201 protein-coding genes and 4 tRNA genes (1 of these 205 running past the window's edge) are annotated in these 226,599 nt (G+C 63.2%); 126 read left to right on the top strand and 79 right to left on the bottom strand.

The window, feature by feature from the left end:
- The first annotated feature begins 1 nt into the window (after position 1).
- The 5 genes from RN347_RS03905 to RN347_RS03925 all read left to right on the top strand — a co-directional run bounded on the left by RN347_RS03905 (position 2) and on the right by RN347_RS03925 (position 2,194).
- Complete coding sequence (locus RN347_RS03905; protein ID WP_311960251.1) at positions 2-1,252, top strand: aspartate kinase; 1,251 nt, start codon at positions 2-4, stop codon at positions 1,250-1,252.
- Between the two features lie 199 nt (positions 1,253-1,451).
- Complete coding sequence (gene csrA / locus RN347_RS03910) at positions 1,452-1,640, top strand: carbon storage regulator CsrA (protein WP_252106858.1); 189 nt, start codon at positions 1,452-1,454, stop codon at positions 1,638-1,640.
- Between the two features lie 125 nt (positions 1,641-1,765).
- Positions 1,766-1,858: transfer RNA gene (locus tag RN347_RS03915), tRNA-Ser, on the top strand.
- A gap of 71 nt (positions 1,859-1,929) precedes the next feature.
- Positions 1,930-2,006: transfer RNA gene (locus tag RN347_RS03920), tRNA-Arg, on the top strand.
- Positions 2,007-2,117: 111 nt separating this feature from the next.
- Positions 2,118-2,194: transfer RNA gene (locus tag RN347_RS03925), tRNA-Arg, on the top strand.
- 185 nt (positions 2,195-2,379) lie between these two features.
- On the opposite strand, the gene RN347_RS03930 is transcribed toward RN347_RS03925, so the two are convergent.
- Positions 2,380-3,375 (bottom strand): tRNA-dihydrouridine synthase family protein, encoded by a 996-nt coding sequence (locus tag RN347_RS03930; RefSeq protein ID WP_311960252.1) that lies wholly within the window; start codon positions 3,373-3,375, stop codon positions 2,380-2,382.
- A gap of 125 nt (positions 3,376-3,500) precedes the next feature.
- Between RN347_RS03930 and RN347_RS03935 the strand changes: the two genes are divergently transcribed.
- From RN347_RS03935 to RN347_RS03945, 3 genes are all read left to right on the top strand, one after another.
- Positions 3,501-3,758, top strand: a complete 258-nt coding sequence (locus RN347_RS03935) for an OadG family protein (RefSeq protein WP_263584897.1) — start codon at positions 3,501-3,503, stop codon at positions 3,756-3,758.
- 84 nt (positions 3,759-3,842) lie between these two features.
- The gene (oadA, locus tag RN347_RS03940) at positions 3,843-5,708 is read left to right on the top strand and encodes a sodium-extruding oxaloacetate decarboxylase subunit alpha (RefSeq protein WP_311960253.1); all 1,866 of its coding nucleotides are present in this window, start codon (positions 3,843-3,845) and stop codon (positions 5,706-5,708) included.
- Between the two features lie 12 nt (positions 5,709-5,720).
- Positions 5,721-7,040, top strand: coding sequence for a sodium ion-translocating decarboxylase subunit beta (locus tag RN347_RS03945; protein WP_263584895.1), 1,320 nt, complete (start codon positions 5,721-5,723; stop codon positions 7,038-7,040).
- A 199-nt stretch (positions 7,041-7,239) separates the two neighbouring features.
- Here RN347_RS03945 and RN347_RS03950 read toward each other — a convergent pair whose 3' ends face one another.
- Positions 7,240-7,863 (bottom strand): YigZ family protein, encoded by a 624-nt coding sequence (locus RN347_RS03950; protein WP_311960254.1) that lies wholly within the window; start codon positions 7,861-7,863, stop codon positions 7,240-7,242.
- A 19-nt stretch (positions 7,864-7,882) separates the two neighbouring features.
- Positions 7,883-8,284, bottom strand: a complete 402-nt coding sequence (locus RN347_RS03955; protein ID WP_263584893.1) for a LexA family transcriptional regulator — start codon at positions 8,282-8,284, stop codon at positions 7,883-7,885.
- A gap of 275 nt (positions 8,285-8,559) precedes the next feature.
- Between RN347_RS03955 and ccmA the strand changes: the two genes are divergently transcribed.
- The 13 genes from ccmA (at position 8,560) to RN347_RS04020 (ending at position 23,663) form a co-directional block, all read left to right on the top strand.
- Positions 8,560-9,186, top strand: coding sequence for a cytochrome c biogenesis heme-transporting ATPase CcmA (ccmA, locus tag RN347_RS03960; RefSeq protein WP_311960255.1), 627 nt, complete (start codon positions 8,560-8,562; stop codon positions 9,184-9,186).
- Positions 9,183-9,899 carry a heme exporter protein CcmB gene (gene ccmB / locus RN347_RS03965; protein ID WP_311960256.1) on the top strand — a complete coding sequence of 239 codons (717 nt, stop codon included), beginning with the start codon at positions 9,183-9,185 and terminating at the stop codon, positions 9,897-9,899. The genes ccmA and ccmB overlap by 4 nt, the downstream gene beginning before the upstream one ends.
- A gap of 9 nt (positions 9,900-9,908) precedes the next feature.
- On the top strand, positions 9,909-10,649 hold the full coding sequence (locus tag RN347_RS03970; RefSeq protein WP_311960257.1) for a heme ABC transporter permease: 741 nt from the start codon (positions 9,909-9,911) through the stop codon (positions 10,647-10,649).
- On the top strand, positions 10,646-10,873 hold the full coding sequence (gene ccmD / locus RN347_RS03975; protein WP_311960258.1) for a heme exporter protein CcmD: 228 nt from the start codon (positions 10,646-10,648) through the stop codon (positions 10,871-10,873). The genes RN347_RS03970 and ccmD overlap by 4 nt, the downstream gene beginning before the upstream one ends.
- Entirely contained in the window at positions 10,863-11,363 is a 501-nt protein-coding gene (gene ccmE, locus RN347_RS03980) for a cytochrome c maturation protein CcmE (protein ID WP_263584888.1), read from the top strand. Before ccmD ends, ccmE begins: the two co-directional genes overlap by 11 nt.
- A 3-nt stretch (positions 11,364-11,366) precedes the next feature.
- Complete coding sequence (locus RN347_RS03985; RefSeq protein WP_311960259.1) at positions 11,367-13,343, top strand: heme lyase CcmF/NrfE family subunit; 1,977 nt, start codon at positions 11,367-11,369, stop codon at positions 13,341-13,343.
- On the top strand, positions 13,340-13,864 hold the full coding sequence (locus RN347_RS03990; protein ID WP_311960260.1) for a DsbE family thiol:disulfide interchange protein: 525 nt from the start codon (positions 13,340-13,342) through the stop codon (positions 13,862-13,864). Before RN347_RS03985 ends, RN347_RS03990 begins: the two co-directional genes overlap by 4 nt.
- Positions 13,861-14,325, top strand: coding sequence for a cytochrome c-type biogenesis protein (locus RN347_RS03995; RefSeq protein WP_409365766.1), 465 nt, complete (start codon positions 13,861-13,863; stop codon positions 14,323-14,325). Before RN347_RS03990 ends, RN347_RS03995 begins: the two co-directional genes overlap by 4 nt.
- On the top strand, positions 14,322-15,218 hold the full coding sequence (gene ccmI / locus RN347_RS04000) for a c-type cytochrome biogenesis protein CcmI (RefSeq protein ID WP_311960262.1): 897 nt from the start codon (positions 14,322-14,324) through the stop codon (positions 15,216-15,218). Before RN347_RS03995 ends, ccmI begins: the two co-directional genes overlap by 4 nt.
- 33 nt (positions 15,219-15,251) lie before the next feature.
- Positions 15,252-18,743 (top strand): chromosome segregation protein SMC, encoded by a 3,492-nt coding sequence (gene smc / locus RN347_RS04005; protein ID WP_311960263.1) that lies wholly within the window; start codon positions 15,252-15,254, stop codon positions 18,741-18,743.
- 592 nt (positions 18,744-19,335) lie between these two features.
- Positions 19,336-21,237 (top strand): cell division protein ZipA, encoded by a 1,902-nt coding sequence (zipA, locus tag RN347_RS04010; RefSeq protein ID WP_311960264.1) that lies wholly within the window; start codon positions 19,336-19,338, stop codon positions 21,235-21,237.
- Positions 21,238-21,354: 117 nt separating this feature from the next.
- The gene (gene ligA, locus RN347_RS04015; protein ID WP_311960265.1) at positions 21,355-23,391 is read left to right on the top strand and encodes an NAD-dependent DNA ligase LigA; all 2,037 of its coding nucleotides are present in this window, start codon (positions 21,355-21,357) and stop codon (positions 23,389-23,391) included.
- Positions 23,388-23,663, top strand: a complete 276-nt coding sequence (locus RN347_RS04020; RefSeq protein WP_263584881.1) for a YheU family protein — start codon at positions 23,388-23,390, stop codon at positions 23,661-23,663. The genes ligA and RN347_RS04020 overlap by 4 nt, the downstream gene beginning before the upstream one ends.
- Positions 23,664-23,674: 11 nt before the next feature.
- On the opposite strand, the gene mnmC is transcribed toward RN347_RS04020, so the two are convergent.
- Together mnmC and RN347_RS04030 are read right to left on the bottom strand one after the other, a co-directional pair.
- Positions 23,675-25,678, bottom strand: a complete 2,004-nt coding sequence (mnmC, locus tag RN347_RS04025) for a bifunctional tRNA (5-methylaminomethyl-2-thiouridine)(34)-methyltransferase MnmD/FAD-dependent 5-carboxymethylaminomethyl-2-thiouridine(34) oxidoreductase MnmC (protein WP_409365767.1) — start codon at positions 25,676-25,678, stop codon at positions 23,675-23,677.
- A gap of 166 nt (positions 25,679-25,844) precedes the next feature.
- Positions 25,845-26,144 carry a YciI family protein gene (locus RN347_RS04030; RefSeq protein WP_263584880.1) on the bottom strand — a complete coding sequence of 100 codons (300 nt, stop codon included), beginning with the start codon at positions 26,142-26,144 and terminating at the stop codon, positions 25,845-25,847.
- Positions 26,145-26,333: 189 nt separating this feature from the next.
- Here RN347_RS04030 and RN347_RS04035 point away from each other — a divergent pair, with 189 nt between their 5' ends.
- Complete coding sequence (locus RN347_RS04035; RefSeq protein ID WP_263584879.1) at positions 26,334-27,272, top strand: PHP domain-containing protein; 939 nt, start codon at positions 26,334-26,336, stop codon at positions 27,270-27,272.
- A 71-nt stretch (positions 27,273-27,343) separates the two neighbouring features.
- On the top strand, positions 27,344-27,967 hold the full coding sequence (locus tag RN347_RS04040; protein ID WP_263584878.1) for an L-threonylcarbamoyladenylate synthase: 624 nt from the start codon (positions 27,344-27,346) through the stop codon (positions 27,965-27,967).
- Between the two features lie 21 nt (positions 27,968-27,988).
- Here the strand turns inward: RN347_RS04040 and RN347_RS04045 are convergent, their stop codons facing one another.
- Positions 27,989-28,954, bottom strand: a complete 966-nt coding sequence (locus tag RN347_RS04045) for an ion transporter (RefSeq protein ID WP_311960266.1) — start codon at positions 28,952-28,954, stop codon at positions 27,989-27,991.
- 29 nt (positions 28,955-28,983) lie between these two features.
- Positions 28,984-29,862: a CYTH domain-containing protein gene (locus tag RN347_RS04050; protein ID WP_263584876.1), complete on the bottom strand. Its 879-nt coding sequence runs from the start codon at positions 29,860-29,862 to the stop codon at positions 28,984-28,986.
- 136 nt (positions 29,863-29,998) lie between these two features.
- Between RN347_RS04050 and RN347_RS04055 the strand changes: the two genes are divergently transcribed.
- The 6 genes from RN347_RS04055 (at position 29,999) to RN347_RS04080 (ending at position 37,587) form a co-directional block, all read left to right on the top strand.
- Positions 29,999-30,679, top strand: a complete 681-nt coding sequence (locus tag RN347_RS04055) for a TIGR00153 family protein (protein WP_263584875.1) — start codon at positions 29,999-30,001, stop codon at positions 30,677-30,679.
- A 9-nt stretch (positions 30,680-30,688) separates the two neighbouring features.
- Entirely contained in the window at positions 30,689-31,954 is a 1,266-nt protein-coding gene (locus RN347_RS04060) for an inorganic phosphate transporter (RefSeq protein ID WP_263584874.1), read from the top strand.
- A gap of 150 nt (positions 31,955-32,104) precedes the next feature.
- The gene (gene argA / locus RN347_RS04065) at positions 32,105-33,415 is read left to right on the top strand and encodes an amino-acid N-acetyltransferase (RefSeq protein ID WP_311960267.1); all 1,311 of its coding nucleotides are present in this window, start codon (positions 32,105-32,107) and stop codon (positions 33,413-33,415) included.
- 106 nt (positions 33,416-33,521) lie between these two features.
- Positions 33,522-35,720, top strand: coding sequence for an OsmC domain/YcaO domain-containing protein (locus RN347_RS04070; RefSeq protein WP_311960815.1), 2,199 nt, complete (start codon positions 33,522-33,524; stop codon positions 35,718-35,720).
- Between the two features lie 20 nt (positions 35,721-35,740).
- Entirely contained in the window at positions 35,741-36,940 is a 1,200-nt protein-coding gene (locus RN347_RS04075) for a serine hydrolase (protein ID WP_311960268.1), read from the top strand.
- 53 nt (positions 36,941-36,993) lie between these two features.
- Positions 36,994-37,587 carry a GNAT family protein gene (locus tag RN347_RS04080; protein WP_311960269.1) on the top strand — a complete coding sequence of 198 codons (594 nt, stop codon included), beginning with the start codon at positions 36,994-36,996 and terminating at the stop codon, positions 37,585-37,587.
- A 25-nt stretch (positions 37,588-37,612) separates the two neighbouring features.
- On the opposite strand, the gene RN347_RS04085 is transcribed toward RN347_RS04080, so the two are convergent.
- From RN347_RS04085 to RN347_RS04100, 4 genes are all read right to left on the bottom strand, one after another.
- Positions 37,613-38,158, bottom strand: coding sequence for an isochorismatase family cysteine hydrolase (locus RN347_RS04085; protein WP_311960270.1), 546 nt, complete (start codon positions 38,156-38,158; stop codon positions 37,613-37,615).
- Positions 38,159-38,199: 41 nt separating this feature from the next.
- Positions 38,200-39,126 carry a lysine exporter LysO family protein gene (locus tag RN347_RS04090; protein ID WP_311960271.1) on the bottom strand — a complete coding sequence of 309 codons (927 nt, stop codon included), beginning with the start codon at positions 39,124-39,126 and terminating at the stop codon, positions 38,200-38,202.
- A 15-nt stretch (positions 39,127-39,141) separates the two neighbouring features.
- A complete protein-coding gene (locus RN347_RS04095; RefSeq protein ID WP_311960272.1) occupies positions 39,142-39,831 on the bottom strand; it encodes a hypothetical protein in 690 nt (229 codons plus the stop codon).
- A gap of 75 nt (positions 39,832-39,906) precedes the next feature.
- Positions 39,907-40,842: a glyoxylate/hydroxypyruvate reductase A gene (locus tag RN347_RS04100; protein ID WP_263584868.1), complete on the bottom strand. Its 936-nt coding sequence runs from the start codon at positions 40,840-40,842 to the stop codon at positions 39,907-39,909.
- Positions 40,843-40,972: 130 nt separating this feature from the next.
- Between RN347_RS04100 and RN347_RS04105 the strand changes: the two genes are divergently transcribed.
- The 4 genes from RN347_RS04105 (at position 40,973) to RN347_RS04120 (ending at position 44,955) form a co-directional block, all read left to right on the top strand.
- Positions 40,973-41,980, top strand: coding sequence for a DNA topoisomerase IB (locus tag RN347_RS04105; protein ID WP_311960273.1), 1,008 nt, complete (start codon positions 40,973-40,975; stop codon positions 41,978-41,980).
- 196 nt (positions 41,981-42,176) lie between these two features.
- Positions 42,177-43,376 (top strand): ectoine hydrolase DoeA, encoded by a 1,200-nt coding sequence (gene doeA, locus RN347_RS04110; protein WP_311960274.1) that lies wholly within the window; start codon positions 42,177-42,179, stop codon positions 43,374-43,376.
- 64 nt (positions 43,377-43,440) lie between these two features.
- Positions 43,441-44,472, top strand: coding sequence for a N(2)-acetyl-L-2,4-diaminobutanoate deacetylase DoeB (doeB, locus tag RN347_RS04115; RefSeq protein ID WP_311960275.1), 1,032 nt, complete (start codon positions 43,441-43,443; stop codon positions 44,470-44,472).
- A gap of 6 nt (positions 44,473-44,478) precedes the next feature.
- Positions 44,479-44,955: an Lrp/AsnC family transcriptional regulator gene (locus tag RN347_RS04120; RefSeq protein WP_263584864.1), complete on the top strand. Its 477-nt coding sequence runs from the start codon at positions 44,479-44,481 to the stop codon at positions 44,953-44,955.
- Here RN347_RS04120 and RN347_RS04125 read toward each other — a convergent pair.
- Positions 44,950-46,155 carry a GGDEF domain-containing protein gene (locus RN347_RS04125; protein ID WP_263584863.1) on the bottom strand — a complete coding sequence of 402 codons (1,206 nt, stop codon included), beginning with the start codon at positions 46,153-46,155 and terminating at the stop codon, positions 44,950-44,952. The genes RN347_RS04120 and RN347_RS04125 overlap by 6 nt on opposite strands.
- A gap of 305 nt (positions 46,156-46,460) precedes the next feature.
- On the opposite strand from RN347_RS04125, the gene RN347_RS04130 reads away from it, so the two are divergent.
- The 5 genes from RN347_RS04130 (at position 46,461) to RN347_RS04150 (ending at position 52,174) form a co-directional block, all read left to right on the top strand.
- Positions 46,461-47,957, top strand: a complete 1,497-nt coding sequence (locus tag RN347_RS04130; protein WP_311960276.1) for an NAD-dependent succinate-semialdehyde dehydrogenase — start codon at positions 46,461-46,463, stop codon at positions 47,955-47,957.
- An 87-nt stretch (positions 47,958-48,044) separates the two neighbouring features.
- Positions 48,045-49,478 (top strand): aspartate aminotransferase family protein, encoded by a 1,434-nt coding sequence (locus RN347_RS04135; RefSeq protein ID WP_263584861.1) that lies wholly within the window; start codon positions 48,045-48,047, stop codon positions 49,476-49,478.
- Between the two features lie 108 nt (positions 49,479-49,586).
- Positions 49,587-50,264 (top strand): haloacid dehalogenase type II, encoded by a 678-nt coding sequence (locus RN347_RS04140; RefSeq protein ID WP_311960277.1) that lies wholly within the window; start codon positions 49,587-49,589, stop codon positions 50,262-50,264.
- Positions 50,265-50,346: 82 nt separating this feature from the next.
- Positions 50,347-51,429: a CNNM domain-containing protein gene (locus tag RN347_RS04145; protein ID WP_263584859.1), complete on the top strand. Its 1,083-nt coding sequence runs from the start codon at positions 50,347-50,349 to the stop codon at positions 51,427-51,429.
- 94 nt (positions 51,430-51,523) lie between these two features.
- Positions 51,524-52,174, top strand: coding sequence for a peroxiredoxin (locus tag RN347_RS04150; protein ID WP_311960278.1), 651 nt, complete (start codon positions 51,524-51,526; stop codon positions 52,172-52,174).
- A 117-nt stretch (positions 52,175-52,291) separates the two neighbouring features.
- Here the strand turns inward: RN347_RS04150 and RN347_RS04155 are convergent, their stop codons facing one another.
- A complete protein-coding gene (locus RN347_RS04155; RefSeq protein ID WP_311960279.1) occupies positions 52,292-53,560 on the bottom strand; it encodes a PAS domain-containing methyl-accepting chemotaxis protein in 1,269 nt (422 codons plus the stop codon).
- A 490-nt stretch (positions 53,561-54,050) separates the two neighbouring features.
- On the opposite strand from RN347_RS04155, the gene RN347_RS04160 reads away from it, so the two are divergent.
- Both RN347_RS04160 and RN347_RS04165 read left to right on the top strand, forming a co-directional pair.
- Positions 54,051-55,538: a SulP family inorganic anion transporter gene (locus tag RN347_RS04160; protein WP_311960280.1), complete on the top strand. Its 1,488-nt coding sequence runs from the start codon at positions 54,051-54,053 to the stop codon at positions 55,536-55,538.
- 16 nt (positions 55,539-55,554) lie between these two features.
- Positions 55,555-56,406 (top strand): universal stress protein, encoded by an 852-nt coding sequence (locus RN347_RS04165; protein WP_311960281.1) that lies wholly within the window; start codon positions 55,555-55,557, stop codon positions 56,404-56,406.
- A gap of 22 nt (positions 56,407-56,428) precedes the next feature.
- Here RN347_RS04165 and RN347_RS04170 read toward each other — a convergent pair whose 3' ends face one another.
- The 3 genes from RN347_RS04170 to RN347_RS04180 all read right to left on the bottom strand — a co-directional run bounded on the left by RN347_RS04170 (position 56,429) and on the right by RN347_RS04180 (position 58,994).
- Positions 56,429-56,815 (bottom strand): CrcB family protein, encoded by a 387-nt coding sequence (locus tag RN347_RS04170; RefSeq protein ID WP_311960282.1) that lies wholly within the window; start codon positions 56,813-56,815, stop codon positions 56,429-56,431.
- The gene (locus tag RN347_RS04175; RefSeq protein ID WP_311960283.1) at positions 56,812-57,213 is read right to left on the bottom strand and encodes a CrcB family protein; all 402 of its coding nucleotides are present in this window, start codon (positions 57,211-57,213) and stop codon (positions 56,812-56,814) included. The genes RN347_RS04170 and RN347_RS04175 overlap by 4 nt, the downstream gene beginning before the upstream one ends.
- A gap of 89 nt (positions 57,214-57,302) precedes the next feature.
- Positions 57,303-58,994 carry a 2-isopropylmalate synthase gene (locus tag RN347_RS04180; RefSeq protein ID WP_311960284.1) on the bottom strand — a complete coding sequence of 564 codons (1,692 nt, stop codon included), beginning with the start codon at positions 58,992-58,994 and terminating at the stop codon, positions 57,303-57,305.
- 186 nt (positions 58,995-59,180) lie between these two features.
- On the opposite strand from RN347_RS04180, the gene RN347_RS04185 reads away from it, so the two are divergent.
- Together RN347_RS04185 and RN347_RS04190 are read left to right on the top strand one after the other, a co-directional pair.
- Positions 59,181-59,663 carry an Lrp/AsnC family transcriptional regulator gene (locus RN347_RS04185; RefSeq protein ID WP_311960285.1) on the top strand — a complete coding sequence of 161 codons (483 nt, stop codon included), beginning with the start codon at positions 59,181-59,183 and terminating at the stop codon, positions 59,661-59,663.
- Positions 59,664-59,698: 35 nt separating this feature from the next.
- Positions 59,699-60,058 (top strand): RidA family protein, encoded by a 360-nt coding sequence (locus RN347_RS04190; RefSeq protein ID WP_311960286.1) that lies wholly within the window; start codon positions 59,699-59,701, stop codon positions 60,056-60,058.
- An 8-nt stretch (positions 60,059-60,066) separates the two neighbouring features.
- Here the strand turns inward: RN347_RS04190 and hexR are convergent, their stop codons facing one another.
- Genes hexR through RN347_RS04205 form a run of 3 tightly spaced genes read right to left on the bottom strand, consistent with a single transcriptional unit; the run spans position 60,067 to position 65,281 of the window.
- Positions 60,067-60,918, bottom strand: a complete 852-nt coding sequence (hexR, locus tag RN347_RS04195; RefSeq protein WP_263584849.1) for a transcriptional regulator HexR — start codon at positions 60,916-60,918, stop codon at positions 60,067-60,069.
- The gene (locus RN347_RS04200) at positions 60,870-62,678 is read right to left on the bottom strand and encodes an EAL domain-containing protein (RefSeq protein ID WP_311960287.1); all 1,809 of its coding nucleotides are present in this window, start codon (positions 62,676-62,678) and stop codon (positions 60,870-60,872) included. Before RN347_RS04200 ends, hexR begins: the two co-directional genes overlap by 49 nt.
- Positions 62,675-65,281 carry a GAF domain-containing protein gene (locus tag RN347_RS04205; RefSeq protein ID WP_311960288.1) on the bottom strand — a complete coding sequence of 869 codons (2,607 nt, stop codon included), beginning with the start codon at positions 65,279-65,281 and terminating at the stop codon, positions 62,675-62,677. Before RN347_RS04205 ends, RN347_RS04200 begins: the two co-directional genes overlap by 4 nt.
- A gap of 235 nt (positions 65,282-65,516) precedes the next feature.
- Here RN347_RS04205 and RN347_RS04210 point away from each other — a divergent pair, with 235 nt between their 5' ends.
- From RN347_RS04210 to lpxL, 12 genes are all read left to right on the top strand, one after another.
- Complete coding sequence (locus RN347_RS04210; protein WP_311960289.1) at positions 65,517-66,686, top strand: GNAT family N-acetyltransferase; 1,170 nt, start codon at positions 65,517-65,519, stop codon at positions 66,684-66,686.
- A gap of 96 nt (positions 66,687-66,782) precedes the next feature.
- Positions 66,783-67,139 carry a cell division protein FtsB gene (ftsB, locus tag RN347_RS04215; protein ID WP_263584845.1) on the top strand — a complete coding sequence of 119 codons (357 nt, stop codon included), beginning with the start codon at positions 66,783-66,785 and terminating at the stop codon, positions 67,137-67,139.
- Complete coding sequence (gene ispD, locus RN347_RS04220) at positions 67,132-67,833, top strand: 2-C-methyl-D-erythritol 4-phosphate cytidylyltransferase (RefSeq protein ID WP_311960290.1); 702 nt, start codon at positions 67,132-67,134, stop codon at positions 67,831-67,833. Before ftsB ends, ispD begins: the two co-directional genes overlap by 8 nt.
- Positions 67,834-67,838: 5 nt before the next feature.
- Positions 67,839-68,318 (top strand): 2-C-methyl-D-erythritol 2,4-cyclodiphosphate synthase, encoded by a 480-nt coding sequence (ispF, locus tag RN347_RS04225; protein ID WP_311960291.1) that lies wholly within the window; start codon positions 67,839-67,841, stop codon positions 68,316-68,318.
- The gene (truD, locus tag RN347_RS04230; RefSeq protein ID WP_311960292.1) at positions 68,318-69,355 is read left to right on the top strand and encodes a tRNA pseudouridine(13) synthase TruD; all 1,038 of its coding nucleotides are present in this window, start codon (positions 68,318-68,320) and stop codon (positions 69,353-69,355) included. The genes ispF and truD overlap by 1 nt, the downstream gene beginning before the upstream one ends.
- An 88-nt stretch (positions 69,356-69,443) precedes the next feature.
- The gene (gene surE / locus RN347_RS04235) at positions 69,444-70,190 is read left to right on the top strand and encodes a 5'/3'-nucleotidase SurE (protein WP_263584841.1); all 747 of its coding nucleotides are present in this window, start codon (positions 69,444-69,446) and stop codon (positions 70,188-70,190) included.
- A gap of 31 nt (positions 70,191-70,221) precedes the next feature.
- Positions 70,222-70,854, top strand: coding sequence for a protein-L-isoaspartate(D-aspartate) O-methyltransferase (locus tag RN347_RS04240; protein ID WP_311960293.1), 633 nt, complete (start codon positions 70,222-70,224; stop codon positions 70,852-70,854).
- Positions 70,851-71,807: a DUF368 domain-containing protein gene (locus RN347_RS04245; protein ID WP_263584839.1), complete on the top strand. Its 957-nt coding sequence runs from the start codon at positions 70,851-70,853 to the stop codon at positions 71,805-71,807. The genes RN347_RS04240 and RN347_RS04245 overlap by 4 nt, the downstream gene beginning before the upstream one ends.
- Positions 71,808-71,824: 17 nt before the next feature.
- Positions 71,825-72,910 (top strand): peptidoglycan DD-metalloendopeptidase family protein, encoded by a 1,086-nt coding sequence (locus RN347_RS04250; protein ID WP_311960294.1) that lies wholly within the window; start codon positions 71,825-71,827, stop codon positions 72,908-72,910.
- 162 nt (positions 72,911-73,072) lie between these two features.
- The gene (rpoS, locus tag RN347_RS04255; RefSeq protein WP_263584837.1) at positions 73,073-74,047 is read left to right on the top strand and encodes an RNA polymerase sigma factor RpoS; all 975 of its coding nucleotides are present in this window, start codon (positions 73,073-73,075) and stop codon (positions 74,045-74,047) included.
- Positions 74,048-74,214: 167 nt separating this feature from the next.
- Positions 74,215-75,309 (top strand): alanine racemase, encoded by a 1,095-nt coding sequence (alr, locus tag RN347_RS04260; protein ID WP_311960295.1) that lies wholly within the window; start codon positions 74,215-74,217, stop codon positions 75,307-75,309.
- Positions 75,310-75,323: 14 nt separating this feature from the next.
- Positions 75,324-76,238, top strand: a complete 915-nt coding sequence (gene lpxL / locus RN347_RS04265) for an LpxL/LpxP family Kdo(2)-lipid IV(A) lauroyl/palmitoleoyl acyltransferase (RefSeq protein WP_263584835.1) — start codon at positions 75,324-75,326, stop codon at positions 76,236-76,238.
- A gap of 188 nt (positions 76,239-76,426) precedes the next feature.
- Here lpxL and speD read toward each other — a convergent pair whose 3' ends face one another.
- The 5 genes from speD to RN347_RS04290 form a co-directional block, all read right to left on the bottom strand.
- Positions 76,427-77,218: an adenosylmethionine decarboxylase gene (gene speD / locus RN347_RS04270; RefSeq protein WP_263584834.1), complete on the bottom strand. Its 792-nt coding sequence runs from the start codon at positions 77,216-77,218 to the stop codon at positions 76,427-76,429.
- A 144-nt stretch (positions 77,219-77,362) separates the two neighbouring features.
- Positions 77,363-77,788, bottom strand: a complete 426-nt coding sequence (locus tag RN347_RS04275; RefSeq protein WP_311960296.1) for an OsmC family protein — start codon at positions 77,786-77,788, stop codon at positions 77,363-77,365.
- Between the two features lie 133 nt (positions 77,789-77,921).
- Positions 77,922-78,311, bottom strand: coding sequence for a gamma-glutamylcyclotransferase (locus tag RN347_RS04280; protein ID WP_263584832.1), 390 nt, complete (start codon positions 78,309-78,311; stop codon positions 77,922-77,924).
- A complete protein-coding gene (gene murU, locus RN347_RS04285; RefSeq protein ID WP_311960297.1) occupies positions 78,308-78,991 on the bottom strand; it encodes an N-acetylmuramate alpha-1-phosphate uridylyltransferase MurU in 684 nt (227 codons plus the stop codon). The genes RN347_RS04280 and murU overlap by 4 nt, the downstream gene beginning before the upstream one ends.
- Entirely contained in the window at positions 78,988-79,995 is a 1,008-nt protein-coding gene (locus RN347_RS04290; protein ID WP_311960298.1) for a phosphotransferase, read from the bottom strand. The genes murU and RN347_RS04290 overlap by 4 nt, the downstream gene beginning before the upstream one ends.
- Before the next feature lie 70 nt (positions 79,996-80,065).
- On the opposite strand from RN347_RS04290, the gene RN347_RS04295 reads away from it, so the two are divergent.
- From RN347_RS04295 to apaG, 5 genes are all read left to right on the top strand, one after another.
- The gene (locus tag RN347_RS04295) at positions 80,066-82,513 is read left to right on the top strand and encodes an LPS-assembly protein LptD (protein WP_311960299.1); all 2,448 of its coding nucleotides are present in this window, start codon (positions 80,066-80,068) and stop codon (positions 82,511-82,513) included.
- A 75-nt stretch (positions 82,514-82,588) separates the two neighbouring features.
- A complete protein-coding gene (locus RN347_RS04300) occupies positions 82,589-83,626 on the top strand; it encodes a peptidylprolyl isomerase (RefSeq protein WP_409365778.1) in 1,038 nt (345 codons plus the stop codon).
- On the top strand, positions 83,626-84,684 hold the full coding sequence (gene pdxA / locus RN347_RS04305; protein WP_311960301.1) for a 4-hydroxythreonine-4-phosphate dehydrogenase PdxA: 1,059 nt from the start codon (positions 83,626-83,628) through the stop codon (positions 84,682-84,684). The genes RN347_RS04300 and pdxA overlap by 1 nt, the downstream gene beginning before the upstream one ends.
- Before the next feature lie 58 nt (positions 84,685-84,742).
- Positions 84,743-85,576, top strand: a complete 834-nt coding sequence (gene rsmA / locus RN347_RS04310) for a 16S rRNA (adenine(1518)-N(6)/adenine(1519)-N(6))-dimethyltransferase RsmA (protein WP_311960302.1) — start codon at positions 84,743-84,745, stop codon at positions 85,574-85,576.
- Positions 85,573-85,950, top strand: coding sequence for a Co2+/Mg2+ efflux protein ApaG (apaG, locus tag RN347_RS04315; protein WP_263584825.1), 378 nt, complete (start codon positions 85,573-85,575; stop codon positions 85,948-85,950). Before rsmA ends, apaG begins: the two co-directional genes overlap by 4 nt.
- Here the strand turns inward: apaG and RN347_RS04320 are convergent.
- Together RN347_RS04320 and RN347_RS04325 are read right to left on the bottom strand one after the other, a co-directional pair.
- Positions 85,947-87,386: a GMC family oxidoreductase gene (locus RN347_RS04320; RefSeq protein WP_311960303.1), complete on the bottom strand. Its 1,440-nt coding sequence runs from the start codon at positions 87,384-87,386 to the stop codon at positions 85,947-85,949. The two genes, apaG and RN347_RS04320, sit on opposite strands and share 4 nt — an antisense overlap.
- Positions 87,386-87,616, bottom strand: a complete 231-nt coding sequence (locus RN347_RS04325) for a hypothetical protein (protein ID WP_311960304.1) — start codon at positions 87,614-87,616, stop codon at positions 87,386-87,388. Before RN347_RS04325 ends, RN347_RS04320 begins: the two co-directional genes overlap by 1 nt.
- A gap of 174 nt (positions 87,617-87,790) precedes the next feature.
- On the opposite strand from RN347_RS04325, the gene RN347_RS04330 reads away from it, so the two are divergent.
- Together RN347_RS04330 and RN347_RS04335 are read left to right on the top strand one after the other, a co-directional pair.
- The gene (locus tag RN347_RS04330; RefSeq protein WP_311960305.1) at positions 87,791-88,606 is read left to right on the top strand and encodes a symmetrical bis(5'-nucleosyl)-tetraphosphatase; all 816 of its coding nucleotides are present in this window, start codon (positions 87,791-87,793) and stop codon (positions 88,604-88,606) included.
- Position 88,607: 1 nt separating this feature from the next.
- Positions 88,608-89,729, top strand: coding sequence for a polynucleotide adenylyltransferase (locus RN347_RS04335; protein WP_263584821.1), 1,122 nt, complete (start codon positions 88,608-88,610; stop codon positions 89,727-89,729).
- On the opposite strand, the gene folK is transcribed toward RN347_RS04335, so the two are convergent.
- Positions 89,726-90,238, bottom strand: coding sequence for a 2-amino-4-hydroxy-6-hydroxymethyldihydropteridine diphosphokinase (gene folK, locus RN347_RS04340; RefSeq protein WP_263584820.1), 513 nt, complete (start codon positions 90,236-90,238; stop codon positions 89,726-89,728). The two genes, RN347_RS04335 and folK, sit on opposite strands and share 4 nt — an antisense overlap.
- Positions 90,235-90,615 carry a dihydroneopterin aldolase gene (gene folB / locus RN347_RS04345; protein ID WP_263584819.1) on the bottom strand — a complete coding sequence of 127 codons (381 nt, stop codon included), beginning with the start codon at positions 90,613-90,615 and terminating at the stop codon, positions 90,235-90,237. Before folB ends, folK begins: the two co-directional genes overlap by 4 nt.
- A 104-nt stretch (positions 90,616-90,719) precedes the next feature.
- Here folB and plsY point away from each other — a divergent pair, with 104 nt between their 5' ends.
- Positions 90,720-91,298 carry a glycerol-3-phosphate 1-O-acyltransferase PlsY gene (gene plsY, locus RN347_RS04350; RefSeq protein ID WP_311960306.1) on the top strand — a complete coding sequence of 193 codons (579 nt, stop codon included), beginning with the start codon at positions 90,720-90,722 and terminating at the stop codon, positions 91,296-91,298.
- Here the strand turns inward: plsY and tsaD are convergent.
- Positions 91,295-92,341 (bottom strand): tRNA (adenosine(37)-N6)-threonylcarbamoyltransferase complex transferase subunit TsaD, encoded by a 1,047-nt coding sequence (gene tsaD / locus RN347_RS04355; protein ID WP_311960307.1) that lies wholly within the window; start codon positions 92,339-92,341, stop codon positions 91,295-91,297. The two genes, plsY and tsaD, sit on opposite strands and share 4 nt — an antisense overlap.
- A gap of 188 nt (positions 92,342-92,529) precedes the next feature.
- Between tsaD and RN347_RS04360 the strand changes: the two genes are divergently transcribed.
- The 4 genes from RN347_RS04360 to rpoD all read left to right on the top strand — a co-directional run bounded on the left by RN347_RS04360 (position 92,530) and on the right by rpoD (position 98,540).
- Complete coding sequence (locus tag RN347_RS04360) at positions 92,530-93,954, top strand: amidohydrolase family protein (RefSeq protein WP_311960308.1); 1,425 nt, start codon at positions 92,530-92,532, stop codon at positions 93,952-93,954.
- Between the two features lie 203 nt (positions 93,955-94,157).
- Positions 94,158-94,373: a 30S ribosomal protein S21 gene (rpsU, locus tag RN347_RS04365; protein ID WP_016416934.1), complete on the top strand. Its 216-nt coding sequence runs from the start codon at positions 94,158-94,160 to the stop codon at positions 94,371-94,373.
- Between the two features lie 165 nt (positions 94,374-94,538).
- The gene (gene dnaG / locus RN347_RS04370; protein WP_311960309.1) at positions 94,539-96,383 is read left to right on the top strand and encodes a DNA primase; all 1,845 of its coding nucleotides are present in this window, start codon (positions 94,539-94,541) and stop codon (positions 96,381-96,383) included.
- Between the two features lie 300 nt (positions 96,384-96,683).
- Positions 96,684-98,540: an RNA polymerase sigma factor RpoD gene (gene rpoD, locus RN347_RS04375; RefSeq protein WP_263584814.1), complete on the top strand. Its 1,857-nt coding sequence runs from the start codon at positions 96,684-96,686 to the stop codon at positions 98,538-98,540.
- Between the two features lie 112 nt (positions 98,541-98,652).
- Here rpoD and RN347_RS04380 read toward each other — a convergent pair whose 3' ends face one another.
- The gene (locus RN347_RS04380; protein ID WP_311960310.1) at positions 98,653-99,312 is read right to left on the bottom strand and encodes a hypothetical protein; all 660 of its coding nucleotides are present in this window, start codon (positions 99,310-99,312) and stop codon (positions 98,653-98,655) included.
- 145 nt (positions 99,313-99,457) lie between these two features.
- On the bottom strand, positions 99,458-100,345 hold the full coding sequence (locus RN347_RS04385; RefSeq protein WP_311960311.1) for a LysR family transcriptional regulator: 888 nt from the start codon (positions 100,343-100,345) through the stop codon (positions 99,458-99,460).
- A gap of 134 nt (positions 100,346-100,479) precedes the next feature.
- Between RN347_RS04385 and RN347_RS04390 the strand changes: the two genes are divergently transcribed.
- The 3 genes from RN347_RS04390 (at position 100,480) to mtgA (ending at position 103,323) form a co-directional block, all read left to right on the top strand.
- Positions 100,480-101,589, top strand: coding sequence for an S-(hydroxymethyl)glutathione dehydrogenase/class III alcohol dehydrogenase (locus RN347_RS04390; protein WP_263584811.1), 1,110 nt, complete (start codon positions 100,480-100,482; stop codon positions 101,587-101,589).
- Positions 101,590-101,741: 152 nt separating this feature from the next.
- Positions 101,742-102,596, top strand: a complete 855-nt coding sequence (gene fghA / locus RN347_RS04395) for an S-formylglutathione hydrolase (RefSeq protein WP_263584810.1) — start codon at positions 101,742-101,744, stop codon at positions 102,594-102,596.
- Positions 102,597-102,606: 10 nt separating this feature from the next.
- On the top strand, positions 102,607-103,323 hold the full coding sequence (gene mtgA, locus RN347_RS04400) for a monofunctional biosynthetic peptidoglycan transglycosylase (protein ID WP_263584809.1): 717 nt from the start codon (positions 102,607-102,609) through the stop codon (positions 103,321-103,323).
- Here the strand turns inward: mtgA and RN347_RS04405 are convergent.
- On the bottom strand, positions 103,305-104,246 hold the full coding sequence (locus RN347_RS04405; RefSeq protein WP_311960312.1) for a DMT family transporter: 942 nt from the start codon (positions 104,244-104,246) through the stop codon (positions 103,305-103,307). The genes mtgA and RN347_RS04405 overlap by 19 nt on opposite strands.
- A 131-nt stretch (positions 104,247-104,377) precedes the next feature.
- Between RN347_RS04405 and RN347_RS04410 the strand changes: the two genes are divergently transcribed.
- From RN347_RS04410 to RN347_RS04420, 3 genes are all read left to right on the top strand, one after another.
- Positions 104,378-104,770, top strand: a complete 393-nt coding sequence (locus RN347_RS04410) for a DUF4168 domain-containing protein (protein ID WP_263584807.1) — start codon at positions 104,378-104,380, stop codon at positions 104,768-104,770.
- A gap of 183 nt (positions 104,771-104,953) precedes the next feature.
- Positions 104,954-106,855, top strand: a complete 1,902-nt coding sequence (locus RN347_RS04415; RefSeq protein WP_263584806.1) for a DUF294 nucleotidyltransferase-like domain-containing protein — start codon at positions 104,954-104,956, stop codon at positions 106,853-106,855.
- A 10-nt stretch (positions 106,856-106,865) separates the two neighbouring features.
- Positions 106,866-107,591 (top strand): 3'-5' exonuclease, encoded by a 726-nt coding sequence (locus tag RN347_RS04420; protein WP_263584805.1) that lies wholly within the window; start codon positions 106,866-106,868, stop codon positions 107,589-107,591.
- Positions 107,592-107,699: 108 nt separating this feature from the next.
- On the opposite strand, the gene RN347_RS04425 is transcribed toward RN347_RS04420, so the two are convergent.
- The 5 genes from RN347_RS04425 to RN347_RS04445 all read right to left on the bottom strand — a co-directional run bounded on the left by RN347_RS04425 (position 107,700) and on the right by RN347_RS04445 (position 114,644).
- On the bottom strand, positions 107,700-109,361 hold the full coding sequence (locus RN347_RS04425; RefSeq protein ID WP_311960313.1) for a BCCT family transporter: 1,662 nt from the start codon (positions 109,359-109,361) through the stop codon (positions 107,700-107,702).
- A gap of 396 nt (positions 109,362-109,757) precedes the next feature.
- Entirely contained in the window at positions 109,758-111,398 is a 1,641-nt protein-coding gene (locus tag RN347_RS04430) for a BCCT family transporter (RefSeq protein WP_409335784.1), read from the bottom strand.
- A gap of 173 nt (positions 111,399-111,571) precedes the next feature.
- Complete coding sequence (locus tag RN347_RS04435) at positions 111,572-112,441, bottom strand: glycine betaine ABC transporter substrate-binding protein (RefSeq protein ID WP_263584802.1); 870 nt, start codon at positions 112,439-112,441, stop codon at positions 111,572-111,574.
- Positions 112,442-112,605: 164 nt separating this feature from the next.
- Positions 112,606-113,442: a proline/glycine betaine ABC transporter permease gene (locus RN347_RS04440; RefSeq protein ID WP_263584801.1), complete on the bottom strand. Its 837-nt coding sequence runs from the start codon at positions 113,440-113,442 to the stop codon at positions 112,606-112,608.
- A complete protein-coding gene (locus tag RN347_RS04445) occupies positions 113,442-114,644 on the bottom strand; it encodes a glycine betaine/L-proline ABC transporter ATP-binding protein (RefSeq protein WP_311960314.1) in 1,203 nt (400 codons plus the stop codon). Before RN347_RS04445 ends, RN347_RS04440 begins: the two co-directional genes overlap by 1 nt.
- Before the next feature lie 428 nt (positions 114,645-115,072).
- Here RN347_RS04445 and RN347_RS04450 point away from each other — a divergent pair, with 428 nt between their 5' ends.
- Positions 115,073-115,528 carry a hypothetical protein gene (locus tag RN347_RS04450; RefSeq protein ID WP_311960315.1) on the top strand — a complete coding sequence of 152 codons (456 nt, stop codon included), beginning with the start codon at positions 115,073-115,075 and terminating at the stop codon, positions 115,526-115,528.
- A 278-nt stretch (positions 115,529-115,806) separates the two neighbouring features.
- Positions 115,807-116,001, top strand: coding sequence for a hypothetical protein (locus tag RN347_RS04455; RefSeq protein ID WP_263584798.1), 195 nt, complete (start codon positions 115,807-115,809; stop codon positions 115,999-116,001).
- 78 nt (positions 116,002-116,079) lie between these two features.
- Here the strand turns inward: RN347_RS04455 and RN347_RS04460 are convergent, their stop codons facing one another.
- From RN347_RS04460 to RN347_RS04480, 5 genes are all read right to left on the bottom strand, one after another.
- The gene (locus RN347_RS04460) at positions 116,080-117,477 is read right to left on the bottom strand and encodes a sigma-54 dependent transcriptional regulator (protein ID WP_311960316.1); all 1,398 of its coding nucleotides are present in this window, start codon (positions 117,475-117,477) and stop codon (positions 116,080-116,082) included.
- Positions 117,478-117,488: 11 nt separating this feature from the next.
- A complete protein-coding gene (locus RN347_RS04465) occupies positions 117,489-118,937 on the bottom strand; it encodes an ATP-binding protein (RefSeq protein ID WP_263584796.1) in 1,449 nt (482 codons plus the stop codon).
- Positions 118,938-118,995: 58 nt separating this feature from the next.
- Entirely contained in the window at positions 118,996-120,159 is a 1,164-nt protein-coding gene (locus tag RN347_RS04470; protein ID WP_311960317.1) for a PQQ-dependent sugar dehydrogenase, read from the bottom strand.
- A gap of 71 nt (positions 120,160-120,230) precedes the next feature.
- On the bottom strand, positions 120,231-121,106 hold the full coding sequence (locus tag RN347_RS04475; protein WP_311960318.1) for an AEC family transporter: 876 nt from the start codon (positions 121,104-121,106) through the stop codon (positions 120,231-120,233).
- A gap of 108 nt (positions 121,107-121,214) precedes the next feature.
- The gene (locus RN347_RS04480) at positions 121,215-122,129 is read right to left on the bottom strand and encodes a LysR family transcriptional regulator (RefSeq protein WP_263584793.1); all 915 of its coding nucleotides are present in this window, start codon (positions 122,127-122,129) and stop codon (positions 121,215-121,217) included.
- Positions 122,130-122,330: 201 nt separating this feature from the next.
- Here RN347_RS04480 and RN347_RS04485 point away from each other — a divergent pair, with 201 nt between their 5' ends.
- A complete protein-coding gene (locus RN347_RS04485; protein ID WP_311960319.1) occupies positions 122,331-124,289 on the top strand; it encodes a ligand-gated channel protein in 1,959 nt (652 codons plus the stop codon).
- A gap of 170 nt (positions 124,290-124,459) precedes the next feature.
- Here RN347_RS04485 and RN347_RS04490 read toward each other — a convergent pair whose 3' ends face one another.
- Entirely contained in the window at positions 124,460-126,673 is a 2,214-nt protein-coding gene (locus RN347_RS04490; RefSeq protein ID WP_311960320.1) for a TonB-dependent receptor domain-containing protein, read from the bottom strand.
- Positions 126,674-126,988: 315 nt separating this feature from the next.
- Between RN347_RS04490 and RN347_RS04495 the strand changes: the two genes are divergently transcribed.
- The 4 genes from RN347_RS04495 to RN347_RS04510 all read left to right on the top strand — a co-directional run bounded on the left by RN347_RS04495 (position 126,989) and on the right by RN347_RS04510 (position 131,028).
- Entirely contained in the window at positions 126,989-127,963 is a 975-nt protein-coding gene (locus tag RN347_RS04495) for an ABC transporter substrate-binding protein (RefSeq protein WP_409365768.1), read from the top strand.
- Positions 127,964-128,019: 56 nt separating this feature from the next.
- Positions 128,020-128,988, top strand: a complete 969-nt coding sequence (locus tag RN347_RS04500) for an iron ABC transporter permease (RefSeq protein WP_311960817.1) — start codon at positions 128,020-128,022, stop codon at positions 128,986-128,988.
- A 112-nt stretch (positions 128,989-129,100) separates the two neighbouring features.
- The gene (locus RN347_RS04505) at positions 129,101-130,216 is read left to right on the top strand and encodes an iron ABC transporter permease (RefSeq protein ID WP_311960321.1); all 1,116 of its coding nucleotides are present in this window, start codon (positions 129,101-129,103) and stop codon (positions 130,214-130,216) included.
- On the top strand, positions 130,213-131,028 hold the full coding sequence (locus RN347_RS04510; RefSeq protein WP_311960322.1) for an ABC transporter ATP-binding protein: 816 nt from the start codon (positions 130,213-130,215) through the stop codon (positions 131,026-131,028). The genes RN347_RS04505 and RN347_RS04510 overlap by 4 nt, the downstream gene beginning before the upstream one ends.
- A gap of 100 nt (positions 131,029-131,128) precedes the next feature.
- Here the strand turns inward: RN347_RS04510 and RN347_RS04515 are convergent, their stop codons facing one another.
- Together RN347_RS04515 and RN347_RS04520 are read right to left on the bottom strand one after the other, a co-directional pair.
- Complete coding sequence (locus RN347_RS04515; protein ID WP_311960323.1) at positions 131,129-133,138, bottom strand: TonB-dependent receptor domain-containing protein; 2,010 nt, start codon at positions 133,136-133,138, stop codon at positions 131,129-131,131.
- Positions 133,139-133,405: 267 nt separating this feature from the next.
- Complete coding sequence (locus RN347_RS04520) at positions 133,406-133,981, bottom strand: hypothetical protein (RefSeq protein ID WP_311960324.1); 576 nt, start codon at positions 133,979-133,981, stop codon at positions 133,406-133,408.
- Positions 133,982-134,108: 127 nt separating this feature from the next.
- Between RN347_RS04520 and RN347_RS04525 the strand changes: the two genes are divergently transcribed.
- Positions 134,109-134,185 (top strand) — tRNA-Ile (locus tag RN347_RS04525).
- A gap of 41 nt (positions 134,186-134,226) precedes the next feature.
- Here the strand turns inward: RN347_RS04525 and RN347_RS04530 are convergent.
- The 4 genes from RN347_RS04530 to RN347_RS04545 are packed head-to-tail and all read right to left on the bottom strand — an operon-like array spanning position 134,227 to position 137,232.
- Positions 134,227-134,598, bottom strand: a complete 372-nt coding sequence (locus RN347_RS04530) for a hypothetical protein (protein ID WP_311960325.1) — start codon at positions 134,596-134,598, stop codon at positions 134,227-134,229.
- On the bottom strand, positions 134,579-135,022 hold the full coding sequence (locus RN347_RS04535; RefSeq protein ID WP_311960326.1) for a hypothetical protein: 444 nt from the start codon (positions 135,020-135,022) through the stop codon (positions 134,579-134,581). Before RN347_RS04535 ends, RN347_RS04530 begins: the two co-directional genes overlap by 20 nt.
- 45 nt (positions 135,023-135,067) lie before the next feature.
- A complete protein-coding gene (locus RN347_RS04540) occupies positions 135,068-135,337 on the bottom strand; it encodes an endonuclease NucS domain-containing protein (RefSeq protein WP_311960327.1) in 270 nt (89 codons plus the stop codon).
- A gap of 41 nt (positions 135,338-135,378) precedes the next feature.
- Entirely contained in the window at positions 135,379-137,232 is a 1,854-nt protein-coding gene (locus RN347_RS04545) for a 3'-5' exonuclease (protein WP_311960328.1), read from the bottom strand.
- A gap of 186 nt (positions 137,233-137,418) precedes the next feature.
- Between RN347_RS04545 and RN347_RS04550 the strand changes: the two genes are divergently transcribed.
- The gene (locus RN347_RS04550) at positions 137,419-138,717 is read left to right on the top strand and encodes an MFS transporter (protein ID WP_311960329.1); all 1,299 of its coding nucleotides are present in this window, start codon (positions 137,419-137,421) and stop codon (positions 138,715-138,717) included.
- Here RN347_RS04550 and RN347_RS04555 read toward each other — a convergent pair.
- Positions 138,714-139,235, bottom strand: a complete 522-nt coding sequence (locus RN347_RS04555; RefSeq protein WP_263584769.1) for a hypothetical protein — start codon at positions 139,233-139,235, stop codon at positions 138,714-138,716. The genes RN347_RS04550 and RN347_RS04555 overlap by 4 nt on opposite strands.
- Positions 139,236-139,269: 34 nt before the next feature.
- Entirely contained in the window at positions 139,270-140,727 is a 1,458-nt protein-coding gene (locus RN347_RS04560) for a Na+/H+ antiporter NhaC family protein (protein ID WP_311960330.1), read from the bottom strand.
- A gap of 208 nt (positions 140,728-140,935) precedes the next feature.
- Between RN347_RS04560 and RN347_RS04565 the strand changes: the two genes are divergently transcribed.
- Positions 140,936-143,074, top strand: a complete 2,139-nt coding sequence (locus tag RN347_RS04565; RefSeq protein ID WP_311960331.1) for a TonB-dependent siderophore receptor — start codon at positions 140,936-140,938, stop codon at positions 143,072-143,074.
- A gap of 69 nt (positions 143,075-143,143) precedes the next feature.
- On the opposite strand, the gene RN347_RS04570 is transcribed toward RN347_RS04565, so the two are convergent.
- Both RN347_RS04570 and RN347_RS04575 read right to left on the bottom strand, forming a co-directional pair.
- Positions 143,144-144,052 (bottom strand): sucrase ferredoxin, encoded by a 909-nt coding sequence (locus RN347_RS04570; protein WP_311960332.1) that lies wholly within the window; start codon positions 144,050-144,052, stop codon positions 143,144-143,146.
- Positions 144,049-144,894: an ABC transporter ATP-binding protein gene (locus RN347_RS04575; protein ID WP_311960333.1), complete on the bottom strand. Its 846-nt coding sequence runs from the start codon at positions 144,892-144,894 to the stop codon at positions 144,049-144,051. The genes RN347_RS04570 and RN347_RS04575 overlap by 4 nt, the downstream gene beginning before the upstream one ends.
- Before the next feature lie 305 nt (positions 144,895-145,199).
- Here RN347_RS04575 and RN347_RS04580 point away from each other — a divergent pair, with 305 nt between their 5' ends.
- Positions 145,200-147,338: a TonB-dependent receptor gene (locus RN347_RS04580; RefSeq protein ID WP_311960334.1), complete on the top strand. Its 2,139-nt coding sequence runs from the start codon at positions 145,200-145,202 to the stop codon at positions 147,336-147,338.
- Positions 147,339-147,383: 45 nt separating this feature from the next.
- Here the strand turns inward: RN347_RS04580 and RN347_RS04585 are convergent, their stop codons facing one another.
- The 3 genes from RN347_RS04585 to RN347_RS04595 are packed head-to-tail and all read right to left on the bottom strand — an operon-like array spanning position 147,384 to position 150,399.
- On the bottom strand, positions 147,384-148,403 hold the full coding sequence (locus tag RN347_RS04585; RefSeq protein ID WP_311960335.1) for an iron ABC transporter permease: 1,020 nt from the start codon (positions 148,401-148,403) through the stop codon (positions 147,384-147,386).
- The gene (locus RN347_RS04590) at positions 148,400-149,404 is read right to left on the bottom strand and encodes an iron ABC transporter permease (protein ID WP_311960336.1); all 1,005 of its coding nucleotides are present in this window, start codon (positions 149,402-149,404) and stop codon (positions 148,400-148,402) included. The genes RN347_RS04585 and RN347_RS04590 overlap by 4 nt, the downstream gene beginning before the upstream one ends.
- Positions 149,398-150,399: an ABC transporter substrate-binding protein gene (locus RN347_RS04595; protein WP_409365769.1), complete on the bottom strand. Its 1,002-nt coding sequence runs from the start codon at positions 150,397-150,399 to the stop codon at positions 149,398-149,400. The genes RN347_RS04590 and RN347_RS04595 overlap by 7 nt, the downstream gene beginning before the upstream one ends.
- A 237-nt stretch (positions 150,400-150,636) precedes the next feature.
- Here RN347_RS04595 and RN347_RS04600 point away from each other — a divergent pair, with 237 nt between their 5' ends.
- Positions 150,637-159,237, top strand: a complete 8,601-nt coding sequence (locus tag RN347_RS04600) for a GH36-type glycosyl hydrolase domain-containing protein (protein WP_311960337.1) — start codon at positions 150,637-150,639, stop codon at positions 159,235-159,237.
- Here the strand turns inward: RN347_RS04600 and RN347_RS04605 are convergent.
- Entirely contained in the window at positions 159,234-159,950 is a 717-nt protein-coding gene (locus tag RN347_RS04605) for a Crp/Fnr family transcriptional regulator (RefSeq protein WP_263584757.1), read from the bottom strand. The two genes, RN347_RS04600 and RN347_RS04605, sit on opposite strands and share 4 nt — an antisense overlap.
- Before the next feature lie 189 nt (positions 159,951-160,139).
- Positions 160,140-160,859: a Crp/Fnr family transcriptional regulator gene (locus RN347_RS04610; protein WP_263584756.1), complete on the bottom strand. Its 720-nt coding sequence runs from the start codon at positions 160,857-160,859 to the stop codon at positions 160,140-160,142.
- 535 nt (positions 160,860-161,394) lie between these two features.
- Between RN347_RS04610 and RN347_RS04615 the strand changes: the two genes are divergently transcribed.
- Positions 161,395-162,408, top strand: a complete 1,014-nt coding sequence (locus RN347_RS04615) for a diguanylate cyclase domain-containing protein (protein WP_311960338.1) — start codon at positions 161,395-161,397, stop codon at positions 162,406-162,408.
- Between the two features lie 44 nt (positions 162,409-162,452).
- Here the strand turns inward: RN347_RS04615 and RN347_RS04620 are convergent, their stop codons facing one another.
- The 6 genes from RN347_RS04620 to RN347_RS04645 form a co-directional block, all read right to left on the bottom strand.
- A complete protein-coding gene (locus tag RN347_RS04620) occupies positions 162,453-162,797 on the bottom strand; it encodes an AzlD domain-containing protein (RefSeq protein ID WP_263584754.1) in 345 nt (114 codons plus the stop codon).
- A complete protein-coding gene (locus tag RN347_RS04625) occupies positions 162,794-163,528 on the bottom strand; it encodes an AzlC family ABC transporter permease (protein ID WP_311960339.1) in 735 nt (244 codons plus the stop codon). Before RN347_RS04625 ends, RN347_RS04620 begins: the two co-directional genes overlap by 4 nt.
- A gap of 83 nt (positions 163,529-163,611) precedes the next feature.
- A complete protein-coding gene (locus tag RN347_RS04630; protein ID WP_311960340.1) occupies positions 163,612-164,124 on the bottom strand; it encodes an XRE family transcriptional regulator in 513 nt (170 codons plus the stop codon).
- Between the two features lie 162 nt (positions 164,125-164,286).
- Entirely contained in the window at positions 164,287-165,507 is a 1,221-nt protein-coding gene (gene sstT, locus RN347_RS04635) for a serine/threonine transporter SstT (protein ID WP_311960341.1), read from the bottom strand.
- A 216-nt stretch (positions 165,508-165,723) separates the two neighbouring features.
- A complete protein-coding gene (locus tag RN347_RS04640) occupies positions 165,724-166,041 on the bottom strand; it encodes a hypothetical protein (RefSeq protein WP_311960342.1) in 318 nt (105 codons plus the stop codon).
- Between the two features lie 184 nt (positions 166,042-166,225).
- Positions 166,226-166,405: a hypothetical protein gene (locus RN347_RS04645; protein ID WP_263584749.1), complete on the bottom strand. Its 180-nt coding sequence runs from the start codon at positions 166,403-166,405 to the stop codon at positions 166,226-166,228.
- 453 nt (positions 166,406-166,858) lie between these two features.
- On the opposite strand from RN347_RS04645, the gene RN347_RS04650 reads away from it, so the two are divergent.
- The 7 genes from RN347_RS04650 (at position 166,859) to RN347_RS04680 (ending at position 175,897) form a co-directional block, all read left to right on the top strand.
- Positions 166,859-168,526: a DASS family sodium-coupled anion symporter gene (locus RN347_RS04650; protein WP_311960343.1), complete on the top strand. Its 1,668-nt coding sequence runs from the start codon at positions 166,859-166,861 to the stop codon at positions 168,524-168,526.
- A gap of 174 nt (positions 168,527-168,700) precedes the next feature.
- On the top strand, positions 168,701-169,525 hold the full coding sequence (nadE, locus tag RN347_RS04655) for an ammonia-dependent NAD(+) synthetase (RefSeq protein WP_311960344.1): 825 nt from the start codon (positions 168,701-168,703) through the stop codon (positions 169,523-169,525).
- 81 nt (positions 169,526-169,606) lie between these two features.
- Positions 169,607-170,758: an exonuclease SbcCD subunit D gene (locus RN347_RS04660; RefSeq protein WP_311960345.1), complete on the top strand. Its 1,152-nt coding sequence runs from the start codon at positions 169,607-169,609 to the stop codon at positions 170,756-170,758.
- Positions 170,755-173,820 carry an SMC family ATPase gene (locus tag RN347_RS04665; RefSeq protein WP_311960346.1) on the top strand — a complete coding sequence of 1,022 codons (3,066 nt, stop codon included), beginning with the start codon at positions 170,755-170,757 and terminating at the stop codon, positions 173,818-173,820. Before RN347_RS04660 ends, RN347_RS04665 begins: the two co-directional genes overlap by 4 nt.
- Positions 173,821-173,851: 31 nt before the next feature.
- On the top strand, positions 173,852-174,574 hold the full coding sequence (locus RN347_RS04670; protein WP_263584744.1) for a tellurite resistance TerB family protein: 723 nt from the start codon (positions 173,852-173,854) through the stop codon (positions 174,572-174,574).
- 100 nt (positions 174,575-174,674) lie between these two features.
- Entirely contained in the window at positions 174,675-175,415 is a 741-nt protein-coding gene (locus RN347_RS04675; RefSeq protein WP_311960347.1) for a DUF533 domain-containing protein, read from the top strand.
- On the top strand, positions 175,415-175,897 hold the full coding sequence (locus RN347_RS04680; protein ID WP_263584742.1) for a phosphatidylglycerophosphatase A: 483 nt from the start codon (positions 175,415-175,417) through the stop codon (positions 175,895-175,897). The genes RN347_RS04675 and RN347_RS04680 overlap by 1 nt, the downstream gene beginning before the upstream one ends.
- 82 nt (positions 175,898-175,979) lie before the next feature.
- Here the strand turns inward: RN347_RS04680 and RN347_RS04685 are convergent, their stop codons facing one another.
- Both RN347_RS04685 and RN347_RS04690 read right to left on the bottom strand, forming a co-directional pair.
- Entirely contained in the window at positions 175,980-177,362 is a 1,383-nt protein-coding gene (locus RN347_RS04685) for an NAD-dependent succinate-semialdehyde dehydrogenase (RefSeq protein WP_311960348.1), read from the bottom strand.
- A 263-nt stretch (positions 177,363-177,625) separates the two neighbouring features.
- Positions 177,626-178,525, bottom strand: coding sequence for a LysR family transcriptional regulator (locus tag RN347_RS04690; protein WP_311960349.1), 900 nt, complete (start codon positions 178,523-178,525; stop codon positions 177,626-177,628).
- 170 nt (positions 178,526-178,695) lie between these two features.
- Between RN347_RS04690 and RN347_RS04695 the strand changes: the two genes are divergently transcribed.
- The 3 genes from RN347_RS04695 (at position 178,696) to RN347_RS04705 (ending at position 182,297) form a co-directional block, all read left to right on the top strand.
- Positions 178,696-180,204, top strand: a complete 1,509-nt coding sequence (locus RN347_RS04695; RefSeq protein WP_311960350.1) for a CoA-acylating methylmalonate-semialdehyde dehydrogenase — start codon at positions 178,696-178,698, stop codon at positions 180,202-180,204.
- A gap of 12 nt (positions 180,205-180,216) precedes the next feature.
- Positions 180,217-181,902, top strand: coding sequence for a GMC family oxidoreductase N-terminal domain-containing protein (locus RN347_RS04700; RefSeq protein ID WP_311960351.1), 1,686 nt, complete (start codon positions 180,217-180,219; stop codon positions 181,900-181,902).
- A 191-nt stretch (positions 181,903-182,093) separates the two neighbouring features.
- Positions 182,094-182,297: a cold-shock protein gene (locus RN347_RS04705; RefSeq protein WP_009101184.1), complete on the top strand. Its 204-nt coding sequence runs from the start codon at positions 182,094-182,096 to the stop codon at positions 182,295-182,297.
- Between the two features lie 93 nt (positions 182,298-182,390).
- On the opposite strand, the gene RN347_RS04710 is transcribed toward RN347_RS04705, so the two are convergent.
- Together RN347_RS04710 and RN347_RS04715 are read right to left on the bottom strand one after the other, a co-directional pair.
- Positions 182,391-184,436, bottom strand: coding sequence for a CocE/NonD family hydrolase (locus tag RN347_RS04710; protein ID WP_311960352.1), 2,046 nt, complete (start codon positions 184,434-184,436; stop codon positions 182,391-182,393).
- Positions 184,437-184,502: 66 nt separating this feature from the next.
- Entirely contained in the window at positions 184,503-185,804 is a 1,302-nt protein-coding gene (locus RN347_RS04715; protein WP_311960353.1) for an ATP-grasp domain-containing protein, read from the bottom strand.
- A 328-nt stretch (positions 185,805-186,132) separates the two neighbouring features.
- On the opposite strand from RN347_RS04715, the gene RN347_RS04720 reads away from it, so the two are divergent.
- The 7 genes from RN347_RS04720 (at position 186,133) to RN347_RS04750 (ending at position 195,211) form a co-directional block, all read left to right on the top strand.
- A complete protein-coding gene (locus tag RN347_RS04720; protein WP_311960354.1) occupies positions 186,133-187,902 on the top strand; it encodes an SLC13 family permease in 1,770 nt (589 codons plus the stop codon).
- 61 nt (positions 187,903-187,963) lie between these two features.
- On the top strand, positions 187,964-188,629 hold the full coding sequence (locus RN347_RS04725) for an alpha/beta hydrolase (protein WP_263584734.1): 666 nt from the start codon (positions 187,964-187,966) through the stop codon (positions 188,627-188,629).
- Between the two features lie 118 nt (positions 188,630-188,747).
- On the top strand, positions 188,748-189,443 hold the full coding sequence (locus RN347_RS04730; RefSeq protein ID WP_311960355.1) for a hypothetical protein: 696 nt from the start codon (positions 188,748-188,750) through the stop codon (positions 189,441-189,443).
- Positions 189,440-190,930 (top strand): proton-conducting transporter membrane subunit, encoded by a 1,491-nt coding sequence (locus RN347_RS04735; RefSeq protein ID WP_311960356.1) that lies wholly within the window; start codon positions 189,440-189,442, stop codon positions 190,928-190,930. Before RN347_RS04730 ends, RN347_RS04735 begins: the two co-directional genes overlap by 4 nt.
- Entirely contained in the window at positions 190,927-192,444 is a 1,518-nt protein-coding gene (locus tag RN347_RS04740; RefSeq protein WP_311960357.1) for a proton-conducting transporter membrane subunit, read from the top strand. The genes RN347_RS04735 and RN347_RS04740 overlap by 4 nt, the downstream gene beginning before the upstream one ends.
- Positions 192,441-194,207, top strand: coding sequence for a proton-conducting transporter membrane subunit (locus RN347_RS04745; protein ID WP_311960358.1), 1,767 nt, complete (start codon positions 192,441-192,443; stop codon positions 194,205-194,207). The genes RN347_RS04740 and RN347_RS04745 overlap by 4 nt, the downstream gene beginning before the upstream one ends.
- Positions 194,204-195,211, top strand: a complete 1,008-nt coding sequence (locus RN347_RS04750) for a YihY/virulence factor BrkB family protein (RefSeq protein ID WP_311960359.1) — start codon at positions 194,204-194,206, stop codon at positions 195,209-195,211. Before RN347_RS04745 ends, RN347_RS04750 begins: the two co-directional genes overlap by 4 nt.
- 56 nt (positions 195,212-195,267) lie before the next feature.
- Here RN347_RS04750 and RN347_RS04755 read toward each other — a convergent pair whose 3' ends face one another.
- Positions 195,268-196,677 carry a PhoH family protein gene (locus tag RN347_RS04755; protein WP_263584728.1) on the bottom strand — a complete coding sequence of 470 codons (1,410 nt, stop codon included), beginning with the start codon at positions 196,675-196,677 and terminating at the stop codon, positions 195,268-195,270.
- Between the two features lie 174 nt (positions 196,678-196,851).
- Complete coding sequence (locus RN347_RS04760) at positions 196,852-197,721, bottom strand: LysR family transcriptional regulator (RefSeq protein ID WP_263584727.1); 870 nt, start codon at positions 197,719-197,721, stop codon at positions 196,852-196,854.
- Between the two features lie 101 nt (positions 197,722-197,822).
- Between RN347_RS04760 and RN347_RS04765 the strand changes: the two genes are divergently transcribed.
- Both RN347_RS04765 and RN347_RS04770 read left to right on the top strand, forming a co-directional pair.
- Positions 197,823-198,686, top strand: a complete 864-nt coding sequence (locus tag RN347_RS04765; protein WP_311960360.1) for a cation diffusion facilitator family transporter — start codon at positions 197,823-197,825, stop codon at positions 198,684-198,686.
- Between the two features lie 84 nt (positions 198,687-198,770).
- The gene (locus tag RN347_RS04770) at positions 198,771-199,040 is read left to right on the top strand and encodes a hypothetical protein (RefSeq protein WP_252107062.1); all 270 of its coding nucleotides are present in this window, start codon (positions 198,771-198,773) and stop codon (positions 199,038-199,040) included.
- 77 nt (positions 199,041-199,117) lie between these two features.
- On the opposite strand, the gene RN347_RS04775 is transcribed toward RN347_RS04770, so the two are convergent.
- Positions 199,118-199,306 (bottom strand): DUF3008 family protein, encoded by a 189-nt coding sequence (locus RN347_RS04775; protein WP_311960361.1) that lies wholly within the window; start codon positions 199,304-199,306, stop codon positions 199,118-199,120.
- Positions 199,307-199,437: 131 nt separating this feature from the next.
- Between RN347_RS04775 and ybaK the strand changes: the two genes are divergently transcribed.
- The 6 genes from ybaK to RN347_RS04805 all read left to right on the top strand — a co-directional run bounded on the left by ybaK (position 199,438) and on the right by RN347_RS04805 (position 206,546).
- Positions 199,438-199,905, top strand: a complete 468-nt coding sequence (ybaK, locus tag RN347_RS04780) for a Cys-tRNA(Pro) deacylase (protein ID WP_263584721.1) — start codon at positions 199,438-199,440, stop codon at positions 199,903-199,905.
- Between the two features lie 106 nt (positions 199,906-200,011).
- Positions 200,012-201,403, top strand: coding sequence for an ATP-dependent RNA helicase DbpA (gene dbpA / locus RN347_RS04785; RefSeq protein ID WP_311960362.1), 1,392 nt, complete (start codon positions 200,012-200,014; stop codon positions 201,401-201,403).
- A gap of 68 nt (positions 201,404-201,471) precedes the next feature.
- Entirely contained in the window at positions 201,472-202,341 is an 870-nt protein-coding gene (locus RN347_RS04790; RefSeq protein ID WP_263584719.1) for a PA4780 family RIO1-like protein kinase, read from the top strand.
- 85 nt (positions 202,342-202,426) lie between these two features.
- Positions 202,427-203,458: an AbrB family transcriptional regulator gene (locus RN347_RS04795; protein WP_311960363.1), complete on the top strand. Its 1,032-nt coding sequence runs from the start codon at positions 202,427-202,429 to the stop codon at positions 203,456-203,458.
- A gap of 132 nt (positions 203,459-203,590) precedes the next feature.
- Positions 203,591-205,489: an ABC transporter ATP-binding protein gene (locus RN347_RS04800; RefSeq protein WP_263584717.1), complete on the top strand. Its 1,899-nt coding sequence runs from the start codon at positions 203,591-203,593 to the stop codon at positions 205,487-205,489.
- Between the two features lie 43 nt (positions 205,490-205,532).
- Positions 205,533-206,546: an NAD(P)-dependent alcohol dehydrogenase gene (locus RN347_RS04805; RefSeq protein ID WP_263584716.1), complete on the top strand. Its 1,014-nt coding sequence runs from the start codon at positions 205,533-205,535 to the stop codon at positions 206,544-206,546.
- An 87-nt stretch (positions 206,547-206,633) separates the two neighbouring features.
- Here the strand turns inward: RN347_RS04805 and RN347_RS04810 are convergent, their stop codons facing one another.
- Positions 206,634-206,918, bottom strand: a complete 285-nt coding sequence (locus RN347_RS04810) for a hypothetical protein (protein ID WP_263584715.1) — start codon at positions 206,916-206,918, stop codon at positions 206,634-206,636.
- 210 nt (positions 206,919-207,128) lie between these two features.
- Here RN347_RS04810 and RN347_RS04815 point away from each other — a divergent pair, with 210 nt between their 5' ends.
- Together RN347_RS04815 and RN347_RS04820 are read left to right on the top strand one after the other, a co-directional pair.
- Entirely contained in the window at positions 207,129-208,277 is a 1,149-nt protein-coding gene (locus RN347_RS04815; RefSeq protein ID WP_311960364.1) for a hypothetical protein, read from the top strand.
- 8 nt (positions 208,278-208,285) lie between these two features.
- Positions 208,286-209,134 carry a mechanosensitive ion channel family protein gene (locus RN347_RS04820; protein ID WP_263584713.1) on the top strand — a complete coding sequence of 283 codons (849 nt, stop codon included), beginning with the start codon at positions 208,286-208,288 and terminating at the stop codon, positions 209,132-209,134.
- Between the two features lie 7 nt (positions 209,135-209,141).
- Here the strand turns inward: RN347_RS04820 and RN347_RS04825 are convergent, their stop codons facing one another.
- Complete coding sequence (locus tag RN347_RS04825; RefSeq protein WP_263584712.1) at positions 209,142-209,873, bottom strand: YebC/PmpR family DNA-binding transcriptional regulator; 732 nt, start codon at positions 209,871-209,873, stop codon at positions 209,142-209,144.
- Between the two features lie 243 nt (positions 209,874-210,116).
- Here RN347_RS04825 and RN347_RS04830 point away from each other — a divergent pair, with 243 nt between their 5' ends.
- Positions 210,117-210,740 carry a LysE family translocator gene (locus RN347_RS04830; RefSeq protein WP_311960365.1) on the top strand — a complete coding sequence of 208 codons (624 nt, stop codon included), beginning with the start codon at positions 210,117-210,119 and terminating at the stop codon, positions 210,738-210,740.
- 51 nt (positions 210,741-210,791) lie between these two features.
- A complete protein-coding gene (locus RN347_RS04835; RefSeq protein ID WP_263584710.1) occupies positions 210,792-211,280 on the top strand; it encodes a glutathione peroxidase in 489 nt (162 codons plus the stop codon).
- Here RN347_RS04835 and RN347_RS04840 read toward each other — a convergent pair.
- The gene (locus RN347_RS04840; protein ID WP_263584709.1) at positions 211,268-211,660 is read right to left on the bottom strand and encodes a hypothetical protein; all 393 of its coding nucleotides are present in this window, start codon (positions 211,658-211,660) and stop codon (positions 211,268-211,270) included. The genes RN347_RS04835 and RN347_RS04840 overlap by 13 nt on opposite strands.
- Before the next feature lie 188 nt (positions 211,661-211,848).
- On the opposite strand from RN347_RS04840, the gene fabV reads away from it, so the two are divergent.
- The 4 genes from fabV to RN347_RS04860 all read left to right on the top strand — a co-directional run bounded on the left by fabV (position 211,849) and on the right by RN347_RS04860 (position 215,606).
- Complete coding sequence (gene fabV, locus RN347_RS04845; RefSeq protein ID WP_263584708.1) at positions 211,849-213,054, top strand: enoyl-ACP reductase FabV; 1,206 nt, start codon at positions 211,849-211,851, stop codon at positions 213,052-213,054.
- Positions 213,055-213,128: 74 nt separating this feature from the next.
- Entirely contained in the window at positions 213,129-213,341 is a 213-nt protein-coding gene (locus tag RN347_RS04850) for a hypothetical protein (RefSeq protein WP_311960366.1), read from the top strand.
- A gap of 157 nt (positions 213,342-213,498) precedes the next feature.
- Positions 213,499-214,473: a PRC-barrel domain-containing protein gene (locus tag RN347_RS04855; protein ID WP_311960367.1), complete on the top strand. Its 975-nt coding sequence runs from the start codon at positions 213,499-213,501 to the stop codon at positions 214,471-214,473.
- 158 nt (positions 214,474-214,631) lie between these two features.
- Complete coding sequence (locus RN347_RS04860; RefSeq protein ID WP_311960368.1) at positions 214,632-215,606, top strand: GlxA family transcriptional regulator; 975 nt, start codon at positions 214,632-214,634, stop codon at positions 215,604-215,606.
- Positions 215,607-215,635: 29 nt separating this feature from the next.
- Here the strand turns inward: RN347_RS04860 and RN347_RS04865 are convergent, their stop codons facing one another.
- Entirely contained in the window at positions 215,636-216,430 is a 795-nt protein-coding gene (locus tag RN347_RS04865) for an SDR family oxidoreductase (protein ID WP_311960369.1), read from the bottom strand.
- Between the two features lie 281 nt (positions 216,431-216,711).
- Between RN347_RS04865 and RN347_RS04870 the strand changes: the two genes are divergently transcribed.
- From RN347_RS04870 to astB, 5 genes are read left to right on the top strand one after another with little or no spacing between them, the layout of a single operon-like run.
- A complete protein-coding gene (locus tag RN347_RS04870; protein ID WP_311960370.1) occupies positions 216,712-217,926 on the top strand; it encodes an aspartate aminotransferase family protein in 1,215 nt (404 codons plus the stop codon).
- A gap of 38 nt (positions 217,927-217,964) precedes the next feature.
- Complete coding sequence (locus RN347_RS04875; protein ID WP_311960371.1) at positions 217,965-219,038, top strand: arginine N-succinyltransferase; 1,074 nt, start codon at positions 217,965-217,967, stop codon at positions 219,036-219,038.
- Positions 219,038-220,081: an arginine N-succinyltransferase gene (gene astA, locus RN347_RS04880; protein ID WP_263584701.1), complete on the top strand. Its 1,044-nt coding sequence runs from the start codon at positions 219,038-219,040 to the stop codon at positions 220,079-220,081. The genes RN347_RS04875 and astA overlap by 1 nt, the downstream gene beginning before the upstream one ends.
- On the top strand, positions 220,078-221,565 hold the full coding sequence (astD, locus tag RN347_RS04885) for a succinylglutamate-semialdehyde dehydrogenase (RefSeq protein WP_311960372.1): 1,488 nt from the start codon (positions 220,078-220,080) through the stop codon (positions 221,563-221,565). The genes astA and astD overlap by 4 nt, the downstream gene beginning before the upstream one ends.
- On the top strand, positions 221,562-222,914 hold the full coding sequence (gene astB / locus RN347_RS04890) for an N-succinylarginine dihydrolase (protein WP_311960373.1): 1,353 nt from the start codon (positions 221,562-221,564) through the stop codon (positions 222,912-222,914). Before astD ends, astB begins: the two co-directional genes overlap by 4 nt.
- Positions 222,915-222,940: 26 nt before the next feature.
- On the opposite strand, the gene RN347_RS04895 is transcribed toward astB, so the two are convergent.
- Positions 222,941-223,537 carry a putative adenosine monophosphate-protein transferase Fic gene (locus RN347_RS04895; protein WP_311960374.1) on the bottom strand — a complete coding sequence of 199 codons (597 nt, stop codon included), beginning with the start codon at positions 223,535-223,537 and terminating at the stop codon, positions 222,941-222,943.
- A complete protein-coding gene (locus tag RN347_RS04900) occupies positions 223,537-223,701 on the bottom strand; it encodes a YhfG family protein (protein WP_311960375.1) in 165 nt (54 codons plus the stop codon). The genes RN347_RS04895 and RN347_RS04900 overlap by 1 nt, the downstream gene beginning before the upstream one ends.
- A 126-nt stretch (positions 223,702-223,827) precedes the next feature.
- Here RN347_RS04900 and RN347_RS04905 point away from each other — a divergent pair, with 126 nt between their 5' ends.
- Positions 223,828-224,253: a GNAT family N-acetyltransferase gene (locus RN347_RS04905; RefSeq protein WP_311960376.1), complete on the top strand. Its 426-nt coding sequence runs from the start codon at positions 223,828-223,830 to the stop codon at positions 224,251-224,253.
- A 31-nt stretch (positions 224,254-224,284) separates the two neighbouring features.
- Here RN347_RS04905 and RN347_RS04910 read toward each other — a convergent pair whose 3' ends face one another.
- Positions 224,285-225,214, bottom strand: coding sequence for an EamA family transporter (locus tag RN347_RS04910; protein WP_311960377.1), 930 nt, complete (start codon positions 225,212-225,214; stop codon positions 224,285-224,287).
- 85 nt (positions 225,215-225,299) lie between these two features.
- Here RN347_RS04910 and RN347_RS04915 point away from each other — a divergent pair, with 85 nt between their 5' ends.
- Together RN347_RS04915 and RN347_RS04920 are read left to right on the top strand one after the other, a co-directional pair.
- Complete coding sequence (locus tag RN347_RS04915) at positions 225,300-225,806, top strand: MarR family transcriptional regulator (RefSeq protein ID WP_311960378.1); 507 nt, start codon at positions 225,300-225,302, stop codon at positions 225,804-225,806.
- A gap of 6 nt (positions 225,807-225,812) precedes the next feature.
- Positions 225,813-226,154 carry a GlpM family protein gene (locus RN347_RS04920; RefSeq protein WP_311960379.1) on the top strand — a complete coding sequence of 114 codons (342 nt, stop codon included), beginning with the start codon at positions 225,813-225,815 and terminating at the stop codon, positions 226,152-226,154.
- Between the two features lie 9 nt (positions 226,155-226,163).
- Here the strand turns inward: RN347_RS04920 and RN347_RS04925 are convergent, their stop codons facing one another.
- Positions 226,164-226,599: the end of a LysR family transcriptional regulator gene (locus RN347_RS04925; protein WP_311960380.1), read on the bottom strand. Its footprint extends 467 nt past the window's final position; 436 of the gene's 903 nt are visible here — the last part of the coding sequence; its start codon lies beyond the right edge, outside the window — the gene reads right to left on this strand; it ends in the stop codon at positions 226,164-226,166.

Here is a 226,599-nt window from a genome sequence, read left to right on the forward strand (position 1 = left end):
TATGGCACTATACGTACAAAAGTTCGGCGGTACGTCGGTCGGCTCCGTCGACCGGATCAAGGCCGTGGCGGAAAAGGTAAAAGGCTTTCGCGACCAGGGCCACCAGATCGTGGTGGTGGTCTCCGCCATGAGCGGCGAGACCAACCGCCTCACCGATATGGCCCACGCGCTCAACGAAGACCCGGCGCCGCGCGAAATGGACATGCTGCTCTCCACCGGCGAGCAGGTCACCATTTCACTGCTGGCGATGGCGCTGCAGCAGCTCGGCGTGTCGGCGACTTCGCACACCGGCGCCCAGGTGGGTATCCATACCGACAGCGCTTACACCAAGGCGCGCATTCAGCGCATCGAAACCGACGATCTCAAGACCGACCTCGACGAAGGCAAGGTCGTGGTCGTGGCGGGCTTTCAGGGCGTGGATGAAGAGGGCAACATCACGACCCTCGGTCGCGGCGGCTCGGACACCACCGGCGTGGCCCTGGCCGCGGCGCTCGGTGCCGACGAGTGCCAGATCTATACCGATGTCGACGGCGTCTACACCACCGACCCGCGCGTCTGCTCGAAGGCGCAGCGCCTTACGAGCATCACCGTCGAGGAGATGCTGGAGCTTGCAAGCCTGGGATCCAAGGTGCTGCAGATTCGCGCGGTAGAGTTCGCTGGCAAGTACAACGTTCCGCTTCGGGTGCTGTCCAGTTTCGAGGATGGCCCCGGTACCCTAATTGTTGCTGATTCTGACCAAGACGAGGATTCCATGGAAGAACCGCTGATCTCCGGTATCGCCTTTACCAAGAACGAAGCCAAGCTGACCCTTTTGCATACGCCAGACGTGCCGGGTGTCGCCTCACGCATTCTCGGCCCGATCGCCGACGCCAACATCGAAGTCGACATGATCGTGCAGAACGTGGCCCCCGCCGGCGACTACACCGACTTCACCTTCACCGTGGCCAAGGGCGACTACAAGGCGACCAAAAAGCTTCTGGAAGAGAGCGTGATTCCGGATCTGGGCGGCGGTGAGCTGCGCGGTGACGACAACATCGCCAAGGTCTCGCTGGTGGGTGTCGGCATGCGCTCTCACGCCGGCGTTGCCTCGAAGATGTTTCGTGTATTGGCCGATGAGAACGTCAATATCCGTATGGTCTCCACCTCGGAAATCAAGATTTCCGTGGTCATCGATGAAAAGCATATGGAACTGGCGGTGAACGCGCTACACAAGGCGTTCGGTTTGGACAGCACAAATATAGAATCTGAATAACATTTGTGCTCTAAACCTTCTACGCTAATAGGTAACTTGCTGCCAACGGTGGTGAGCTCACTTACAGCGAATGCTTAACGTGTCATGGAGCCAGAGGCAACAGTCGTTGGTGACTGGTGTCGCTTTGTCGCATAATAGCGACGGTGACGCCTCTGGCGGACACGGTTCGTTGTACAAACGTCTGAGAAGGAGATCAGCCATGCTCATCCTAACGCGCCGCGTAGGCGAAACGCTGATGATAGGTGATGAGATCACCGTCACAGTGTTGGGAGTAAAAGGTAATCAGGTCAGAATTGGTGTGAATGCTCCCAAGGATGTCGCCGTACATCGCGAAGAGATCTACCAGCGCATTCAGCGCGAGCGTGACACTGAAAGCGAACCTGAATAAATGGCGGCTTATCCCACGTCCACTAGAGGGCGTCTAAGCGCTAACATGAAGCCGGTGCGAAAAAATTTCTGCTTAAGTCTGGACAACCCAACGCATAATCGGTAATATTCGCGCCGTGCCGTTGAGGAGAGGTGGCCGAGTGGCTGAAGGCGCTCCCCTGCTAAGGGAGTATAGGGTTTATAGCCCTATCGAGGGTTCGAATCCCTCTCTCTCCGCCAACTGCCGAACTTGTTGAAAATCGTTTTACGTTTCGAAGTATTTTGGAATCGAGCGAGTTTTCATTGGATATGCGCCCGTAGCTCAGCTGGATAGAGTATCTGACTACGAATCAGAGGGTCGGAGGTTCGAATCCTCCCGGGCGCGCCATCCACAGGTTGTTTGATTGAGTCGCACGATTGAATCTGGCGATTTGGATCAAAAAAAGTATGCAGGCAGGAAGTGGCTGGCATACAAGCAAGCAGCAAGACATTTTTTAAAGCGCCCGTAGCTCAGCTGGATAGAGTATCTGACTACGAATCAGAGGGTCGGAGGTTCGAATCCTCCCGGGCGCGCCAAATTCCAGGAAAACCCGTCTCTTTTGAGGCGGGTTTTCTGCGTCGGCGCCATGTAAACACGCCAGACGCGCCCCGCAGGCTGGTTCAGGAGGATGGAGCCTGTGCATGAGAGCTGCTCGCGCTCTCTGCGGTCGTTTAAAACGCCTGCCACGCTACGTGGTCAGGCGTTTTTTTTTGGCTAATGGCTAGGCGAGGGCGCACGCCCTGGGGGTTGGGGCGAGCTCGGCGAGCAGCACGTTGAGTTCGGCGATGCGCTTCAAGCGCTGAAAATGCTGGTTGGCCTCGGTGCTTGCCTGGCGCATCTGGGCCAGCCACTGCTTGACCAGCGACACGACCACGCGCTCGGGCAGCGCTTCGCGCTGGCGCCTTGCGTACTCGGCGATGACGCCTGCGCGCATCGCCCAGCTGGTGTCGGGCAGGCGCTCGCCGGTGTCCAGCCAGTGACGAATGCGCGGGGCAAGCCAGGGGTCCGCCAGCGCACTGCGCCCGAGCATCACGTCGCGACAGCCCGAAAGCGTGCGCGCCTTCCAGTAATCCTCCAGCGTCCAGATATCGCCATTGGCCACCACCGGGATCGAGAGCCGCTCGCGGATGCGCCCGATCCACTCCCAGTGCGCCGGCGGCCGATAGCCTTCGTCACGGGTGCGCCCGTGCACCACCAGCCTTGCGGCGCCACCCGCCTCGGCGGCCTGGCCGCAGGCCACCGCCAGGCGCCGATCGGAAAAGCCCAGACGAATCTTTGCCGTGACCGGGATGCGCCCCTCCAGGGCTTCGTGCACCGCGCTCACCGCGCGAAAGACCCGCTCCGGGCGGCGCAACAGCGAGGCGCCGCCGTCGTGGCGGTTGACGAGTTTGGCCGGGCAGCCAAAGTTCAGATCCACGCTGACCGCGCCCAGCTCGAGCGCCTGACGCGCGTTGGCAGCCAGCGCCACCGGGTCAGAACCCAGAAGCTGCAGGTGCACCGGCACGCCGCTGGGCGTGGCGACCGGCGGGTGCTCGAGCTCCGGGCAGTGCTTGTAGAACACTCGGGGTGGCAGGCGCGCATCCACCACGCGTACGAACTCGGTCACCGTCCAATCGAAGCCGCGCTCTCGGGTGAGCAAATCGCGGGTGAGAGCGTCGATGACACCCTCCATCGGCGCCAGGCCGATTTCCCCCTTTTGTAGTAAATTAACAACCATGACTTCCACTTTTGCGGCATTGCAATATATGCTGGATATGGCAGGTTAGAGGATTGTCCTTACTGCGCCAAGCGCCTTTGCAAAAGCCCGGCGCGCCAATCGATGGGATCATTCGGGAGAAAACCGTGCAAGAAGAAGAGCTGCTACAGGAAGGGCTGGCCCTGATGGGATTGGGGATGGGCTTTGTGTTTGTTTTTCTTACCATACTGGTGATCAGCGTAGTGCTGATGTCGGCGCTGATAACGCGCATGCAGCCCGCCGCCGAATCCACGCCAACGCGCGTCAAATCCAGCGCTGGCGCGACCCCGGCGGGTCAGGACGACGAGGTCGTGGCGGTCATCTCTGCCGCGGTGCATCGTTACCGCAGTTCGCGTACCCGATAGCGACACCGCTGACTAGCGAACTTTACAAAGATAAAGCGGCTTTTTTTGTTAAGTTTACTAACAAAACAATTTTGGAAACGAGCCATGAACGAGCCACTCACACACGAGAAACCCCGCCCGCTGGGCATCACCGATGTCGTGTTGCGCGACGCCCACCAATCGCTGTTCGCTACGCGCCTTCGCCTGGACGATATGCTGCCGATTGCCGAAAAGCTCGACAGAATCGGCTTCTGGTCATTGGAGACCTGGGGCGGGGCGACGTTCGATGCCTGCATTCGCTATCTGGGCGAAGATCCCTGGGAGCGTATTCGCGCGCTCAAGGAAGCGATGCCCAACACACCTCAGGCCATGCTGCTGCGCGGCCAGAACCTGCTGGGCTACCGCCACTACGCCGATGACGTCGTCGATAAATTCGTCGAGCGCGCCAAAACCAACGGCGTCGACGTGTTTCGCGTGTTCGACGCCATGAACGACCCACGTAACCTGGAGCGCGCGATCAAGGCCGTGCGCCAGGTCGGCGGCCATGCCCAGGGCACCATCTCCTACACCGTAAGCCCGGTTCATACCCTGGACAGCTGGGTGGAGCTTGCCCAGACCATCGCCGGGATGGGCGCCGACTCGCTGGCGATCAAGGATATGGCGGGCCTTTTGACGCCTTACACCGCTTTCGAGCTGGTCACGCGGCTGAAAAGGGCGCTGTCGATTCCGGTTCACCTGCACTGCCACGCGACCACCGGGCTTTCGACCTCGACCATCTTGAAAGCAGTCGAGGCCGGCGTGGACAACGTCGACACCGCGATTTCATCGATGTCGATGACCTACGGCCACAGCCCGACCGAATCCGTAGTGGCAATGCTCAAGGACACCGACCGCGACACCGGCCTCGATCTTGAGGCGCTCGAGGACATTGCCGGCTATTTCCGTCAGGTGCGCAAGAAGTACGCCGCCTTCGAAGGCTCGCTCAAAGGCATCGACTCGCGCATCCTGACCGCTCAGGTGCCCGGCGGCATGCTCACCAACATGGAGAGCCAGCTCAAGGAGCAGGGCGCCGGCGACCGGCTCGACGACGTGCTCGAGGAAATTCCGCGGGTGCGTGAAGACCTGGGTTTCATACCGCTGGTAACGCCGACCTCGCAAATCGTCGGCACCCAGTCGGTGATGAACGTGATGATGAATGAGCGCTACAAGTCGATCTCCAAGGAAGTGCAGGCGCTGTTGAAAGGTGAATACGGGGCCGCGCCCGCGCCGTTCAATTCGGAGCTTCAAACGCGCGTACTGGAAGGCGGTGAGCCGATCACCTGCCGCCCGGCAGACAACCTGTCGCCCGAGATGGAGCGGCTAAAAAGCGAGCTCGAAGAGAAGGCGAGCGCCGAGAGCATTCGCCTGAGCGAAGGCGAGCAGCGCATCGACGACGTGCTGACCTACGCGCTGTTTCCACAGATCGGCCTGAAGTTCCTGAAAAACCGCGACAACCCGGACGCCTTCGAGCCCGCGCCCCAGGTCGAGCAAGCCAGGGGTGACGACAAGTCCAAAGCTCAGTCACCGGCATCGGCCGCCGCGGCAACGGCCAGCGCAGCGACGGCTGGTGCGGCAACGGCCGCCGGACCCGAGACCTATACCGTCAAGCTCAACGGCAAGGCCTACGTGGTCGAGGTCGCCGAAGGCGGCGATATTGGCCAAATCACTGACACCAGCGCGTCATCGGCGCCGGCGCCAACGAGCGAGCCGGCTGCTTCGAGCGGGGAGAGCATCGATGCGCCGCTGGCCGGTAACATCTTCAAGGTCAACGTGAAGGTGGGTGATCAGGTGAGTGAAGGCGACGTGGTGATCATTCTCGAAGCCATGAAGATGGAAACCGAGGTGCGCGCCCAGAGCGGCGGCACGGTGTCCAGCGTCAACGTGAGCGAAGGCGACAGCGTCGCCGTAGGCGACTCTCTGGTCGAGCTTTAAGGGCATCCGATAATGGATAAATTGATTACCCTGTGGGAAGGCTCGGGGCTTTATAACCTCCAGCTCGGCCAGGCGGTCATGATGGTGGTGGCGCTGGTGCTTTTGTATCTCGCCATCTACAAGAAGTTCGAGCCACTGCTGCTGGTGCCGATCGGTTTTGGCGGGATTCTGGCCAATATCCCCGAGGCGGGGCTTGCGATTTCGGCGCTCGATCAGGCGATCGATGTGGCGCGCCCGGCGCTGCTGGAGCAGATCGGCGCCGCCCTGGGGGTGGCGCTCGACCCGGCGGCAGGGTTGGAGGCCTGGCGCGAAGCGCTCAAGGTGGTCGCGCACGACGCCGCCCCGGAAGCAGCGCGCGCCGCCCGCGACATCGCCGTGGCGGCAGGCTACAGCAACGGCGTGCTCTACAACTTCTACAGCGTGGCCATCGGTTCGGGCATCGCGCCGCTGGTGATTTTCATGGGCGTGGGGGCGATGACCGACTTCGGCCCGCTGTTGGCCAACCCGCGTACGCTGTTTCTCGGCGCGGCGGCGCAGTTCGGCATCTTCGCGACGCTTTTTGGCGCGGTGCTGCTCACCTCGATGGGCGTGATGGACTTTTCGCTCAATCAGGCCGCGGCGATCGGCATCATCGGCGGCGCGGACGGGCCGACCTCGATTTATGTCTCGAGCGTGCTGGCCCCGGAACTGCTGGGGGCGATCGCCGTGGCGGCTTACGCCTACATGGCGCTGGTACCGCTGATCCAGCCGCCGATCATGCGCCTGTTGACCACCGACAAGGAGCGCAAGATCGCCATGACGCAGCTGCGTCCGGTCTCGAAGCTCGAAAAGATCGTCTTTCCGATCATTTTGCTGCTGCTGGTGGCGATGTTTCTGCCGGACGCCGCGCCACTTCTGGGCATGTTCTGCTTTGGTAACCTGATGCGCGAATGCGGTGTGGTCGAGCGGCTGGCAGACACTGCCCAGAACGCGCTGATCAACATCGTCACCATCGTACTGGGGCTTTCGGTGGGCTCGAAGCTCATGGCCGAAAGCTTTCTTGCCTTCGAGACGCTGGGCATTCTGGGTCTGGGCATCGTGGCCTTCGGCATCGGCACCGCCGCCGGCGTGTTGATGGCCAAGCTGATGAACCTGGTGAGCAAAATGCCGATCAACCCGCTGATTGGCGCCGCTGGCGTTTCCGCCGTGCCGATGGCCGCGAGGGTCGCCAACAAGGTGGGGCTCGAGTCGAACCCGCACAACTTCCTGCTGATGCACGCCATGGGCCCGAACGTGGCCGGCGTTATCGGCTCGGCGGTGGCTGCCGGGGTAATGATCAAGTATCTGGGCTAAAAGCCGCGGTGTAAGTGAAAGCGTCAGAGAACGTGGCGCGGTGTCGAGCAGCCCGTAGTGAGGGTCTTTCGCCAGGGATGGCGAAAGTAGCGCTCAGGGAGGGGTTCACAGCGCCTCACGTAGGGGTGGGCGACACCGCTTCCTGCACCGGATTAGACGAATGGGCCAACTGACACGCCCCGCTTTCGAGTGGGGCGTGTCAGGTTTTGACGCGTTGAATGTCCAGCGCGCTTTTCAGGCGACTTTCGAGCACGGTGAAATCCGCCGGCTCGTCGGTGGGCCAGGCGACGGTCAGCGTCACGCCCTGGCCGTCGTAGTCGGCACCCGTAATGGGCGCGCTCTGTTCGTCGAAGTAGGCGCGGGTCTGGGCTTCCTGGGCGAAATCGACCTTTACACGGTAGGACGTACGCTCGACGATTTCGCGCGTAGGCAGCGTCTCGAGGGCTTTATTCACCGACTGAGCATAGGCACGGGCCAGCCCGCCGGTGCCGAGTTTGGTGCCGCCGAAGTAGCGGATGACCACGCAGCCGATTTCACCGAGCCCGCTTCCCGAAAGTGCCTGATACATCGGCCGCCCCGCGGTGCCGCCGGGCTCGCCGTCGTCAGAAAATCCGATATGGGTCTGCTCGCCGGGCGGGCCGGCAATGAAGGCGCTGCAGTGGTGGCTGGCGCTTGGGTGCGCCGACCGCGCCGCTTTTAAAAGCGTCTCGAAGGCCTCTGGCGTCGGTGCGTGGCAAAGCCAGGCGATGAACTGGCTTTTCTCGATGACAAGCTCGGCTTCAAAACGGGTGTCGAGCGCAAGGTCGGGGGCTCGGTAGCGCAAGCGGGGCTCCCTGAAACGGTTAGTGGCGCCGAGTGGTTGCGGCGGGGCTTTCAACGCCCATCACCATGCCCAGCACCTGTATATCGCTATTATGCAGGAAAACCGTCGGCATCGCCTCGCCTTCGGCGCACAGGCGCAGGCCAAGCCGGCTGATCGACAGCTCCTTGAGAGCGATTTCGCGCTGGTTGATCGTCGCGGTGGCGATTTCCCGGTGGCCACCGCGCTGCTGGCGGTGAATCACAATCACGTCGCCGTCAAACAGATTGTACTGCTGCATGCGATGACCGCGAACGCGCAGCGCATAGGTGTTGCGCCGGGTGACTTCACGCTGCTCACCGGTTACCCGCTTAAGGGCGGGGTTACGCGTGCTGGCCGCGACGCGCGAGGCGGTGGCAGGCTCAATCGGTCGTGATGCGATCATCGGTTTCTCTCCAGCAATCGCCCGCTCCCTGGGCGTGAACAAGTGAAAAGCGCAGAGCATGTCTTTTCATACAGTGGTTGGAGTATAAACCTGTTTTTAAATACAGTGCTACCCCTGTAGGGCGTTTACCTGGAGACCGGTTTCAACGCTTGACCGCTCGTACCCGCAACGTCAGGCGCGAGCGGCGTTCACGTCGCTTACCGGGGCCGGCTTGCTGGCGGGAAAGCGCATTTTTGTGTACAGTGCGCGCGAACTTCACGCCCTGGAGATGCCCCTTGAGCCTGCGCCTTCAAGCCCGACAGCTTGCCTGCGAGCGCGACGACCGCTGGCTGTTCGTGGGCTTGAACGTGACGCTTGAACGCGGCGAGATCCTGCGCGTCGAGGGGCCTAACGGCAGCGGCAAGACCACGCTTTTGAAGATTCTCTCCGGGCAGCTCGACGATTATGAAGGCGCGCTTGAGTTCAATGGTCAGCCCCTTCGCACCTGCCGCGATGTGTTTCTGGCGAACCTGCTCTATCTGGGCCACGCGCCCGGCGTGAAGGCGGGGCTGACGCCGCTCGAGAATCTGGCCTGGTATCAGGCGCTGGGCGGTGAGCCGCCGGATGAGGCTGGCTGCGAGCGGGCGCTTAATGATGTCGGGCTTGCCGGGTTCGAGGATACGCCCGTCGGGCGGCTCTCCGCCGGCCAGAACCGGCGCGTGGCGCTTGCCCGGTTGACGCTCACACCCCGGGCGCTCTGGGTGCTCGACGAGCCCTTTACGGCGCTCGACCGCGAAGGCGTTTTGATGCTGGAGCAGCGGCTTTCGCACCACGCCAGAACGGGGGGAAGCGTCATCATCACCACTCACCACGCGCTTGGCGGGCTCGAGCGGGTGCGCCGCCTGCAGCTGGGGTCGGCATGAGCGCCAGCAATGACGGCGCATTAAGGGCGGCGCCTCACGGGGCCGGGCGTGCGTTCATCGCCACGCTCTCGCGCGGGCTCACACTGGCGTTTCGCCGCCGCGGCGAGGCGCTCAACCCGCTGGTCTTTTACGCGCTGGTGATCACGCTCTTTCCGATCGGCATTTCGCCGGACCCCAAGCTTTTGGCCGTGATAGCGCCAGGGCTTTTATGGGTGGCGGCGCTTCTGGCCGCGCTGCTGTCGCTGGATACGCTCTTTCGCGGCGACTTCGAGGATGGGAGCCTTGCGCAACTCATGCTCGCGCCGCAGCCGCTTTGGACCCAAACGCTTGCCAAGGTGTGCGTGCACTGGCTGATAACGGGGCTACCGCTTTCGCTTTCGGCGCCGCTGCTCGCAACGCTCCTGGCGCTTCCCGCGGGCAGCTACGCGGTGCTGACGCTGTCGTTACTGCTTGGCAGCGCCATACTCAGTTTGGTCGGCGCGATCGGCGCGGCGCTCACGGTGGGGCTTGCTCGCGGCGGCGTGCTGACCTCGCTTTTGATCCTGCCGCTCTACATTCCGGTGCTGGTGTTTGGTACCGGCGCCGTCGAGGCGGCCATCGCCGGGCAAAGCGCCTTGCCTTATCTCGCGATTCTGGGGGCGCTTTTGGCGCTTTCGCTGATGCTCGCCCCCTGGGCGATCGCCGCGTCGCTTCGTATCAGTCTCAACGGTTGAGGAGCCGCCATGTGGGCCATCGTGCACAAGTTTGGATCACCCCAGTGGTTTTACCGGCTAAGCGGCCGGCTCACACCCTGGTGCTGGACGCTGGCGGCGCTGTCACTTGGCGCGGGGGGCGTCTGGGGGCTGGCTTTCGCGCCGGCGGACTATCAGCAGGGCGAGAGCTTTCGCATCATCTACGTGCACGTGCCGGCAGCACTCCTGGCCCAATCGGTATTCATTGCGATGGCGTTTTCAAGCCTGGTGTTCATGGTCTGGAAGATCAAGGTGGCCGACATGGCCGCCGCGGTGATGGCGCCGTTTGGCGCGGTGATGACGTTTACGGCGCTGTTTTCCGGCGCCGTGTGGGGCGTGCCGACCTGGGGCACCTGGTGGGTGTGGGACGCAAGGCTCACCTCGATGCTGATTCTCCTGTTTCTCTATCTGGGCGTGATTGCACTGCGCGGCGCCTTTGGTAGCCGCCAAAGCGGGGCTCGGGCGGCGTCGCTTCTCGCCATGGTGGGGGTGATCAACATTCCGATCATCAAGTATTCGGTCGAGTGGTGGTATACGCTCCACCAGTCCGCCACGTTCTCGCTCACCGAGCGCCCGGCCATGCCGGCGTCGATGTGGCTGCCGCTTTTGCTCATGGTGATAGGCTTTTATAGCTTCTTCGCGGCGCTGACGCTTGTGCGCGTGCGCAGCGAAATTTTAAGGCGCGAAGGCGACAAGCGCTGGGTGCGCGCGCTCACGGAGTCCTCTTCATGAGCGCCTTCGACTCACTCGGCGCGTTTTTCGCCATGGGCGGCCACGGCGTGTACGTCTGGTCGGCCTGGGGCGTCACCGCGGCGCTGCTGTTGCTCTGCTTTTGGCAGGCGATGCTCGAGCGACGCGCGCTGCTCAAGGCGCTCTCACGGCGCGCCCGGCGCGAGCGCGCCCGTACCGAGTCTCCCTCCACCCCCACGCCAACCGAGGTCAGCGATGACGCCTAAACGACAACAGCGACTGTTCGCGCTTTTGGGGCTGGTGGTGCTGGCGGCGGTGGCTCTGGGGCTAACGCTCTATGCGCTGCGCGCCAACATCAACCTGTTTTTTAGCCCGGTGCAGATCGCGATGGGCGAAGCGCCGCTCGAGCGCCAGATTCGCGCCGGGGGCCTGGTCAAGGAGGGGTCGGTCGCCCGCGACCCGCAAAGCCTCGATGTCGACTTCGTCGTTACCGACTACGTGGAGGAGGTCGAGGTCTTTTATAGCGGCATCCTGCCGGATCTCTTTCGCGAAGGTCAGGGCGTGGTCGTGGTCGGCGAACTCCAGCGCGATGGGCGAATTCGCGCCGACAAGGTGCTTGCCCGCCACGATGAAAACTACATGCCGCCGGAAGTGGCAAAGGCGTTGGAAGACGCGGGCTACGCGCCGTCGGACTACCAGCAAAAGGCCGCGCGCGTTGCCGAGCGTTTGGCGGCGCCGACCCGCGAGGACGACTAGCCCATGTGGATACGGATGATTCCCGAGGTCGGCCACTTCGCGCTGATTCTGGCGCTTTCGATGGCCGCGCTTCAGGCGATCCTGCCGCTGGCCGGAAGCGCGAGCCGGCGCCCGCTCTGGATGGCGTACGGGGCGCCGATGGCGGCGGGGCAGTTTCTGTTTCTGGGCGCGGCTTACGTGTGTTTGACTGCAAGCTACCTGCTCGACGACTTCAGCGTGGCCAACGTGGCCAACAACTCCAACTCGTTGCTGCCCTGGTACTACAAGGCCAGTGCCGTCTGGGGGAATCACGAAGGCTCGGTACTTTTGTGGAGTTTGATGCTCGCGGGCTGGGGCTTTGCCGCCTCGCGCTTCTCCCGCGCGCTGCCCCGCGACATGGTCGCCCGCGTGCTTGGCGTGATGGGGCTCGTGAGCGTCGGCTTTCTGCTTTTCATACTGCTTACCTCCAACCCCTTCGAGCGGCTGCTGCCCAACGTGCCCGGCGACGGCGCCGACTTGAATCCGCTGCTGCAGGATTTCGGCCTGGTGATCCATCCGCCGATGCTCTACATGGGCTACGTCGGTTTTTCGGTGGTCTTCGCCTTCGCCATCGCCGCGCTGATGGGCGGGCGCCTCGACGCGGCCTGGACGCGCTGGGCCAGGCCCTGGGCGAATCTGGCCTGGGCGTTTTTGACCGTGGGCATCGCGCTTGGCAGCTGGTGGGCGTACTACGAGCTTGGTTGGGGCGGCTGGTGGTTCTGGGACCCGGTCGAGAACGCTTCGCTTCTGCCCTGGCTGACCGGCACGGCGCTTTTGCACTCGCTGGCGGTGACCGAAAAGCGCGGCTCCTTCAAAAGCTGGACGGTACTTCTGGCGATCACCACCTTTGCGCTTTCGCTGATGGGCACGTTTTTAGTGCGCTCCGGCGTGCTCACCTCGGTGCACGCCTTCGCCAACGACCCGGCCCGCGGCTTTTTCATCCTGGTGCTGCTGGGTGTAACGGTGACACTGTCGCTTTTGCTGTTCGCGCTGCGTGCGCCCCGGGTCAGCCACCGGGTCGGCTTTAGCTGGTGCTCGCGGGACGCGCTGTTGTTGATCAACAATTTCCTCTTGGTAATCATGACCGTCACGGTGCTGCTCGGCACCGTTTACCCGTTGATTCTGGACTCGCTGGGCCTTGGCAAGATCAGCGTCGGCCCGCCGTACTTCAACGCGCTGTTCGTGCCGCTTACCCTGGTGATGTGCCTGTTCATGGGGGCAGGCCCCGTGGCGCGCTGGAAGCGCATGCCCTTTGTCGAGCTCAAGCGTACGCTGTGGCTCTCCGGGCTTGCCGCGCTCGTGTTCAGCATGGCGGCGCCGCTGCTCTTCGCCGGGCGCTGGAACCCGTGGGTGAGCCTTGGGCTTCTGGCCGCACTCTGGATTGTGCTGCCGCTGGTTCGCGACGTGGTCGCGACCTGCCGCCGGGCGAGCTCGGTCCGGCGCGGGCTTGGCAAGCTGTCGCTCGCCTACTGGGGCATGGTGCTCGGCCACGTGGGACTCGCCGTGACCATCGTCGGGGTGACGGTGGTGTCGAACTACAACGTCGAGCGCAACGTGCGCATGGCGCCGGACACCGCGGTCGAGGTAGCGGGCTATGAGTTCACCATGCGCGAGCTGACTAGCCGCCGCGGGCCGAACTTTTTGGCGGATACCTCGGTGATCGAGGTGCGCAAGGGCGGCGACGGGCGCGCGTTCATCATGCGCCCGGAAAAGCGGCTTTATCTGGCCACCGGCATGCCCATGACCCAGGTCGCGCTGAGCCCCGGGATTTTTCGCGATCTTTACGTGGCGATGGGCGAAGACCTCGACGACGGCAGCTATGCCATGCGCGTGCAGTACAAGCCCTTCGTGCGCTGGCTCTGGCTCGGGGCGCTATTGATGGCGCTTGGCGGCGTGCTGGCGGTGATCGACCGGCGCTACCGGCGCGCGTCTTCCCCCATCCAACGCGAGGTCACGCCATGAGACGCTGGCTATTGCTACTGCTGCCGCTCGGCTTCGTCGGCATCGCGCTGTTTTTCTACCAGGGGCTTTCGCGCGACCCAAGCCAGCGCGACTCGGCACTCATGGCCCGCGAGTTTCCCGCCTTTAGCGCCACCACGCTTGGCGACGAGACGCGCCGCGTGGACGAGTCGCTTTTGCACGGCCAGCTGACGCTGGTCAACGTGTGGGGCGAGTGGTGCCCGGCCTGCAAGCAGGAGATGCCCCAGCTTCTGGAACTGGCCGATCACGGCATCCGTCTGGTCGGGGTGAACTACCGCGATACCCGCGAGAAGGGCACCGAATTTCTCCAGCAGTACGGTAATCCCTTCGAGGTCAACGTGTTCGACCCCGACGGCGCGCTGGGCTTCGATCTTGGCGTCTACGGCGCGCCGGAAACCTTTCTGGTCGATGAAAAGGGGGTGATTCGCTACCACCACAAGGGCTATATCTCACCAAGCGATGTCCAGGAGCAGATCCTGCCGGAGGTGGAGAAGTGGCGATGATCCGGCGGTTAGTGGGAGTACTGGCGCTGCTACTGGTGGCCGGCTCGGCGCTGGCGGCGATCGAGGTGCGCGAGTTCAGTGATCCGGTGCTCGAGCGGCGCTACGTCGATCTGACCGCTTCGATGCGCTGCCCGCTGTGCGAAAACCAGGCGATCGACGACTCCAGCGCGCCCATCGCCGCCGACATGCGTCAGCGCGTTTTCGAGCTGCTCCACCAGGGGCAGTCGGATGGCGAAATCGTCAATCACATGGTGGAGCGCTTCGGCGAGTACATCCTCTACAACCCGCGCCTTGAAAACCGCACCTACCTGCTCTGGGGCATCCCGGTGGCGCTTGTGGTCCTCGCCGCGCTGGTGCTTTCGCTGATCGTGCGCTCCCGACGCCAGGCGTCGCATCGCGCGCTGAGCCGCGAAGAGCGCGCCCGCCTCGAGGCGCTGATCGACGAGGAGAAGAGCCCATGACGCCGCTCTGGATCGCACTTCTGATCACGGCGCTACCGGCGCTTTGGCTGATGCTGTCGCCGCTTTGGCGAGCGCGGGCGCTGTTTGAGGCTCAGCGCCGTTTTGAAGAGCGCGATGATGCCAACCGCCAGAACGTCGCCATTTTTCGCCGCCGGCTCACCTCATTGGAAAGCGCACTCGATCGTGGCGACATCGACCAGGCGCGTTTTGACGAGGACAAACTCGAGCTCGAGCGAAGCCTTCTTGAGGACACCGCGCCCGCGCCCAAACGCGCGCTGAAAAAGCCAGGCGCCGGGCGGCGGGTCGTGCCGCTGGTGGCGGTAGCGGTGCTCGTCGCGGCGGTGGTCGGCTACCAGCGAAGCGGCGCCGAGGGTGATCTGCGGCTCTACGCGCTGCGAAGTGCCTGGGAGAGCACCCCGGGGCACTCTTTCGAGAGCTACATTGCACCGCTGGAAGCCGAGGCTGGCCGCCAGCCCGGTAACCCCAACGTCTGGGGAACGCTGTTCACGCTCTATCGCGAAACCGGCCGGCTCGAGCAGGCGGCAAAGGCGCTGAACCGGCTGATCGCTATCGAAGGCCGCGCACCGGCGCTTTTGAGCGAACTCGCCGAGCTGCGCTTTTTCATGGCCGAGCGCACGCTGACCCCCGAGGTGCAGGCGCTGGTCGACGAAGTGCTGGCGCTGGACCCGCGCCAGCCCAAAATCCTGAGCCTTCTCGGCGTTCACGCCTTTGGCGAAGGCGATTACGCGCTTGCCATCGACCGCTGGCGCCGGGCGCTGGCAAGCCTTGGCGAGGGCGAGACGAGCGAGGCGCTGCGCGACGGCATTCGCGAAGCCCAGGCGCGTATGGCATCGAGTGAGGCTAACGTTTCGACCGATGGTGTGTTTGAATAGCCCGCTCGTTTTTTCCGTTTTCAAAGAGCCGCGATGCGCCTAACGTCCATACGCCTTACCGGGTTCAAATCCTTCGTCGATCCCATCACGGTGCCCTTCGATGGCAACATGACCGCGATCGTCGGCCCCAATGGCTGCGGCAAGTCCAACATCATCGACGCAGTGCGCTGGGTGATGGGCGAGTCTTCGGCCAAGACCCTGCGCGGCGAGTCGATGGCGGACGTCATCTTCAACGGCTCCACCGGGCGCAAGCCGGTCGGCCAGGCCGCCATCGAGCTCAAGTTCGACAACCGCGACGGCGCCATGGGCGGTGCCTACGCCCAGTATTCGGAAATCGCCGTCAAGCGTCTGGTCACTCGCGACGGCCAATCCAACTACTTCTTCAACGGCCAGAAGTGCCGCCGCCGGGATATCGCGGACCTGTTCATGGGCACCGGGCTCGGCCCGCGCTCCTACGCGCTGATCGGTCAGGGCATGATCTCCAGGCTGATCGAGGCGCGCCCGGACGATCTGCGCGCCACGTTGGAAGAGGCCGCCGGCATCTCCAAGTACAAGGAGCGCCGCCGCGAAACCGAAAACCGCATGCGCCGCACCCAGGAGAACCTGGAGCGCCTGGATGACATTCGCGAAGAGCTCGACAAGCAGCTCGAGCGCTTGAAGCGCCAGGCCGAGGCCGCCAAGCGCTACCAGACGCTGAAATCCCAGGAGTACCAGCTCAAGGGCGAGCTTGCGCTGATTCGCGGTCGCGCCCTGCGTGCCGAGCAGACCCGCCAGGAAGCCCGTGTGCGCGAGCTCGAAATCAGCGTCGAGAAGGACGTGTTCGGCGTGCGCGCCTGCGAAACCCGCCTCGAGCAGGCCCGCGCCCAGCACGACGAACTCGCCGAGGTGCTCGAGCGTCACCAGCAGCAGTTCTTCGAGACCACCACGCGCATCGCCCGCCTTGAGCAGGACCAGGCCCACCGCAAGAGCCGCGAAAGCCAGCTGGCAAGCGATATCGACACCGCCCGGCGCGATCTCGATGAGCAGCGCCGGGTGAGCGAAGGCGACCGCGAGCGCCTGAGTGCGATCGACGAGCGCTGGGAGACGCTGTTGCCGGAGCTCGAAGGCCTGGAGGAGCAGCTCGAGGCGCTGGAGGAGGCGTTAGCCGGCATCAAGCCGACGCTCGAGCACGCCGAGCAGCACTTTGCCGACCTCGACGCCCGCTGGCGCGACGCCAGCCGCAGCGCCGAGCGCGGCCAGGACCAGGTGGCCGATCTGGAGCAGCGCATCAAGCGCCTGCAGGGCGAGCGTGAGCGCCGCGAGCAGCAGCGCGGCGATCTTGACGACACCAACGCCGTGCGCCAGGAGCACGCTCAAAGCCAGACCGAGCTCGAAGCGGCCGAGTGGCGCGTCGAGCAGTTTCAAACCGAGCGCGAGCAGGCCCAGCAGCGCATCAGCGACACCAAAGGTGCGCACCAGCGCGCGCTCAAGACCCGCGATGACAAGCGTGGGGAACTGAGCCGCTGCCAGGGCGAACTCGCCTCACTCAAGGCGCTGATCGACGCGGCGCTTGCCGACCACGACCCGGCGCTCGATGGCCATCTCCAGGCGCTGGGCCTCGAGAGCGCCCCGAGGCTCGGCGAAACCCTGCAGGCCGCGCCCGGCTGGGAATCGGTCGTCTCCTGGCTGCTCGCGCCCTGGCTCAATGCTCGTATGGTGGACGGCGCGGCGCTATCAAAGCTGCCCGAGGCGCTGGCCACCGACTGGTGCCTGATCGACGCCACCGCTCCCAGGACACACAACGACGGCCGGCTCGATGCGAAGGTGGACGGCGCCGGGGCGCTTAGTGAGTGGCTCGCGCGCATTCACGTTTTTGAGCGCGATGACGAGGCCCAGGCGCTTGCCGCCCGTCTGCCTGCAGGGGAGAGCGCGGTCAGTCGGCAAGGGCTCTGGTGCGGGCCGGGGTGGCTTTCGCAGAAAGCGAGCGGGCAGGGCGTCGATGCGCTGCTGGTGACTCGCCGGCGTTTCGACGAACTCAGCCGGGAGCAGGAGGCGCTCGAGCAGGCGCTCGAAGCGCTGGACGCGCAGTGCGAAAGCCTCGCCGAACAGCTTGAAAATCTCGAGCACGAGCGCGGCGAGCGCGACCAGGCCGAGCGCGAACACGGTGCGCTTCGCCAGCAGCTCGCGGTCAAGGAGCAGCGCCTGGCGCAGCGCCTCGAACACCTGGAGGGCCGCGCCGCCGAGATCGACGACGAGCTTGTCACCCTCAAGGAGGACGAGGCGACGCTTACGCTGAACCTCGAGGAGCAGCGCGAGCGCTGGAACGACGCCATGGCAAAGCTCGACGAGGCGGCCACCGCCCGCGAGGAGAGCGTGGAGCAGCGCGCCCGCGCCCGGGAGGAGTTCGAGCGTTTGAGCCGCGAGCAGGCCCCGCTCAAGGCGAGCCAGCAGTCGCTGGCGCTGGAGCGCGAGCGGCTCAACACCGAGCGCGATAGCCTGCGCGCCCAGCAGGCCCGCGCCAAGGAGAGCGACGAGCGCCTGACGCTGCGTATCGAAGAGCTCGAAGAGGCCCGCGAGGCGCTAAGAGAGCCCGACGAACTCGCTGCTGAAGAGCTCGAGGAGCTTTTCCATGAGCGCGAGCAGCGCCAGGCCCGGCTGAGTGACACCCGCGAGCAGGCCCAGGTCATCACCGAACAGCTCAGAAATGACGAGCTCGCCCGACAAAATCACGAGCGCACTCTGGAGCAGAGCCGCGAACAGCTCCAGACGCTTCGCATGGAGGTGCAGGCGCTGACCCTCAAGGCCGCCACCCAGGACGAGGCGCTGGCCGAGCTCGGCCACGATGTCGAGGCGCTCGCCAACGGGCTTGCCGATGATGCCGAGGAGTCGCGCTGGCAGTCGCTTCTGGAAAACACCTCGGAGAAGATCCGAAAGCTTGGTGCGATCAACCTGGCGGCGATCGAGGAGTACGACCAGCAGGCCGAGCGGCGCAACTACCTGGAAGCCCAGCACGCCGAGCTGACCGAGGCGCTGGAGACCCTGGAACGGGCGATCAAGCGCATCGACCAGGAGACCCGGGTGCGCTTTCGCGACACCTTCGATCAGGTCAACGCCGGGCTGCAGGAACTCTTCCCGCGGGTGTTCGGCGGCGGCGCGGCGTGGCTCACGCTCACCGGCGAGGATCTGCTGGAGACGGGGGTGGCGATCATGGCGCGCCCGCCGGGCAAGAAGAACAGCACCATTCACCTACTCTCCGGCGGTGAAAAGGCGCTGACGGCGCTGTCGCTGGTGTTTTCGATCTTCAGGCTCAACCCGGCGCCGTTTTGCATGCTCGACGAGGTCGACGCGCCGCTGGACGATGCCAACGTCGGCCGCTACGCCAAACTGGTCAAGGAGATGTCGGAGAACGTCCAGTTCATCTACATCACCCATAACAAGATCGCCATGGAGGCTGCCGAACGGCTGATGGGTGTCACCATGCAGGAGCCCGGCGTCTCAAGGCTGGTGTCGGTCGGTATCGACGAAGCCGCCGCTTTGGTCGACTAAAGAACGAGGGCAGGCCCCATGAAAGGCGCCCTTTATCCGACGTATCGATGCCAGCCGATAGCGTGGGCGCGGAGCGTTTGATCCCATTGATGAAAAAAATAGCGGCTGGACATATATATAGTATAAAAGGAGCGCTTAACGAGTTTCGTTATAGCGCTCTTTTTAATCAAACTAACGCCAACTCTTGAGCACTTGTCGCGATAATCCCGAGTTGTGCTTGTTTAATGAGCGAGTATGGCGGTAAGATTTTGTCATCATGGGTTAACGCTTCTACACTGAGCACATTTATAAGCGGGACGGAGCGTCATCAAAGACTCGCCGACCGCTAAAGGGCCCGCGGCCCACGTGTCGAATAGCGTTGGCCCGAACAAGCGCTAGGATGGCACTTTTAGCGTTACCGTTTGTCCAAGCGCCGGATTTACTCTGTCGAGTATTGATCGAAATGGCGGATAGCCCGCGTAGAGCAAGCACACGTTGTCCTTTTTATAGCAGTCGCACTATGTTTGGTGGTCGGTGCAGCGTTTGGATGGACGCGAATGATCATCAAGGGTAGCGCCTTTAACCGGTTAAAATGACCCATGGAATGCTCGACATGGAATTAAGAGAGTGGTTAATCATTCTGGGATTGGCGTTGGTGTCGCTTATCGTGGTCGATGGGGTTCGAAGGCTTCAGCGCCAGCGCCGAGTGCCAAGGCTCGACCAGGCGGTCGATAACCTGCCTAAAGCGTCGGCAGAGGAGTTCGATGACGAGGCCAAGGAAGCCGAAATCAACTGGGAGCTTCCCAACGGAGGCGCGCGCGTAGTCAAACCCGCCGACTACAGCGGTTTGGGCAAAAAGCCGCAGCTGGAGCGTCAGGAGCACCCAGGCCCGTCCCGCGTACTCTCCGATTTCAAACGTTCGTTCTCGCGGGCAGCCACGCGTTCCAAAAAGGCGGCCGGCGGCCAGCAGTTTGCTTATGAAGGCGGCTACAGCGATGAGCACGCTGAAAGCGCCTCTCAAGCCCAGCCCGGCGCCTCCAAACGCGCTGCTTTTAAAGCATCAGCAGCAACGCCTGCACCTAAAACGTCTGCCGCAAATGCTTCAGCGTCTGAAATATCAGCCCCTTCCTTCGCCACCGATGAGCCCGTAAGCCCGGCGCCGCAACCCGCTACCGAGCCCGCCCTGGACGGCGCGGAGCGTCAGGAGCCCAGCCTTTTCGTCGAGCCGGCGCCCGAGAGTAGCGCGTCGTCCGTCGAGCCGGTCGAGCCGACCCTTTCTGCTGCCCCGGCCGAGCCTGCACCGGTTCAGGCTAAGCCCGCACCGCTTGATGAAACGATCGACCCGAGCATGACCTCGGAAACGCCCGCTTCGCGCCCGGAACCGCTTTCAAGTGACGAGGCCGTCGCGGCAAGCGAATCGGCCCCGGCCGCCGAGCAGGAGCCGGTGCTTCGTGCCGAGCCCGAAGACACCGCTGCGCACGTCAAGAGCACCGAGGCGCGCAAGCGGCGCCAGCTGCGCGCCCATACCGCCGGCGAGCTCGACGACGATACCGTCGACGAGTACCGGCTGGTCGATTTCGAAGGCATCGGGCGCTCGTTCAAGCGTCGGATGATCGAGCACCGCCAGACCCGCGAGCGTAAAAAGGTAGAAAAAGCCGAGCGGGCGAAGGCGTTGGCCAAGCAAAAAGCTGAGCGTAAGGCGCTGGAAGCCGAGCAGCGCCGTGAAGCCAAGGAGGCCGCCGAGGCCGAAAAGGCGCGCATTGCTCAGGAAAATGCCCGAGCCCGCGAGCTTGAAGCTGCCAACAGCGCGACCCGGTTCGAAAACGATGAGCTTTACAGCGCCGAGCCCTCCATGAGCGCGCTGCGCCGCCAGGGGGGGGAGCGCCGTTATGACGAGCGCTTTGCCGAGCCCCGGAGCGACGACCGCGACGATGGCGATTACCCTGACGAGTACGGCGACGAGTACAGCGATGCGCCGGCGTTTGAAGAGAGCAGCGTATGCGTGCATCCGACGCTTGCGAAAGCGCTTCGCCACGACGTTTCTGGCGCTCGCGCCAGGGACGCACTAACCGACGCGTCGGAAATGGTCGTCATCAGCGTGCTTTCCCGGGATGAAGACGGCTTCGACGGCGGCAAACTGCTGGAGCTGATGATGGCCTGCGGGCTTCGTTACTGCAGCGCCATGGGCGTGTTCCACCGTTTCGAGACCGAAAGCGACGACAGTGCGCTGCAGTTCTCCATGGTCAACGTGGTCAAGCCCGGTACCTTCCCCATCGAGCAGATGGACGAGTTCGCCACGCCCGGCGTCACCTTCCTGATGCCGCTGCCCGGCGCGCTCGACAGCGCCGCCGCGTTCGAGGCGATGGTGGAAACCGCCATGGTAGTGGTGCGTCACATGGGCGGCGAGCTCAAGGACGAAAACCGCAGCGTCATGACGGCGCAAACCATCGAGTTCGCCCGCCAGCGGGTCCACGAGTTCGAACGCCGTCACCGGCTACAGCGCCACGCCCGCTAGCACTTCGTCTGTATGAAAACACCCGCCTGAAAAGGCGGGTGTTTTTGTTTCTGGAGCCGCTGGCTGCCAGGCTTTAGGATATGTCCATCAGAGACCCGCTTCACGGAACCCCAACGCATGAGTCAGCCCTCTATTGAGGTGCTCGAAGAGCTCGCCTCGCTTCGCGCCGAGCTCGACGACGCCAACCACCGCTACTACGTGCTCGACGAGCCCGCGCTGACCGACGCCGACTACGACCGCAAGCTGCAGGCGCTGAAAGAGATCGAGGCGAAGCATCCGGAGCTCGTTACGCCGGAATCGCCTACCCAGCGGGTAGGTGCGGCGCCAGCGGAAGGTTTTCCCGCGGTGGCCCACGCTACCCCGATGCTGTCACTGGACAACGCTTTTGACCGCGACGACATCTTCGCCTTTGCCGAGCGCGTGGCCGAGCGCCTGGAGTGTGACGCAAGCGAGATCGAATTCAGCTGCGAGCCCAAGCTCGACGGCGCGGCGGTGTCGCTGGTGTACGAGCAGGGCGTGCTGACCCACGGCGCGACCCGCGGCGATGGGCGCACTGGCGAAGGCATCACCTCGAATCTGCGCACGCTGCGCTCGATTCCGCTCAGCCTTCGGGGCGACCCGGCCCCGGCGCTGCTGGAAGTGCGCGGCGAGGTCATCATGCGCCATGAAGGTTTCGAGGCGCTCAACGAGCGCGCTCGGGAAGAGGAGGGCCGGGTGTTCGCCAATCCGCGCAACGCCGCCGCCGGCAGCCTGCGCCAGCTCGACCCACGCATCACCGCCAAGCGCCCGCTGGAGTTTCACGCCTACCAGGTCGCCAGGCTCGACCCGGATGCCGGCGACACCAGCCACACCGCACTGATGGCCAGACTCAAGACGCTCGGCTTTCGCTCGAGCAGCGAGCTTGAAACGCTCACCGGCCCCGACGCGGTGGCCCGCTACTGCGACGCGCTGGGCGAGAAGCGTTTGAAGCTGGGCTATGACATCGACGGCGTGGTGATCAAGGTCAATGATCTGCGCGCCCAGCGCGAGCTCGGGTTCGTGGCCCGCGCGCCGCGCTGGGCAGTGGCGTTCAAGTTCCCCGCCCAGGAGGAGGTCACCACGCTCAACGACGTGGAGTTTCAGGTCGGGCGTACCGGCGCCATCACCCCGGTGGCCAGGCTTGCGCCGGTGAGCGTGGCCGGCGTCACCGTCTCCAACGCCACGCTCCATAACGCCGATGAGATCGAACGGCTTGGCGTGATGATCGGCGACACCGTGGCGATTCGCCGGGCCGGCGACGTCATTCCCCAGGTCGTGCGCGTCGACCCCGACAAACGCCCGAAGGCCGCCCGCGTAATCGAGTTTCCTACCGCCTGCCCGGTGTGCGGCTCGGACATCGAGCGCGTCGAGGGCGAGGCAGTGGCGCGCTGTACCGGCGGGCTATTCTGCCCCGCCCAGCGCAAGGAGGCGCTCAAGCACTTCGCCAGCCGCAAGGCGCTGGATGTGGACGGGCTGGGCGAAAAGATCATCGACCAACTCGTCGAGCGCGACTGGGTCAAGACACCGGCGGATCTGTTCGGTCTCACCGCCGAGGGGCTGGCCGAACTTCCGCGCATGGGCGCGAAATCGTCGCAGAACCTGGTCGCGGCGCTCGAAAGTGCCAAAAACACCACCTTCGCACGCTTCGTCTATGCCCTCGGCATTCGCGAAGTGGGCGAGGCGACCGCGGTGAATCTGGCGAGCCACTTCGGCACGCTCGAGGCGCTGATGGCCGCCGATCAGGCCGCGCTCGAAGCAGTCAACGACGTCGGTCCGATCGTCGCCGCCCACGTGCATCTGTTTTTCCAGCAGCCGCACAACCGGGAAACCATCGAGGCGCTGATCGCCTCCGGCCTCACGTGGGAGGAGGCGGAAGTCACGCGCGGCCCAACGCCGCTGGAGGGCCAGACCTGGGTGCTCACCGGAAGCCTTGAGACCATGACGCGCGACGAGGGCAAGGCGCGCCTGCAGGCGCTGGGGGCGAAGGTCGCCGGCAGCGTTTCGAAAAAGACCACCTGCGTGGTCGCCGGCGAAGCGGCGGGCAGCAAGCTGGCCAAGGCCGAGGAGCTCGGGGTCGAGGTGCTGGACGAGGCCGCCTTTACGCAACAACTCAAGCAGTGGGAGCAGGCCGAATGAGCCGATTCATCGAAGTGCCGGCGCGCATGCTGCCGCCGGAAACCCTGAACGCTCTGCTCGAGGCGTTCGTGACCCGACAGGGCTACGACACCACCGACACCAGCGGTGAGGGCATGCACGGCTGGGTAGTCGAGCTCAAGCGCCAGCTCGAGCGCGGCGAGCTGCTCATCGCCCACGATCTGGAGCTCGAGTACACCGAAGTGATGACGCTCGAGCAGTGGCGCGCCTTTGGCCGCGATCTCGCCGACGACGAGGAGGAGGGCGACTACTAAGCGCGTACTGCCTATGAATCGGCGCGAATCAGCGCGCTGATCAGCCGGCGGCCCGGGTGCAGGTGATCGGCGAGCGCGGCCTCGACCGGCAGCGGCTCATTGAGCATCCGGGAGGCGATGACCTCGGCGCACAGCGGGGCGCTGGCAAGCCCCCGGCTGCCGTGCGCCGCCGACACCCAGAGCCCCGGGTGGTGCGCGCCGGGTATGGGCGCCACGCGGGAGGCGTCCTTCGAGAGCGCGGCGTAGTCGCGCTGCCAGGCCTCTGCGTTGGGTACCGGCCCGGCGTAAGGCGTCTTGTCCGGGCTCGCCGCGCGGATCGCGGCCCGCCCGGAGAGCCTTGCCGGCGTCAATGGGCCGCTTGCGCGCTCGAGCGCCTCAACCCATTCGGGCAGTGCGGCCTTGAGCTCGTCGATATTGCGCTGGTGATCCGCCTCACGCAGGTCGCGCTCGCCGTCGTTGGGCACGAAGCTTGCGCCGAAGGTGAGCACGCCCTCCACAGGCGGGCAGACGTAGCCGCCGGCGCACACCACTCTGGACGGGGCGCTCACGCCCTCGGGAAGCGCCAGCGAGCTCACCTGGCCGCGCACTTTTTGCAGGGCGAGCGTTTGCGTCTGGGTGAACGCGTTTGCCTGGTGCGCGCAGGCAATGACGACCTGATCCGCCTCGTAGGCGGTATTATCCCCAAGCGTCAGGCGCCAGCCGGATGCATCGGCTTCAAGCGCGCTCACCTCGGCTTTTTTGAGCGTAATGCGCGGATGGTCCAGCAGCGCCTGGCAAAGTTTCTGGGGGCGTGCCCAGCCCGCCTGTGGATAGAAAAGCGCGTGCTCGGTCTCGCCTGTGACGCCCGCCAGCGTGGCGAGCCCCCCCTGGTGCGCCTGAACCACCGCATCCCCCAGCGGGTGGCGCGCCAAAAAGCGGCGCTGGCGGCTCGCTTCCTTGTCGCTGGTCGCCAGCTGCACCACCCCGCAGGGCGACCAGAACGCCTCACTCCCGTGAAGCCCGCCCAACCAGCGCGCGCTGTACAAAAGCCCCGCCAGATAGAAGCGGCTCTGCCGGTTGGTCTCGACGGCGAGCTTGACGTAGAGCGCGCCCTGGCGGTTGCCCGAGCCGCCGGCGCCCGGCGCTTCGCGCTCGAACACGCTGACCTTCACCCCACGCCGGGCGAGCGCGGCCGCCGTGCAGGCCCCGGCCAGGCCCGCGCCGATCACCGCGACGTGCGCGACTGGCTGCAGCGCTTGCGGAGTGAACCAGGGCGTGTGGTGGCGGCGGTTATCCACCGGCGGGTGGTCGATCTCGCCAGCGAGCATCTCGCGCTTGCGCCCAAAGCCCGGCACTTTACGGATCGCAAAGCCCGCCGCCTTGAGCCCACGCTTGACGATACCGGCGCAGGTGAAGGTGGCGAAGGTCGCACCGGGGTGCGAGCGCGCCGCCATGGCCTCGAACAGCGCGTCCTGCCACATTGCCGGGTTTTTGGAGGGCGCGAAGCCGTCCAGAAACCAGGCGTCGACCCGGCCGTCGAGCAGCGTTAAACGCTCGGTGGTATCGCCAAAGTGAAGGTCCAGCGTCACCCGCTCGCTCAAGTGCAGCCGGTGAATGCCGGCGACGGGGGCGGGCCAGCGCGCGCAGAGTGCGTCGGCGTAGTGGGAAAGCGAGGGCCAGGCGTTTAAAGCGCGGGACAGCGCTTCGACAGGCATTGGGTACTTCTCTGTGGATAACAGATGAAGGCGCGCGCCAGCCTGGGCGTGCTTCTCGAAGCACGCCCAGGCGCTGAGCACGTTGAGCCCGGTGCCAAAGCCCGTCTCGCCGATGACGAACGCCCGTGGCTCGCGCCAGGTGGCAAAGCGCTCGGGCAGCCGGTTGGCGTTCAGGAACACGTGCTCGGTTTCGGCGCGGCCGTCCTCGCGGGAAAAATAGACGTCGCCGAACTGACTCGAGTGCGGGGCGGTGTCTTCCCAGGTCAGCGGCGGGGCGGTCAACGTCTCCAGGGGCGGCATTACAGGGTGGCGCTGGGTCACACGAATATCCGTTGTCGAGGCAAGCGTGAAAAGCGGTTAAAAAATGATCAATTCGTTAATACGGGCGCACTCTCTCGCTTTGAGAAAAGCGTCCGCCGTGTTTTCACAGAGTTTTCCACAGCCTCTGTGCAAAAGCCGGCGGCACCCCCATAGCAGCCCGTAAAAATCAAGGCATTACTTTTTTGAAGGGCTTCACGGTGACGCGGGCGTAGACGCCTGCCGCCACGTAAGGGTCGCTATCGGCAAACGCCTGGGCGTCGTCCAGACTATCGAACTCCGCCACGACCAGGCTGCCGGTGAAGCCGGTATCTCCCGGGCTTTCGCTGTCGATGGCCGGGTGCGGGCCCGCCAGCACCAGACGGCCCTCGTCGCGTAGCGCTTCCAGGCGGGCGAGGTGGTCCGGGCGCGCCGCCTGGCGCTTTTCCAGACTATCGGAAACGTCTTCACTCATGATGGCGTAGAGCATGGGGTGTCCTCGGCGTTAAGCGCAAAGCGTGGTCTGGGGGGCGGGCCGTGAATAAAAATCAGCGTTTCATATCGCGGCGTACATGGTACGGCGCACGCGCGTTAGGTACCATGGCGCGGCGCGTGCAAACGCCCGTATTTATACGTGAAGGCCCCCATTCTGACAAACTCCCCAACCGACGTCATGCCCATGCCCCGACTCCCTGTGACCGTGCTGCCCGAAAGCTTCGAGGCCGACCACGGCTATCCGGTGGATTTGCACATGCATTCCACCGCCTCCGACGGCGCGCTGTCGCCCTTCGATCTCGTCGCGCTGTGCGCAAGCCGCGGGCTTTCTCATATCGCTTTGACCGACCACGACACCATGGACGGCGTGGCTGAGGCGGCACTGGCCTGCGAGCGAGAAGGCCTTTGTCTGATCGCCGGCTGCGAGCTCTCCACGCGCTGGCAGGGCATCAACATTCACGTGGTGGCACTGATGCCGGGGGGCGCCCGCGGGCCGCTCATCGAAGGTCTCGAGGCGCAGCGCCAGGCGCGTATTCAGCGCGCCGAGGTGATCGCCCAGCGGCTGGAGAAGTTGGGGCTCAAGGATGCGCTGGCCAAGGCGCGCGAACACGCCGGAAGCGAGCGCCCGCTGGGACGCCCGGACTTCGCCCGGGCGCTCGTGGCAGAGGGGCTGGTGCCGGACTGGGCCAGCGCCTTCAAGCGCTACCTGGGCAGTGGCAAGAAGGGCGACGTCAAGGCGCACTGGCCCGAGATCGGTGAGGCGGTCGAGTGGGTCGTCGCCTCCGGTGGGGTAGCGGCGATCGCCCACCCGCTTCGCTACGGGCTGACCCGGCGAAAGCGCGGCCAGCTGATGGACAGCTTCGTGGCCGCCGGCGGCCAGGCCGTGGAGCTGGTCAGCGGCCAGCAGAATCCGGACGCCACCCGCGATCTGGCGCGCCAGCTCGTCGAGCGCGACCTGTATGCCTCCCTGGGCAGCGATTTTCACTTTCCCGGCAGCCACGCCGCCCCCGGTAGCACCAGCGCCATCCCGCGCACCGCGGCGCGGCCGATCTGGCAGCATCCGCGGCTAATCCATTTACACGAGGCGCCCGCCGGGCTTCTGCCCGTGGGCACGCCGGCATGACACGGCCATCGTGAGCTATGCTTGGGGAACACCGCCCGCCGGGCGAGAAGTGACAGGGCAAGGAGTCAGCCATGAGCCAGTATTTTCAGATCCATCCGGAAAATCCGCAAAAGCGCTTGATCGACCAGGCCGTCGAGATCATTCGCAAGGGCGGGGTCATCGCCTATCCGACGGACTCGGGCTACGCGCTGGGCTGCCATTTGGGCGAGAAAAAGGCGATCGAGAAGATCAAGTGGCTGCGCTCGCTCGACGACAAGCACAACTTTACCCTGGTGTGTTCGGATCTCTCCGAAATCGGCACCTATGCCAAGGTGGATAACGCGGTGTTTCGCCTGCTCAAGGCGCACACGCCGGGGCCCTACACCTACATTCTGGAAGCGACCACCGAAGTGCCAAGGCTTTTGCTCCACCCTAAGCGCCGCTCGATCGGCGTGCGCGTGCCGGACCATCGCATCACCCACGCGCTGCTCGAAGCCCTGGGGGAGCCCCTGATGAGCGTGACGCTCATCCCGGTGGACGAGACGCTTCCCATGAACGACCCGGAAGAGATTCGCGAGCGCTTCAGTGCACACCTGGATTTGATCATCGATGGGGGCGCCTGCCATCTGGACCCCACCAGCGTGATCGATCTTCGCACCATGCCGCCGACCATCGTGCGCGAAGGGCGCGGCGATACCGCGCCCTTCGAGAGCTAGCCTTGTGGGCGACGCCGGCGACTAGTCGCCGGCGTCCTCGTCTTCATCGGCGCGCTTTTTCTCCTCGAGCTTCAACTCCTCCATCTTCTCCTTCGCTTCCCGGGCCTTCTTCTCTTCCTTTTCGCGTCGCTCCTCCTCGCGCGGGTCCTCGCTGAACTCGTCGAGCCAGGTGCCGCAACGCAGGCAGTAGCGGGCGCGCTTTTCGTGGTGGTCGTGACCGCAACCGGGGCAGGCCTCTTCCGAGTAGCGGTCCTCACGAATGGAGCGGATTACCTGGGCCGAGAAGACGCCGGTGGGCACGGCGATGATCGAGTAGCCCAGCAGCATCAAAATCACCGTGATCGATTTGCCCAGCGGCGTTAACGGCACGATATCGCCGTAACCTACCGTGGTCATGCTCACGATCGCCCAGTAGATCGAGATCGGAATGCTGGTAAAGCCCGCCTCTTCGGACTCGATGGTGTACATCAGCGCGGCGAACAGCGTCACCACCATCAGAATGCTGCTGAAAAAGAGCAGAATCTGGCGTGAGCTACGCTTGAGCGCCTCGAGCAGCATGTGGCCTTCGCCGACGAACTCCATCATTCGCAGAATGCGAAAAATACGCAGCACGCGCAAAAGGCGCACGATCACCAACCCGTGCGCGCCGGGTACCAGCAGCACCAGCCAGGCGGGAAGAATGGCGATCAGGTCCACCGCGCCGTAGAAGCTTTTGATATAGGCCAGCGGTCGATCCAGGCAGTAGAGGCGCACCAGAAGCTCGATACTGAACAGGATCGTGATCGTCCACTCGATGTAGAGAAATATCTCCCCGTAGGGCTGGGCGATGCTCTCGACACTGCCAAGGATGATGATCGTGACGCTGGTGAGAATCGCGATGATCAGCGCCAGATCGAAGGCCTTGGCGCCGGGCGTATCGGATTCGAAAATAATGTGAAAAAGCTGCGAACGCAGGCCTTCCGGGCCCGGCGCGAGGTGAAGGCTCATGGCGTTATCCTTGAACGTGGCAAGCCGGTTCAGCTTAGCGCGCTTTCAAGGGTCAGGCGATGCGCCAGACTCAAGGCGTTGTAGCCAAAGCTGATACTCGTGGCGTTTTTATCGAGCGCCCGAGCGAGCGCCGCCGCGGTCGGGCGAAGCGGCTCGGCAAGCGCCGGATGCTCGGCCAGCGTCTCGTAGGCGCGAACGGCGTGCTCGAAGTACGCTGGTTCGCGGCTGTCCTGGTAGGCGTCCATCGCCACCGTCGCCCGGTGCAGCCACTCGCTGGGGGTGTCGGCCTGGGGCAGCGTCCACTCGCCATGACTCAGGGCATTGCCGCGGGCGGCCTTGCTCGAATCGCTCGGGCGAAGTGGGACGAAACTCGACATCGAGAGCGCCAGCGACCAGAGCGCATCGGGAGCGCCTTCCTTGAGCTCGAGCTCGATTTCACAAATCACGGCCCGCGCGCCGTTGGCACGGACCTCGCCTTCATCGAGCACGAGCTCGATGCGGCTATCGTTCCAGTCGATCATCCAGCTGCGCCGGTCGAAATCCGTGGCAAGCGTCGGGGTGAGGGCCTTGAGCGCCTCAATAGATACGTTCTCGAACGGCGGCAGGGCGGCGAGCGCCTTTATATCCAGCCCTTTGCTCACGGCCCACTCCCACTCGCCCCGTGTCGAGAGCCCGCCGCCGCCGTGGCCTTTGGTTTTGACCGTTTGCAGCGTCTGCCCGCCGGTCTGGCGCAGCCGCACGGCGATGCCCTGGCGGGAAAGGTCCTTATTGGGGGTGTCGTAATAAGTGTTGGTCAGGCGCTTTCGGGTTGGGGCCTTGGCCAGGGCAGGGTAGCTTAAAAGGGCGTCGATGGACGCGGCAGGCAGCGCTAGCTTAAGCTCTACTTCGAGCGGGGAGTGATCTTTCATGACAATGGCTACCTTGCTTTTGTGAACGTTGCGTTAAATTTCGACGTCTTTATGAACTTTTCATGACGGCGGCAGGCGCACTCTTTATACTAGCGCCGCCATTTTCAGGCTTTCCACACTCAGGATGAAAGGCACTATGGTTACCTCCAATCCTTTTTCCGCCATGTTCGGCCGTTCGCCCTTCCAGCCGCTTCTGGCCCATATCGTCAAGGCCAACGAGTGCGCCGATCAGCTGCTGCCCTTTTTCGAGGCCTCGCTGGCTGGCGACTGGGAGACCGCGACGGCACTGCGTGAGCGTGTCACCTGTCTTGAGCACGACGCGGACACGCTGAAAACCGAGCTGCGCTTGAATTTGCCCAGCACCATGTTCCTGCCGGTATCGCGCTCGGATCTGTTGGATCTGATCAGCGTGCAGGACAAGATCGCCAATAAGGTGCGTGACATTACCGGCATTATGCTGGGACGTAAAATGCGCGTGCCGGATGAGCTTGCCGAGCCGATGCGCGACTACATGATCACCAGCGTAGCCTGCGTGGCTCAGGCGCGTCAGGCGCTCGAGGAGCTCAAGGAGCTGCTGGAATCCGGCTTCGGGCGCAACGTGTCGGATGTCATGCAGAACATGATTCGCGAGCTGCATACCCTGGAACATCAGGCCGACGATCAACAGGTGGCGATTCGCCGCCAGCTCTTCGAGCTCGAAAGTGTACTGCCGCCGGTGGATGTGATCTTCCTTTACAAGATCATCGAGTGGGTGGGCGAAGTATCGGACCGCGCCGAGCGCGTGGGTAGCCGACTGCAGATTTTGACCGCGCGTTAAGGGGACCGCATGCAGATTATTGCCCAGTATGGCGATATTTTTATCATTCTCGCCTGTGTATTCGGCTTTTTCATGGCCTGGGGCGTGGGCGCCAACGATGTCGCCAACGCCATGGGAACCTCGGTGGGGTCGAAAGCGATCACCATCAAGCAGGCCATCATCATCGCGGTGATTTTCGAGTTTCTTGGCGCCTGGCTTGCCGGCGGCGAAGTCACTGCTACCATTCGGGGCGGCATCATCGACCCGGCGCTTTTGGAGGCCAATCCGCAGTTTCTGGTCTACGGCATGCTCTCGGCGCTTCTGGCCGCCGGTATCTGGCTGATGGTGGCCTCGGCCAAGGGCTGGCCGGTCTCGACCACCCACTCGATCGTCGGCGCCATCGTCGGTTTCGCCGCGGTGGGCCTGGGGGTCGAGGCGGTGGCCTGGGACAAGGTGACCCAGATCGCCTCGAGCTGGGTGGTGTCGCCGCTTCTGGCCGGTACCATCGGCTACGTGCTGTTCAAATCCGTTCATCATTTGATTTTCGAAAGCAATGACCCCTTTGCCGCCGCCAAGCGCTACGTGCCTGGCTACGTGTTTCTGGTCGGCTTCATCGTCTCGATGGTGACGCTCACCAAGGGGCTATCCCACGTCGGGCTCGACCTGAGCTTTAGCCAAAGCCTGATCCTCTCGATTCTATTGGGTGCGGCCATCATGGGGCTGGGGATCGTCATGCAGCGGCGGATCAAGTTCGAACAAAACGCCGCCGACCACTTCGGCTACGCCAACGTCGAGCGCGTATTTGGCGTGCTGATGATCTTTACCGCCTGCGCCATGGCGTTCGCCCACGGCTCCAACGATGTCGCCAACGCGGTCGGCCCACTGGCCGCGGTGATCAGCGTGGTGCGTAGCGAAGGCATGATCGACAGCGCCGCGCTGGTGCCCTGGTGGGTGCTGGTGCTCGGTGGTGGCGGTATCGTGTTTGGTCTGGTGACCTACGGCCACCGCGTGATCGCCACCGTCGGCACCGGCATCACCGAGCTTACGCCGAGCCGCGGCTTTGCTGCGACCCTGGCCGCGGCGAGCACCGTGGTACTGGCCTCGGCCACTGGCCTGCCGATCTCGACCACCCACACGCTGGTCGGCGCGGTGCTGGGCGTGGGACTTGCCCGCGGCATGGCCGCACTCAATCTGCGCGTCATCGGCACCATCGTGATGTCCTGGCTGATCACACTGCCGGCGGGCGCGTGTCTGGCCATCGTGTTCTTCTTCATGTTCAAGGGCATGTTCGGCTAACGCCAACGCGCCTGCCACGCGGCACCGTTTTGCTTCGCCCCGGCGAGTCTTGCAAAGCGGTGCCGTTTTTTTTGGCGCTGGTTTTTCGGGCTCTGTTAAAGTAGTCGGTCTGCCAATGCCTTCATTCACTCTGCGCCGGAGAGCGGCCCCTTGGATAAACGCTTCCCCTTTGTCGACTGGTTTCGTAACGCCTCGCCGTACATCAACGCGCACCGCGGGCGAACCTTCGTGATTTTGATCGAAGGCGACGCCATGGCCTCACACCGTGGCGAGCAGCTGATTCAGGATCTGGCGCTGTTGCACACGCTCGGCGTTCGCCTGGTCGTGGTGTTCGGCGTGCGCCCCCAGGTGCAGGCTGCGCTCACCGCGGCGGGCGTGGCACCCGTTCACGTCGACGGGCGCTGGGTGGCCGACCGCGCGGTGATGGCTCAGGTCGAGCAGGTGGCGTCCCACCAGCGGCTGTGGCTCGAGGCACGCCTCTCCCTGGGGCTGCCAAGCTCCCCGCTGCACGGTGTCGAGTTAAGCGTAGTCTCCGGCAACTTGGTCACCGCCAAGCCGCTGGGCGTGCGCGAAGGGGTGGATTTCGATCATAGCGGCGAGGTGCGCCGGGTGCGCGCCAGTGCCATTCAGGAGCTTTTGAGCCAAGGGTCGCTGGTATTGCTGCCGCCGCTGGGCTTTTCCAGCACCGGCGAGGTGTTCGATCTCGACGCCGCCGACGTCGCTCAGCACGCCGCCGTAGCGCTCAAGGCGGACAAACTGATTCTGCTCGGCGACTCGGAAGGCCTCGAAGACGAGCAGGGCGGGCTGCTTCGCCAGCTCAGCCCGAAGGAGGCCGAGCCCCGGCTCGCCGCCGCCGCCCCCGGCTCCGAGCTCGCCCGCCACCTGAGCGCGGCCTCTACCGCGGCGCGCAAAGGCGTGGCGCGCACGCACCTGCTCAGCTGGCAGGACCCGGATGCGCTGCTGGGCGAGCTTTTTACCCGCGACGGCGTGGGGACGATGATCACCGAGCACCGCTACGAGCAGCTTCGAGCCGCCACGCTCAACGACGTGGCGGGGCTTTTGGAGCTTCTCGAGCCGCTGGAGCGCCGCGGGATGCTGGTGGCGCGCTCCCGCGCGCGCCTCGAGCACGAGATCGACGACTACCAGGTGATCGAGCGCGACGGCATGGTGATCGGCTGTGCGGCGCTGCACCTCTTTTCGGAGGCCGGCGTCGGCGAGCTGGCCTGCGTGGCGGTGCACGAAAGCTACCGCGGCGGCGAGCGCGGCGAGCGCCTGATCGAGGCCGTCGAGCAGCGCGCGCGCAAAGCCGGGCTGGCGGCGCTTTTCGTGCTCACCACTCACACCGCCCACTGGTTCGTCGAGCACGGCTTCCAGGACGCAAGCCTGGAGGAGCTTCCGCCGCTCAGGCGCGATACCTACAACCACGCGCGCAAATCCAAGGTGCTGATCAAAACGCTGTAAGACGCGCGACGGGCAGACGGGGCGGGCGAAAAACTGGATAATGGGGGCCATCGCCCAAAGCCCTATAAACGCGCCGGGCACACTCATCGATTCGGACGTCTGCCCCATGGAAATCAAGGTCAACTATCTCGACAACCTTCGCCTCGAGGCGAAGTTCGACGACTTCAGCGTTATTTCGGATCAGCCGATTCGCTACAAGGGCGACGGCTCCGCCCCCGGCCCCTTCGACTACTTTCTGGCCTCATCCGCCATGTGCGCGGCGTACTTCGTCAAGGTGTACTGCAACGCGCGCAATATCCCGACCGACAACATTCGGCTCTCCCAAAACAACATCGTCGACCCGGAAAACCGCTACAAGCAGATCTTCAAGATCCAGGTCGAGCTGCCCGAGGACATTTCCGAAAAGGACCGCGAGGGCATGCTGCGCTCGATCGACCGCTGCACGGTGAAAAAGGTCGTGCAGACCGGCCCGGAGTTTCAGATCGAGGTGGTCGAGAACATCGACGAGGACGCTCAGGCGCTTCTCATGGGCGCCCCCGAAGGCGGCGAAACGTTTATTGAGGGCAAGGATGCACCGCTGGAGCAGACCATCGCCACCATGAGCGGCATCCTTGCGGATCTGGGCATGAAGATCGAGATCGCCTCCTGGCGCAATATCGTGCCCCACGTCTGGTCGCTGCACATTCGCGACGCCGCCGCCCCCATGTGCTTCACCAACGGTAAGGGCGCGACCAAGGAGAGCGCGCTGTGCTCGGCGCTGGGCGAGTTCATCGAGCGCCTGTCGTGCAACTTCTTCTACAACGATCAGTTCTTCGGCGAAGAGATCGCGGGCAGTGACTTCGTCCACTACCCGAATGAAAAGTGGTTTCAGCCGGGCCCCAATGACGAACTGCCCGACGAGATCCTCGATGCGCATACGCGGGCGATCTACAACCCGGAAGGCGAGCTTGCCGGCTCGCATCTTTACGACACCAACTCCGGACGCGTGGACCGCGGCATCGTCTCGCTGCCGTTTACGCGCCACTCGGATGGCGAGACGGTCTACTTCCCGTCGAATCTGATCGAGAATCTGTTTCTGAGTAACGGCATGAGCGCCGGCAACACCCTGGCGGAAGCCCAGGTGCAGTGCCTGTCGGAAATTTTCGAGCGCGCGGTCAAGCGCGACATTCTCGAGCAGGAGCTTGCGCTTCCGGACGTGCCGCAGGCGGTGCTGGCGAAGTACCCGGGTATTGTCGAAGGCATCCAGGCGCTGGAGGCCCAGGGCTTCCCGGTGCTGGTGAAGGATGCCTCGATGGGCGGCCAGTTCCCGGTCATGTGTGTGACGCTCATGAACCCGCGCACCGGCGGCGTGTTCGCCTCCTTCGGCGCGCATCCAAGCTTCGAGGTGGCACTCGAACGTAGCCTCACGGAACTGTTGCAGGGGCGCAGCTTCGAAGGCCTGAACGATCTGCCGCTGCCGACGTTCAACTCCCAGACGCTGGCCGAGCCCAACAACTTCGTCGAGCACTTCATCGACTCGGTCGGCGTGGTCTCCTGGCGCTTTTTCAGCGCCCGCTCGAACTTCGAGTTCGTCGAGTGGGACTTCACCGACGAAGGGCGCAAGACCTCCCAGCAGGAGGCCGAGACGCTGTTCGACATCTTCGCCGAGCTCGACGCCGAGGTGTACATGGCCGTTCACGAGGATCTCGGCGCGCCGGTATGCCGCATTCTGGTGCCGGGCTACTCCGAGGTGTACCCGATCGAGGATCTGATCTGGGACAACACCAACAAGGCGCTCGACTACCGCGAGGATATTCTCAACCTCCACGCCCTCGACGACGAGGCGCTCACGGATCTGGTCGAGCGCCTGGAAGAGAGTCAGATGGACGATCATGCCGACATCATCACGCTGATCGGCATCGAGTTCGACGAAAACACCGTCTGGGGCCAGCTCACTATATTGGAACTCAAGCTTCTGATCTTTCTGGCGCTGGGTCGGCTCGACGAGGCGCTGGACTGCGTCGAGATGTTTTTGCAGTACAACGACAACACCGTCGAGCGCGGGCTCTTCTACCAGGCGGTACAGGCGGTGCTGGAGATCGCGCTGGACGACGAGCTGGAGCTCGACGACTACCTGCCAAATTTCACCCGCATGTTCGGCGAGGCGACCATGGCGGCGGTGGTCGGCTCCGTCGAAGGCTCCGTGCGCTTTTACGGGCTCACGCCCACCAACCTGCAGCTCGATGGCCTGGAGCGCCACCAGCGCCTGATCGAAAGCTACAGGAAACTTCACGCCGCGCGTGCTGCCAAAGCGGGCCTTGCGTGAGCCAATCAAGAGAGGGTGATATGACCACACCGACGCTACTCAACACCTCGCTGATCGCCAGCGCCCTGGCCCTTGCCCCGGCGGCCTGGGCCCAGAGCTCCGAGCAAAGCCAAAGCGAGGTGCGAAAGCTGTATAGCGGCCAGATGATGCCCGACGAGCAGGTCGAACTTTCGCGCCACATCGACCGGCTCTTCCCAACCCGCACGGTCAAGGCGGCGGCTGAGCCGCATCGGTTTGGTCAGCGCGACGCCTCGCTTGAGGATTTCTCGCTGACCCATGATGGCGTGACCTACGACATTTATGACTTCATGGCGCTCAACCGGGTGAGCGGGCTGATGGCGGTGCATGACAACGACGTGGTGTTCGAGCAGTACGCGCTCGGCAATACCGCCCAGACGCCCTGGATGTCGATGTCGATCGCCAAGTCGGTCTCCTCGACGCTGATCGGCGCCGCGCTCAAGGATGGCCATATCGAAAGTCTCGACGACCCGGTCAGCACCTACGTGCCGGCGCTCGAGGGCAGCGTCTATGACGACGTCAGCGTCGAGCAGATTCTTTTGATGGCTTCCGGCGTGGCCTGGGATGAAACCTACGCCGATCCGGACTCCGAGCGCCGCCAGATGCTCGAGCTTCAGCTCGAGCAGCGCCCGGGCGCGATTCTCGAGTTCATGGGCGGGCTCGAACGTGCCGCCGACCCCGGCACGGTGTGGAACTACAGCACCGGCGAAACCCAGCTGCTCTCGGCGATCATCAACGGTGCGGTAGGCAAGAGCGCCTCTGAATACCTCTCCGAGAAGATCTGGGCGAACTATGGCATGGAAACAGATGCACAGTGGTGGCTCGACGGCGAGGATGGCCAGGAGATCGGCGGAAGCGGGCTTCTGATCACGCTACGCGACTATGCGCGCTTTGGTCAGTTCGTGCTCGAGGAGCAGCGTGCGCCGAACGTGCTGCCGGAAGGTTGGGTGACGGAGTCGGCAAGACCTCACGAGATCGGTGGCGAGGAGATCGAGTACGGCTACTCCTGGTGGCCGGAAGGTGATAATGCCTTCTCGGCGGTGGGCATCTTCGGCCAGTGGGTGTTCATCGACCCGGACAACGATATGGTCATCGCCATGACCAGCGCCCAGCCCAAGGCGGAAGCCTTCGAAATCGTCCCGGTCACCCAGTTCTTCCACGCCCTGAGCGACCACCTGGCCGCCAGCGGCGCCGAGCGTTAGACGAGCCGCGCGACTCGGTCGCGCAGACAAGGGCCATCCGTCAGGAGGTAGCGATGTTTATTCAGGAGCAGCAGCTCGAGGGCCAGCACGTGCGCCTGGAGCCCTTGAACGCCGGGCATATCGAGGCGCTTGCAGAGGCGGTGCGCGACGGGCAGGGCTGGACGCTCTGGTACGCCAGTGTCCCGCGCCCCGAAGAGATGGCCGCCTACGTGGAGCGGGCCATCGAAGAGGCCAGCCGCGGCCACCTGGCCTACGCCGTGCGCCACCTGGCCAGCGGCGATATCGTCGGTACAACGCGGTTTTACGCCGTCGACGCCGCCAACCGCCGGGCGATGATCGGCTATACCTGGTACTCCCAGAGCGTGCGCGGCACCGCAGTGAACGCCGAGTGCAAGCTCCTGATGCTATCGAACCTGTTCGAGGCCTCCCGGGCAATTGCCTGCGAGTTTCGCACCCACTTCTTCAACCGGGCTTCGCGCGCGGCGATCGAGTCGCTGGGCGCCAAGCAGGACGGTATTTTGCGCGCCCACCAGATCCTGAGTGATGGCTCGCTGCGCGACACCGTGATCTATTCGATCATCGAATCCGAGTGGCCGGCGGTGCGCATGAATTTGAGGAGCAAGCTCGCGCGATTGACGCCGGGCTGAGAACGCTATTGACCGCGATACGGGGTCAGACCACTTGGGCGCCCAGCACGTTCTGAAAGTGACCCAGCGCCCAGGCGTGGCCGGCGGCGTCGAAGCTTGCCACGGCGTTCTGATGGACGACGATTTTGAACCCCCGGTTGTAAGCATCGACCGCCGTGTGCAGTACGCAAATATCGGTACATACGCCGACCAGATGCACCTCGGTGATTCCGCGCTCGCGCAGTTTGATTTCAAGGTCGGTGCCGTGAAAGGCGCTGTAGCGGCTCTTGTCCATCGTATGCACGTTGGGTGCGTGCTTTACGCTTGCGTGGTACGCCGCGAGCTCGCCATAGAGCGCCCGGCCCTCGGTACCCTCGATATTGTGGGGCGGAAAGAGCGCCGTTTCCGGATGGTAGGGGTCGTCTTGAGCGTGCCGATCGATGGCGAACACGACGAAGTCGCCGGCCTCGACGAACGACTTCGTCAGCGCCAGCAGGGCATCGTGAATGGCCTGACCCGGCGCGCCGCAGGTGAGACTGCCGGTGTCGGCGACGAAGTCAACGGTGTAGTCGATGTTGATCAGTGCTTTCATGTCTGCCCCTTCGGTCGTGGTGTGGCTGCGCCCTGGTGTATCTAAAGCGAGAGAAAAAACAAAATCAACGGCGGTGATAAAAGCGACAGGATGAAGCCGCTGACCACCGCGACCGGCACGCAGGCCACGCCGCCGTGCTGCTGGATCACCGGTAGGGTGAAATCCATCGAGGTGGCGCCGCCGACGCCGATGGCAAGCGGCGCGTGGCGGTGTATGATCAGCGGAATCAGCACGAACGCTAAAAGCTCCCGGGCCAGGTCGTTGAAAAACGCCACGCCGCCGAGCAGCGGGCCGAGCTGGTCGCCGATCAGAATCGCCGAGAGCGAATACCAGCCAAAGCCCGAGGCCATGGCGAGCCCCTCAAAGGGCGTCAGCGATAAAAGCGGCGCGGCGGCAAGCCCGGCCAGTAGCGAACTCGCTGCCAGCGTCGCGGCGATGGCCAGCCCCAGCCGGTTGAGCAGAATCTGCTTGAGCGCCATGCCGGAGTTGCGTAGCTGACACCCGATCAGTACGAGCAGCGCGTAGAGCGCCCATTCGGCGAGCAGATCCGCCGTGGTGAACAGTTCGCGGCCCCAAAGCGGCGCCAGCAGCAGACCCAACACCACACCCAGTACGACCGTCACCAGCAGTAACAGTGAGCCTTTGATCGCGGCAAGCTTGCTGGTCGGCGCGTTCTCGACCACGTTTGATGCGCCAGCCTTGAGCGTCAGCCTGCGCGATAGCCAGCCAAGGGCGGCCAGGTTGAACACCATCGTGATCGAAAACAGCACCAGCGTGCTGCCGCCCAGTGTCGAGAGCTGGCCCGCCAGGTTTTCGAGCCCGGCCAGGCTCACGCCCATCAGCAGCAGAATCAGATACACCGAGGCGCTGACGCCGCGATTGATGAGTTCCAGCAGCCGCGGTGAGCGAACGCGCAGAAGATAGCCCCCGATCAGGGGCAGCAGTACGATGAGTAAACCGGAGAACATGGGGGTGGGTGAGCCTTATTGCGGTGCAAACCGTGTCAACGTGAGGGTGGTATCCCGGCGGCCATCCTTGATGTACTCCGCCGAGAGAATCAGGCCGGGCCACTGGGGGTGAAAGCTAATGTCGATATGGCGATCCGGCTTTTCGACGTCGGTGAGCGTAACGCTCGGCGCCTGAAACTCACCGGCGGGAACGCTCACGATGGCGTCCGGATGGACGTAGTACTGAAAGTGTTCGTCGCGCCCGCGGTGGTCGAGAAAGGTGATATCGCAGGGCGCGCGCTCGGTGCACTCGGAATGCTCCACGCGGCGCGACAGATCGAACAGTGCGGTTTGACGATCGAGGGCGGTAAGCTCGGCCTCACCAAGCGTATAGTCGTCGCCGACGCCCAGCAGGGAATAGCTGCTCGAATAGAGCAGCGCCCGGGTGTCGTTGCCCTCCACCGCGAAGCGGCTGCGCTCCTCACCCTTGGCCACGGCGATGGAAAAACGCATGCTCGAGAGCCAATGAAGCCCTTCCTGACTGAGCGTATGGCGCACGGTGGCGCCGGGCCAGCCGCGAATTTCCAGCCGGTAGCTCGCCTCGAAAGGGCGCGGGGCGACAAGCTCCGGCGTCTGGGCCGCAGTGCTGGCCGCGGTGACGCCCATGGTCAGGCACGCAAGCGCCAGACAGGCGGCGCGGCGGCGCGAAGGTACAGGTTTGAGCACGATCCTTCTCCTTTGCTTCAATCTTCCCTGAGAGCGTCGAGCTCAGCGCTTCGTTCAGTCAAAACGTCGCGGCCGTCAGTAGCCGTCGCTTGGGTTGACCGTGGCGATGGCGTCGCCGGCCTCGAAAGCGTGCAGGTACGAGATCACCTGGTCGATGGCGTCCGCCAGCGGCGTGGGGGCGGCCATGTGCGGCGTGATCAACACGCGCGGATGCTGCCAAAGCGGGTGGGCCGCCGGCAGCGGCTCCTCGCTGAACACGTCCAGCAGGGCGCCGCGCAAATGGCCTTCCTGCTCACCGCTTCCCAGCGCCTCGAGCAGGGCGTCTTCGTCGATCAGACCGCCCCGGCCCGGGTTGATGACGCTTCCGCCCCTGGGCAGGCGCGCGAGCCGCTCGGCGTTCAGAATATGCCGAGTGGCCGGGGTGTCCGGCAAAATGGTCACCACGCTTTGAACCTGGCCCAACAGCTCATCGAGCCCCGCCTCGCCGTGCAGGCAGCGCACGTTCTTGAGCGTCTTGGGCGACCGGCTCCAGCCCAGCACCGGAAAACCGGCCTGGTCGAGGGCGCTCGCCACCGCCTGGCCGATCGCCCCGAGCCCCAGGACGCCGACCGGCCACTGGGCTTTCTCCACGACCTCGTGTGGCTGCCACTGCGCGCCTGGCTGCTGCGCGCTGTAGCGGTCCATGCTGCGATAAAAATGTAGCACCCCGTAGAGCACGTAGTCAGCCATCAGCTCGCCCATACCGGCGTCGCGCAGCTTGACGATCGGCACGTCTGCCGGGCGCTCGGGGGAGGCGAGCAGGTGATCCACACCGGCGCCCAGGTTGATGATGCCTTTAAGCGCGCGCTGCTCGGCCAGCAGATGCCCCGGCGCCTTCCAGACGGCGAGATAGTCGGCGCCCTGGCGCTCTTGCGCCGGCGCATCGCTTTTGAGCACCGTTGCCTCGGGTAGCGCCTCGCTGAGTGCGGCCTGCCACTGGTCGGCCTGGTCGGTATGTACCACGATCTTCATGAAAAACCTCCGTGAATCGCATGTTGTAGGTTACCAGCTATCATGGGTTAAGTGGGGGAAGGGCTGCAAGGACGCCGCGCACCCTCAGCGCCACGTTGGCGCCCATTTTGAGGCGAAAAGGAGATTCACCATGGCAACCCGCAAGGCCCACGTGGTCACGCGCAAACGAAGCGGCAAGGGCTTTACCTATAAAACCGAAGATGGCGAAACGCTCAAGGATCAAACGTGGCGCGACTGGATCAAGTCGCTTGCCATTCCGCCGGCCTGGCGCGACGTCGAGATCACCCTTGACACGCGCCACCATATCTACGCCACCGGCCGCGACGACGCCGGGCGCAAGCAGTACGTCTACAACCCCAAATGGCGCGAGAAACGCGAGGCGCTAAAGTTCGATCGCATGATCGCCTTCGCCCAGAAGCTCACGCCGATGCGAAGGGTGACCGGCCAGCACATGCTGCAAGAAGGTCTGCCGCGCGAAAAAGTGCTGGCGTGCATGGTGCGTTTGATCGACAGCGCTTATTTCCGCCCGGGCAGCGAGCGCTATCGTCAGCAAAACGACTCCTATGGGCTGACCACCATGCGCTCGAAACACTTGACCATCGACGGCGACGAGCTGATTTTCGACTACCGTGGCAAAAGCGGCCAGGACCAGCACCGGGTGGTGGAGGACGCGCGTTTGGCGAGCGTGGTCGCAGAGCTCGATGAAACGCCGGGCTACGAGATATTCAAGTACTTCGACGACGAGGGCCACAAGGTGCGCGTCGACAGTGCTGATCTCAACGACTACATCCACGAGGTGATGGGCGAGCAGTTCAGCGCCAAGGATTTTCGAACCTGGGCGGGTACCTCGATCGCCGCGCTGGCGCTCGAGGAGCTGGGAGTCGACGAGGATGAAAAGGTCAGCGAGAAGAACGTGCGCGAGGCCGTCGAGCGGGTGGCGAAATCCTTGGGCAATACGCCAAGCATCGCCAGGGCGAGTTACATCGACCCTCGGGTGGTGGAGAGCTACCTGGACGGTCAGACGCTCGAGAACTTTCGCCAGCTGGTCGAAGTCGAGCTCGAACACGAGGATCTGACCGGGCCGGACGAGCGCGCCGTGCTCGAGCTTTTGAAAAGTCGCCTGAAGCGCAAGACCTGATGCGCGTCGACGCCACGCCAGCACGGCCGGTTTTTGATAAGGGCTTTTGGTAAGGGCTTTTGATAAAGCCTTTGACCCAACGCCAAGGGTCGGTGCTAGTATCGGCTCAAGACGGCAATGGCGGTGCTCGCACGGACCTTTCGCTGCATGGGCCCAGCAAGCTGGTTTTTAGTGATTTAAAAGGGCGAGTTGCTCGATGAATGAGGTTTCCCTGCCTTTCACTCGCGAAGAGTATGCCGCGCGCCTTTGGAAGGTGCGCGCTGAAATGGCCAGCCGCGGTATCGACGTACTGATCGTCAGCGACCCCTCCAACATGGCCTGGCTGACCGGTTACGACGGCTGGTCGTTCTATGTCCATCAGTGCGTACTGGTGGGGCTCGAAGGCGAGCCGGTCTGGTTCGGACGACGTATGGACGCCAACGGAGCGCTTCGCACCTGCTGGATCGACCCGGAGAACATCACCTACTATCCCGACTACTACGTGCAGAACCCGGACATGCATCCGATGGAGTATCTGGCACAGTCGGTGATGCCCGGGCGCGGCTGGCACACCGGCGTGGTCGGCATGGAGATGGACAACTACTATTTCTCCGCCAAGGCCTACCAAAGCCTTCTACGCGAGCTGCCCCACGCCCGCTTCATGGACGCCAACGCGTTGGTCAACTGGTGCCGTGCGATCAAGTCGCCTCAGGAGATCGAGTATCTGCGCGTAGCCGGACGCATCGTCGAGGGCATGCACTCGCGCATCATCGAAGTGATCGAGCCGGGTCTTCCCAAGAGCAAGCTGGTCTCGGAGATCTACCGCGTCGGCATCGAAGGCTTCGTCGATGAGCAGGGCCGCGTGTTCGGCGGCGACTACCCGGCCATCGTACCGATGCTGCCCACCGGCAAGGACGCGGCCGCCCCGCACTTGACCTGGGACGACACCCCGTTTCGCGAAGGCGAGGGCACGTTCTTCGAAATCGCCGGGGTGTTCAAGCGCTACCACGCTCCGATGTCGCGCACGGTGTTTCTCGGCACGCCCCCCAGAGACTTCATCCGCGCCGAATCCGCGCTTCTGGAAGGCATTGAAAACGGCCTAACCGTGGCCAGACCCGGCAACCGCACCGCAGACATCGCCATGGCCCTGGGCGCGGCGATGGACAAGTACGGCTTCGATCGCGGCGGTGCCCGCTGCGGCTACTCCATCGGGCTCTCCTACCCACCGGATTGGGGCGAGCGCACCATGAGCCTGCGCCCGTCCGACGAAACGGTTCTGAAACCTGGCATGGTGTTTCACTTCATGCCCGGGCTCTGGGTAGAAGAGTGGGGCCTTGAGATCACCGAAAGCATTCTGATCACCGAAAGTGGCTGCGAGACCCTGGCGAACTTTCCCCGGCAGCTATTTGTGAAGTAGCGAGGCGACGATAGGCTCCACGTTCGCCATCGCGCCGACGACGATTCGACACAAGGACATATGCATGACTCAGCAAGCGAGCACCCGGCGGCCAAGCCCCGTCTCCGCCACCGTGGATTTCGACGCCGACGGCGTTCAGCACGGCTTTCTGAAGCTGCCGATCTCCACCGATATCTCTGCCTGGGGGGCGGTGATGATTCCCGTCACCGTGGTGAAAAATGGCGACGGCCCCACTGCGCTTCTGACCGGCGGCAACCACGGCGACGAGTATGAAGGCATCACCTCGCTTTTGAAGCTCTCAAGCGCCCTGAAAGCCGAGGAGGTCTCCGGGCGGGTGATCATCGTGCCGTGCATGAACACTCCGGCGGTAATGGCCGGCACGCGCACCTCGCCGATGGATAAAGGCAACCTTAACCGAAGCTTTCCCGGCGACCCGGATGGCGGCGTCACCGCGCAGATCGCCGACTACTTCACCCGCGTGCTGGTACCGATGAGCGACGTGGTGCTCGATCTGCACTCCGGTGGGCGCACCCTCGATATCCTGCCGTTTGCCGCCTCCCACGTGCTCGATGACAAAAATCAGCAGCGGGCCGCCCTCGATGGCGCCAAGGCGTTCGGGGCACCCTACGCCATGGTGATGTTCGAACTCGACGCGGAAAGGCTGTTCGATACCGCCTGCGAGCGCCAGGGCAAGGTGTTCGTGGCCACCGAGCTCGGCGGCGGCGGCACGTCCACTCCGCAAAGCATGGCGATCGCCGAACGCGGCGTGCGCAATTTCCTGATTCACTACGGGCTGGTCGAAGGCGAGGTGGCCATGCCGGACGGCGGCCAGGTCTATCTCGATATGCCGGATGCCCGCTGCTACGTGCAGAGCCAGCACCAGGGCGTGTTGGAGTTGACCGTGGCGCTGGGCGATGCGGTCCAAAAGGGCCAGACCATTGCTTACGTGTACGACATGTCGCGAAGCGGCGCCGAGCCGGTGGCTTACAAGGCCGAACGCGACGGTGTTCTGATGGCGCGCCGCGCACCGTCGCTTATCAATATGGGAGATACGCTCGCGGTGATCGCCGATGTCGTCGACCGACTTGAGGCGTAACGCCACGTGCTGAAACTCGACCGCTATGACCTGAAGATTCTCGACATTCTCAGCCGCGATGGACGCATCACCAAGTCCAAACTGGCCGAGGCGATCAATCTATCGATCAGCCCCTGCTGGGAGCGGGTCAAGCGGCTCGAAAAGGCCGGGGTCATCGAGGGGTATACCGTCTGTATCAACGCCGAGGCTCTGGTGCCGCGCAACCCGGTGTGGGTGCAGATCGAGCTCAAGGCGCACAACGTGGAGAGCTTTTCGCGCTTCGAGGCGCTGGTGCTTGAAACGCCGGAGGTCACCGAGTGCGTGGCGGTCGGCGGCGGGGTGGATTACCTGGTGAAGTTCGAAGCACGCTCGATCGACAGCTATCAGCGCCAGATGGATCGCTGGCTGGTCTCAGAGGCCGGTATCGAGCGCTACTTTACGTATATCGTGACCAAGACCGTCAAGCGCCAACCGCTGGCGCTCGAGTTCGACGAGCCGTCATGACATCTTGTTGGCGTGATGAGGGGAAGGCGCATACTCGCGCCGGCACACCCGATTGCGCCCTTGCTGCTTGGCATCGTAAAGCGCCTGGTCGGCGCATCGGGTCAGCTCCTTGAGGGTAGTGCCACTGCCGAGCGCCCCACTGCAAACGCCCACGCTCACGGTCACCTTGCCCGCCGGCACGCCCCGGTGGGCAATACGCCGTTCGGCGACCCGCTCGCGAATGTGCTCCGCTACGGCCAGCGCGTTATCGTGGCAGGACGCTTCGCCGTAGCGCAGTACCAAAAACTCTTCGCCCCCATAGCGGCACACCACGTCCCTGGGCGCGCAGGCGCTTTTGATGGCATTGGCGACCTCGCGCAGCGCACTGTCTCCCTCGGCATGACCGTAATGGTCGTTGTAATCCTTGAAATGGTCGATATCGACCACGATCACCGTGGCTTTCTCTAGCGAAGCGCTGCGCTGCGCCAGTTTCTTTTCCTGACGGGCCAGCGCCCGGCGGTTGGCAAGCCCGGTGAGCGGGTCCAGGTGCGAAAGGCGCTCGAGTTCGACGTTACGCTCGGTCAGCTCGCCGCGCAGGCGCTCCACGTGGAGATTCTCCATATAGAGGCGCAGCGACTCGGAGGAGAAGCGGTAGTTGGCCATCAGCGACAGCACCAGCACCGGCACGCCGACGGACAGATTACGCACGACGTACTCTGGCGTCACTCCCTCCAGAAACCAGACGGTCGAGTAGAGGCACGCAAACACGAACAGCGAGGCGTAAACGCTGTACTCGAATGGCGGAGTAAAGACTATGGTGAGCACGAGAATGAACACTAGCCCGGCATAGAAGTAGTCGAGCACGCTCGGGTCGTGGGAGCCAACGATCACCAGACACCAGGCGACGCATCCAAGGCAGGCCTGGCAGGTGCCTGCGAGTTCCTTTAACCGAATCGGGCCGGGCCGGTCGTAGTAAAGCATCAGTGCGACCGTGGTCGGCCCCACCAGCAGCCCGCGAATCAATATCGAACGCCAGGTGACATCATCAAGCAGGTAGATATCGACCAGCGTGTAGAAAAAGTAGAAAAACGCGAGCCAAAGCGTGAGCAGCTTTATCGAGCGAAGGCGCTCATCGTGTCGATAATTATCGTAGTGATCACGGACCGTCAGGTCGCCGGCGCGTTGCGAAAGCGCCTTGTAGTAGGAAGTGAGTCGATACACGAAATCGGCCTCTATGATGCCGGCACGGGGGCAATGGGTCACTCAAACGGTGCCGGCATGAAAAAGATCATTTAACTCTCATGAGTTTACTCCACAAATGTTTGCAAGTGCCGTATTTGCACATGCGAACCAAAAAAAACCGTCGTTGAAGCGCGAGCCACCAAAAAAAGCGCACGCTCGACCGCGTTTTTCGAAAACACTTCGGGTGAATCCTCGCGTAGCGTAGAGCCATAGAGTCAGCGCCACGGGCGCTTATCGCTTTTTGCACGTCTTCGCCGCTTGTTGACGAAGGCCAGGGAGGTTTTATGACCACGTACGCCGCCACACTGTCCAATCGTCTGGATGACCCGCGTCTGTTTCGCCAGTACGCCTACGTGAACGGCAAGTGGACCCACGGCGAGGGCGGACGCGAGGAGGGCGTCGTCGATCCCGCCACGGGAGAGACGATCGGCCATATTCCGCTGCTCGAGGCCAGCCAAATCACCGCCGCCGTTGACGCCGCCGAGTCCGCCTTCAGCCAGTGGCGGCTGCTGCGCGCCGACGAGCGCTGCGAGCGCCTGCTTGCCTGGTACGATCTGATTCAGGCCCATCGCGAGGATCTGGCCCGCATCATGACCCTGGAACAGGGCAAACCGCTGCCGGATGCCCGCGGCGAAGTGGAGTACGGTGCTAGCTTCGTGCGCTGGTTTGCCGAAGAGGGCAAGCGCACCTACGGCGACACCATCCCCAGCCACATTCCGAACGCCTCACTGGGCACCATAAAGGAGCCGGTCGGCATCGCGGCGATGATCACGCCCTGGAACTTCCCGCTGGCGATGATCACCCGCAAGGCAGCGGCGGCACTTGCCGCCGGTTGCCCGGTGATTGTCAAGCCCGCCAATGAAACGCCGTTTTCCGCGCTGGCGCTGGCCGAGCTTGCCGAGCGTGCGGGCATTCCGGCGGGCATTTTCAACGTGGTGCTGGGCGAGCCCGCCGAGGTGTCGAAGATTTTGTGTCGCGAGCCGCGCATCCGGGCGCTGTCGTTTACCGGCTCCACCCGCGTCGGGCGGCTTCTGATCGAGCAAAGCGCCGACACCGTCAAGCGCCTGTCGCTGGAGCTGGGTGGCAATGCCCCGTTCATCGTCGGCCCGGATATGGATCCGCGCGAGGCCGCACTCGCCGCGGTGGCGGCGAAGTTCCAGACCGCCGGGCAGGACTGTCTCGCCGCCAACCGAATTCTGGTGCACGCCTCGATCCATGATGAGTTCGTGGCGCACTTTACCGAGCGGATGGCTGCGCTCACCGTGGGCAACGGCTTCAAGGGCGAGGTGGACCTGGGCCCGCTGATTCACCGCCAGGCGGTAGAGAAGGCCGCCGCGATCGTCGACGACGCCCTTTCCAAAGGCGCGACGCTGATCGCCGGCGACCAGCAAAAGGCGCCGGGCGAGAACTTCTTCATGCCGGTGCTGTTGACGGGCGTTACGCCGAAAATGAAGGTCTGGCGCGAGGAAAACTTCGCCCCGGTGGCCGGTATTACCGCGTTTGAAAGCGATGACGAGGTGATCAGTATGGCCAACGACACCGAGTATGGGCTGGCCGCCTACGTCTATACCCACGATATCCGTCGCATCTGGAAACTTTTGCGGGCGCTTGAGTACGGCATGGTCAGCGTCAACTCGGTTAAAATGACCGGCCCGCCGGTGCCCTTCGGCGGCGTCAAACAGTCCGGGCTTGGCCGCGAGGGCGGCGCCACCGGCATCGACGAGTATCTGGAAACCAAGTACTACTGCCTGGGGGCACTGGGCTCCGTTTCCGGCAGTTAAGCGAATCGGCAACGTCATGTCATTTTTATCACGCATTTATCAGGCCTCGTTCGATGTCGAGCGGGGCGCACGTCAAGAAGGCAGCGTATGAGTCAGCATCAAGCGTTAATCGACCGCGACCGTGAGGTCACCTTTCACGCCTCGACCCACCTCAAGGACTTCGCCCACGGCGACGCGCCGGGGCGCGTGATCACCGGCGGTAAAGGCATCAACATCGTCGACAAGGACGGCCGCGAGTTCATCGACGGCTTTGCCGGGCTATATTGTGTGAACATCGGCTACGGGCGCACCGAAATCGCCGAGGCGATCTACAAGCAGGCGCTCGAGCTCTCCTACTACCACACCTACGTGGGCCACTCCAACGAGCCGCAGATCGAGCTGTCCGAGCGCATCGTCAAGGCCGCTGGCATGAACATGTCGAAGGTCTACTACGGCATGTCAGGTTCGGACGCCAACGAAACCCAGCTCAAGATCGTGCGCTACTACAACAATGTGCTGGGTCGCCCGCAGAAGAAGAAGGTCATTTCGCGGATGCGCGGCTACCACGGCTCCGGCATCGCGTCTGGCTCGCTCACAGGCCTCAAGGCGTTTCACGATCATTTCGATTTGCCGATCGACACCATCCGCCACACCGAAGCGCCGCATTACTATCTGCGCGCCGCCGAGCAGCACGGCATGACCGAGCGCGAGTTTTCAGCGTATTGTGCCGAAAAGCTCGAGACGATGATTCTGGAAGAGGGTCCGGACACCGTGGCCGCGTTCATCGGCGAGCCGGTGCTCGGCACCGGCGGCATCGTGCCGCCGCCGGAAGGCTACTGGGAAGCGATTCAGGCGGTTTTGAACAAGTACGACGTGCTGTTGATCGCCGACGAAGTGGTCTGCGGATTCGGGCGCACCGGGTCCGCCTTCGGTAGCCATCACTACGGCATCGAGCCGGATCTCGTCACCATCGCCAAGGGCCTGACCAGCGCCTACCAGCCGCTGTCCGGCGTCATCGTCGGTGACAAGGTGTGGAAAGTGCTCGAAGCCGGCACCGGTGAGTTTGGCCCGATCGGTCACGGCTGGACCTACTCCGGCCACGCGCTGGGCTGCGCGGCGGGGCTTGCCAATCTCGATATCATCGAGCGCGAGAACCTGGTCGGCAACGCCGCGGAAACCGGCGCCTACTTCCAGAGCCAGCTGAAAGCGACCTTCGAGGGCCACCCGCTTCTCGGCGACGTGCGCGGCGTGGGCCTGATGGCCGCACTCGAGTTCTCGCCGGAGGCGAAACAGCGCCTGCACTTCGACCCGGCGCTGAAAGTCGGCCCACGGGTCGCCGCGGCAGCACTCGAGGAGAACCTGATCGCCCGCGCCATGCCCCAGGGCGATATCCTCGGCTTCGCCCCGCCCTTGACCATCAACCGCCAGGAGGTGGACGAAGTGATTGCGCGGGCCAAGCGCGCCGTCGACCGCGTCACCGACGAGCTGACCCGCTCGGGCGACCTCAAGACCGGCGAGCAGGAAGCGGCGTTTACCGTTTGATCCAGCGCTTCGTTCAACACGCCGCTGCCTCGTGCAGCGGCGTTTTTGTTTTGCGCCGGGCAGGCTACGCTTAGAGCATCCCTTTTGATTCTGACAACGAGGTGCAGGATGCAACCGGTTTTAGCCTTCGACGTTTACGGCACGCTAATCGACACCCAGGGCGTCACCGAGGAGCTCGAGCGGCGGCTGGCGGACGGCTCGCGTGCTCAGGAATTTGCCAGGCGCTGGCGCGAGAAGCAGCTCGAGTACAGCTTTCGCGTTGGCCTGATGGGCGCCTACGTAACGTTCGCCGAATGCACTCGGCGCGCGCTGATCTTTACCGACCGGGCGCTGCAAACCGGCCTTTCCGACAACGACTGCGATCACCTGATGACGCTCTACGGCGAGCTTCCCGCCTTCGATGACGTACGCCCGGCGCTGGCCGGTCTCAAGGAAGCCGGCTTTCGCTGCGTGGCGTTCTCCAACGGTACCGAAGAGGCAGTGGCAGGGCTTTTGGGCCGGGCCGGCGTCTCGGCCTACATCGATGACTGGGTCAGCGTCGATGCCATCAAGCGCTTCAAACCCGACACGGCGGTTTACGCCTATCTTCGCAGCCGGCTGGACGTGCGCCCCGAGCACACCTGGCTCGTTTCGAGCAACGCTTTCGATGTGATCGGCGCCAGGCACGCCGGGCTCAAGAGCGCCTGGGTGCGCCGGCGAAGCGATGCGCCTTTCGATCCTTGGGGAATCGAGCCGGACATGACCGTCACCGACCTCGAGTCGTTTTCGTCGCGTATCATGGGGTAGGGCGCTTACGAGCGCGGTGCTTCATTGACAATCCTGCGCCGCGCTCCTATAAACACGTTACACCCCTCACCGCCAAGTGCTCATGCTCCTGCTCATCGTTACCGCAACGCTTGCCATCTCTTTATCGTTTCTTTGCTCCATTCTCGAAGCCGCGCTCTTGTCCATTACACCAAGCTATATTGCCCGGCTGAAAAACAACAATCCGCGCCTGCACGCCTCGCTGAATACCCTCAAGACCAATATCGACCGGCCGCTGGCGGCGATTCTCACGCTCAATACCATTGCCCATACGGTGGGGGCGACGGCGGTGGGGGCTCAGGCGGCGGTCGTGTTCGGCGAGGCCTCGATTGCGATCGTGTCGGCGGTGATGACGCTGCTGATTCTGGTGCTATCGGAAATCATTCCCAAGACGATCGGCGCTACCTATTGGCGCGCGCTGTCACCGCTATTGCCGCGCTTGCTCAAGCCGATGATCCTGGTGCTGTTGCCGTTCATCTGGCTTTCCGAGCAGATCACGCGCCGGCTGGGAAGTGCCGAGCACGACGTCGACCTGCGCGAGGAGATCAAGACGCTGGCGCGGGTCGGGCTCGAGGAGAAGGTGCTGGACGACGACGAGTCGCGCACCATCGTCAACATGCTCAATTTGCACGAGATCGCCGTGTCCCAGGCGATGACGCCGCGCACGGTATGCGTGACGGTCACCCCCAATATGACCGTGGCCGAGTTCGACGGCCAGCATGGCAAGGCGTCGTTTACTCGCTTTCCGGTCATGGACAGCGCCGAGCAGCCCTTTGGCTACGTTCACAAGGCCGATATCTACCACGCCGACGACGACAAGAGCATGAGCGAGCTGATGCACTCGATCGGCCGGGTGGATGTCGATCATCACGTCGAAGAGGTGTTCGTGTCCATGCTCAAGGATCACCTGCATATGCGTGTGGTATATGACGAGCACGGCACGTTCGTGGGGCTGATTACGCTCGAGGATATCTTCGAAACCATTCTGGGCCAGGACATTGTCGATGAAACCGACCGCGTCACGAACCTGCGCCATCACGCCAGACAGCGCTGGCTCTCTCGGGTCAAGCGGGGTCGCGAGCCGGCTGATATGGTCGCGGCAACGAAAGAGCCGGCTCAACCGGGCAAAGAAGGTGGAACGCCGTAGCGCCAGGCAGTGTCTTAAAACCAAACGTTCTATAGAGAATTGGTAGAGCGTGGTTTAAGGTATTAAAAGTTCGACCACCCGCAAAGGAGGCACCATGTCACTACGTATCAACGCCGTCGTTCCGGATTTTGACGCCGAGACTAGCCAGGGCGCGATCCGCTTTCACGACTGGATCGGCGATAACTGGGCGATTCTGTTTTCGCACCCCAAGGATTTCACCCCGGTATGTACGACCGAGTTTGGCGCGGTCGCAAGGCTCAATGACGAGTGGAAAAAGCGCGGCACCAAAGTGATCGGTGTCTCCGTGGATGGCGTCGAGGATCACAAGCGCTGGGCGGGAGATATCGAAACCTACAGCGGAAGTGCGGTCGGCTTTCCGATCATCGCCGACGAAGGTTTAAACGTCTCCAAGCTTTTCGACATGCTGCCGGAAGACGCCTACCTGCCCGATGGCCGCACGCCGGCAGACAGCGCCACGGTGCGTTCGGTGTTCATCATTGGCCCGGACAAAAAGCTCAAACTGTCGATGACCTACCCGATGTCCGTGGGGCGTAATTTCGCGGAGATCCTGCGGGCCCTCGATGCGCTGCAGGCGACCGAAAAGCACGGCGTGGCCACCCCGGCAGACTGGACCGTAGGTCAGGATGTGATCATCCCGCCGAGCGTCTCCAATGACGATGCCAGGGATAAATTTGGCGAGTTCGACGCGGTACTGCCTTACTTACGTAAAACGCGCCTCAAGTAATAGTGTTCAGGCGCCCGCTATTGGGCGTTAGGAAGAGGGCGGCCGCTGGCCGCCTTTTTCGTTTTTGCGTTGTTCAGCGCGGCACTGCCCCTTCTTTTATCCAGCCGGTGGGCCTTATCACACCGATTGAAGCGCCAGCCGTTCGACGGAGTCCGATACGCCGCGCGCGCCAGCAAGGATCTCGTTGACGATGGTCTCGATCTCTCCCACGCTTGCCTGGCTGGTTTTACCCTGCTCGACCACCTGGGAGACGGCGAGGCTCGTACGCTCGACCAGCTCGCTGTTTTCTCTGAGCACGCGAGTAATCTCTTCGACCGCTTCACTGGAGCCCTTGGCCAGCTGGCGCACTTCGTTGGCGACCACGGCGAAACCGCGCCCCCGTTCCCCCGCTCGCGCCGCTTCCACGGCCGCGTTCAGTGACAAAAGGTTGGTCTGATTGGCGATTTTGGCGATCGCAGCGGTGATCTTGTTGATCGTTTGCGCCTGCTTGTTGAGCGCGGTCATGAGCTGCTGGGCATCGGCCAGGGTCCGGGCCGCCTGGCGTGACTCCTCGATCACCCGGTGAAGGTGCGTCAAGCCGTTCTGGGCGATCTGCTCGGTCTGGCTGGACGTGCTTTGGGCGTTCAACACCGCGCGGCGGGCGGCCTCGCCCTCCCTGACGGCACGCGTGATGTCGGTGGCGAACTTGACGATCTTGACGACGTTGTTATGGCTGTCGTAAACCGGGTTGTAGGTGGCCTCGAGCCATACGCTTTGGCCCTGGCTGTCAAGACGCTCGAACTTGCCCTGCTTGAACTGACCGCTGGCAAGCGCTGCCCAGAATGCCGGCAGCTGAGAGACAAAATCCGGCGTGCAGAAGAGGCGATGGTGCTGGCCCTTGAGCTGCTCACTCTTGTAGCCCATGACGCGCTCGAAGTTGGCGTTGGCGTTCAAAATGGTGCCGTCGGGGGCGAACTCGATGACCGCCATGGAGCTATCGAGCGCGCGGAGAACGGCGCTGTGGCTTTGGGCGGATTGGTGACGCGTGGAAATGTCGCTAGCGATCTTGACGATCTTCTCCACCTTGCCGCGACGGTTTCTCACCGGCAGGTAGATCGCTTCGAGCCAAATATCCTCGCCAGCGGCACTGATACGCCGAAAGCTGCCCTGCTGCGGCTCACCGTTGGCCAGTGCGCTCCAAAAGCGCTGATAATTCGCCGAGGAAGTCTCCTCCACTGGGCAAAAAATGCTGTGGTGCTGGCCGACGATATCGTCCAGCTGATAGCCGATCTTTTGTAAAAAGATGGGACTTGCATCCAGGATGGTGCCATTGGGTGAGAAATGAATACTGGCGGTGTGTTCCTGAAGCGCCAGAGGCAAGGCGTCGTGCTTGATGAAGGTGAGCATGGGCGTTCTCGATGGGTAGGGGTTGTACCGCTTTGGTCATATGGTTCTATTTTTGTATGAATTATGTATTAGTTTTTTACTTTTTCAAGCGCTAGACATCATGCGTTTTGATTAGAGTAATCCTGCTCCATTTATTTGCGTACTAATCAGTTGCAAACAATTGTGACGTCTTCATTTAACGATTGAGAGACGCTATCGAGTACGATAGGCATACTAAAATACCGGTATCGTCGAGCCTGCCCTGGGTGGCATTCGAGAACGTGCTTGCTATAATCGCGCTCTCTGAAAAGCCGCGTTAGTCGGCTTTTGCCTCGATCACCTCGCAAGGCAGCGGTAATTCATGCTTCTCACCTCTCTCTGGACGATGCTTCCACCCTAGCGCTGTGCCCTCACATTGCGGCTTTTCGCCGCTATCCTCGCATCCGTTCAGCGCGCCTGTGCGCGGCTGGGGGCTGCACGACAGATCGATCAACGTTTTACGGGATATGGCATGGCGCTTTTCAACAAGTACGAATGGTTTTCCAACATCAAGGGCGATACGCTTTCAGGCATCGTGGTGGCGCTTGCGCTGATTCCCGAAGCGATCGCCTTTTCGATCATCGCCGGCGTCGACCCCAAGGTGGGGCTTTACGCTTCATTTTGCATCGCGGTGATCATCGCCTTCACCGGCGGGCGGCCTGGCATGATTTCGGCGGCGACGGGCGCGATGGCGCTGTTGATGGTGACGCTGGTACGCGAGCACGGCCTCGAGTATCTGCTGGCGGCTACGCTTTTGACCGGCGTTCTACAGATCGCGGCAGGCTATTTGAAACTCGCCGAGCTGATGCGTTTCGTTTCGCGCTCGGTGGTCACGGGCTTCGTCAACGCGCTGGCGATTCTGATCTTCATGGCACAGCTGCCCGAGCTCACCGATGTAACCTGGCACGTCTACGCCATGACGGCGGCAGGGCTTGGCATCATCTATCTCTTTCCCTATCTGCCGGTAATGGGTAAATCGCTGCCGTCGCCGCTCGTTTGCATCGTGGTGCTGACCATTGTTTACCTGGTCAGCGGCATCGACATTCGCACGGTGGGTGACATGGGTGAGCTGCCCGATACGCTGCCGGTGTTTTTGTGGCCGGACGTGCCTTTGAATGTCGAAACCCTCGCGATCATCTTCCCCTACGCTGTGATGATGGCGGTAGTGGGGCTTCTGGAGTCGATGATGACCGCGACCATCGTCGACGACCTGACCGACACGCCCAGCGACAAGAACCGCGAGTGTAAGGGGCAGGGCGTGGCGAACATCGGCGCGGGGCTTTTGGGCGGCATGGCGGGCTGCGCGATGATCGGCCAGTCGGTGATCAACATCAAATCCGGCGGGCGCACGCGGCTCTCGACCCTGATTGCCGGGGTAGTGCTTTTGATCATGGTGGTGTTCTTGTCCGATTGGGTATCGCAGATTCCCATGGCGGCGCTGGTCGCAGTGATGATCATGGTCTCCATCGGTACCTTTAGCTGGGCCTCGATCCGCGATCTGAAAAAACACCCCATGAGCACTAATATCGTCATGCTGGCCACCGTGGCGGTCACCGTGGGCACCCACAACCTGGCGCTTGGCGTATTCGTCGGCGTGCTGCTGGCGGCGCTGTTCTTTGCCAACAAGGTAGGCAACATCATGGCCGTGTCGAGCGCCAGGACCCATGAAGGGACGCGAGAGTATCGCGTCATCGGCCAGGTGTTCTTCGCCTCGTCGCAGCGCTTCATCGCCAACTTCGATATCAAGGAGAGTCTCGATCACGTCGTCATCGACTTATCGCGCGCCCATTTTTGGGATATAACCGCGGTACAGGCGCTTGACCGGGTAGTGATCAAGTTTCGCCGTGAAGGCACGAGCGTGGAGCTCAAGGGGCTGTCCGAGGCAAGCGCGACCGTGGTCGACCGCTACGCCGTTCACGACGACCCGGAAGCCGTCGAAAAGCTGATGGGCGACCACTAAGCATAAGGAGCAGGTCATGACCGAGCACGTATTTGCCGCCATCGACGACTCGCGTTTTGCCCAGAGCGTTAGTGAGTACGGCGCCTGGGCGAGCCTTGCGCTAAAGGCACCGCTGAGCCTTTTGCACGTGATCGACAACCACTCCGGCGTGCCCGGCGAGCAGGACCTTTCCGGCAATCTGTCGCTGGGCTCTCAGGAGCAGCTGATGGAAACGCTCTCGAGTTTCGATGAACGGCGCGCACGGGAAAATCGCAAGCGCAGCAAGGCGCTGTTGGAGCAGGCCGGTACCTGGGCAAAAGCGCAGGGGGCCCAGGCCAATGCGCGCCAGCTCAACGGCACCTTCGTCGAAACGCTTTTGGAGCTCGAAAGCAAAACGCGGCTTCTAGTACTGGGCAAGCAGGGCGCCAGCCATAGCCAACGCGAGGAGCTCGGTGAGCATATCGAAGCGCTGGTTCGCCGCATCCACCGCCCGGTGCTGATCGTGCCGCACACATTCACGCCGCCCAAACGCGTGCTGATCGCCTTCGACGGCAGTCAAACGGCGCGCAAGGGGGTCGAAATGCTGGCGCGCTCGCCGCTGTTTAGCGGCGCCGAGTGCCATGTGTTGATCGTGGGCGCGGCAACCGGCGAGCACACAAGCGAGCTCGACTGGGCGCTCGAGACACTCACCGCCGGTGAACACCAGGCGAAAGGCGCGATTCGCGCCGGCGATGTCGACCAGACGCTCGAGACCTACATGGCCGAGCATGCCATCGATCTTATGGTGATGGGCGCGTTTGGACACTCACGGCTCAAGCATTTGCTCATGGGGAGTACCACGACGAAAATGCTGCGCCGCGCTGCCACGCCGGTACTGGTGCTGCGCTAGTCCTGTGGATTAGCCCTGTGCGTTAGCCCTGCGCCCTGGCCAGCCGCTGGCCAAGCCCGGCACCCAAAAGCCAGAGCGCCACGCTTGTCAGGGCATAGGCGCCGGCGAGCCAGCCGTGAAGCTTGAACAGCGTGAGAAGTTCGAGGCTGAAAAGCGAGAAGGTGGTGAACCCGGCGCAAAAGCCGGTCACCCAGAACGGCTGCCAGCGTGCCAAGCCGCTATTCGGGGCCTGCGCCATTCGGGTCGAGAGCCAGCCGATTAGAGCCGAGCCCAGCGCGTTGACCAGAAGCGTCCCCCAGGGCAGAGCGTTGCCCAGCCCGGCCAGCGCCAGTAGCGACACCGCGTAGCGACACACGCTGCCAAGCGCGGTCCCCACGCCGACGGCCAGGTACGCCGCTATCCCCTTCATAACGCCCCCCCCGTTAGGTGCCATCCCAGCGCGGCGAGGGCTACGCCTGCGGCGAGCGTGCCCGCCAGATACGCGATCGCCGTCCGTGGTTGGCGGTCTTGCCAGAGCGTGAGCGTTTGCAGGGAAAGTGACGAGACGGTGGTGTAGCCGCCGAGCAGCCCGCCGATCAGCAAAAGCCCGACCGGGGAGTTCGACAACGGCGCGAAACCGTAATGGCCTAGAAGCGCCCCGGCAACCAGGGCGCCGCTTGCATTGACCGCCAGCGTCCCCCAGGGGAAATCCGTTGCCAGATGCCGGGCGGCCAGCCGCGTGACGGCCAGGCGACCCATGCCGCCAAGCCCGGCGCCGAGCGCTAAAAGGGCGATATTGATGACTGTTTGAATACCCCCGTGACCCATCGCTACCTTTCACCCTGATTGAACGTCACCGGGAGTATAACAGGCCCGCCGGGCGGGCCTTGAGCGTCAGGCGAGGAGCGTGCGACACCTCAGACGGTCGCGTTTTCGCTGCGTGTCAACGTGTCCTGGCTTGCCTGGGTCTGGGCGGCGTTGATGCCCGACAGCAGTGCCTTGAGCGAGGCGCTCACCGTGTCGCTGTCCTCGGCGACCGCGCAGATGCGCTGGCCGTCGACGTTGAGCTGCACGAACGCGATGGCGTTGGCTTCGCTATCGCCGCCCAGCGAGTGTTCGCTGTAATCGACGATCGCCACGTGGCTGCCGGCGTGCTGGCGCCAGGCGTGGGTAAAGGCGGACATGGCGCCGTTGCCGGTGCCTTCCAGGCGCAGCGTGTCGTCGCCTTGCGTCAGCGTGACCTCGATACCTTCGTTTTGACCCTTTGAAAGGCGGTAGTCGGCAAGCGCCAGCGGTGCTTGATGACTAAAGTGATCGAACATCACCTGGCGGACCATTTCGCTTGAAAGCTCGCTGGCGCGCTTCTCGCTCTCCTGCTGCACGTAGGGGGCGAGCGCCAGCATCATCCAGCGCGGCAGGTTGATGCCGTAATCGCGTTCGAGCAAAAACGCCATGCCGCCCTTGCCGGACTGGCTGTTGACACGAATCACTGCCTGATAGTCGCGGCCGATATCGCGCGGGTCGATCGGCAGGTACGCCACCTGCCAGGGCTCGTCGGCTTTCTGGTGCTTGAGCGACTTGCGAATCGCGTCTTGGTGGCTGCCCGAAAACGCCGTATAGACCATCTCGCCGACCCAGGGGTGGCGCGGGTGCATGGTGATACCGGTGCACTCCTGCACGACCTGCACGATTTCGTCCGGGTTGGACAAATCGAGTTCCGGGTCGATGCCCTGGCTGTAGAGGTTCATGGCCAGCGTGACGATGTCCATGTTGCCGGTGCGCTCGCCGTTGCCCAGCAGCGTGCCCTCGACCCGGTCGGCGCCGGCCAACAGCGCAAGCTCGGCGGAGGCCACCGCGCCGCCGCGGTCGTTATGCGTGTGCACCGAGATAATCACGCTATCTCGGCGGCTAATATGCTGACAGAAGTACTCGATCTGATCGGCGTGGTGATGCGGGCCGGCCACTTCCACGGTGGTCGGCAGGTTCAGAATGCAGGGGGTTTCCGGGGTCGGCTGCCAAACGTCCATGACCGCCTCGCAGATCGACAGCGAAAAGTCGATTTCGGTGCTCGAGAAGCTCTCCGGCGTGTACTCGAAGCGCCACTCGACGTCCGGGTACTGGTCGGCATAGGTTTTGACCCACGTCGCGCCCTGCACGGCAATATCGGTAATGCCGCCGCGATCCATCTCGAAAACCCGCTCGCGCTGCACGGTGGAGGTGGAGTTGTAAAGGTGGATGATCGCGCGCTTGACGCCGACCAGTGACTCGAAGGTCTTCTCGATCAGGTGCTCGCGGCACTGCACCAGCACCGCGATGGTCACGTCCTCGGGGATCTGGTCCTCGTCGATCAACCAGCGCACGAAGTCATAGTCGGGTTGGCTGGCCGAGGGAAAGCCGACCATCACTTCCTTGATGCCCACCTTGACGATCTGGTGCCAAAAGCGTTTTTTCTGCTCCACGGTCATCGGCTCCAGCAGCGCCTGATTGCCGTCGCGCAAATCTTCGCTCACCCAGATCGGAGCGCGGTCGAGATCCTTGTCCGGCCAGGTGCGGTCGAAAGCGGGAACGCGGGGAGCGGGGCGGTACTTGCGATGATCGAAGGCAGACATAAAAAGGCTTCCTGACGTTAATGGGATGTTGAGACGTATCGTCGGCTTTTCGAGCGCGTTTCGTCTTCTGACGGTAGCACCAGTATACCCATGGGGCGCCAGAAGATTATTGCTAATACTTGGCTCTTGCGGCAATAATTGGCAGAAACTATCGTTAAAAGATAAAATTTTGGCAGGAGGTGGCCGATGCTGCCCGTTCCGCTGGAACTCGATCGCTATGATCGGCACATTCTCGACGTGCTACAGCAAGAGGGGCGTATCAGCAATCAGCTGCTCGCCGAGCGCATCGGGCTTTCGCCGTCGCCGTGTCTTCGCCGGGTGCGCGCGCTCGAGGAGCATGGCCTGATCGCGGGCTACCGCGCCGAGGTCGATGCGCGCCAGCTCGGCTTCGATTTGATGGTGCTTCTGCACATCGCCATGGATCAGCACACCCAGGAGCGTTTTGATAACTTCGAGCGCCAGGTGCGCGAGATCCCCAACGTCATCGAGTGTCTGATCATTACCGGTCAGGCCGCAGACTTTCAGCTCAAGATCCTGATTCGCGATATGGACGAGTATCAGCACTTGCTGCTGCACGTCATCAACCGCATAGAAGGCGTCACCGGCGCGCATACGAGCTTCGTGCTGCGCCGGGTTTTCGAGCACCGTCCCGTGCCTACGCGCCGCTAGGCGCTCCAGGGCACCACTTTCAAACAGGAGAACGCATGTCCATCCAGCGTCACGATACCAAAGCGCGCATGAGCCGCGCCGTCATCCATCAGGGGGTGGCCTACCTGTGTGGCCAGGTCGCCGGACCCGATGCGCGTCAGGGCGATATCACCGAGCAGACGAAAAGCATGCTGGCACGCGTCGATGCCCTGCTCGAGGAGATCGGCTCCAGTCGTGAGCAGCTTTTGAGTGCGACGGTTTATCTCAAGGATGGCGGCGACGTCGCGGCGATGAACGCGGTGTGGGATGCCTGGGTGCCGGAAGGCCATGCGCCAGCGCGCACCTGCGTCTGCGCGCCGCTGCCCGCCAACGAGCTCAAGGTCGAAATCACCGTGACGGCCGCCGTTAGCCAGTAGCCGGCCGACTACTCCAGCGGAAAGCGCGTCTCGCGCAGGCTCTCCTTGATTTTCTTGAGGTGCGGCAGGAAATCCTCACCGCGGCGCAGCGTCACACCGGTGGCCAGCGCATCGATCAGGGTAAGCTGGATGACCCGCGAGGTCATCGGCATGTAGTGGTCGGTGTCCTCGGGGGTGGCGACATCCAGCGTTGCCGTGCACTCGTTGGCAAGCGGCGAGTGGGGGGCGGTGATGCCCAGCACCACCGCGCCGGCGGCGCGCCCGAGTTTGGCGATATCGACGAGCTCTCGGGTGCGCCCGGTGTAGGAGATGATCACGATCACGTCGCCTGTGTGGCAGGCCGCGGCCACCATACGCTGCATCAGCACGTCGATATAGGCCATGACCGGCAGGTTGAAGCGAAAGAACTTGTGCTGCGCGTCCTGGGCGACCGCGCCGGAGGCGCCAAGGCCAAAAAAGTGGATGTGCTTGGCCTGGGTCAGGTAGTCGACCATGCGCTCGATCGCGGCCATGTCGACCTGGCGCTCGGCCTCCTTGAGCGCGGCGATCGTAGCGCCAAAGATTTTCGGCGTGTACTGGGTGGCGCTGTCACCAGGCTCGACCGCGCGGGTCACGTAGGGCGTGCCGCCGGCCAGGCTCTGAGCCAGCTTGATCTTGAAGTCCGGATAGCCCTTGGCCCCGAAGTTGCGGCAAAACCGGTTCACCGTTGGCTCGCTGACCCCAGCGGCCTGGGCCAGGCTTGCAATGCTCAGGCTCGTGGCGGCCACCGGGTCGTCCATGATGACGTTGGCCACCTTGAACTCCGAGCGGTTTAGATCGTTGAGCCGTTCGCGCAGGCGGTCGAGGAGATCGTGGGCCATGTGGGTTCCAGAGCATTCGTCGAAGGGTGGGCGTCTCCCCACTGCGCGCACCAGTCGAAGAACTCATCGGCGGGCAGGGGGCGGGCATAATAATACCCCTGCGCCGCCTCACAACCAATGGAGCGCAGGTAATCCGCCTGGGGCTTGGTTTCGATGCCCTCGGCGACCACGTCGCACCCCACGGCGTGGGCCAGCCGCGTGATCGCCAGCGCCAGGTGTCGGTCGACCTCCGTATCCTCCAGATCCATGACGAAGGCGCGATCGATCTTCAGCGTCGAGAAGGGCAGCGTTTTGATATAGGCAAGCGATGAGTGGCCGGTGCCAAAATCGTCGATGGCCACGGCGATGTTGAACTGGGCGAGCTTGGCAAGCTGCAGGCGGGCGTTGTGCATGTCGCTCAAAAGCCCGGACTCGGTCACCTCCAATGAGAGAAAGTCCGTCGGTACCTCGTAGGCTTCGAGCGTTTTTAGCAATGTGTCGGCGAAGTCGCGTCGGGCGAGCTGGCGGGCGGCGACGTTGACCGCGATATGAAACTGGTCGTTCAAAAGCCCCTGATGGCGCCAGGCCACGATGTGACGAAGCGCCTCTTCGATGACCCATTCGCCGATGGCGAGAATATCGCCGCTGGCCTCGGCCAGCGGGATGAACTCCGCCGGCGAGACGCGCCCAAGCGTGGGATGGTCCCAGCGGATCAGCGCCTCGGCGCCGATCACGCGGTCGTCCGACAGCGAGATCTTGGGCTGAAAGGCGAGGCTGATCTCACCGCGCTCGGTGGCGCCACGAATCGACTGCTGTAGGCGCAGCCGCTGACGCTGAAGGGTTTCGAGCTCTTCGTTATAGCTTTGCACGCGCACGGGGGCGTTTTTCTGTGGCAACGCCAGCGCCGCCATGTGTACCAGCCGCTCCGGATCAAAGCCCTGATGGGCGCTGCTGATACCGATTCTGGCCCCCAGCGGTAGCAACAAATCCTCCAGCGCCTGGTCCTGGTTGAAGCACTCCAGCAGATGAATGGCCCGGCCGGTCAGCCGCTCGTGACTCGTTTCGGGCAGGATGACCAGAAGCTCGCTGCCGCCCCAGATGCCGAGGGTGACATCGCTTTGCAGCTGGTTCTGAAGCTGTTGGCTAACGTGAAGCAGCAGCTGATCGGCGATGGCGTAACCGTGAAGGCGCACGACATCGTCGAGCTGGTCGATGGCGATGAACAAAAGTCCGGTCGGCGCCTTGTCGCGGGCAGCGCGCTCGAGCGCATGGGTCATCGCTCGGCGATTGGGCAGTTGGGTGATGGTATCCGTGCGCAGCTGCTGGTCCAGCGCCTGAGAGTGCTCGTCAGCCAGGCGCTTGAAGCTCTGCGCCTGACGGGTGCTGCGTTGATAGCGCTGTTCGAGCTCCAGCGTGTTGCGAATACGCTGCATTACGTCGTCATGTTTGAACGGCTTGGTAATGAAATCTCTAACGCCCAGGGCCAGCGCGCGGTGGCGCGTCTCGTCATCGATTTGCGCGGTGAGCACGATGATGGGAGGTAGCGCCTCGCCGCAGTGCGCCTTGAGCGCCTCGGTGACCGCGTAGCCGTCCAGGTGCGGCATGCGAATATCGAGCAAAATCAGATCGGGGCAGTGGCGTTGGCAGTAGCCGAGTACCTCGCGGGAATCGCTCAGGCCGTGTACGTTGTCGTAGCCGTGCTCCTCGAGCAGGTCGGTCAGAAGCTCGACATTGATGGCGTTGTCATCCACGACCAGCAGGTGCTTTTGGGCCAGTTTCATAGATCGCTTCCAGATGCTGGGTGAAGATGCTCCTCGAGCGCCTTCGTGAGTTTATCGATGTCCAGAGGCTTGGTGAGATACTCGTCGAATCCGGCGGCAAGCCCTTTTTCGATATCCTGAGGCGTGGCGTTGGCGGAAAGCGCCACCACGCTCATGGCGTCGAGCGCTGGGTTCTGGCGTAGCGCCTTGAGCGCCTGATAGCCGTTCATTCCGGGCAGATTGATGTCCAAAAGCACCAGGTCGAAGCGGGTGTGGCGCAGTATTTCCAGCGCAAGCTCGGCGCTGCCCACCACTTCCAAATCCACCGCCTCCACCTCCTCGAGAATGTCCTGCATCAGTCGCTGGTTGGTCGAGTTGTCCTCGACGTAGAGAATGCGACACTGCGAAGCGTGTGCGCGGTGATTAAGCGGCGCTTCGCTTTCGGGAGCAGCTTCGACCCCTTCGTCGGTCAGCGGGAGCGTGAACCAGAACGTGGCGCCCATGCCCTGGGCGCTCTCGACGCCCACCTTGCCGTGCATGCGATGAACAAGCTCCCGGGTGATGGCAAGCCCGATGCCGGTACCCTCGATGGCGCCGTACTCCGCATCCAGCCGGTTGAACGGCTCGAACAGCTCGCTTTGGCGCTCCGGGGCGATGCCGGCGCCGGTATCGCGCACGCTGATTTTAAGCGCATTGCCTTGGGCAACGGCGCGTATCTCGATGCGCCCGCGTGCGCAGTTGTACTTGATGGCGTTGGAGAGCAGGTTTAAAAGCACCTGCTTGGTGCGGGTGTAGTCCGCCAGCACCCGCCAGCCCGCCGCCAGCGGCGCGCGCTCGAGCGTAATGCCCGCCGCCTCGATGTTGGCTTCGAGAGTGGCGCAGGCGTCGTCGAGCACGGCACTCACGGAGATCGGCTCAAGCGACAGTGCCAAATATCCGGATTCGATCCGCGCGAGATCGAGGATTTCGTTGATCAGGCCCAAAAGATGCTGACCGCTTTTTTCGATCTGCTGTACCTGGCGCTGCTGCTTGTCACTGAGCGGGTCGCGCCGCCCCTTGTCCAAAAGCTGCGCGAAACCGATGATCGCGTTCAAGGGCGTGCGCAGCTCGTGGCTCATCGAGGAGAGAAACTCGCTCTTGGCCTGGTTGGCCTCTTCGGCCTGGTCACGGGCGACGGCCAGCGCCTGGAGCACGTGCTCGCGCTCGGCCATCTGACGGTAGAGATTGATCAACAGTGCGCAGGTGTCGGTGAAGGGTTGAAGCCAGTCGATCAGCGCCTGGTTGAGCGGCTGCTGGCTGTTGGCGATCGCGTACATGCCGATGACTTGATCGCCGCTTAGAATCGGCACGCCCAGGTAGTTATTCAGCCGCGGGTGGCCGGGCGGAAAGCCGCCTCGGCTCTCATGACCATAGACATCGTCGGTAATCACCACCTCGCCAAACGCAAATACACGACCCAAAAGGGTGTCGGGTTTGGTGAGCGTCATGTCACCGCTGCGCAGTCGCTCCATCAGCTTGTGGGAGGTTTCGCTCCAGGAAAGATCGGTCAGTGCGTGAATCTTGAGCGCGTTGCTGGTATCGGTGGGCAGCACCTCGCCGATCAGCGCGTAGTCGCTGTCGGTCAACTCTCTCAGCGCTTCCATCAGGAATATCCAGAGCCGCTGGCCGGACATCAGCGCCTGGTAGTCGGTGATCCCTTGATGAAGCACTTTTAAAAGGCTCTGCTCCTTGAGAATGCGCTGATTGGCGGCGTAGACATTGCTCAGGTCGGTCATCACGGCCAGAAACTCGACGACGTTGTGATGGGCGTCGTGAATGGCGTTGAGCGTCATGTGAACCGGCACGCGGTGGCCATCGCGGTGCAGCGCTTCCACTTCGCGGCCAAGGCCGATCACCGTCTGCGCCTCGCCGGCCAGGTAAGCGTTGATGGCGTGGTGGTGCTCGGCGGCGATCTCCGGCGGCGTCAGCATGTCGATGCTTTGATGCAAAACGTCATCGGCCGCAAGACCCAATAGCTTCAGCGCCGAGGGGTTGATGGCGCTAATGTCCCCGTCGCGGCTGATCCGCACCTTGGCCACCGCGCTTTTGCTGAACAGCGCCTCGAAGCGTTCGGCATCGCGGGAAAGCAGGGCTTCGCGCTTGTGGCGCTGGAAAAGATCCTCGACCTGAGCGGCGAGATTGGCCAAAAGCCGCTGCTCCCGCTCGCTAAAGTAGCGCGGGGTCTGGTCGATCAAACACAGCGTGCCGAGCACCTGACCGTCGAACGGGCGCAACGGATGCCCAACGTAAAAACGGATGTGCGGATTGCCGATCACCAGTGGATTATCGACGAAGCGCGGGTCCTTGAGCGTGTCTTCGATGATCAATACGTCGTTTTTTAAAACGGCGTGGGCGCAGAAAGAGTGCTCGCGCGGCGTTTGCTGTATGGCCAGGCCAGTGTGTGATTTGAACCACTGGCGATCCGTGTCCACCAGCGTGATCAAGGCAATAGGCACATCGAAGATGTCGCAGGCAAGCTCGGTCAAGCGGTCGAGCATGTCGTCCGGCGGCGTGTCCAACATCTCCAGGTGGTGCAGGGCCGCTAGTCGCTGGGGTTCATTTTCGGGTATCCGGGCGGCTTGCATAGTCGTTCCAGGAATGGGGCAATCCCTTCTTTATCGGTCGTTTTTAGCCAGGCTTTAACGATTTGCCGGCCCGTCGTCCATTTTTTTACATCCGATTGGTCTGGTAAAGCGATAAACGCCCATGCCGGGTTCTAGTGAGCGTTTGATTGCGCGATACTCGGTGTCAAAGCGGCCAGACGATGGCCGTTATTCGTTAGCGGTAAAATGACCGACAGTCATTCAATGCGAGGTGTTCATGACGGATGGCAGGTCTTCACAGGCGTTGAATTTGGTCACACTCTCGTCGATCGAGCACGTGCCAGAGGCGCAGTGGGATGCGCTGGTAAGCCCGGAACAGCCTTTTTTACGCCACGCCTTTTTGAACGCGCTGGAGCAAAGCGGCTCGGCAAGCGAGGCCACCGGCTGGCAGCCGCGTCATCTCTGCGTATGGCAGGGGGAGCGGCTGGTCGCGGCGCTGCCACTTTATTTGAAAAGCCACTCCAGCGGCGAGTACGTGTTCGACTGGGGCTGGGCAGAGGCCTTTGAGCGCGCCGGGGGCGACTACTACCCCAAGGCGCTGAGCGCCGTACCCTTTACCCCGGTACCGGGCCAGCGCACGCTGGTGGCCTGCGATATCGATGCCCAAAGCGCCTTTGCGCTGCTCGCCAAGGGGTGGCGGGATCAGTGCGAGACGCTGGGGCTTTCGAGCTGGCATCTGCTGTTTGCCAATGACAACGAAGTCGATGCCTGGCAGGCCCAGTGCCCGGAGCTGATCGTTCGCCACGGCGTGCAGTTTCAGTGGCGCGACCGCGACTTCAAGGATTTTGATGGCTTTTTGGAAAGCCTCACTGCCAAGCGGCGCAAGACGATCAAGCGCGAGCGGCGCCTGGTTGCCGAGCAGGGCATCACGCTCAGGCGCCTGGAAGGCGAGGCGATCGACCTTGAGGCGCTTGCGCACTTTTTTCGCTGCTACACGATCACCTACCATGAGCGCGGCCGCCCGCCGTACCTCAACGAGGCGTTTTTTCAGGCGCTTCGCCGGAACATGCCAGAGTCGATGCTGCTTGTGCAGGCGCTCGTGGACGACCGCCCGGTGGCCGCCGCGCTCTACTTTCGCGGCGCCACCACGCTTTATGGGCGCTACTGGGGCAGCGAAGTGGTCGCCGACTGCTTGCACTTCGAGGCCTGCTACTACCAGGGGATCGAGTTCTGCCTGGAGCGGGGGCTTTCGCTTTTCGACCCCGGCACCCAGGGCGAGCACAAGCTGGTGCGCGGCTTCGCCCCGACGCCCACGCGCTCGCTTCACTACCTGGCCCACGAAGGGCTTGCCGCCGGCGTTGCCGAGTTCTGCGCTCGGGAAGGTGAACACGTCAAGGCTTACCGCCAGGCGGCGCTGGAGGCGCTGCCGTTCAAGGCGTGGCCATAGCGCAGCTCGCGACACACGGCTCGCTGCCAGGCCCGCTTGCTGGCATAATGCGCGCCGTTCACGCCTTGAAAAGGCACTCGATTACAGGAAGCTTCGATGCATCGATGGCTGGTGATCGCCCTGGTGGGCGTTCTGGGATTTTTACAGTATCAGCTTTGGCTGGGTAACGGCGGCTGGCAGGATCTGCAGCGCGTCGAGCAGCGCGTGACGGTACAGGAGGCGGCGAACGTGCCCATGCGCGAGCGCAACGCGCGGCTGGCCGCCGAGGTCACCGATCTCAAGACCGGTCTGGATGCCATCGAAGAGCGCGCCCGTAGCGATATGGGCATGGTGCGAAGCGACGAGCAGTTTTTCTGGGTGCCGGGCGTGGCGATTCAAAACGAGCTGATCGGTTTGAACGCGGCAATGGTCGCCAACCCGGTCGCCGCCGAGAGCGAGACCGCCGATGAGTGATCGCCTCTGGATGGTGGTGCCGGCGGCGGGCCAGGGCCGGCGCATGGGCGCCGACCGGCCCAAGCAGTATCTCGAGATCGAAGGCCGCCCGGTGCTGGCCCACACACTAAAGCGCCTGCACGCCGCCTATCCAGAGGCGCGGCTGGTACTCTGTCTGGACGCCGACGATCGCTTTTTCGATCCGCGCTTCGTGCCGTTTGAACACTGGCAGCGGGTCGACGGTGGGCGCGAACGGGTCGACAGCGTCCAGAACGCGCTGAACGCGATCGACGCCGAGGATGACGACCTGGTCATCGTGCACGACGTGGCACGCCCTTGCGTCAGCGTCGAGGATCTGCGCGCGCTGGTCGATAACGCTCGCATTCATCCGGGCGGGGCGCTTCTGGCCATGCCGGTGGCAGACACCATGAAGCGCGAGACGGAGGCCGGGCGCAGCGCGCATACCGAGCCCCGCGACGGGCTCTGGCACGCACTGACGCCCCAGGGGTTTCGCTTCGCGCTGTTAAAACGGGCGCTCATACACGCGCAGGAGCTGGGCATGGCGGTTACCGACGAAGCCTCCGCCATCGAGGCGCAGGGGCTTTCGCCAAAGCTCGTCAGCGCCCGCCGCGACAACCTGAAAATCACTCATCCCGATGATCTTGCCCTGGCGGCGGCGATTCTCTCGCTGCAGGCCGGCAACAGTAAAGAGTAGTGCTCATGCGTATTGGCCATGGATTCGACGTACACCGCTTCGGCCCGGGTGATCATTTGATGGTCGGTGGGGTTCGGCTCGCGTTCGAGCAGGGCTTCGTTGCCCACTCCGACGGCGACGTGCTGCTTCACGCGATCAGCGATGCGCTGCTGGGCGCCTGCGCGCTTGGCGACATCGGCCACCACTTCCCGGATACCGACCCACAATGGAAAGGCGCCGACAGCCGCGCACTCTTGCGCCACGTGGCCGCGCTGGTGGGCGAGGCCGGCTTCAGTGTGGGCAATCTGGACGCCACGATCATGGCCCAGGCGCCGAAAATGGCGCCCCATATCGGCGCCATGCGCGAGGTGATCGCTTTGGATCTCGGCGTGACGCTGGGCCAGGTCAATGTCAAGGCGACCACCACCGAGCGGCTCGGCTTTACCGGCCGGGGTGAGGGTATCGCCGCCGAGGCGGTGGTGCTGCTAACGCCCGGGGCGCGCTGATGAATCCACTGCCGGACTGGCCCCGCGCGCTGGAGGCTCGCTTTGGCCCGCGCGCGCCGGGCCAGTACCGCCAGGTACCGGAGGATTTCTTCGTCGATGAGCAGCTCGACTTCACCCCACAAGGCGAGGGCGAGCATGTGTGGCTGCGCCTTGAAAAACGCGGCCTGACCACCCTCGAGGTGGTCAAGCACCTCGCCCGACTTTGTGAGGTGGCGCCGCGCGCCATTGGCTACTCGGGCATGAAGGATAAAATCGCGGTGACGCGCCAGTGGCTCAGTGTCCACCTGCCAGGCCGGCCGTCGCCGGAGGGCCTGGAGGAGGCGCTCGCGGTTCAGGGCATTCGCCTGGTCGAGCAGGGGCGACACCCGCGCAAGCTCAAGCGCGGCGTGCACCGCACCAACCGCTTTCGGCTGCGCGTAAGCGGCGAGGCCGTCGAAACCCAGGCGTTCGCCAAACGCTGGGAGGCGCTGTGCCGTGAAGGCGTGGCCAACTACTTTGGCCCCCAGCGCTTTGGCGCCCAGGGGCGCAATCTGGAAAAGGCGCGCGCGGTGCTGCAAAAGGGCTGGCGCAAGCGCGACGACCGCCAGGGCATGCTGCTCTCCACGGCGCGCGCGTTTTTGTTCAACGAGTTTTTGAGCGCGCGGGTGGGTGATGGAAGCTGGCACTCGCCGGTACCGGGCGATACGCTGATGCTCGACGGCACCCAAAGCGTGTTTAGTATAAACGAGGTCGATGAAACGCTCACCGCGCGCGCCGAAGCGCTCGACCTTCACCCGGCGGGGCCGCTTTGGGGCGTTGGCGAGGCTGCGCTCGGTAAGGCCGGCGCGCTGGAGCAGGCGCTTTACGCCCGCGAAGCCGCGCTGTGTGACGGTTTGAACCGGGCGGGGGTGAAAAAAAGTCACCGGGCGCTTAGGATGCGCGTCATCGAGCCCGTACTGACGCGTGAGGCCGATGCCGTAGTGCTCGCATTTTCTTTGCCGCGTGGCGGCTTTGCGACCGCGCTTTTGCGCGAGCTGATCGACCACCCGGATTTTTGAAGGCGCGCTTGCGCGAGCGTACTCGCACATTTGGTGCCGTGCACACGGTCAGGGAATCACGCCACACCGACTGTCCAGGGAGAGGCCCATGCGACGACTGCTTTTATCCAACGACGACGGCGTGTACGCCCCGGGGCTTCGCGCGCTGCACGACGGGCTCATCGAGCACGCCAGACTGCGCGTGGTGGCGCCGGACCGTGACCGCAGCGGGGCGAGCAACTCGCTGACGCTGTCGCGCCCGCTATCGCTCACCGCGCTCGACAGCGGCTTTTACAGCGTCGATGGCACACCCGCCGACTGCGTCTATCTCGGCGTGAACGGGGTGTGGGATGAGCGCCCGGATCTCGTGATCGCCGGGATCAATCACGGTAGCAACCTGGGCGACGACGTGCTTTACTCCGGCACCGTTGCGGCAGCCATGGAAGGGCGCAACCTGGGCATGAGCGCGATCGCCATGTCGCTTTGCGGCGAGCGTCATTTCGAGAGCGCCGCGCGCATGGCGGCGACACTCGTCGGCGCTGCCGATACGCTGTCGCTGCCGCCAAGAACCCTTTTGAACGTCAACGTGCCGGATTTGCCCTGGGAGGAGATCAAGGGCGTTCGCGTGACAAGGCTTGGCTATCGCGGCCCGGCGGAGAAGGCGGTACCGATCAAGGATCCGCGCGGGCGCACGCGCTACTGGATCGCGCCGGTGGCGGCCAACGCCGACGACGGCGAGGACACGGATTTCGCCGCAATCAACGAAGGCTTCGTCTCGATCACGCCGCTACAGACCGACTTGACGCGCCACCCGGCGCGGGGCGACGTGCAAGCCTGGCTGGACGCTTTTGCCTGATCTCTTTCAGGCAGAGCGCCGTGGGCGGGGGATGACCTCCCAGCGCACGCGAGACCGTATGGTCGAACGGTTGATCGACCAGGGCATTGTTGACGCGCGGGTGCTCGAGGTCATGGCCGCTGAGCCGCGCCACCTGTTCGTCGACGAGGCGCTGGCGCACCGGGCGTACGAGGACACGGCGCTGCCGATTGGCTATGGCCAGACGCTTTCGCAGCCGTTCATCGTGGCGCGCATGACCGAGCTCGTGCTCAAGGCCAACCCCCGGCGGGTGCTCGAAGTAGGCACCGGGTCGGGCTACCAGGCGCTGGTGCTTTCGCGGCTGGTACCCACGCTTTATTCCGTCGAGCGAATCGTCACGCTTGGCGAGCGCGCGGTCGGGCGGCTTTCGAGTCTCGACGCCCGTGTGAATCTGGCGATCGCCGACGGCGGCGAGGGCTGGCCCGGCGGGCACACGTTCGACGTGATCCTGTTGACCGCCTGCGCGCAAACGCTGCCCAAAGCGCTGTTGGAGCAGTTGGGTCGTCACGGCGTATTGATTGCGCCACTGGAAGCGCCGGACGGCAGCCAGTGGCTAACACAGGTCAAGCGTATCGGTGGGGCGTTCGAGAAGCGCCGTCTCGAGCCGGTACGCTTCGTCCCTTTATTGCAAGGAGTGGTGGATTGAAGCATCGACGCTTGGGCGTATTTTTGAAAGGCGCCGGGATGGGCGCCGCCGACGCGGTGCCCGGCGTTTCGGGAGGCACGATTGCCTTCATTACCGGTATTTATGAAGAGCTGATCCACACCATCAAGCAGTTCGGCCCCAGTGCCTGGCCTGCCTGGCGCCAGGGCGGCTGGCGGGGCCTTTTTGCGCATCTGAATCTCGGTTTTTTGGTGCCGCTTCTGGCCGGTATCGCGCTGAGCCTGGTGAGCGTGGCGCACCTGGCGCTTTGGCTGATGCACACACACCCGTTGCTGCTTGACGGCTTCTTTTTCGGGCTGGTCGCTGCCTCGGCGCTGGTGGTAGGTCGGGCGAGCGGGCGCTGGCGGCTTTTGTACGTGCTGCCGCTGTTGGCCGGGCTGCTGCTTGCCCAAGCGCTGCCGGCATTGATGCCGCTGGTGCTGCTGTTGGGCAACGAGGCGCTGATCGTCGTCGTGGCTGGAGCCATCGCCATCAGCGCGATGCTGCTGCCCGGCGTGTCCGGAAGCTTTTTGTTACTCACCATGGGGCTTTATGGCACCATCATGGGGGCTATCAAAAGTCTCGACATCGGTATTATCATGTGGTTTGGCTTGGGCTGTCTTGTCGGTCTGATGCTCTTTTCACGGTTTCTCTGGTGGCTTTTGAAGCGCCATCACAACGCCACGATGCAGCTACTTTTAGGTTTCATCGTCGGCTCGCTACCGGTGCTGTGGCCCTGGCGCGAACTTCTTAGCTATCAAATGGGCCCCGAAGGGCAGATCATTGCGCTATCGCACCGCTACCTGCTGCCAGGTGACTACGCTAACCTGATCGACGGTAGCGCTCAGGTAGCGGGCGTCGTTGTCATGATGCTCATCGGCGCGGCGCTGGTCGTGGTACTTAGCCGGCGGGCCGTTCAAGGACCAGGCAGTTCGACACAAGGCGCGCGGCGTTGAAAAGGAGTAGAGTTTGCATGCGTAAGGTTTTTACACTCTCTTTGGTGGCGTTGGCCATCAGCGGTTGCGTCAATCAGCCGTCAAACGCGCCCCAGGTACGAGATCTGAGCGAGGCGCGCCGCGCGGTGGAAAGCTCGCCCCAGTACACCGTCGCGCCGGGCGACACGCTCTATGGCATCGCCTGGCAATACAATTTGGACTACCGGGAGCTGGCGGCGATGAACAACATCGCCCCGCCGTATCAGATTCAACCCGGCCAGACCATCACGCTGCGCCAGGGCGGCGGGGCGAATGCTCAAGGGCCGAGCCCGGCCGATCAGTCGCCGCCGGCGCGTCAGGGGGGCGCGGTAGCTACTGGTCTGGGCGGTGGCGTGGCGATCGCTAGCAACGAGACCGGAGGCCAAAACACCGTTCAGTCAAGCGACCAGCAGATGGACTGGCTATTGCCGGATGAGAGTGCCATCGAGCGCAATCAGCGCATCACCGCCGAGCGCGGCGACACCAATAACGGCAGTAATGACGGCCAGGCGCCGGCGCGTGAAGAGGCGCCCATCGCCGAACCTGCGGCCGAGTCGTCGATAGAGGAGGCGCCCGCCGCCACGCCGGAGCCGGAGGCACCCGCTGAGCCCGAGCCGCAGCCCGAACCGGTGGAGTCGACACCCGAGCCCGCCGCCGCGCCCGAAGCGCCCGCGGCTCCGGATCGCTCCTCGCGCACCTTCACGCCGGCCGAGACCATCAACTGGCGCTGGCCGGCGGATGGCCAGGTCGCCGGTGGCTTTGGTGAGGGCGAAACGATCACCGCCGGGATTGATATCACGGGACAAAAGGGGCAACCTGTAAGAGCCGCCGGTCCAGGCATCGTGGTCTACGCCGGTAGCGGAGTACGGGGTTATGGCAACCTCATACTACTCAAACACAATGACCAGTTTCTTAGCGCTTACGCGCACAACGACAGCTTGCGCGTCAGCGAAAACGATGTGGTCGAGGCAGGAGAAGTCATTGCCACCATGGGCGATAGCGACACCGACAGCGTCAAACTTCATTTCGAGGTGCGCCGCGATGGCCAGCCCGAAAACCCCTTGGACTTTTTACCATCGCGATAAAGCGCTCTCTTTGATCGGCTTGGCCAAGGCGCCCTGCGCCTTTAGAAAAACCCGAACAGCTTGATAAGAGCGTCATATAACAATAACGGTGAGCGCGTACAGACAGTACGACCACCCACACTTTTTTACATGGCGGTTAGGCAAGACAACGGGGGTAAGATCATGAGCATGCTGGAGAAGGACCTGCAGGAGGTTGACCTCGAGACCGCGGAGGAGGCATTGGACGATGCCGAGGAATCCGCCAACGAAGAGGAAGATGCCTTCGAAAAAGCACTGGGGCGCGAAGATCGACAGTCGACCCAGAGCCTGGACGCTACGCAAATTTATCTCAACGAAATCGGTTTTTCGCCGCTTTTGACGCCGGAAGAGGAGGTCTACTACGGCCGGCTAGCGCGCAAGGGGGACCCGCTGGGTCGCTCGCGGATGATCGAATCCAACCTGCGCCTGGTGGTCAAGATCGCCAGACGCTACCTCAACCGGGGTTTGACGCTGCTCGATCTGATCGAGGAGGGCAATTTGGGCCTCATTCGCGCCGTGGAGAAGTTCGACCCCGAGCGCGGATTTCGTTTTTCGACCTACGCTACCTGGTGGATTCGTCAAACGATCGAACGGGCGCTGATGAATCAGACGCGCACCATTCGTTTGCCCATCCACGTAGTCAAGGAGCTCAACATCTATCTGCGCGCCGCGCGTGAGCTGACGCAAAAGCTCGACCACGAGGCGACCGCCGAAGAGATTGCCGAGCATCTGGACAAACCGGTGAGCACGGTCAAGAAAATGCTGGGCTTGAACGAGCGCGTGTCGTCGGTGGATTACCCCATGGGCGGCGAAAGCGACAAACCGTTGATCGACACCCTGGCTGACGACGATGTCTCCGGCCCGGAATCGCTACTGGTCGACGGTGACGTGCGCGAGCACGTCGATCACTGGCTCGACGAGCTCAGTGAAAAGCAGCGCGAAGTCGTGGTTCGCCGTTTTGGCCTTCGAGGCCACGAGTCGGCGACCCTCGAGGAAGTCGGCGCTGAAATTGGTCTGACTCGCGAGCGGGTTCGTCAAATCCAGGTCGAAGCGCTAAAGAAGCTTCGTCGCTCGCTGGAAAAACAGGGCCTCTCTCTCGACGCCATTTTCGAGAGCTAAGCCTTAAAGCACTGCTTCCCGCGAGACTTGCCAGCGGCAAGACAGGGCGCACCGGCCAGCCGGTGCGCCGGTATCCAGGCAGATGACCCGGCCCAATACGTTGGGCTTTTTTATACCCGAATGAAAACCGCAGGCGCCGTTTCAGCGCCTGGTAAGTGAGAAGAGCCATGCGCCCGCTGGCGGCCCATATCGATCTCGACGCGCTGCGTCACAACTACCGCGTGGCCGCCGGCTGCGCGCCCCAAAGCCGGTCCGTGGCGGTGATCAAGGCCAACGCCTACGGCCACGGCGCACTCGCCTGTGCCCGGGCGCTTGCGCCGCTCGCGCCGGCGTTGGCGGTGGCGTGTATCGAAGAGGCGATCACGCTGCGCGAAGGCGGCATCACCACTCCCATCGTACTGCTCGAGGGCTTCTTCGACGCCGAAGAGCTCGCTCTTATCGATGCTCACGGCTTATGGACCAGCGTGCACAGCGAGTGGCAAATCGAGGCGCTATTGGCGTTTACGCCCCAAACGCCGATCCCCGTCTGGGTCAAGGTCGACTCCGGCATGCATCGGCTGGGGTTCGAGCCCGACCGGGTAGAGGCCATTTGGCGCCGACTCGAGGCCGCCCCTGGAGTCGGCGAGCTTCACCTGATGAGCCACTTCGCCACGGCGGATGCCGGCGACAGCGGCTACTTCGAGCGCCAGCTTCAAAGTGTCGCGGCACTTGGAAAGGCGCTCGGCGCGCCGCTTTGCCTGGCCAACTCGCCGGCCACGCTTGCCTATCCCGCTGCTCACGGCGCCTGGAACCGGCCCGGGGTAATGCTTTACGGCAGCAATCCGCTGGAAGTGGACAACGCCATTACCCAGGCGCTTCGCCCGGTCATGAGCCTGCGCTCGGAAATCATCGCGCTGCGCGAGATCGAGGCAAACGAGCCGGTCGGCTACGGCGGGCGCTGGCGCGCACCCGGGCGCTCATTGATCGCCGTGGTCGCCGCGGGCTACGGTGACGGCGTCGATCGTCACGCAAAAGACGGCACGCCGGTGCTGGTTAACGGTCAGCGCTGCCGGATCGTTGGGCGCGTGTCGATGGACATGCTCACCGTGGATGTGACCGACGTGAGCGGCGTTGCGATCGGCAGCGACGTGACGCTCTGGGGTCAAAGCGCCTGTGGGGCGCTTTTGTCGGTGGACGAGGTCGCCCGCCACTGCGACACGATCAGCTATACGCTCTTGACCGGGGTGCTGCCCCGGGTGCCGCGCCGCTATCACGGCGCTTGATCAAGGTTATTGGAATGTCGAAGAAACCCTTTCCCCGTTCGTTTGCTCACCCGCGCTACTGGTCGACCTGGCTTGCCATCGGCGCGATGGTTGTTGTGGCCTGGCTGCCCTGGCGGCTGAAGCTCGCGATCGGCAAGCTCATCGGGCTGATGGCCTGGGCGCTGATCAAGCGCCGGCGCCATATCACCGCGACCAACATCGCGCTCTGCTTTCCGGAAAAAAGCGCTGAGGAGCAGCGCCAGCTGGTCAAACAGACCTTCATCGCCAACGGTATCGGGCTGGTCGAGACCGCCACCGGCTGGTGTCGCCGCGCCGAGGGCTTTCGCCACCGGGTGGCCTACCATGGCGAGGAGCACCTGGCCCGGGCCAAAGCTCAGGGCAAGGGCGTGCTGGTCGTCGGCATTCACTTCTCGACGCTGGATTTAGGCGGGGCGCTGCACTCGCTCTTCTTTCCGGCGGACGTGGTCTACCGGCCGCACAATAATCCGCTGTTCGAGCGCTTCATGACCCGGGCCCGCTCACGGATTTTCGGCCAGGCGATCGACCGCCACGACCTGCGCGGGGTCGTGCGTCGCATCAAGGCGGGGCATATCGTCTGGTACTCGCCGGACCAGGACTTCGGCCGCGATGTCAGCGTATTTGCGCCGCTCTTTGGCCAGCAGGCGGCGACCATTCGTCTGACCTCGAAGATCGCGCGCATGACCGGCGCGCCGGTAGTGCCCTTGATGTTCCACCGCAATCCGGATAACCGCACCTACACCATCGAGTGTCTGCCGGCCTTCGAGAATTTCCCGAGCAAGGATGAAGTGGACGACGCCACCCGGGTGAACCAGTTCATCGAACGGGCGATCCGCAAGCACCCGGAGCAGTACCTGTGGCTTCACCGGCGCTTCAAGACGCGCCCGGAGGGGGATGGGGAGGTTTACTAGCGTGGAGGTGGTCTTGAGCAACCCTACGCGGGGCGCCATGAATACATCCTTGTAGGCTACTTTCGCCATCCTTGGCGAAAAACCCCCGCTACGGATTGCTCAAGACCGCGCGAGCATCATGAGGCGGCCACTATCAAAAAAAAGCCGACGCATGGGCGTCGGCTTTTTCGTATGCGGCCGGTAGGCGCTTAATCGAGATTGCGCGAGTAGAAGATCTCCAGCATCTCCTTGCGCAGGCGGCTTTCGATGTCGCGCGCCTCCTCGAAGGTGATGTCGCGCCGTGAGGTGCCGAACAGATAGTTGTCCAGCTCGAAATCCTTGAGCAGCATCTTGGTATGGAACATGTTGTCCTGATACACGTTCACATCCATCATCTGATACGCCTGTTTGGTGTCCTCGGCCAGGTAGTCCTGAATAGAGGTAATGGCGTGGTCGATGAAAAGCTTTTTACCGTCGACGTCGCGAGTGAAGCCGCGTACCCGGTAATCCATGGTGACGATATCGGAATCGAAGCTGTGAATCAGGTAGTTCAGCGCCTTGAGCGGGCTGATGTGGCCGCAGGTGGAGACATCGATATCCAGGCGGAAGGTGCTGATGCCGTTGTCCGGGTGGGACTCGGGGTAGCTGTGCACCGTCACGTGGCTCTTGTCCAGGTGGCCGACCACGGTTTCCGGCAGCGGGCCCGGACCGGGCGTCGTTTGGGCGACCGGCTCGTCGAGCTCGTGCTCGGCGATCAAGATGGTCACGCTGGCGCCGTGGGGCTCGTAGTCCTGGCGCGCGATGTTGAGTACGTGCGCGCCGATGATGTTGGTCACATCCTTGAGAATCTGGGTAAGACGCTCGGCGTTATACAGCTCATCGATATAGTCGATATACGCGCCGCGCTGCTCTTCGGTCTTGGCGTAGCAAATATCGTAAATATTGAAGCTTAACGAGCTGGTGAGGTTGTTAAACCCGTGGAGTCGGAGATTATCAGGCAATTCCGCGCCTCCTGATGGCAGTGAAAACACCCCGACGAGCCAGCGCCGGAACCGATTCGCAAATGTTGAGCGCCCCGCGTCGGGCGCGAGGGCGGGCTATTATGCCCCCCCGCGGCCCGCGTTGCATCCCGGCTGGCCATTTTTTTACGACGCAGCGTCCTGGATCTCGAAGGAGTGCGTGATGTCAACGCCGCCCTTGACCAGCATGATCGAAGCGCTGCAGTACTTCTCCGCCGAGAGCTCGACGGCGCGCTGCACCTGCTTCTCCTTGAGGTTGCGCCCGGTGACCACGAAATGCACGTGGATGCGGGTGAACACCGAGGGCACCTCGTCGGCGCGTTCGGCGTCGATCTCGGCCACGCAGTCGATGACATCGGCTCGCGCCTTGTCGAGAATGTTCAACACATCAAACGCCGTGCAGCTGCCCATGCCCATCAACAGCATTTCCATCGGGCGTGGGCCGGTGTTGCGCCCGCCGTGATCCGGCGGCCCGTCGATCACCACGCTGTGGCCGCTGCCCGACTCCGCCACGAACTGGCGCCCGTCTGTCCATTTCACTCGTGCTTTCACGCGGCTCTCCTTTTGACTGATGCCGGAGTTTGAATACGTTAATAGGCTGTTCCAGGGATGCCAAGCGCGCTTGAGAAGGGCGCCAGCTCCACGACTGATGCGCGCAGCATAGCACGCCTGCCACTCGAGACCCTTAGCGCGGCAGCGGCCAGCCACCTTCATCGATGGCGATGAAGTCCGCGATCTCCGGATTGTAGAGATAGACCCACGCCTCGCCGAAGCGGGTGGTCAGCGTAACGCGCTGATACTCGCCTTCTCCCGGGGCGTCGAGTCGGTGATCCTCCAGCACGTCGAGACGGGCGAGCATGGCCTCATCGACGCGGTAGACCTCCAGCGCAATGCCTTTTGATTCGCGCTGTTTGGCGCCGGGATAAGGGCCCACGTCGTAAAGCGTGAGCACGCGGCTGGTATCCGCGCCGACGAACTCGGCGCCCTCCAATAGATAGGCATTATTGAGCCCCTTTTTCAGCGTGCCGTAAACGGCGACCAGGGGTGTGACGGCGATGTCGTCGGCAAGGCTCACGGTGACTCCTCGTTGAAACGGTGGGTCGATGACGTCAAAAAATCCTCGAGCGCTTCCAGACGCGCCGGCGTGCCGACGTCCACCCAGTGACCGGTAAAGTGCTCGGCGCTGACCTGCCCGCGGGCAATCGCCTCTTTTAGAAGCGGCGCCAGCGCGAAGGCGCCGGGGGAGCAGCCCTGAAACAGCGCCGGATGAATCACGGCGATGCCCGAGTAGGTAAGCGCCGGCGTATCGAGTCCCGCCAGGCCCTGTTCGAGCGAGAAGTCTCCGTTTGGGTGCTGGGGCGGGTTGTCCACCAGCATCAGGTGGGCGAGCGCCTGAGGCACCAGCGTTGGGGTAGGCAGGGCGTCACACCAGACGTCGCCATTGACCAGCAAAAAGGGCGCCTCGCCCAGAAGCGGCAGAGCGTTGAGGATGCCGCCGCCGGTTTCCAGCGGCGTCTGTTCCACGCTGTAGGTGATCGAGAGCCCGTAGCGCGCGCCGTCGCCCAGGGCCTCCATGATCTGCTCGGCGCGGTAGCTTACGTTGATCACCACCTCAAAAATGCCGGCTCGGGCCAGGTGCGCCAGATGATGCTCGATCAGCGCCTTGCCGCCTACGGTCAGCAAGGGCTTGGGGCAGGTGTCGGTCAGCGGGCGCATGCGCGTGCCGAGCCCGGCGGCCAGAATCATCGCCTTCATGGTGAATCTTCCAGCTTGGCGGCGATGGCCGGGCGCAGCGTATCGCGCGTCCAGCGGGCGAAATCGTCGTGGCTTGAGAGCCCGGCCAGGCTGTCCTCGAGGTGATCCAGAAAGTGGGGCAGCCGCTCGAGGTAGCCGGTTTTGGCGTCGCGCAGGGTCAGACGGCAGAAAATGCCCAGCACCTTCAGCGAGCGCTGGGCAGCCATCGCGCGACACCAGCGCAAAAACGCCGCCGCGTCGACGCTTGCCGGCAGGCGCCCGTCCTGGCGCGCCCGGGCGTGAAACGCCAGCGCCAGCGCGTCGAAATCACTCGCGTCAAAGCGCCAGTAGCGCCCGCACAGAAGCGATATGACGTCATAAGTGATGGGCCCGGCCACCGCGTCCTGGAAATCGATCATGTAAAGGCGCCCGGCGTGGGGCATGAGGTTCATGGCATCGAAGTCTCGATGTACACTCACCACCGGCTGCGAAAGCGCCAGCCGCGTGAGCTCATCCTCCAGAGCGGCAAGCGACGCTGGCACCTCGAGGCCGAGCCAGCTCTTCAGGCACCACTCGGGAAATAGCGCGAGCTCGCGGCGCAGCAGCGCCTCGTCAAATGGCGGAAGAAAGCTCGGGTCAACGGCGTTTTGCAGTGCGCTCACAAGCGCGAGCGCTTCTGCCGTGTGCTCATGCACGCTCGCGGTATCGATGAATCTGGTCTGAAGCGGCGTATCGCCCAGGTCCTCGAGCAGCAGAAAGCCTTGGTCGAGATCCGCCTGATAAATGGCGGGCACCGGCAGGTTCGCCGCGCGAAGCCGCCGGCCGATCGCCACGAACGGGGCGGAGTCCTCTTGCTCGGGCGGGGCGTCCATGACAATTTGTGTTTCGCCGGAGGGAAGTCTCAGGCGAAAATAGCGGCGAAAACTCGCATCGCCCCCGGCTGGGGCGAGGGTAAGGGCGGTCGCATCGAGACCGTGCTGGTCGGCGACCCACCTGGTGAGGGCGTCAAACCTGGATGTGGACATGCAAGCTCCTTGCTGGTCGGGCATCATGCGAGCTGTATAATACCGATTCTGAATGCCAAGGATAACGAACATGGGCAAGCGATGTACGGGAACGGCGCTGGCAGGACATACGCTGCTGGGCATTTTTGCGCTCACGGCGACGTCGGCGGTAGCGCAAGGCGAGCCGCTGCCCGCCAGTGCGCTGGACTGGCAGCCCTACCGGCCGGACGAGGCGTCCAATCAGCTGTGTCGCGGCCGCTACGTGATGCCCGGCTATCGTTTGCCCGCCGAGCAGAACCCCGAAACGCTCTCGGTAGAAGCGGGAGAGGCCGACTACGCCCAGAACGGCGAGGCGCTCTTGCGCGGTGACGTGGTGCTGCGCCGGGCTGATAGCGAGCTTCAGGCCGCGCAGATCTTTCTTCCCGCCGAGCGCCAGCAGGTCGATGCTGAAGGCGAGCTTGCGCTTCGAAACGGCCAGGCGCTGGTGCGCGGCGACCAGGCCACGCTGTTTCTCAACGAAGACCGCGCCACCATCGACAATAGCCATTATGTTCTTTACGAGCCGCGCCTGCGCGGTCAGGCCGAGCGGCTCGAACAGACCGGCGAGGATCAGTACCGGCTTCGAAGCGCCAGCTTCACCACCTGCGAGCCCGGCGAAAATACCTGGCAGATTCTGAGTAGCGATATTCGCCTGAATCAGGCCGCGGGCTTCGGCACCGCGCGCAACGCCCGCCTGCACGTCAAGGATGTGCCGGTGTTCTACTGGCCCTGGGTGCGCTTTCCGCTCGACGACCGGCGCCAGAGCGGCTTCTTGTGGCCAACGCTTGGCTTCTCCAATGATGGATTGGACTACGCCCAGCCCTACTACTGGAACATCGCGCCCAACCAGGACGCGACCATTACGCCGCGCTTCATGACCGACCGGGGGCTTTTGCTCAACGGCGAATACCGCCACATGAGCGAGCAGACCCGCACCCTCGTCGAGGGTGGTTACCTCGCCGACGACGGCGGCCGAAGCTCCGGCGACAACCGCTTCGAGGGCGAGGAGCGCTGGTACATCGACGCCCAGCACCGCGGGCGCATCAACGCGCGCAGCAATTACAATTTGCGCTATGGCGGCGCCAGCGACGGGCGCTACTTCGATGACTTCGGCGCCGAGTTCGGCAGCAGCGAGCGCGCCGGTATGGAGCGCCTGGCGCAGGTGGATTACCGCGGCGAGCGCTGGCAGCTCGACGCCCGCGCCCAGGGGTTTCAGCGCCTGGAGGACCCGCTGGCCGATAGCGACAAACCCTTCTATCGCCTGCCGAGTCTGACCGCCAACACCACGGACTGGGATCTCGGCGGCGGCTTTTACGGCCAGTGGCGCTCGAATGCGACCTACTTCTGGCGCGACGTGAACGAAAACCTGGTGCCCGAGCGTGAAGCGGCCAACGGCTCGCGCCTTCACCTGACCCCGGCGGTGGGCTGGCGCTTCGAGAAGCCCTGGGGCTATATCGAGCCGCGCACCGAGTTCTGGAACACCGCCTATGAGCTCGACTACGGCAGCCGCGACACCGACCGCGCCACGTCGCCCACGCGAAGCCTGCTGGTCACCTCCATCGACAGCGGCCTGACTTTCGAGCGCGATCTGGAGCTCGGCGGCGACGGCTATCGCCAGACGCTGGAGCCGCGGCTGAATTACGCCTTCGTGCCGCGTACCGACCAGACCGATTTGCCCGAGTTCGACAGCTATGAGCGTGCTTTTTCCTGGGATCAGCTCTGGTCGCCGCTGCGCTTCTCCGGCGCCGATCGGGTGGGCGATCTCAACCGGATCTCCTACGGCGTGCAGTCGCGGTTGATTGAGGACGACGCCGGGCGCGACCGGCTCACCTTCGGCGTAGGCCAGAGCGCCTACTTTGCCGAGCGGCGCATCGACGAAAACGGCGACCCCGACACGCTACCGGCTCGCCCGGAGGAGAACCCCTTCGTCAATCCGCAAAGCCGCTACCAGGCGACGCGCGACCGCTCGCCGCTGGTGACGCGGCTGGATTGGCAGATCAGCGACCGCTTCAGCACCGGCTACGAGTGGCTCTACGACGACCAGCGTCAGCAGACCGAGCGCTCCAGCGTCGACGTGCGCTATCGCCATCCCGAGGGGCACGTAGTGAACCTTGGCTACCGTTGGGAGATCGAAGGGTTCGATCCAGGCGTTGTGCCGGGTGATGACGGCTTTCGCGACTACAACCGTGAAGAGTGGGATCTTTCGGTGGGGTACAAGGCTGCCCCGCAGATCGACCTGATCGGGCGCTATCTGTATGACCAGACCAACGACCGGGCGCTGGAACAGCTGGCCGGCGTGCAGTGGAACGACTGCTGCTACGGCGTTCAGCTGGTGTGGCGCGAATGGATCGACGACAACGACACCGCCCGTGTGGCCGACGATTTCAGCGACCGCGGCCTGTTTTTGCGCTTCGTTTTCCGGGGGCTGGGCGGCGTTGGCCAGGGCGCGAACACCTACTTCGACCGGGCGATTCCAGGCTACACGCCTTCGCCTTTGTAACGTGCCACGGTGATGATGCGTGATTCGCGTAACGCGCGGCTATTTTTAAGCGACGAAGAGAGTTTTCTTATGATGATGCACAAACGCCGGGCCCAGGGCCGCTTTACACGAACGCTTTCGCGGCTGACCACGGTTGGGGCGCTGGCGCTTAGCCTGGGCGCCGGCGCGGCGCTGACCAGCACCCAGGTGCTGGCCCAGAGCTTTCAAAACAGCCAGCGCCAGACGCTCGATAGCGTCGCGGCGGTGGTCAACGACGGCGTGATCATGCAAAGCGAGCTCGATGATCGCGTCAATCAAATCGAGCAGCAGGCCCAGGCGCAGGCGCAGGGCGGCGAGCTGCCGCCGCGGCGCCAGCTCACCCAGCAGGTGCTCGAGCGCATGGTGCTCGACGAAATCCAGCTGCAGATGGCGCGTGATGCGAATCTCAGCGTCGACGATACCGAGCTCAACCGCCAGCTACGCAGCATTGCCGAATCCAACGGCATGAGCCTTGATGGCTTCGCCGACGCCCTCGAGGCCGACGGGCTGAGCCTGGCCGAGGTGCGCGAGGACGTGCGCCGCGAAATGCTGATGCGCCAGGTGCAGCAGCGCCAGATCCAGCAGCGCGTCAACGTCAGCGAGCGCGAGGTCGACCGCTTTATCGAGCAGCAGCCCGGTCAGCAGGGCCAGTCCTTCATCGAGGAGAGCCAGGCGCGCCACATTCTCGTCGCGCTGACGCCGACCCGCGATGAAAGCCAGGCCCGCGCCCGCGCCGAGCAGGTGCGCTCGCGCCTGCAGCAGGGCGAATCCTTCGCCGCGGTGGCGCGCGAGTTCAGTGACGACAGCGGCAGCGCCATGAATGGCGGCGATTTGGGCTGGGTGCGCCCGGGCCAGACCGTGCCGGCGTTCGAAGAGGCGATGAATAGCCTGAGCCCGGGCCAGATCTCGGCGCCGGTACGCTCGCAGTTTGGCTACCACGTGATCGAGGTGCTGGACCGCCGCCGTCAGGACGTGACCGACGAGAGCCGCCGCGAGCAGGTGCGCCAGGCGATCTTCCAGCGCCGCGCCAACGAAGAGCTGCAGAACTGGCAGCGCGAGATTCGCGAACAGGCCTTCGTGGACATTCGCCAGTAATGTCACGAGAGCCCCGGTTACCGCTTTTAGTCACCACCGGTGAGCCGGCGGGCATCGGCCCGGAACTGGTGCTGATGCTGGCCGCGCAGAAGCGCCTGCCCCCGGACACCGTTGCCGTGGGCGACCCGCAGATGCTGGCCGAGCGCGCCGCACGCTTGAAGCTCGACGTTGACATTGTGACCGAGCAGCACGCGTCGGAAAACGTCTTGAGGCCTCAGCTTCCAGTGTGGCCGGTCACCCTCGCCGCGCCCTGCGTGCCCGGGGTGCTGGCCCCGGCCAACGCCGCCTACGTGATCGAAACGCTCGAGATCGCCGTTCGCGCCTGCCTGGAAGGGCAGGCGGCGGGTATCGTCACCGCGCCGCTGAACAAGGGTGTGATCATCGACGGCGGCTTTACCGGCTTCACCGGCCACACCGAGTGGCTGCGCGATGCCTGCGGCGTCGATGAGGTGGTGATGATGCTGGCCACCGACCGCGCCCTGCACGCCCAGCAAGACGGCTGGCAGGGAAGCCGTGATCTGCGCGTGGCGCTGGCTACCACGCACCTGCCGCTTCGCCAAGTGGCGGACGCCATCACCTTCGAGCGCCTGACGCGCCTCATTACGCTGCTCGCCGAGGACCTGACCCGCCAGTTCGCGATTGCCTCTCCGCGCATCGCGGTGTGCGGGCTCAACCCCCACGCCGGCGAAGAGGGGCATTTGGGCGTTGAAGAGATCGAGACCATCACGCCGGCCATCGAGCACCTGAGCGCACAGGGAGTCGACGTTCGCGGCCCCTACCCGGCGGATACGCTCTTCACCCCGCGCCACCTCAAGGAGGTCGACGCGGTGCTGGCGATGTATCACGACCAGGGGCTTTCGGTGCTAAAGTATGCAGGGTTCGGCCAGGCGGCCAACATTACCCTTGGCCTGCCGCTGGTGCGCACGTCGGTCGATCACGGCACCGCGCTGGATTTGGCGGGGCTGGGCGTGGCGAGCCCCGAAAGCCTGCTGGTGGCGATCGATCTCGCCAGACGCCTTGGCGACCAGCGCGCCGCCCATGCCGCCGCGGCGCCTTAGCCTCCGGTTCATTCGCCACCCCGTTACACGCTTTATCCTACTCAAGGACTTTCGTTCGATGTCTCAAGCGCCCCTTCAACACCGCGCCCGAAAACGCTTCGGCCAGAACTTTCTTCGTGACCCCGGCACCATTTCGCGCATCGTGCGCGCCATTGGTCCTGCGAAGAGCGACCGGCTGATCGAGATCGGCCCGGGCCAGGGGGCGCTGACCGAGCCGCTTCTCGACGCCGGTGGCGCGCTCGAGGTCGTCGAGCTCGACCGTGACCTGATCCCCGGGCTGCGGGTGCAGTTTTTCAACTATCCGGGGTTCGTGATCCACGAAGGCGACGCGCTGAAGTTCGATTTTAACGCGCTCAAGGGCGACGGCCCGGCGCTGCGCGTGGTGGGCAATTTGCCCTACAACATCTCCACGCCCCTGATCGTGCACCTGCTTGGCATGGGCAGTGCCGTGGCCGACATGCACTTCATGCTGCAAAAGGAAGTGGTCGAGCGCCTCGCCGCCGAGCCCGGCGGCACCGACTGGGGGCGGCTGTCGGTGATGGCGCAGTACTACTGCCAGGTCGAGCAGCTTTTCATCGTGCCGCCGGAGGCGTTCGTCCCCAGGCCCAAGGTGGACTCGGCCATCGTGCGCCTGACGCCGCATGAGTCGCTGCCGCACTCGGCGGATGATCCGGTACTGCTGTTCGAGCTGGTCAAGCTCGCCTTTGGCCAGCGGCGCAAGACGCTGCGCAACAACCTCAAGGGCCGGGTCAGCGCCGAAACGCTGGAGTCGCTTTCGATCGACCCAAACCGGCGCCCGCAAACCCTGAGCGTGGCGGAGTACGTGCTGATTGCCAACCACGTCGCCCGCCTGGACGCCGAACAGACAAGCGCCGAGCGGGGTGAGCCGTGAGCCAACTCGATATCGAGGTAAACGTGACGCCCGAATACTGCATCGAGGAGTCGAGCGTGAGCGAGTCGCGCTTTGTATTCACCTATACCGTGACGGTGCATAACCAGAGCCCGCACAGCGTGCAGCTCATGGCACGTTACTGGAAGATCACTCAGGGCAGCGGCGACGCTCAGGAAGTGCGCGGCAAGGGCGTGGTGGGCCAGCAGCCTCTGATCGGTCCCGGCCAGCGCTTTCGCTATACCAGCCGGGCGATTCTGCAAACCCCGGTCGGCGTCATGGAAGGGGCGTACACGCTGCTCAACACCTACACCCAGCGCGCTTTTGATGTCTCCATCGCCCCGTTTCGTCTGGCCGCGCCCAGCCAGCTCCACTAGACGCGCCCCAGCTCCAGCGCCTCGTCGATATGCACACCAAGGCGCAGGGCGAGCTGAACGATGGTCAGCGTCGGGTTGGCGTGGCCGGCGCTTGCGAACACGCTGGAGCCGGCCACGAACATGTTCGCCTGGGCAAAGAGTCGGCAGTCGCGGTCGACGATGCCACGGCGAGCATCATCGCTCATGCGCGTGCCGCCCATGTGGTGGCGCCCGGCGATTTCGCCCTCTTCGGGAAGTTCCACCGGCTCAACGGCGAGCCAGTCGGCGAACTGCACCCGGCCGATATTCTCCTCGAGCAGGTACTCGCCCAACAGCATCAGGCTTTCGCGGATGGTGTGGCGATCCAGCGCTGACTGCTGCCACACCAGCCGGCTTCGCGGCACGCCCAGCTCGTCGCGCTCCTCCATAAGTTCCACTGCGTTATCGAAGCGCGGCTCCTGCTCCCAGGCGGCGCGTAGATAGACGCCGTGGGCGGTGTCCGCGCTTTGCGCAAGGGTGGCCTCGAGCCCCGGCGCCTCGGCTGCAAGCGCCTGGATGAGCTCACGGGTCGCTTCCGGCGCCATGCGGTGCAGGCGCAGCCCGCAGTTGAGTATGCCGCGCTCGCTCATCGCGCGCGGGGTCGGCGACAGATAGACGTTGTAGTCGGTATCGAGGCCCAGCCGGGCCGGCTCGAACAGCAGCGCCTGGCCGATAGTGGCGTGCGGGTGCTCCATCCAGTAGCGCCCGAGCGTGGTGGCGTCGGGCACCAGCCGGCCACCGCTTTGCGCGTTACACCAAAGCAGCAGCCGGGCGTTCTCGATGCCGCCGCAGGCGAGCACGAAGCTGCGCGCGCGCATCGTTTTACGCTGGCCGTCGAAGTCGCTAAAGGTGGCCGCTTCGACCCGGCCGTCGCCCACGCTCAGACCCACCAGGTTGGCCGTCAGGCAGTAGGTCAGCGTCTCGAGGCCGTTTAAGGTCGCGGCGAATTTGTCCTTCATGCGCGTGGGCGGGCCCAGCGAGAAGTAGACCCGCTCGAGCCCGGTATCTTCGACCGGCGTATCCGGGGGGATCTCCTCCAGATCCAGAAGCGCGGCGGCCGCTTCGAAATAGGGGTCCAGATCCCCACGGCCGATCGGCCAGGCCGTTTGCGGGGCGGCCTGTTTGGCGGTGAAGTCATGGGCGTCCAGCGGCCGGCACACGCCGCCCCAGTGGTTGGTCGAGCCGCCCATGTAGCGAAGCCGAATGCTCGAGAGATCCAGATAGGTATCGCCCAGGGTGTCGCCGCGATAGAGCGCCTGAGAGCGCTCGCTAAAGGAGGCCTCGCCGCCTTCGCACAAAAGCACCCGGCGGCCCTGGCGTGCCAGCGTCATGGCAACGGTGATGCCCGCCGCACCCGCGCCGATCACGCAGACGTCGAAACTCTCCCGCTCGCTTAGCGCGCTAAAGGGCTGATACATTAGCGGCTCGCACCGTCGATGTCGGCGCGGCGCAACAGCCAGCCGTTTTTCAATAGCGACGGCGCTGTCGACGCTGCCTGGACCAGAGTAGGGGGCACGCCGGCCAGCAGCGCGCCGCCGGCGCCGAGCGACAGGCTTTTCAACAGCGCCCGGCGCGCGGGGCTTGTAAGCGTGAGCTGCGCGCAGGCCTTCGCCTCGCAGTCGATCGGTAGCGTGTGGAGTTTTGGCATGGTCGTTGTCACCCTGAAGCCAGCACGAGGTCGTGGTATTTGCCTATAGTAGCCGGACGAACGCTTTCGGCGGGCATTTCTTTCAACGTTTCGCGCCGGCTCCATCACGCCCGCGCTTTTCACGGTGTCGCCGCCTTTTATGAGTAACGGTTTTTTTATGAGTATCGACGTTTTATGAGTACGTATGCCATCGGCGATCTGCACGGCTGCCACGCGGAGTTCGTAGCACTTCTGGACAAACTCGCTTTCGACCCGACCCGCGACACCCTGTGGCTGGTGGGCGATTTGATCAACCGCGGCCCAGGCTCGCTCGAGTGCCTGCGCGAGGTCAGGGCGCTGGGGAGCGCGGCGCGCTGCGTGCTGGGCAACCACGATTTTCACCTGCTGGTGGCGGCTCGCGGCGGCGGCCGGCTGAAAAAGAACGACACCCTGGCGGCGATTCTGAACGCCCCGGAGCGCGAGGCGCTGCTCGACTGGCTGCAGGCTCAGCCGCTGGCGGTGTTCGAGCACCACACGCTGATGACCCACGCCGGCGTGCTGCCGAGCTGGAGCGCGCACGCCGCACTTGGCTACAGCGCCGAGGTGCAAGCGATGCTCAAAAGCGAAAACGCGGGGCAGTTTCTACAAACGCTTTACGGCAACGAGCCGGCGCGCTTCGTCGAGTCGCTCGAGGGCATGGACCGGCTGCGCGCGCTGGTCAATGTGTTCTGCCGCATGCGCTTCATCGACGCTGACGAAACGCTCGATTTTGCCGCCAAGGAGGGCCTGGATAGCGCCCCGGAAGGCTTTCACCCCTGGTTTCAGTATCCGCGTCGAGACGACAGCCGGCTGGTGTTCGGTCACTGGGCGGCGCTGGAGGGTAAAACCCCCGGCGCGCAGATCGATGTTCATGCGCTGGATACCGGCTGCGTGTGGGGTGGGGCGCTCACCGCGATGAACCTCGAGACGCTCGAGCGCGCAAGCGTACCCAGTCAAAAGAAGGGGCGCTGACGTGGACGCTTGCGACAAGGCGCTCGATGGGCTCGAGGTGTACCGGGTCGGCGGCGCGGTGCGCGATGCGCTGCTTGGCTGGCCGGTGTTCGACAACGACTGGGTGGTGGTCGGCGCCACGCCGGAAACGATGCGGGCGAAGGGCTTCAAGCCGGTAGGGCGGGATTTTCCCGTATTTCTACATCCGGAAACCTTCGAGGAGTACGCGCTGGCGCGCACCGAGCGCAAGGCGGGCCACGGCTACGGCGGCTTTACGGTGCACGCAAGCCCGGACGTGACGCTGGAGGAGGACCTGCTGCGCCGCGATTTGACCATCAACGCCATCGCCCAGCGTCCGGACACCACGCTGGTCGACCCGTTCGACGGCCAGAAGGATCTCGAGCGGCGCCTGTTGCGCCACGTCTCGCCGGCGTTTGCCGAGGACCCGTTACGCGTACTTCGTACCGCACGCTTTCTGGCCCGCTACGCCGGTCTCGGGTTCGTAATCGCCGAAGAAACCCGGACGCTGATGCGACAAGTCGCGCAAAGCGGCGAGCTTTTGCATCTGGCCGCAGAGCGGGTGTGGGTCGAAACCGAGAAGGCGCTGGCCGAGCCCCACCCGGCGCGCTTCTTTACCGCGCTCGACGAGGCCGGGGCGCTTGAAAGCTGGTGGCCGCACCTGGCGGCTCATCTCGACGAGGCACTCAGGCTTTTAGAGAAGGCGCCATGCGAAGGTGAACTTGCCCACTGGCGCATGGCGCTTTTGGCAAGCGCGCTTTGCGAGCCCGAGCGTGAGGCGCTGATCGAGCGGCTGCGCTTGCCCAACGCCGTTGCCGCGCTTTGTCGCCACGTTGCGCTTACGCGCGCGTTGATCGAGGGCGAAGTCGACGGGGCGCTCGCGTTCGAGTGGCTCGAACGCCTCGATGCCTTTCGCAAGCCTGATCAGGTCGAGGCGCAGCTTTCCCTGATAGGGGGGCTGGCCCCGGCGCTCGAAAAACCGCTTGATGAGGCGTTTCGGCGCGCCCGGGACGTGAGCCCGCAAGCGCTGATGGCGGAGGGGTTTCAGGGCAAGGCGCTAGGGGAGGCGCTGCGCGAGCGGCGTTTCGCGGCAGTCGATGACGCTCTGAGCGCAGAAAAGGGTTAGGGCGAAATCGCCACGCCGCGAAAGCTGAACGTCACCGGCCACAGCGGCTGGTCGCTGAAGTCGGCGCGCGCGAAAAGCGTGGCGTAGGGCGTTTTACAGCGTGGATGGCGCTCGTTGGGTAGCAGCTCGGCGAGCGGCTTGAGCACGAAGGCGTAACGGGTGATGTCCTGTCGGGGCAGAGTGAAGCCCTCGAAGTCGGCACAGGTATCGCCCACGCTCAGAAGGTCGATATCCAGCGCCCTGGGGGCGTGGCGGTTGCGGGGGGCGCGCGGGTTCAGCGCCGCCTCCTGGGCTTTGGTCCACGCGTTGAGCGCCTGCGGGCTCCAGTTGCTTTCAAAAGCGACCACCGCGTTGAAGAAGTTGACCGCGGCCTGGCAGCCGACCGGCTCGCTCTCGAAGACCCGCGAGATTCTCACTGCATCGAAAGTGCGCGTAAGCGCCTCGAAGCAGGCGCCAAGGTGCGTGGCCGGGTCGACGTTGCTGCCCAGGCTCAAGCAGACCAGGCTCACGTCGCCGGGCGCTCGATGACCTCGGGAATCTCGCCGCGGGTGATCTCGAGCCCCACGCTTTGGGCGGCGGGCACGGCGGCGGGTTTGCGCACGGCCAGGCGTAGCCAGCTGATGGGAAATTCGTGGCGCAGGCATTCGCACAGCCGCTCGGCGAAGGTTTCGATCAGGGCGAAGTGGTGCTCGTCAGCGAACTGCTGAATGCGCTGGCAGACGGCGCCGTAATCCAGGGTCAGGTGCAAGTCGTCGGTCGCGGCCGCCGGACGAATGTCGGTGGCAAGCGTCAAGTCCAGGCGCAGCGACTGGGTGATGGTGCGCTCCCAGTCGTACACGCCGATGACGGTTTCAATCGTTAAGCCTTCAATTAAAATACGGTCCATGCGCCCTGTTCCTGTTACAAGTGCCTGTTACAAACCCTACCAAGGTCAAAAAGAGTGTACGTGAGCCGTCCGACAAACGATACCAACCCGCGCGTGTGTGCCCGGTGAATGCGCTTCTCTGGGCCCTGGCGGGCTACCTGAGCGGCAGCTGGCTTGCCGCCATCGTCGTGTGCCGGCTCGCCGGCGTTGCCGACCCGCGCTGGTGCGGCTCGCAAAACCCGGGGGTTTCCAACGTGCTGCGAAGCCACGGACCGCGCCTGGCGGCGGCCACGCTGGCCCTCGACGCCGCCAAGGCGATGCCGGTGTTGATGCTGGCCAAAAGCCAGGCGCTGCCGGTGTGGCTCCAAGGCGCGGTGGGGCTTTCGATACTGTTGGGCCACAGCTACCCGGTGTGGTACGGCTTTCGCGGCGGCAAGGCGGTGGCCTGCGCCTTCGGGGCGCTGCTGGTGCTGGTGCCCTGGGTGGCGCTTTTGTGCGCCACACTCTGGGCGCTGATCGCCTGGCGACTTCGCACGGCGGCGGCGGCCTCGCTTGCAAGCGCGTTGGCCGCGCCGCTGTTGACGCTCTGGCTTTCGCCTGCGTATCTGGGCGTGGTCGGCGCGTTCACCTTGCTGGTGGTGGCGCGCCACGCGCTCAATATTCGCCGCCTGCGCGACGGCCAGGAGCCCCGCCTTCACCGCTAGCGCTCTGGCGGGGTCAGGGTGTCCAGCGGCCAGCGCGGGGTCGACTGCATGACGCCGACGGTATCGCGCTCGCCGGCTTCCAGGCGCCGCGCGCCCACGTAGGCGATCATGGCGCCGTTGTCGGTGCAGAAACGGGCGCGGGGGTAGAACGTCTGGGCACCGCGCTTTTCGGTCTCCACGGCCAGCCGCTCTCGAAGGCGCGTATTGGCGCTCACCCCGCCGGCCATCACCAGCCGCTTGAGCCCGGTGTCATCCAGCGCCCGGCGGCACTTGATCACCATGGTGTCCACCACCGCTTCCTCGAAGGCGCGGGCGATGTCGGCGCGGGCCTGCTCGTCCAGCGCCCCGTCGGCGTCGAGCTTTTTGATCGCGGTCAGGGTGTGGGTCTTGAGCCCGGAGAAGCTGAAATCGAGCCCCGGACGGTCGGTCATTGGCCGCGGAAAGCGAAAGCGCTTCGGGTCGCCGCGCTCGGCGAGCCTGGCCACCTGGGGGCCGCCTGGGTAGGCCAGGCCCAGCATCTTGGCGGCCTTGTCGAAGGCTTCGCCCGCCGCGTCGTCGACGGACTCACCCAGCAGCCGATAGCAGCCAAGCCCGCTGACCTCGACCAGCTGGGTGTGCCCGCCGGACACTAAAAGCGCGACGAACGGAAACGCCGGTGGGTTCTCCTCGAGCATCGGCGCGAGTAAGTGGCCCTCCATGTGGTGCACGCCGAGCACCGGAATATCCAGCGCCCGCGCCATGCCGTGGGCGGTGCTGGCGCCGACCATCAGTGCGCCGACCAGCCCGGGCCCTGCGGTATAGGCGATACCGTCGAGATCGCGCTTATCCAAACCGGCTTCCTGGAGCACCTGTTCGATCAGTGGCAAGAGCTTGCGGGTATGATCCCGCGAGGCCAGTTCCGGCACCACGCCGCCGTACTCGGCGTGCATGGCGACCTGGCTGTAGAGCGTATCCGCCAAAAGCCCTTTGCCTGCCGGGGCGCGGGTGTCGTAAAGCGCGACACCGGTTTCGTCGCAGGAGGTTTCGATGCCAAGCACTCTCATGGGGGTCTCTTTAAAAGCGTTCAGGATGAGCGTGATTTTATCACGCCAGGCCTTCGAGCCGGTACGCGCGTTCGCCATGGGCTGCGTGCCTGGCTTTCGTCTGATTTCTGATTGACGCGGGGCAGCGCTCGACTAGGTTTATTAAACTCGTTCATACACCTCTCGTTCATGGATTCAAGGACATCGCCATGCGGCACGCACTCCCTCTTACTCGACGCCGGCTTCTCGGTGCCCTGTCGGCACTGGCGGGGTCGAGCCTGGTGCCCGGTGCCTACGCCAGCGACGAAAGCGAGGACAGCGACGATACTGCCAGCGACTCGCCCACGCGCTGGTGCATCAAGAACGCCACCATCCTGACCATGGAGGAGGGCAAGGCACCGCTGGAGAAGGCCGATATCTGGGTCGTGGACGGGCGTATCGAGGCGGTGGGTGAGAGCCTCGATACCGGCGACAGCGAAATGATCAGCGGCGAAGGCTGCATCGTCATGCCGGGGCTGGTCGATACCCACAATCATATGTGGCAGACCCAGATGCGCGGCATGTTCGGCCAGACCGAGCAGACGCTGTTCTTCCCGCTGACACAGCGGCTGAGCGAGCACTTTCGCCCCGGCGATATCTGGATTGGCGAGTATCTGGCGGCGATGGAGAACGTCAACGCCGGCGTGACCACCAGCTGCGATTTTTTCGACAACAATCGAAGCCCCGAACACTGTCAGGCCGCGCTCGAAGCGCTTGGCGCCTCACCCTTGCGCACGCGGCTGATGTTCGGTAATCAGAGCAAGACCGCCGGTAGTCAGATCGATCTTGAGCACCTGAGCGAGCTTGTTGAGAACTGGGAGCGCTATAGCGAGCGCGGGCGCCTGTCACTGGGCCTGGCCTGGCGGCTACCCGACAACCTGGGCAATCAGGACGCCATGGCCGTCAAGCGCCGGGAGTTCGAGGCGGCGCGCGAGATGAACCTGCCTGTCTCCGTACACGTCAGCGGCGACAATCACGATGGCCTGTTTCAAGCGCTGATCGACGGCGAGTTTTTGATTCCAGAGCTTCAGGTCGTACACGCCACCAACGCGCGCGAAGAGCATCTGAGCGCCCTCAATGAGGCTGGCGCTAGCCTTTCGCTGACGCCCATGACCGAGCACCGGGTCGGCTATGGGCTTACGCGGCTGTCGCATTTTGAGAGTGTCGAGCGGCTGGGACTTGGGATCGATGGCAACGCCCTGGCCGGCAGCGGCGATCTATTTTCGGTGATGAAACACGCCGCACTGACCGAGATCGGCGCCAGCGAACACCAGACCAGCGTCGATTGCGAACGGCTGGTGGCGTTGGCGACGCGCCTCGGCGCCGAGTCGATCGGGCTTGGCGATGAGATCGGCACGTTGAGCCCGGGCAAACAGGCGGATTTGATCATGCTCGACACCCACCAGGTGAGTCTTGGCATGCTGCCTGGTGAACCCTACGCGTTTACCGTTTTCGCCGCGACCCCGGCAAGTGTTTCGCTGGTCGCCGTGGGCGGGCGCATCGCCAAGCGCGGCGGGCAGCTTTTGAATATGAACGATGAGCAGATCGCCTCGCGCATCGACGCCTCGCTTTCGCACCTGCGCGATAAGCTATGATCCAGGTTTGAAAAAATCGGAACAAGAGGTGCCCGCGGCGGGCGCGGTGGCTGGCACTCGGGCGCGCCCGGTTGCAAAATAGGCGTATCACGACTAGACTACTCGGCGCTGTAAAAAAGGGTCGTACACTGTATCTACAGATGCTGGATTAAGCGGTGTGCGCACTATCCGAACTCAAGTCTCCTTAAGGTGGTGAGTGCTTAATGCCTTCTGTAAAAGTACGTGATAACGAGCCGTTTGACGTCGCTCTGCGTCGCTTCAAGCGTTCTTGCGAAAAAGCCGGCGTTCTCTCTGAAGTACGTCGTCGTGAGCATTACGAGAAGCCGACAGCCGAGCGCAAGCGCAAGGCAGCGGCAGCTGTGAAGCGTCACGCTAAAAAGCTTCAGCGTGAGCGTAAGCGTTTCGAACGGCTCTATTGATCCGTACCCAGAAACACGCGCTTGGGCGTGTGTTTCAAGAGGGATGCCAAGCGGCCGCCGTCAGGTGGCCGTTTGTTTTTGAACAGAACGACATCAATGAGTGATCTAACCCAAGTCGCGCTTGGGTTAGGCCATTGACCCTTGCTCCGCGCAGGAACGCCCCTCATGGCCGGACAGATCCCCCAGCGTTTCATTGACGATCTTCTGGACCGCACCGACGTCGTCGAGGTGGTGGGCGAGCGTGTTCAGCTCAAAAAGGCCGGGCGTAACTACTCCGGGCTCTGCCCCTTTCATCAGGAAAAGACCCCTTCCTTTACGGTGAGCGCCGACAAGCAGTTCTATCACTGCTTCGGCTGCAGCGCCAACGGTAACGCCCTGCGCTTTTTGATGGAGTACGACAAGCTCTCCTTTCCCGAGGCGGTCGAGCAGTTGGCCGCCCGCTTGGGGCTCGACGTGCCCCGCGAAGGCGCCGACGACCCCCGCGAGCGCGAGCGTGAGCAAAAGCGCAAGGAGGGCGTGAGCCTTCTGGAGCTTGCCGGCAGCTTCTACCGCGAGCGTCTGAAGATGCAGGCGGGGCAGAGCGCTCGCGACTATCTTAAAAAGCGCGATCTTTCCGACGAGGTCATCGCCGCCTACGGCATCGGCTTCGCGCCGGATGGCTGGGAGGCGCTCAAGCAGCACCTGAGTGCCAAGGGCGTCAGCGAAGCGGTGCAGATCGAGTACGGTCTGTTGATTCACCGTGAGGATACCGGGCGCACTTATGATCGCTTTCGCGACCGGGTGATGTTTCCCATCCGCGATCTGCGCGGACGCACGCTGGGCTTTGGCGGGCGCATCATGGGAGACGGCCAGCCGAAATATCTGAATTCGCCGGAAACGCCGGTGTTTCACAAGGGGCGCGAGCTCTACGGTCTTTATGAGGCGCGCAAGGCCAGTGCCAAGCTCGAGCAGCTGATCATGGTGGAGGGCTACATGGACGTGGTGGCGCTGGCGCAGTACGGCATCCACAACGCCGTGGCCACGCTCGGCACCGCGACCACCGAGGATCATCTGCACCGGCTGTTTCGGCTGGTCAGTCGGGTGGTGTTTTGCTTCGACGGCGACCGCGCCGGGCGCCAGGCGGCGAGCCGGGCCCTCGAGACGGCGCTGCCACAGATGATCGACGGGCGCGAGGCGCGCTTTCTGTTTTTGCCTGAAGGCGAGGACCCGGACTCGCTGGTGCGCCGGGAAGGCGAACGAGCGTTTCAGGACCGGGTCACCTGCGCGATGCCGCTGTCCGAATTTCTGTTCGAGCAGGCCGCCCAGGGGCGCGATCTGAATACCGTCGAGGGCAACGAGCGCTTCGCCAGCCACGTTCTCCAGGCGATCAACCGGGTGCCGGACGGCATGCTCAAGTCGCTGCTGCTGGAGGCGCTGGCCAAACGCAGTGGGCTGGGCAAGGAGCAGCTCTCGTCGATGCTCGAAAAGCCCGCCCTTGAGCCCGCGCCGGGTAGCGACGAGCCACCGCCGCTCATGGATAGTTTTTATCCGGAGTCGGCGCCTGCGCCCCCGATGGCAAGCAAAAAGCCGAAAGCTTCGAGAAAGGTGCTTTCGACCGTCGAGCGCATCAGCCAACTGCTGTTGTTCGAGCCGCGCCTTGTTGACGTCATGCCCGAAAACCTCGACTGGCTACCGCAGGGCGCCCCGGATGGCGCGCTTTGCCGCGAGCTGGTCAGGCTTTTACGCGCTGGGCGCTACAAAAGCCCGCAGGTGGTGCTGGCGCACTTTCAGGGTAGCGAAGAGGGGCAGGCGCTCGATGAGCTCGCCCGACGCGAGCTGTTGATTCCCGCCGCGGCCAGGGAGACCGAGCTTTTAGGGCTGGTCGAGCATCTTGCGGGACTTGAGCGCCGGCGCTCGCCGCAGGAGGAGTACGAGGCGCTGTTGGCACTCGAGCGTTCGGGACAAAAGCTGGACAAGAGCCAGCGGCAACGTTTGGCAACGCTCGTGGTCGAACTGACTCGTAAGCAGTAGCTCATACGCAGTAGTAAGACCGGGCGGCCAACGGTTGAAGGTCAAAAGCGTCGTCAGGGTTTGAGTCAGCGTTTGAATAGCGCGTAGCGAGCGGGGTTGAATTACGCCCTTGCGGCGCCATATAGAGAGCATTAGAGGCCGGTAAGCGGCCTAACCGAATAACCTAACACACCTGATTCGTCGCGCAAATACGTTTCGCTGGGAAAAACGCAGCAAATTACGCTATAATGTTCGGCTTGTTGAGTTTTATCGATTCAGCGCCCCAGGTGTTTCATTCTTCTTCGTCGAGATAGGGTTTCTATGGCTGGAAATGCGCAGCAGCAGTCACGTCTGAAGGAGTTGATCGCGCGCGGCAAGGAGCAGGGTTACCTGACCTATGCCGAGGTCAACGACCATCTACCCGAGGATATCGCCGACCCGGATCAAGTGGAAGACATCATTGGCATGATCAACGACATGGGTATCAGTGTCGTTGAGGAAGCGCCGGATGAAGACACTTTGATGATGTCGGATCACTCCACGGACGAGTCCGCTGCGGAAGAGGCCGTGGCGGCCCTTGCCGCCGTGGAAAGCGACGTGGGTCGCACAACGGACCCGGTTCGCATGTACATGCGCGAAATGGGCACGGTCGAGCTTTTGACCCGCGAAGGCGAAATCGAAATCGCCAAGCGGATCGAAGAGGGCACGCGGGAAGTGATGTCGTCACTTGCCTATTTGCCCGGCGCGGTCACTTCCATTTTGCAGGCCTACGATGCCACCCAGGACGAAGAAGCGCCCGGGCGGCTTTCGGACCTCTTCTCTGGCTTCATCGACCCGGATGAGGGCATTCCAGGCGTTGCCGAGGCCGAAGTGGCCGAGCCGGTCGTTGATGCCGAGCCCGGCGACGACGAAGACCTCGACGGCGACGACGAGGACGACGAGGACGATAACTCGGCCAGCGAAGGTGGCCCGGACCCGGAAGAGGCCCGTGCGCGTTTCGAGCAGATTCGCGAGCAAAACGCCGCCGTCGACGCCGCCTTCAAAAAGCACGGCCGCGGCAGCGCCGAGCTCAAGGCAGAGCAGGCGCGTTTGGCAGAGCTGTTCTCGCCGATCAAGCTCGTGCCCAAGCACTTCGAGCGCCTGGTCGGGCAGGTTCGCATCAGCGTCGAGCAGGTGCGCGCCCAGGAAAAGGCGATCATGCAGCTGTGCGTGAAAAAGGCCAAGCTTCCGCGCAAACTGTTCATCAAGTCGTTCCCGGGTAACGAGTCCGATCAGAGCTGGCTCGACCGCTTCCAGGAGGAGCAACCCAAGTACGCCGATCGTCTCGAGCCGCTGCGCGCCGATATCGCCCGCTCCCAGCGCAAGATTGCGTTCGAGGAAGATATGGTCCAGCTGATCGTGCCGGATCTGAAAGAGGTCAATCGCAAGCTCTCCATTGGTGAAGCGAAGGCGCGCCGGGCCAAGAAAGAGATGGTCGAGGCTAACCTGCGTCTGGTGATCTCGATCGCCAAGAAGTACACCAACCGCGGCCTGCAGTTTTTGGACCTGATTCAGGAAGGCAACATCGGCCTGATGAAGGCGGTAGACAAGTTCGAATACCGTCGCGGCTACAAGTTCTCGACCTACGCCACCTGGTGGATTCGCCAGGCGATCACCCGCTCGATCGCCGACCAGGCGCGCACCATCCGTATCCCGGTGCACATGATCGAGACGATCAACAAGCTCAACCGCGTATCGCGCCAGATGCTCCAGGAAATGGGCCGCGAACCGACGCCGGAAGAGCTTGGCGAGCGTCTGGAAATGCCGGAAGACAAGGTGCGCAAGGTGCTCAAGATCGCCAAGGAGCCGATCTCCATGGAGACGCCGATTGGTGACGACGACGACTCGCACCTGGGCGATTTCATCGAAGACGGCACTATGCTGCTGCCGATCGATCTGGCCACCGGCGAAGGCTTGATCGAAGCCACGCGCAACGTGCTGGGCGGTTTGACCGCGCGCGAAGCGAAGGTGCTGCGCATGCGCTTCGGGATCGACATGAACACCGACCACACCCTCGAGGAAGTGGGCAAGCAGTTCGACGTCACCCGGGAGCGTATTCGTCAGATCGAAGCCAAGGCGCTGCGTAAACTGCGTCACCCCAGTCGCTCGGAGCCGCTTCGCTCGTTCCTCGACGAGTGAGCTGACCGCCACAACAGGTGGTGAACAAAAAAGCCCCGCCGTTTCATGAACGGCGGGGCTTTTTGCGTTGGATACTCGGGTGCGGCCGACCTGGCCGCGCCCGAGAGACCGATCAGTTCAGCGGTTTGCCCGCCTTGCGCGCGAGATAAATACGCCGCGCCATGAGCAGAAGCTCGAGCGTGGCGAACATGATCAGGCTATAGCCCAGCAGCTCGATCACCTCTTCGGCGGCGTCCTTGATGGTACGCTCGAAGCTTTCACCCAGTACGGCTTCCCAAAACACGCTGCGACCATAAAGGCGCGAGAAAATATAGGTGGTCAGCACGCCGCTGGCAAAAAGGCCAAAGGAGAAGGTGTTGCTGAAGTAGCGAAACTCGTCGAGAAACCGACGGCGTTGAATGATGACCCAGGTGATCGACGGCACGACGATCAGTGCCACCAGAATCTTCCAGGTGTGGCGGGCAACGTACTCGTCGAGAAAGTAATCCTGCTCGCGCACCAGCGAGGCGGCGATGAACGCGAACAGCAGCAGCGTAACCGTGGGCCATACCTTCAGGACCTGTCGCACGTAGATGAGCATCAAACAGGCGCTGGCCAGTACGGTCGTCTGGGCAAGCTCGGTAAAGCCGTACTCACTGAAGCGAAGTTCAGGCATGTAAAGTGCTTCGAGGTAGCTGCCCTGGGCAATGGCACCGATAAACAGCACATAAAGTATTGCGCGCATGAGACTCGTTTTGAAGTTGATGGACCAGTTGGGTGGGGGCAGTGACATTGAGCATCCTTACGGGGCGTGACGCGGATCATAAACATTCAGCATTGAATGTTCATTATATCGTCACTTTGCTTTGCTCGCACCCTGATAATGCCCGAGGCACTCGCCCGCGGACACCCTCCAAAGCCGCAAGAACGGCCTTGTATTAGCGTTCCGGTAGTCCGGTATCGATATGGGTCGCCAGGTAGTCTACCAGCTGGCGAATTTTAGGCGAGAGGTGGCGGTGGCGCGGATAGACCGCCCACACCGCGGTGTCGTGATGCTGAAACGGCTCCAGCACCGCGACCAGCTCGCCGCTTTTCAGATAAGGCGCCACATAGTAGTCGGGAAGCTGGGCAAGCCCCAGGCCCTTGAGCGCGGCATCCAGAAGGGCCGGGCCGGAGTTGCCGCTCCACCGCCCCTCCAGGCGAACCTCGCGGCGCTGGCCGTTGACCTCGAATAGCCAAAACGGGCGCGAGCCCAGCAGACACGGGTGCTGGCTGAGTTCCGAGAGCGTATGCGGGCGCGGTGCCTGGCGGAAATAGTCGCTGGAACCAACGATGTATTCGCGGCGCTCGCACAAACGCTTGGCGATGAGGCTGGAATCCTTGAGCACGCCCATGCGAATGGCGATGTCGAAGCCTTCGTCGATCAGCTCCACCGCCCGGTTGGTGAAGTGCATGTGCACTTCGAGCGCCGGGTGCTGGCACTGAAAGTCGTTGACCAGCGGGGCGACGTAGCGTTCGCCGAAGGTGGTGGCTGCAGTGAGCTTCAAAAGGCCGCTGGGTTTGGCTTGAAGCTTGTTGATCATTTGCTCGGCGTCGCGCAGCCCATCGAACAGGTGGCGACAGTGCTCTACATAGAGTGAGCCGGCGTCGGTCAGGCGAATCTGGCGCGTGGTGCGATACAAAAGCTGCACGCCGAGCTGATTCTCGAGCTGGCTGACCAGTCGGCTGGTGTGCGATGTCGATACTTTCAGATGGCGCGCCGCCGCAGAAAAGGTGCCCAGCCGCACCACTTCGACGAAGGCTTCGATACGATCCCAGCGCTGCATGAAACTCCTTCAAAGCCAATTATTGCTGATGAGCAACAATCTTGTGAGTATATCCCTGTTTATCCCGTTCGCACAGGTGGCTACACTGGCTGGCATGGAGCAAACGTTCGGCTCTTTATCCCAGGAGATTTGATATGAAGTCACGCGCTGCGGTAGCGCTTGAAGCGGGTAAGCCGCTCGAGCTCGTCGAAATCGACGTCGAGGGTCCGAAAAAGGGCGAAGTGCTGGTGAAAATGGCCGCCACGAGCGTGTGCCACACCGACGCCTATACGCTCTCGGGCTCCGACCCGGAAGGGCTCTTTCCCTCGGTGCTGGGCCATGAAGGCGCCGGTGTCGTGCAGGAAGTGGGCGAGGGCGTGACCAGCCTGAAACCCGGCGACCACGTGATTCCGCTCTACACCGCCGAGTGCGGCGAGTGCAAGTTCTGCAAGTCTGGCAAGACCAACCTGTGCGGCAGCGTGCGCGCCACCCAGGGCAAGGGCGTAATGCCCGACGGCACCTCGCGCTTCTCGCTCGACGGCAAGAAGCTGCACCACTACATGGGAACCTCAACCTTCAGCGAGTACACGGTCGTGCCGGAAGTGTCGCTGGCGGTGGTATCGCCGGAAGCGCCGATGGACAAGATTTGCCTGCTCGGGTGCGGCGTGACTACCGGTATCGGCGCGGTACTCAACACCGCGAAGGTCGAGCCGGGCGCGACGGTCGCCGTGTTTGGTCTGGGCGCCATCGGTCTGGCAGTCATTCAGGGGGCGGTCATGGCGAAGGCGGGCCGGATCATCGCCATCGACGTCAATGAGGACAAGTTCGAGCTGGCCAAACAGTTCGGCGCCACCGACTTCGTCAATCCCAAGAAATATTCAGACCCGATTCAGCAGGTCATCGTCGATCTGACCGATGGCGGCGTCGACTACTCCTTCGAATGCATCGGCAATGTCAACGTCATGCGCTCGGCGCTGGAGTGCTGCCACAAGGGGTGGGGAGAGTCGATCGTCATCGGCGTGGCCGGTGCTGGCGAAGAGATCTCTACCCGTCCGTTCCAGCTGGTCACCGGCCGGGTCTGGAAAGGCTCGGCGTTTGGCGGCGTCAAGGGCAGAAGCGAGCTTCCCGGTTACGTGGAGCGCTACATGAACGGCGAGATCAACATCGACGACTTCATCACCCACGACATGCCCTTCGAGAAGATCAACGAAGCCTTCGATCTGCTCCACGAAGGCAAGAGCATTCGTACCGTACTGCACTACTGATGAGCCGCGGTGACAAAAGGCGAGCCCGCTTTCTGTCACCCGGATGTTAGAGCTCGTCATTTACCACTACAGTTAACCACTATAGTTACCACTACAGTGAAACAAAACGCGGCGGTATTTCCCGCCGCGTTTTCATCGTCAGGAGCGCACTCATGAGCATGAGCGAAACCCTGGAACTTGTGTCTGCCAACAGAAGCTTCGGCGGCTGGCACAAGCGCTACCGCCACTACTCGCGGGCACTGGACTGCAATATGGTCTTCGCCGTCTACCTGCCGCCGCAGGCCGAAAACGAGCGCGTGCCGCTGGTCTGGTGGCTCTCCGGGCTCACCTGTAACGACGAAAACTTCATGCAGAAAGCCGGTGCTCACCGCGTGGCCGCCGAGCTCGGCATCGCCATCGTCTGCCCGGATACGAGCCCCCGGGAAACCGACCTGCCCGGCGAGCACGAAAGCTATGACTTCGGCTCCGGCGCCGGCTTCTACGTCAACGCCACAAAGGCACCCTGGAAAAGCCACTACCGCATGTACGATTACGTGGTCGAGGAGCTTCCGTCGGTGGTGCGCCAGCACTTTCCGGTCAACGGACGCGAGTCGATCAGCGGCCACTCCATGGGCGGCCACGGCGCGCTGATTCTGGCGCTGCGCCATCCTGGCCGCTTCAGCTCGGTATCGGCCTTCTCGCCGGTGGTAAACCCAATGAACTGCCCCTGGGGCAAGAAAGCGTTCACGAACTACCTTGGCGAAGATGAATCGAGCTGGCGCCAGTACGACGCCTGCGAGCTGGTGGCCAACGGCGCCTCGCGCCAGCGCCTGTTCATCGACCAGGGTGATGCCGACCAGTTTTTGGAAGAGCAGCTCATGCCCGAGCGTCTGGAAGCCGTGTGCGAAGAGCACGATCACCCGCTCACGCTTCGTCGTCAGCCAGGCTATGATCACAGCTACTTCTTCATTGCCTCGTTCATCGAAGAGCATTTGCGCTATCATGCGCAGCATCTCATGAAACGCTAAGGATTCTGTAATGCTCAATCGCGCGCTGCGCCGCTGGCTTGAACGACTCTGGCGTATCGTCTGGCGTGGCGCGCTGGCCTTCGTGGTGCTCTCGGTCGCGCTGGTGTTGCTGTTCAAGGTGGTGCCGCCGCCGGGGTCGATGGTCATGGTCGAGCGCAAGATTCAGAGCATCATCGCCGGCGAGCCGATCACCATCACCCATCAGTGGCGCAGTTTCGATGAGCTCTCGAGCAACGCCAAGCTCGCTGTTATCGCTGCGGAGGATCAGCGCTTTCCCGAGCATCGCGGCTTCGATTTCGTCGAACTCAAGCGCGCCTGGCAGGCAAGCCAGGACGGCTCACGCCTGCGCGGAGCGAGCACCCTGAGCCAGCAAACCGCCAAGAACGTATTTCTCTGGAGCGGACGAAGCTGGCTGCGCAAAGGGCTCGAGGCCTGGTTTACGCTGTTGATCGAGACCTTCTGGAGCAAGACTCGCATTCTCGAGGTGTACTTGAACGTGGCCGAGTGGGATACCGGCGTATTCGGGCTCGAAGCTGCGGCGGATCACTACTTCGGCGCCTCGGGCAGTGCGATGACCGAGCGCCAGGCGAGCCTTTTGGCGGCGATTTTGCCCGACCCGCGCAACAGAAGCGCCGCCCGCCCGGATGCCCAGGTCGAGCGGCGCAGCCAGTGGATTCGCCGTCAGATGCGAAACCTGGGCGGGGTCGGCTATTTGGAGCGGCTTTGAGCCGGTGGCGAGCGCTGGATCACCAGCATCACTCCGACAATGGCCACGACCATACCCAAAAGGCCCAATAGCGGCAGCCGCTCGTCAAACAGCCACCACGCCTGTAGCGCCGTAACCGGCGGCACCAGATAGAACAGACTCGCCACTTTCGACGCTTCGCCCTGGCGGATCAGCGCCATTAAGAGCAGAATGGCGGCGATCGACAGCACCAGTACCAGCCAGCCTAGAGTCAGTAGAAACGTCGGCGCCAGCGTCACTTCGCGGGTTTCAAACAAAAGCGCCCCGACCCCCAGCAGCGCTCCCGCCGCCAGATACTGAATCACCGTGCCGGAAAGAAGCGCCATTTGCGTACAGAAGCGCTTTTGGTAAAGCGTGCCCAGTGAAATACCCAACAGGGCAACGAGCACACACGCCAGTGCATCAAAACCGAAACCATCAAAAAGTTGCCGGCCGGACTCCAGCTTGCTGCCCAGTACCAGTGCGATGCCGACAAGCCCCAGCGAAAGCCCCAGCCACTGCCAGTATGTGAGACGCTCGCCTAAAAAAGGGCCTGACAAAAGTGCCGTCAACAGCGGCTGAAGCCCCACCAGCAGCGCGGCAAGCCCCGACGGCATGCCCAGATAGATGCCGTAAAACACTCCGCCCAGGTACGCTCCATGCACCAAACACCCCGAAACGCCAATGTGCGCCCAAAGCGCGGTCGCGTGCGGCCAGGGGGCCTTCATGACGAAGGCCAGCGGAACCAGCAGCAACAGCGTCAGTACGAAGCGAATGAACAAAAAGGTGAAGGGCTCGGCGTAGGGTAGGCCGAACTTGGCGCCAATGAAGCCGGTGCTCCAAAGCAGTACGAACACAAATGGCATGGTCGTCAGTCCGGCGTGCGCTATTCGCGCGCGGGGCGTGGCATCGGTCGAGAAGCGCATGGCTCACCTTCAGGAATGGATGTTTTCATTTATTAACTTGCTGTTACTTATAATTACACTAAAAATTGAACCTGTTGGAGCGCGCTGCGTCTGAGTCACCACATACATAACGCGCAAAGAGGTTTCTTATCATGCAACGATTGACTGCCTTGTTTTCAGCTGCACTTCTTGCAACCGGTTTGATGGCAGGTACTGCTCAGGCCCAGCAGGAACAAGAGCCAGCGCAGGATTCCGCGGCCACCCAACAAGCCGCTCCGACGCAGGACTTTTCTGACGAGCAGCTACAGCAGTTCGCCGATGCTTCTCAAGAAATCGCCGTGATCTCGCAAGAGTACACACAGCGCCTGCAGGAAGCAGAAGACGAGTCCGCTCAACAGGAAGTTCGCGCTGAAGCCAACGAGCGCATGATCGAAGTGGTCGAAGGTAGCGGTCTGGACGTCGACACGTTCAACGCCATCGGCCAGTCCATCCAGCAGGATCCGGAAATGATGCAGCGCGTTCAAGAGATGGCAAGCCAGTCCTGATGAGACCGACGCCAAGCCCCGACCGGTTCAGTGTCGGGCGCGCTCTTTAAGGCGTCAAGCAGGTTCTGAGCTTAAAAAGCCCGGCGTTTTTCGCCGGGCTTTTTTGTGTGCCCCGCTTTACCGGCCAGGGATATGCCGCCAAACTTGGTGCCAAACGGGCGAGCGCTTCACCGAGGAGTCATTATGGATGTGGAACTGTGGGAAATACGCCAGCACATGGGGCAGTTTCCCCCCTTCGACGGGCTGTCCGACGAGCTTTTGGACGCGATCGCCGAAAGTGTCGAGATACGCTACTTCAAGACCGGCACCGAGGTTTTGAAACTCAACGAAGTGCTCGACGAGCTTTGCTATATCCGAAGCGGCGCAGTCGAGGTCTATCGTCGCCGGGGCGAGCTTTATAACCGCTTGGGCGAAGGCGATATCTTCGGTCATTTCAGCCTTTTGCGTAATCATCGCGTGCGTTTTCCGGCCACCGCCATCGAAGACACCCTGATGTACTTCATCCCAAAGGACATTTTTCAGCGCCTTTGTGAAGAAGACGAGGATTTTGCCGACTTCGTCGAGCTCGAGCGCCCGCGCCTTGAAAGCGTCGCGCAGCAGCAAAAAAAATCCAACGACATGATGGTCACCCGGATTCGTAAGCTGGTCACACGCTATCCGGTCATGGTGGAGTCGACCATCAGCGTTCAGGATGCGGCGATTCAGGTCGGCCAGGCCCAGGCCTCGGCGGTACTGGTGATCAACGAGGGCAGCGATAACCCGCGCTACAGTTTCAAGGACAGCGAGGGCAAGACCTGGCAGATGTGCGGCATCCTCACCGACAGCGATTTCCGCAACCGCGTGGTGGCCAAGGGTCTCTCGCCGCAAACCCAGGTGGGCGACGTGGTGTCCGATCACCTGATCACGGTTCAGTCCGACGCCTCGGTGTACGAGGCGATGCTGATCATGCTGCGCAGCAACGTCCACCATCTACCGGTGCTCTACCGCCAGCGCCCGGTCGGGGTGGTGCATCTGTCCGATATCATCCGTTACGAAACCCACAGCGGGCTCTATCTGGTGAGCAATATCTTCAACCAGTCAAGCGTTCAGGGCCTGGCGCGACTCGCCTCGGACGTGCGCGCCGCCTTCGTGCGCATGCTGCAGGAGGGCGCTAACTCGGTCATGGTGGGGAGCGCGCTGTCGACGATCGGGCGAAGCTTCACTCGGCGCCTTTTGGAGCTTGGCGAGGAGGAGCTCGGCCCGCCGCCGGTGCCGTACTGCTTCATGGTCAACGGCTCCATGGCGCGCAACGAGCAGGGCATCGTCACCGACCAGGACAACGCCCTGATCCTGTCGGACCGCTTCGATCCGGAGCAGCACGACGAGTACTTCAAGGCGCTGGCAAAGATCGTCAGCGACGGGTTGGACGCCTGCGGCTACACCTACTGCAAAGGCGATATCATGGCGACCAACCGTCAGTGGCGCCAGCCGCTGCACGTTTGGAAAGGCTACTTCGAGGAGTGGATCGCCAACCCGACGCCGGAGAAGCTGCTTCACAGCTCGATCTTTTTCGATCTGGACAGCATTTACGGCGAGGACCATTACGTGGAAACGCTGCAGGACTTGATCGCCCAGCGCGCGCCACAGGCGCCGCGCTTTCTCGCCGCCATGGCGCGAAACGCGCTCAACCGCACGCCGCCGCTCGGGTTTTTCCGCACCATCGTCATGGAGAAGGACGGCAAGCACAACAACTCCATCAACCTGAAGCGCCGCGGCACCGCGCCGATGGTGGATCTGATTCGCGTCCACGCGCTGGCCTGCGGCTCCAAGGCGCAAAACAGCTTCCAGCGCTTGAACGATATCGACAACACCCAGCTACTCGCCTCGGGGGTGAGCGACAAGCTCAGCTACGCGCTCGAGTTTCTGCACATGTCCAGGCTTCGCCACCAGATGATCGACCTTCAGGAGGAGCGCGAACCGGACAACAACATCGAGCCGGAAAACGTCGACGACAGCGAGCGCCACACCCTCAAGGACGCCTTCCAGGTGTTGAGCAATGCGCAGAAGTTCTTGAAGTTTCGCTACCCCATTCCGGCCCAGCGCTAAGGACGTCACCATGAAAGGAATACGCCCGCGCCAGCGCGTCAATCAGGCCGACTGGAATGGCTACATGAAAAAGCGAAGCGCGGTCGCTCAGGACGACGCCCTGAAGCGCTTTTTCGACACCGAGCTTCCTGGTCCGGACACGCCCATCTCGGAAGTGCCCATGGTGGCACTGGATATGGAAACCACCGGGCTCGACGAGCGCCGCCACGCCATCGTCAGCATCGGCTTGATCCACTTCACGCTCGATCGTATCCCGCTCTCCAGCCGGCGCTACTGGGTGGTCAAGCCGCCCCGGCCCTTGAGCGAGGAGTCGGTGACGTATCACCACATCACCCACTCGGAGGTCAGCGATGCGCCGGATCTGGACGAGGTGCTCGAGCCCTTGCTCGACGAGCTGGCAGGAAGGCTCGTCGTGGTGCATTTTCGCAACATCGAGCGGCCGTTTCTGGACGCGGCGGTGAAGTCACGCCGCGGCGAAGGGGTGCTGTTTCCCATGATCGACACCATGTCGCTGGAGGCAAGGCTTCACCGTCAAACGCTCTGGTCGCGGTTTCGCCGCTGGCTGGGCCGTCCGCCGGTCTCCATTCGATTGGATGCCAGCCGTCAGCGCTACGGGCTTCCCACCTACCAGGGCCACCACGCGCTGACCGACGCGCTGGCCACCGCCGAGCTCTTTCAAGCGCAGGTCGCGCACCGCTATTCCCGCGATACGCTGCTCAAGACCTTTTGGTGTTAAAACCGGCACAAGCGCCAAGACATTCAGGCATAAAAAACGGGCAGCCCTTTGGCTGCCCGTTGTCGTAGCGCTAGGGCTGGAACGACCCTGGATCATATTGCCTTATTATCACACCGTTTTGGGCTCGCTCATCAGTCCCTTGATGATGGCGTAGCAGGCCACCAGCAGGATGAGCGCGAAGGGGAAGCCGGTGGAGACCGCCATGGTTTGCAGCGCGGTCAAACCGCCGCCGAGCAGCAGCGCAATAGCGATCGCGCCTTCGATGATCGCCCAGAATACCCGCTGCGACGTCGGAGCATCCATTTTGCCGCCGGCGGTGATCGAGTCGATTACCAGAGAGCCCGAATCAGAAGAGGTCACGAAGAAGAAAACGACCAGCAGGATCGCCACGAAGCAGGTGATTTGCGAAAGCGGCAGTTGCTCCAGCATCAAAAACAGCTGCAGATCGACACCCGCGTCGCGCACGGCGCTGATGCCCTGGTTGATGTATTGATCGATGGCCGTGCCGCCAAAGGTCGTCATCCAGAGTACCGATACCATGGATGGGATGATCAAAACGGAAATCAGGAATTCGCGAACCGTGCGGCCCCGTGAGACGCGGGCGATGAACATGCCCACGTACGGAGACCAGGAGATCCACCAGGCCCAGTAGAAGGTGGTCCAGCCCTGGCTGAAGTCGGCATCTTCACGACCAAAAGGATTGGAAAGGGCGGGGAAGTGGGCCGCGTAGCTCCACAGGTTCTCGAAAAAGCCGGTCAGGATGAACAGTGTCGGGCCAACGGCGATCACGAAGAACAAAAGCGCCGCCGCCATCACGATGTTGATTTTGGACAGAAGCTGCATGCCCTTATCGACACCGGCCGCTAGCGAAGCAATGGCCAACATCGTGATGCCCACGATCAAAAGGATCATGGTGATATCGCTTTCCGGCGCGCCGAACAGATACGATAGCCCCGCCGCGGCCTGGCTGGCACCGAGCCCAAGCGACGTTGCCAAACCAAAGAGCGAGGCGAACACTGCTAGAATATCGATCACGTGCCCGGGCCAGCCCCAGACGCGCTCGCCAAGAATGGGGTAGAACACCGAGCGGATCGAAAGCGGCAACCCCTTGTTGAACGAGAACAGCGCCAGTGAAAGGGCCACGATGGCGTAGATCGCCCAGGGGTGCAGACCCCAGTGATAGATAGTGGCGGCCATGGCAAGCGACGTCGCCACCGCCGTATCTCCCTCGGCACCGCCCAGAGGCGCCCAGCCGTCGCCATCAAAAGAGGTGCCAAAATGGGTGAGCGGCTCGTTGACTGCAAAGAACATCAAGCCGATGCCCATACCGGCGGCAAACAGCATCGAAAACCAGCCCATGTAGGTATAGTCAGGCTTTGCGTTGGTTCCCCCCAGGCGTATCTTGCCAAGCGGCGAGAAAATCAAACCAATGCATAAAATGACAAAAACATTGGCCACGGCGATAAAGAACCAGGAAAGATTGCCGGTCAGAAAGTCGAAAATGGCGTCGTAGACGGGCGCAATGGTATCCTGCAGCGCCAGCGTCAATACCACGAACAGCAGCACGATCACGGCGGAGATACTAAATACCTTACCGTGAAGGTCGAGGTTGATCCCCATCTTGTTGGTCGTGAAGTTGTCCTGACCCACGACGTAATCGGTATCGATCAAATTCGCTGCCCCTTCGGGGGCGGGTATACCGTCTGACGCCGGCTCGTCCGATGAGTGATTGGGTTCTTGCTTGTCCACGGTTACCTCTGCGCTTTGCATAAAAAAACACGCCTTGACGGCGTGTCGTGTTTGTTGCGCAGTATATTAACAATAATTATACTTTTGCGCCTCCATGAATATGGTTTGTAAAAAAATTAATTCGTAAACGCGGTGGTTACCTGACGGGCGGTACGGCTTTTCACCAGGTTCTGTCTGAAAAGTGCCTGCGCTCGACAATACGGCGTTAAAAATTGGCTCAGAATACTCATTTACTCACTGTAAACTCCGTTTCTTCGCCCATTTTTGCCTTGTCCTGTCTTCGCTCGCCGACTTTTCAGACAGAACCCAGGCCGGTCATGGACTCCCGGGCCCTGCCTGACCGCACGTTGGCGCCATTTTCACCGCACGTAAAAAAACGGGCAGCCCTGAGGCTGCCCGTTTTCGTACGGCTTGCGATTAAACCGCCTTGGGTTCGCTCATCAAACCCTTGATGATGGCGTAGCACGACACCAGCAGGATAAACGCGAAGGGCAGGCCGGTAGAGACCGCCATGGTTTGCAGCGCCGTCAGGCCACCGCCGAGCAGCAGCGCGATGGCGATCGCACCCTCGATGGAGGCCCAGAACACACGCTGGGGGATCGGCGAGTCGACCTTGCCGCCAGCGGTGATCGAATCGATGACCAGCGAACCGGAGTCCGATGAGGTCACGAAGAACACGATGACCAGCACGATGGCGATGAAGGAGGTGATATCCGACAGCGGCAGCTGTTCCAACATCAAGAAGAGCTGCAGGTCGACGCCGGCGTCGCGCACCGTTTCGATGCCCTGGCTTACGTACTGATCGATCGCAGTACCCCCGAAGGTGGTCATCCAGAGAACCGAGACGACGGACGGGACGATCAATACCGAGATCAGGAATTCACGCACCGTGCGGCCGCGCGATACGCGGGCGATGAACATGCCGACGTACGGAGACCAGGAGATCCACCAGGCCCAGTAGAAGGCAGTCCAGCCATGAGTGAAGCCAACGTCTTCACGGCCGAAGGGGTTGGAGAGCGCCGGCAAATTGACGACGTAGTTGAACAGGTTCTCGAAGAAGCCAGTGGCGATGAACAGCGTCGGGCCAACGGCGATCACGAAGAACAAAAGTCCGGCGGCCAGGGCGATGTTGATCTTGGACAGCAGCTGAACGCCCTTGTCCACGCCAGCCACGATCGAGCAGATCGCCACGCAGGTGATACCCACGATCAAAAGAATCATGGTGATGTCGCTTTCCGGCGCGCCGAAAAGATAGGTGAGGCCCGCGGCGGCCTGAGTAGCACCCAAGCCCAGCGAGGTGGCGAGACCGAAAAGCGTAGCGAATACTGCCAGAATGTCGATGCAGTGGCCCGGCCAGCCCCACACGCGCTCGCCCAGAATCGGATAGAACACCGAGCGCATGGAGAGCGGTAGGCCCTTGTTGAAGGCAAAAAGCGCAAGCGACAGTGCAACGACGGCATAGATCGCCCACGGGTGCAGGCCCCAGTGGAAGATGGTCGCGGCCATGGCCAGCGCCGTCGCGCCCGCAGCGTCACCTTCGGCACCGGAAAGCGGTGCACCGCTGCCGCCCTCGATGGAGGTACCGAAGTGGGTCAGCGGCTCGCTGACGCCAAAGAACATCAGGCCAATGCCCATGCCCGCGGCGAACAGCATCGAAAACCAGCCCATGTAGGTAAAATCCGGTTTGGCGTTGGCACCGCCAATGCGAATTTTACCTAACGGCGAGACGATCAGGCCCAGGCACAGGATGACGAAAACGTTGGCGGTAAGAATGAAGAACCAGGACAGATTGCCGGTCAAAAAGCCAAAGATGGCATCGTAGATGAACGAAATATTGTCCTGAAGCGCCAACGTCAACACGACGAACAGCGTCACGACGATAGACGAAATGGTAAAGACTTTACCGTGGAGGTCGAGCCTCAAGCCCATTTTTTCGGCGGTGAAATTGTCCTGACCGATAACGTAATCGGTATCGATGAGGTTCGCTGGCCCGTCCGGGGAGGGGATACCCTCACCGACCGGCTCTTCCTTGGGCTGATTGGGTTTTTCGTTTTCCACTCGATCTTTCTCCATGTTGAATCGAATTCGCTAGGTGTACGACCATAGGGATGCCGGGTAAAACGAGGTCGCGAAGCGCCTGCCCGTCAGTTGTATAAGAAACACCCCTCTTGTACAAACTGTTTGTACAAGCCTTTTGTTAACCCGGCGCTTGGGCCGGGCCACGGTCGCGATTACGAATCGAGCCACTGCTCGACAACGTCCTGGTTCTCTTCGACCCACTGCTTGGCGTTTTCATAGGGGTCGCTGCCGTCTTCCTGGTTCATGAGCATGACTTCGCCCATCTGCTCCGGGGTCCACTCGAAGGCGTCCAGAATGGCGTAGGCGCCGGGCATGTCGTCCTCGAAGCCGTTGCGAACCACGGTATGGATCTGCTCGGCGCCGCCGAACACGCCTTCCGGGTCGTCCAGGTACTTGAGGTCCCAGCGGGCGAACATCCAGTGCGGTGTCCAGCTGGTCACGACGATGTCTTCTTCGTTGTTGATGGCGTTATCCAGCGCCGCCACCATGGTCGCGTCGCTACCGCTGCGCAGGCGAAGATCAAGATCATAGGTATCGACGGCTTCCTCTGCCAGCCCCATCAGGCCGGCACCGGGGTCGATGCCGATGATCTCGTCGTCGAACAGCTCGGCGTTGTCGTTGAGCTCATCGATCGAGTTCACCTCGGTGTATTCGGGAACGACCAGACCAAGCTTGGTACCGTCCAGATTTGGGCCCAGGTCCTCGACGTCGCCGCCAATGCGCTCCATGTAGTCGGCGTGGGTGGTGGGAAGCCAGGCCGCGACGATCGCGTCGGCATCGCCGGTCGAAAGTGCCTGGAACATGGCCGCTGCGGAGAGCGAGGTCATGTTCACCTCATAGCCTTGCTGCTCGAGCACGGCGGCGATCACGTTGGTGGAGGCGACCTCGGAGGACCATTCGACGTAGGCCAGGTTGACCGTGCCTTGCTCCTGGGCCTGAGCAAAGCCGCCGGCGAGCAGGGCGCTGCCAGTCATGAGCCCGAGCGTGGCAAGACGAACAGAACGATTGATGCGTGTTTTCATGCTGTTTCCCTTTTTTGAATGTGTAACACTTTTATAAAAGGCAAAAAAAGCCTTCATCTTATGAGAAGCCAAACCGCGCGAGAGCGCTGGTTTTGGCTTCCCAAGCATGGTGGCTTATAGCGTGGGCTTCAAGTTTTGCGCGCCCGCGCGATAAGGCCATGGCCTCATTGACGCTTTGATTTACGTAGCGCCTGAGTCAAACGGTCGAGCAGCATGGCCAGAATGACGACCGCGATACCGGCCTCGAAACCATCGCCCGGGCGCAGGCGCTGAATGGCACGCCACACTTCGCTGCCAAGCCCGTCAGCGCCGATCATCGCGGCGATCACCACCATCGACAGCGCCAGCATGATGGTCTGGTTGATACCGGCCATCACCGTGGGCAGCGACAGCGGCAGCTGCACCTTGAAGAGTTTTTGACTGCGCGTGGCGCCGTAGGCATCGGCGGCCTCGATCAAATCCGTCGGGACCTGGCGAATGCCGAGCGTCGTGAAGCGTATGGCCGGCGGCATGGAGAAGATCACGGTAGCGAAAATCGCCGATACCGCGCCGATACCGAAAAATGGAATCGCTGGAATCAGGTAGACGAACGCCGGCATGGTCTGCATGAAATCCAGAATCGGCATGATCACCTTGTAAAGTCGGTCGGAAAGTGCCGCCAGGATGCCGATGGGAAGCGCGATGACGACCGCCACGAGCGTGGCGATCACCACCAGCGTCAGCGTTTCGATCATCGGGTTCCAGAGATCCATGTTCCAGATTAGCGCCAGACCCGCTACCGCGCCGATCGCCAAACGCGGGCTCGCCAGCCGCCAGCAGAGCAGGGCGATGAGCGCCATCAGCGCCCACTCGGGTAGCCACATCAGGGCGTCGTTCAGGCTACTGATACCGGTTTGAGTCACGCGTGAAATCGCGCGGGTGACGACCGAGTACTCGCTGGTCAGCCAGCGCAGTGCGGTTTCGATCCAATTGCCCAGGGGAATACGGGGAAGGTTGTCCATTACTGATCTCCTGCTCGTGCCAGTTCATCCAGTACTGCGCCCTTGACGATAACGCCCAGAAGGCGCTTCTCCTCGTCGACCACGGCGACTGGAAAGCCTTTTTCGCTAAACATGGCGAACAGGTGCTGCAGGGGCTCCTGTGGGGTGACCAGACGGAAATCCTGGGTGAGGTAGGCATCCAGCGTTTCGTCACCGGCTTCGATGGCCTGACTGGCGGCGTCCGCCTCCAACAGCCCCTTGAGGCGGCGGTCGCGGTCGGTCACGTAGATGGAGTCGATGCTGTAATCGCGCATGCGGCGAAGTGCTACGCGCGGGCCGTCGGTGTCACGAATGCTGGTGCGCACCGGGCGCATGGCGCTCTCGGCGGTCAAAATACGCGAGCGGTCCACCCCTTCGATGAAGCGGCGCACGTAGTCGTCGGCGGGCTTGGTGAGAATTTCTTCCGGTGTACCGATCTGGACCACTTCGCCATCTTTTAAGAGCACGATGCGATCACCGATCGACAGCGCCTCGTCCAGATCGTGGGTGATGAACACGGTGGTTTTCTGCATGCGCGTTTGAAGCTGCAAAAGCTCCTGCTGCATCTCCTTGCGGATCAACGGGTCGAGCGCGGAGAACGCCTCGTCCATCAGCAGGACGCTGGCATCGTTGGCCAGCGCCCGCGCTAGCCCCACGCGTTGCTGCATACCGCCGGAAAGCTGGTGGGGATAGGCATCTTCCCAACCGCCCAGCCCCACTTGCTGCAACGAGTTGTAGCCAAGCTCTCGGCGCTCGGCCTTGTCGACGCCGCGAATCTCGAGGCCAAATTCAGCGTTTTGCTGAACGGTGCGGTGGGGAAAAAGCGCAAAGTTCTGAAACACCATGGAGAAATGGCGACGACGACACTCAAGAAGCTTCTTCTCGCCGAGCGACGGAATATTCTCGTCGTCGATGACGATCTCGCCTTCGGTGGAGTCGATCAGGCGATTCAAACAGCGAATCAGGGTGGACTTGCCGGAGCCTGAAAGCCCCATGATGACCAAAAGTTCACCTTCATAAACGTCGAAGGTGATGTTGGAAAGGCCCAACGTTTGTCCGGTCTGCTCGAGTATCTCCGGGCGTTTGAGGCCCTGGTCGCGTAGCTCGAGTGCTTTTTTTGGCTGTTTCCCAAATACCTTGCTTAAATTACGAACCTTGATTTTGACAGGACGTGTTTCATCCATTAATCGAACCTTTTTATGGAGTGATTTATCGTTGGCTATCTCTCTAACGCGCAGGCTTTGAAGACAGGAGCCTGCCACGGTTTCCCGGAGATCATAAAAGTAAATTAACGATTACCAGCTGTATTATTAAAAATTATTATACATAAGTCGCATCAGTGTGTCACAACGCCCGGCCGACACGGTGAACTAACGCTACATGTGTCATTTTGTGCCTGCCTCCCATTAGCATAGATTAATCCAAAAGGTCGGGGTAATTTTTTATAAACTATTGATTTTTATTTAAAAATTAAAATTCAGTGCTGCAGTGGCACGACTTGTGTAACACCACTTTCAACGACACGCGTTGAAGATTCAGGGTCGAAGGATTCGACGCAATTGCCAGGAATGGCAGCCTGACTAGCTCGCTGGATTCAATGGAGGCAGGCTTTATGGATAAACGTTTTATGGAAAAACAAGGCAAACCGATGTTCAAACGCAAATCGCTCGTTGCCCTTGGCATGCTGCTGACTGCCAGCACATTGACGCTTGCCGGTTGCGGCGGCGACGATGAAGATGAGATGCCGCCGGCTCAGCAGCCCGAGACCATGGAGCAGGGTGGGACCGCGAACGACCCGGCCATGAACGAAGAGCCCGGTATGGCCAATGACCCGGCCATGAGTAACGACCCGGCAATGGCTGACGACCCGGCAATGGCCGACGGCCCGGCGATGAGCGACCCGGGCCTTGAAAGTAACGCCACGACCTCGCAGGAGCCGATGCCCAGTAGCGAAGGTGCCATGGACGATCAGGACCCGGAAGAGAATCCCGGTTTTGGTGACGGTACCGAGCCGATGCCGGGCTCTGCACCGGGCGACGGCGAACGCGACGACGAAACCACCCAGTAAATCGGCTCAGTAAATCGACCCGGTGAACAGACCCGGTTAGATGACCGCTCCCTACGGTAATGAATCGAGCGGGCTGTCCGTTCCCTGCGGCTGCGCTCAATGCTTCATTACCATTACCCCCGCGCCTGCGGGGGTTTTTTTGTACCCATGGGAGGAGAAAGGGGTTTGAAACGTTTGCAGCACTGGCAAAAACCAGGCGTCAGCGCTAGGTTTAAGAGGCTCTGTACGGGCAGATCGCTTCAAGGAACGCGACTTCACAAGGTCAAGGAGAAAGACACATGGCACAACAACGTGGCGACCGTTTTAAAGCGCTGCTGTTAAGCGCTCTGCTGGCCTTTGGTGCGCTCGGCCTTACCGGCTGTGGCGAACCCGACGCGCCCAACCCGGACGCCGAGCCCGAGGAGCAGCAGCCCATGGGCACGGGCCCGATGTCCAACGACGATGCCGGCGAAACGCCGAGTGACGGCGTCTAATCGAACACGGGCGGTTTTGATCTCCCAATGGCCAGACAGCCGCGACTGTCTGGCCATTTTTTGGCCATCAACGCATGACTAGCTGTCATCCTCGAGACGGCGGTAGAGCGTGCGGCGGGCGATACCCAGCACTTCGGCAGTGCGCCGCTTGTTGCCGCCGGTCGCCTCGAGCACCTTGCGGATATAGCGCTTTTCGACCTCCTCAAGGCTTGGCCAGCGGGCGGGCGCCGGGGCGGGTGTCTGGGTGCCCGACAGCACTTCACCCCTGAGCGTTGGGGTAAACTCGGCGTCCGACTGAGCACTGACGTGATCGCGAAGCCGCTCCGGCAGATCGCCATGCTGTAACACGCCCTCTTCACTGAGGGTGACGGCGCGCATGATCGCGTTTTCGAGTTCACGCACGTTGCCCGGGTAGGAGTAGCTCAACAGCGTATTGAGCGCCTCGGGCTCGATCTGTTCGATCTGCTTGCCCTGAGCGTCGGCGTGCTTGTCGATCAGCGCAAATACCAGATGCTCGATGTCGCTGCCGCGCTCGCGAAGCGGCGGAATGCGCAGTGAAAAGGTCTCCAGACGATAGAACAGGTCGCTTCTGAAATTCTGCGCCTCGATCTCCTTGTCCAGATCGCGGTGGGTCGCGGCGATGATGCGCACATCCACCGGCTCTTCGCGCTCGCCGCCTACCGGGCGAATCGTTTTCTCCTGCAGCGCGCGCAAAAGCTTGGCCTGCAGGTTGATCGGCATTTCGCCGATTTCGTCGAGAAACAGACTGCCGCCCTGGGCGCTTTGAAAAAGCCCCTTACGCGCTTCGTTGGCACCGGTGAAGGCGCCCTTTATGTGGCCAAAGAATTCGCTCTCCATCAGGTCGGCGGGAATGCTGGCGCAGTTGACCGGCACGAAGGGCGCATCATGGCGCGGGCTTTCCTGGTGAATGGCGCGGGCCAAAAGCTCCTTGCCGGTGCCGCTTTCGCCCAGAATGAGGATCGGCGCGCTGCTTTTGGCAAGCCTGGAGGCGTCGTGGAAAAGCCCCTGCATGGTCGGGCTTTTGCCCACGATGCCGTGAAAGTGGGTAAGCTCGGCATCGTGAGAAAGCGCCAGGCGTTGGCGCTCCAGCACGCGAAAAACCGCCTCGCGAATGGCCTCCAGATCCAGTGGCTTGGTGAGAAAGTCATTGGCGCCGAGCTTGAGTGCCTCGACCGCCTGGTCGATGGTGCCAAAGGCGGTAATCACGATGATGCCAAGCTCCGAGCCGCTCTGGCGAAGTTGTTGCAATAGCTCGATACCGGACATGCCCGGCAAGCGCACGTCGGTGATCATCATCGCCACCGGCGTGTGGCTCAAAAGCGCCACGGCCTCTTCGGCGCTCGGTACGCCAAGCGTGGTGTAGCCGGCGTCATTGAGCTCCTCTTCGAGCAGTTCGCGAATGGCGGGGTCGTCCTCGACGACCAGAAGCGGTAAAGCGTGTTCCTGTTCGGTCACAAACGTTTTCCTCAAGCGGATGCGGTGTCTTCACTCAAGGGGAGGGTGATTTCAAATCCTGCTCCCCCGAGGGCGCTGTCGAACACGCCAATCGTCCCGCCGTGATCATTGATAATGCGGTGTACCATCGAAAGCCCCAGCCCGCTACCCTGGCCCACGGGCTTGGTGGTAAAAAACGGATCGAACACCTGCTGATGGTGCGATACCGGAATGCCCGGGCCGTCGTCCTCGACCCAAAGCGTCATTTCACGGCTGTTCTCCTGCGCGCGAACCCGGATAAGGCTAACCTCCGGCGCCTGGGCGGCGTTACGCAGCAGATTGGTCAGCACCTGCACGACCTGCTGGCCGTCGACCATGACCCAAAGCGGTGGGGTAGGAAGTTTGACGTCCAGCCGGATGCCGCGGGGCTCCAACTCCTCTTCCACCAGCTGGCTTGCGCTGGTGATAAGGTGATCGAGCGACTGCTTCTCTTTCTCCACGTTGTGTTGTCGGCCAAGCTCCATGAGCTGGCGCACGATCTCGACTATGCGCTCGACCTCGCCGCGAATACGCCCAAGCCGGGCGCGCTCGTCGTCGCCGATCACGTCGCGCCGCGCCAAACGCTGGGCCTGGCCGTTGATCACGGTGAGCGGCGCGCCGATCTCATGGGCGACCCCGGCGGCCAACACGCCAAGCTCGGCGAGTTTTTTGGATTTACGCAGGCGCTTTTCGAGTTCGATTTCGCGCTCCCGGCGGGCATCGATGTCGCGGTCCTTCTCGGCCATGGCGTCGAGCATGCCGTTGAGTCCGGAGGCCAGCCGGCGATACTCTGCTGGCCCTTCGACGCTTGCGCGCTGACGCCGGTCGCCATCCTCGACCAGCAGCATGACGCGCAGAAGCTGGTTCAATGGCCGCTCGATGTAGCGACGAAACCCCCACCAGATACTGAGTACGATACCGCCGGCGCCGATGATGAATACCAGCACCGCCACGATACTGATAAACCCCGTGTAGTTCTCGATGCCGGTGTTGAGTCGGTTGACCTGCAGCACGCCGTAGACGGTGCCGTCCTGGGTGCGCAGTGGAATCAGCGCCGAGTAGTAGGTCCAGCCGTCGTGCTGGCGGTAGTTGCTGTAAAGATCGTCCCGCGAGATCACGCTTTGAATCTCGTCCGGGGTGAAAAGATTCTTGCCAAGGCCCAGCCCGTAGATCTCCCGGCCCTGCACATCGAACACGTAGGCGCCGTAGATCCGGTGAAACGAGAACGCCGACTGCAGCGCCTCTTCCAGCGGCGCGGCGCTTTCGCGGGCGACGGCGTAGCTCAGCGAGGTGCTCAGCGCCCGGGTAATGATTTCGACCTCGGTTTGAAGCTTCGAGCGCACGTTGTCCTCGAGCGCCTTGATCGCCACGAAGCTGAACACCACCAGCGCCACGAACAGCGGCACGATGACCGTCAGAATCATTAAATTGCGTAAGCGCATCGCGTGTCCGTCGCCGCCAGGTGTTATTAAAAGCCGTTAAAAGTCATTCAAGCGTCAGTCAGTCGGTCGGCAGCAAGCGATAAAGCCCGCCCTGGTCGCTGTCGGTCAAAAGGTAAATGCCGCCGTCTGGGCCCTGGCGCACGTCGCGAATGCGCCCGACTTCACCTTCGAGCACCACTTCGCTCTCCACGGCGCGGCCGCTTGCGATCACGAAGCGCTCGAGCTTTTCGCTGGATAGGCCGCCGGCCAGCAGATTGCCCTGCCAGGCGGTAAAGCGCTCGCTGTTCACCTCGGCAAGCCCGGACGGCGCAAAGCGGCCCTCGAGGGCGACGGCCGGGCCGGTCATGCCCGGTTTGGCGTCGACGCCCAGCGGCTCGTTGGTGGCGTAATCGTTGCCCAGCGTGACCTCCGGCCAGCCATAGTTTTCGCCGGGCTGGATCAAGTTCAGCTCGTCGCCGGTGCGCGGGCCGTGCTCGGATACCCAAAGCTCGCCGTTGTCGCGAACGGTCATGCCCTGGATGTTGCGATTGCCCAGCGTATAGATTTCATCGAGCGTGGCGCCGTCATCGACGAACGGGTTGTCTGCCGGTACGCCGCCGGTCTCGGTCAGGCGCAGGGTAGAGCCGGCGTGGTCGTCGCGCGCCTGGGCACGGGTTGGGTCGGAGCCGCGATCGCCGACGCTCATGACCAGCGTGCCGTCGTCCAAAAACGCCAGCCGCGAGCCGTAGTGACGCCCGGGGCCCGAGGCCCGGTCCTGCTCGAACAGGTGCTCGAGCTCGCCCAGACCGTCGCCTTCCCAGCGCACCCGCGAAAGCGCCGTGCGCGTGCCGTTTTGATCCGGTTTACTCCAGGTGAAGTAGATCCAGTCGTGCTCGCCGTCACCAAACGCCGGATGGAGCACTACATCCAGAAGCCCGCCCTGGCCCTGGGTGCTGACCTCGGGCATGCCCTCGAGCGCCTCGATATGACCCTGATCATCCACCAGATTGAGCGCGCCGCTTCGTTCGCTCACCAGATACCGCCCGTCGGGTAGAAACGCGACCGCCCAGGGGCGAGTCAGGCCATCGGCTACGCGCTCGATCGAGAACGTGACGGCGTCGGTTGCAACGGCTTCATGGGTCATTTCGGCCTGGGCGCTACCGGCGCCGGTTAAAAGCACAAGCCCACCCAGAACGCCAAAGGCGCGAAGGGACGAGGACAACGGGGCAGCGGGGTAGAACATGAGAGCTCTCCGACCAGGGTTTGACGTCGATCCAGCAGTGACTGCGCGTGTGCGAGCAGGTTCCCTACACGCTACATCATAAACGCCAGCAATGCAGGCAGATAGAAAAGCGCCAAAAGCGTCGAGCAGAACACCAGGCTTGCCACGTAGACCGGTTCGCGCTGGGCACGCTGAGCGAACAGATAGTTGAACACCGCCACCGGCATGCACATTTGCAGCACCAGAATCATCTGCGCCAGTGCCGGCAGATTTAAAAGCTCGGCCACCAGCCAGGCCGTGACGGCGGCCAGCGGAATGCGCACCAGGCTAAAGCCGAGCCCCGAGCGCAGGTTGTCGACCCGGATGCTTGCCAGCGACACGCCGAGGGTGATCAGCATTAGCGGTACGGTAAAGCCGGACATCAGATCGACGGTGTTGGCGATCCAGCCAGGCAGCGCCGTGTCGGTGAGCATCAGCGCCATGCTGATCAAAATGGCGTAGACCGTCGGCGTTTTGACCAGCGTCTTGAGCGGATTACCCCGGCTCGAGAGCATGGCGCCTATCGTGAACTGAAAAAGCGAGACGGTCACCATGACGGTGATGCCATAGACGAAGCCGGCGCTGCCAAACGCGTAGAGCACCACCGGCAGGCCCATGTTGCCGGTGTTGGGGTACATCATGGGCGCGATGAGCACTTTCCAGTCGCGGCGCAAAAGCCTGGCCACGCCAAAGGACGCCATGCCCATCAGGCTGATGACCAGCGCGGCGGCCAGCATGGTCTTGCCGAAGGTGTGGGCATCGATCGAGGCGCCGGCAAGCGAAGCCAGCACCAACGCCGGCGTTCCAACGTTGAATACCAGCCGGGTGACGAATTCGATCGGGTAGGGGTAGCCCAGGCGCACCCAGAAAAAACCCAGGCCGGCACCGGCCAGCACCGGAGCCATCACGGCGAACAGTTCAACGAGCATGGAGCGTTCCTGGCAAGCGTAAACGCCTATTGTCATCAATCGGGTCGTTAGCTGGCAAGGTTTCCCGGTGATCGCACTGCTGCCAAACGCTAACACCGGGCGAAAACGCTAGGCGAACAGCGGCGGCGCCTGCCACTGGTGCGGCACGTGCTCGCGCAGGCAGCTCAACAGGGCGCTGACCCGGCGCGAGTGGTGGCCAAAGGCGTAGAGCATCGACACCGGCAGCGGCTGGGGCTCCCAGCCCGCCAAACACGGTACCAGCTCGCCGGGGTGGTGCATTTCGCGCTGATTGACGATCCAGTGCGGCAAAAGCCCGATACCCTGGCCGCTGGCGATCGCGTCCACGTGGATCAGCGTCTGATCCACCCTGAGTCGTGAGCGGGGCGGCGAAAACACGTACTCCGGGGCGCTGGCGTGATAAAGCGGCAGGCGCGTCGTGTCGGTGTCGAGCAGATCGATCCAGGCGTGGTGATCCAGATCACTTGGGTGAGCAAGCATGGGCGCCTGGGCCAGATAGCGCGGGCTTGCGTAAAGCCCGCGGGTGAGCTGACCCAGGCGCTCCTGGTTGAGCCCGCTTTCGTCGAGCGCGCCAAGCCAGATATGTACGCTGTTGGTTTGAAGCGTCGTGGACGGCCTTTCCCGGCTCTGAAGCGTCAACTCGATCCCCGGGTGGCGGTCCAGAAAGATATCCACGACTTTGGCGACCCAGTTGCGGGCAAGCGCGCCGTGAACCTCCAGCGTGATCTTGCCGCTGATCTCCTCACGAAGCTCCGACAGCGCCTCCTGGCTTTGCCTGGCCAGCGTTAAAAGCTCCGTGCAGTAGCCATGAAAAAGAAGCCCGGCTTCGGTAGGCGTCAGCTGGTTCGCCTGGCGGCGTAGAAGCGGCTGGTTCAGGCGCGACTCGAGCTGGCTGATGCGCCGGCTCAGCGTGGATTTGGCCACCCCCATGCGCTGGGCGCTGCGGGTCAGGCTGCCGGTCGCCATGACATCCGAAAAAGCGTTGAGTTCGTCGAAGTCGTACATGAAAGCGGGCCCGCGAGCAAAAGAGTCACATTGTGCCAGTAATGCTCACAAATGAAAATAAGATCGATTTGTGTTGCGGTTCCGGCAACTCCACGTTCCCCCACGGGCGCGAATGGATGTGAGAGTATTTGAATGCTAATTATTAGCATTCAGAAAACGATAACACTATTACGATATCCGGATCTTCATAGGAACTGCGTCATGTCATTCCCCTTGCGCAAAACGCTGCTGGCGAGCGCGATCTCCTCTTTGGTCGCCGTCCCGGCTTGGGCCCAGCAAAGCACCTCGTTGAACAATGTCGTGGTCACGGCGGCCGGCTTCGAGCAACAAATCACCAATGCCCCGGCGTCCATCAGCGTGCTCAGCCGTGAGGATATCGAGCGCGGTCATTATCAGGATGTCACCGACGCGCTGCGTAACGTACCCGGGCTCATCGTGACCGGTGGGGGCGCCGGGGATAACGGTAACGATATTTCGATTCGCGGCATGCCCTCTGAATATACCCTGATTCTCGTCGATGGTCGGCCACAAAACACCCGCGAGACGCGACCCAACGGCAGCGGCGGTTTCGAGCAGGATTGGCTGCCGCCGCTGCAGGCGATCGAGCGTATCGAAGTCGTGCGCGGACCGATGTCGACCCTGTACGGCTCCGACGCCATCGGCGGGGTCATCAACGTGATCACCCGCACCGTGGCCGACAGCTGGCACGGCAACGTACAGATCGACACCGTCATTCAGGAGAACAGCGAGTCCGGCGACAGCCGCCAGGCCAACTTCTACGCCGGCGGCCCGCTGGTGCAGGATATTCTCGGGCTCGAGGTGTATGGCCGCGCCTCCGAGCGCGACGAGGACGACATCGTCGACGGCTACGAGGAGCGAAGCCTGCAGAGCCTGACCGCCAAGCTGAGCCTGGACGCCAGCGACAATCACGATTTCAGCCTCGAGGCGGGCGTGACCGAACAGGACCGCCGCTCCCGGGTTGGCAAATCGGCTCCCGCCGAGGGCTGCCGCGGGCCATGCACCGACAGCTTCAACGAGTACACCCACGAGCACGTTGCGCTGACCCACAGCGGCAGCTTCGGCTGGGGCACCACGGAAACCTACCTGCAGCGGGAAAGCAGCGAAAACGATTCGCGCGAAATCGAGATTACCAACACCACGGCGAAATCCACCGCGGTACTGCCGCTGGGTGCGCACATGGTCACCGTCGGGGCGAGCTACGAAGAAGAGGAGCTCGACGACGGCACCACCAACCAGATTTCCGATCTCGAACAGATCGACCAGTACCGCTGGGCGCTGTTCGCCGAGGACGAGTGGATGCTCGCGCCCACCTGGGCGCTGACCGGTGGCCTGCGTCTGGACAAGGACGAGAACTTCGGCAGCCACCTAAGCCCCAGGCTTTACAGCGTCTGGAACATGACGCCGGACTGGACGCTGAAAGGCGGCGTTTCCACCGGTTTCCGCGCCCCGGCGCTGCGTGAAATCACCCCCGGCTGGGGGCAGGTCAGCCGCGGCGGTAATATCTACGGCAATCCGGATCTCGAGCCCGAAACCTCGCTCAACAAGGAGATCGCGCTGCTCTACGGCGACGAAGCCGGCCTCAACGGCAGCTTCACGCTGTTCCACAACGATTTCGACGACAAGATCACCCGTATCGGCTGCCCGATCGCGGTCTGCCCGGACGGCGCCAACGACTTCGGCAGCGACCCGACCTACCGCGTGAACGTCGATGAGGCCGTCACCCAGGGCGTGGAGGCGAGCCTCGGCGCGCCGATCACCGATGCGATCTCGCTCAGCGGCAGCTACACCTACACCGACTCCGAGCAGAAAAGCGGCGAGTTCGAGGGCAACCCGCTGACCCAGCTGCCCAAGCACGAAGTGGCCGCCTCGCTCGACTGGCAGATCGACAGCCAACTGAGCCATTGGACGCGGGTCACCTACCGCGGCGAAGAGAGCCAGCCCACCGGCGGTCGCTCCTCGGGCTCGCTGGTCGCGCCGTCCTATACCCTCGTCGATACCGGTTTTGGCTATGATTTGAACGACACCACCACGGTGAGTGCCGGTATCTACAACCTGTTCGACAAGACGATCCGCCCCGACGACTACAGCTACGCCGAAGACGGCCGCCGCTTCTGGCTGGGCCTGAACGTCGACTTTTAAGGCTCTTTCGAAGCGCTCTTTTAAAGCTTGCTTTTAAAATCCTAGGCGCTTCATCTCAAACGGCTACCTTCGGGTAGCCGTTTTTTTCGTGCGCACGAAAAAGCCCCGGCCAGGGCCGGGGCTGAATCAGTAAGCGAGATCAAGCGAGCTGCTTGCGAGCGCAGCGCTGCCTAGAACTCGTAGGTCGCGGAGAGCCAGTAGCTGCGACCATCGAGTGCCACGCCGTCGGTGGCGCGACCGGTCTGGGTATAGTCGTAGGCGATATACGTTTCGCCGTCGAAGTCGTAGGTGTCGTAGCCGCCAAAGTCCTTGTCGAACAGGTTATACACCGTGCCGGTCAGACGCAGGCTATCGGTGAAACGGTAGGTCGAGCGCAGGTTGAAAAGCTCGTAGCCGTCGAGCTTGTTGCCCAACTGCTCGACCAGCGCCGCGGAGCTTCCCGACACGTTGCCGGAGAAGCGCTCGCGGGAAGAGTAGTACTCGCCCTCAAGGGTGGTGCTCCACTGCGGGGTGATCGCCCAGGAAAGGTCCGCAGTCAGCTTGTGTTTGGGCGCGTTGGTCAGCTTTTGTCCTTCGTTATCGCCGGAGGTCACTTCGGTATCGGTGAAGGTGTAGCCACCGCTCACGCGCCAGGCCGGGTCGAACTGGTAGCTCGAGATCAGCTCGACGCCGCGGGTTTCGGCGCGGTCGACGTTGACGGAGCGGTTGAAGCTGTCCTGACTGACGAAATCGCCCACGCTGATGCAGTTGGCCGCGTTCGCGAAGGGCCGGTTGCCGTCGCTGTCGATGAACTGGCAGTTGGGAATGTCGTCGCCGCTTGAGATGCGGTCGCGGAACTGGGTGAAGAACACCGTGGCGCCGGCGGAGAAGCCGTCGAGATTGTCGTAGATCGCGCCGATTTCGTAGTTGGTGCTTTTTTCCGGTTCGAGATTTGGCGACCCCAGACTCGCGGACTTGCCCTGGTTGCCAAAGCCGTTCACGCCGTCGTGAAGCTGATTGAGCGTCGGCGTTTTGTAGCCCTGGCTGATACCGCCCTTGAGCGTCCACTCGTCGGTGGTGTTCCACACCAGATACCCCCGCGGGCTGAAGTGGCCACCGAAGGCGTCGTGATGCTCGTAGCGCCCACCCAGCGTCAGCGCCAGATCATCACGCAAGAACCACTCGTCCTCGACGAACAGCGCCCAGCTCGATTGACTGAACTCCTCGTTGCCGGCGGTGGCGTCCGTCAGGTCGGCGTCGATGTATTGACCGCCCACCGTGAGCATGTGCGCGTCAAGCGGCGCGACGAATTTGGTATCGACGACGACGTCGCGGTTTTCCAGCGTGCGCGGCTCGCCGCCCAGGGCGAAGTAGCCGTAGTCCGGCGCGTTGCCGGCGGGCAGCGTGCGGCCAAGCGATTCGGTTTCGTTGCGCGTGATGCTGGTGTCCCAGGTCCCTGCGGCAAGGCGCGCGGAGTGGCCCAGCGCGATCTGGTCGCGCTGGAAGCGAAGCTCGTCCTCGTAGCCAAAGAACTCGGTGGGGGCGGGCGTTTCGCAGTCGTTGCGGCGCAGGCCGTCGCGGCTACCCAGCCGGCAGTCGGTATTGTCGTAGACCTGGCGGGCGCGCTCGGCGTCGAGCCAGATCTCGTGGGTGTCGTTGGGCGTGAAGCTTAGCCGGCCGCCGATGGAGTAGATACGCGCCTCGGACGGGCGCGGGTCACGGCCGACGCTCTCGTCCACCAGCCGCTCGGAGCTGTCGCGATCGAACACGCGCCCACGCAGCTGCACGCCAAGGGTATCCTCGATGAGCGGGCCGGTGGCGTAAAGATTCAGCGTCGAACTGTTGCCCGCGTCGTGGTCCTCCTGGAAGGTGTTTTCGACGGTGACCGAGCCCGCCCAGTCGGTGCCGACGCGGCGAGTGATGATGTTGACTACCCCGCCGAGGGCGTCAGAGCCGTAAAGCGTGGACATCGGCCCGCGAATGACCTCGATACGCTCGATAGCGGAAAGCGGCGGCATGAAGCTGGTGGCGGTCGAGCCAAAGCCGTTCGGCGTCACGTCCCCGGAGGTGTTCTGGCGGCGGCCGTCGATCAGGATCAGCGTATAGTCGCTGGGCATACCGCGAATCGAAATGCTCTGACCGCCGGTTTTGCCCGTGCCCGCCCGTACGTCCACGCCCGGTACGTCACGAATCGCCTCGGCGATGCTGGAGAACTGGTTCTGCTCCAGCTCCTGACGCGTCACGACCGAGATGCTCGCCGGGGCGTTGTTGAGCGTTTGCTCGTAGCCGGCGGCGGTCACGACCATGCTGTCCAGGTGGGTCGCGCTTTGCTGGGCGTGTGCGGCGCCGGCGGTGGTTCCCAGCGCAATGGCGCTGGCGAGGGCGGTGCGAGTAAAACGAGCCATGAAACAACCCTTACTTGAAGAACGATCTTGAAGACCGATGCGATCGATGTTTTGGTTTGAATGATATTTGTTATCAAATGCGATCGAGAGTCTAAAAACAAGAGTTCCCAATATCGAGCTAAAATTCAGGAACGTTACGTTGCAAAAAAGGGAACTTTTAGCACGTTATCGATATGGCCTTACGCACGGCGCTGCCATTGCGAGCGAATTGCTAAAAGTGGAACAAGCCATTCGGCAGGATGGTAATGCAATCGCTTTTGAGAATCGTTATTATCATCGCCATCGATAAGCGGCAGGCATTCTCAGGAGAGTCAAATGGCGGGTAAAGCGCGCGGTACGATGAAGGCAACGACGTTCAACGCGGCGTGGCGTGTGGGGCTGGCCGGGGCACTGATGGGCGCGTTACTGACGAGCCAGGCCCAGGCGCGTACGCTCGACACCGCCTATGGCGAGGTCGAGGTGGACGGCACCCCGGAGCGGGTCGTCACGGTGTACGAAGGCGCACTCGACGCCTCCATCGCCGCCGGTATCATGCCGCTGGGCGCGGTGACCACCCGCGGCGGCACCGATGTCGCCGACTATATCACCGACTACTTTACTCAAGCGTTCGACGGCGAGCGTCCGGAAGTCGTGGGCGTGGTGCGTGAAATCAACATCGAAGCGGTGCTTGCCCAGCAGCCGGACCTGATTCTGGCCGCACCGCAACTGCCCGAAGAGCAGTACCAGCTGCTCTCGCGCATCGCGCCGACCGTGGTGCCCCCGGGCAATGGGTTCAAGCCGGACAACTGGGAGAGAGAAGCGCGCCTGTTCGGTGAAGCGCTCAACCGCCAAAGCGCCGTCGAAGAGGCGATCACCGCCGTCGATGAACGCGTCGACGCGCTTTCCGCGCGTATTGCAGAAAACCACCCGGACGAAAGCGCTTATGTGGTGCGCTGGATGCCGAGCGGCGCCATGGTGATGTCCGAAAACCTGATCGCTACCGGACTTCTCAACCGCGTGGGCGTGAACGTCAGCGACGCCGGTCTGATCGAAGAGGGCAGCGCTCACAGCGACGTGCTGAGCCTTGAAAACCTCTCCATGGTCGATGGCGACTGGCTGTTTCTGGCCACCCTCAACGAAGAGGGCCAGCAGGCACTGGATGCCGCGCGTGAAAGCGCCGCCTTCTCGCGCCTGAACGTCGCGCAGCAGGAGCACGTCGTGCCCGTCGATGGCCAGCTCTGGAGCAGCGCCAGTGGCCCGCTGGCGGCGCTGGCCATTCTCGATGATATCGAAGACGCACTGCTGCCGTGACCAGCCTTGCCAGTGTGGCGAGCGGCTCTCTCGCTCGCCGCTCGCCACACCATTTGATGCTGGCTCTGCTCACCGCCCTCGTGGCGGTGAGCGCGTTGAGCCTGTTGATCGGCGCGGGCAGCGTTGGCCCGGCGCGCATTCTGGGGTTTTTGCAGGGTAGCGCCGACGATGAGGTGCGCTTTGTGATGTGGGAGCTTCGCGCGCCGCGCACGCTGATCGGCATCGTTGTGGGCATGGCGCTGGGCGTGGCCGGGGCGCTGTTGCAGGCGGTGTCACGTAATCCGCTGGCGGAGCCCGGACTTCTGGGCGTGAGCGCCGGCGCCGCCTTTGCCGTGGCGCTGGCGCTGGTGTTGGGGGCGAGTGCGGCGACGCTGCGCATTTCCGTGGCCCAGCTCGGTGCGCTGGCCGGCTGTATCTGCGTGATGAGCGTGGCGCGGTTTCGGGGCGTGGGCAACGACCCGGTGCGGCTGGTGCTGGCGGGGGCCGCGTTTTCCGGGCTTTTGGGCTCGCTGACCTCGCTGCTGCTTTTGTATGATCAGCGCGCGGCGGACGAGATTCGCTTCTGGGTGGTCGGCAGCCTGGCCGGGCGGCGTTTGGATGACCTGGTCAGCGTGCTGCCGAGTCTAGCCGTGGCCGCGACCGCAGTCGCGGTGACCGCGCGGCCCCTGGCGGCGCTGGCGCTCGGTGAGCGCGCCGCCTCCGGGCTTGGCCATCGCCCCGGCTTGATCCGCTGGATCGTGATTGGCAGCGTTGCGCTGTTGGTCGGCGCGGCCACGGCGATTGCCGGGCCGATCGCCTTCGTCGGCCTGGTGGTGCCGTTCGTCGCCCGCGCCCTGGCAGGGCCGGACATTCGCCGCACGCTCTGGTTCTGCCTTCCCATTGGGCCGTTGATCGTGGTGAGTGCCGATATCATCTCACGGGTGGTGGTGGCGCCCTCGGAGCTTCCGTTAGGGGTGTTGACCGCGCTATGCGGCGCGCCGGTGCTGATCGCCGTGGTTCGCGCGCGGCGTTTGCCCATGCTTTAATGCCCGCGCTCAGCCGCCGCGCCTCGATACCCGTTTTTAGAGATACCTGTGTTTAGCCATAACGCTCTTTTATTTGCCGGCGATTCATCCAGTGACGATTCCATCAGTGACCATGGCTTCCAAAACGACCGCCACCTCCGAGTACCTCTCGGGGGCCACCTCTCAACCGCGCCCCGTGAATGACGCGCCGCCGGGCTACTGGTGCCTGGCCTGGCAGGGCAGGGAGAATATCTATAGCGTGCTGCTCGAGCGCCGCGCCGTGGCGGTCAATCTGGGGCTTTTGCTTGCCCTGTTGATCGCCGGGGTGGCGTATCTGAGCTTTGGGAGCGTGCCGCTGTCCGTGAGCGAGGTCATCCCGGCGCTAGTCGGCCGAGGCGACATGATGGCCACCTTCATGGTGTCGGAGCTTCGCCTGCCAAGGCTAGCCGCGGCCTGCCTGACCGGCGCCGCCTTTGCGCTGGCGGGCGTGCTGATGCAGACCCTGGCGGGCAACCGGCTGGCAACGCCGGGCATCATCGGCATCGACAATGGCGCCACGGCCTTCGCCATTGCCTCGGTCATTGGCGTGGGCGTGACCATCGCCCCGCCGGCCATGGCGCTGGCCGGGGCGGCCACCGCCGCCGCCATCACCTTCGGGCTTTCCGCCGGTAGCGGCACCCAGGGCTATCGCTTCATCGTCGCCGGTATCGGCGTGGGCGCGGTCTTCGGCGCGCTCACCCAGTTCTATCTTGCCCGCGTGCCGATCGACACCGCCAACGCCGCCTACCCCTGGACCGTCGGCACGCTCAACGCCCGCTCGCCCGGCGCTGTATCGCTGCTGGCCGCGGGGCTTTCTGTCGGCGTGGTGCTGGCGATGGGGCTGGCGCGGTCGCTGTCGATTCTGCGCTTTAGAGACGCCGTCGCCAGCGGCCTAGGCGTGAAGGTGAAAGCCTGCCGGATTCAGGTGCTTGCCCTTTCCGTGGTGCTCACGGGCCTGGCCGTGGCGGTGGCCGGCCCCGTGGGCATGGTGGCGCTGATCGGCCCGGAAATTGCCCGCTCGCTTTCAAGTTCGCGCCACGTGCCGGTGCTGGCCGCCGCGCTCGCCGGCGCCCTGGTCATGGTGCTGGCGGATCTGGCCGGGCGCACGCTGCTCGCGCCGATCGAGATTCCGGTGGGGATCGTGACCGCCGTGGTCGGCGGCCCCTGGCTTTTATGGATATTGATGCGCCCACAAAGGAGCCGCCCATGAGCACGTCCCACGACACGCCGGCGCCCACGCTTTCGACCCAGGCGCTGAACATGAGCTACGGCGCCCGCCGGGTGATCCGTGAGCTGGCGCTTGACCTGCCGAGCGGCAAGGTGACCGCGATCGTTGGGCCCAACGGCTGCGGTAAATCCACGCTGCTCTCGGGGCTTTCCCGGCTGCACAAGCCGGAAAGCGGCGCGGTGCTGCTCGACGGCGCCGATATTCAGACGCTTCCCGCCAAAACCCTGGCCAAACAGCTCGCGCTGTTGCCCCAGGAAGCGATCGCCCCGGAAGGGCTGACCGTGACCGAGCTGATCCGTTTTGGCCGCCAGCCCCACCAGGGGTGGCTACGCCAGTGGTCGCCGGAAGATCAGAAGATCGTGCAGTACGCGCTCACCGCCGCCGGGCTGGAAACGCTTGCCGACCGGCCGCTGGAGGCGCTTTCCGGCGGGCAGCGTCAGCGCGCCTGGATCGCCATGACCATCGCCCAGCAAACGCCGCTGTTACTGCTCGACGAGCCCACCTCGGCGCTGGATCTCGGCCACCAGATCGAGGTGTTCGAACTGGTGCAAAAGCTGGCCAGTGAAGGCCGCACCGTGGTGATGGTACTGCACGACCTGGCCAGCGCCTGCCGCTACGCCGACCACCTCATCGCCATGTGTGATGGACGCATCGTCGCCGAAGGCGCGCCCTCCAGGATCGTCACGCCGGCACTTGTCCGCACGCTCTATCAGGTCGACTGCACGCTGCTCACCGACCCGGATACCGGCAGCCCGCTGATCGCCAATGTGCGCCGGGCCGTAACGCCGGCCTGACTCAAAAGCGGAGCGGTTCAGCAAGCAAGTCGGGTTAATGCTGGCCATGTTGTAAAACGCCACACGAAGGAGGGCAGCCTCAGGGCTGCCCTTTTCGGGTTTAAAACGTAACGTTGAGCCCCGCGTTGAACCGGCGGCCGTCGAGTATTCGGCCAAAGTCGTCTTCGTCGATGTCCTTATCGAGCAGGTTGTAAATACCGCCGTAGAGGCTGACGTTCTCGCTAAGCTGATGGCGTACGCCGGCGTCGACCAGCGTGTAGCTGGGGTAGGAACGGCTCAGGCCGCGGCGCCCGGCGACCCGTTCGGTTTCCCCCTTGTAGCGCGCCTGGGACCAGAACTGGGTGTCCGCCGTGGCGTCCCAATCGAGCCCTAGCGTGGCACGGTGGCGCGGCTGGTTGTTAAGCGGCAGGCCCGCGTTGTCGCCGGACTGCTGCTCGCTGTCGGTGAAGGTATAGCTGGCACGCAGTGCGACTGTCTCCCCCAGGGGGCGGTCGAAGGTCAGCTCGGCGCCATTGACGATGGCTTCGTCGACGTTGATATAGCGATAGATCGCCGTGTAGGGGTCGCCCTGATAAAGGCATAGCGCGTCTCCTTCGCGTGTATCGCACAGCACCGGCTTCTCGATTTTATCTCGATAGTCGGTATGAAAGAGCGTCGCGCCAAGCTCCAGCCCTGAGTCGCCCTGCCAGAGCGCGGCCAGCTCGTAAGTGGTGCTCTTTTCGGCTTCGAGATCGGAGTTGCCCACGTCGCGGCAGTCCGGACAGTTAGGGCCGCCGCCGCCTTCGATCCAGTTGGAGTCACCCTGTTTGAGATCCGGCGTGCGATAGCCGGCGCTCACGCCGCCTTTGATCGTCAGGTCGCGAGTGGCGTTGAGCACGCCGTAAAGGCGAGGCACCAGCTGTGAGCCGTAGTTCTCGTCATCTACTAGCCGTGCGCCGGTGGTAAGGCTGAACCGGTCGGTCAAAAACCACTCGTCCTCGGCGAACAGCGCCATGTCCCAGCGCGAAAGGCTCTGCTCGCCAAAGCCGCGGTCCGGGTTATCCGTACTCTGCTCGCGCGCTTGAGCGCCGACGGTCACCAAGTGGTCGGCCAGCGGAATCACCGTAGAGGTGTTGGCCGTAACACGTTCGTAGATCGAGCGATAGGCGCTGTCGTTCTGACGCATTTCAGTGCGCTGCACGTAGCTTCGCGTGGTGAGGCGGTCGCCCCAGTTCAGCGTATGGCGTAGCGTTTGACGCTGGCGGCGGGTGTCGAGCTCGCTGTCGCGGCCAGTGTTATCGGCGCGCCCGCGCGTGTCCTGGGTGCCGTAACCCGCCTCGAAGCTTACCCGGTTGGCGTCATTGGGGCTCCAGTCGATCTGGGCGGCGATATCCCGGCGGTCGTACTCGCGGTAGCCGTTTTCGATCTCGTCCTCGTCGCGCTGCAAAATCGAGCCGTTGATCGTGGCAGAGAGCGTATCGTCGATGAGCGGCCCGCTCAGGCGAAATTGGGACTGCTGGCGGTCGCCAGAATCCGCATCCTGCTGAACGACGGTATCGACGTTGACCGAGCCACCCCACTCATCGAGCCCGCGTCGGGTAATGACGTTGATCACCCCACCCAGCGCGTCGGAGCCGTACAGCGTCGACATGGGGCCACGAATGACCTCGATACGCTCGATGGACGAAAGCGGCGGTAGCCAGCCGAACTCCGCGCCGGAACCGTTGCCGTTGTAATAGGCCTGCTGCGAGCTTTGGGGAACGCCGTCCACCAGTATCAGCGTGTATTTGGAATCCAGCCCGCGAATGGAAATTTCGCCCGTGCCGCCTTTTCCAGAGGGGCCGTCATCGACGTAAACTCCAGGAACGCTCTGCAGCGCCTCGGTGATATCTCGAAACGACCGGCCCTCCAGCTCTTCCCGGCCGATTACCGAGATACTCGCTGGCGCGTTGGCCGGGTCCACGGCATAGCCGGAGGCCGCCGCCGAGGTGACCGTGACGGTCGACAGCTCGGTGCTCTCGCTCTGCGCGTAGGCCTGAGGAATCAGCAGCGCAGCGGTCAGCAGGCCGGTCTTGATCGGGCGGTGAGTGAACGGCGTGGCGTGTAAGTAATATTGTCGTGCAAGTGACATAGCGAACTCATGATCGTTTTTAGAAGTGAGTTGCCAGCAACGGTAGGCGGCAGGGCCGCTTGTTTTTATGTAAGTTTTACAAAGGGAAGGGGAGCTATAAAGCGCTTTAGCCTCCCGTAAAACGCGCCAACGATTGTGGTTTAATTGATAATGAATATCAATATCAAATGATATTTAAATCATGCGTGCGCAAAAAAGTTCGCCACCCTTCTGTATCAGCAAGGCGGCGAAGATAACTAGCCTGAAGCAGTTAAGAAGAAGACGACGCTAGCGGTTGATCAGTACCGCATCAAGCGTGACCGGCACGTGGTCGGCGATCTGCTGATAACCCAAAAGCGACATGACGCTGCGTACCGTGTTGTTGGCCATCAGCGTGCTGCCATCCAGTTCCATCGGCTCGGCGTGAGTCACCCGCACCTGGTTCAAGCCCTCGCGGGTAAAGCGAAGCGGCACCTCTTCCTGGCGGTTGATGCCTTCGTTCTGCACGCGAAAGGTGAGCGTCTCGACCATCGACTCGCCGATATCCAGCGCGTCTAGGCGCTCCGGCGGCATCTGAGCGGTCAGCGTCACCAAAGTGGAGTCGGTCAACAGCCGCGCCCACACCGGCAGATCCCCAAAGCGTGAGAGCAGGTCGGTTTGGTTGAGCCTGAGCGGCAAGGTCAGGGTACCGTCCGGCGAGATGGTGCCCTGAAGGTTGCGCACCTGATGATGATGGGTTTGCGGCGAAGGGCCGTCGAGCTGCGTGATACTCGCCTGCACCTGGGACTGGCTCGAATCCAGCTGCCAATCCGCGAAGGCGGGGGCCGCCAGCATCAGCGGTACAAGAGCAAACAAGGCTTTCATGGCATGTCTCCACAGTAAGGACTCCACAGCAGACTCGCCCCTCGGGTAAAAGTGCCGTGGTCATCGCAAGATAGCGCCCCAAGGGTAGCCTCGCCCCGCCACATTCGCTATGATATACACGCTTTTCGGGCCTATAGCTCAGTTGGTTAGAGCAGGGGACTCATAATCCCTTGGTCGTAGGTTCAAGTCCTACTGGGCCCACCATTCCATTACAGCTTTTGCATCCCATTGCTTGATCCAGGCGCTTAAACAACACTCCAGGCCTGCTTCAACCGCTCCACCGTATGCTCCCACTTCGGCGTGGTAGGCTTGCACACCGTATTCTGATTCCCAAAAAGCCCTACCTCACGAAAAGCCTCAGTGACAGGAACGCTTTTGATCCAGCGTACCGGCACGATGTACTCCAACGTGTCTTCGTCATCCATAGAACTGGCTTGGTGCAGGTGAGGGTATTCGGCGGGTGTGATCACCGCTTTCAAACGTTGTAACCCCTCCACGGTTTCGACCATGAACTCATCTGCCCGTACCCGCTCGCCGGTGACTTCGGCCACGCCCACATAGCCGGTTCTAGGAATGTTGACCCACACCCGGTCGCTTTCAGAAAGCAGGTTGAGCATCTTGGAGTACCAGTGGGCGCCGCCACCGGCGATGAAACCAAAACGCCGGGCCAGCTCCCAGGGGGCGGTCGTCGCCGAAGGAGGCGTAGAACTCACCGTTCCAGGGGGCTTTCTGCGCTTTGCGCGTGGCTGGCTGGGGCGGCTCGTCCGGGTCGATCATCCAGGCGCGGCTCAGGTAGTGGTTGCCACCGTCTTCAAACGCCGAAAAGAACATCGCGTTGATCGAAAGCTGGGCGTGGTCGTTCAGGTAGTTGATAATGCGCTCGCTGCTGGCGTCGAGCCGGGTGGCGACCACCACCATCTGGTGGCTATCGTTGAGCGTCACGTCATCGAGCGGTACGCCGAACTTGGCGTCGAATGCGTCTTCCAGAGTGGGGTAAGGGCGGTGGTAGCGCTCGGCAAAGGCCTGATAGATATCGGTCAACTGGTAGTCGGCCAGCGTGACTACCCAGCTGGCGTAGTCGATGGCCTAGGCCACCACGTCCCGGGGTGTTTTATCACGTTTCAATTCGATGATAATCACGTTGCCGTTGGCATCGAGTGCGAGCAGGTCGATCAGCTTATCGAAGCCGGTGCGTACCTGGCGGCCGATCAAGAGCCAGTCCCGATTGAGGATCGAGACGTCCTGCATGATCTGCTCTTCAAGCTTACCTTCATCGGCAAGCCCCATGGGGCGCAGTTTTTGCGGGGCTTCGCTGGCACCGCTTGCCAGTTTCCAGATGCCTTGCTCGATCGCCATTCGGCGTCTCCCGTGTAGGTGTTATTCAAAGACACTGCTTCTCAGGCCGAGGCCAGCTCGCTCAGCCGCTCGGTATACCAGTTCACCTTGCTCCCGGTCACCATCAACCGTCTTCGCGCTCGGGTCATGCCCACATACAGAAGCCGCGCTTCCTGGGCCTGCTTCTCCTCGGCGGAGTCGAGCGCGCCGAGGCCGCTGAGCAGTACCGTGTCGAACTCCAGGCCCTTGCTGCTCTGGCGGCTGAGCAGGACCACTTCCTGGGCTTGCGGGTCGTAGCTGCGTTTATCGAAGGATTGCTGCAGGCAGCGGCTGGGAATGCCGGCGCTTTGAAGCGCCTCGTGGAAGCGCTTTCCCTGAGCGTTGCTGGTATAGACCACTGCGATGCTGTTCAGCTCGGTTCCGTGTTCCTGCCAGGTCTGAATACAGCGCACCAGGTAGTGGGCCTCGGCGTCGTCGCTTTTGAAGGCTCGAAACGCGGGTTTAGGGCCGCTGACGCCGGCTACTTCTGGGGCGATGAGCGGTACGTGGTCGTCGTCACCATCGTGCGCCGTGAGGAAGTCCTGGGCGAACTCGTAGGCGAAGCTCAATATCTCGCGGGTGTTGCGGTAGTTGAGCTTGAGGATGGTGGTGCGCCCGCGCGCCTGAATACCGGCGGAGGAGAGCGGGAATTTCAGCGCGCCTTTCTGGTAGATCGACTGGGCGTCGTCGTAGAGCAGCAAAAGCGAGTTGGTATCGGGGTCGATCATCTGCACCACCAGCTTGAGCCAGGCCTGTTCGAAATCGTGGCCCTCGTCGATCATCACGGCGGCGTACTGGGCGCGGGGAATCTGCCCTTGGTCGACGGCGTGAATCACGCTCTCCACCTGGCGCTCGTACACCGGGCGGCTGCCGGGCAGCAAATCGACGTGGTACGTCTTGAGTTGTTGCCCGCACCATTCGTGAAAATGGTGCACCTTCACCTTTTCGGTCAGGCCTTTTTCGGCGATGAAGCAGCGAAGCCTGGCAGCCAGCGTGATGTTGAAGCAGAGCACCAGAATCGGCTTGGTGGTGGCTTGCGCCAGATGCAGGCAGCGATAGCCCAGGATCAACGTCTTGCCGGAGCCGGCCACGCCGTGGATCACCCGGTGGCCGTCGCCCATGCTGCGCGCCAGTAGCTCCTGCTGCAGGTCCATCACGCGCACGATATCCGGCACCGCGTTCGTGGCCGGCGTCTCACTCTGCTCTTCGTCGCCGAACAGATCGCCAGTGGGGGCGTCGATGCGCACTTCCGGAAAGAGCTGCCAGCGAATGCGGTCGAGCTGGGGCAGGGTGAGCTTCTCGCCAAAGCGGTAGTCGAACATGGCCCACAGCCGTTCCTGAAACGCTTCCGGGTCGGCGGTGGCGAGCATCTCGTCCTGGGAGATCAAACGATGCCCCGGCAGCACTCGCTCCTGGGCTTCCTCGCTCATGGCCTCGTCCCATTGGCGTCGGGTGATATTGGGAAAAATCACGCCGAAGCCGTAGGGAAAGCAGAGCTTGCCCTGGTAGCGGCCATCGCTTTGGGTGAGCTGCGGGTCACGCTCCAGCTGGTCAAGAGCGGTAAAGGCATACTGGCGCGCCTGTATCAGCGGATTGCTCACCGTCTTGCGCCCCTTGGGGGTGTCGATGACCGCGCTTTCCGGTGTGATCGAGTGCAGGATATCGAGCTTCCAATCCTTCACTTCGAGAAACAAAAGCCCGCGCGCGGGGTGCAGCACGATGAAGTCCGGGTAGCGGCGCTGGCGCCCGAGCGGGATGTCGTACCAGACGATGTAGTCGTCCTCGAGCAGGCTATCCAGGCGTTGGGCCACACGGCGCTCGCCGGGCGTCATGCGGGCACGGGGAATGGTCGAAAGCGCAGGAATGAACGTGGCCATGGCGTGAAGGCTCCGCAGTCGGGCCATTGACCCAAGGGTGAAGTTTTATTTGGTTGCTTGATTCTATCCGCCGTGCCTGCCACCCGCAATTGCGCTCGCGGGTGGCCCTCTTTATGCATGGTGTTTTGTCAGGCTCCAACCGATTCCCTTGAGATGACCGGCGCGCGCCCGGCAAGGAGGCTTCCCATGCGCTCATTGGCAATGCTCAGGCCGGTGAAATCGATTCTCTACAGTGTGGCACTGCTGCTTCTGGGCAACGGCTTGCTCAATACGCTCTTGAGCCTGCGCGGGGTGAGCGAGGGGTTTTCCACCGTGCTGCTGGGGCTGGTGATGTCCGGCTATTTCGTTGGGTTCATCTGCGGTACCTGGGTGAGCCGGCGGCTGATTCGGCGGATGGGGCACATTCGCACCTTCGGCTTTTGCGCCTCGCTATGCGCCACCGTGGCGCTGTTGCACCTGGTGTTCGTCACGCCCTGGGTATGGCTGCCGCTGCGGGTGGTCTACGGGCTTTCGTTCATCACGCTGATCACGGTGATCGAAAGCTGGCTCAACAGCCAAGCGGCCAGTCACGAGCGCGGGCGCCTCTTTGCCGTCTACATGGTGGTCAATCTGGGGGCGCTGGCCATCGCGCAGCAGTTTTTGCGGATCTCCTCCATCGAGGGGTATCTGCTGTTCGTCATTATCGCGATGTTGATCAGCTGGGCGGTGCTGCCCATCACGCTGACCCGGCGGGTGCAGCCGAAAGTGAGCGAGCGCCCGAAAAGCAGCCTGCGCGCGCTTGTAGGCTTTGCGCCGCTGGCGGTGGCGTCGGCGGCGCTTTCCGGGCTTGCCATGGGCGCGTTCTGGTCGATGACGCCGATCTACGCCGACCACATGGGGTTCGATCTTGCCGGGGTGGGGCTGGTGATGAGCACGGCCATCGTCGGCGGGGCGCTTTTGCAGATTCCCATCGGGCGCTTTTCCGACAAGCACGACCGGCCGGTGGTGCTGACCTGGGTGGTGCTGGGCGCGGCGCTGATAGCGCTGATGATGCCTTTCGCACCGAACCAGGGCGCGCTGCTGGCGCTCTATTTTCTGTGGGGCGGACTCGCGTTTTCGCTCTACCCGCTGGCGGTAGCGCAGCTGATCGATCAGCTCCACCCGGACGAGATCGTGGCAGGCTCGGCAGACATGCTGGTGATGCACGGCGCCGGCTGCGCGCTGGCCCCGCTGGCGGCGGGCACATTAATGCACGCGGTCGGGGACCAGGGCCTGCCGTTTTATATCGCCAGCGTGTTCCTGCTGCTGGGGCTTTATGCCCTTTACCGCCGCCGGCGGGTGCGGGCGCTGAAGACCCACACCGCCCATTTCGAGCCGATGGTGCAAAGTAGCGCCGAGGTGCTGAGCATGATGTTCGACGACGTTCAGCCGGACCTGTTCGACGACCCGAGCTTTTACGAGGCGCAGGAGCGCGAACGGCTGGCGACGGTGCTTCGCGAGGGTTAGCCCGGTGGCCGCTTGTGATTCGATGTTGCAATCACCAGGCCCACCACGATCAGCATACCAAGGGGGATCATCCAGCCGCCGAAGAGGGCGTTGACGTTGGCCGTGCCCAGCGCGCTGGTACAGCCAAAGCCTCCGAACCCGAAGGCGCAGTTATAGGGCTGGCGCTCTAGCGAGACGACCAGCCCGATCCATAGCGCTATGCCGGCCACGGCGGTGAAGAGCATCGCGCCCACGTGCCGGGAGCAGCGCAGCAGGGTGCGAATCGCCACCCATACCAAAAGTGCATAGGGCACCACCCAGCCCACCACCGCCAGCCAGTTATGCAGGGAGTCCTCGACGAACACGAAGGTCATGTTCATGCGCGGGTCGCAGGCCAGTTTTACGGCCTCATCCGCCGGGCGATGAGCGCCCCACAGAACATCGGAGCAACTGTAGGGCGTATAGGCCAGCCCCCAGGCGGCTAGCCAAACCGGCAGGCAGAGGGCGGCGATGATGAGTAGCGTCCGATGGCGTGGCACGGCAGGGCTCCGCGGGTCTATTCGAGTGTGCTTATCAAAGCATCACCGCCGCCACCCAGGCAAACAGCAGCATGCCAAGATTGGCGTGCAGGAACATCGGGATCACGCTGTCGCGAATATGATCGTGCTGGCCATCGGCGTTGAGCCCGGCGGTGGCACCAAGCGTAATGGTGGAGGCCGGCGAGCCCGCGTCGCCGAGTGCGGCCGAGGCGCCCAACAGCGCCACCGTGGCCATGGGCGAAAACCCGAGCGCCAGCGCCAGCGGAATATAGATCGGCGCGAGAATCGGCACGCTGGCAAACGAGTCGCCGAAGCCAATGGTGATGAAAAGCCCCACGACCAGCATGAGCGCCGCGCCGAGCATCATGTTGCCATCGAGCAGCTCGGCGGTGGCCGCCACCAGCGAGCCGATCTCGTCGGTGGCGCCGAGCACGCCGGAAAAGCCCGAGGCGAGGGTGATGATGACCGCGATCTGGGCCATCATGCGCATGCCTTCGGTGAAGACGTCGTCCTGTTCCTGCCAGCGAAAGACGCCACTCAGTCCCAGAATCATGAAGCCTACCAGTGCCCCTACCAGCAGCGAATCGAACAGCAACTGACACACCAGCGCCGCGCCAATGGCCAGCACCGTCGCCAGTAACTGGCCGGCGTTGGGCCGGCGGCGCGGGGCGTCGGTGGCAAGCTCGGTGGCGGGTACGCTCTGGTACTCGCGGGGTTGTCGGTAGCTTACGAAGATGCAAACCACCGCGCCGACTAAAAGCCCCATCACCGGCAGAAACATGGCCTGGGGCACCACGGCGGCGGTGACCGAAAGGCCCAGTGGCTGGCCGATGTCGTTGACGTTGGTCAGCAGAATCTCGTTGAGATAGATCGCCCCGAAGCCCGTGGGCAGCAGCAGGTAGCTTGCGCTGATGAAGCAGCCGAGTATGCAGGCCACCGCGCGGCGATCGATCTTCAAGCGGTTCATCACGCCCAGCAGCGGCGGAATCAGAACGGGGATGAAGGCAATATGCACCGGCACGACGTTTTGCGACATGACGGAGGCGACCATCAGCGTCAGAAAGAGGCTCCACTTCACGCCCTGGTTGGTTGCGCCTTCCTGCCAGTCGAGCTTCGAGGCGATGCGGCGGGCCAGCAGATCCAGAAGCCCGCTTCGCGCGATGGCCACGGCAAAGGCGCCGACCATCACGTAGGTCATGCCGACCTGAGCGCCGGTCAGCAGGTTCTCGTTGAAGGTCGCGATCGCCTCATTCATCGTAAGCCCGCCGTGAAGCGCGCCGAGCAGGGCAGCGCCGATCAGCGCGATCGCCACCGGCATCTTCAAGAGACAAAGCGTCACCATCAGTGTGATGGTGAGCACGGCGGTGTTGATGTGATAATCAAGCGCCAGCGCCGCCCCGTAGATCAGGACGAAAAGCCCAAGCGTGGGCAGCACGCGCCGTTTAAGAAACGCATCATGCTCGGGGTGAGGGCGTGAAGGCGAAGAGTTCATGCACTTTCCTTTTGTATCATCGTAGGCTGGCCGGGGCGCCGGCGCGGGATGATAGCAGATCGCGTAGAGGCTTAGCGCCATTGACGAAAAAGGCGCCTGGTAAGGCCCTTTCAACGCGTGTTGAGCGCTGCGATTTGTGGTCGTGAATAAAAATATCTATCATTCGCTTTACTTGATCGTCCCCTTGCTCTTTAACGAGACCGACTACATGTATTCCAAGCCCTTCGCCGTTGCGCCTTTATCGTTGGCCGTTCGCCGCTCGATACTTCTTTCTCTGACTGGGGCGCTGGGCGTTGTGCCGCTGGCCGCACTGGCTCAGGAGCAAACGGTGACACTGGGCACCACCACGGTGACCGCCACGGCGCTCAAGGTCGACACGCCGGATATCGAAACGCCACGCTCGATCTCCACCGTCAGCAGTGATGCGCTCGACACCCAGGGCGTGCGCACCTTTGATGAAGCGTTCCAGTACCGCTCCGGTGTCACCTCGCAGCCCTACGGCGACGACAACAACGCGGACTGGTTCCTGCTGCGTGGTTTCAGCGCCGAAAGCGCGACCTACCAGGACGGCCTGCGCCTGTTTCGTACCGGCGGCTACTTCTGGTGGCTCACCGAAACCTTCGGCCTCGAGCGGGTCGATCTTCTCAAGGGCCCGGCCTCTATCCTTTACGGCGAGGCGCCTCCGGGCGGGGTGATCAACGCGATCAGTAAGCGCCCGACGCGTGAACCTCAGGGCACCATAGAGCTTCAGGCGGGCAACCACGACCACCGCCAGGTCGCCATCGATACCGCTGGCCCGGTGGGTGAAAACGAGGATGTGCGCTATCGCATGGTCGGGCTCTACCGCGACCGGGACGGGGAACTCGACGGTACCGGCAGCGAGCGCTACTACTTCGCACCGAGCCTGGCGGTCGATTTTAATGACGACACCACGGTGACCTTTCTGGCCAGCGTCCAGAAGGACCGCGGCACGCCGACCTCCGGTTTCTTCCCGGCCATGGGCACCGCAAACGCCACGCCGCTTGGCCGGATCGACCCGCAAACCAACTACGGCCAGCCGGATTTCGATACCTTGGATCAGCGCCAGACCTCGCTGGGCTACGAGCTCGAACACCAGATCAACGACACCTGGGAGTTTCAGCAAAACGCCCGCTATGCGCATCTCGATCTCGAGCTCAAGAACGTTTACCCCAACTCTTTCGTCACGCCGCCGCGCAGCATTTCCCGTGGGGTGATCGACCGCGACGGTGATTATGACGCCTACACCCTCGACAACCGCCTGATTGCGCGCACCTATACCGACAACACCGAGAACACGCTACTGCTCGGCGCGGGTTATCAGAAGCTCGACTTGAACTACGTCAACCGGGACAGCTTCCGCACCCTGGGCGACGGCTCGAGCTTCTTCGCCAATATCGACACCGTCGATCTCTACCAGCCGGACTACGCGGCCTTCAGTGAGCCTGACACCGGCGACCCCACCCGGCACGACCTGAGCCAGCGCCAGTTCGGCTTCTACGTGCAGGATCAGCTGCGCGTCGCAGACAAGTGGATCTTTCTGGCCGGCGCCCGCTACGACAACGTCAAAAGCTCCGAGGATTTGAGCGATACCACCGGCCGCTCTGATCAGGGCTACGACGACGAGCAGGTATCGTTGACCGCCGGCGCCATGTACCTGGGCGATAACGGCATATCGCCCTACGTAAGCTACAGTGAATCCTTCACGCCGGTGGCGGGCAGCGGCCCGAGCGGCGAAAGCTACCGGCCGCTGGAAGGTCGCCAGCTCGAAGCCGGAGTCAAGATCGCGCCGTTCGACATCGACGGTTATGTCACCGTCGCCGCCTTTGATGTGGAGGAGGACAATACCCTGATCTCCACCGGCGCACCGGTGCAGGAGCAGGCCGGTGAGCGCCGCTCGCAAGGCCTGGAAGTGGAAGGGGTGGGCTACTTGACCGATGCACTGCAGCTTACCGCCGCCTATACCTACACCGATGCGCGCTATGACGTCAGCGACGCTCAGCAGGATGAGCGCGTGCCGCTGGTACCGCGCCACTCCGCCTCCGCGCGGCTCGATTACGACGCCAGCCAGTTCGTGCCCGGCGTCTCCGTCGGTGCCGGCGTGCGCTACGTGGGCGAAAGCGAGCCAAGCCCGGGCAGCAGCGTCGAGGGCAGCGTGTCCTCGGCCACCGTCTTCGACGCCGTAGCCAGCTACGATTTCAACCCGAACTGGACCGCCCAGGTGAACGTCAACAACCTGACCGACAAGGAGTACGTTAGCGGCTGTGACTTCTACTGCTACTACGGCGCCTCGCGCAGCGTGATCGGCAGTATTAGCTACCGCTGGTAGGATTTTCGCTCGTGCTCAAAAAACCCGGCTCAGGCCGGGTTTTTTTGTGAGCGCTAGAGGGCGCGGCCATCAAGTTTTCATCGCCTCGATACGAGTAGCCTGCCAGACAAGGCTTTCCGTAGGGCCCTGGTCGAGATCGGCGCAGGTGTCGACGCGTAAAAGCGCCATGCTCTGGCACTGCACCTCGAACGTGGTGGTATGGCCGCCCTGCTCGCACTGCCAGCGAAGCGTGCGCTGCTGCTCGTCGCCCTGGTCGTTGGTCAGCATCAGCTGGGAAAAGGGCGCCTCAAACTCAAGGCGTTCGAGCAGTGCCACCTCGGCGCACTGCTGGGCCGGGGTGAGCCGCGAGTCGCCGCGGTAGCCGGGCAGAAACCGCCGGCCGCTGGCTTCAGCGCGCAGAAAGGGCAGTACCTGTTCGGGGCGAAGGCGACCGTACTTACGCACGCGGGGCAGCACAACGAGGCTGGTGGCCAAACGGCACCCACCCAGGTGGCTGCTCTCCCATACATCGAAAGGCAGGGCGTGCTCCAAAACGGCGGCGGCCAGCGCCTTGTAGGTGCGGTAGCCGTATTTCGCGCAGCACTTGTCCTTCTTGCCGTGCGTGCAGCACAGAATCAGGTCGGCTTCCGGCGGTGCCTGCTCCCACCGGGCAAGCGAGTGGGCCTGGCGCCATCGGTCGAGAAAGTGGGAAAGCTCGTCGCGCGCCACGTCGAAGCGGCGCCTTTCGGGCATCAGGAAAACCTGATGGCAGGTGGCGTCCTGCGCCCGGCGGTGAATCAGGTTGACTCGCCGGCCGGTGGCGGCGATCTCATCCAACTGTGTTTTCAGCGAATCTGCCATGTCGCTTGCGTGGCGCAGGTTACGCTGCCACTTGGCCCGGGGCCAGCTGATCAGCAGGTTGTGCTCGGCGTGGGCAGCGCTGCCCGCCAGCGGGTCGTGCTGCTGCTGGCTCAGCTCGGCGCAGAAGGTGTGGGTCATGAGGCTTTTCGCTGCGCAAGGCTGCCGGGCGGGCGCTCCGGGGCGCGCTTTCGCGGCACGCAGATCGGGCGGCCGCTTTCCGGGTCCTTGAGTACCTGGGCGTCGAGTTCGAACACGCGCGCAAGGTTCTCGGCGGTGAAGACTTCGCCAGGCGCGCCCTGAGTCACGATGCGCCCGTCGCGCATCAGCACCAGACAGTCGGCGTAGGCGGCGGCCAGGTTCAGATCGTGCAGTACCAACAGCAGCGTGCGGTTTTTCTCGTGGGCGAGCCGCGACAAAAGCTCTAGAAGATCCACCTGCACTTTCAAGTCCAGAAAGGTGGTGGGCTCATCGAGCAGGATCAAGTCGGTCTGCTGGGCCAGCACCATGGCGATCCAGCAGCGCTGGCGCTGGCCGCCGGAAAGCGCATCGACGCCGCGCTCGGCGAAGGCGCCAACGTCGGTGTAAGCCATCGCCTCGCGCACGGCCTCATCGTCCTGGCGGCTGTTTTTCTGCCATAGCCCCTGGTGGGGAAAGCGGCCCATGCCGACCAACTGGCGAACGCTCAAGCCTTCTGGTGCCACCGGGCCCTGGGGCAGAATCCCCAGGCGCTTGGCGACCTCGCGGGTGGGGCGCTGGTGAATGTCCTTACCGTCCAGGTAGACCTGCCCGGCGCTGGGGGCGAGCGTGCGCGCCAGGGTCTTGAGCAGCGTCGACTTGCCGCAGCCGTTGGGGCCTAAAAGCACGGTAAGCCGGCGCTGCTCGATGGCGATATCCACACCTTTCAGCACGGGCTCGATGTCATAGCCGGCGCGAAGGCCAGCGCCGGTCAGGCGAGAAAGCGGGGGCGAAGAGAGCGTCATGAGCGGGCTCGTGCAGTCGGCGAACGGGGCAAACCCTAGGATAAAACATTCTCATTTTCAATATTTCCCGTTTTAACTTCCTCTTCCGGTAAGAAATATCGCGACCCATAAAAGAGCATGAGCGCACGAATGTATCGAACGCGGTGTTTCATTTTATAGAAAATAAGCGTCTAATATGCGCAATACAATCATTATCATTTAGATGCTCGTTTGTACTGCGAGCCTCTCTGCGCACCACCGCAAGGCTCATTCAAAAGCGGTTTAAAAAGCGGTTAAAAAAAGCTTTTAAAAAGGGGTAGGACAAGGTGAATATCGATAAACGCATGGCCGTCTGGCCAACGGTCACGCTCGTCGGGCTGGTCGCGGCGACTCAGGGCTTTGCTCAACAAGCGGCGCTCAATGAACCCGTTGAGCGCGGCAGCGCTGAGCCGACCATGGTGGTCACCGCCTCGCGCACCAATGCAACCGTCGAGGACTCACCGCAGACGGTGCGCATCATCAGCGAGGAGGAGATCACTCAGCAGCGCCAGATGACCAGCGACTCATCGCAGATCCTCAGCAACCTGCTGCCGTCCTATTCACCCAGCCGCCAGAAGATGAGCGGCAGCGGCGAGACGCTAAGAGGCCGCACGCCGCTGATCCTGATCGACGGTATTCCCCAATCCAACCCGCTACGCCCGACCGGGCGCGAAGCGCACGCCATCGATTTCTCGATGGTCGAGCAGATCGAGGTGATTCAGGGCGCCAACGCCACCAACGGCGTGGGCGCGGCGGGCGGGGTGATCAACCTGATCACCAAGCGCCCGGAAGCCGGCTCCTTCAACCAGTACGTGGAGGGTCAGGTCACCACGCCCACCCGTGAGCTCGATAGCGAAACGCTAAGCTACAAGGCGGGCTACGGCGTGAGCGGCAACAGCGGCGACGTGGATTATCTGTTCTCGGCAAGCGTTGAGGACCAGGGGCTGTTTCTGGACGGCAACGGCGACGCGGTCGGGGTGGACAACACCCAGGGCGATTTGATGGATTCGCGCTCGTTCGATCTGCTGGGCAAGCTTGCCTACTGGATCGACGACGACCAGCGGCTGCAGTTCACGCTCAATCACTACGATATCGAAGGCCACAACGACTACTTAAGCGTCACCGGCGACCGCGCCAGCGGCGTGGTCACGACCTCGCGGCGCGGCACCCCCGAAGGCGATGCGCCCTACAACCGGGTGTGGACGACCGGGCTTGGCTACGACCATTTCGATCTGGCCGGCATGCAGCTCAGTGCCCAGGCGTTCTACCAGGACTACGAGGCGCTGTTCGGCGCGACCGACTCGGCGACCTTCCAGGACCCGGCGCTGGCGCCGGTGGGCACTTACTTCGACCAGACCCTGGCGGCGACCACCAAGTTCGGCACCAAGGTCTCGTTGACCCGAGATGATCTGTGGGACGAGCGCCTGAAAGTAACCCTGGGCTTCGATACGCTGTTCGATGAAACCGAGCAGTATCTGTACACCAGCGATCGTACCTACGTGCCGCCCACCGACTACACCGATCTCTCGCCGTTCGTGCAGGCGGACCTGCGCCCGGTCGATTCGCTGTTGTTTTCCGCGGGCGCGCGCTACGAGTACGCCAAGCTCGACATCGACAGCTACCGCACCGTGGCGGCCAACAACGGCGTGGCGGTGGAGGGCGGTGACCCCAGCTTCAACGAAACGCTCTATAACCTGGGCGCGGTCTGGAGCCCGGTCGCGCACTGGAGCCTGTTCGCCAACTACTCCGAAGGCTTTTCGATTCCGGACGTGGGGCGCGCGCTTCGCGGCATCAGCACGCCGAATCAGTCTGTCGATAGCATCGACAACCTCGCCCCAATCGTCACCGACAACATCGAAACCGGATTGCGCTTCGAGAACGGCCGCCTGGCGGCACAGCTCAGCTACTACGAATCCTCGTCGGATTTCGGCAGCCGCCTGACCGAGATCGACGACGTCTTCTACATGCAGCGCCAGGAGACCAAGATCAAGGGCGTCGAGGCCGCGCTGGACTACCAGTTCAACGACCGCCACTCGGGCCGGGTGGCCTACTCGCGCATGGACGGGCGTTATGACAGCAACGAGGACGGACGCCTGGATGCCAAGCTCTCGGGGCTCGATGTCTCGCCGGATCGTCTGACCGCCAGCTGGTCGGCGAACTGGACGGATAACCTCTCCACCTTCGTGCAGGCCAACTACGCCTTCGATGAAACCTTCGATGAGGCGAACCGCGAGTTCGACGGCTATCTGCTGATGGATGCGGCGGTGGGTTACCAATTGCCGGTGGGTCAGGTCAACGTGGGGGTGTCCAACCTGCTCGACGAGCAGTACGTGACCTACTACTCGCAGAGCGCGCTGGTCAACGACGAGCGCTACTTTGCCGGTCGCGGGCGCACGTTGACGCTGGGCTATCGTCTGGATTTCTAACGCCCACAGGATCGGGAGGCGGGGTGAAGATCGAGCGCTCCCTGTCTAACGCGTTCTATACAGCAGGTAGACGAAAAAGGGCGCGCCGATGCCGGCCACGAAGATGCCCGCCGGCAGGTCCTTGGGCAGAAAGGCGACCCGCCCCAGCAGGTCGGCGCAGAGCACGATGAGCGCGCCGACCAGCGCGGCGGCGGGCAGAAGCCGTGCCAGGTGGCGACCGGTCAACCTCGCCGCGAGATGCGGCGCCATCAGCCCAACGAAGCTCAATCCCCCGGCAAAGGCCACCGCCGCGCCCGCCAGCACCACGCTGCAGGTTAAAAGCGCCAACCGGCTGCGCGTGATGGCCACCCCCAGTCCCAGCGCCACGTCGTCGCCCAGCGCCATGGCGTCGGCGTGGCGGGCAAGCATCAAACACATCGGTAGCGTCACCAAAAGCCAGGGCAGTAGCCCCAGCACATCGCCACACTGCGCGCCGTAAAGGCTGCCGGTGAGCCAGACGTAGGCCGCCATGGCCGCCGCGTCGTCGCCGATCACGATCATCATCGTCGTACCCGCGCTTAGCGCCGCCGCCAGGCCAATCCCCACCAGGACCATGCGCGTCGGGCGAAGTCCCCGCTGCCAGCTCAGCCCGATCACCGCCAGGGCTGCGGCCAGCGCGCCGAGCATCGCCGCCACGGGTAGCCAGTGGATGCTTAGGGTCGATCCCAGCAGTGCCAGAAACGCCACCGCGGCGAAGGCGGCGCCGCTGGTGATACCGATCACGTCCGGCGAGGCCAACGGGTTGCGCACGATCGCCTGCAACAGCGCCCCGGCCACGGCCAGCGCCGCGCCGACCAGCACTGCCAGGGCGATGCGCGGCAGACGAAGCTCCCAGACGATGAAAGCAATATCGCTTTTTGACGGCGCAATTAACGCCTCGGCCACCCGAACCGGCGAAGTCGGAAAACTGCCCAGGCACAGCGACAGCGTCGCACTGGTCATCAATAGTAGAAAAAGCGATAGCAGCGTGGCGCGGAAGGAGGCGAGCGCGGCGGGAGCCGCGCGCGAAGAAGCGTTCGAGTTCATTGGGCGGCCAGCCTGCGCCTTGCCAGGTAAATGAAGAAGGGGGTGCCGACCAGCGCGGTCATCACGCCCACGGGCACCTCCTGGGGCGGCATCACGAAGCGCGCGGCGACATCCGCCAACAGCAGCAGCGCCCCGCCGAGCAGCGCGCAGGCGGGCAGCAACCAGCGGTGGTCGATGCCGAAGAGCCCGCGCGCCATGTGCGGCACGATCAAGCCCACGAAGCCGATCATGCCTGCCAGCGCCACGGAGCTTCCCGCCAGCACGATGACCGCCGCGCCCAGCAGCAGCTTGGTGGTCGTCGCCGACATGCCAAGGCCAGTGACCAGATCGTCGCCCAGCAGCAGCGCGTTGGCGCGCCCAGCGAGTAGCGCGCTCAGCGCGAAGCCCCCCAGAAACAGCGGCAGTAGTGGCGCCACCCGATGAAGCTCGCGTCCAGACACCGAGCCCGCCAGCCAGTAGAGCACGCTCTCGAAACTCTGCTGGTCGATCACCAGAAGCCCCTGGCTGAACGACACGAACAGCGCCGTGACCGCGACGCCGGCCAGCACTACGCGTAGCGGTGAAAACTCCCCCTGGCGGCCGCGAGCCAGCGCCACCACCAGGCCGGCCGCGGAAAGTGCCCCCAAAAGCGCCGCCCAGACGATTTGCCCCGGCGTGCTCAGCGGCAGTAGCGACACCGCCACTACCACGAAAAACATCGCGCCGGCGTTGATGCCCAGAATCCCGGGAGAGGCGAGCGGGTTGCGGGTCACGGTCTGCATCAAAGCACCCGCCACGGCAAGGCTCGCGCCGACCAGCGCGGCCACGCAGGCCCGGGGAATGCGCTCGGTGAGCAGGATGATCTGATCCACCCGGGCGGGGTCGTGGTGAAGCAGTGCCCGGGGCAGGGCGCTCAAGGCGATCGGCGTGGTGCCCAGCATCACGCTCGTCATGAATGCCGCCAGTAGCGCAAGCGCCCCCGCCAAAAGCCCCAGCGCCCGGCTCGATGTGCGGCTCAGCATGAGGCGTTTTCCCTAACGGCCGCGCAGGCGCTTTCGTCAAACGCGGATACGTCGGCCAGGGCGGATACGTCGGCAAGGGCGGCAGGGCGAAGCTGGTAGTGACGGTAAAGGTCATCGAGCATGGCGTTGGCGGCCAAAATGCCGCCGCCCATCATCCAGCTGACCGGCTCGACCTCGAATACCCGGTTGCGCTCGACCGCCGTCAGCCGCTGCCACAGCGGATGCGCCGACCAGCGGCGGTAGTTGTCGGCAATGGCCGGGTCATCGGGCTCGAGCAGCACGAACATCACGTCGGCGTCCAGCACCGGAATGTTCTCCGGACTTGTCAGCTTCATGCCCCAGCTCTGGGCGGTGAGCGTCTGCGGCTGTGCAAAGCCCAGCTCACTGAGAATCGAGCCGGCGAAGCCGCTGGTATAGATGCGCAGGTGATCGCTCTTGAAGCGGACCACCGCCACCTTTTGTGGCCATTCGCTGCCGAATCGTTCAATGATCTGGCGGCGAAAGTCGGCGACTCGTGCATCCCAGCGCGCAAGCAACGCCTCGGCGCGCGCCTCGCGCCCGGTGGCCTCGGCCATTTGGCTCAGCGTGGTCTTGAAATCGAACACCGTAGGCATGGAAAGCGTCGGCGCGATGGCGCGCAGAAGCGGGGCGACCCGGGCGTGACGAAAGTCGCTGGCAACGATCAGCTCGGGGGAAAGCCAGGCGATTTTCTCGAGGTTGGGCTGGGTTTCCAGGCCCACGTGCGCCACTCCGGCCAGATCGTCTCGCAGGTAGCGGTACATGGGCGGCTCGAGCCAGGCATCGACGACGCCCACGGGCGTTATCCCCAGCGCTACGGCGCTATCGGTCGCTCCCTGGTAGAGCGTGACGATACGAGGGGCAGGCGCGCTGGCGCGAGCCGGTGTCACGACCAGCATGGCGGCAAGCAGTAGCACGCACTGGGTGAGCAACCCACGCTTGGCGCTCACGCTGCGGTAGCAGTGTAGTGTTGGCATACGCCTGCTCGGCTCTGGATAAATGCCGGATAATGTCATGCAAAAAAAGAGAATGCAAAGCGTTATCAATTACGTGAGGTTAGCGGGTGTTAACCCTGCCTTGTCGGGAACGACGCAATGCGCTCGCTTCAGCCCTCTTTGGTGCGCTAGAGAACAGACGCGCCTGGACCGGTTTCCTATGCTCAAATAGCGCCCTGCTGGCCTACGCCGTGGTGCCGTGGCGCCCAGGTACCGTCTATGCCCTTATTGTCTGGTTGGCTTCATCGTCGTCGCGCTGCGGCGTCGCCCTGGCACTCTCTTGCGCCGATCCGGGAAGAACTCTTCAGCGTCGAACGACTTGAACAGCACGCCGTCAGCCTGGCCGCCGCCCAGCGCGTGAGTGCGTCGCCGCCTCGGGTGTTTTCGTTGCAGCGGCGCCTTCAGGGCAATACCGCCGCGCTGCTCGATGCCTATCAGACCAGTGCGCAAGCGCTGGCCGACGGGCGGGATATCATGCCCGCCGCGGCCTGGCTGCTGGACAACTACCATCTGGTGGAAGCACAGATCAAGGAAGTCCGCGCCGATCTTCCGCCGGGCTACTACCGGCAGCTTCCCAAGCTGGCCGATGGGCCCTTTGCGGGCTATCCGCGAGTGCTGGGGCTGGCCTGGGCATTCGTGGCGCATACCGACAGCTACTTCGATCCCGACGTGCTGCAAAGCTTTCTGGCGGCCTATCAGCGCGTGCAGCCGCTGACCATCGGGGAGCTTTGGGCGGTGGCCATCACGCTGCGTATGGTGCTGATCGAGAACCTGCGTCGGCTGGCCGACCAGATCACCGAGGAGCAGGGGGCGCGCATCGAGGCCGACGAGCTGGCTCGGCGGCTGCTGGTACCCGATGGTGATCGTTCGGTGCCGGTGCTCGATGAACTGTCGCGCGATCAACAAGGCTTGTCCGAGGCCTTTGCCGCGCAGCTGGCCAAGCGCCTGCGCGATCAGGACCCGCGCACCATGCCGGTGCTGGGCTGGCTCGAGCATCAGCTGGCGCGCCAGGGCGACAGCATCGACGAGGTGGTTCACCGCGTTCAGCAGCGCCAGGGCGCGGCCAACGTCACCATGCGCAATATCATCAACAGCATGCGGCTGGTGTCGAGCATCGACTGGCCGGATATGGTCGAGCGCGCAAGCCTGGTGGATGCAAGGCTGGGGGCTGCCAGCGGATTTGCCGCCATGGATTTTCCGACCCGCAACCGTTACCGGAACGCCATCGAGCGCCTGGCTCGAGGCGCGACGTGCGCCGAGCTGGACGTGGTGGAACACGCTCTGGCCGCCGCCCAGCAGGCCCGCGCAAGCGAGGCGGAATTCATCGAGGCGGCGCGGGTGGGCGACCCGGGCTATCATCTGATCGGCGCGGGGCGGCGGGCGCTGGAAAACGCCATCGGCTACCGGCCCACGCTGGGCCGGCGCCTGGGGCGCGGGGTGCGCGGGCTGGGTATTGCCGGCTATCTGGGCGCGATCGGTGTCTTCACAATGGGGCTGCTGGGCCTGGCGCTCTGGGCGCTGACGGCCGTGATGCCGAACGGCTGGTCGAGCGACGGCGCGGGGCTGCTGGTCGCGCTGGCGCTTGTCGGGTGGCTGCCTGCCAGCGACGTTGCCACGGCGCTGGTCAACCTGGCAATCACTCGTCGGGTCGGGCCGCTTTCACTCCCGAGCCTTGATCTGGCCGCAGGCGTGCCGGCGTCGATGCGCACCCTGGTGGTCGTACCCACGCTGCTCACCAGCGAAGCGGAGCTTGACGATCAAATCGAACGGCTGGAAGTGCATCACCTGGCAAGCGGCGAGGGAGCGCTTCTTTATGCCCTGTTGGTGGATGGCATCGATGCCGAGCAGCAGGTGCTGGCATCGGATGCGCCGCTGCTGGCGGCAGCGCGCCGATCGATCCAGCGGCTCAATCAGCGTCATGGGGGCGTGAAGGGGGAGTCGAGCGAGCGCTTCATGCTGCTCTACCGGGGGCGCGCCTTCAACGCCGTGGAAAAGTGCTGGATGGGCTGGGAGCGCAAGCGCGGCAAACTGCACGAGCTCAACCGGTGGCTGCGCGGGGCCACGGATACCGCCTTTATCGACGCGCCGGCCGCTCCGGCCAACGTACGCTACGTGATCACCCTGGATGCAGATACTCGGCTTCCCCGAGAAGCGGCGATCCGGCTGATCGGCAAGATGGCGCACCCGCTGAATCGTCCGCGTTTCAGTGAAACCGACCGCCGGGTGGTGGAAGGCTACGGCGTGCTGCAGCCGCGCAGTTCCCCGGCGCTTCCGGTGGGCGCGGAAGGCTCGCGGTTCCAGCGGCTCTTTTCCGCCCCGGGGGGCATCGACCCTTACGCCGGCGCGGTGTCCGACGTGTATCAGGATCTCTTCGGGGAGGGCTCCTTCGCGGGTAAAGGGATCTACGATATCGATGCCTTCATGGCGGCCATGGAAGGCCGGGTGCAGGACAACACACTGCTCAGCCACGATCTTTTCGAGGGGCTTTTCGTGCGCGCGGGGCTGGTGTCGGATGTGGAAGTCGTCGAGGACTTTCCCGCGCGCTACGACGTGGCCGCCAAGCGCCAGCACCGCTGGACGCGCGGCGATTGGCAGCTTTTACCCTGGATCGTCGGCATGGCGCACTCGGGTATCAGCGCAAGGGCGCAGAGGCTTTCACTGCTGGCGCGCTGGAAGATGCTGGATAACCTGCGCCGTTCGCTGTTGATACCGGCCACCCTGGCAAGCCTTGCGTTGTGCTGGTGGCTGCCGTTGCCCGCCGCGGCTCTGGGCACACTGCTGCTGGTCGGGGTGATCGCCGTGCCGCCGCTTCTGCCGCTGCTGGCCGCCATTGTGCCTGCCCGCCCGGGGCTCGAGCTTCGTCCGCACGTCGCTCGGCTGCGTCTGCTGTCACGGATTGCGCTGATGCAGACGCTCATGCTTCTGGCCTTTCTGCCGGATCAGGCCGGGCGCATGCTCGATGCAATCGGCCGCACGCTGTTTCGCCTCGGCGTTTCCCGCCGGCACCTGCTCGAATGGACGACGGCGGCGCAAAGCGCGCTCAGCCCGCATCTCACTCCCCGGGGCTTTTATCGCGCCATGGCTTTGGGCCTGGCGGCGGGGCTTGTTGTCGCGGCGGCGGCGGTGCTGCATGACCCCCGCGTCGGGCCGGTTGTCGTGCCCATCGCTCTTTTATGGCTGTGCGCCCCGGCGCTGGCCGCCTACCTGAGCCGGGCGCCGGTGGAAACACCCCGGCGCCCGCTGAAGCCGCAAGAGCGGATCGAGCTTCGTCTGATCGCGCGGCGAACCTGGCGCTTTTTCGAGACATTCGTCACACCGCTTGAGAACGACCTTCCTCCGGACAACTTCCAGGAAGATCCGCAGCCGGTCGTGGCGCCGCGCACGTCGCCCACCAACCTGGGGCTTTACCTGCTTTCCACCGTGGCCGCGCGGGATTTCGGCTGGGCGGGGACGCTGGCCATCCTGGAGCGCCTGGAGCGCACCCTGGCCACCATGCGTCGCTTGCCGCGCTACAACGGGCATTTCTACAACTGGTATGCAACGCGCGATCTTCGTCCACTCGAACCCATCTATATCTCATCGGTGGATAGCGGCAATCTGGCGGGGCACCTTATCGCCCTGGCCAACGCCTGCGAGACCTGGCTTCCCGCCCGGGCGCTGGCCGATCTGCGCCCGGGTCTGGGCGACACGCTGCATCTGGCGCAAGAGGCACTGGGGAGGCTCGATCTACCGGAGGATCAGCGCCAGGGACTGACCGCGCAAGGCGAGGCGATCGCTGCGCTGCTCATGGCGTCACCGACCGAGCTGGCGCTACCCCGCCTCACGCTACTGAGCGAAACGCTGGCCCGTGCGGTGCGTGATCGTCTGACGCCCGGCGTCAGCGAGCCGGGCGACGAGGCGCTTTTCTGGGTCGCGGCACTTGAAAGGATGCTGGGCGAGCATGTTCAGGATACCGAGCGGCTCGGCGCGCCGGACATCGCCTCGCGCCTGCAAGCGCTGGCGACAGAGGCGCGCCAGATGGCGATGGCGATGGACTTTACCTTCTTGCTCAATGATGAGCGTCGGCTGCTGTCGATCGGCTACGCCGTGGCCCAGAATCGCCTGGATGAAAGCTGCTACGACCTGCTGGCCTCCGAGGCGCGTCTGGCGAGTCTTTTCGCGATCGCCAAGGGCGATGTGCCGACGCGCCACTGGTTTCGCCTGGGCCGTACGGCAACGCCTCTGGGCGGCGCTTCGGCCCTGATCTCCTGGTCAGGTTCCATGTTCGAGTATCTGATGCCATCGCTTTTGATGCGCGCCCCGGATGGCAGCCTGCTGGCCCAGACCAACCGCCGCGTGGTCAAGCGCCAGCGGGCCTACGGTCAGTCATTGGGCGTGCCCTGGGGGCTTTCCGAATCCGCCTATAACGCGCGGGATCTGGAGTTCACCTACCAATACTCCAACTTCGGCGTACCGGGGCTGGGCCTCAAGCGCTGGCTTTCCGCGGATGTGGTGATCGCCCCCTACGCCACCGGGCTTGCAGCCATGGTCGACCCGCTCGCGGCGCACCAGAACTTTGCCCGGCTCAAGGCCATGGGCGCGCTCGGGCGCTACGGTTTTTACGAGGCGCTGGATTTCACGCGCACGCGGCTACCGGTGGGCGAGCAGGTTGCCATCGTGCGAAGTTTCATGGCACACCATCAGGGCATGACCATCGTGTCGCTGGCCAACGCCGAGCATCAGGGGCTGATGCGTGCGCGCTTTCACCGTGAACCGATGATCAAGGCCTGCGAGCTGCTGCTTCAGGAGCGAGTGCCCCACGATATCGCCATTGCCTATCCGCGTGCGGAGGAGGTCAAGGCGGCCCCCCGGACGCTGCCCGGCGAGGCGCCGACGGTTCGCCGCTTCACCATGGCGAACGCGGCGCCCCCGGTCACGCATCTGCTCTCGAACGGCCATTACGCAGTCATGCTCACCGCCGGCGGCGGTGGCTACAGCCGCTGGCAAAGCGTGGCGGTCACCCGCTGGCGCTCGGACGCCACCTGCGACGCCTGGGGCAGCTTCATCTTTCTGCGCGATCTCCAGGACGAGGTGGCGTGGTCCGCCACCGGCCCGCTGGCAAGCACCCCCGATGCGTCGCAAAAGGATCGTCAGGAAGTGGTCTTCGCCGAGGACCACGCCAGCTACAGCCGCCGCCACGGCCCCTTGTCCAGCCTGCTCGAAGTGCTGGTTTCCGGCGAGGATAACGGCGAGGTGCGCCGGGTATCGCTGACCAACACCGGGCGTAGCGCACGGGATATCGAGGTCACAAGCTACGCGGAGCTGGTGTTGACCACGCCGGCCACGGATAACGCCCACCCGGCCTTTGCCAAGCTGTTCGTGGTGACCGAGTATCTGCCCGAACTGGGCGCGCTGATAGCCACCCGCCGCCCGCGGACCCCGGACGAGCCACCGGTGTGGGCGGCCCATTTCGCGGTGGTGGAAGGCCATGTGCTGGGCGAGCTCGAGTACGAGACCGACCGCGCGCGGTTCATCGGGCGCGGTCGCTCGCTGCCAACCGCCGCAAGCCTGGCCAAGGGCCAGGCACTGTCGAACACCGTGGGCACGGTGCTCGATCCGGTATTTTCACTGCGCTGTCGCGTTCGCGTGCCGCCGGGCAGTGGCGTGCGGGTGGCATTCTGGACCGTGGTCGCCGCCTCGCGTCAGGCGCTTGTCGATCTGATCGACAAGCATCACGACCGCAGTGCCTTCGACCGCGCCCAAACTCTGGCCTGGACCCAGGCGCAGGTCCAGCTTCGTCACTTGGGCATCAAGACCGACGAGGCGGCGGATTTTCAACGTCTGGCAGCGCCGCTGCTTTACCCGGATGCGCGGTTTCGGGCGCCCGCCGAGGCGATCCTGCGCGGCGCCGGTCCCCAATCAGGGCTCTGGCCCCACGCCATCTCCGGCGATTTACCCATCGTGCTGCTGCGTATCGATTCACTCGATGATCTGGCGCTGGTGCGTCAACTGCTGCGCGCCCACGAATACTGGCGCATGAAACGCCTGGGGGTCGACGTGGTGATCGTCAACGAACGCGCCTCTTCCTACGTTCAGGATCTGCAAAATGCCATCGAAACCGCCGTGCTCAGCAGCCAGGCACGCCCCCGACTTCGTGACGGGTTCGTTCAGGGTACGGTGACCACACTGCGCGCCGACTTGATGAGCCAGGCCTCTCAGGCGCTGCTGCGCTCGGTGGCCCACGTGGTGCTGCAGGCCCACCGCGGCCCGCTGTCGAGCCAGCTTGAGCACATCGAACCCGCCGGCAAGCCCGCCGAGCGCGCACCGGACAAGATACTTCCATCGCCGCGCAAGGAGTGGGTGGACAGCGTCAAGCACGCGGACGTGCCGGCACTCGAGTTCTTCAACGGCCTGGGCGGCTTTGATCGGCACGGGCGCGAGTACGTGACGGTGCTGACACAAGGGCACACAACGCCGGCACCCTGGATCAACGTCATGGCCAATGCCGGGTTCGGCTACCAGGTCTCTGCCGAAGGCAGCGGCTACCTGTGGGCCGAGAACAGCCGCGACAATCAACTGACCCCCTGGTCCAACGACCCGGTCACCGATGCGCCCGGTGAGGCCTTCTACCTGCGCGATGAACAAGGCGGCGCACTCTGGACGCCGACGGCGCTTCCCATACGCGATGCCGGCCGCTACCTGGCCCGCCACGGGTTCGGCTATAGCCGTTTCGAACACCAGGCGCACGGCATCGCGACCGAACTCTTGCATTTCGTGGTGCTCGATGCACCGGTCCGGGTTTCCCGAATGACGCTCGAGAACCGCTCCGGTCGGGTGCGCCGCGTGTCGGTGACGGCGTATCTCGAGTGGGTGCTGGGCACTTCGCGAAGCGAGTCCGCCCCTTTCATCGTCACCGAAATGGACGAGACGAGCGGGGCGATGCTGGCCAGGCGGCCGTGGAGTATCGGTTTTTCCGAGCGCATCGCGTTTGCCGATCTGGGCGGGCAGCAAAGCGCATGGACGGCGGATCGCCGCGAATTTCTGGGGGAGCGGGGCACGCTTGGCGCCCCGGCCGCGCTGACCGGTGACACGCCGCTGTCCGGCGCCTGCGGGGCGGGGCTTGACCCGTGTTCGGCGCTGCAGTGCGAGGTGGAAATCGCCCCCGGTGCTCGGGTCGAGGTGATCGCTCTGGTGGGGCAGGGCCGCTCGCTTGACGAAGTGCGATCGCTCATCGCGCGCTATCGGGCGGCGGATCTGGACGCGGAGCTGGCGGCTGTCGAGGCGCACTGGCAGGCGCGGCTGAATGCCGTGCAGGTGAAAACGCCGGATCGCGCCATGGATATCATGCTCAACGGCTGGCTGCTCTATCAAACGCTGGCGTGTCGAATCACGGCGCGGTCCGCCTTCTATCAGGCCAGCGGGGCTTACGGGTTTCGCGACCAGCTACAGGACGGCATGGCGCTGAGTTTCGCCTGCCCCGCGATCACGCGAGCGCATCTGCTCACCGCCGCCTCGCGCCAGTTCGTCGAAGGCGATGTACAGCATTGGTGGTTACCGCAAGAGGGGCAGGGGGTGCGCACGCGGATTTCCGACGACCGGGTCTGGCTGGCCTACGCCTGCGCCCTGTATATCGAGACCTCCGGTGAGGCTTCGATTCTTGAGCAACGTGTTTCCTTTCTCGAAGGGCCAGCACTGAAGGACGACGAGCACGATGCTTTCTTCCAGCCCGAAACCGCCGTCGAGACGGGCACGCTGTTCGAGCACTGCGCCCGAGGGCTCGATCAGAGCCTGGCCTTGACCGGCGAAAACGGCCTGCCCTTGATCGGTGGCGGCGACTGGAACGATGGCATGAACCGGGTGGGGGTGGCGGGCAAGGGCGAAAGCGTGTGGCTGGGCTGGCTTTTGCTGCGTACCCTTGGGCTGTTCGCCCCCTACGCTGAGCGTTACGACCCGCCTCGCGCCGAGCGCTGGCGCGCCCACGCGAAGGGGCTTCGTGAAGCGCTCGATAGCGTCGCCTGGGACGGCCAGTGGTACCGGCGCGCCTGTTTTGACGATGGCAGCTGGCTGGGGGCAGAGGGCGCCGAGGAGTGTCGCATCGATGCCATCGCGCAGACCTGGGCGGTGCTCTCCGGCGGCGCCGATCCCGAAAAAGCCGCGTGTGCCATGCGGTCGTTCAAGCGCGAACTGGTGCGAGACGAGAGGGGGATGGCACTGCTGTTCTGGCCGCCTTTTGACAAGATACCCAAGGACCCGGGCTATATTCGCGGCTACCCGCCGGGGCTTCGCGAAAACGGTGGCCAGTACAGCCATGCAGCGATGTGGGGAATTCTGGCGTTTACCGAGCTTGATGAGGCGGACGAAGCGGTGTCACTTTTCGGGCTGCTCAATCCCATCAATCATGCACGCACGCCGGACGCCACGCAGCGCTACAAGGTCGAACCCTATGTCGTCGCCGCGGATGTCTACTCGGTGGCGCCCCATGAAGGGCGTGGTGGCTGGACCTGGTACACCGGCTCTGCGGCCTGGATGTACCGTGCGGGCATCGAGGGCATCCTGGGGCTTCGCCGCCGCGGGCAGACGCTTGTCATCGCGCCCTGTCTGCCGACCTCCTGGTGGGGGTTCGAGGTCCAGGTGTGTGTCGATGCTACTCGCTACGCTATCCGGGTTGATCAGGTAACAGAAGAGGCTTCTGACCGGGCCGTGCTCGACGACTCAGCGCTTCCCGATGTTGACGGGCCGCTTATTCTGCCGCTGGACGGCGGCGATCACCGGCTAACGCTCACGCTGGCGCAAGGCGATGCAGGGCTGGATGGAGGTAAAAAGGGGCTAAGCCGGATTTAAGCGCCAGGGGCCATGGTGCGGACGTACAGCGCGCAGTCCGTCTCGTAACACGAGCAAGCCACCGCGATCAGCCCCGGCCGGTCGAGAATAATGATCTCACCGCGGTGGTAGTCGATGAGCCCACTCGTTTGCAGCGTAATGGCGGAAAGGGTAATACCTGCACGGCGAACGCCCAACATGATGGCCAGAAACTCGTGGGTCAGCTGTAGGTGGTTCGAGCGTGCACGGTCCTGAGTCATCAACAGCCAGCGAGCGAGGCGCTCCTCGATACGGTGAAAGTGGATACACCCTGCCGCGCCGGCGAACTGATTCATTACCACGTAGAGGTAGCGCATGAGCCGGCGATGTAGCTCGGGGCTGTTGGCGACCAGCAGGCGAAAGGCATCGGCCTCGATACGTAACGCGCTGCCAGCGCCCTGCACGATTCCCATCAGGGTGGGGTGGTCGACGCCCAAAAGTGTGGCCACGCCCAGCATGCCTTCATGGCCTGCCATGGCGACTTCGAGCCGGCTATCGGTATCGAGCACCGTCATTTGTGAAATAAAGCCGTCGGTCGGGAAATAGACGTGGCGCTGGAGCTGGGTGGGGCGCTGGAGAATCTCCCCAAAGATCAGGGGCACCGACTCGCACACGCCTGAAAAACGATCCCGTTCCACGCCGGGCAAATCCGCGAGCAGTTGGTTGGCACTGAGCAAGCGATGAATGGGCGTCATGTGCCCCTCTGATGAAGTAAACCAGGCAAACGGCACGTTAAAACGGCGCTATCGTTTCAATGTCGACTGCAGTGAGTGCATGTTCTGGTGATGCACATCTACAGTACCAATTGATAACGGCGGCGTCGGCACGCAAGCGTACATAGCAGGGCCGACGTACAGAAATAAACGAAACCGTAAGCGCCGGTGTTACGTCACATCCGCGTGCTTGAGTAGGCGGTCGTACTCGTTTTTCACCACCGCGTAGCATTCGCACACGCGGGCTTCCAGCCCGGCCCGGTCACGTACGGTAATGCGGCCACGGTTATAGGCAATGAGGCCGGCCTTTTGCAGTTTTCCTGCGGACTCGGTAACGCCCTCACGACGAACGCCCAGCATGTTGGCAATCAGCTCCTGCGTCATCACCAGTTCGTTGCCCGGTAGCCGGTCGAGGCTCAGCAACAGCCAGCGGCAAAGCTGCTGGTCGACGCTGTGGTGGCGATTGCAGACCGCCGTTTGTGCCATCTGGGTCAGCAGCGCTTGGGTGTAGCGCAGCAGCAGGCGCTGCAGGCCACCGGCGCGATCGAACTCGCGTTTGACCAACGCCCCCTTGAGGCGGTACGCACGCCCCGAACTTTGCACGATGGCGCGGCTGGGAGTGGTTTCGCCACCCATGAACAGCGAAACACCGATCATTCCTTCGCGGCCGACCACCGCGATCTCGGTAGAGGCGCCGTTTTCGATGACGCACAACAGCGACACGATGGCGTCGATGGGAAAGTACACGTGAGTCAACGTTCGGCCCGACTCATGCAGCGACTGGCCCAGCGCCAGGGTGACTTCCTCGAGGTGCGGTGTCAGGTGAGCAAGCTCTTCTTCATTGAGTAAGCCAAGCAAACCATTTTGACTAAATGGGCGTAGCTTGAGCATTAAGTAATCCCCCCTTGGTTCACATAAAACGGCGTGGTGCTTGAGTAGAGTTAATTTTTTCTATTTATCAGCAATTTATAATTTTTGAAGTAAATGCTTTTCGTTAGACAAGCCTTTTTTGAGTATAGAGACCCTGGACAATAATTCTGTACGCTGTCGAACATAGCCGTGTGATCGATAGCGTGCTTACTGTAACGCTATGTAAAAAAAACACTCAAATAGCGTTGAAAACGCCTTTCCCATGTTCGCCAACGTACAGTAGACGACCAGAAGGTTGACTATGGTCTTCAACGTATATCCTGGGAAGAAGGGGGAAAGGGGGTGCCTTGTAACCCCAATGCCCGGGCTTTCGATGGGGGATATGTATCGCGCCGCATTGAGATAGCGATACGTCTGATCACGTTCAAAACGCCGCCACTGCTTGGGGCGAGAGGCTTAAAAAAATACCGGCTGAAAAAAGCCGTAAAAAAGCAGGGCAGGCATCGGTCGATCATAAAGCATCATCCCGGATGCAATTACACATGGGGAAAATGGCATGCTATACGGAGATGGCAATAATCGTCCCAGAGAGACAAAGGCTTTCAAAAAACTGGCGCTCGACGCGGACTCGCAGGGAGGGGAGGCCGCCTGGGTCGCCGAGAAGAGCTGGGCTCACGTTACGCTGAACTCCATTACCGACGCGGTGTTGACCACGGACATGCACGGCCGGGTCACCTACCTGAACCGCGTGGCGGAAGCGCTGATTGGCTGGTCGAGGGTGGAAGCCGCTGGCAAGCCCGTCGAGGACATCCTGTCGATGGTCGATAGCCATACCTATCAAACGATGGTCAATCCAGCGATCCGCGCCATGATCGAGGATCGCGCTCAAGGCTTCGTTCTCGGCGCCGTTCTGATCCACCGGGACGGCAGCCAGCGCGAGATAGAAAGCTCCGCGGTCCCGGTTCACAATCTTTCGGGCATGATCGTCGGGGCCGTCGTCGTCTTTCATGATGCCTGCCAGTCGCATATCCGCTCGGCTCAATTCGCCTATCAGGCGCAGCACGATCCGCTTACCTCCCTTCCCAATCGCTTTCTCTTTGCCGATAGATTGGCGCGGGCGGTGGGCCTGGCAAAGCGCCACCAGCACAAGATGGCGCTTATCTACCTCGACATGGATCATTTCAAGGCCATCAACGACACGTTCGGGCACGCCCTGGGCGATCGCTACCTGCAGATCGTGGCTGAGCGTCTGAGCGGCTGTATCCGTACCACCGATACCGTCTGCCGCCAGGGTGGGGATGAGTTCGTGGTGCTATTGAGCGAAATCGAAAGCGTAAAGAGCGCGCTAAACGTGGCATCGAAGATCCTGACCGCATTGGCCACGCCCTGCCAACTGGCCGGCCATGAACACACCTTCAGTGCCAGTATCGGGGTGAGCATCTATCCGGATCACTCGACCGACGAGCAGGCGCTGCTTCACTACGCCGATCTTGCGATGTACTGCGCCAAGCAAAACGGCCGGCAGCAGTGTCGGCTGTATCTGGCCGAAATGGAAGAGCGTCAATCCTGACGGTGGGCGCCAATGAAAAACGGGTAACAAACGCCCGGGCACGATCAGCCCGGCAGGGCCAGCGCCGCCAAAATCACTACGACGCCAAACACCGTGACGCCCGCGGCCACGGGCCAGCCCAGTGAACGCGTACGTCGCCACACCAAACAAGTGGTCAGCAGGCCAAGGGCGGTCGCGACCCAGGAGGTGGTGCCTGGGTTGACCGGCACGATCGACACTCCCAGCACCGCGGCGATCATCAAGGGCCCCAGCGTGGCCAGCCACCCCGGCAACGGGCTCGGGCCATCGCGCTGGTCGAGGCGCCGCTGCATCCAGAGAAACGGCGCCACGCGAATCAACAGCGTGCCCAGCGCCGACATCGCCACGGCGATCCAGAGCTCGACACTCATGCGCGCCCCCTGGCGGAAAACCGCACCGCGTAAAAGCACAGCGCCCCGCACGCCGCCCCCAGTGGAATCGCAACGTTGCTGGCGCCGGTCAGCGTCAAAGCCAGCGCCGCAACGATAGTGACGATGAGCGCCAGCGACCAGCGCAGGTCGACAAAACGCGGCGCGGTCATGGCGAGAAACAGCGCCGGCAGGGCAAAGGGCATGATCTCACCCAGAAGCGGCCAATACGCGGTCACCGCCTCGCCGGCCACCGCGCCAATCACGGTGCCTACCACCCAAACCGCCCAGGCCATCAGCGCACAGCCCAGAAACCAGCCGAAGCGCCGCGCGGGGGCGAGCGCCGGGAGTCTCGTCAGCGCCAGGGCGAAGACCTGATCGGTCAGCCCGTGCATGAGCCAGAGCCAGTGTCGACTTCGGGGCAGTAGCGCGGCCAGGTTGGGGCCATATACCAGGTGGCGGGCGTTGATTAAAAGGGTCAACGCAACGACCAGCCAAAGCGGTGCGCCCGTGGCGATCATGCCCACGAACAGAAACTGCGAGGCGCCGGCGTAGATCAAAAGCGAAATCGCCGCCGCCTCGAACGTCGTAAAGCCGGCCTGAGTCGCCACCAGCCCGAACGACAGCGATACCGGTATGTAGCCGCCCAGCAGCGGAATGCCCTCGCGTGCGCCCTGAAGGGCGGCGTGCCAAACAAAGTGGGGGCCGGCACTGGATTCGGTGGACGCGCGCATGGGACCTCGATGCCTTTGAGCTGTCAATGTTGGTGCGTAACACGAGATGGCGAGTGGTACGTGATAGCGATCGATGCAGGTAGCTAGTGGTAAGTAATGGTCACCAGCAGCGTGGCGCGATCAAGACCGGTGCGATAAAGGTGCGGTCGGTCGGCGTTGAATTGGGCACTGTCACCGGGAGCCAGCCATCGCAGCGCGCCGAGTTCACCCGCCTCGATGCGTCCGCTAATGACGAACAGCGTCTCGACGGTGCCTGGAGTGTGCCCTTCGGCCTGGCGCTCGGAATTGGGTGCGAACCCCATCCAGTAAGCGTCGACCTGGGGCGTGCTTTGGCCCTGCTCGATCAGGGTGAGCTTTACATCGTCGTCGCAAAGCGCCTCGTCGACCGGCGCAATCAGCGCCCCAAAGGGCACCCCGAGCTGCACCGCCAGGCGCCAGATCGTATCCAGCGTCGGGTTACCGCTACCTTGCTCGAGCCGGCTCAGGTTGGATTTGGCCATGCCCGCCGCGCTTGCCAGCTGGCTCAGCGACAGCCCGCGCGCCAAGCGCAAACGCTGAAGGTGCGCGCCCAGCGTGCGTAGCGTCTCTTCTTTCATGATGGACCGTTCGCTTATCCAGCGAGGTGCTATTTTTAAGGTGTTCTTTTTAGAGAACGCTTTATATAAGAAACGTTTTATAAAAAGAACGCCGGGTCGTCAACCCGGCGTGGTGAATAAAACGATGAGAGGGGAGATAAAGAGAAGGCGCGGGCTGAAAAATCAGGCGTCTGCTTTTTTCGCGCGACAGGCAGCGGCGGTAAAGAGCACGTCGGTCGAGGAGTTCAGCGCGGTCTCGGTGGCGTCCTGCACCACGCTGATCACAAAGCCGATCGCCACGGCCTGCATCGCCACTTCCGTCGAGATGCCGAACAGGCTCGCCGCCATGGGAATCAGCATCAGCGAGCCGCCGGCCACGCCCGAGACCCCACAGGCGGCCAGCGCCGAGACCACACATAGCAGCAGCGCGGTCGGAAAATCGACGCCGATGCCAAGGGTGTGGGTCATGGCCAGCGTGATCACGGTGATGGTGATCGCCGCGCCGCACATGTTGATGGTCGCGCCTAGCGGTATCGAGATCGAGTAGGTATCGGCGTCGAGCTCGAGTTTGCGGCAAAGCTCCAGATTCACCGGAATATTGGCCGCGGAGCTGCGGGTGAAAAAGGCGGTAATGGCGCTCTCTCGCAGGCAGGTCCAGACCAGCGGGTAGGGATTTCGCCGTGTCACGACGTAGACCAGCAGCGGGTTGGTGATGAGCGCGACGACGCCCATGCAGCCCACGATGATACCCAAGAGCTGGGCGTACTTGAGCAGCGCCGAGGCGCCGGACTCCGCCAGTGTTCCCGCCACCAGGCCGAAGATGCCCAGCGGCGCCAGGCGAATCACCAGAGTGACGAGCCGGGTGACCGCCCCGGACAGATCCGAAAGCGCCTGGCGAGTCGTGTCGCTTGCCTGGCGCAGTGCCAGCCCCAAACCCACCGCCCAGACCAGAATGGCCACGAAGTTGGCCTCCATCAGCGCGCTGACCGGGTTGGAAATGGCATTGAGCAGCAGATCCCGCAGTACGCCAACGATGTCGCCCGGCGGGTTGCCGTCGGCTTGGGGCGCGTCCAGCGCAAGCTCGGTGGGCAGCAGGAAACTCGCGCTCACGGCGATCAACGCCGCAATCAGCGTGCCGATGACATAAAGCACCAGCACCGAGCGAATCTGCGTGGGCCGGCCCTTCTGGTGAGCCGCGATCGCCGCCATTACCAGCACGAACACCAGAATGGGTGCGACCGCTTGCAGCGCGCTGATGAATAGCTGACCAAGCAGCGCCACGCGGGTGGCCACCGCCGGCGAAAGTAGCGCCAGCGCAACGCCGGCGGCGATACCGATGAGAATTTGAGAAATCAGGCCCAGCCGTAATAGAGGCCGAAACGCCGCTTGGGCAGTCGCAATCATTGCAAAGCTCTTGGTCAGTCAGGACAAGGCGTCGACGCGCTGTTCGACGCTCGCGAAAGGCGGGTATTCTAGCAGTGAAGGCACAGGGCAGGGGCGTTGCGAGAAAAAAACGTCAGACCCAAAGCAACGCCGGCGTTGTTGATAAGCGGACACAAAAAAACGGCTTGCTTTCATCCGGAAAGCAAGCCGTTTTTATTAAGCCTGGCCGTTAAACCATCACGCCACGGCGGCTTCAGTCTCGACGCTAACTTTATGTGCAGCGACCGGGCTAACGGTCCTGGACTTGGCGGTCGCACTCATGGCATCGACCATGGCGTAGCCCTTGTTGATCAGCTCGACCACGTCCGGCGAAGAGCCCCACTTCAACAGCATCTCATCGAGATAAAGCTCAGCGGTCGTAAAATGGCCGCAATGGCTCAACATTTTGGCGATGGTGAAGTCCGTATGCGGCGTGTCGAACATTTCGCTGCGGATTTCCTTGATCGCCAGCTGAAGGCCGGCTTCCGAGATGTTTTCCAGTTGTAATCTGTGCATGCCACCACTCCTTGTGAATGCTGATACTTGAATAAAGTATTTATTTATACGCGTCTTGTACCAATTCACAGTAATACACCTCATCAGCAGAAGCAATCACCAATTTTGGCCCTATCGAAAAAATTGATGCGTATAAAAAAAACCCCGCCGACGGTGGCAGGGTTTTCGCTGTGAATACGGGGTCTTAAAGCGGTACTACGAAAGCGAGCGTTGCAAGGCTTCCGGCGAGAAAGGCGGCGGCGGTCAACCATAAAAACTCCGCGTTACTCTCCTTTTCTCTCCTAAGCTTCTGTTCGCTTAGATATTTTTCCAGATGCTCTGGGCTTCCTGGTTGAGCCCCATTGAAAAGATGTTGGCGTATCATCTTAACTCCTTGAGCGTAAACGATTTGAGTAAATCCCCTCGTACGTGTTTCGTGACCAGCCCGATGCTTGTACAGACATTCTCTGGGTCATGGCGAAAGTATAGACCATGTACCGGGTGCGGCGTTCATGAAAGTTGTACAAAAAGTTAACCTGAAGGTCATCAAAACGGCACACAGGAAACGTTCGTTTGCTAACCGGTTAATCTCAAAGGCGATGTCCTCAGGGAGGCCGATGCATCGATATTCTATAAGAAACCATGCATGTAAACGGGAAGGGCGGTTTATTCAACTAAAGTTGTTAGACTTTGGTAGTAATCGGGGCTAATTCACTGGACTAATAGCCGCTTGCAGGGAATAAAGGGCCCTCTAAAATCGGCGACGCTGTTTTAGCCATCTCAAGGCGCTGTCGCGAAGCGTCTTTACTGCTCACTCAATACCAAGCGGTACTGCCCCATGTTCAAAACGGCCACCCTATCGGTCTGGGACCAGCTTTGGCACTATCATTATCAGGCCAAACACCTTCTTCTGTGCGCACTGCCGACCTCCGGTGCCCCTGGCGCTACCGGTGCGCAGGGCGGTTCAGGTACGCCGACGCCTCCCGATAACACCCCCTCGCCGCGCCCGCCGGCGTACAATCGTGCGCAGTCCATCGGGCTCGTGCTCGGGCCGCTGATGTTCGCGCTAACGGTGATGTTCTTCGAGCCGGCGGATTTGAGCTTCGAAGGCCGCATGGTGCTGGCGACCACGCTTTGGGTCGCCATCTGGTGGATCACCGAGGCCATTCCGATTCCGGCGACCTCACTGCTACCGATCATACTGCTGCCCATTACCGGAGCGCTCGAGGGCAGTGCTGTCACCGCCGCTTACGGTAATCCGATCGTCTTTCTGTTTTTGGGCGGTTTTTTGATCGCGCTGGCAATGGAGAAATGGGATCTGCACAAGCGTATCGCGCTGACCATCATTTCCGTGCTCGGCACCAGTATCAACAGCATCGTGTTCGGCTTCATGGCCGCCACGGGCTTTCTTTCGATGTGGGTGTCCAACACCGCCTCGGTGATGATGATGCTGCCGATCGCCACCGCGATCGTCTATCAGGTCACCCAGGAGCTTGCCAAGAGCGACGGCGACCACAGCGGTGAAATCGACAAGTTCAGCAAGGCGCTGATTTTCGGTGTCGGCTACGGCGGTACCATCGGTGGTCTCGGCACGCTGATCGGCACGCCCCCCAACATCATTCTGGCCGCCGTAGTCAGCGAGCTGTTCGGCTATGAAATCTCGTTCGCCAGCTGGCTGATGTTCGCCTTCCCGGTCGTGGTCTTGCTGCTGTTCATCGGCTGGCTCATGCTCACGCGCTTTATCTACCCGATGAACCTGGGCCATCTGCCCGGCGGCAAGGAGTTGATCAAAAAGGAGATGGAGGCGCTTGGGCGCACCAGCTTCGAGGAGAAAGCGGTGCTGGCCGTGTTCCTGCTGGCAGCGTTTTTCTGGATCACCCGCTCGTTTTTATGGCAGGGCCAGGTCATCAATATCCCCGGCATCAACGACACCATGATCGCGATCACCGCGGCGGTGGCTCTGTTTTTGATTCCCTCTCGCACCAAGGGCGGCTGCCTGCTGGACTGGGAAATCGCCCGTGACGTGCCCTGGGGTATTTTGCTGCTCTTTGGGGGCGGTCTGGCGATCGCCGCCGGCTTCAACTCGTCAGGCCTGGCCGCCTGGATGGGCGATCAAATGAGCGTGCTGGAAGGCGTCAACTTCCTGATGGTGATTCTGCTCTCCGCGGCCATGGTGCTCTATCTCACCGAGATCACCTCCAACACCGCGACCGCGACCATGATACTGCCGGTACTGGCGTCTTTGGCGCTGGCGCTGAACGTGCATCCGTTCGTGCTGATGGTGCCGGCGGCCATGGCGGCCAACTGTGCCTTCATGCTGCCAGTGGGCACGCCGCCCAACGCGATCATCTTCGCCACCGGCAAGATCACCATCGCCGAAATGGTGCGCAACGGCTTCTGGCTCAACATCATCGCGCTGATTCTGATCGTGGCCGCGACCTACTTCCTGCTCCCGGCACTTTGGAGCGTGGATCTGACGGTCTATCCGGACGCGTTTCGCAACTAAGCTGCTCGCGTTTAGTCACCAGGCCCAAAGCCCCCGTTCGATGCGGGGGCTTTTCGTTGGCAGATGAGCGCCGCCTCGCTACGCTGGATGAAACGCTCACGGCAATGAGCTTTAGCGCCAGAAATTTCTCACGCACAAACTCCTGGCGCCACGAATCTTGAAAAGGAGAACCGCATGGACTCGCAAGGCGACTCGCAAACCCGTATCCGCCAGGCCCTTGGCGTCAAGGCGTCGATCGATGTGAAAGAGGAGATCGAGCGGCGCGTGGCGTTTCTTTATCAGCGCCTCAAGGACACCGGCCTGCGTGCGCTGGTGCTCGGCATCAGCGGCGGCGTCGACTCCACCGTGACCGGGCGCCTTTGCCAGCTCGCGGTAGAGCGAGCCCGCGCCCAGGGCCGCAAGGCCGAGTTCTACGCCATGCGCCTGCCCTACGCCGTGCAGGCCGATGAAAACGACGCCCAGCAGGCGCTCGACTTCATCCGGGCCGATCATCTGCTCACGGTGAACGTCAAGCCCGCCAGCGACGCCGCCCTCAAGGCGCTCGAGGAGGGCGGCCTTGTGTTTCGCGACGAGCACCAGCGCGATTTCGTGCTGGGTAACATCAAGGCGCGCCAGCGCATGGTGGCGCAGTACGCGGTGGCCGGCGCCCACGCGGGGCTGGTGGTCGGCACCGACCACGCCGCCGAGGCGCTGATGGGCTTTTTCACCAAGTTTGGCGACGGCGCCTGCGACGTGGTGCCACTCGCCGGGCTCACCAAGGACCAGGTGCGGCGCCTCGGCGCCGAGCTCGGCGCGCCGGCGTCGCTGGTGAAAAAGCCGCCCACCGCGGATCTCGAAACCCTCAAGCCGCAGCTTGCCGACGAGGACGCCCTGGGCGTGACCTACGCCGAGATCGATGCCTTTCTGACCGGCGAAGAGGTCGACGACGCGGCGCGCAGGACCATCCTGCAGACCTTCGAGCGTACCCAGCACAAGCGGGATCTGCCCATCGCGCCCTGAAGCGTTCAGCGGCGTCGCAGTGCCAGTGCCCGGGGGTGAAGGTCGATGATAAGATGCGGGCACTTTCATTAAGGCGATGCCATGCGACTACTGCACACGGCCGACTGGCACCTGGGGCGGCTTTTTCACAACGTATCGCTGCTCGATGACCAGCGCTTTGTACTCGACCAGCTCATCGAGATCGTCGATCGTGACGCCGTCGATGCGGTGCTGGTCGCCGGCGACATTTTCGATCGCGCCATTCCCCCCGCCGGCGCCGTGACGCTGCTCGACGACGTGCTTTATGAGCTCTGCGATAAGCGCGGCCTGCCGGTCGTGATGATCTCCGGCAACCACGACAGCGCCGAGCGGCTGCGCTTTGGTGCCCGCCACCTCAAAAAGACCGGGCTTCATATTCTCTCCGAGCTCGACCGAGCCGACGCGCCGGTCACTCTCGAGGCCGGCGGCGTGACGGTGGATGTCTTCGGCATTCCCTACGCCGACCCGGAGCACGTGCGCAGCGCCTTCAAGTGCGAGGCGCGCGATTTCGACAGCGCCCACCGCTTCTTGCTCGAACGTATCGAGGCCGTTCGCCAACCAGGCCGCCCGGCGCTGTTGATGAGCCACTGCTTCGTCGACGGTGGTGCCGCCTCGGACTCCGAGCGCCCGCTCAATCTCGGTGGGGCGGAGAGCGTGGCTTGGGAGCCGATGCAGCGTTTCGACTACGTGGCCCTTGGCCACCTGCACGGGCCGCAGTATCGCGGCGGCGAGCACATCCGCTACAGCGGCTCGCTACTAAAATACAGCTTTTCCGAAGCGCGCCAGCGAAAGGGCGTGACGCTGGTCGATATCGATACGGACGGCCAGCTCGCGTTCGAGTGGCGCACGCTCACCCCCAAACGCGAGGTGCGCGTGCTCGAAGGCGAGCTGGAAAGCCTGCTGGCGCAGGCACAAAACGAGGCGTCTGAGCGCCGCGAGGACTACCTGCTGGTACGCCTGACTGATCGCCACGCCATTCTCGACCCGATGAGCAAGCTGCGCGCGCTCTACCCCAACGTGCTCCATCTGGAGAAGCCGGGCATGCTCGAGGCGCGCGGCGCCCAGCAGCTCGACCGCGAAAAGCTTCACTTCAGTGCGCTGGAGATGTTCAGCGACTTCTTCGAGCAGACCAGCGGCGAAGCGCTCGACGACGACCAGCAAGCGGTCGTGCGAGCGCTGATTGCAGAGCTGAACAAGGCGGAGGGCGGCCCGTGACCCCACTCGTGCTCACCATGCAGGCCTTCGGCCCCTTCGCCGGGGTCGAGCGACTCGATTTCACCGCCCTGGGCCGCCATCCGCTGTTTCTGATCAACGGCCCCACCGGCGCCGGGAAAAGCTCGATTCTCGACGCCATCTGCTTTGCGCTTTATGGCCAGACCACCGGCGAAGATCGCACCGGTACGCAGATGCGCTGCGACAGCGCAAACCCGGCGCTGCTCACCGAGGTGACGCTGGAATTTCGCCTGCAGGAGCGCTTTTATCGCATCCGCCGTGTGCCCCAGCAGGAGCGCCCCAAGGCGCGCGGCGAGGGCACCACCACGCAAAACACCGAAGCCCAGCTCTGGCAGCTCAACGAGGCCCTCGAGGAGCAGACGTGCCTGGTGGCCAAAAACGTCGGAGAGGCCACCGCCCAGGTTCAGGCGCTGCTCGGCCTGGACATCAAACAGTTTCGCCAGGTGATGGTGCTGCCTCAGGGCAAGTTTCGCGAGCTGCTGGTCGCGCCGTCCAGCGAGCGTGAAAAGATCTTTGCCCGGCTGTTTCAAACGCAGATCTTCAAGCGCATCGAGGATGAGCTGCTGGAGCGCTCGAAAGGCATCGTCGCCCGGGTCAAAAGCCACCGTGAGCATATCAGCGGCCTGCTGGCCGGCGGCGAGCTCGAAAGCGAAGCCGCGCTCGAGGAAGAGCTTGCCGCACTTTCGCCCCGGGTCGAGGAGGCCACCGCCGGGTTCGAGGCCGCCAGGCACGAACGCCGTCAGGCGGAGCAGCGCCGCGACGCAGGCGAGGAAACCCTGCGCCAGCGCCAGGCGCGTGACGCGCTGATAGGTGAAAAAAGTGCGCATCTGAAAAGCGCTGATGCCATCGAAGGCGAACGCCACCGCCTGGCGCAAAACGAGCGCGCCCAGGCTCTGCGCGCGCCTTTCGAGGCCGAGGCCCAGGCGCGCAGGACGCTGGAGGTGGCCCAAAAAGAGTGGCGCCAGGCGCTGGCGGGGCTCGATGATCAGCGCGCACGCACGGCAAAAGCGCAAGCGTCGCTGGCCGAGGCGGCAACACGTTTCGAGCGGCTTGATGAGCTCACCGAGCGCCGCCGGGCGCTGGGCGAATACCTCGAAAAGGGCCAAGCGCTCGAGGAGCTCGCCGCGCGAGCCCGCCAGGCCGAACAGGCGCATCAGCAGGCCCACTCCACCTTCCACCAACAAACGCAGCGCCTGGAGGAGATTCGCCGACAGGGGGAGGCGGCCAGCCAGCGTGTTGAGGTGCTTCAGGCGGAGTATCAACGCCTGGCCGGCGCGCCGGCGGAGCTCAATCGTCACCAGGCGCTTCTAACGGCGCGCCGCGAGCTCGAAGCGCTGGCAGACACAGAGCGCCAGACCCAGGCGGCCGAACAGCGCGCGGCGCAAACGCTCGAGCGCTGCCAGGCAGAGACCCGCCGCGCCGAGCACGACGCTACCGAGTGCGAGATGCGCTGGCACCAGGGCCAGGCGGCCCTTTTGGCGCAAACCCTCCAGGCGGACGCGCCTTGCCCGGTGTGCGGAAGTCACGCCCACCCCGCGCCCGCAAAGCCTGCCGGCGACATCGTCACCAAAGAGCAGGTGGAGCAGGCCAGAACGCAGGCGGCCACCGCCCGCCAGGCGCAGCAGGCCGCCGAGCGTGCACTGGAGGCGACGCGCTTCGATGCCCGCCAGCACGCCGAGCAGCGAAGCCGCCTGCGTCAGGCGCTTGGCGAGTGGGCCGGTGCGCCGCTATTGGAGCTCGAGCGCGCCGTCTCAACGATCGAGGCCAGCGCGGCGCGGCGCGAAAGCGTCGAGCGCGAGATCGACGCGCTGTCAACGCAACGCGAAACGCTGCGTCGCGACTGGAGCGCCCAGGATCAAAGGGTGAAAGCGTCTCAGACCGAGCGGGACGCGGCGAAGGAGCAGGCGCTTCGCCTGACAAGCCAGCGCGACCAGCTCAGCGAGTCGCTGCCCGCGGATGCACGCGATCCGCAGGCGCTTCGAGCCAGCATTCAGACGCTTACCGCTGACATCAGCGAGATCGAAACGGCCCACGCCAGCGCCCGCCGGGCGTACGACGAAAGCGTGGCCCTGCAGGCGCGCGCCGAGGAGCGCGCAAGCGGCGCCAAAACGCGGTGTGAGCAGGCCGAGCAGGCATTGGAAAGTGCCCGCGCCGAATGGCAGAAAGCGCTGGCGGCCAGCCCCTTCGAGGACACCCGCGCCTTTGAGGCCGCCCGGCTCGACGACCCCGAGCGTCAGGCGGCGGCCCAGCGCGTCGAGGCCTACCAGCGGCGCCTGGACGAACTCGTTGGCGCCATCGCCAGCGCCGAGGCCAGGCTCGATGATCAGCCCGAACCGGACATGGCGGCACTTACGGCCGACGTCGAAGCGAGCCAGGCCCGCGAAGAAACGCGTTTAGAGGCGTGGCGCGGGCTGAGCGAGCGCCAGAACGCCTTGAACGGCGTGCGTCAGAAGCTCCAGGCCGCCCATGAGGCTCAGCAGGAACTCGAGGCGGAGTACAGGCTTTGGGGGACGCTCAGCGACGTGGCCAACGGGCGCACGGGCAACCGCATCAGTTTGCAGCGCTTCGTGCTCGGCGTGCTGCTCGACGACGTACTGATCCAGGCTTCCGAGCGGCTCACCCGCATGAGCCGCGGGCGCTATCAGCTCGTGCGCCGGGAGGACCCTTCGAAAGGCAACAGCGCCTCGGGCCTGGAGCTCGATGTGGCGGACACCTACACCGGCAAGCAGCGCCCGGTGGCGACCCTGTCCGGCGGTGAGTCCTTCATGGCGGCGCTTTCGCTTGCACTGGGGCTATCGGATGTGGTCCAGGCCTACGCCGGCGGCATCAAGCTCGATACGCTGTTCATCGATGAGGGCTTTGGCAGCCTCGATCAGGACGCGCTGGATCAGGCGATCGAGGTGCTCTGCGAGCTGCAATCCAGCGGGCGCATGATCGGCATTATTTCTCACGTTAGTGAACTCAAGGAGCAGATGCCGGTTCGTATCGAAGTAGCCGCGCACCGCCTGGGCAGTACGACTTCGATCAAGGGCGCGGTCCATTGAACGTTGACGTCACAACGACAAGGAGCCATCAATGAACGCGAGCAACATTTTACAACAGCTGATGAAGCAGGCCGGCGGCAAGGGCCAGAGCGGCGGGGTGGACGTCAAGGGCATGCTCGACGGCCTCTCGCGCCAGTTTGGCGGCGGTGACGAGGCCAAAAAGGGCGGCGGTGGCAGCGGCTTTGACGTCAAAAGCCTGCTCGGCGGCGGCGCCATGGGGATGCTGGTGGGTTCCAAACGCGGGCGCAAACTCGGCGGCAAGGCGCTCAAGTACGGCGCGATTGCCGGCGTTGGTATGCTCGCCTGGAAGGCGTGGCAAAGCCACCAGGCCAAGGGCAGCCAGAATGATGCGCCCGGTCGCGAAGAGGGCGAGCGGGTCGACGTGCTCGAAGGCGAAATCCAGGAGCGGCGAAGCCTGGAGCTTTTGCAGGCGATGATCATGGCCGCGCGCGCCGATGGCCATATCGACGCCGAGGAGCGTGCGTTGATCAGCGAGCAAATCGATGGCCTCGGCGCCGACGACGAGCTGCACGCCTGGGTCGAGCAGCAGCTCAACGCCCCGCTCGATGCCAAAGCGCTCGCCTCACAGGCGGATTCGCCTCAGGCAGCGCGGGAGATGTACCTGATCAGCCTGGCGGTGAGTGACGAGCAGAACCCGATGGAAAAAGCCTGGCTCGACCAGCTCGCGCTGGAGCTCGACCTGGATGCGCCGATGGTCGCCGAGCTCGAGCGCCAGGCGGCTCAGGCCGGGTAATGGGCGCCGACGGCGTTGGGTAGAGGTCAAAGGGAGCGAAACCGTCTAACCTGCTGGTAGGGTGGCGGCTTGCCACTCCATTGAATCAAGGAGTCCACGGATGAACGCAAGCAGTATTTTCAAGCAGTTGATGGAGCAAGGCAGCGGCGAGTTGGGCCTCAAGGGCGTGCTGGACGAACCGACGCCGGGTCCGCGCGGCCCGCGCCCAAACCGCACTCAGTCGCCCCGGCCGCGCGCAGGCTTCGATACCCGAAGCGCGCTGGGCGGCGGCGCCATGGCGCTGCTGATGGGATCAAGACCTGGTCGTAAGCTGACCGGCAAGGCGCTCAAGTATGGAATCGTGGCAAGTATCGGTATGTATGCCTGGAACGCGTGGCAAAGCTCCGAACTACGTAACGGACCGAGCGCCGGTGCCGATGCCGAGTGGGACCGCGACCAGGCCCGCACCGCCAGCGACGAGCACATCGATTCGCTCAGCAGCGAGCACCAGGAGCAGCGCAGCCGCACACTGCTGCAGGCGATGATCCTGACCGCGCGCGCCACCGGCCAAAGCGAGGAGCAGACGCTCACCCGAGTCACCCAGAAAATGAGTGACCTGGGCGCCGATGACGAGCTCTACGCCTGGGTAGAAAAGCAGCTCAGCGCGCCGCTGGAGGCCAGCGTACTGGCCGAGCAGGCGGATTCACCCCAGGCGGCTCGCGAAATTCTGCTGGTCAGCCTGGCGGTGGCCGGTGAGCGCCACGAGATGGAAAGCGACTGGATTGAGCAGCTCGTCGACGCCCTGGGGCTCGATCGCGAAACGGTGATCCGGCTCAAGCGTAAAGCCGCCCAGGCGGGCTGATGCTCGAAACGCTCAATATTGCGTTGGCCTCGGGGCTGGGGGTGGGGTTTGCGCCGCTCGCCCCAGGCACCGTGGGCACGCTTTGGGGCGTAGCGCTGGCCTGGTGGCTACTGAGCCATCGCGTTAGCCATCAAGTGGCGATCAGCGCGCTGATGCTGGGCCTGGGCGTGCTCGTTTGTCACTACGCCTCGCGCTACTACGGCGGGCTCGATTATGGCAGCATCGTGTTCGACGAAATCGTCGCCTTTCCGCTGGCGGTGATTGGCCTCAAGGCGGCGCGAACGCGTTGGGTAATGGCAGCCGCGTTCATCGTTTATCGGCTACTCGATGCGCTCAAGCCGCCGCCCATCCATTTGGCCGAGTTCGCCCCCGGCGGGCTCGGCGTGGTGCTGGACGACGCCATCGCGGCGCTGTTGACCTGGCTTGTGATGGCCGCGTTGCTGCTGTTTCGCCGCCGGGCCTACACCACGCGCTCCATCTGACGCGCACAAAAAACGCCGCAAGCAGCGCTTGCGGCGTCAATCAGTTTTGCTAGTAAAGGCCTTTCAGGCCGACACCGTCCCCTTACTCCTGAACGATGATGACCGCCTTGGCATTGACGAATTCGTGCATGCCGAAGCCGCCGTGCTCACGGCCGTAGCCGGAGTCCTTCACGCCGCCAAAGGGCATTTCCGGGGTGGCCACGCCGAAGCCGTTGATGAACACCATGCCGGTATCGAAGTACTTGCTGGCAAGCTCGGTGGCGCGCTTCACATCCTTCGAAATGATGCCGCCGCCGAGGCCATAGCGGCTGTCGTTGGCGATGCGCATGGCGTCTTCGTCGTCTTTTGCGCGAATCAGCGCGGCGACCGGGCCGAACAGCTCGTCATCGTAAGCTGGCTGGCCGGGGGTAACGTTGTCCAGCACCGTCACCGGGTAGAACGCGCCGGGGCCAGACGGTTTTTCGCCGCCGCAGAGGATGTTGGCACCGTTTTGCACGCTTTTCTCGACTTGGTCGTGCAGGTCGTCGCGCAAGTCAACGCGGGCCATCGGGCCGACGTCGGTGCCGCTCTCTTTCGGGTCGCCGACCTTGAGCGCCTTCATCTTCTCGACGAAACGCTCCTTGAAGGCCTCATAGTTCTTCTCGGTCACCACGAAGCGCTTGGCCGCCACGCAGGTCTGGCCGCCGTTGAACACGCGACCGGTGACGCAGGTATCCACCGCCAGATCCAGGTCAGCGTCGTCGAGCACCAGGTAGGCGTCGTTGGAGCCCAGCTCCAGCACGGTCTTTTTCAGGTTCTCGGCGGCCTTGGCGGCGACCTTGCGCCCGGCGGTGTCGCTGCCGGTCAGCGTCACACCGCGAACAAACTTGTGCTCGATGATCTTGTCCGACACGTCGTGGGAGATGACCAGCGTGCGGAAAACGTTTTCCGGCAGGCCCGCATCACGGTAGAGCTTCTCGAGGAACAGGCCGCTGCCGGTGACGTTTTCGGCGTGCTTCAAGAGCACCCCGTTACCCGCCATCAGGTTGGCGATCGAGTAGCGCACCGCCTGATAGGCGGGGAAGTTCCAAGGCTGGATGCCGTAGATCACGCCCATCGGCGAGTAGGTAACGATGCCGCGCTCGCCGTTGCCGGGCTTGCGCTGCTCGTCGGCGAGCTTGGTTGGCCCGTGCTCGGCGGTGTAGTCGCAAATGCCGACGCACAGATCGATCTCCTGGCGCGCCTCTTCCGGCGGCTTGCCCATTTCATCGACCATCAGCGTGGCGAAGGCTTCCTTGTTATCGGCAAGCGCCTTGCCGATCGCCTTGATGACCTTCGCCCGCTCGTCCAGCGACGTGAGCCGCCACTGTAAAAAAGCCTCGTGGGTCTGCTCGACGACCTTGAGCGCCTGGCTCTCGTCCATCAGCGTGTAGCTTTCGAGGTTTTTGCCGGTGGCCGGATTGACCGTCGTGATGCTGTTGCTCATAAGACCCCCTGTCTTTTAATCAACGCTTTGAGTGCGGGCCCGAAGCCCGCGTCCAGTCCTTGGGTGAATCACCCATTAGCCGACTGGTCTATTTGGTTCGCTCTTAACCCTAGTAGACAAACGCCGCGCTGGCCAAACATGAATATCGATCGGCTTCGATGAGGTTCGACCAAAGGCTCGGCCTATTCAGCGTAGCTCGTTTTGATCACTCGACCGCAAGGATGGTTCCGAAGGATTCGCGCCGGGTTGCGAGCGGCGGCGACTCAAATTCGGTGGAGCCAAACGCTATCCAGAGTGTCGAGCGCCGCGCGAATCGGCGGCTCGGCTTCGCGGTCCTGTCGCCAGGCAAGGCTGAGCGCGCAGGGCAGACGCACATCGTCAACCACCGCCAGTCCGTTTTGCTGGCGCTCGGCCATGGCCTGGGCGTCGCGGGCCAGGCTCAAACCCACGCCGGCACGCACCAGATCCAGCATGCACGCCTCCTGGTCGACCTGGGCGACACGATTGGGCGCGGCGCCGCACTCGGCCAGGGCGAGGCTCAAAAGCCGGTGGTGGGCGGAATCCGTGGGCGTGACGATCCAGGGTAGCCGCGCCAGCGCTTCCCAGCGGGTATCCAAAAGCCGGTTCTCCCAGCCCGGCGGGGCTACCACGTGGTAGTGAAAGTGGGTCAGCTCGCGAAATCCGAGTATATCGACGCCGGGGCCTTGGCCGGGCGGGGCGAGGATGAAGCCGACGTCGAGTTCGCCCCGCTCGATGTGGGTGATCACACTGCCGCTCATGCCGTGGGCGAGCTCGGTTTCGAGCTGCGGCGCGCGGGCCATCAGCCGGCTCAAGAAGTGGCCCAGGCGGATGAATTCCGGGTCGACGATGGTGCCGACCCTGAGCTTGCCGCGAAGCGTCTGCTGCAGGGCATGGGCGCTCTGCTCGAAGGCCTGGGCGCTGGCCAGCGCCTGGCGCGCGGCGGGCAACAGCGCATAGCCATCGCTGGTCAACGCAAGGCCCTGGGGGCGGCGGATAAAGAGGGTGAGGCCCAAATGCGCCTGCAGCTGCTTCAACTTTAGGCTGACGGCGGGCTGGGTCAGGTGCAGCGTGGCGGCGGCTTTCGAGACGCTGCCGCTTTGGGCAACGGCCACGAACGCCCGCAGGGCGGCGTACTCCTGCATGAAAGCTCCTGTGGGTCGGTTTTGTTATCAGAAAAGCTTATATCGCGCTTAAGAATTACTCAATTGATCGCGGCCCGGCGCGGGGTAAGCTCGAGCGAGCGATAGTTTCAGGCCGCACCGTCGATCAAGCGGGCGAGCCGTATCCATGATCACCGACCAGAAGGCAGCTTATGTCCACCGCGATTCAGCACTACATCAACGGCCAGCGTGTAGACGGCGACGCCGCCGAGCGCCAGCCTGTCACCAACCCCGCCACTGGCCAAGTCACCGGTCAGGTGGCGCTGGCGAACCAGGCCGATGTGAACCGGGCCGTCGAGGCCGCAAGCCGGGCGTTTCCCGCCTGGGCGGATACGCCGCCGATTCGCCGTGCCCGGGTGCTGTTCAAGTTTTTGGAGCTTTTGAACGCGCACAAGGACGAACTCGCCGAGGCGATTACCAAAGAGCACGGCAAGGTCTTCTCTGACGCCCAGGGTGAGGTGGCCCGCGGGATCGATATCGTCGAATTTGCCTGCGGCGTGCCGCAGCTACTCAAGGGCGACTATACCGATCAAGTGAGCACCGGCATCGACAACTGGACGCTGCGCCAGCCGCTGGGCGTGGTGGCAGGCATTACGCCGTTCAACTTCCCTGCCATGGTGCCCATGTGGATGTTCCCGGTGGCGCTGGCCACCGGCAACACCTTCATCCTGAAGCCAAGCCCGCTGGACCCGAGCGCTTCGCTACTGATCGCGGATCTTCTAAAGCAGGCGGGCCTGCCCGACGGCGTGTTCAACGTGGTGCAGGGCGGCAAGGAGGCGGTCGAGGCGCTGATCGACCACCCGGACGTGCAGGCGCTGTCGTTCGTGGGTTCTACGCCGATCGCCAACGCGATCTATCAGCGCGCCGCCGGCCACGGCAAGCGGGTGCAGGCGCTGGGCGGGGCGAAGAATCACATGGTGGTGATGCCCGACGCGCATCTGGACAAGGCAGTGGATGCGCTGGTCGGTGCGGCGTTCGGCTCCGCCGGCGAGCGCTGCATGGCGATCAGCGTGGCGGTGCTGGTCGATGACATTGCCGATGAGGTGGTGGCACGCCTTGCCGAGCGCGCCCGCACGCTCAAGGTGAAGGACGGCATGCAATCAGACGCCGAAATGGGGCCGATCGTCACCAGAGAGGCCCACGCGCGCATCACCGGCTATATCGAAAAGGGCGCGGCAGAAGGCGCTGAGCTGGTGGTCGACGGGCGCGCGTTTGAGTCGAGCCAGGCGGGCGAAGGCAACACCGACGGCTTCTGGATGGGCGGCACGCTGTTCGATCACGTCACCCCGGAGATGACGATCTATAAAGAGGAGATCTTCGGCCCGGTGCTTGCCTGCGTGCGCGTGCCGGATATCAAGAGCGCCATCGAGCTGATCAACGCCCACGAGTTCGGCAACGGCGTAAGCCTTTTCACCGAAAGCGGCAGTGCGGCGCGAGAGTTCGGCCGGCGTATTCAGGTCGGTATGGTGGGCATCAACGTGCCGATTCCGGTACCCATGGCCTGGCACGGCTTCGGCGGCTGGAAGCGCTCGCTGTTTGGCGACACCCACGCCTACGGCGAAGAGGGCGTGCGTTTCTACACCAAACAGAAGTCGATCATGCAGCGCTGGTCCGACTCCATCGACGACGGCGCCGATTTCATGATGCCCACGGCCAAATAGTCAGGAGGTTTCATGGCAGCGCGCACTAACAACGCACATCAAGGCGCCGGCGACACCTTCGACTATATCGTGATCGGTGCCGGCACCGCGGGCTGTTTGATGGCCAATCGGCTCAGTGCCGACCCGAATAATCGCGTGCTGCTGATCGAGGCGGGCGGGCGCGACAACTACCACTGGATTCACGTGCCGGTGGGGTATCTTTACTGTATCAACAACCCGCGCACCGACTGGCTCTACAAGACCGAGCCGGATGCGGGCTTGAACGGCCGCTCGCTGATCTACCCGCGCGGCAAGACCCTGGGGGGCTGTTCGAGTATCAACGGCATGATCTACATGCGCGGCCAGGCCCGCGACTATGACCACTGGGCGCAGGTGGTCGACGACCCGGCCTGGAGCTGGCAAAGCTGCCTTGCGGATTTCATGCGCCACGAAAGCCACTACCGGATGGACGACGGCGGCGACGCCGACGAGGCGCACCGGCGCTTTCACGGGAAGGAAGGCGAGTGGCGGGTGGAGAAGCAGCGGCTCAAGTGGCCGGTACTCGACGACTTCGCCCGCGCCGCCGTCGAGGCGGGCATCCCGCGTACCGACGATTTCAACCGCGGCGACAACGAAGGCGTGGCCTACTTCGACGTCAACCAGCGCGCCGGCTGGCGCTGGAACACGTCCAAGGCGTTTCTGCGCCCGGCATTGAAGCGGGCGAACCTGACGCTCTGGCACACAAGCCAGGTCAACGCGCTCTGCTTCGAGCAGGGCGAGAGCGCGCCGCGTTGTACCGGCGTCGAGCTCAAGCGCCAGGGGCGCCTCGAGCAGGTGAGCGCCTCAAGGGAAGTGGTGCTCTGCGCCGGTGCCGTTGGCTCGCCGGCGCTTTTACAGCGCTCCGGAATCGGTGCGCGAGCTCACCTGGAAGAGCTCGGCATCGAGGTGGTGAAGGAGCTGCCCGGCGTGGGCGAGAACCTGCAGGATCACCTCCAGATCCGCTCGGTGTATCGTGTCAGCAACGCCAAAACGCTCAATGCCATCGCCTCGACGCTTTTGGGCAAGGCGGGCATCGGCTGGGAGTATCTGACCAAGCGCACCGGGCCGATGAGCATGGCGCCGTCGCAGCTGGGCGCGTTTACGCGAAGCTCCAGTGATTACGCCCACCCCAACATTCAGTACCACGTGCAGCCGCTGAGCCTCGAGGCCTTCGGCCAGCCGCTTCACCCGTACCCAGCGATCACCGCAAGCGTGTGCAATCTGAATCCGACCAGTCGCGGCACGGTACGTATCAAAAGCCGCGACCCGGCGGTGCCGCCGTCGATTCGCCCGAACTACCTGAGCACCGAGGAGGACCGGCGGGTCGCCGCGGACTCGCTGCGCGTGACCCGGCGTATCGCTGCGCAGCCGGCGTTTGCAAGGTACGAACCCGAAGAGGTCAAGCCCGGCGCGCAGTACCAAAGCGACGAGGAACTGGCACGCTTGGCCGGCGATATCGGTACTACGATCTTCCACCCGGTGGGCACCACGCGCATGGGAAAAGCGGAGGATCCGATGGCGGTGGTGGATGCCCGATTGAGAGTGCTGGGCGTGGCCGGACTCCGGGTGGCAGACGCCGGTATCATGCCCACCATCACCAGCGGGAACACCAATTCACCCACCCTGATGATCGCCGAAAAAGCCGCTAAGTGGATTTTGGATGCAGCGTCATCGCATTGACATTTTTTTAAGGCATGGTGTTGACGTGTGTGCTGCATAGGCGCATGCTTCGAAGCAGTAGGTTAGCAAGTCGAACGTTGTCAGCAGCATCGAAACGCTCAAGCGTTGAGTCTGGTGAAAGTTTCTTGTTCTACCCACTGTAACTCGGGTATTACCCGGCTTTTCATTAAGCTACATCGAGGATTTCGATCATGGCAACTGGTACCGTTAAGTGGTTCAACGACACTAAAGGTTTCGGCTTCATCTCTCCGGACGACAATGGCGACGACCTGTTCGCGCACTTCTCCGAAATTCAGGCTGACGGCTTCAAAACTCTGCAGGACGGTCAGAAGGTTTCCTTCGACGTCACCCAGGGTAAAAAAGGCCTTCAGGCTTCCAACATCAAGGTTCTGTAATTTCGAATCGCTGATGTTTCCCGCTTGCTAACGCAATCGGGCTAGAAAAACCCCGCTTATCGCGGGGTTTTTTATTGGCTGGCGTTTGGGCACCTAGACCAGATCGCGAGGGATCGACTCGTCCCAGCTTTGCGAGTAGACCCGCGTGTCGCCTTCCCAGGCGTCCAGGGTTGCCTGAATGCGAAAGGCGTCCGCGCTTGCCGTGAGGCGCGTGTGGGTCAGCGTGCGCACCATCCAGTCGCCGCGGCGGAAGGTGCGCTCCCAGTCGGTGATCCCTTCGATGCTGCGATAATCGCCATAGGCGTAGCGGTAGCGCTCGGTCACCTTGCCGGCGATCTCGAGATCGATGTCGTCGAAGCGGTAGGCACCTTCGTCGTTGACCACCAGCACCTCGTTGACGTCGGTAGCCAAATCGCGAATCACCCGCCACACCTCGCTGCCGGTCTCGATGACCGTGGTGGCCAGCCCCGGCGCCGATACCGGTGGCTCGAACGCGGGCAGCGCCGCCTCCTCCTGTGGTCGCGGCTCGCGGGTGGGCAACGTCAGCCGGCACGCCTCGGGGTGGAAGGTCAGGCGAACCGGCTCCGGCGCCGGCCAGGCGATCGGCCAGTAGCTCGTCGAGATCGACACGCGAACGGCGTGGCCTGCCATGAATTGCTGAGCGATGTGCTTGAGCGCGACCCGCACGCGGTAGCGCTTGCCGGGCTCCAGAGACTCGGGAAACTCGTCGCTGTCGCGGTGGGTCAGGTTGAGAAGCCCAAAAGAGACGCGGGTGGCCTTGTCGTCCAGGTGAATGTCGCTCAGGCGCACCGCGACCATCGCCACCGGCTGGTCAGAAGAGAGCTCGAGCTCGAGCACCGGCTGGCCGCAGATCTCGAGTGGGGCGTCCAGCCGCGCGGTCTGAAAGATCAGCGAGCCGCCGTCCTCGTCGCGCTGATCGTGGGGGAGATCCGGCGGCGCGTTGTAGGAGCACCACTTGCCGGCGTGAAGCCCGACCGAGAGTGACGAGCGCAGTGTCATTGGCGCCTCGGCCGCGCCGCTTGCGCTGCCGTTTGATTCGTCGTCTTCGGCCAGCAGGTCGTGGCCGGCGGTGAGCCTGAAGTGTTGGGGGACGATATGGCGCGAGGGCCAGCCGGGCTCGGCGACCCAGCGCCCCGGGCGGTGGTCGTAACGGGTGGAAGGCGGCGCCGACTCCTGCATCCAGACCCGCAGCATGGGTTCGTCCATGATGGTGTTGTCGATGCCCTTGAGCCAGTAATCCCACCAGCGCAGCGCATCCTGCAAAAAGCCGATGGCGGGGCCGGGCACGCCCAGGTGCGGGTACTTGTGCGACCAGGGGCCGATGAGCCCCTTGCGCGGCACGTCGAGCCCTTCCATGAGCCTGAACACTGCGTTGCAGTAGCCGTCCGCCCAGCCGCTGATGGCGTAGACCGGGCACGTGATGGCGCCAAAATCCTCGCACACCGAGCCGTGCTTCCAGTAGTCGTCGCGGCGCTGGTGCTCGAGCCACTGCTTGAGCCACAGCCCGCTTCCGGCCAGGCGCTCGAGCCACATCTCGCGCCAGCGCTCGCCGACCAGCGCCGGATCCGGCGGGCAGGCGTTGCCGTCGAACATGGTCGAGGCCCAGGAAAGGTTGTCCACCAGCATGCAGCCGCCCATGTGATGGACATCGTCGGCGTAGCGGTCGTCGGTGGAGCAGATGGTAATGATCGCTTTCAACTCCGGCGGCTGGCGCGCGGCGATCTGCAGCCCGTTGAAGCCGCCCCAGGAAATCCCCACCATCCCCGCGCTTCCGGTACACCAGGTCTGGCGGCCGAGCCAGGCAAGAATCTCGACGCCGTCATCGAGCTCCTGGGGCAGGTACTCGTCATGGAGTACACCGTCGGACTCGCCGGTACCGCGAATATCTACCCGCACGCCGGCATAGCCGTGGCCGGCCCAAAAACGGTGCATGCCGGCATCGCGCTGGGCGGTCAAATCGCGCTTGCGGTAGGGCAGGTATTCGACGATGGCGGGTACCGGGTCGGTGTCGGCGTCAACGGGGCGCCAGATGCGCACGGCCAGGCGCGTGCCGTCACTCATCTCGATCCAGGTCTCCTCCTCGAAGACGCAGCGGGGCAAGTCATCCACGATCTGCATAAGCACTCTCCTTGAAAGCGAATATGGCCTTGAAAGCGAATATGGCCTTGAAAGCGAACGTGTCGCTTAGCCGATCACGTCGCTGAATTCGAAGTGAAGCCGCTCGGCCAGGTTGCGGTAGTTTTTCTCCAGCACCTCGCTGGTGGGCGCCCCCATCCAGATGTAGGCGAGCGCGTAGCTGTAGGCGTCCTGCTCGGGAAGCGTTGAGAGCCGCTGGCCAGGCGCCACCTGCAGATCGATCAGCGTGCCCGGGTAAGCCTCTTCCAGCGCCTTGATCTCCTCTTTGGAGGGCACGCGGGCGACGGTGGCGTCATCGAAAAAGACGCGGTAGAAGAACTTGCCGGCTACCGGATAAGCGCCTTCGCGATGAGGCATGTTCGGCGTTTGGCCCAGCGCCAGGTCGATGGTGACCTGCTGGTGGCTGACGCCGTCGACTTTTTCGAAAAGGTCGCAGTGAGACTGCGAAATGCGCGTGTTGACCTCCAAAAGCCAGATGCGGTTTTGAACTTCGTCCCAGAAAAACTCCACGTTGAAGGCGGCGTTGTCGTAACCGATATGCGACAGCAGCATCGTGGTCAGCTCGCGCATCTTGTCCTGAATCTTCTCCGGCAGGGTGGAGGGGTAGTGGTAGTAGAGAAAGCTCAGCACCCGCGGGTAGCGAAGCGAATCGACGATGCCGTAGGGCACCACCTTGCCCTCGAACACGTAGCCTTCCACGGTGCACTGCCAGCCGCCGATGATCTCCTCGGCCATGCAGAAGCCGCCGTCGACCCGGCGCACCTCCTCGGGTATCTCGGCCTGCTCGAGAATAAAGTTGAATGGCTCGGAAATCAGCCCGATATCACGTCTGAGCGCCTTGATCGCGGATTCGAAATCTTCCGGGCTGTCGATGCGAAAGCCAAGTCGGGAGCCAGATGACTTGATCGGCTTGATGAAGAACGGAAAATAGAGCCCGGCGCGGCCGATTTCCGACAGCGCCTGGTCGTCGAAGGGGTCGAAGGCGGTAAAACGGGGGATGAAGTTGCCGATCACCTCACGCTGACAGCACCGGCTCCAATACTTGTGCTCGCACTTCAAAAGGCTCTCCAGGCTCGTGGTGCGGGTGTTAAAGCGGTTGCACAAAAGCGGCAGCATGGTCGAGACGGGAAAATCCATGTAGCCAACGATGGCGTCGATATCGTGCTCGAAGTTCGAAAGCGTTTCGCTTGCGCGCTCGACCATGGACGCGATCGGAAACACCTCGGTGTCGTAGACCTCGGCGGGCTCGATGACGCCATGAAACTCGAAGTGCTCGGCGCCTCGCAGGCGCTTCAAGCGCTCGTGGTTAAAGTCGTTGAGCCCGACGACGAAGATATGCTGCGTTTCCATGCGGTCTTCTCCCGTAATGACGAAACAGTCCGGCCGACCACCACGTACGATTCAGGTACCGCTTATCCATAATGTAAAGAAAGGTTAGCCTTTGATATTTTTGGTAACGGCCGCTTTTAGGAGCTTAGCGGGCTTTTCTCCCAGGCGCTCGGCGCTTTTCATCGATTTTGTAATCACGCCACTTCCCATTTTGAGTAGCTACATGAAGAAAGCGGCGCGAATGATCTCTTTATATTCTTTTATCGAATAAATGTGTTCCTAAAAATAGCTTTTTGGAATATCTGGCAGGCGGCACAATGAGCACGTTTCTTTTTTTAAGGCGCGCGTCATGTCATTGGATGCTTGGATTGCGATCGGGGTCGTACTAACGGTATTTCCGTTGATGGCGCTCTCCCGGCTGGGGCCGGATATTATCCTGATGGGCGCGGTGGTAGTGCTGCTCACCCTGGGCGTGATCGACCCAAGCCAGGCGCTGGGCGGGTTCTCCAATTCCGGGCTTTTCACCGTGGCCTTCATGTACGTGCTGGTGGCGGGCATTCGTGAAACCGGTGGCATCGATCTCATCATTCGCCACGTGCTCGGCACCCCCGCCACCGAGCGGCGAGCGCTCTCGCGGCTGGTGTTGCCGGTCGCCTCCTTGAGCGCGTTCTTGAACAACACCCCGGTCATGGCGACCTATATTCCCGCGGTCATGAGCTGGAGCCGGCGCATTCGCCGCTCGCCGCAGCGGCTGTTGATGCCGCTAAGCTTCGCCTCGATTCTCGGCGGTACCGTCACGCTTTTTGGCACCAGCACGAACCTGGTGGTCTATGGGCTTTTGACCGAGCGCTACCCCGAGCTTTCGATGGGCCTTTTCGATCTGGCCTGGGTGGGCCTGCCCGTGGCGCTGGCAGGGCTTGCCTACCTGATTTTCGTCGCGCCCAGGCTGTTGCCCAACCGCGAAGGGATGGGGCGGGCGTTCGCCAACCCCCGGGAGTTCACTATCGAGATGGAGGTCGACCCCGGCGGCGTGCTGGTCGATCGCACCGTGGAAGAGGCAGGGCTTCGGCATTTGCAGGAGCTCTTTCTGGTCGAGATCGAGCGGGCCGGTAACGTGGTCAGCGTGGTCGGCCCCGGCGAGCGGCTCAAGGGCGGCGACCGGCTGGTGTTTACCGGCACCAGCGACGCCGCCGTCGAATTACAGCAGATCCGCGGGCTGGTGCCGTCGAGCGAACGGGGCTCGAACCTGGAGAAGGAGTTCAAGGAGCGCCGGCTGGTCGAGGCAGTGGTGTCACACCAGTGCCAGTTCATCGGCCAGCGCATCCGCGACGGGCGCTTTCGCACACTTTATGGGGCGGCGGTGCTAGCGATTTGCCGCGGCGGCGAGCGGGTCACCGGTAACCTGGGTCAGGTGCGGCTGCAGTCGTCGGACGTGCTGCTGCTCGAGGCGCGCCCGCCGTTCATCGAGCGCCACCGCGAATCCCGTGATTTTCTTCTTATCAGCGAGCTCAATGGCGCCGCCCGCCCGGTGCATGAAAAGGCGCCGCTGGCCTGGGGTATCCTGATCGGCGCGGTGCTGTTGGCCGCCGTGGGCGTGATGAGTATGCTCAACGCGGCGATGCTCGGCGCCGCACTGGCACTTTTGACCGGCTGCTGTTCGGTGGCCGGGGCCAAGCGCGGCCTCGACACCCAGGTGCTTTTGACCATCGCCGCCTCGTTTGGAGTGGGCGGGGCGCTTCAGGCCTCCGGGGCGGCGGACGTGCTCGCCGGCGGCGTGCTCTCGATGGTGGCGGGAAGCCCCTGGCTTCTGCTTCTGGGCACCTACTGCGTGGTGGCGCTTCTCACCGAGCTTGTGACCAACAACGCCGCGGCGGTGATCATCTTCCCGGTGGTGACCGCCGCCGCTGAAAGTCTGGGCGTGAACGTGATGCCTTACGTGGTGACCATCATGTTCGCCGCCTCGGCGAGCTTTCTGACCCCGATCGGCTATCAGACCAATCTCATGGTCTATGGGCCCGGTGGCTATCGCATCAGCGACTTTCTCAAGGTCGGTGGCGGGCTCAACGTGCTGACCGGGGCGATCGCCGTGGCGTTGATCCCGCTGGTGTGGCCTTTCTAGCGCTCGCCGTCACGACCACTTTGCGCTAGGGTGTCGCTTTTGTTTACGAGGAGATCGCGTTATGTCAGAGCCGGGTGAACTGATCATCGAGCCCAAAAATGGCCAGCCGGCGGATGCCTGCGTGTTCATCATTCACGGCCTCGGCGCGGACGGTCACGACTTCGAGCCCTTGATTCCGGCGATGGGGTTATCAAAGGATATGAACGTGCGCTTCATCATGCCCCACGCGCCGCGCTTGGCCGTCACCGTCAACGGCGGCATGGTGATGCCCGCCTGGTACGACATTCTGGCGATGGATCTTGGCCGCCGGGTGGACGAGGCGCAGCTCAAACGCTCCGCCGAGCGCATTCAGGCGCTGATTCAGGAGCAGATCGACCAGGGCATGGATAGCCGCCGTATCATCGTGGCGGGTTTCTCCCAGGGCGGGGCGGTCGCCTATCAGGCCGCACTCACCTTCGAGGCCCCGCTGGGCGGGCTTCTGGCGATGTCGACCTATCTGGCCACTGGCGAGAGCATTGCCTTTGCCGAGGCCAACGCCGCCATTCCCGTCGAGGTGCACCACGGCAATTTCGACCCGGTGGTGCCGGAAACCCTGGGCCGCGCCGGCGCTGATCGGCTCAAGGAGAAGGGCTACAGCGTCAACTATCGTCAGTACCCCATGGCCCACGCGCTCTGTCCGCAGCAGGTCAACGATATCGGCAAGTGGCTGCAGGCGAGGCTTGGCTAGTCCTTCGTCGACCGGCGACCGTGTGACGGGCGAAAAACCGGCGTGTCCCCGTTCGACAAGCGTTTGAAACGCAGGCAAAGTGGTTCTTTTCCAGCCGAGCAGGGAATCAGCGAGGCCTATGTTAGCGTCCATCGATCTGTGGGAAGCGGGGCTGGCCGCGTGTCTGGCGCTCGCCGCGCTCGTTTGTCTGTTCGACCGCCACGTGGCGCGCGCTACCTGCGCGTTCCTCGCATTTTCGCTTGCCATGACGCTGGCCTGGTGGTGGCTGGGCGCGCCCTGGCTTGCGCTGTTGGAACTTGTACTCGGCGTGCTGCTCACTGGTACGGCGCTTTTTTATGCCCTGGGCGCTTTTACCCATGGATTTTCCTGGCGCGCTTTTCAGCGTGAAAGCCACCACGTCGATACCTTTCAGGGGCCAGTCAGTCACCGCTTCGCCCGCGCCGCGCTGACCCTTGCCTGGTGTGTAATGATCGGCGCGGTGATTCGCCTTGTCGTGCCCGGCATGGTCTACTCGCTTTCCGAGCATCCGCTGATGATCGTGGCGGTGCTGATGGTCGGCACCGCCATGGGTGCGTTTGCGCTTCACCGCCACCGCTTGCGCCGGCTGCTCGCCTTCAACGTGCTGGGCTCTGGCGTATTTTTGCTGATGACCGGGCTTGCCGGCACCGAGGAAGGCGCCCAGGCCCTGGTCGGCGTCGGGCTTGTCATCGCCTGGTTCGGCTCGCTTTTGGGGGCCTTGTTGATTCGCCATCTACACTCCCATGAAGACGAGGCGGGCGAGGAAGATACCCCCGGTGCGGGGAGCCCCTCATGACCTGGCGCTTTGGACTGTTCGACAGCACGTTTTCGCCGCTGGCGCTTAGCCACTGGGCGCTTTTGTGCGCGCTGGTGCTGCCGCTGGCGGCGGGTCTTGCCGCGGTACTTTACCCTCCCAAGCGCGGCTGGCCGGTGCTGTTGGTGAGCGCTCTGGTCGTGGTTGCCGGGCTCTGGCTTTTGCGCGATGTTCAGCAGGCGGGGCTTTTGCGCTGGCAGGCCGAGGTGGTGGGCGTGACGCTGTCGCTTCGCATGAACGGCCTCGGGGCGCTGCTGCTGCTCGTCACTCAGTGTGTGGGCGCGGCGGCGGCGCTTTATGCCCCGGGGCATTTTCGCCTGACCGAGTCGGGTGCCGGCGAGCGCTGGCTGTGGCCGCTGATGGGAGGGCTGATCAGCGCGCTATCGCTTTTATGGCTCGCGGCGGATCTTTTGACGCTCTACGCGGCGCTCGAAACGCTCGGGCTGTCGGCGGTGGCCATGCTGCTCTTGTCCGGCAAGCCCGACGCCCTCGAGGCGGGCATGCGTTATCTGATGCTGACACTGGTCGGTTCGCTCACGTACCTGATGGGGGTGGCGCTGATTCTGGGGCAGTGGGGCGAGCTTGAGCTGCTTGCGCTTTCCCGGGTCGTCGAGCCTGGCCTCGTTACCTGGGTGGCGGCGGCGCTTCTGGGTGCGGGACTTGCCTTGAAGGCGGCGCTGTTTCCGCTGCACGCCTGGTTGAGCCCGGTTCACCAGAGCGCCTGGACACCGGTAAGCGCGCTGCACGCGGGGCTGGTGATCAAGGGCTCGCTCTACATTCTCATCATGCTTTGGAGCATCTTGCTCCCGGATACCTTTTGGGCGCCGCGGCTGGTGGCCTGGCTTGGGGCGCTTGCGATCGTCTGGGGCGGGCTGATCGCTTGGCGAGCAGACTCGCTGAAAACCCTTGTCGCCTCCTCGACGGTGGCACAGCTTGGCTATCTGATGGTGGCCTTTCCGCTGCTGCTCGGGCCGGACGTCGCGCCGATTCCCCGGGCGCTTGGCTGGCAGGGGTTCTGGCTGATGCTGATCGGCCATGGACTTGCCAAGGCGGCGATGTTTCTGGCGGCAGGCAACCTGATTCTCGCCACCGGCGAAAGCTCGCTGAAAGGGCTCGCCGGGACCAGCCGGCGACTGCCGCTGTCGCTACTCACCTTCGGGATCGCTTCGATCACGCTGATGGGGCTGCCGCCCAGCGCCGGGTTCACCGCCAAGTGGCTGCTTCTTCATGCCATGGTACTGGAAAGCCAGTGGACCTCGGCGGCGGCACTTCTAGCGGGAACGCTGCTGACCGCGGCCTACGTCTTTCGCGTGTTTCGCTACTCCTTCGATGAAACCGCACCGCGCCACGACTACCGCCCATTGGCGCCGGGCATGGATGCGATAGCGCTGATTCTGGCGCTCGCCGCGCTCTCGCTGGGGCTTCTGGCGCATCTTCCCCTGGGGCTTTTGCATGGAGCGGGCGCATGAACGAAATGAACGACATGGCTTGGCTGCCGCTCGCCGCGCTTTTGGTATCGCTTTTCGCCGCGATCACGATCTTTTCGCTGCCGGAAACTGCGCGGTCGGCGCGCACCGTGATCAACCTCGCCGCGGCGGCGTGCAAGGTGGCGCTGGTAGTGCTGATGGTCTGGCGGGTCTCCCTGGGCTTCGAGGATACCTTTAGTTTTCAGATCATCGGCGGCATCGACTTCGTGCTGCGCGCCGATGCGCTGGGCGTCATGTTCGCCGGGCTCTCATCAATACTGTGGCTCTGCACCACCGTCTATGCCATCGGGTATCTCGAGGGCGCGGCGAATCGCAAGCGCTTTTTTGGCTTCTTTAGCCTTTGTGTGACCAGTACGCTCGGGATCGCGCTGGCGGGCAATCTGTTCACCTTCCTGATCTTCTACGAAATGCTCACGCTCTCGACCTACCCGCTGGTCGCCCACGCCGGCACGCCCAAGGCGCTGGCGGCAGGGCGGGTGTATCTGCGCTATACGCTCAGCGCCGGCGTGGTGGTACTGCTCGGCGTGGTGCTGCTTTACAGCCTGACCGGCGATCAGTCGTTTGCATCAGAACAGGGGCTTGATCGCTACCTGGGCGATCACCGCGGGCTTTTGATGCTCATTTTCGCGCTGCTGGTCGGCGGGCTGGCGGTCAAGGCGGCGATCGTGCCGCTGCACGGCTGGCTGCCCCGGGCGATGGTCGCGCCGGCGCCGGTCAGCGCGCTGTTGCACGCCGTCGCCGTGGTCAAGGCCGGCGCCTTCGGCATTCTGCGCATCATCTATGATTTGTACGGCATCGAGCTTAGCGTCGAGCTCGGCGTGACCACTTGGCTTGCGGCGCTGGCGGCTTTTACCATCCTGTACGGGTCGCTGCGGGCGATCACCCAGGCCGAACTCAAGCCAAGGCTTGCCTTTTCGACCATCAGCCAGGTCTCCTACATCGTGCTCGGGGCGTGCCTGGTCGGGCCTTTCGGCACCATCGGGGCGCTGGCCCACCTGCTGCACCAGGGGTTGATGAAGGTGACGCTCTTTTTCTGCGCCGGCAGCTACGCCGAGGAGCTCGGCATTCACCGCATCGACGAGATGAACGGGGCCGGGCGGCGTATGCCGCTGACCAGTATCGCGTTCACCCTGAGCGCACTCGGTATGGTGGGCCTGCCGCCGACCGCCGGCTTCATCACCAAGTGGTATCTGGGCATCGGCGCCATCGAGGCGCAAATGCTCTGGGTCGTGGCGGTGCTGGTACTCAGCAGCGTGCTCAACGCGCTCTACTTCCTACCGATCATTTACCGGCTCTGGTTCTGCCAGGGGCCGGCTCACGGGGTGGGCGAGTGGCCGAGCGAGCAGCGCCTGGGGCGCCTGGAGACCCACGGGTGGCTCTTGTGGCCGGCGGTGTTTACCGCGACGGTGAGCCTTCTGGCCGGGCTTTTGGCGGGACTGCCCTTTAGCCCGCTGGACTGGGCGACCCGCGTTGCGGTCGGGGAGTATCTGCCATGACCGCGCTGCTGTTGGTCGCGCTTTTATGGCCGCTTTGCGTGGCGCTGAACGTGGTTCGGCAGATGTTTCGCCCGCCCAAGGCGCGGCACTTGTTTTCGCTTTGGTGGCTCAGCGCCGCCTGGCCTTCCCTGTTGCTTGCGCTCATTGGCGAAGGAGCGTGGGAGTGGCAGGCCTGGCTGCTCGGCGGGCAGTGGGCACTCGACACGCTCGGCCGCGCCTGGCTTGGTTTCACCGCGCTTTTGTGGAGTCTGGCGGCGCTTCACGCCCGGGGCTACTTCAAGCGCGCGGCGGCGCGTGCCCGCCTGGGCGACGACGGCGAACACTATAGGCTTTTGCGCTTCACGCTGTTCTGGCCGCTGACGTTTCTGGGCAACGCGTTTTTGATCCTCTCGCAGGACATCGCAAGCTTCTATTTCGGTTTTGCGCTGATGACCTTCGCCGCCTACGCGCTGGTGCTGCACGAGCAAAGCGACGCGGCCAAACGCGGGGCGCACGCCTATATCGTGCTGGCGGTGATCGGTGAAGCTCTGATCCTTGGCGGGCTTTTATGGGCGGCGGGCAGCGGCGAGGCGACCACGCTCGAGGGCGTGCGCGAGGCGATCGCCGCCGCCCCCGAGGGCGTGTGGATGGCGCTTGTTCTGTGGCTGGGCTTTGGCGTCAAGGCCGGGGTGATCGGGCTTCACGTCTGGCTGCCGCTGGCCCATCCGGTGGCGCCGGCGCCGGCAAGCGCGGTGCTGAGTGGGGCGATGATCAAGGCCGGGCTTCTGGGCTGGCTGATGCTACTTCCGCTAGGCATGGAGGGGTTGGCGCCGGCGTTTACGACGCTGGGCAACGTGATGCTGGTGGCCGGTTTCGCCGCTGCCTTTGGCGCGGCGCTTTACGGGGTGGGCCAGCGCCACCCGAAAGCGGTGCTGGCCTACTCGAGCATCAGCCAGATGGGCATGATGACCACGCTGGTGGCGGTGGGGCTGCTCGACCCGACACTTTGGCCGGCACTGCTGCCGGGCATTGCGCTGTTTGCCGGCCACCATGCGCTGGCGAAGGGCGCGCTGTTTTTGGGCACCAGCGTGAGCGAGCACATGCCGCGCCTGCCCACCGCACTCTTGTGGAGTGTGCTGGCGCTGCCGGCGCTGTCGCTGACCGGTGCCTTCGGCGCAGGGGTGATCAGCAAGTACAGCGTCAAGCACGTTCTGGAGGAGGGCGGGCATCACTATATCGTGCTCCTGCTGACATGGGCGGCGGTGGGCACGACGGCGCTGGTCAGCGTGTGTGTATGGCGCCAGTGGCAGGACCGCGACACCGGCGACAGCGACGCCTGGCAGCTCGCCGGCTGGTCACTGGCGATTCTGGCCGCCCTCACCGCGCCCTGGTGGCTGCCACTGCCGGATCAGAGCGTGCACGTACCGGCGCTGTCGTCGCTCACATCCCTGGTATGGCCGCTGCCTGCCGGGATCGTTTTGGTGGTCGTCGGCGTGGTGATTGCTCGCGCTTTAAGCGCGCCGACGCTGCCGGCAGGGGATTTGTGGTGGCCGTATCGAAAGATCGCGAAGTGGCTGGTCGCGCTTTGCCGGGGGGTAGCGCGGCGGGCAAAACGCGTGAAGCGCTCGAGCGTTGCCCGCGCGCTGGTGCTCGAGCGTTTCGTGATGGCGCGCTTGAATCATGCGCTTGAAGGGGAGCGATGGATGCGCCGACACGGCAGCGGGCTGATGATGGCGCTGGCGGTGGTGCTGGCGCTGCTACTGATTTGGGAGGGAAGCCAATGAGCGAGACACCGCAGAAGAGCCAGCGCGGGCGCCGAGCGCAAACGCCAGAAGAGATTCCCACGCCCGGGCTTCTGGACGTGTGCTGGCGCGTGGTGCGCGCGGCGCGGCGCAACCGCCTGACCATGTTGGCCGCAGGCACCGCTTTCTACGCGCTGTTGGCGCTGTTTCCCACCATCGCGGCGGTCATCTCGCTTTGGGGGCTTCTATTCGACCCGCTGGAAGCAGCCCAGCAGCTTTACGAGATCAGTCGCTTCATGCCGCCGGACGCGGCGAATTTGATCGACCAGCAGGCCGAGCAGGTGATCGAAAACACCGAAGCGGGCAACTTCATGGCCGCGATGATCGGGCTTGCCATCGCCATGCTCATCGCCTCCAAGGGGGTGGCGGTGCTGGTGGTAGGGCTTAACGTCGTTTACGGCGAAAGCGAGAAGCGCCCTTTTCTACGCCGCACGGTGCTGTTGACCCTGCTCACCTTCGGGCTGATCGCGATGACGCTGATTTCGCTTGGCTTCATCGCGCTGATTCCGATGGCGGTGGAGTCGCTCGCCATCGACGCGCCGCTGAACAACCTCATCAACTGGCTGCGCTGGCCGGCGCTTTTGATCATCACCAGTTTTCTGATCACGCTGCTCTACCGCTTTGCGCCCTATCGGCGAAAGCCGCGCTGGGAGTGGCTCAACTACGGCACGCTGTTCGCTACGCTCACCTGGCTTCTGGGCTCGGCGGCGCTGTCGCTCTATGTGGGCCACTTCACCACCTTCAGCGAAGTCTACGGCTCGCTGGGGGCGGTGGTCGCCATGATGATGTGGTTCTGGATGTCGGCGTTTTTAGTGCTGTTCGGCGCCGAGCTCAACTGCGAGCTGGAGCGCCAGACCGTGAAGGATACCACTGTCGGGCGTTCGCGCCCGCTGGGTGAGCGAGAGGCCTTCGCCGCGGACACCGTAGGCGTGCCCAACCCGATGGGTGACGAAGAGAAGGATGAGAACGCGCCGGATACCCGCTAGCCGCGCCGCCGTTGGCGGCGCGAGTGGGAGGTGATGAAAGAGATTGATGGAAGAGCTTACAAAAGCTCTTCGGCGGCCAGCGCCAGGCGCGAGCGCTCGACGCCCTTGAGCGTGATGTGGCCGGCGTGGGGCCAGTCTCTAAAGCGTTCGACCACGGCGGCCAGACCGCACGTATTGGCGGTGAGGTACGGTGTGTCGATCTGGCCGACGTTGCCCAGGCAGACGATCTTGGTGTTGCGCCCGGCGCGGGTCACCAGCGACTTGAGTTGCTTGGGGGTGAAGTTCTGCGCCTCGTCGATGATCAGGAAGGTGTCGTTGAGGGTGCGCCCGCGCATGAAGCCTGGCGAGCGGATCTGAACCCGCGAGCCGATCAACTGACGGGTAGCCCCGTTGTCCCAGCTCGATTCGCCATCGTCGTTGCGCAACAGGTTGTCCATGTTGTCGTGAAAGGCTCCCATCCAGGGCGACATTTTCTCCTCCTCGGTGCCCGGTAGAAAGCCAATGTCCTCGCCCATGGGGATCGGCGCGCGGGTGAACACGATGCGCTCGAACTGCTTGGTGTCGAGCGTTTGCTGGAAGGCCGCGGCGAGCGTCATGTAGGTTTTGCCAGTGCCGGCGTTGCCGGCAATGGTGACCAGGTCGATCTCCGGGTCCATGAGCAAATTCAGCGTGAAGTTCTGGCGGCTGTCGTGGGCGTGCACGCCCCAAACGCCCGAGTGGTGGCGGTAGTTGGTCAAAAGCTGGAGCGTGGCGCTCTCAGGGCCCAGTTCGCGCACGATCGCCTCGAACTCGGCGCCGTTTTCGCTATCGCTGACCAGCATGCCGGTGTGCCACGCCACGGGCATGTCGCCCTTGAGGTGGTAGAAGGTGTGATGGCCGGTGCGCTCGACGTCGACCTCGACGTTGAGTGTCTCCCAAAGGGTGGTACCTTCGCTTGCCGCGTGCTGGTAGACGCTGGCGCCCTCGATCATGGCGTCGCTGTCGGAGAAGGCGCGATCGTTGTGGTAATCCTCCACCGGCACCTTGAGTGCGGCGGCCTTGATGCGAAGGTTGATGTCCTTGGTGATCAGGATGACCGAGGCGTCCGGGTTCTCGTCACGAAGCCTACAGGTCTCGGCCAGTATGCGGTTGTCCGGGGTGTCGCTGACTTCGTTGAGAAGCTTCAAATCGCTGTAGCAGAGAAAATGGAGCCGGCCGCTTTCGCCGGAAAGCCTGGGGATGGGAACGCCGTACTGAACTTCCTTGAAAGTAACCTGGCTTGTGAGATCCGACAGCGTGCGGCTGACCTGGCGCGCCGTACGGGCGATTTCGCGAATGCCGTTTTTGTGCTTGTCCAGCTCCTCGAGGACGGTCATGGGGATGACCACATCGTGCTCTTCGAAATGGTACAGAGCCGCGGGGTCGTGAATCAGAACGTTGGTGTCGAGCACATAAAGCCGTTTGGCTTTCTTATCGAGTTTGACCATCGTGGAAGTCGCTCCTTGGTGGACGGCAACATCGACACTGGCAGGGCTTTTTGACGCACGCATGACACTGCCCGTGTTCTACGCTCTAGAGTGTCATCGCTCTCCTCTGTGGTTTTCTATAGCGTGGTGGGCAACGCCACTTTTCGCCAATCACGCATTTCAACGAAACCGCGCTCACTCCTGGTGGGCCAAAAACCGGGTGAGCCGGCCAAGCAGCGCGCTCGCCACCGGCCCCTGGGGGCCGCTCACCAGCGAGCGGTAGTGGTAGCTTTCGAGCGCAAGCTCGTGGGGCAGGCGGCTAAGCGTGCCGGCATCGAGCGCGTGACGTATGAGCGGGGCGGGCAGAAGCGCCCAACCAGTGCCCTGGATCACGGCGTCGCGCATCAGCTCGAACATCGTCACGCCCAGATAGTTGGCGGAGAACAGCGCCTCGCTCACCAGCCGGTCGTCCTGAAGGTGGCTCAGGCAAATCTGGGTGTACTGGGCAAGATCGTCGCGCTGCACGCTGGGCAGCCGGCTCAAGGGGTGGTGCGGCGCGGCCACCAAACGCATGTCGACCGGCGCCAGGCGTCTGGCGTAGTGGGGCAGCGCCTGAACGCTATAAAGGCCGAAGGCGATATCCACCGTTTGGCGCGCGATCAGCGTCTGGTGGGTCTGGGGCGGGGCGAGATAGACCGAGATCGCCGTGAGTGGAAAGCGCGTTTTGATGTCGTGCATCACGCCTTGCCAGAACGCCTCGGGCAGGGCGTCGTCGCGGGCAATGCAGAGCTGACTCTCCACACCCAGGCTATGCTGCTGGCAGTACTTGTCGATGCGCGAAGCGCTGGTCAAAAGGCGATAGCAATCCGGCAGAATGCTCTCGCCCATCGGGGAGAGCGTAAGGCTATTGCCGGAGCGCTCGAAAAGCGCCACGCCCAGGTGATCCTCCAGCGCGCTTACCATGGCGCTCAGCGTGCTGCGCTTGGCACCGGTATGGCGGGCGGCGCCGGCGAAGGAGCGCTGCTCGGCAACCTCGATGAACGCCTGAACCTGTTCGATACGCACAAGGCCTCCAGCGCCAAAAAAGTTGGCGGTGAGCGATTGGTGGAAAGCGGTTTGGGCGCCTATTATGGCCTACCTTTCCTCTTCCCACGGATGTTTTCTGCGTGTCATCGTCAACGATCGAGCGCCGCGCGCTCAAGTTTTCGGCGCTCTCTGCCTCGCTGTTCGCCTTCATCGGGCTCTTCATCGGCTTGTCTTCTGGCTCCATCACCATCCTGTTCGACAGCGGCTACTCGCTACTGAGTTTGGTGCTGGCGACGCTGTCGCTGGTCGCGCTCAGCCACGCGCAAAAGCCGGCCGACGAGCGCTACCCCTTCGGTCGGCTGACCGTCGAGCCGCTGGCGGTGCTGTTGAAGGGGGTGGTGATCGCGCTGGTGTGTCTATTTTCGCTGGTGTCGGCGCTCTGGAGTCTCTATCAGGGCGGGCGGCTCGTCACGCTCGATTTGGCGCTGGGGTTCGGCGCCTTCAACGTGCTCGGTTGTCTGTTCACCTGGTGGCGGCTGGCGCACTACGCCCGCGGGCGCCACTCCTCGCTCATGGCCGCCGAACTCAAACAGTGGCAGATGGATACCTGGCTCTCCGCGGCGGTGCTGATCGGCTTCTTTGCGACCTACCTGCTGACGCTCTCGCCCTTTGCCGCCTGGGCGCGCTTCGCCGACCCGGCCATGGTGCTTCTGATCGTCGCCTACTTCTTGCCCATGCCGGTGCGGATGATTCGCGGGGCGCTGAAAGAGCTCATGTTCGGCGAGCCCGGCGGTGGCATGCGCGAGGAGCTCGCCGTGGGCGTGGCGGATTTCGCGGTCGAGGAGAGCGACGTTCGCCTGGCGCGGGTAGGCAACTTTTTGATGGTCGACATTCAGCTCGAAAAGGCGCAGATCGATGACGCCGAGGCTATCGTCGAAAGCGTGGCGCGCCACTGCCACCGCCGCCAGCTGCGGCCGGTGACCAGCATTACGCTCATCACCTGAGCCCGGCAAAAAGCGTTGACGCCGCGGTGCGCGGGTGGTATCTAGCGCTACCGGCAATCGGGCCGGATTTTGAGGGTTTGAAACATGCTACTCGGCCGCTTTATCGCTTTGCTGGTCGCCACTACGCTGGTCGCGGGCTGTGCCAGCACCACCGTCGCTCCGCGCTACACCTCGACCAATACCGACGTCATGCGCGTTGGCGGCGAGCGCCCCTCGAGCGCCGACCCGCGCACCGAGGATATGGGCTCGTATTGCCTGGAAACCACCGAGCGCTGGAACGAGCAGGGCCGCACCCCGGATGGTCAGAACCTGTGGGCCAAGGACACGCTGCGCAAGGTCGTGCCCTGCCAGTAAAAAGTCAGCCTTTGCACACAACGCCCGGCATCGATGCCGGGCGTTTTGATTGCGCGCTGGTTGAACGCACCGCGTGCCTAGTCATCGCCTTTTTTCTCAGGCTTGCCCTTGCGTTGAGTGCTGGCGAACTCCTCGAGCTCCTTCTCGCTCATCGAGTCATACATCTCCTTTGACGAGCCTGTAAGCTCGCTCACGTTGGTCTCGCCGCGCTTGGCGGCAAGGGCGGCCCCTGCGGCCTTTTGCTGAGCCTTCGATTTTGCCGGCATCTCTTTCTCCTGACGCTTGTTTTCCTGGTGCGTGTTTGCTGATGACTGGGAGGCGTTTATCTTTTCCATGACGCTTTGCTAAAGTTTAGTCACTTCTCGAACGCCTGCCGAAACAATGCAAGGAAAGCGCCATGACGCCAGCCATCAATACCGCCAAACGGGCGGGTATCGCCTTTACCGTGCACGAGTACAGCCACGAAAGCGGCGCCCCCTCCTACGGGCTGGAAGCCGCCGAAAAGCTCGACGTCGATCCGTCGCGGGTGTTCAAGACGCTGGTCGTCGAGCTCGACGGCAAGACGCTGGCGGTGGGCGTGGTACCGGTCACCCACCAGCTGGGGCTCAAGCAGATCGCCCGCGCGGCGGGGGCGAAGAAAGCGGCCATGGCGAAGGTCGACGCCGTCGAGCGCGCCACAGGCTACGTGCTGGGCGGCGTGAGCCCGCTGGGGCAGAAAAAGCGCCTGGCGCTGTACGTCGATGAAAGCGCCCGCGCGTTTGAGTCCATTTTCGTCAGCGCCGGGCGTCGGGGGCTCGAAATCGAGCTGGCGCCCCAGGCGCTGGCCGCGCTGGGTCAGGCGCGCTTTGCGCCGCTAGCGGTGTGAGGTCGGCGCAAAGCGAGCCGCTTTCTGGTATCGTGCGCGTTATGCGCACCAGCGACGGCGCTTGGCAGTGACCGGCGCCGTCGCCTCTTTTTTTCAGGAAATATTCGTGGCCGATACCTCTTTCGCCTCTCTGGCGCTGCCTTCTGCGCTCACCGACAATCTCGCCTCACTTGGCTATCACGAGATGACGCCGATTCAGGCTCAGAGCCTTCCGCCCATGCTCGAAGGCCGCGACGTGCTCGGCCAGGCGAAGACCGGCTCGGGCAAGACAGCGGCGTTCGGGCTGGCGCTTTTGGCCAAGCTCATGCGTGAACGCTCGCACGTTCAGGCGCTGGTGCTCTGCCCGACCCGGGAGCTTGCCGATCAGGTCGCCGAGTCGATTCGAAAGCTGGCCCGGGCGCTGCCCAACGTCAAGGTGCTCACTCTTTGCGGCGGCGCCCCCCTGGGCCCGCAAATCGGCTCGCTCGAGCACGGTGCCCATATCGTGGTGGGCACGCCCGGGCGTATCGACGAGCACCTGCGAAAGGGCTCGCTAAGCCTCGATGCTCTCGAAACCCTGGTGCTCGACGAAGCCGATCGCATGCTCGACATGGGCTTTCGCCCGGCGATCGACGCGATCATTCGTCAAACCCCTAAAGCGCGCCAGACGCTTCTCTTCAGCGCGACCTTCCCGGACGATAACGAAGGCGGCGAGCTTTTCGAGATGACCCGCGGGGTGCTGACGGACTACGTCAGCGTCGCCATCGAAGATGGCCACGACGCCGCTACCATCGAGCAGCACTTTTTCGCCGTACAAAGCGAGCAGGCGCGTCTGGCCGGGCTCGAGGATCTGCTGCTGCACTACCGGCCGACCTCCAGCGTCGTGTTTTGTAATACCAAGCGCGAAACCGACGAGGTCGCCGAGGCCCTTTCGGCGCATGGCTTTAGCGCCGTGGCGCTGCACGGCGATCTGGAGCAAAAGGAGCGCGACCGGCTGTTGGTGACCTTCGCCAACCAGAGCGTTTCCATTCTGGTGGCCACCGATGTGGCGGCGCGCGGGCTCGATATCGCCAAACTCGACGCCGTGTTCAACTATCAGCTCGCCCGTGAGCAGGGCGCCCACGTTCACCGCGTCGGGCGCACCGGCCGGGCCGGGGAAAGCGGCGTCGCGGCTACGCTCATCGCCCCGGAGGAGCGCTACCGGCTGGAGCGTTTGAGCGACTATCTCAATGAGCCGCTCACGGTCGAACCGCTGCCCAAACCCGCTCGCCGCACGCCGTTTACCGCGGCGATGGCCACGCTTGAGCTAAATGGCGGCAAAAAGGACAAGCTGCGCCCGGGAGACATTCTCGGCGCCTTGACCGGCGAGGGCGGCATTCGCGGCGACCAGGTCGGCAGCATCAAGGTGCAGGCGAGAAGCGCGTTCGTGGCCGTCGAGCGGGGCGTGGTCGACCAGGCGCTGGGTAAGCTTTCGCGCGACAAGCTCAAGGGCCGCGCCTTTCGCGTGCGCCGAATTTGAACCGTGTACCGTTTTCACGTGCATTCACCGCTTCACGCATTCGCCATCAGGAGTGACCGTCAGAGGCCATGAAGATACCCAAACGATTACAGCCACTGGTCGACGACGGCCTCGTCGACGAGGTGTTGATGCAGCTGATGAGCGGCAAGGAAGCGCAGGTGTACGTCGTTCGATCCAGCGGTGAAAAGCGCTGCGCCAAGGTGTTCAAGGAGGCGAGCCAGCGAAGTTTCAAGCAGGCCGTCCAGTATCAGGAGGGGCGCAAGGAGCGCAACAGCCGCCGGGCCCGGGCCATGGCGAAAAAGACCCGTTACGGGCAAAAAGAGCAGGAGCAGGCCTGGCTCACCGCCGAGGTCGACGCGCTCTACCGGCTGGCGGGCGCCGGCGTGCGTGTGCCCACCCCCTACGGCTTCGTCGACGGCGTGCTGTTGATGGAGATGATCACGGACGCCGAAGGCGACGTAGCGCCGCGCCTTGGCGACGTGACGCTTTCTGAAGCCCAGGCGCTCGCCTACCACGACAAGGTGATCGGTGACGTAGTGCGTATGCTCTGCGCCGGGCTCGTTCACGGCGATTTGTCCGAGTTCAACGTACTGGTCGACGCAAGCGGCCCGGTGATCATCGACCTGCCCCAGGCGGTGGACGCCGCGGGCAACAACAGCGCCGCCGCCATGCTCGAGCGTGACGTGAACAACATGCGCGCCTACTTTGGCCGCTACGCGCCTTCGCTTTTGGCCACCCACTACGGCAAGGAGATGTGGGCGCTTTTCGAGGCCGGCAAGCTCACCCCGGAGAGCAAACTCACCGGCCACTTTGAGTTCGACACCAGAAGCGCCAACGTCGACGAACTTCTGGACGTTATCGACGACGCAAAAGAAGAAGAGGCCGAGCGCCAGGCGCGGCTCAGAGACGACGACGATGATGACGGCTACCCGTACTAACCTCGCCTGGTTGCTCTGATGCTATGCTAAGCGCCAGAGCTCATTAGCAGGTTAAGAAACGGCGCGAGGCGCCCGGGGTATCCGTTTGAAGGTAATACCAACCAACCGCACGGCCAGAGGGCTTTTGACCTCGCTTGGCGCCGGCGCAGTCGGCGGCACGGTATTTCAACTGATCGGTTTGCCGCTGGCCTGGATGCTCGGGCCGCTGGTGGCGAATCTGCTGCTTTCCTGTAACAACGTGCATGTGGCCGTGCCCGAGCGCCTGCGCAGCGTGTTTCTGGCGATGATGGGGCTAGTACTTGGAAGCCAGGTCACGCCGCAGCTTGCCCACCGCGTGGGTGATTGGCCGATCTCGGCGGCGCTTTTGCTGGCGGGTGTGGCGGCCTCCACCGCCGCCGCGGCCGCCTGGTACCGGCGCTGCGGGTTCGACGCGACCAGCGCCTGGTTCAGCGCCGCCCCTGGGGCGATGACGGCGATGATTCTACTGGGCGACCGCTGCGGCGGCGACCCGCAGCGCATCGCCGTCGCCCAGTCGCTTCGCGTGGTACTGGTGATTCTCTTCCTACCCGCGTTTTTCTGGGTCGCGAGCGGCGAGGGCGCAAGCCCCATGCCGCCAGGCACCGCGTTTGAAAGCGGCTGGATGCTGCTGCTGATTCCGCTCGTGCTGCCCCTAGGGCGCTGGCTGCGCCTGCCAAGCGCCGCGCTGCTGGCGCCACTTCTGGTGGCCGCAGTGCTATCGGGGTTCGATATCGCAAGCCTTGCGCTACCTGGCTGGGGCATGAACCTGATGCTCTGGGTGCTGGGCAGCGCCATCGGCTCACGCTTCAGGGGCATGACCGGGCGCCAGCTCTCGCGCTACCTGTGGCAATCCGGCGTGGCCACCCTGTTGGCGCTTATGGTGCTGGCGCTTTTTGCCGAGGCGATTCATCAGTTTCTTGGGGTCGGGCGGGACGTCGCGATTCTGGCGCTGGCGCCGGGCGGTATCGGCGAAATCGCCATTCTCGCCGTGGCGCTCGACATCGACCCGGTGTTCGTCGCCTTTCACCATCTGCTGCGCATGATCACACTGATGATCATCGCGCCGTTCTGGGCGCGCTATCTCACCCGGCACCGGTAGCGTTTGCGATCTCGTGCCAGGCTGTTCAGGCCACGCGTTGAACCTTTGATTTTGAACCATGCCCTGGTCGCGCCTTTCGTTACCCTTTTGAATGCTTTGTTATCCCCTGTCTTTTGGTTTCAAGGACCTTCCATGCTCGCTCGCACTATGAAATCGCTGTTTCAGTTTTTTGAGAACCGCGTGAACCCTTATCCACACGCGCAGATGACCACGCCGCCCAGGGGACTAGTGCCGTTCATCTGGCACTTCTCCAAACCGATCTGGCCGCTGTTGCTGGCCATGTCGCTGGTCACCGGCGCGGTGTCAGCGGCGGAGGTGTTCTTTTTTAGCTACATGGGCGAGCTGGTCGACTGGCTGGGGCAGGTCGAACGCGAGGGCTTCTGGCAGCAAAACGGTAGCTGGCTGATGGGCGTGGGGCTTCTGGTCGTCGTCGGGCTGCCGCTTCTGGTGCTGCTGCAGTCGCTGATCACCCATCAAAGCATTTTCGGCAACTACCCGATGATCGGTCGCTGGCTATCGCATCGCCACATGTTGAGCCAAAGCCTGGCGTTCTATCAGGACGAGTTCGCCGGGCGCGTGTCGCAAAAGGTGATGCAAACTGCCCTTGCCATCCGCGAAACGGTCACCAAGGTGATGGACCTGATGGTCTACGCGCTGGTCTATTTCACCGGTGCAGCGTTTCTGCTCGGCCGCGCCGACCCCTGGCTTTTGCTGCCGCTGGGGCTTTGGCTCATTGGGTATCTGGGCATCATGCGCTACTTCGTGCCTCGGCTTCGCGACGTCTCCATGGCCCAGGCGGACGCCCGCGCCGAGATGACCGGGCGCGTGGTGGATAGCTACAGCAACATTCAAACCATCAAGCTCTTTGCCGACACCCTGCGTGAGCAGCGCTACGCGAAAGACGCGATGGAGGGGTTTCTCACCACGGTGCACCGTCAGATGCGCCTGGTGACGGTGATGAGCGTTTGTTTGACGCTGCTCAATACGCTGCTGCTGGTCGGCATCGCCGGCATGGCGATCAGTGCCTGGTACGTCGAGGCGATTTCGCTTGGCGTGCTGGCGATCGCCATTGCGCTGGTGATGCGCATTCGCTTCATGTCCGACTGGATTTTGTGGGAAGTCGCCGGGCTGTTCGAGAACATCGGCACCGTGCAGGATGGCATGAACACCATCGCCCAGGCGCCGAGCATTCAGGACGCCCCGGGGGCGCCGCCGCTCAATGTTCCTCGCGGCGAAATCGTTTTTGATGCGCTCACCTTTCACTACACCCAGGCCAAAGGCGAGCACCGCACCGTGTTCGACGGCTTCGACCTGACGATCAAGCCCGGTGAGAAAATCGGCCTGATCGGCCGTTCAGGGGCGGGCAAGTCCACGCTTGCCAACCTGCTGCTGCGCTTTTACGACTTGCAGGGCGGGCGCATCCTGATCGATGGCCAGGACATTAGCGACGTGACCCAGACCTCGCTTCGCCACCAGATCGGTATGGTGACCCAGGATACGTCGCTTCTGCACCGCTCGCTTCGAGACAACATCCGCTACGGAAGCCCTGATGCCAGCGACGAAGACGTCTGGCAAGCGGTGTGCCGGGCGCACGCCGACGGCTTCTTGCAGGAGCTGGTCGACCCGCACGGCCGGCGCGGGCTGGATGCCCACGTGGGCGAGCGCGGGGTCAAGCTCTCCGGTGGGCAGCGCCAGCGCATCGCCATCGCCCGGGTGCTTTTGAAAAACGCGCCGATTCTGGTGCTGGACGAAGCGACCTCGGCGCTCGATTCCGAAGTGGAGGCGGCGATTCAGGAGCAGCTCGACGCGCTGATGGAGGGCAAGACGGTGATCGCCATCGCCCACCGACTCTCGACGATCGCCATGCTCGACCGTTTGATCGTGGTCGACGGCGGCGAAATGGTCGAAAGCGGCACACATCAGGAACTGCTGGCCAAAGGCGGCATCTACGCGAGTCTTTGGCAGCGCCAGTCCGGCGGATTTTTGGGGCTGGACGTGTCGGATGCGGATTCGTCTGCTAACGTGACGTAAGCGCAGTAGACCAGTTGATTAATGGATGAATCAGGAGGAGTGTATGTCCAACCGTACCGTTACCTTGAAGGCGCCCGGCGGGCTCGACCAGCTCGGCGTTTTCGAGCGTGAGGCTCCAAACGCGCCCGGCGCGGGTGAAATTCTCGTGCGCATTCACGCAAGCTCGCTCAACTTTCACGACTACGCAGTGGTCGCGGGCATGATCCCGACGGACGACGGGCGTATTCCGATGTCCGATGGCGCCGGCGTCGTCGAGGCGGTGGGCGAGGGCGTGACCGAATTCGCGGTCGGCGACCGGGTCGTGTCGACATTCTTCCCCACTTGGCTGGAAGGCCCGGCGCGGGTGGGCGATTTTCGCACCACGCCAGGCGACGGCGTGGACGGCTACGCCCGTGAGCAGATCACACGCCCGGCCACCTGGTTCACCCATCAGCCCGAAGGCTATAGCCATGCAGAGGCGGCAACATTAACCACCGCAGGGCTGACCGCCTGGCGGGCGCTGGTGGTCGATGGCGGCCTCAAGGCCGGCGACACCGTGCTGGTGCTCGGCACCGGCGGGGTGTCCATTTTCGCGCTGCAGTTCGCCAAAATGATGGGCGCGCGGGTCATCGCCACGTCGTCGTCCGACGAGAAGCTCGAAAAGCTCAAGGCGCTCGGCGCCGAGCACGTGATCAACTATCAAAAAACGCCGGAGTGGGGCAAGAAAGTCAAGGAGCTCACCGGCGGTGAAGGGGTCGATCACATCGTCGAGGTGGGCGGGCCGAAAACGCTGCCTCAGTCGATCGACGCGGTGAAAATCGGTGGTCACATGGCGCTGATCGGCATTCTGACCGGACGCGAAGGCGATATTCCCACCGCCAAGCTGATGGCCAAGCAGGCCACGCTCAAGGGGCTGATCGTGGGCAGCCGCCGGGATCAGCTCGAGATGATTCGCGCCATCGAAGCCTCGCATTTGCGCCCGATCATCGATCGTGAATTCGGCCTTGAAGAGATCGGTGATGCCTTTCGCCACCAGGAGTCCGGCCAACACTTCGGCAAGATCTGCCTGAGCTTTTAAACGCTTCAAGCCATGTTCGGTAGTTTAAACGACGACTGCACGCCCAAAGGCGTGCAGTCGTTTTATAAGAGTCGTTTGAAGACGGCGTCAGGCGCTACGCTCGGTGGGCTCGCCGATGCGGCTATAGACCACACCCTTGACCTCGAGCTCCCACACGTCCTGGTAGGGGAGCGTCAACCCCTCGATCTCGTCAGAAGCGCCTTGAGCGCTTTTGATCAGCGCCTCGGGAATGACCCTGACGCCTTTCGTATCGGCCTGTTGAATGCGCGCGCTAAAACGGTTGCCATCGTGGTCGATCAGCACCCGCTCACCTGACATGCATTTGGTCAGCTTTTCGTGAAGCTGGCTTTCGTTAACTTGAACAACGCTCATTGCGACCTCCCGTTGGGCAACGACCGGTGATGACACCGGGGTCTACATGCTTGAGTGTTCTCCTGGCACCGCCGCGCGAAGGTCTTTTAACGGACTCTTGTTGCGGTCAGGTCTACCCCTATTGACCCTTTTACTCGCGTTAAGTTCGTAAGCACCGGCTCCGGTGCAGCGTGCTAAGCTGAACGTCTTTAGCAACCAACGAGATGCGCTATGGCAAAGCGTTCGGAAGATGCCTCTTCCCCCCTTTGGGAGATCGTCGAACTCGAGGCGTTTTCTACTCCACAGAAGACCCAGCAGTCCCGCCGTCAGCGCTACGTTCGCGCACTCAAGACCTGGCTCACAGGACAGCGCGCCGCCCAGCGACACGCGATCGAAGAGCAGAAGCTGAGAAAGCTTCCCGAAGTGCGCCTGGCCCACCTGGCCCCGCCCATCGACTGGTCCCGACCGGCCACTGCCCTGGGGGAGACGCTCGATCGCACGTTTTATCAGCAGCCGGTAGTGATTTTCATCACGCCTCCCTACGGCGGGCACCAGCAGATCGTTTCCCAGTGGGCCAGAGACCAGCAGGTGATGCTTGCCGAGTCGCCCTCGGTCGAGGCGCTGCTGGCGGCTGATACCGACTGGATCATGGCGTTCGACGGTCAGCAGCGCTGGGCGCTACCGGCGCTGGAGCGCTGTTTCTTACGCAATCACGCCGGCATTCAGGGGGTGCGTGCCTTTCTGGAGCGCGCGCTCGGTGGGCATCTTGGCCAGGGCGTGATTGGCTGCGATAGCTGGAGCTACGCTTTTCTCAAGCACATCATCGGCCTGGACAGCGTGCCGACATTGACCCTGCAGGCCGTGGAGGGGGAGCAGCTTGCCGAGTACTTCATCGGCGCGGGGTCGGGGCACCAGGCGCTCACGGTCTACAGCACGCGCACCGGCGAGCCGCTGACCGTCGAGAGCCAGCAAACGCATAAACACGAAAGCGATATGCAGTACCTGGCCGTGCACTGTCGCGGCCAGCTCGGCATCGCGCGCAGCTACTGGCGCGAGCAACTTCGCGAGCCAATCGAAGAGAGTGGTCACGACGATGAGCTTTGGCTGCTCGATGCGCTAAACGAAGCGGAGCTGACCAATGAAACCGGCGATGTCGCCACGCTCGTGCTGCATTCGCTGCTCGTCCACGGCGGGCTTTGCGACCAGGCACTGCCCGAGGTCGTGCCGTTCACCCGCTCCGAGACGCTCAACGCGCGGATGGTGCTGTCCCGGCAGGGGGTTCTCACGCATTACGAAGGGCGATGGCAGGTAGCCCCTCTGGCGTATACCAGCGTTCGCGAGCTTTTGTCCTCGCGTAACTATCTCATCGACCCGCTTTAGGACGTTTCATGGAAGAGCGCAAACGCTACGCCGAGCTATTCAACGATATCGATACCAGTACGGTCATCACCGTCGGCCTGATTCTATTGGCGACGATTCTTCTGATCGTTTTGAGCCAGCGCGGATTGAACTGGCTGGCCAACCGGCTTCACGGCCAGCTTCGCTTTCGCGTGTTCGCGCTGGTGCCGCTGACCAGGCTTCTGATTCTGATTGCGGCGATCGTGTTGATCGTGCCCATGATCATCGACCCATCGCTTCGCAATATGGTGACGCTATTCGGCGCGCTGGGGCTGGCGGTTGGCTTCGCGCTGAAGGACTACGTGAGCAGCCTGATTGCGGGGGTGGTGTCGGCGGTAGAGCTTCCCTACCGCCCCGGAGACTGGGTGCAGATCGAGGATGCCTATGGTGAGGTGAAGCACGTGGGCATGCGCACCGTGCACATCCAGACCCCGGACGACGACCTGGTCGCCATGCCGCACCTGAAGCTGTGGGATACGCCGGTCTATAACGCCAACAACGGTGGGCCGTCGCTACAGTGCGTGACGAGCTTCTATCTTTGCGTCGATGACGCTGCGGGCTGGGTGCGCCAGGCGCTCAAGGACGTTGCGCTGACCAGCGCGTATTTAAGGTTCGATGCGCCAATCATCGTCGTTGCCGAGGAGAAGCCCTGGGGCACGCACTATCGCATTCGCGCCTACCCGGTCGACCCGCGCCAGCAATTTTTGTTCATTACCGACCTGACCGTGCGCGCCAAACAGGTGCTCAGTCAGGCCGGGATCAAAACCGCGCATCTGCCGCCGGACACCGCGCTCGATGCCGGTGAGGTGACCTCGGGGCCGAGCAAGCCGCGCGGCTAGCGCGGGCTTAGCTTTCCTGCTCGGGCAGCTCGGCGCTGTGAAAGACGTTTTGCACGTCGTCCAGGTCGTTGAGCATGTCGAAGAATTTCTCGAACATCACCGCGTCGTCGCCTTCCACCGGCGTGGTGGTCTGGGGCAAGAACTGGATTTCGTCGGCTTCGAAATCGAGCTCGCCAAAGGCGTCGATCAGCGCCTGCTTGGCCTTGGCGTAATCGGTGTGCGGCGCGAAAACGGTGATGCGCTCCTCTTCCTGCTCGATGTCGGTGACGTCGACATCGGCTTCCATCAGCGCCTCGAGCACCGCTTCCTCGTCTTGCCCCTTGAAGGAGAAGATCGCGCAGTGGTCGAACATGTGGCTTACGCTTCCAGGCGTGCCGATCTTGCTTTTGGTCTTGGTAAAGCAGCCGCGCACGTCGCCAAAGGTGCGGTTCGGGTTGTCGGTCAGACACTCGACGATCACCATGGCGTTGCCCGGGCCAAAGCCTTCGTAGCGGGCGGTAGAGAAGTCCTCGCCGCCGGCGCCCGACGCTTTATCCAACGCCTTGTCGATCACGTGCGAAGGCACCTGATCCTTCTTGGCGCGCTCCATCAGGCCACGCAGCGCCAGGTTGCCGTTGGGGTCGGTGCCGCCGGACTTGGCGACGACATAAATCTCGCGCCCGTACTTGCTGTACACCTTGGTTTTCGCCGCGGCCGTCTTGGCCATCGATTCCTTGCGGTTTTGAAACGCCCTACCCATGTTAACGTCCTTTCATCGCCTAAAGCTGCCTGAACGCCAGGCGCTATATTCATCAACGCCATGGTAAATCGACATCGCGAGCCCTGGAGCTCGGGACGATCAACGCCATGGTTCATCAAAAGGGAAAAATTTTACCCAACAGCGTAACATGCTAACAGCGTTATTTAAGACCGCGTGGCGGGGAGTGTTTCGCCGCGCTTGAAAGCCGCCCTCGGCGACGATAAAAACGAGAAGGAAGAACGTATGCCGCTGTCACTTTGGCTGTCGCTGGCCGCCATTTGTACCATGGGCGCGATGTCGCCCGGGCCAAGCCTGGCGCTCGTGTTACGCCACACTTTGGGGGGCGGGCGCCAAAGCGGAATGATCGCGGCGGTGGCCCACGCGCTTGGCGTAGGTATCTACGCGCTATTGACGGTGCTGGGGCTTGGCGCGCTGATCGCGAGTCACCCGGAGCTCTTTCGCTGGGTGACCTGGCTTGGGGCCGCCTATCTTGCCTGGCTTGGCGTCAAGGCGTTGCGCGCCGGCCGTTCAGGCGTACTCTCGCCAGCCCACGTGGCAACGACGAGGCGTCTGGCCGCAAAAGAGGGGCTATTGGTGGCGCTGATCAACCCCAAGCTGATTCTCTTTTTCGTGGCGCTTCTGAGTCAGTTCGTATCGCCGGACATGGGGCTTTTCGCCAAACTGATCATCGTGATGACGGCGGTCGTGATCGACGGCGGATGGTATTTGATCGTTGCTCTCGGGCTTTCGCACTCTTCCGTGCTGCCCTGGCTTCAGCGCCGTTCGCACTGGGTCAACCGGGTGACCGGTGCGCTGCTTTTACTACTGGCGCTGCGCGTGGTGATGGGGCCGCTGGTCGAGGCGTAATGCGCCGGGTAACGTCATCGTTTTCAACGGGTTTTCGACAAGGGCTTTGCCATGACCATTTTCGAGCAGGACTGCCATACCCATCAGGGCGAACCGTTCAACCTGCGCGCGCTGAAAGGGCAGGTGCTGCTGGTAGTGAACGTCGCAAGCCAGTGCGGCTTCACTCCGCAGCTCGAGGAGCTCGAAAGCCTTTACAAGCGCTATCGCGACCGCGGCTTCACCGTGCTCGGCTTTCCCTGTAACCAGTTCGGCCGTCAGTCGCCGGAGAGCGCCGAGGCGTTTTGCCAATTCGGCGAGCAGCGCTTCGGGGTGCATTTTCCGCTAATGGAGAAGGTGCGGGTCAACGGGCCCGAGGCGCATCCGTTGTTCGCCGCGCTCAAACGCGACGCGCCGGGACTTTTAGGCACCCGCATGATCAAGTGGAACTTCACCAAGTTTCTGGTCGGCCGCGACGGCCGGGTGATCGCGCGCTTCGGCCCCAGGGAGCGCGGCCTGACGCTGCGCCGGGCGGTGGAAGCCGCGCTCGATCAGGAGCCCTGAACGTCCCCGCGCGCGACCATCAGCCGCTGCATCAGCGCGCCCCAGCGGTGGCGCACCATCATCGTGGTCAATCCCGAAAACAGCGCCCAGCTCTTGCGCCGCCAGCCGCGCAAGCGCAGGTTGTGCGAGACGAGCTGCTGCATCAGCTTACGATCGTCGAACGCTCGCCATTCACTGGCAATGGAGAGCTGATGGCGCGCCATCACCGGCGCGAGCTCCAGGCGAAACATCCACTCGAGCTCCTTGAGCGACAACCCATGCGCCTGGATCACCTCGATCATGTGCGCGTAGTCGCGCTCGCCGGGCTCGCGGTCGAGCCAGAGCGGGGCGAGGGCGAGCCAAACGTCGCCACGTTCATCCACTAACTGCTGTGCGTTCATTGGTTCATCATCGCGAATTGGCCGTCCAGGCATCGGCCCTTACAGGGCCTGATACGTTCACCTGAGTATCCTGACGCGAAAACCCGCCAGGCTCAAGTGCGGACAGCGTCGCCTCGGCCCGCTAGAATGGGCGCCAACGCCACGGGCCTGCCCGTCGATGAACCCCGATTTTCGATAAGGAGATCCCAGTGATTATCAAACCCAAAGTACGCGGCTTTATCTGCACCACCACGCACCCCAAAGGCTGCGAGCAAAACGTGCGCGAACAGATCGAGGCGACCAGAGCCCGCGGTCTGGACAAGCGCCAAGGCCCGAAAAAGGTGCTCGTGATCGGCGCCTCCAGCGGTTACGGCTTGGCGGCGCGCGTCACCGCCGCCTTTGGCTATGGCGCCGACACGCTGGGCGTGTTTTTCGAAAAGCCCGGTACCGAGAAAAAGCCCGGCACCGCCGGCTGGTACAACAGCGCCGCGTTCGACAAGTTCGCCAAGCAGGAAGGCCTCTACAGCAAGGCGATCAACGGCGATGCCTTCTCTCATGAAGCCCGCGAGAAAGCCATCGAGCTGATCAAGCAGGACATGGGGCAGGTGGATCTGGTGGTCTACTCACTGGCATCACCCGTACGTAAGCTGCCGGATACCGGCGAGCTCAAGCGCTCAAGCCTTAAGCCGATCGGCGAGACCTACCGCGCCACGGCGATCGACACCAACAAGGACACCATCATCGAAGCCGAAGTCGAGCCCGCGACCCAGGCCGAGATCGATGACACCATCACCGTGATGGGCGGCGAGGACTGGGAGCTCTGGATGAACGCCCTGGCGGATGCCGATGTGCTGGCCCCGGGGGCGAAAAGCGTGGCGTTCAGCTACATCGGCACCGAGATCACCTGGCCGATCTACTGGCACGGCGCGCTTGGCAAGGCAAAAGAGGATCTGGACCGCGCGGCCACGGCCATCGACGCCAAGCTGGGTGAGACCGGCGGCCAGGCGAACGTGGCAGTGCTCAAGTCTGTGGTGACACAGGCGAGTGCGGCCATTCCGGTCATGCCGCTCTATATCGCCATGGTGTATCGCATCATGAAAGAGCAGGGCCTGCACGAAGGCACCATCGACCAGCTCAACCGCCTGTTCGGCGAGCGCCTCTACGCCGAAGACAAGAGTGCCCAGGGGCTCGACGAGATGGGGCGTTTTCGTCTGGACGACTGGGAGCTACGCGACGACGTCCAGAAGGCGTGTCAGGATCTGTGGCCGGAAGTCACCAGCGACAACCTTTTCGAGATTACCGACTATGCTGGTTACAAGCACGAATTCCTGAAACTGTTCGGCTTCGAGCGTGAGGACGTCGACTACGACGCCGACGTCGACCCGGAGGTCGATTTCGACGTCGTCTCGCTTTAACGGCGCTTTTCAAAAAGGCTCGAAGCCTGTGAGGGCGGGCGCCCGTCCCGGGCGCCCGCTCAAGAGGCGAGGCCATGGATACCCGCGAAAGTAAAACGCCCAAACAAGAGAAAGAGCACGTAATGGGCCAGCGCCAACCTGAACGGGCGCCGCAGATGCCCGCTCATCGACAGCCCGAAGCAAGGCGCTCCCCCAAAGGATTTTATAAACTCCTGCCCATCGTCGTTTCCGTACTTGCCGTGGCGCTCGCACTGTTCATTATTGCGGGCATACTGCTCGGTAAGTGACCCGCACCGACGTTGCAGCCAGACTCTTTCAAACAGACCTTTCAGCCAGACCCAAACGTCTCCCGATGCCGTTGACCGTGCGGGCGCAAAATAAATTGCGTATCGCGGCTTTGCTCACTAGCTTCAATAGAGTCGATCAACTACAAGGAGTCACCCCATGAAACGGACAGCACTGGCGGTCGCCATCGCCGCGATCTGCGCGGGCACGTCGTTTGGCGCCCTGGCCGAAGAAGAGAGTCCGGCGGCGTCCGGCGGTTCCAACGAGCAGCAACAGACGTCAGGAGCGGCTGCCCAGGGCGCGCAGGGGGCGCAAAGCCAGACCAGCACCGAAGACGACACCGACGGTAGCGACGCGCAAAGCGGCGATACCGATATGGACGCCGATACTGACACGGATACCGATACCGACATGGAAGCGGATACCGACATGGGGACGGCGGCCGAGCCCGACGCCAATGCGGACACCGACAGCGGCACCGGTAGCGCCTCCGGCGCCGACAACGAAAGCCAGGGCCAGATGAGCGATGACCAGGGCAGCGATGCTGACATGAGTAGCGACGCTGACGCGGTAGACGATACCGAAAGCGACGGCCAGATGGAGAGCCCGCCCTCAACCAACTCCGACGACGCTACGACCGAGGAAGCCATGGCGGCGGAGGAGTCCATGACCGAAGAGGCCGCTGACGACAGCGCCGGCCAGATGGACGGCAACCAGGGCCGTAGCCCGAACGCCATGGAAGATCCGGACAACCTCGAGCCTGACGAAACGCTCGCCGAAAACGACACCCAGGGCGGCCTGATGTCGCTGACGATCAGCGATGTCGAAGGCATGACGGTAGTCAATCAGGAAGGCGAGGAGATCGGCGAGGTCGATAACGTGGTCGAGCACAACGACTCCGGCGATCTTTACGCTGTCGTCTCCATTGGCGGCTTCTGGGGCTTCGGTGCCACCGATGTGGCGCTGGCGCTGCAGGAGATCAATCTCGAAGACGATCAGCTGGTGATGCAAACCACCTACGGTAGCGACGAAATCGAGTCCGCGACCGAGGAGTACAACGAGGACAACTACAGCCAGGTCGACGGCGACATGCAGGTGGGCGAGCTCGCCAACCATCCGAACCGCGGCCAGTAAGGCGCCACGTTCGTGGCAAGCCTTCGCTGGCGCTAAAACGCACAGGGCAAGGGGCTTCCCCTTGCCCTGTTTGCGTTGGCCGCTTTTCTTACAAAGCCGCACTGATTCCCCGGGCGTTATTGGTTAAGATATCCCTTTGTTTTCAACCGGTCGTTTTCATGGCGCACGCGTCACCTATCGATGCTCCTTCGTCCACTCCGAAGCGATTCGGCGTGCTGCTGCTGCCCGGCTTCTCTCTGCTCTCTCACGCTTGCCTGGTCGAGCCGCTGCTGCTGGCCAATCAGCTCAGCGGCCAGAGCCGCTATCAGGTGATCTCGCTCGGCCTTGAAAAAGGCAGCGTGCGCAGCGCCGCCGCCCTCAGCGCTGATGTCGAGTTCGGGCTCGGCGACGGTGCAGAGGCCTTTGATTGCGTGTTCATCGCCGCGCCTTCGCCGCTGCCCTATCCGCTCGGCGCGGCGCTGCTAGGGTGGCTGCGCACGCTCCCTTCGAAAACGGCGCTAGGGGGGCTTGCCGGTGGAAGCGAGGTGCTGGCGCGCTGTGGGCTTTTGGACGGTTACCGGGCGACGCTTCCCTGGCAGCGCTTTGCCGCGCTCTCTCAGGCCTACCCGGCGGTCACCTTCACCCAGACCCTGTTCGAGATCGACCGTGACCGCCTGAGTGCGGCCGGCGGCACCGCCGCGCTCGATATGACGCTAACGCTGATTCGCCGCGAGCTGGGGGCCGAGCTTGCCCAGCGGGTTTCCGAGCAGTTCGCCTACGAGCGCGTGCGTACCGCCGACGAGCCCCAGCACGTGCCGCTTCGAAGCCGCCTGGGCCACGCGCCGCAAAGCCTGGTGGACGCGGTGGCGCTGATGGAGGCGAACATCGAAGAGCCGTTTTCGACGCTGGAGCTCGCCGAGCATCTGGGCGTCTCGCGCCGCCAGCTCGAACGGCTGTTCAAGAAATACCTGCAGGCGGTACCGAGCCGCTACTACCTGGATTTGCGCCTGCAGGCCGGGCGCTCGCGGCTGCGCGAAAGCGACCAGCCGATCGGTGAGATCGCGCTGGCCGTGGGGTTTTCTTCCGGGGCGCACTTCTCGACCGCCTACCGCAACCACTTCGGCCTGACGCCCCGGGAAGAGCGGTTGACCTGACGCGCCCCACGTGACGTCTCGTACAGCGTCTAGGCCATGGTATCCACGATACCGCCTTCGACCCGCAGCGCCGCACCGGTGGTGGCGCTGGCTTGCTCGGAGGCGACGTAGACGCACAGATTCGCGACTTCGTCGGTGTCGGCGAGCCGGTGAATGATCGACGAGGGCCGGTTTTCGTCGATAAAGCGCGCCTCCGCCTCCTCGATCGATATATCTTTCTCGCGCGCCTGCTCTTCGATCATGGCATTGACGCTTTCCGAGCGGGTCGGGCCGGGCAGAATGGCATTCACCGTGACCCGTGTGCCGGTGAGCACCTTGGCGAGCCCGCGCGACACGGACTGCAGTGCGGCCTTGGTCATACCGTAGTGGACCATCTCGGTGGGGATGTTCAGCGCCGACTCGCTGGAGATGAACTGGATCCGGCCCCAATTGCGCTCGCGCATGCCGCGGGCATAGTGGCGCGACAGGCGCACCGCGCTCATTACGTTGGTGTCGAAAAAGCGCTGCCAGGTATCGTCGTCGGTATCAAAAAAGTCGCCGGCTTCGAAGATACCGACGTTGTTGATCAGGATGTCGGCCTCCGGCACGCGCTCGATCAGTTTCTGGCAGCCGTCTGCGGTGCTCAAATCCACCGCCACGCCGGTAGCGTTGGCGTTTTCGACGTCGCGCCCTAGTGTTTCGAGCGCCTGGTCGATCCGCTCCTTGCTGCGCCCGGTCACCACGACGCTGGCGCCCGCCGCGGCGAGCCCCTTGGCGATCGCGTAGCCAATGCCGCCGGTAGAGCCCGTGATCACCGCGCGTTTACCGCTCAAATCGATCTGCATACGTTTCTCCTGGATGGGTCGTCAAAACGGCTCGGGCCGTCGTGTTAGCCGGCTAATCGTCGCGTTAATCACTATGGTCGCTGAGGGTGGAAAATCAAGCCGGCGCTCTTTCAGGTACTCCTTCCCGCACGCGTTCCGGCACCCTTGTAAAAGCGTTGCGTCGTGAGTGAGTCTCGTACCGGCTACTGCCGCTTTACATAATTAACCGTCTCAATCGTGAAAGTGTGAAACGTGACGGGCTGCGTATACTGGAACTCTTTTGCCCGTAACCGGAGAGTCACATGAGCCACACGCCCAGCCGTCAGGATTTCGACACCTACATGACGCCCAACTACGCGCCGCAGCAGGTGGTGCCGGTGCGCGGCGAGGGCAGCCGCCTGTGGGATCAGGAAGGGCGTGAGTACATCGACCTGGCCGGCGGTATCGCCGTCAATGCGCTCGGCCACTGCCACCCAGCGCTGGTCGGCGCGCTCAAGGAGCAGGGCGAAAAGCTCTGGCACCTCTCCAACATCTATACCAACGAGCCGGCCTTGGCGCTTGCCCGCAAGCTGGTCGACAGCACCTTCGCCGAGAAGGTCTATCTCTGCTCTTCCGGCGGCGAGGCCAACGAGGCCGCGCTGAAGCTGGCTCGGCGCTACGCGTTCGATCATTTCGGCAAGCAAAAGGACAAGATCATCTCCTTTCGCCAGTCGTTTCACGGCCGCACGCTCTTCACCGTCACCGTTGGCGGCCAGCCCAAATACTCCGAAGGCTTCGGCCCGGTGCCCGGCGCTATCCAGCACGCCGAGTACAACGACCTGGAGAGCGTGCGCGCGCTGATCGACGACGACACCTGTGCGGTAATGGTCGAGCCGATGCAGGGCGAAGGCGGCATCATTCCCGCCACCCAGGCGTTTCTCGAAGGCCTTCGCGCGCTGTGCGACGAGCACCAGGCACTATTGATTTTCGATGAGGTGCAAACCGGCGTCGGGCGCAGCGGCAAGCTCTACGCCTACCAGCACTTTGGGGTGACGCCGGACATTCTGACCACCGCCAAATCCCTGGGCGGCGGCTTCCCCATGGCGGCCATGCTGACCACCGATAACATCGGCGCCTCATTGGGTTTCGGCACCCACGGCTCGACCTACGGCGGTAACGCCCTGGGCTCGGCGGTCGCACTCGCCGCTCTCGACGTGATCGATACCCCGGAAGTGCTCGACGGCGTCCAGGCGCGCCACCAGCTGTTTCGCAAGCACCTGGAGGCGATCAACGAGAAGTACGGCGTGTTCAAGGAGATCCGCGGCATGGGTCTGTTGATGGGCGCGCAGATGAGCGATGCCTTCGAGGGGCGTGCCAAGGACATCCTGCCGCTGGCCATCGAAGAGGGGCTGATGGCGCTGATCGCCGGGCCCAACGTGCTGCGTTTGGCGCCGTCGCTGGTGATTCCCGAGGCGGATATCGAGGAGGCCATGGCGCGGTTGGAGCGTGCGATCAAACGTCTCGTCGCGCATTCATGAACCGGGCCGAGCAGGCCCTGACGGCAGGGAGGCTGAGTATGCGAATCGTGCGCCCGGTGGCGATGACGGATCTCGACGCGCTGATGGCGCTGGCCGAGAACGCGGTGCCACGGCTAACCAACCTGCCGGCCAACCGGGCGCGCCTTGAAGAGCGTATCGCGCGCTCGCTCGAGGCGTTTGCCCGTGAGGCAGAGTTTCCCGGCGACGAACACTACATGTTCGTGCTGGAGGACACCGGCGCCGAGCGCGAGGCCGAGCGGGTGCTGGGCACCGCTACCATTCGCGCCCAGGCCGGGGCGACGGATGCCTACTATACCTATCGCCAGGAGACGCTGATCCACGCCTCCCAGCAGCTTAACGTGCGTCGTGAAGTGCAAACCCTGGCACTCTCTCACGAGGTGTCGGATGCCACGCTTCTATGCGCGTTCTCGCTGAACCCGCGCTATCAGGGCACCAGCGCCGAGAGTTTGCTGCGCCGCGCAAGGCTTTTGTTCATCGCCCAGTACCCGGAGCGCTTCTCCAACATTCTGGCGGTGGCGTTTCCGGGCTATCTCGATAGCCAGCAGCAGTCGCCGTTCTGGGAGAGCGTGGGCAATCATTTCTTCGCGCGCAGCTTCCAGGAGATCAACCACATCGCCGGCCTGCGCTCGAAAAGCTTCATCGCCGAGGTGATGCCTCAATTTCCGCTGTATCTGCCGCTGCTGACGCCCCAGGCCCGCGCGGCGATCGGCCGCGAGCACCCGGCCCACGAAGGCCCGCTGCAGGAGATGCTGGCAGAAGGCTTCGCGCGTTCGCGCCACGTCGACATCTTCGATGCCGGCCCGATCGTCAAGGCCGAGCGCGAGCGGCTGGAAACCTTTCGCCAGGCCAGCTGGCATCCGGTGCGTATCCGCCCGGAACACACCCTGCCGGACGCCGAGCCTGCGCTCATCGCCAACCAGAGCGCGGCGTTTCGCTGCCTGGTGGCGCGCTATGCGCTTTCGCCGACCGGCCAGCTCATGCTCAGCCCCGAGCACGCCGAAAGGCTTGGCGTCGAGGAAGGCCGCGCGGTGCTGGTGGCGCCGCTGACACTACCTGGTGCCCAGGACGTTCTCGACGAGGGAGAGATGTAATGCGCATTCGACCCATCGCCCGCGGCGATATCGATGGTCTCCAGATGCTGGCGCAGCAAACCGGCGTCGGCTTTACCTCGCTTCCGGACAATCGTGAGTTTCTGGCCGGCAAGATCGAGACCGCCGTCAGCGCGTTCGAGGAGCGCACTCCGGTCGATGACCGGCTCTACTTCTTCGTGCTCGAAGACGACGCTACCGGCGAGCTTGCCGGCTGCTGCGCCATCGAAGGTCAGGTCGGCCGCGAGGTGCCGTTTTATCACTACCGGCTCGGGACGCTGGCGCATTCGTCCGTGCAGCTCGATCTGCACCGCACCATCGACACGCTCTTCTTGAGCTCGGATCACACCGGCGACGCCGAGGTGTGTTCGCTCTACGTGCGCCCGGAGTACCGCGGCGAGGCCAACCGGCATTTGCGCTGCGGCGCGCTGCTCTCCAAGGCGCGCTGGCTGTTCATCGCCGAGTTCCGTGACCGCTTCCCGGACAAGGTGCTGGCGGAGATGCGCGGCGTGTTCGACGAACATCACCAAAGCCCGTTCTGGGAGAGCCTGGGCAAGCACTTCTTCCCGATGGATTTCAACGAGGCCGACCGGCTCACCGGGCTTGGCCAGAAAAGCTTCATCGGCGAGCTGATGCCGAAATTCCCCATCTACACCACCTTCATGTCCGAGAAAGCGCGCGCCTGTATCGGCCAGGTTCACCGCGACACGCGACCGGCGCTCGAGATGCTCAAGAAAGAGGGGCTACGCTGGGAGGGCTACATCGATATTTTCGACGGCGGCCCGACCGTGGAGGCCTATATCGACGATGTGCGGGCGGTGCGCACCTCCCAGGTTCATTCGGTAGAGATCTCGCGCGACCCAAACGTCCAAAGCGTCAGCCGCTGGCTGGCGGCCACCACCACGATCGGCGCGTTTCGGGCCGCCTGGCTCGGTCGCGGCCCGGATGATAACGGCACGATCTTGCTCAGCGAAGAGGAAGCGCGGCGGCTGGATGTCGGCGCCGGCGACACGCTCAGACTACTCGACACTCAGGAGGCGTCATGACCGCACAACCATTAAGCGCAAAGATGCAGCAGCTGATCGACGGCCGCTGGCGTGTGGGCGAAGGCGCGCGCTTTAGCAAAACGGACCCGGTCGGCGGGCAGGCGCTTTGGCAGGGCGAGGCCGCAAGCCCCGCCCAGGTCGGCCAGGCCGTCGAGTCGGCGCGCGCGGCGTTCAACGCCTGGGCGCGCACGCCGTTTGAGCAGCGCCTGGCGCTGGTCGAGCGCTTCGCCGAGGTGCTCAAACAGAGAAGCGAAGAGCTTGCCTGGGCCATCGCCTCGGAAACCGGCAAGCCGCTTTGGGAGGCGCGCACCGAAGCCGGCGCGATGGTGGGCAAGGTGGCGCTCTCGATCCGGGCGCATGACGAGCGCACTGGCCAGCGCGAAAAAGAGGTGGGCAGTGCGAAGGCCGTACTGCGCCACCGCCCCCACGGCGTGATGGCCGTGTTCGGCCCCTACAACTTCCCCGGCCACCTGCCCAACGGCCACATCGTGCCGGCGCTTCTGGCAGGCAATGCCGTGGTCTTCAAGCCCAGCGATCAGACCCCGCTCACCGCGGATCTAACGCTGCAGTGCTGGCAAGAGGCGGGCCTGCCGGAGGGCGTGATCAACCTGGTGCAGGGCGGTGTCGAGGTCGGCCAGGCACTGGCCGGTGATGGGCGCATCGACGGGCTGCTATTCACCGGAAGCGCAAAGGTCGGGGGGATGCTGCACCAGCAATTCGCCGGGCAGCTCGACAAGATCCTTGCGCTCGAGCTTGGCGGCAACAACCCGCTGGTGGTCAAGGAGGTGTCGGATGAGCGCGCCGCCGTGCTGACCATTTTGCAGTCGGCGTTTCTCTCCGGCGGCCAGCGCTGTACCTGCGCCCGGCGGCTGATCGTGCCCAACGGCGAGGCCGGCGACCGGCTGATCGAAGCGCTCTCGAAGGCCATCGAAACGCTTCACGTGGCCGGGCAGTTCGAGGAGAACCCGGCGCCGTTCTATGGCGGGCTCGTAAGCCCGGCCGCCGCCGACGGCCTGCTAAAAGCCCAGGACGCGCTGGAGGCGCAGGGTGGGCGGGTGCTCAATCGCATGCAGCGCCTTGAAGAGGGTACGAGCCTTGTGAGCCCCGCGCTGATCGACGTGACCGGGCTGAAAGTACCCGACGAGGAGCACTTCGGCCCGCTTTTGAAGATTCACCGCTTTGATAGTTGGGACGAGGCGCTCGCGCTTGCCAACGACACCCGCTACGGGCTTTCCGCTGGGCTGATCGGCGGCGACCCAACCGATTGGGACGATTTTCTGCTGCGCATTCGCGCCGGCATCGTCAACTGGAACCGCCAGACCACTGGTGCCTCGGGCGATGCGCCTTTCGGCGGCGTGGGCGACAGCGGCAACCACCGCCCGAGCGCCTTTTACGCCGCGGACTACTGCGCCTACCCGGTCGCCTCGATGGAGGCCGAGTCGCTGGAGATGCCGGAAACGCTGCCGCCGGGTATTACGCTATGAGCCGCGTGGATGAAAGCGTTCAGGAGGTCAACTTCGACGGACTGGTCGGCCCGACGCACAACTACGCGGGCCTGGCCGCCGGTAATCTGGCCTCCCAGCGCCACGGAGGGCTCACTGCCAACCCGAAAGAGGGCGCGCTGCAAGGGCTTTTGAAGATGAAATCGCTGATGGAGGCGGGCTACGCTCAGGGCGTGCTTCCCCCCCAGCAGCGCCCGGACCTCGGCGCACTGCGAAAGCTCGGCTTTACCGGCAGTGACGAGCGCGTGCTGGCAAGCGCCGCCGACCAGGCGCCGCAGCTTCTGCGCGCGGTGTGCTCGGCGTCCAGCATGTGGACCGCCAACGCCGCCACGGTCACCCCGGGCGTCGATGCGCCGGAGGGTCGCGTGCAGTTCACCCCGGCCAACCTGCAGTCGAGCTTCCATCGCTTTCTCGAGCCCGCCACCACCGGCCGTGTTTTGCAGGCCATCTTTCATGACGAGCGCCACTTCGCCCATCACCCTGCGCTGCCGGCAACGCCGGCGTTTTCTGATGAAGGCGCGGCGAACCACACCCGGCTTTGCGGCGCGCACGGTGAGCCCGGCGTGCACCTGTTCGTTTACGGACGAAAAGCGTTTGGCGGTGAGCGCGAGCCCCGCCGGTATCCGGCCCGGCAAACGCTGGAGGCGAGTCAGGCCGTGGCGCGTCAGCACGGGCTTACCGATGCCCAAACCGTGTTCGCCCAGCAGCATCCGGACGCGATCGACGCCGGCGTGTTCCACAACGACGTAATCGCCGTGGGCAACGGCCCGGTGCTGCTCTACCACGAGCTGGCCTTTCTGGACGAGGAGGGCACGCTGGAGGCGCTGCGCGCCAAAATGGCCACGCCCCTGATCCCGGTGCGCGTGCCGGTCGAGGCGATCAGTCTTGACGACGCCGTCGGCTCGTATCTCTTCAACTCGCAGCTTCTTTCCAATCCGGACGGCAGCATGACGCTGGTGGTACCTGGCGAGTGTCAGGAGAACGACACGGTGTGGCGCGTGATCCAGGATCTGATTCTCGCGGGCTACAACCCGATTAGTGAAGTGCTCGTCAAGGACGTCAAGCAGAGCATGCAAAACGGCGGCGGCCCCGCCTGCCTGCGCCTGCGGGTGGCGCTCTCGAGCGCCGAGCGCGAGGCCATCAAGGCGCGGGCGCTGCTCACGCCGGCGCTGTTCGAGGATCTCACCGCTTGGGTCGAGCGCCACTACCGCGACCGGCTGGCACCAAAGGATCTGGCCGACCCGCAGCTTGCTCGCGAGTCGCTCGCCGCCCTCGATGAGCTAACAAAACTGCTCGAAATGGGATCGGTGTATCCGTTTCAGCTGGGGTAGAGGAAGTAAAGGAAAACGCTTGCGTATCAATCCTGAAGCGGCGGCCCGATACAGCTTTCGAATATTGCGGCCAGGGCCTCGTACTCGCACGCCATGGCTGCGATATTTGCCTTTATCCATGTCGCTCGTTCGATACCTGCCCAGGAAATACGGTAACCACAGTTGATAATCAGATGCTCGAAAAAGAGCCGCTGAGTACGTCCGTTACCTTCGCGAAAAGGGTGAATGGCATTCAAATCCCCGTACAGTTCGGCGCAGGCAGCCACGAGAGCGCTCTTATCCAGTTGAGTGAAGTACGCTTGCGCTGCCAGTTTCCTGAAGAGTTTTTCGGATTCGGGCGCTATAAAAGGAACGTGACAGAAGCGCGTGTCTCCCTTTGCAATATCGATGGACCTCAGCTCTCCTGCCCAGTCATAAAGATCATCAAAAAGTCGAGAATGCAGGCGCTGCAGATAGGCGAGGTCAAAAGGCGGTGGTTCGAGCTCAATACTGGCGGCGTTGATCATCGATAGGTCGCGTTCGGCTTCTTCGAGCGTGGCCGCCTCATCGATATTCAACTTGTTTCTTAATACGTCAGTACCAGGGTAACAGTAGGGATCCTGACCGGTACCGTACTTATCCATCAGCGTTTTTGAGTTTTCGTATATTTGGCGATCACGTCGGCTTTGGTAAGCCGCGACGTGCGAGGGTCGACCGCAATGCCTTCGAGCGCCATGCTGGACTGATAGTTGGTGCGCCGGACTTCAGCGTTATAACGCCGCTTGGTTTCCCAGGAGAGTGTTTGCATGGGGCCTCCTTGATTCGTAGCACTCATTATAACGTAGTCGCGCTTGAGGTTTCATCAGGTTGTTGTAGCCAATCACCGCGTGAAAGCCGCGTACCGAAGTCGACAAAACGTTTTGGAAATATCGGAATGACACCGTACTTTCGACGAACCAGCGACAAAGCGTTCGCCGCCGATCTCATTCGGCGCAACATGGCCGGCTATTTCGATGCGCTGGGTATGCACTGGGATGATGCCCTGTTCGCGCGTCAGTGGCGCGAGATGGAAAGCTATCAGCTTCTGGTAGAGGGTTCCCCGGTAGGGCTTTTGTGCCTCGATCCTGCTTCGAACGCCTGTACTATCCGTGAGCTGCAAATCGCCTCGGCATGGCGAAGCCAGGGGCTGGGCACCGCCGCCATCGGCTTTGCCGAAACCCGGGCCCGCCGGGCCGGTAGCGCTACGCTGCGATTGCGGGTCTTCACTCTCAATCCGGCGGTGGCGCTTTATCGCCGGCTGGGGTTTGGCGTCGTCACCACCGAGGCCGGCGCTCACACGATGGAAAAGCGGCTCGACTAGGCGTTTTGAATGCGCCCTTCTGATCAACGCCTCAGGTTTTCTGGCGAACCTTGTCCAGGTTGAGCAGGGCGATCCCGATGGCGATCAAAAGCCCGCCCAGGAGCAACCCCTCCGGGGCGCTTTCGCCCTGTATGAATATCGCCACCGGCACGCCGAACAGTGCCCCTACCGACCCCAGCAGGCTCAGAAGCACCGGGCCGCCGCTTTTCTGTAGTAAAAAGAGCAGCAGGAACTGCCCGGCAAAAACCACCGCCTGCAGGCCGATCAGTGAGATCAATTCGAGGCGAAGCTGGGGCACCGCAAGCGAAAAGTCGGGCAGCAAGCTTACGCCCAGCAAAAGCACCACCGCGGCCACCAGCATGCCCGGCGCCAGGGTTTCGCCGGCAACGCCTGGCGGCCAGCGCAGCGTGCGGTAAAGATTGCCAATCGCCAGCAGCACCGGGCCGAGTAGTGAAAGCAATATCCAGTGAACGTCGGCCTGCGGGGCGGCGATCTTGTGCGCGGCGAGAATGAGTGCCCCGGCGAGCGCGGTGAGCACGCCCAGGCCGCGGCTTGGCTGAAAACGCTCGATCTTCAGCGCCAGCGCGCCGAGATAGGTCAAAAGCGGCGGCAGGGTGATGATTAGCGCCACGAAACCGGCACCGATATGGGCAATGGCCGAGAAGAACAGCAGGTTGGAGCCCGCCACGCCGACCAGCGCCGACACCGTGTAGTACTCGAGCGTGCGGGCGTTGACCGGCGGCAGCCGGCCCCGCCCGGCGGCCAGCGCCAGCAGAATCAGCGCCGCCCCGGCCAGCGACCAGAACAGAAACGCCAGCGGCGACAGCGCCATTTCGCCGGCCTGCTTGGCCAGGTTGGTGGAAAGGCCCAGCAGTGCCCCACCGGCGAGCAGATAGAGAAGCGGGGCGAGACGCCTTGAGGCGAAGGCCTTATCGTTAAAAACGCGGCGGACGGGCGGCATGACGACTTCCTGTTCAAGTATCTTGATATCAAGGTATTCGACTTTTTATCTTGACGTCAAGGTAAAAAGTCGTAAGCTCGACGCCATGGATCATGTCGATAAAATACTTCTGCAGTGGCAGCGCCAGCGTCCGGAGCTGAACGTGGCGCCGATGGGCACGCTTGGCCGCCTCAAGCGGCTCAACCAGGTGCTGATGCGTGCCATGGAGCATACCTGGGAGCCGTTTGGGCTGAGCGAGTCGAGCTTTGACGTGCTCGCCACGCTCCGGCGCGAAGGCCCGCCCTTCGCGCTGTCGCCAAGCGCCTTGATGGCCTCTACCATGGTGACCTCCGGCACCATGACCCACCGCCTACAGCAGCTCGAAAAAGCCGGGCTCATCGAGCGGGTGAAAAATCCCGAGGACGGGCGCGGCTTTCTGATTTCGCTCTCGAAGGCAGGCTTTGCGCTGATCGACGACGCCGTGACCGCCCACGTCGAAACGCAGCAGGCATTGGTGAGCGGGCTGAGTGAGGCGCAGCGAGCCGAACTCGATGCGCTGCTCAAGCAGATGCTGGAAAGTCTCGATCAGCGCTCCCAGGAACACGCGAGGTAACACGCGATGGCGCTTTTATTGAAATGTCTGCTCGGGGCGCTGGCGGTGCTGCTCATTGCGCTTTTGTCGCGCACCAGGAGCTTTTTTATTGCCGGGCTGGTACCGCTGTTTCCCACCTTCGCGCTGATCGCGCACTACATCGTGGGTAGCGAGCGCGGCATGGCGGATCTTCGCACCACGGCGGTGTTTGGGCTCTGCTCGCTGATTCCCTACGCGGCCTATCTCGCCGCGATCTACTACGCCAGCTACCGATTCGACCTGACCGGCACGCTGACCGCCGCTACTCTGGTCTGGATCGTCTTCGCACTACTGCTGCTTTGGGGCTGGACGCGGTTCTATTCCGGTTGAAGCGGGCTTTTATGTCTTCGCGCTTTTGCAGGCGTGTTCGAGTCGCGGGCGCAGCGCCTCGCTCACCGTATCCATAAAGGCACGCACCCGCGCCACCCGGCGAAGGTCGGGGTGGGTGAGTAGCCAAAGCGGCGTCGCTAGAGCCTCTATCGGCGCTGTCAGGCGTGTAAGCGCCTCATCACTCTCGCCCAGGTAGCAGGGCAGCACTCCGATGCCGGCACCGTCGCGTATCGCTACCTGTATGCCGAGTAGGCTATCTACCCGGTAGGCGGCACCTTTATCCGCCATCCAGGCCTCAAGGATGGCATCGCCCAGGTGCGCGTCCGGTGCTATCCAAGCCTGATTCGATAGCGTCTTTAATGTGACGTGGCGGTGGACGTCTTCCCAATGCTTGCCTAGCCCATAAACCGCCAAAGCGATATCACCCAAATAGCGGCCCACTAGG

This window comes from Halomonas sp. PAMB 3264, assembly GCF_031954245.1.
Taxonomy (GTDB): Bacteria; Pseudomonadota; Gammaproteobacteria; order Pseudomonadales; family Halomonadaceae; genus Vreelandella.

What these genes read in the sequence shown, in the direction of transcription:
- RN347_RS03905 (WP_311960251.1), top strand. Translation starts at nt 2, where the DNA reads ATGGCACTATACGTACAAAAGTTCGGCGGTACGTCGGTCGGCTCCGTC.
- csrA (WP_252106858.1), top strand. Translation starts at nt 1,452, where the DNA reads ATGCTCATCCTAACGCGCCGCGTAGGCGAAACGCTGATGATAGGTGAT.
- RN347_RS03930 (WP_311960252.1), bottom strand. Translation starts at nt 3,375, where the DNA reads ATGGTTGTTAATTTACTACAAAAGGGGGAAATCGGCCTGGCGCCGATG.
- oadA (WP_311960253.1), top strand. Translation starts at nt 3,843, where the DNA reads ATGAACGAGCCACTCACACACGAGAAACCCCGCCCGCTGGGCATCACC.
- RN347_RS03945 (WP_263584895.1), top strand. Translation starts at nt 5,721, where the DNA reads ATGGATAAATTGATTACCCTGTGGGAAGGCTCGGGGCTTTATAACCTC.
- RN347_RS03955 (WP_263584893.1), bottom strand. Translation starts at nt 8,284, where the DNA reads ATGATCGCATCACGACCGATTGAGCCTGCCACCGCCTCGCGCGTCGCG.
- ccmB (WP_311960256.1), top strand. Translation starts at nt 9,183, where the DNA reads ATGAGCGCCAGCAATGACGGCGCATTAAGGGCGGCGCCTCACGGGGCC.
- RN347_RS03970 (WP_311960257.1), top strand. Translation starts at nt 9,909, where the DNA reads ATGTGGGCCATCGTGCACAAGTTTGGATCACCCCAGTGGTTTTACCGG.
- ccmD (WP_311960258.1), top strand. Translation starts at nt 10,646, where the DNA reads ATGAGCGCCTTCGACTCACTCGGCGCGTTTTTCGCCATGGGCGGCCAC.
- ccmE (WP_263584888.1), top strand. Translation starts at nt 10,863, where the DNA reads ATGACGCCTAAACGACAACAGCGACTGTTCGCGCTTTTGGGGCTGGTG.
- RN347_RS03985 (WP_311960259.1), top strand. Translation starts at nt 11,367, where the DNA reads ATGTGGATACGGATGATTCCCGAGGTCGGCCACTTCGCGCTGATTCTG.
- RN347_RS03990 (WP_311960260.1), top strand. Translation starts at nt 13,340, where the DNA reads ATGAGACGCTGGCTATTGCTACTGCTGCCGCTCGGCTTCGTCGGCATC.
- RN347_RS03995 (WP_409365766.1), top strand. Translation starts at nt 13,861, where the DNA reads ATGATCCGGCGGTTAGTGGGAGTACTGGCGCTGCTACTGGTGGCCGGC.
- ccmI (WP_311960262.1), top strand. Translation starts at nt 14,322, where the DNA reads ATGACGCCGCTCTGGATCGCACTTCTGATCACGGCGCTACCGGCGCTT.
- smc (WP_311960263.1), top strand. Translation starts at nt 15,252, where the DNA reads ATGCGCCTAACGTCCATACGCCTTACCGGGTTCAAATCCTTCGTCGAT.
- zipA (WP_311960264.1), top strand. Translation starts at nt 19,336, where the DNA reads ATGGAATTAAGAGAGTGGTTAATCATTCTGGGATTGGCGTTGGTGTCG.
- ligA (WP_311960265.1), top strand. Translation starts at nt 21,355, where the DNA reads ATGAGTCAGCCCTCTATTGAGGTGCTCGAAGAGCTCGCCTCGCTTCGC.
- RN347_RS04020 (WP_263584881.1), top strand. Translation starts at nt 23,388, where the DNA reads ATGAGCCGATTCATCGAAGTGCCGGCGCGCATGCTGCCGCCGGAAACC.
- RN347_RS04030 (WP_263584880.1), bottom strand. Translation starts at nt 26,144, where the DNA reads ATGCTCTACGCCATCATGAGTGAAGACGTTTCCGATAGTCTGGAAAAG.
- RN347_RS04035 (WP_263584879.1), top strand. Translation starts at nt 26,334, where the DNA reads ATGCCCCGACTCCCTGTGACCGTGCTGCCCGAAAGCTTCGAGGCCGAC.
- RN347_RS04040 (WP_263584878.1), top strand. Translation starts at nt 27,344, where the DNA reads ATGAGCCAGTATTTTCAGATCCATCCGGAAAATCCGCAAAAGCGCTTG.
- RN347_RS04045 (WP_311960266.1), bottom strand. Translation starts at nt 28,954, where the DNA reads ATGAGCCTTCACCTCGCGCCGGGCCCGGAAGGCCTGCGTTCGCAGCTT.
- RN347_RS04050 (WP_263584876.1), bottom strand. Translation starts at nt 29,862, where the DNA reads ATGAAAGATCACTCCCCGCTCGAAGTAGAGCTTAAGCTAGCGCTGCCT.
- RN347_RS04055 (WP_263584875.1), top strand. Translation starts at nt 29,999, where the DNA reads ATGGTTACCTCCAATCCTTTTTCCGCCATGTTCGGCCGTTCGCCCTTC.
- RN347_RS04060 (WP_263584874.1), top strand. Translation starts at nt 30,689, where the DNA reads ATGCAGATTATTGCCCAGTATGGCGATATTTTTATCATTCTCGCCTGT.
- RN347_RS04070 (WP_311960815.1), top strand. Translation starts at nt 33,522, where the DNA reads ATGGAAATCAAGGTCAACTATCTCGACAACCTTCGCCTCGAGGCGAAG.
- RN347_RS04075 (WP_311960268.1), top strand. Translation starts at nt 35,741, where the DNA reads ATGACCACACCGACGCTACTCAACACCTCGCTGATCGCCAGCGCCCTG.
- RN347_RS04080 (WP_311960269.1), top strand. Translation starts at nt 36,994, where the DNA reads ATGTTTATTCAGGAGCAGCAGCTCGAGGGCCAGCACGTGCGCCTGGAG.
- RN347_RS04085 (WP_311960270.1), bottom strand. Translation starts at nt 38,158, where the DNA reads ATGAAAGCACTGATCAACATCGACTACACCGTTGACTTCGTCGCCGAC.
- RN347_RS04090 (WP_311960271.1), bottom strand. Translation starts at nt 39,126, where the DNA reads ATGTTCTCCGGTTTACTCATCGTACTGCTGCCCCTGATCGGGGGCTAT.
- RN347_RS04100 (WP_263584868.1), bottom strand. Translation starts at nt 40,842, where the DNA reads ATGAAGATCGTGGTACATACCGACCAGGCCGACCAGTGGCAGGCCGCA.
- RN347_RS04105 (WP_311960273.1), top strand. Translation starts at nt 40,973, where the DNA reads ATGGCAACCCGCAAGGCCCACGTGGTCACGCGCAAACGAAGCGGCAAG.
- doeA (WP_311960274.1), top strand. Translation starts at nt 42,177, where the DNA reads ATGAATGAGGTTTCCCTGCCTTTCACTCGCGAAGAGTATGCCGCGCGC.
- doeB (WP_311960275.1), top strand. Translation starts at nt 43,441, where the DNA reads ATGACTCAGCAAGCGAGCACCCGGCGGCCAAGCCCCGTCTCCGCCACC.
- RN347_RS04130 (WP_311960276.1), top strand. Translation starts at nt 46,461, where the DNA reads ATGACCACGTACGCCGCCACACTGTCCAATCGTCTGGATGACCCGCGT.
- RN347_RS04135 (WP_263584861.1), top strand. Translation starts at nt 48,045, where the DNA reads ATGAGTCAGCATCAAGCGTTAATCGACCGCGACCGTGAGGTCACCTTT.
- RN347_RS04140 (WP_311960277.1), top strand. Translation starts at nt 49,587, where the DNA reads ATGCAACCGGTTTTAGCCTTCGACGTTTACGGCACGCTAATCGACACC.
- RN347_RS04145 (WP_263584859.1), top strand. Translation starts at nt 50,347, where the DNA reads ATGCTCCTGCTCATCGTTACCGCAACGCTTGCCATCTCTTTATCGTTT.
- RN347_RS04150 (WP_311960278.1), top strand. Translation starts at nt 51,524, where the DNA reads ATGTCACTACGTATCAACGCCGTCGTTCCGGATTTTGACGCCGAGACT.
- RN347_RS04155 (WP_311960279.1), bottom strand. Translation starts at nt 53,560, where the DNA reads ATGCTCACCTTCATCAAGCACGACGCCTTGCCTCTGGCGCTTCAGGAA.
- RN347_RS04160 (WP_311960280.1), top strand. Translation starts at nt 54,051, where the DNA reads ATGGCGCTTTTCAACAAGTACGAATGGTTTTCCAACATCAAGGGCGAT.
- RN347_RS04165 (WP_311960281.1), top strand. Translation starts at nt 55,555, where the DNA reads ATGACCGAGCACGTATTTGCCGCCATCGACGACTCGCGTTTTGCCCAG.
- RN347_RS04170 (WP_311960282.1), bottom strand. Translation starts at nt 56,815, where the DNA reads ATGAAGGGGATAGCGGCGTACCTGGCCGTCGGCGTGGGGACCGCGCTT.
- RN347_RS04175 (WP_311960283.1), bottom strand. Translation starts at nt 57,213, where the DNA reads ATGGGTCACGGGGGTATTCAAACAGTCATCAATATCGCCCTTTTAGCG.
- RN347_RS04180 (WP_311960284.1), bottom strand. Translation starts at nt 58,994, where the DNA reads ATGTCTGCCTTCGATCATCGCAAGTACCGCCCCGCTCCCCGCGTTCCC.
- RN347_RS04185 (WP_311960285.1), top strand. Translation starts at nt 59,181, where the DNA reads ATGCTGCCCGTTCCGCTGGAACTCGATCGCTATGATCGGCACATTCTC.
- RN347_RS04190 (WP_311960286.1), top strand. Translation starts at nt 59,699, where the DNA reads ATGTCCATCCAGCGTCACGATACCAAAGCGCGCATGAGCCGCGCCGTC.
- hexR (WP_263584849.1), bottom strand. Translation starts at nt 60,918, where the DNA reads ATGGCCCACGATCTCCTCGACCGCCTGCGCGAACGGCTCAACGATCTA.
- RN347_RS04200 (WP_311960287.1), bottom strand. Translation starts at nt 62,678, where the DNA reads ATGAAACTGGCCCAAAAGCACCTGCTGGTCGTGGATGACAACGCCATC.
- RN347_RS04205 (WP_311960288.1), bottom strand. Translation starts at nt 65,281, where the DNA reads ATGCAAGCCGCCCGGATACCCGAAAATGAACCCCAGCGACTAGCGGCC.
- RN347_RS04210 (WP_311960289.1), top strand. Translation starts at nt 65,517, where the DNA reads ATGACGGATGGCAGGTCTTCACAGGCGTTGAATTTGGTCACACTCTCG.
- ftsB (WP_263584845.1), top strand. Translation starts at nt 66,783, where the DNA reads ATGCATCGATGGCTGGTGATCGCCCTGGTGGGCGTTCTGGGATTTTTA.
- ispD (WP_311960290.1), top strand. Translation starts at nt 67,132, where the DNA reads ATGAGTGATCGCCTCTGGATGGTGGTGCCGGCGGCGGGCCAGGGCCGG.
- ispF (WP_311960291.1), top strand. Translation starts at nt 67,839, where the DNA reads ATGCGTATTGGCCATGGATTCGACGTACACCGCTTCGGCCCGGGTGAT.
- truD (WP_311960292.1), top strand. Translation starts at nt 68,318, where the DNA reads ATGAATCCACTGCCGGACTGGCCCCGCGCGCTGGAGGCTCGCTTTGGC.
- surE (WP_263584841.1), top strand. Translation starts at nt 69,444, where the DNA reads ATGCGACGACTGCTTTTATCCAACGACGACGGCGTGTACGCCCCGGGG.
- RN347_RS04240 (WP_311960293.1), top strand. Translation starts at nt 70,222, where the DNA reads ATGACCTCCCAGCGCACGCGAGACCGTATGGTCGAACGGTTGATCGAC.
- RN347_RS04250 (WP_311960294.1), top strand. Translation starts at nt 71,825, where the DNA reads ATGCGTAAGGTTTTTACACTCTCTTTGGTGGCGTTGGCCATCAGCGGT.
- rpoS (WP_263584837.1), top strand. Translation starts at nt 73,073, where the DNA reads ATGAGCATGCTGGAGAAGGACCTGCAGGAGGTTGACCTCGAGACCGCG.
- alr (WP_311960295.1), top strand. Translation starts at nt 74,215, where the DNA reads ATGCGCCCGCTGGCGGCCCATATCGATCTCGACGCGCTGCGTCACAAC.
- lpxL (WP_263584835.1), top strand. Translation starts at nt 75,324, where the DNA reads ATGTCGAAGAAACCCTTTCCCCGTTCGTTTGCTCACCCGCGCTACTGG.
- murU (WP_311960297.1), bottom strand. Translation starts at nt 78,991, where the DNA reads ATGAAGGCGATGATTCTGGCCGCCGGGCTCGGCACGCGCATGCGCCCG.
- RN347_RS04290 (WP_311960298.1), bottom strand. Translation starts at nt 79,995, where the DNA reads ATGTCCACATCCAGGTTTGACGCCCTCACCAGGTGGGTCGCCGACCAG.
- RN347_RS04295 (WP_311960299.1), top strand. Translation starts at nt 80,066, where the DNA reads ATGGGCAAGCGATGTACGGGAACGGCGCTGGCAGGACATACGCTGCTG.
- RN347_RS04300 (WP_409365778.1), top strand. Translation starts at nt 82,589, where the DNA reads ATGCACAAACGCCGGGCCCAGGGCCGCTTTACACGAACGCTTTCGCGG.
- pdxA (WP_311960301.1), top strand. Translation starts at nt 83,626, where the DNA reads ATGTCACGAGAGCCCCGGTTACCGCTTTTAGTCACCACCGGTGAGCCG.
- rsmA (WP_311960302.1), top strand. Translation starts at nt 84,743, where the DNA reads ATGTCTCAAGCGCCCCTTCAACACCGCGCCCGAAAACGCTTCGGCCAG.
- RN347_RS04320 (WP_311960303.1), bottom strand. Translation starts at nt 87,386, where the DNA reads ATGTATCAGCCCTTTAGCGCGCTAAGCGAGCGGGAGAGTTTCGACGTC.
- RN347_RS04325 (WP_311960304.1), bottom strand. Translation starts at nt 87,616, where the DNA reads ATGCCAAAACTCCACACGCTACCGATCGACTGCGAGGCGAAGGCCTGC.
- RN347_RS04330 (WP_311960305.1), top strand. Translation starts at nt 87,791, where the DNA reads ATGAGTACGTATGCCATCGGCGATCTGCACGGCTGCCACGCGGAGTTC.
- folB (WP_263584819.1), bottom strand. Translation starts at nt 90,615, where the DNA reads ATGGACCGTATTTTAATTGAAGGCTTAACGATTGAAACCGTCATCGGC.
- tsaD (WP_311960307.1), bottom strand. Translation starts at nt 92,341, where the DNA reads ATGAGAGTGCTTGGCATCGAAACCTCCTGCGACGAAACCGGTGTCGCG.
- RN347_RS04360 (WP_311960308.1), top strand. Translation starts at nt 92,530, where the DNA reads ATGCGGCACGCACTCCCTCTTACTCGACGCCGGCTTCTCGGTGCCCTG.
- rpsU (WP_016416934.1), top strand. Translation starts at nt 94,158, where the DNA reads ATGCCTTCTGTAAAAGTACGTGATAACGAGCCGTTTGACGTCGCTCTG.
- dnaG (WP_311960309.1), top strand. Translation starts at nt 94,539, where the DNA reads ATGGCCGGACAGATCCCCCAGCGTTTCATTGACGATCTTCTGGACCGC.
- rpoD (WP_263584814.1), top strand. Translation starts at nt 96,684, where the DNA reads ATGGCTGGAAATGCGCAGCAGCAGTCACGTCTGAAGGAGTTGATCGCG.
- RN347_RS04380 (WP_311960310.1), bottom strand. Translation starts at nt 99,312, where the DNA reads ATGTCACTGCCCCCACCCAACTGGTCCATCAACTTCAAAACGAGTCTC.
- RN347_RS04385 (WP_311960311.1), bottom strand. Translation starts at nt 100,345, where the DNA reads ATGCAGCGCTGGGATCGTATCGAAGCCTTCGTCGAAGTGGTGCGGCTG.
- RN347_RS04390 (WP_263584811.1), top strand. Translation starts at nt 100,480, where the DNA reads ATGAAGTCACGCGCTGCGGTAGCGCTTGAAGCGGGTAAGCCGCTCGAG.
- fghA (WP_263584810.1), top strand. Translation starts at nt 101,742, where the DNA reads ATGAGCATGAGCGAAACCCTGGAACTTGTGTCTGCCAACAGAAGCTTC.
- mtgA (WP_263584809.1), top strand. Translation starts at nt 102,607, where the DNA reads ATGCTCAATCGCGCGCTGCGCCGCTGGCTTGAACGACTCTGGCGTATC.
- RN347_RS04405 (WP_311960312.1), bottom strand. Translation starts at nt 104,246, where the DNA reads ATGCGCTTCTCGACCGATGCCACGCCCCGCGCGCGAATAGCGCACGCC.
- RN347_RS04410 (WP_263584807.1), top strand. Translation starts at nt 104,378, where the DNA reads ATGCAACGATTGACTGCCTTGTTTTCAGCTGCACTTCTTGCAACCGGT.
- RN347_RS04415 (WP_263584806.1), top strand. Translation starts at nt 104,954, where the DNA reads ATGGATGTGGAACTGTGGGAAATACGCCAGCACATGGGGCAGTTTCCC.
- RN347_RS04420 (WP_263584805.1), top strand. Translation starts at nt 106,866, where the DNA reads ATGAAAGGAATACGCCCGCGCCAGCGCGTCAATCAGGCCGACTGGAAT.
- RN347_RS04425 (WP_311960313.1), bottom strand. Translation starts at nt 109,361, where the DNA reads ATGCAAAGCGCAGAGGTAACCGTGGACAAGCAAGAACCCAATCACTCA.
- RN347_RS04435 (WP_263584802.1), bottom strand. Translation starts at nt 112,441, where the DNA reads ATGAAAACACGCATCAATCGTTCTGTTCGTCTTGCCACGCTCGGGCTC.
- RN347_RS04440 (WP_263584801.1), bottom strand. Translation starts at nt 113,442, where the DNA reads ATGGACAACCTTCCCCGTATTCCCCTGGGCAATTGGATCGAAACCGCA.
- RN347_RS04445 (WP_311960314.1), bottom strand. Translation starts at nt 114,644, where the DNA reads ATGGATGAAACACGTCCTGTCAAAATCAAGGTTCGTAATTTAAGCAAG.
- RN347_RS04450 (WP_311960315.1), top strand. Translation starts at nt 115,073, where the DNA reads ATGGATAAACGTTTTATGGAAAAACAAGGCAAACCGATGTTCAAACGC.
- RN347_RS04455 (WP_263584798.1), top strand. Translation starts at nt 115,807, where the DNA reads ATGGCACAACAACGTGGCGACCGTTTTAAAGCGCTGCTGTTAAGCGCT.
- RN347_RS04465 (WP_263584796.1), bottom strand. Translation starts at nt 118,937, where the DNA reads ATGCGCTTACGCAATTTAATGATTCTGACGGTCATCGTGCCGCTGTTC.
- RN347_RS04470 (WP_311960317.1), bottom strand. Translation starts at nt 120,159, where the DNA reads ATGTTCTACCCCGCTGCCCCGTTGTCCTCGTCCCTTCGCGCCTTTGGC.
- RN347_RS04475 (WP_311960318.1), bottom strand. Translation starts at nt 121,106, where the DNA reads ATGCTCGTTGAACTGTTCGCCGTGATGGCTCCGGTGCTGGCCGGTGCC.
- RN347_RS04480 (WP_263584793.1), bottom strand. Translation starts at nt 122,129, where the DNA reads ATGTACGACTTCGACGAACTCAACGCTTTTTCGGATGTCATGGCGACC.
- RN347_RS04485 (WP_311960319.1), top strand. Translation starts at nt 122,331, where the DNA reads ATGTCATTCCCCTTGCGCAAAACGCTGCTGGCGAGCGCGATCTCCTCT.
- RN347_RS04490 (WP_311960320.1), bottom strand. Translation starts at nt 126,673, where the DNA reads ATGGCTCGTTTTACTCGCACCGCCCTCGCCAGCGCCATTGCGCTGGGA.
- RN347_RS04495 (WP_409365768.1), top strand. Translation starts at nt 126,989, where the DNA reads ATGGCGGGTAAAGCGCGCGGTACGATGAAGGCAACGACGTTCAACGCG.
- RN347_RS04500 (WP_311960817.1), top strand. Translation starts at nt 128,020, where the DNA reads ATGCTGGCTCTGCTCACCGCCCTCGTGGCGGTGAGCGCGTTGAGCCTG.
- RN347_RS04505 (WP_311960321.1), top strand. Translation starts at nt 129,101, where the DNA reads ATGGCTTCCAAAACGACCGCCACCTCCGAGTACCTCTCGGGGGCCACC.
- RN347_RS04510 (WP_311960322.1), top strand. Translation starts at nt 130,213, where the DNA reads ATGAGCACGTCCCACGACACGCCGGCGCCCACGCTTTCGACCCAGGCG.
- RN347_RS04515 (WP_311960323.1), bottom strand. Translation starts at nt 133,138, where the DNA reads ATGTCACTTGCACGACAATATTACTTACACGCCACGCCGTTCACTCAC.
- RN347_RS04520 (WP_311960324.1), bottom strand. Translation starts at nt 133,981, where the DNA reads ATGAAAGCCTTGTTTGCTCTTGTACCGCTGATGCTGGCGGCCCCCGCC.
- RN347_RS04530 (WP_311960325.1), bottom strand. Translation starts at nt 134,598, where the DNA reads ATGCTCAACCTGCTTTCTGAAAGCGACCGGGTGTGGGTCAACATTCCT.
- RN347_RS04540 (WP_311960327.1), bottom strand. Translation starts at nt 135,337, where the DNA reads ATGGCGATCGAGCAAGGCATCTGGAAACTGGCAAGCGGTGCCAGCGAA.
- RN347_RS04545 (WP_311960328.1), bottom strand. Translation starts at nt 137,232, where the DNA reads ATGGCCACGTTCATTCCTGCGCTTTCGACCATTCCCCGTGCCCGCATG.
- RN347_RS04550 (WP_311960329.1), top strand. Translation starts at nt 137,419, where the DNA reads ATGCGCTCATTGGCAATGCTCAGGCCGGTGAAATCGATTCTCTACAGT.
- RN347_RS04560 (WP_311960330.1), bottom strand. Translation starts at nt 140,727, where the DNA reads ATGAACTCTTCGCCTTCACGCCCTCACCCCGAGCATGATGCGTTTCTT.
- RN347_RS04565 (WP_311960331.1), top strand. Translation starts at nt 140,936, where the DNA reads ATGTATTCCAAGCCCTTCGCCGTTGCGCCTTTATCGTTGGCCGTTCGC.
- RN347_RS04570 (WP_311960332.1), bottom strand. Translation starts at nt 144,052, where the DNA reads ATGACCCACACCTTCTGCGCCGAGCTGAGCCAGCAGCAGCACGACCCG.
- RN347_RS04575 (WP_311960333.1), bottom strand. Translation starts at nt 144,894, where the DNA reads ATGACGCTCTCTTCGCCCCCGCTTTCTCGCCTGACCGGCGCTGGCCTT.
- RN347_RS04585 (WP_311960335.1), bottom strand. Translation starts at nt 148,403, where the DNA reads ATGAACTCGAACGCTTCTTCGCGCGCGGCTCCCGCCGCGCTCGCCTCC.
- RN347_RS04590 (WP_311960336.1), bottom strand. Translation starts at nt 149,404, where the DNA reads ATGCTGAGCCGCACATCGAGCCGGGCGCTGGGGCTTTTGGCGGGGGCG.
- RN347_RS04595 (WP_409365769.1), bottom strand. Translation starts at nt 150,399, where the DNA reads ATGCCAACACTACACTGCTACCGCAGCGTGAGCGCCAAGCGTGGGTTG.
- RN347_RS04600 (WP_311960337.1), top strand. Translation starts at nt 150,637, where the DNA reads ATGCCCTTATTGTCTGGTTGGCTTCATCGTCGTCGCGCTGCGGCGTCG.
- RN347_RS04605 (WP_263584757.1), bottom strand. Translation starts at nt 159,950, where the DNA reads ATGACGCCCATTCATCGCTTGCTCAGTGCCAACCAACTGCTCGCGGAT.
- RN347_RS04610 (WP_263584756.1), bottom strand. Translation starts at nt 160,859, where the DNA reads ATGCTCAAGCTACGCCCATTTAGTCAAAATGGTTTGCTTGGCTTACTC.
- RN347_RS04615 (WP_311960338.1), top strand. Translation starts at nt 161,395, where the DNA reads ATGCTATACGGAGATGGCAATAATCGTCCCAGAGAGACAAAGGCTTTC.
- RN347_RS04620 (WP_263584754.1), bottom strand. Translation starts at nt 162,797, where the DNA reads ATGAGTGTCGAGCTCTGGATCGCCGTGGCGATGTCGGCGCTGGGCACG.
- RN347_RS04625 (WP_311960339.1), bottom strand. Translation starts at nt 163,528, where the DNA reads ATGCGCGCGTCCACCGAATCCAGTGCCGGCCCCCACTTTGTTTGGCAC.
- RN347_RS04630 (WP_311960340.1), bottom strand. Translation starts at nt 164,124, where the DNA reads ATGAAAGAAGAGACGCTACGCACGCTGGGCGCGCACCTTCAGCGTTTG.
- sstT (WP_311960341.1), bottom strand. Translation starts at nt 165,507, where the DNA reads ATGATTGCGACTGCCCAAGCGGCGTTTCGGCCTCTATTACGGCTGGGC.
- RN347_RS04640 (WP_311960342.1), bottom strand. Translation starts at nt 166,041, where the DNA reads ATGCACAGATTACAACTGGAAAACATCTCGGAAGCCGGCCTTCAGCTG.
- RN347_RS04645 (WP_263584749.1), bottom strand. Translation starts at nt 166,405, where the DNA reads ATGATACGCCAACATCTTTTCAATGGGGCTCAACCAGGAAGCCCAGAG.
- RN347_RS04650 (WP_311960343.1), top strand. Translation starts at nt 166,859, where the DNA reads ATGTTCAAAACGGCCACCCTATCGGTCTGGGACCAGCTTTGGCACTAT.
- nadE (WP_311960344.1), top strand. Translation starts at nt 168,701, where the DNA reads ATGGACTCGCAAGGCGACTCGCAAACCCGTATCCGCCAGGCCCTTGGC.
- RN347_RS04660 (WP_311960345.1), top strand. Translation starts at nt 169,607, where the DNA reads ATGCGACTACTGCACACGGCCGACTGGCACCTGGGGCGGCTTTTTCAC.
- RN347_RS04670 (WP_263584744.1), top strand. Translation starts at nt 173,852, where the DNA reads ATGAACGCGAGCAACATTTTACAACAGCTGATGAAGCAGGCCGGCGGC.
- RN347_RS04675 (WP_311960347.1), top strand. Translation starts at nt 174,675, where the DNA reads ATGAACGCAAGCAGTATTTTCAAGCAGTTGATGGAGCAAGGCAGCGGC.
- RN347_RS04680 (WP_263584742.1), top strand. Translation starts at nt 175,415, where the DNA reads ATGCTCGAAACGCTCAATATTGCGTTGGCCTCGGGGCTGGGGGTGGGG.
- RN347_RS04685 (WP_311960348.1), bottom strand. Translation starts at nt 177,362, where the DNA reads ATGAGCAACAGCATCACGACGGTCAATCCGGCCACCGGCAAAAACCTC.
- RN347_RS04690 (WP_311960349.1), bottom strand. Translation starts at nt 178,525, where the DNA reads ATGCAGGAGTACGCCGCCCTGCGGGCGTTCGTGGCCGTTGCCCAAAGC.
- RN347_RS04695 (WP_311960350.1), top strand. Translation starts at nt 178,696, where the DNA reads ATGTCCACCGCGATTCAGCACTACATCAACGGCCAGCGTGTAGACGGC.
- RN347_RS04700 (WP_311960351.1), top strand. Translation starts at nt 180,217, where the DNA reads ATGGCAGCGCGCACTAACAACGCACATCAAGGCGCCGGCGACACCTTC.
- RN347_RS04705 (WP_009101184.1), top strand. Translation starts at nt 182,094, where the DNA reads ATGGCAACTGGTACCGTTAAGTGGTTCAACGACACTAAAGGTTTCGGC.
- RN347_RS04710 (WP_311960352.1), bottom strand. Translation starts at nt 184,436, where the DNA reads ATGCAGATCGTGGATGACTTGCCCCGCTGCGTCTTCGAGGAGGAGACC.
- RN347_RS04715 (WP_311960353.1), bottom strand. Translation starts at nt 185,804, where the DNA reads ATGGAAACGCAGCATATCTTCGTCGTCGGGCTCAACGACTTTAACCAC.
- RN347_RS04720 (WP_311960354.1), top strand. Translation starts at nt 186,133, where the DNA reads ATGTCATTGGATGCTTGGATTGCGATCGGGGTCGTACTAACGGTATTT.
- RN347_RS04725 (WP_263584734.1), top strand. Translation starts at nt 187,964, where the DNA reads ATGTCAGAGCCGGGTGAACTGATCATCGAGCCCAAAAATGGCCAGCCG.
- RN347_RS04730 (WP_311960355.1), top strand. Translation starts at nt 188,748, where the DNA reads ATGTTAGCGTCCATCGATCTGTGGGAAGCGGGGCTGGCCGCGTGTCTG.
- RN347_RS04735 (WP_311960356.1), top strand. Translation starts at nt 189,440, where the DNA reads ATGACCTGGCGCTTTGGACTGTTCGACAGCACGTTTTCGCCGCTGGCG.
- RN347_RS04740 (WP_311960357.1), top strand. Translation starts at nt 190,927, where the DNA reads ATGAACGAAATGAACGACATGGCTTGGCTGCCGCTCGCCGCGCTTTTG.
- RN347_RS04745 (WP_311960358.1), top strand. Translation starts at nt 192,441, where the DNA reads ATGACCGCGCTGCTGTTGGTCGCGCTTTTATGGCCGCTTTGCGTGGCG.
- RN347_RS04750 (WP_311960359.1), top strand. Translation starts at nt 194,204, where the DNA reads ATGAGCGAGACACCGCAGAAGAGCCAGCGCGGGCGCCGAGCGCAAACG.
- RN347_RS04755 (WP_263584728.1), bottom strand. Translation starts at nt 196,677, where the DNA reads ATGGTCAAACTCGATAAGAAAGCCAAACGGCTTTATGTGCTCGACACC.
- RN347_RS04770 (WP_252107062.1), top strand. Translation starts at nt 198,771, where the DNA reads ATGCTACTCGGCCGCTTTATCGCTTTGCTGGTCGCCACTACGCTGGTC.
- RN347_RS04775 (WP_311960361.1), bottom strand. Translation starts at nt 199,306, where the DNA reads ATGCCGGCAAAATCGAAGGCTCAGCAAAAGGCCGCAGGGGCCGCCCTT.
- ybaK (WP_263584721.1), top strand. Translation starts at nt 199,438, where the DNA reads ATGACGCCAGCCATCAATACCGCCAAACGGGCGGGTATCGCCTTTACC.
- RN347_RS04790 (WP_263584719.1), top strand. Translation starts at nt 201,472, where the DNA reads ATGAAGATACCCAAACGATTACAGCCACTGGTCGACGACGGCCTCGTC.
- RN347_RS04800 (WP_263584717.1), top strand. Translation starts at nt 203,591, where the DNA reads ATGCTCGCTCGCACTATGAAATCGCTGTTTCAGTTTTTTGAGAACCGC.
- RN347_RS04805 (WP_263584716.1), top strand. Translation starts at nt 205,533, where the DNA reads ATGTCCAACCGTACCGTTACCTTGAAGGCGCCCGGCGGGCTCGACCAG.
- RN347_RS04810 (WP_263584715.1), bottom strand. Translation starts at nt 206,918, where the DNA reads ATGAGCGTTGTTCAAGTTAACGAAAGCCAGCTTCACGAAAAGCTGACC.
- RN347_RS04815 (WP_311960364.1), top strand. Translation starts at nt 207,129, where the DNA reads ATGGCAAAGCGTTCGGAAGATGCCTCTTCCCCCCTTTGGGAGATCGTC.
- RN347_RS04820 (WP_263584713.1), top strand. Translation starts at nt 208,286, where the DNA reads ATGGAAGAGCGCAAACGCTACGCCGAGCTATTCAACGATATCGATACC.
- RN347_RS04825 (WP_263584712.1), bottom strand. Translation starts at nt 209,873, where the DNA reads ATGGGTAGGGCGTTTCAAAACCGCAAGGAATCGATGGCCAAGACGGCC.
- RN347_RS04830 (WP_311960365.1), top strand. Translation starts at nt 210,117, where the DNA reads ATGCCGCTGTCACTTTGGCTGTCGCTGGCCGCCATTTGTACCATGGGC.
- RN347_RS04835 (WP_263584710.1), top strand. Translation starts at nt 210,792, where the DNA reads ATGACCATTTTCGAGCAGGACTGCCATACCCATCAGGGCGAACCGTTC.
- RN347_RS04840 (WP_263584709.1), bottom strand. Translation starts at nt 211,660, where the DNA reads ATGAACGCACAGCAGTTAGTGGATGAACGTGGCGACGTTTGGCTCGCC.
- RN347_RS04850 (WP_311960366.1), top strand. Translation starts at nt 213,129, where the DNA reads ATGGATACCCGCGAAAGTAAAACGCCCAAACAAGAGAAAGAGCACGTA.
- RN347_RS04855 (WP_311960367.1), top strand. Translation starts at nt 213,499, where the DNA reads ATGAAACGGACAGCACTGGCGGTCGCCATCGCCGCGATCTGCGCGGGC.
- RN347_RS04860 (WP_311960368.1), top strand. Translation starts at nt 214,632, where the DNA reads ATGGCGCACGCGTCACCTATCGATGCTCCTTCGTCCACTCCGAAGCGA.
- RN347_RS04865 (WP_311960369.1), bottom strand. Translation starts at nt 216,430, where the DNA reads ATGCAGATCGATTTGAGCGGTAAACGCGCGGTGATCACGGGCTCTACC.
- RN347_RS04870 (WP_311960370.1), top strand. Translation starts at nt 216,712, where the DNA reads ATGAGCCACACGCCCAGCCGTCAGGATTTCGACACCTACATGACGCCC.
- RN347_RS04875 (WP_311960371.1), top strand. Translation starts at nt 217,965, where the DNA reads ATGCGAATCGTGCGCCCGGTGGCGATGACGGATCTCGACGCGCTGATG.
- astA (WP_263584701.1), top strand. Translation starts at nt 219,038, where the DNA reads ATGCGCATTCGACCCATCGCCCGCGGCGATATCGATGGTCTCCAGATG.
- astD (WP_311960372.1), top strand. Translation starts at nt 220,078, where the DNA reads ATGACCGCACAACCATTAAGCGCAAAGATGCAGCAGCTGATCGACGGC.
- astB (WP_311960373.1), top strand. Translation starts at nt 221,562, where the DNA reads ATGAGCCGCGTGGATGAAAGCGTTCAGGAGGTCAACTTCGACGGACTG.
- RN347_RS04895 (WP_311960374.1), bottom strand. Translation starts at nt 223,537, where the DNA reads ATGGATAAGTACGGTACCGGTCAGGATCCCTACTGTTACCCTGGTACT.
- RN347_RS04900 (WP_311960375.1), bottom strand. Translation starts at nt 223,701, where the DNA reads ATGCAAACACTCTCCTGGGAAACCAAGCGGCGTTATAACGCTGAAGTC.
- RN347_RS04905 (WP_311960376.1), top strand. Translation starts at nt 223,828, where the DNA reads ATGACACCGTACTTTCGACGAACCAGCGACAAAGCGTTCGCCGCCGAT.
- RN347_RS04910 (WP_311960377.1), bottom strand. Translation starts at nt 225,214, where the DNA reads ATGCCGCCCGTCCGCCGCGTTTTTAACGATAAGGCCTTCGCCTCAAGG.
- RN347_RS04915 (WP_311960378.1), top strand. Translation starts at nt 225,300, where the DNA reads ATGGATCATGTCGATAAAATACTTCTGCAGTGGCAGCGCCAGCGTCCG.
- RN347_RS04920 (WP_311960379.1), top strand. Translation starts at nt 225,813, where the DNA reads ATGGCGCTTTTATTGAAATGTCTGCTCGGGGCGCTGGCGGTGCTGCTC.